General features: G+C 65.1%; 204 protein-coding genes and 1 tRNA gene (1 of these 205 running past the window's edge). 117 read left to right on the forward strand and 88 right to left on the reverse strand.

Features of this window, described 5'->3' with window-relative positions:
- The 3 genes in view from V8V93_RS06240 to V8V93_RS06250 are tightly spaced (at most 24 nt apart) and all read right to left on the reverse strand, a layout consistent with a single transcriptional unit that may run on beyond the window.
- On the reverse strand, positions 1-200 hold the 5' portion of the coding sequence (locus tag V8V93_RS06240; protein WP_338669498.1) for an amphi-Trp domain-containing protein. 67 nt of this gene lie to the left of the window's left edge; the window shows 200 of its 267 coding nt (coding positions 1-200); its start codon is at positions 198-200; its stop codon lies beyond the left edge, outside the window.
- Between the two features lie 17 nt (positions 201-217).
- Positions 218-1,378, reverse strand: a complete 1,161-nt coding sequence (locus V8V93_RS06245) for a hypothetical protein (protein ID WP_338669499.1) — start codon at positions 1,376-1,378, stop codon at positions 218-220.
- Positions 1,379-1,402: 24 nt separating this feature from the next.
- Entirely contained in the window at positions 1,403-1,927 is a 525-nt protein-coding gene (locus V8V93_RS06250; RefSeq protein ID WP_338669500.1) for a GAK system XXXCH domain-containing protein, read from the reverse strand.
- Between the two features lie 179 nt (positions 1,928-2,106).
- On the opposite strand from V8V93_RS06250, the gene V8V93_RS06255 reads away from it, so the two are divergent.
- Positions 2,107-3,831, forward strand: a complete 1,725-nt coding sequence (locus tag V8V93_RS06255; RefSeq protein WP_338669501.1) for a bifunctional metallophosphatase/5'-nucleotidase — start codon at positions 2,107-2,109, stop codon at positions 3,829-3,831.
- 466 nt (positions 3,832-4,297) lie between these two features.
- Here the strand turns inward: V8V93_RS06255 and V8V93_RS06260 are convergent, their stop codons facing one another.
- Positions 4,298-5,287, reverse strand: a complete 990-nt coding sequence (locus tag V8V93_RS06260) for a Gfo/Idh/MocA family protein (RefSeq protein WP_338669502.1) — start codon at positions 5,285-5,287, stop codon at positions 4,298-4,300.
- Between the two features lie 108 nt (positions 5,288-5,395).
- Between V8V93_RS06260 and V8V93_RS06265 the strand changes: the two genes are divergently transcribed.
- From V8V93_RS06265 to V8V93_RS06315, 11 genes are all read left to right on the forward strand, one after another.
- Positions 5,396-5,710 carry a pyrimidine/purine nucleoside phosphorylase gene (locus tag V8V93_RS06265; protein ID WP_338669503.1) on the forward strand — a complete coding sequence of 105 codons (315 nt, stop codon included), beginning with the start codon at positions 5,396-5,398 and terminating at the stop codon, positions 5,708-5,710.
- Positions 5,711-5,719: 9 nt separating this feature from the next.
- The gene (locus tag V8V93_RS06270) at positions 5,720-6,130 is read left to right on the forward strand and encodes a hypothetical protein (protein ID WP_338669504.1); all 411 of its coding nucleotides are present in this window, start codon (positions 5,720-5,722) and stop codon (positions 6,128-6,130) included.
- A 59-nt stretch (positions 6,131-6,189) separates the two neighbouring features.
- Positions 6,190-6,942 carry a substrate-binding periplasmic protein gene (locus V8V93_RS06275; protein ID WP_338669505.1) on the forward strand — a complete coding sequence of 251 codons (753 nt, stop codon included), beginning with the start codon at positions 6,190-6,192 and terminating at the stop codon, positions 6,940-6,942.
- A 193-nt stretch (positions 6,943-7,135) separates the two neighbouring features.
- Positions 7,136-8,200, forward strand: a complete 1,065-nt coding sequence (locus V8V93_RS06280) for a UDP-glucose--hexose-1-phosphate uridylyltransferase (protein ID WP_338669506.1) — start codon at positions 7,136-7,138, stop codon at positions 8,198-8,200.
- Positions 8,200-9,510, forward strand: coding sequence for a galactokinase (locus tag V8V93_RS06285; RefSeq protein WP_338669507.1), 1,311 nt, complete (start codon positions 8,200-8,202; stop codon positions 9,508-9,510). Before V8V93_RS06280 ends, V8V93_RS06285 begins: the two co-directional genes overlap by 1 nt.
- Positions 9,507-10,535, forward strand: a complete 1,029-nt coding sequence (locus tag V8V93_RS06290) for a LacI family DNA-binding transcriptional regulator (protein WP_338669508.1) — start codon at positions 9,507-9,509, stop codon at positions 10,533-10,535. The genes V8V93_RS06285 and V8V93_RS06290 overlap by 4 nt, the downstream gene beginning before the upstream one ends.
- Positions 10,526-11,578 carry an aldose epimerase family protein gene (locus V8V93_RS06295; RefSeq protein ID WP_338669509.1) on the forward strand — a complete coding sequence of 351 codons (1,053 nt, stop codon included), beginning with the start codon at positions 10,526-10,528 and terminating at the stop codon, positions 11,576-11,578. Before V8V93_RS06290 ends, V8V93_RS06295 begins: the two co-directional genes overlap by 10 nt.
- 36 nt (positions 11,579-11,614) lie before the next feature.
- Complete coding sequence (locus tag V8V93_RS06300) at positions 11,615-12,712, forward strand: ABC transporter ATP-binding protein (protein WP_338669510.1); 1,098 nt, start codon at positions 11,615-11,617, stop codon at positions 12,710-12,712.
- Between the two features lie 79 nt (positions 12,713-12,791).
- A complete protein-coding gene (locus V8V93_RS06305) occupies positions 12,792-14,048 on the forward strand; it encodes an ABC transporter substrate-binding protein (protein WP_338669511.1) in 1,257 nt (418 codons plus the stop codon).
- A gap of 9 nt (positions 14,049-14,057) precedes the next feature.
- Positions 14,058-15,242, forward strand: coding sequence for a carbohydrate ABC transporter permease (locus tag V8V93_RS06310; protein ID WP_338669512.1), 1,185 nt, complete (start codon positions 14,058-14,060; stop codon positions 15,240-15,242).
- Entirely contained in the window at positions 15,243-16,070 is an 828-nt protein-coding gene (locus tag V8V93_RS06315; protein ID WP_338669513.1) for a carbohydrate ABC transporter permease, read from the forward strand.
- A 499-nt stretch (positions 16,071-16,569) separates the two neighbouring features.
- Here the strand turns inward: V8V93_RS06315 and V8V93_RS06320 are convergent, their stop codons facing one another.
- The 5 genes from V8V93_RS06320 to V8V93_RS06340 all read right to left on the reverse strand — a co-directional run bounded on the left by V8V93_RS06320 (position 16,570) and on the right by V8V93_RS06340 (position 19,849).
- On the reverse strand, positions 16,570-16,698 hold the full coding sequence (locus V8V93_RS06320; protein WP_338669514.1) for a hypothetical protein: 129 nt from the start codon (positions 16,696-16,698) through the stop codon (positions 16,570-16,572).
- Between the two features lie 144 nt (positions 16,699-16,842).
- Positions 16,843-17,535 carry a tetratricopeptide repeat protein gene (locus V8V93_RS06325; protein ID WP_338669515.1) on the reverse strand — a complete coding sequence of 231 codons (693 nt, stop codon included), beginning with the start codon at positions 17,533-17,535 and terminating at the stop codon, positions 16,843-16,845.
- A 196-nt stretch (positions 17,536-17,731) separates the two neighbouring features.
- A complete protein-coding gene (locus tag V8V93_RS06330; protein WP_338669516.1) occupies positions 17,732-18,199 on the reverse strand; it encodes a TadE family protein in 468 nt (155 codons plus the stop codon).
- Between the two features lie 14 nt (positions 18,200-18,213).
- Positions 18,214-19,416, reverse strand: coding sequence for a vWA domain-containing protein (locus tag V8V93_RS06335; protein WP_338669517.1), 1,203 nt, complete (start codon positions 19,414-19,416; stop codon positions 18,214-18,216).
- A 31-nt stretch (positions 19,417-19,447) separates the two neighbouring features.
- Positions 19,448-19,849 (reverse strand): TadE family protein, encoded by a 402-nt coding sequence (locus tag V8V93_RS06340; RefSeq protein ID WP_338669518.1) that lies wholly within the window; start codon positions 19,847-19,849, stop codon positions 19,448-19,450.
- Positions 19,850-20,112: 263 nt separating this feature from the next.
- On the opposite strand from V8V93_RS06340, the gene V8V93_RS06345 reads away from it, so the two are divergent.
- From V8V93_RS06345 to V8V93_RS06425, 17 genes are all read left to right on the forward strand, one after another.
- Entirely contained in the window at positions 20,113-21,498 is a 1,386-nt protein-coding gene (locus tag V8V93_RS06345; RefSeq protein ID WP_338669519.1) for a sigma-54-dependent transcriptional regulator, read from the forward strand.
- Positions 21,499-21,961: 463 nt separating this feature from the next.
- Complete coding sequence (locus V8V93_RS06350) at positions 21,962-22,144, forward strand: Flp family type IVb pilin (RefSeq protein ID WP_338669520.1); 183 nt, start codon at positions 21,962-21,964, stop codon at positions 22,142-22,144.
- A 141-nt stretch (positions 22,145-22,285) separates the two neighbouring features.
- The gene (locus V8V93_RS06355) at positions 22,286-22,834 is read left to right on the forward strand and encodes an A24 family peptidase (protein WP_338669521.1); all 549 of its coding nucleotides are present in this window, start codon (positions 22,286-22,288) and stop codon (positions 22,832-22,834) included.
- 13 nt (positions 22,835-22,847) lie between these two features.
- On the forward strand, positions 22,848-23,669 hold the full coding sequence (gene cpaB, locus V8V93_RS06360; protein WP_338669522.1) for a Flp pilus assembly protein CpaB: 822 nt from the start codon (positions 22,848-22,850) through the stop codon (positions 23,667-23,669).
- An 11-nt stretch (positions 23,670-23,680) separates the two neighbouring features.
- The gene (locus V8V93_RS06365; protein WP_338669523.1) at positions 23,681-25,111 is read left to right on the forward strand and encodes a type II and III secretion system protein family protein; all 1,431 of its coding nucleotides are present in this window, start codon (positions 23,681-23,683) and stop codon (positions 25,109-25,111) included.
- Between the two features lie 22 nt (positions 25,112-25,133).
- The gene (locus V8V93_RS06370; RefSeq protein ID WP_338669524.1) at positions 25,134-25,412 is read left to right on the forward strand and encodes a hypothetical protein; all 279 of its coding nucleotides are present in this window, start codon (positions 25,134-25,136) and stop codon (positions 25,410-25,412) included.
- A gap of 178 nt (positions 25,413-25,590) precedes the next feature.
- Entirely contained in the window at positions 25,591-26,784 is a 1,194-nt protein-coding gene (locus V8V93_RS06375) for an AAA family ATPase (RefSeq protein ID WP_338669525.1), read from the forward strand.
- A complete protein-coding gene (locus tag V8V93_RS06380) occupies positions 26,781-28,214 on the forward strand; it encodes a CpaF family protein (protein WP_338669526.1) in 1,434 nt (477 codons plus the stop codon). Before V8V93_RS06375 ends, V8V93_RS06380 begins: the two co-directional genes overlap by 4 nt.
- Before the next feature lie 3 nt (positions 28,215-28,217).
- Positions 28,218-29,192, forward strand: a complete 975-nt coding sequence (locus V8V93_RS06385; RefSeq protein ID WP_338669527.1) for a type II secretion system F family protein — start codon at positions 28,218-28,220, stop codon at positions 29,190-29,192.
- Positions 29,193-29,202: 10 nt separating this feature from the next.
- Positions 29,203-30,159 (forward strand): type II secretion system F family protein, encoded by a 957-nt coding sequence (locus V8V93_RS06390; RefSeq protein WP_338669528.1) that lies wholly within the window; start codon positions 29,203-29,205, stop codon positions 30,157-30,159.
- A gap of 22 nt (positions 30,160-30,181) precedes the next feature.
- On the forward strand, positions 30,182-31,537 hold the full coding sequence (locus V8V93_RS06395; protein ID WP_338669529.1) for an SPOR domain-containing protein: 1,356 nt from the start codon (positions 30,182-30,184) through the stop codon (positions 31,535-31,537).
- Between the two features lie 180 nt (positions 31,538-31,717).
- The gene (locus V8V93_RS06400; RefSeq protein WP_338669530.1) at positions 31,718-33,865 is read left to right on the forward strand and encodes a response regulator; all 2,148 of its coding nucleotides are present in this window, start codon (positions 31,718-31,720) and stop codon (positions 33,863-33,865) included.
- Positions 33,866-34,031: 166 nt separating this feature from the next.
- Positions 34,032-35,270, forward strand: coding sequence for a glycerophosphodiester phosphodiesterase family protein (locus tag V8V93_RS06405; protein ID WP_338669531.1), 1,239 nt, complete (start codon positions 34,032-34,034; stop codon positions 35,268-35,270).
- Between the two features lie 198 nt (positions 35,271-35,468).
- A complete protein-coding gene (locus V8V93_RS06410) occupies positions 35,469-36,275 on the forward strand; it encodes a protein phosphatase 2C domain-containing protein (protein ID WP_338669532.1) in 807 nt (268 codons plus the stop codon).
- A 52-nt stretch (positions 36,276-36,327) separates the two neighbouring features.
- Positions 36,328-37,356 (forward strand): extracellular solute-binding protein, encoded by a 1,029-nt coding sequence (locus tag V8V93_RS06415; RefSeq protein ID WP_338669533.1) that lies wholly within the window; start codon positions 36,328-36,330, stop codon positions 37,354-37,356.
- A 7-nt stretch (positions 37,357-37,363) separates the two neighbouring features.
- Positions 37,364-38,419, forward strand: coding sequence for an ABC transporter ATP-binding protein (locus V8V93_RS06420; protein ID WP_338669534.1), 1,056 nt, complete (start codon positions 37,364-37,366; stop codon positions 38,417-38,419).
- Between the two features lie 6 nt (positions 38,420-38,425).
- Positions 38,426-40,123, forward strand: coding sequence for an ABC transporter permease (locus tag V8V93_RS06425; RefSeq protein WP_338669535.1), 1,698 nt, complete (start codon positions 38,426-38,428; stop codon positions 40,121-40,123).
- Here V8V93_RS06425 and V8V93_RS06430 read toward each other — a convergent pair.
- Positions 40,120-41,382 carry an HD-GYP domain-containing protein gene (locus V8V93_RS06430; protein WP_338669536.1) on the reverse strand — a complete coding sequence of 421 codons (1,263 nt, stop codon included), beginning with the start codon at positions 41,380-41,382 and terminating at the stop codon, positions 40,120-40,122. The two genes, V8V93_RS06425 and V8V93_RS06430, sit on opposite strands and share 4 nt — an antisense overlap.
- Positions 41,383-41,712: 330 nt before the next feature.
- On the opposite strand from V8V93_RS06430, the gene V8V93_RS06435 reads away from it, so the two are divergent.
- Positions 41,713-42,156 (forward strand): hypothetical protein, encoded by a 444-nt coding sequence (locus tag V8V93_RS06435; RefSeq protein WP_338669537.1) that lies wholly within the window; start codon positions 41,713-41,715, stop codon positions 42,154-42,156.
- A gap of 306 nt (positions 42,157-42,462) precedes the next feature.
- Here V8V93_RS06435 and V8V93_RS06440 read toward each other — a convergent pair whose 3' ends face one another.
- Both V8V93_RS06440 and V8V93_RS06445 read right to left on the reverse strand, forming a co-directional pair.
- Positions 42,463-42,855 carry a DUF2721 domain-containing protein gene (locus V8V93_RS06440; RefSeq protein WP_338669538.1) on the reverse strand — a complete coding sequence of 131 codons (393 nt, stop codon included), beginning with the start codon at positions 42,853-42,855 and terminating at the stop codon, positions 42,463-42,465.
- Between the two features lie 146 nt (positions 42,856-43,001).
- Positions 43,002-44,153, reverse strand: coding sequence for a PQQ-dependent sugar dehydrogenase (locus tag V8V93_RS06445; RefSeq protein WP_338669539.1), 1,152 nt, complete (start codon positions 44,151-44,153; stop codon positions 43,002-43,004).
- A 278-nt stretch (positions 44,154-44,431) separates the two neighbouring features.
- On the opposite strand from V8V93_RS06445, the gene V8V93_RS06450 reads away from it, so the two are divergent.
- Positions 44,432-45,355 carry a transporter substrate-binding domain-containing protein gene (locus V8V93_RS06450; RefSeq protein ID WP_338669540.1) on the forward strand — a complete coding sequence of 308 codons (924 nt, stop codon included), beginning with the start codon at positions 44,432-44,434 and terminating at the stop codon, positions 45,353-45,355.
- Positions 45,356-45,411: 56 nt separating this feature from the next.
- Here the strand turns inward: V8V93_RS06450 and V8V93_RS06455 are convergent, their stop codons facing one another.
- From V8V93_RS06455 to V8V93_RS06465, 3 genes are all read right to left on the reverse strand, one after another.
- Complete coding sequence (locus tag V8V93_RS06455; protein WP_338669541.1) at positions 45,412-45,732, reverse strand: SHOCT domain-containing protein; 321 nt, start codon at positions 45,730-45,732, stop codon at positions 45,412-45,414.
- Positions 45,733-45,750: 18 nt separating this feature from the next.
- Entirely contained in the window at positions 45,751-46,266 is a 516-nt protein-coding gene (locus tag V8V93_RS06460; RefSeq protein WP_338669542.1) for a periplasmic heavy metal sensor, read from the reverse strand.
- Positions 46,267-46,463: 197 nt separating this feature from the next.
- Complete coding sequence (locus V8V93_RS06465; RefSeq protein WP_338669543.1) at positions 46,464-49,244, reverse strand: SIS domain-containing protein; 2,781 nt, start codon at positions 49,242-49,244, stop codon at positions 46,464-46,466.
- Between the two features lie 332 nt (positions 49,245-49,576).
- Between V8V93_RS06465 and V8V93_RS06470 the strand changes: the two genes are divergently transcribed.
- From V8V93_RS06470 to V8V93_RS06485, 4 genes are all read left to right on the forward strand, one after another.
- On the forward strand, positions 49,577-50,833 hold the full coding sequence (locus V8V93_RS06470; RefSeq protein ID WP_338669544.1) for an ABC transporter substrate-binding protein: 1,257 nt from the start codon (positions 49,577-49,579) through the stop codon (positions 50,831-50,833).
- Entirely contained in the window at positions 50,821-53,325 is a 2,505-nt protein-coding gene (locus V8V93_RS06475) for an ATP-binding protein (protein WP_338669545.1), read from the forward strand. The genes V8V93_RS06470 and V8V93_RS06475 overlap by 13 nt, the downstream gene beginning before the upstream one ends.
- A 112-nt stretch (positions 53,326-53,437) precedes the next feature.
- The gene (locus V8V93_RS06480) at positions 53,438-53,818 is read left to right on the forward strand and encodes a response regulator transcription factor (protein WP_338669546.1); all 381 of its coding nucleotides are present in this window, start codon (positions 53,438-53,440) and stop codon (positions 53,816-53,818) included.
- 66 nt (positions 53,819-53,884) lie between these two features.
- Entirely contained in the window at positions 53,885-55,588 is a 1,704-nt protein-coding gene (locus V8V93_RS06485) for an HD-GYP domain-containing protein (protein ID WP_338669547.1), read from the forward strand.
- 21 nt (positions 55,589-55,609) lie between these two features.
- Here V8V93_RS06485 and V8V93_RS06490 read toward each other — a convergent pair whose 3' ends face one another.
- The 5 genes from V8V93_RS06490 to V8V93_RS06510 all read right to left on the reverse strand — a co-directional run bounded on the left by V8V93_RS06490 (position 55,610) and on the right by V8V93_RS06510 (position 61,486).
- Complete coding sequence (locus V8V93_RS06490) at positions 55,610-57,199, reverse strand: DUF885 family protein (RefSeq protein WP_338669548.1); 1,590 nt, start codon at positions 57,197-57,199, stop codon at positions 55,610-55,612.
- 26 nt (positions 57,200-57,225) lie between these two features.
- The gene (locus tag V8V93_RS06495) at positions 57,226-58,179 is read right to left on the reverse strand and encodes a chemotaxis protein (RefSeq protein ID WP_338669549.1); all 954 of its coding nucleotides are present in this window, start codon (positions 58,177-58,179) and stop codon (positions 57,226-57,228) included.
- 113 nt (positions 58,180-58,292) lie between these two features.
- A complete protein-coding gene (locus tag V8V93_RS06500) occupies positions 58,293-59,672 on the reverse strand; it encodes a sigma-54-dependent transcriptional regulator (RefSeq protein WP_338669550.1) in 1,380 nt (459 codons plus the stop codon).
- An 8-nt stretch (positions 59,673-59,680) separates the two neighbouring features.
- On the reverse strand, positions 59,681-61,096 hold the full coding sequence (locus V8V93_RS06505) for a HAMP domain-containing sensor histidine kinase (protein ID WP_338669551.1): 1,416 nt from the start codon (positions 61,094-61,096) through the stop codon (positions 59,681-59,683).
- A gap of 117 nt (positions 61,097-61,213) precedes the next feature.
- Positions 61,214-61,486: an acylphosphatase gene (locus V8V93_RS06510; RefSeq protein WP_338669552.1), complete on the reverse strand. Its 273-nt coding sequence runs from the start codon at positions 61,484-61,486 to the stop codon at positions 61,214-61,216.
- A 173-nt stretch (positions 61,487-61,659) separates the two neighbouring features.
- Here V8V93_RS06510 and V8V93_RS06515 point away from each other — a divergent pair, with 173 nt between their 5' ends.
- The gene (locus V8V93_RS06515; protein ID WP_338669553.1) at positions 61,660-62,268 is read left to right on the forward strand and encodes a hypothetical protein; all 609 of its coding nucleotides are present in this window, start codon (positions 61,660-61,662) and stop codon (positions 62,266-62,268) included.
- Positions 62,269-62,429: 161 nt separating this feature from the next.
- Positions 62,430-62,672: a hypothetical protein gene (locus V8V93_RS06520; protein WP_338669554.1), complete on the forward strand. Its 243-nt coding sequence runs from the start codon at positions 62,430-62,432 to the stop codon at positions 62,670-62,672.
- Positions 62,673-62,745: 73 nt separating this feature from the next.
- Here V8V93_RS06520 and V8V93_RS06525 read toward each other — a convergent pair whose 3' ends face one another.
- A complete protein-coding gene (locus V8V93_RS06525; RefSeq protein WP_338669555.1) occupies positions 62,746-63,249 on the reverse strand; it encodes a hypothetical protein in 504 nt (167 codons plus the stop codon).
- Positions 63,250-63,678: 429 nt separating this feature from the next.
- On the opposite strand from V8V93_RS06525, the gene V8V93_RS06530 reads away from it, so the two are divergent.
- From V8V93_RS06530 to V8V93_RS06555, 6 genes are all read left to right on the forward strand, one after another.
- The gene (locus tag V8V93_RS06530; protein ID WP_338669556.1) at positions 63,679-63,996 is read left to right on the forward strand and encodes an FmdB family zinc ribbon protein; all 318 of its coding nucleotides are present in this window, start codon (positions 63,679-63,681) and stop codon (positions 63,994-63,996) included.
- A 126-nt stretch (positions 63,997-64,122) separates the two neighbouring features.
- Positions 64,123-65,421, forward strand: coding sequence for an adenylosuccinate lyase (gene purB, locus V8V93_RS06535; RefSeq protein ID WP_338669557.1), 1,299 nt, complete (start codon positions 64,123-64,125; stop codon positions 65,419-65,421).
- A 1-nt stretch (position 65,422) separates the two neighbouring features.
- Positions 65,423-65,980, forward strand: coding sequence for an orotate phosphoribosyltransferase (pyrE, locus tag V8V93_RS06540; RefSeq protein ID WP_338669558.1), 558 nt, complete (start codon positions 65,423-65,425; stop codon positions 65,978-65,980).
- A gap of 59 nt (positions 65,981-66,039) precedes the next feature.
- Positions 66,040-67,299 carry a L,D-transpeptidase family protein gene (locus V8V93_RS06545; protein WP_338669559.1) on the forward strand — a complete coding sequence of 420 codons (1,260 nt, stop codon included), beginning with the start codon at positions 66,040-66,042 and terminating at the stop codon, positions 67,297-67,299.
- Positions 67,296-68,006, forward strand: coding sequence for a hypothetical protein (locus V8V93_RS06550; protein WP_338669560.1), 711 nt, complete (start codon positions 67,296-67,298; stop codon positions 68,004-68,006). Before V8V93_RS06545 ends, V8V93_RS06550 begins: the two co-directional genes overlap by 4 nt.
- The gene (locus V8V93_RS06555; RefSeq protein WP_338669561.1) at positions 67,957-69,705 is read left to right on the forward strand and encodes a M14/M99 family metallopeptidase; all 1,749 of its coding nucleotides are present in this window, start codon (positions 67,957-67,959) and stop codon (positions 69,703-69,705) included. The genes V8V93_RS06550 and V8V93_RS06555 overlap by 50 nt, the downstream gene beginning before the upstream one ends.
- Positions 69,706-69,796: 91 nt before the next feature.
- Here the strand turns inward: V8V93_RS06555 and V8V93_RS06560 are convergent, their stop codons facing one another.
- The 6 genes from V8V93_RS06560 to V8V93_RS06585 form a co-directional block, all read right to left on the reverse strand.
- Entirely contained in the window at positions 69,797-70,048 is a 252-nt protein-coding gene (locus tag V8V93_RS06560) for a hypothetical protein (protein ID WP_338669562.1), read from the reverse strand.
- Between the two features lie 61 nt (positions 70,049-70,109).
- Positions 70,110-70,742, reverse strand: a complete 633-nt coding sequence (locus V8V93_RS06565; protein WP_338669563.1) for a phosphatase PAP2 family protein — start codon at positions 70,740-70,742, stop codon at positions 70,110-70,112.
- A 29-nt stretch (positions 70,743-70,771) separates the two neighbouring features.
- Entirely contained in the window at positions 70,772-72,115 is a 1,344-nt protein-coding gene (locus V8V93_RS06570; RefSeq protein WP_338669564.1) for a glycerate kinase type-2 family protein, read from the reverse strand.
- 12 nt (positions 72,116-72,127) lie between these two features.
- A complete protein-coding gene (locus V8V93_RS06575) occupies positions 72,128-73,108 on the reverse strand; it encodes a 2-hydroxyacid dehydrogenase (protein ID WP_338669565.1) in 981 nt (326 codons plus the stop codon).
- A gap of 113 nt (positions 73,109-73,221) precedes the next feature.
- Positions 73,222-73,298: transfer RNA gene (locus tag V8V93_RS06580), tRNA-Arg, on the reverse strand.
- A 52-nt stretch (positions 73,299-73,350) separates the two neighbouring features.
- The gene (locus V8V93_RS06585) at positions 73,351-73,782 is read right to left on the reverse strand and encodes a pyridoxamine 5'-phosphate oxidase family protein (protein WP_338669566.1); all 432 of its coding nucleotides are present in this window, start codon (positions 73,780-73,782) and stop codon (positions 73,351-73,353) included.
- Positions 73,783-73,838: 56 nt separating this feature from the next.
- On the opposite strand from V8V93_RS06585, the gene V8V93_RS06590 reads away from it, so the two are divergent.
- From V8V93_RS06590 to V8V93_RS06620, 7 genes are all read left to right on the forward strand, one after another.
- A complete protein-coding gene (locus V8V93_RS06590) occupies positions 73,839-74,528 on the forward strand; it encodes a phosphoadenosine phosphosulfate reductase family protein (protein ID WP_338669567.1) in 690 nt (229 codons plus the stop codon).
- 326 nt (positions 74,529-74,854) lie between these two features.
- Positions 74,855-76,756 (forward strand): NADH-quinone oxidoreductase subunit L, encoded by a 1,902-nt coding sequence (locus V8V93_RS06595; RefSeq protein WP_338669568.1) that lies wholly within the window; start codon positions 74,855-74,857, stop codon positions 76,754-76,756.
- Positions 76,756-77,604 carry a respiratory chain complex I subunit 1 family protein gene (locus tag V8V93_RS06600; RefSeq protein ID WP_338669569.1) on the forward strand — a complete coding sequence of 283 codons (849 nt, stop codon included), beginning with the start codon at positions 76,756-76,758 and terminating at the stop codon, positions 77,602-77,604. The genes V8V93_RS06595 and V8V93_RS06600 overlap by 1 nt, the downstream gene beginning before the upstream one ends.
- 3 nt (positions 77,605-77,607) lie before the next feature.
- Positions 77,608-78,051 carry an NADH-quinone oxidoreductase subunit B family protein gene (locus V8V93_RS06605; protein WP_071546142.1) on the forward strand — a complete coding sequence of 148 codons (444 nt, stop codon included), beginning with the start codon at positions 77,608-77,610 and terminating at the stop codon, positions 78,049-78,051.
- Positions 78,052-78,069: 18 nt separating this feature from the next.
- Positions 78,070-78,435, forward strand: coding sequence for an NADH-quinone oxidoreductase subunit C (locus V8V93_RS06610; RefSeq protein WP_338669570.1), 366 nt, complete (start codon positions 78,070-78,072; stop codon positions 78,433-78,435).
- Positions 78,436-78,444: 9 nt separating this feature from the next.
- Entirely contained in the window at positions 78,445-79,524 is a 1,080-nt protein-coding gene (locus V8V93_RS06615) for a nickel-dependent hydrogenase large subunit (protein WP_338669571.1), read from the forward strand.
- A 9-nt stretch (positions 79,525-79,533) separates the two neighbouring features.
- A complete protein-coding gene (locus V8V93_RS06620; protein ID WP_338669572.1) occupies positions 79,534-79,953 on the forward strand; it encodes a 4Fe-4S binding protein in 420 nt (139 codons plus the stop codon).
- 368 nt (positions 79,954-80,321) lie between these two features.
- Here V8V93_RS06620 and V8V93_RS06625 read toward each other — a convergent pair whose 3' ends face one another.
- From V8V93_RS06625 to V8V93_RS06640, 4 genes are read right to left on the reverse strand one after another with little or no spacing between them, the layout of a single operon-like run.
- Positions 80,322-80,861, reverse strand: a complete 540-nt coding sequence (locus V8V93_RS06625; RefSeq protein ID WP_338669573.1) for an FmdE family protein — start codon at positions 80,859-80,861, stop codon at positions 80,322-80,324.
- 20 nt (positions 80,862-80,881) lie between these two features.
- On the reverse strand, positions 80,882-81,637 hold the full coding sequence (locus tag V8V93_RS06630; RefSeq protein WP_338669574.1) for an ABC transporter ATP-binding protein: 756 nt from the start codon (positions 81,635-81,637) through the stop codon (positions 80,882-80,884).
- The gene (locus tag V8V93_RS06635) at positions 81,634-82,704 is read right to left on the reverse strand and encodes a FecCD family ABC transporter permease (protein WP_338669575.1); all 1,071 of its coding nucleotides are present in this window, start codon (positions 82,702-82,704) and stop codon (positions 81,634-81,636) included. The genes V8V93_RS06630 and V8V93_RS06635 overlap by 4 nt, the downstream gene beginning before the upstream one ends.
- A complete protein-coding gene (locus V8V93_RS06640; protein ID WP_338669576.1) occupies positions 82,705-83,811 on the reverse strand; it encodes an iron ABC transporter substrate-binding protein in 1,107 nt (368 codons plus the stop codon). It abuts the gene before it with no gap.
- Positions 83,812-84,337: 526 nt separating this feature from the next.
- On the opposite strand from V8V93_RS06640, the gene ispG reads away from it, so the two are divergent.
- The 11 genes from ispG (at position 84,338) to V8V93_RS06695 (ending at position 96,512) form a co-directional block, all read left to right on the forward strand.
- A complete protein-coding gene (gene ispG / locus V8V93_RS06645) occupies positions 84,338-85,411 on the forward strand; it encodes a flavodoxin-dependent (E)-4-hydroxy-3-methylbut-2-enyl-diphosphate synthase (RefSeq protein ID WP_338669577.1) in 1,074 nt (357 codons plus the stop codon).
- On the forward strand, positions 85,412-87,157 hold the full coding sequence (locus tag V8V93_RS06650) for a proline--tRNA ligase (protein ID WP_338669578.1): 1,746 nt from the start codon (positions 85,412-85,414) through the stop codon (positions 87,155-87,157).
- Between the two features lie 430 nt (positions 87,158-87,587).
- Positions 87,588-88,199 (forward strand): LysE family translocator, encoded by a 612-nt coding sequence (locus V8V93_RS06655; protein WP_338669579.1) that lies wholly within the window; start codon positions 87,588-87,590, stop codon positions 88,197-88,199.
- 154 nt (positions 88,200-88,353) lie between these two features.
- Positions 88,354-89,844 carry an exodeoxyribonuclease VII large subunit gene (gene xseA, locus V8V93_RS06660; RefSeq protein WP_338669580.1) on the forward strand — a complete coding sequence of 497 codons (1,491 nt, stop codon included), beginning with the start codon at positions 88,354-88,356 and terminating at the stop codon, positions 89,842-89,844.
- Between the two features lie 6 nt (positions 89,845-89,850).
- Complete coding sequence (locus tag V8V93_RS06665; RefSeq protein WP_338669581.1) at positions 89,851-90,879, forward strand: M23 family metallopeptidase; 1,029 nt, start codon at positions 89,851-89,853, stop codon at positions 90,877-90,879.
- 122 nt (positions 90,880-91,001) lie between these two features.
- On the forward strand, positions 91,002-91,820 hold the full coding sequence (locus tag V8V93_RS06670; protein WP_338669582.1) for a M23 family metallopeptidase: 819 nt from the start codon (positions 91,002-91,004) through the stop codon (positions 91,818-91,820).
- Positions 91,821-91,849: 29 nt separating this feature from the next.
- The gene (locus tag V8V93_RS06675; RefSeq protein ID WP_338669583.1) at positions 91,850-92,554 is read left to right on the forward strand and encodes a VC0807 family protein; all 705 of its coding nucleotides are present in this window, start codon (positions 91,850-91,852) and stop codon (positions 92,552-92,554) included.
- A 1-nt stretch (position 92,555) separates the two neighbouring features.
- On the forward strand, positions 92,556-92,798 hold the full coding sequence (xseB, locus tag V8V93_RS06680) for an exodeoxyribonuclease VII small subunit (protein WP_338669584.1): 243 nt from the start codon (positions 92,556-92,558) through the stop codon (positions 92,796-92,798).
- On the forward strand, positions 92,795-93,688 hold the full coding sequence (locus V8V93_RS06685) for a polyprenyl synthetase family protein (RefSeq protein WP_338669585.1): 894 nt from the start codon (positions 92,795-92,797) through the stop codon (positions 93,686-93,688). The genes xseB and V8V93_RS06685 overlap by 4 nt, the downstream gene beginning before the upstream one ends.
- Positions 93,689-93,709: 21 nt before the next feature.
- Entirely contained in the window at positions 93,710-95,608 is a 1,899-nt protein-coding gene (dxs, locus tag V8V93_RS06690; protein WP_338669586.1) for a 1-deoxy-D-xylulose-5-phosphate synthase, read from the forward strand.
- 4 nt (positions 95,609-95,612) lie between these two features.
- Entirely contained in the window at positions 95,613-96,512 is a 900-nt protein-coding gene (locus V8V93_RS06695) for a class I SAM-dependent methyltransferase (protein WP_338669587.1), read from the forward strand.
- A gap of 189 nt (positions 96,513-96,701) precedes the next feature.
- Here V8V93_RS06695 and V8V93_RS06700 read toward each other — a convergent pair whose 3' ends face one another.
- Complete coding sequence (locus tag V8V93_RS06700; protein WP_338669588.1) at positions 96,702-97,190, reverse strand: YchJ family protein; 489 nt, start codon at positions 97,188-97,190, stop codon at positions 96,702-96,704.
- Positions 97,191-97,293: 103 nt separating this feature from the next.
- Here V8V93_RS06700 and arfB point away from each other — a divergent pair, with 103 nt between their 5' ends.
- Positions 97,294-97,722, forward strand: coding sequence for an alternative ribosome rescue aminoacyl-tRNA hydrolase ArfB (arfB, locus tag V8V93_RS06705; RefSeq protein ID WP_338669589.1), 429 nt, complete (start codon positions 97,294-97,296; stop codon positions 97,720-97,722).
- On the opposite strand, the gene V8V93_RS06710 is transcribed toward arfB, so the two are convergent.
- The 5 genes from V8V93_RS06710 to V8V93_RS06730 form a co-directional block, all read right to left on the reverse strand.
- Positions 97,719-98,711 carry a glycosyltransferase gene (locus tag V8V93_RS06710; protein WP_338669590.1) on the reverse strand — a complete coding sequence of 331 codons (993 nt, stop codon included), beginning with the start codon at positions 98,709-98,711 and terminating at the stop codon, positions 97,719-97,721. The genes arfB and V8V93_RS06710 overlap by 4 nt on opposite strands.
- Positions 98,712-98,714: 3 nt before the next feature.
- Entirely contained in the window at positions 98,715-99,920 is a 1,206-nt protein-coding gene (locus V8V93_RS06715; protein ID WP_338669591.1) for a methyltransferase domain-containing protein, read from the reverse strand.
- 141 nt (positions 99,921-100,061) lie between these two features.
- Positions 100,062-100,676, reverse strand: coding sequence for a 3'-5' exonuclease (locus tag V8V93_RS06720; protein WP_338669592.1), 615 nt, complete (start codon positions 100,674-100,676; stop codon positions 100,062-100,064).
- 111 nt (positions 100,677-100,787) lie between these two features.
- Entirely contained in the window at positions 100,788-101,444 is a 657-nt protein-coding gene (locus V8V93_RS06725) for a hypothetical protein (protein ID WP_338669593.1), read from the reverse strand.
- A gap of 16 nt (positions 101,445-101,460) precedes the next feature.
- A complete protein-coding gene (locus V8V93_RS06730; protein ID WP_338669594.1) occupies positions 101,461-102,207 on the reverse strand; it encodes a hypothetical protein in 747 nt (248 codons plus the stop codon).
- Between the two features lie 120 nt (positions 102,208-102,327).
- Between V8V93_RS06730 and lgt the strand changes: the two genes are divergently transcribed.
- The gene (gene lgt / locus V8V93_RS06735; RefSeq protein ID WP_338669595.1) at positions 102,328-103,110 is read left to right on the forward strand and encodes a prolipoprotein diacylglyceryl transferase; all 783 of its coding nucleotides are present in this window, start codon (positions 102,328-102,330) and stop codon (positions 103,108-103,110) included.
- Here the strand turns inward: lgt and V8V93_RS06740 are convergent.
- Together V8V93_RS06740 and V8V93_RS06745 are read right to left on the reverse strand one after the other, a co-directional pair.
- Positions 103,102-103,887: a glutaminyl-peptide cyclotransferase gene (locus V8V93_RS06740; protein WP_338669596.1), complete on the reverse strand. Its 786-nt coding sequence runs from the start codon at positions 103,885-103,887 to the stop codon at positions 103,102-103,104. The two genes, lgt and V8V93_RS06740, sit on opposite strands and share 9 nt — an antisense overlap.
- Before the next feature lie 120 nt (positions 103,888-104,007).
- Entirely contained in the window at positions 104,008-104,640 is a 633-nt protein-coding gene (locus V8V93_RS06745) for a TetR/AcrR family transcriptional regulator (protein WP_338669597.1), read from the reverse strand.
- Between the two features lie 145 nt (positions 104,641-104,785).
- Between V8V93_RS06745 and ispH the strand changes: the two genes are divergently transcribed.
- From ispH to moaA, 3 genes are all read left to right on the forward strand, one after another.
- Positions 104,786-105,634 (forward strand): 4-hydroxy-3-methylbut-2-enyl diphosphate reductase, encoded by an 849-nt coding sequence (ispH, locus tag V8V93_RS06750; protein ID WP_338669598.1) that lies wholly within the window; start codon positions 104,786-104,788, stop codon positions 105,632-105,634.
- Between the two features lie 724 nt (positions 105,635-106,358).
- Entirely contained in the window at positions 106,359-106,721 is a 363-nt protein-coding gene (locus tag V8V93_RS06755; RefSeq protein WP_338669599.1) for a molybdenum cofactor biosynthesis protein MoaE, read from the forward strand.
- A gap of 8 nt (positions 106,722-106,729) precedes the next feature.
- Positions 106,730-107,737, forward strand: a complete 1,008-nt coding sequence (moaA, locus tag V8V93_RS06760) for a GTP 3',8-cyclase MoaA (protein WP_338669600.1) — start codon at positions 106,730-106,732, stop codon at positions 107,735-107,737.
- A gap of 231 nt (positions 107,738-107,968) precedes the next feature.
- On the opposite strand, the gene V8V93_RS06765 is transcribed toward moaA, so the two are convergent.
- Positions 107,969-108,124 carry a hypothetical protein gene (locus V8V93_RS06765; protein WP_338669601.1) on the reverse strand — a complete coding sequence of 52 codons (156 nt, stop codon included), beginning with the start codon at positions 108,122-108,124 and terminating at the stop codon, positions 107,969-107,971.
- Here V8V93_RS06765 and V8V93_RS06770 point away from each other — a divergent pair.
- Positions 108,123-108,743 (forward strand): nitroreductase family protein, encoded by a 621-nt coding sequence (locus V8V93_RS06770; RefSeq protein WP_338669602.1) that lies wholly within the window; start codon positions 108,123-108,125, stop codon positions 108,741-108,743. The genes V8V93_RS06765 and V8V93_RS06770 overlap by 2 nt on opposite strands.
- A gap of 209 nt (positions 108,744-108,952) precedes the next feature.
- Here the strand turns inward: V8V93_RS06770 and V8V93_RS06775 are convergent, their stop codons facing one another.
- Positions 108,953-112,657, reverse strand: coding sequence for a DUF748 domain-containing protein (locus V8V93_RS06775; RefSeq protein WP_338669603.1), 3,705 nt, complete (start codon positions 112,655-112,657; stop codon positions 108,953-108,955).
- Positions 112,658-112,942: 285 nt separating this feature from the next.
- On the opposite strand from V8V93_RS06775, the gene V8V93_RS06780 reads away from it, so the two are divergent.
- From V8V93_RS06780 to V8V93_RS06800, 5 genes are all read left to right on the forward strand, one after another.
- Positions 112,943-114,652, forward strand: coding sequence for a sensor histidine kinase (locus V8V93_RS06780; RefSeq protein WP_338669604.1), 1,710 nt, complete (start codon positions 112,943-112,945; stop codon positions 114,650-114,652).
- A gap of 20 nt (positions 114,653-114,672) precedes the next feature.
- A complete protein-coding gene (locus tag V8V93_RS06785; RefSeq protein ID WP_338669605.1) occupies positions 114,673-115,107 on the forward strand; it encodes a response regulator in 435 nt (144 codons plus the stop codon).
- Between the two features lie 10 nt (positions 115,108-115,117).
- Positions 115,118-115,489 carry a response regulator gene (locus V8V93_RS06790; RefSeq protein WP_338669606.1) on the forward strand — a complete coding sequence of 124 codons (372 nt, stop codon included), beginning with the start codon at positions 115,118-115,120 and terminating at the stop codon, positions 115,487-115,489.
- Positions 115,490-115,519: 30 nt separating this feature from the next.
- The gene (locus V8V93_RS06795; RefSeq protein WP_338669607.1) at positions 115,520-115,930 is read left to right on the forward strand and encodes a sigma-54-dependent transcriptional regulator; all 411 of its coding nucleotides are present in this window, start codon (positions 115,520-115,522) and stop codon (positions 115,928-115,930) included.
- 74 nt (positions 115,931-116,004) lie between these two features.
- Positions 116,005-118,578, forward strand: a complete 2,574-nt coding sequence (locus V8V93_RS06800; protein ID WP_338669608.1) for a PEP/pyruvate-binding domain-containing protein — start codon at positions 116,005-116,007, stop codon at positions 118,576-118,578.
- 368 nt (positions 118,579-118,946) lie between these two features.
- Here V8V93_RS06800 and tmcA read toward each other — a convergent pair whose 3' ends face one another.
- From tmcA to V8V93_RS06840, 8 genes are all read right to left on the reverse strand, one after another.
- Entirely contained in the window at positions 118,947-119,348 is a 402-nt protein-coding gene (tmcA, locus tag V8V93_RS06805; RefSeq protein WP_338669609.1) for an acidic tetraheme cytochrome c3 TmcA, read from the reverse strand.
- A 9-nt stretch (positions 119,349-119,357) separates the two neighbouring features.
- On the reverse strand, positions 119,358-120,677 hold the full coding sequence (gene tmcB / locus V8V93_RS06810) for an electron transfer complex ferredoxin TmcB (protein ID WP_338669610.1): 1,320 nt from the start codon (positions 120,675-120,677) through the stop codon (positions 119,358-119,360).
- Between the two features lie 33 nt (positions 120,678-120,710).
- Complete coding sequence (tmcC, locus tag V8V93_RS06815) at positions 120,711-121,370, reverse strand: TmcC family electron transfer complex membrane anchor subunit (RefSeq protein WP_338669611.1); 660 nt, start codon at positions 121,368-121,370, stop codon at positions 120,711-120,713.
- A gap of 12 nt (positions 121,371-121,382) precedes the next feature.
- On the reverse strand, positions 121,383-122,642 hold the full coding sequence (gene tmcD / locus V8V93_RS06820; protein WP_338669612.1) for an electron transfer complex subunit TmcD: 1,260 nt from the start codon (positions 122,640-122,642) through the stop codon (positions 121,383-121,385).
- Between the two features lie 699 nt (positions 122,643-123,341).
- A complete protein-coding gene (locus tag V8V93_RS06825; protein WP_338669613.1) occupies positions 123,342-124,511 on the reverse strand; it encodes a pilus assembly protein TadG-related protein in 1,170 nt (389 codons plus the stop codon).
- A gap of 5 nt (positions 124,512-124,516) precedes the next feature.
- Positions 124,517-124,906: a TadE/TadG family type IV pilus assembly protein gene (locus V8V93_RS06830; protein WP_338669614.1), complete on the reverse strand. Its 390-nt coding sequence runs from the start codon at positions 124,904-124,906 to the stop codon at positions 124,517-124,519.
- Between the two features lie 2 nt (positions 124,907-124,908).
- The gene (locus V8V93_RS06835; RefSeq protein WP_338669615.1) at positions 124,909-125,316 is read right to left on the reverse strand and encodes a TadE/TadG family type IV pilus assembly protein; all 408 of its coding nucleotides are present in this window, start codon (positions 125,314-125,316) and stop codon (positions 124,909-124,911) included.
- A gap of 308 nt (positions 125,317-125,624) precedes the next feature.
- The gene (locus V8V93_RS06840) at positions 125,625-127,700 is read right to left on the reverse strand and encodes a methyl-accepting chemotaxis protein (protein ID WP_338669616.1); all 2,076 of its coding nucleotides are present in this window, start codon (positions 127,698-127,700) and stop codon (positions 125,625-125,627) included.
- Positions 127,701-127,938: 238 nt separating this feature from the next.
- Here V8V93_RS06840 and V8V93_RS06845 point away from each other — a divergent pair, with 238 nt between their 5' ends.
- Genes V8V93_RS06845 through V8V93_RS06880 form a run of 8 tightly spaced genes read left to right on the forward strand, consistent with a single transcriptional unit; the run spans position 127,939 to position 134,523 of the window.
- A complete protein-coding gene (locus V8V93_RS06845) occupies positions 127,939-128,244 on the forward strand; it encodes a c-type cytochrome (protein WP_338669617.1) in 306 nt (101 codons plus the stop codon).
- 9 nt (positions 128,245-128,253) lie between these two features.
- Positions 128,254-129,498: an SCO family protein gene (locus V8V93_RS06850; protein WP_338669618.1), complete on the forward strand. Its 1,245-nt coding sequence runs from the start codon at positions 128,254-128,256 to the stop codon at positions 129,496-129,498.
- A gap of 30 nt (positions 129,499-129,528) precedes the next feature.
- Positions 129,529-131,121 (forward strand): cytochrome c oxidase subunit I, encoded by a 1,593-nt coding sequence (gene ctaD, locus V8V93_RS06855; RefSeq protein ID WP_338669619.1) that lies wholly within the window; start codon positions 129,529-129,531, stop codon positions 131,119-131,121.
- Complete coding sequence (locus V8V93_RS06860) at positions 131,108-131,704, forward strand: cytochrome c oxidase subunit 3 family protein (RefSeq protein ID WP_338669620.1); 597 nt, start codon at positions 131,108-131,110, stop codon at positions 131,702-131,704. Before ctaD ends, V8V93_RS06860 begins: the two co-directional genes overlap by 14 nt.
- A gap of 12 nt (positions 131,705-131,716) precedes the next feature.
- Positions 131,717-132,010: a cytochrome C oxidase subunit IV family protein gene (locus V8V93_RS06865; RefSeq protein ID WP_338669621.1), complete on the forward strand. Its 294-nt coding sequence runs from the start codon at positions 131,717-131,719 to the stop codon at positions 132,008-132,010.
- Positions 132,011-132,013: 3 nt separating this feature from the next.
- Positions 132,014-133,237, forward strand: a complete 1,224-nt coding sequence (gene coxB, locus V8V93_RS06870) for a cytochrome c oxidase subunit II (protein ID WP_338669622.1) — start codon at positions 132,014-132,016, stop codon at positions 133,235-133,237.
- On the forward strand, positions 133,234-134,082 hold the full coding sequence (locus V8V93_RS06875; protein WP_338669623.1) for a protoheme IX farnesyltransferase: 849 nt from the start codon (positions 133,234-133,236) through the stop codon (positions 134,080-134,082). The genes coxB and V8V93_RS06875 overlap by 4 nt, the downstream gene beginning before the upstream one ends.
- Before the next feature lie 18 nt (positions 134,083-134,100).
- Positions 134,101-134,523 (forward strand): hypothetical protein, encoded by a 423-nt coding sequence (locus V8V93_RS06880; protein ID WP_338669624.1) that lies wholly within the window; start codon positions 134,101-134,103, stop codon positions 134,521-134,523.
- Here V8V93_RS06880 and V8V93_RS06885 read toward each other — a convergent pair.
- The 3 genes from V8V93_RS06885 to V8V93_RS06895 form a co-directional block, all read right to left on the reverse strand.
- Entirely contained in the window at positions 134,520-136,112 is a 1,593-nt protein-coding gene (locus V8V93_RS06885; protein WP_338669625.1) for a sensor histidine kinase, read from the reverse strand. The genes V8V93_RS06880 and V8V93_RS06885 overlap by 4 nt on opposite strands.
- 4 nt (positions 136,113-136,116) lie before the next feature.
- Positions 136,117-137,118: a phosphate/phosphite/phosphonate ABC transporter substrate-binding protein gene (gene phnD, locus V8V93_RS06890; RefSeq protein ID WP_338669626.1), complete on the reverse strand. Its 1,002-nt coding sequence runs from the start codon at positions 137,116-137,118 to the stop codon at positions 136,117-136,119.
- A 185-nt stretch (positions 137,119-137,303) separates the two neighbouring features.
- Complete coding sequence (locus tag V8V93_RS06895; protein ID WP_338669627.1) at positions 137,304-138,014, reverse strand: SIMPL domain-containing protein; 711 nt, start codon at positions 138,012-138,014, stop codon at positions 137,304-137,306.
- Positions 138,015-138,183: 169 nt separating this feature from the next.
- Here V8V93_RS06895 and V8V93_RS06900 point away from each other — a divergent pair, with 169 nt between their 5' ends.
- The gene (locus tag V8V93_RS06900; RefSeq protein ID WP_338669628.1) at positions 138,184-138,732 is read left to right on the forward strand and encodes a TlpA disulfide reductase family protein; all 549 of its coding nucleotides are present in this window, start codon (positions 138,184-138,186) and stop codon (positions 138,730-138,732) included.
- Between the two features lie 9 nt (positions 138,733-138,741).
- Positions 138,742-139,335, forward strand: a complete 594-nt coding sequence (locus tag V8V93_RS06905) for a peroxiredoxin (protein WP_338669629.1) — start codon at positions 138,742-138,744, stop codon at positions 139,333-139,335.
- Between the two features lie 2 nt (positions 139,336-139,337).
- Here the strand turns inward: V8V93_RS06905 and V8V93_RS06910 are convergent, their stop codons facing one another.
- The 30 genes from V8V93_RS06910 to V8V93_RS07055 form a co-directional block, all read right to left on the reverse strand.
- A complete protein-coding gene (locus V8V93_RS06910; protein ID WP_338669630.1) occupies positions 139,338-140,054 on the reverse strand; it encodes a response regulator in 717 nt (238 codons plus the stop codon).
- Complete coding sequence (locus V8V93_RS06915) at positions 140,051-142,060, reverse strand: ATP-binding protein (RefSeq protein WP_338669631.1); 2,010 nt, start codon at positions 142,058-142,060, stop codon at positions 140,051-140,053. The genes V8V93_RS06910 and V8V93_RS06915 overlap by 4 nt, the downstream gene beginning before the upstream one ends.
- Complete coding sequence (locus V8V93_RS06920) at positions 142,057-143,280, reverse strand: ABC transporter substrate-binding protein (RefSeq protein ID WP_338669632.1); 1,224 nt, start codon at positions 143,278-143,280, stop codon at positions 142,057-142,059. Before V8V93_RS06920 ends, V8V93_RS06915 begins: the two co-directional genes overlap by 4 nt.
- Before the next feature lie 287 nt (positions 143,281-143,567).
- Complete coding sequence (locus V8V93_RS06925) at positions 143,568-144,293, reverse strand: 4Fe-4S dicluster domain-containing protein (protein WP_338669633.1); 726 nt, start codon at positions 144,291-144,293, stop codon at positions 143,568-143,570.
- A 14-nt stretch (positions 144,294-144,307) separates the two neighbouring features.
- Positions 144,308-147,334 carry a formate dehydrogenase-N subunit alpha gene (gene fdnG, locus V8V93_RS06930; protein WP_338669634.1) on the reverse strand — a complete coding sequence of 1,009 codons (3,027 nt, stop codon included), beginning with the start codon at positions 147,332-147,334 and terminating at the stop codon, positions 144,308-144,310.
- 24 nt (positions 147,335-147,358) lie between these two features.
- On the reverse strand, positions 147,359-147,583 hold the full coding sequence (locus tag V8V93_RS06935) for a hypothetical protein (RefSeq protein ID WP_338669635.1): 225 nt from the start codon (positions 147,581-147,583) through the stop codon (positions 147,359-147,361).
- A gap of 290 nt (positions 147,584-147,873) precedes the next feature.
- On the reverse strand, positions 147,874-148,758 hold the full coding sequence (locus tag V8V93_RS06940) for a transposase (RefSeq protein WP_422394413.1): 885 nt from the start codon (positions 148,756-148,758) through the stop codon (positions 147,874-147,876).
- A gap of 59 nt (positions 148,759-148,817) precedes the next feature.
- A complete protein-coding gene (locus V8V93_RS06945) occupies positions 148,818-149,705 on the reverse strand; it encodes a formate dehydrogenase accessory protein FdhE (RefSeq protein WP_338669637.1) in 888 nt (295 codons plus the stop codon).
- 236 nt (positions 149,706-149,941) lie between these two features.
- Positions 149,942-150,727 (reverse strand): formate dehydrogenase accessory sulfurtransferase FdhD, encoded by a 786-nt coding sequence (fdhD, locus tag V8V93_RS06950; protein WP_338669638.1) that lies wholly within the window; start codon positions 150,725-150,727, stop codon positions 149,942-149,944.
- A gap of 469 nt (positions 150,728-151,196) precedes the next feature.
- Positions 151,197-154,304, reverse strand: a complete 3,108-nt coding sequence (locus tag V8V93_RS06955; protein ID WP_338669639.1) for an efflux RND transporter permease subunit — start codon at positions 154,302-154,304, stop codon at positions 151,197-151,199.
- 2 nt (positions 154,305-154,306) lie between these two features.
- The gene (locus V8V93_RS06960) at positions 154,307-155,398 is read right to left on the reverse strand and encodes an efflux RND transporter periplasmic adaptor subunit (protein WP_338669640.1); all 1,092 of its coding nucleotides are present in this window, start codon (positions 155,396-155,398) and stop codon (positions 154,307-154,309) included.
- Positions 155,395-156,078 carry a CerR family C-terminal domain-containing protein gene (locus V8V93_RS06965; protein WP_338669641.1) on the reverse strand — a complete coding sequence of 228 codons (684 nt, stop codon included), beginning with the start codon at positions 156,076-156,078 and terminating at the stop codon, positions 155,395-155,397. Before V8V93_RS06965 ends, V8V93_RS06960 begins: the two co-directional genes overlap by 4 nt.
- A 187-nt stretch (positions 156,079-156,265) precedes the next feature.
- The gene (locus tag V8V93_RS06970) at positions 156,266-157,300 is read right to left on the reverse strand and encodes an extracellular solute-binding protein (protein WP_338669642.1); all 1,035 of its coding nucleotides are present in this window, start codon (positions 157,298-157,300) and stop codon (positions 156,266-156,268) included.
- Complete coding sequence (potC, locus tag V8V93_RS06975; protein WP_338669643.1) at positions 157,297-158,064, reverse strand: spermidine/putrescine ABC transporter permease PotC; 768 nt, start codon at positions 158,062-158,064, stop codon at positions 157,297-157,299. The genes V8V93_RS06970 and potC overlap by 4 nt, the downstream gene beginning before the upstream one ends.
- Positions 158,061-158,912 carry a spermidine/putrescine ABC transporter permease PotB gene (gene potB / locus V8V93_RS06980; protein ID WP_338669644.1) on the reverse strand — a complete coding sequence of 284 codons (852 nt, stop codon included), beginning with the start codon at positions 158,910-158,912 and terminating at the stop codon, positions 158,061-158,063. The genes potC and potB overlap by 4 nt, the downstream gene beginning before the upstream one ends.
- Positions 158,902-160,020 carry a spermidine/putrescine ABC transporter ATP-binding protein PotA gene (potA, locus tag V8V93_RS06985; protein WP_338669645.1) on the reverse strand — a complete coding sequence of 373 codons (1,119 nt, stop codon included), beginning with the start codon at positions 160,018-160,020 and terminating at the stop codon, positions 158,902-158,904. The genes potB and potA overlap by 11 nt, the downstream gene beginning before the upstream one ends.
- A gap of 38 nt (positions 160,021-160,058) precedes the next feature.
- Positions 160,059-161,135 carry an acyltransferase family protein gene (locus tag V8V93_RS06990; RefSeq protein ID WP_338669646.1) on the reverse strand — a complete coding sequence of 359 codons (1,077 nt, stop codon included), beginning with the start codon at positions 161,133-161,135 and terminating at the stop codon, positions 160,059-160,061.
- An 89-nt stretch (positions 161,136-161,224) separates the two neighbouring features.
- The gene (locus V8V93_RS06995; protein WP_338669647.1) at positions 161,225-161,869 is read right to left on the reverse strand and encodes an SET domain-containing protein; all 645 of its coding nucleotides are present in this window, start codon (positions 161,867-161,869) and stop codon (positions 161,225-161,227) included.
- A 56-nt stretch (positions 161,870-161,925) separates the two neighbouring features.
- Positions 161,926-162,198: a hypothetical protein gene (locus V8V93_RS07000; RefSeq protein ID WP_338669648.1), complete on the reverse strand. Its 273-nt coding sequence runs from the start codon at positions 162,196-162,198 to the stop codon at positions 161,926-161,928.
- A 12-nt stretch (positions 162,199-162,210) separates the two neighbouring features.
- Positions 162,211-162,774, reverse strand: coding sequence for a GNAT family N-acetyltransferase (locus tag V8V93_RS07005; RefSeq protein WP_338669649.1), 564 nt, complete (start codon positions 162,772-162,774; stop codon positions 162,211-162,213).
- 26 nt (positions 162,775-162,800) lie between these two features.
- Positions 162,801-163,139: a hypothetical protein gene (locus tag V8V93_RS07010; RefSeq protein ID WP_338669650.1), complete on the reverse strand. Its 339-nt coding sequence runs from the start codon at positions 163,137-163,139 to the stop codon at positions 162,801-162,803.
- A gap of 3 nt (positions 163,140-163,142) precedes the next feature.
- Positions 163,143-163,415: a hypothetical protein gene (locus tag V8V93_RS07015; protein WP_338669651.1), complete on the reverse strand. Its 273-nt coding sequence runs from the start codon at positions 163,413-163,415 to the stop codon at positions 163,143-163,145.
- Positions 163,416-163,685: 270 nt separating this feature from the next.
- Positions 163,686-165,086 (reverse strand): sigma-54 dependent transcriptional regulator, encoded by a 1,401-nt coding sequence (locus tag V8V93_RS07020; protein ID WP_338669652.1) that lies wholly within the window; start codon positions 165,084-165,086, stop codon positions 163,686-163,688.
- A 522-nt stretch (positions 165,087-165,608) separates the two neighbouring features.
- On the reverse strand, positions 165,609-169,850 hold the full coding sequence (glgP, locus tag V8V93_RS07025; protein ID WP_338669653.1) for an alpha-glucan family phosphorylase: 4,242 nt from the start codon (positions 169,848-169,850) through the stop codon (positions 165,609-165,611).
- Between the two features lie 11 nt (positions 169,851-169,861).
- Positions 169,862-171,064, reverse strand: coding sequence for a glycoside hydrolase family 57 protein (locus V8V93_RS07030; RefSeq protein ID WP_338669654.1), 1,203 nt, complete (start codon positions 171,062-171,064; stop codon positions 169,862-169,864).
- The gene (locus tag V8V93_RS07035; protein ID WP_338669655.1) at positions 171,061-172,347 is read right to left on the reverse strand and encodes a glycosyltransferase family 4 protein; all 1,287 of its coding nucleotides are present in this window, start codon (positions 172,345-172,347) and stop codon (positions 171,061-171,063) included. Before V8V93_RS07035 ends, V8V93_RS07030 begins: the two co-directional genes overlap by 4 nt.
- A 2-nt stretch (positions 172,348-172,349) precedes the next feature.
- Positions 172,350-174,308, reverse strand: a complete 1,959-nt coding sequence (locus V8V93_RS07040) for an amylo-alpha-1,6-glucosidase (protein WP_338669656.1) — start codon at positions 174,306-174,308, stop codon at positions 172,350-172,352.
- A 213-nt stretch (positions 174,309-174,521) separates the two neighbouring features.
- Positions 174,522-177,737, reverse strand: coding sequence for a transporter substrate-binding domain-containing protein (locus V8V93_RS07045; protein ID WP_338669657.1), 3,216 nt, complete (start codon positions 177,735-177,737; stop codon positions 174,522-174,524).
- 164 nt (positions 177,738-177,901) lie between these two features.
- Positions 177,902-181,003 carry an efflux RND transporter permease subunit gene (locus tag V8V93_RS07050; protein WP_338669658.1) on the reverse strand — a complete coding sequence of 1,034 codons (3,102 nt, stop codon included), beginning with the start codon at positions 181,001-181,003 and terminating at the stop codon, positions 177,902-177,904.
- Entirely contained in the window at positions 181,003-182,214 is a 1,212-nt protein-coding gene (locus tag V8V93_RS07055; protein WP_338669659.1) for an efflux RND transporter periplasmic adaptor subunit, read from the reverse strand. Before V8V93_RS07055 ends, V8V93_RS07050 begins: the two co-directional genes overlap by 1 nt.
- Before the next feature lie 392 nt (positions 182,215-182,606).
- Here V8V93_RS07055 and V8V93_RS07060 point away from each other — a divergent pair, with 392 nt between their 5' ends.
- From V8V93_RS07060 to V8V93_RS07075, 4 genes are all read left to right on the forward strand, one after another.
- The gene (locus V8V93_RS07060; RefSeq protein WP_338669660.1) at positions 182,607-183,530 is read left to right on the forward strand and encodes a 4Fe-4S dicluster domain-containing protein; all 924 of its coding nucleotides are present in this window, start codon (positions 182,607-182,609) and stop codon (positions 183,528-183,530) included.
- Positions 183,520-184,683, forward strand: a complete 1,164-nt coding sequence (gene nrfD, locus V8V93_RS07065; RefSeq protein ID WP_338669661.1) for an NrfD/PsrC family molybdoenzyme membrane anchor subunit — start codon at positions 183,520-183,522, stop codon at positions 184,681-184,683. The genes V8V93_RS07060 and nrfD (V8V93_RS07065) overlap by 11 nt, the downstream gene beginning before the upstream one ends.
- Positions 184,680-186,848: a tetrathionate reductase family octaheme c-type cytochrome gene (locus V8V93_RS07070; RefSeq protein ID WP_338669662.1), complete on the forward strand. Its 2,169-nt coding sequence runs from the start codon at positions 184,680-184,682 to the stop codon at positions 186,846-186,848. Before nrfD (V8V93_RS07065) ends, V8V93_RS07070 begins: the two co-directional genes overlap by 4 nt.
- Positions 186,849-187,174: 326 nt before the next feature.
- On the forward strand, positions 187,175-188,872 hold the full coding sequence (locus V8V93_RS07075; RefSeq protein WP_338669663.1) for a methyl-accepting chemotaxis protein: 1,698 nt from the start codon (positions 187,175-187,177) through the stop codon (positions 188,870-188,872).
- 106 nt (positions 188,873-188,978) lie between these two features.
- Here V8V93_RS07075 and V8V93_RS07080 read toward each other — a convergent pair whose 3' ends face one another.
- Positions 188,979-189,398, reverse strand: a complete 420-nt coding sequence (locus V8V93_RS07080; protein WP_338669664.1) for a hypothetical protein — start codon at positions 189,396-189,398, stop codon at positions 188,979-188,981.
- Between the two features lie 72 nt (positions 189,399-189,470).
- On the opposite strand from V8V93_RS07080, the gene V8V93_RS07085 reads away from it, so the two are divergent.
- From V8V93_RS07085 to V8V93_RS07105, 5 genes are all read left to right on the forward strand, one after another.
- A complete protein-coding gene (locus V8V93_RS07085; RefSeq protein ID WP_338669665.1) occupies positions 189,471-190,805 on the forward strand; it encodes a LuxR C-terminal-related transcriptional regulator in 1,335 nt (444 codons plus the stop codon).
- Between the two features lie 124 nt (positions 190,806-190,929).
- Positions 190,930-191,496, forward strand: coding sequence for a TorD/DmsD family molecular chaperone (locus V8V93_RS07090; RefSeq protein ID WP_338669666.1), 567 nt, complete (start codon positions 190,930-190,932; stop codon positions 191,494-191,496).
- A 33-nt stretch (positions 191,497-191,529) separates the two neighbouring features.
- Entirely contained in the window at positions 191,530-193,776 is a 2,247-nt protein-coding gene (locus V8V93_RS07095) for a molybdopterin-dependent oxidoreductase (RefSeq protein ID WP_338669667.1), read from the forward strand.
- A 10-nt stretch (positions 193,777-193,786) separates the two neighbouring features.
- Complete coding sequence (locus V8V93_RS07100; protein WP_338670166.1) at positions 193,787-194,347, forward strand: 4Fe-4S dicluster domain-containing protein; 561 nt, start codon at positions 193,787-193,789, stop codon at positions 194,345-194,347.
- A 2-nt stretch (positions 194,348-194,349) separates the two neighbouring features.
- A complete protein-coding gene (locus V8V93_RS07105; protein WP_338669668.1) occupies positions 194,350-195,150 on the forward strand; it encodes a dimethyl sulfoxide reductase anchor subunit family protein in 801 nt (266 codons plus the stop codon).
- Positions 195,151-195,285: 135 nt separating this feature from the next.
- On the opposite strand, the gene V8V93_RS07110 is transcribed toward V8V93_RS07105, so the two are convergent.
- Positions 195,286-197,352: a sigma-54-dependent Fis family transcriptional regulator gene (locus V8V93_RS07110; RefSeq protein WP_338669669.1), complete on the reverse strand. Its 2,067-nt coding sequence runs from the start codon at positions 197,350-197,352 to the stop codon at positions 195,286-195,288.
- Between the two features lie 320 nt (positions 197,353-197,672).
- Between V8V93_RS07110 and V8V93_RS07115 the strand changes: the two genes are divergently transcribed.
- The 6 genes from V8V93_RS07115 to V8V93_RS07140 all read left to right on the forward strand — a co-directional run bounded on the left by V8V93_RS07115 (position 197,673) and on the right by V8V93_RS07140 (position 202,827).
- Positions 197,673-199,016, forward strand: a complete 1,344-nt coding sequence (locus tag V8V93_RS07115) for a dihydrolipoamide acetyltransferase family protein (protein ID WP_338669670.1) — start codon at positions 197,673-197,675, stop codon at positions 199,014-199,016.
- Between the two features lie 9 nt (positions 199,017-199,025).
- A complete protein-coding gene (locus V8V93_RS07120) occupies positions 199,026-199,451 on the forward strand; it encodes a Lin0512 family protein (protein WP_338669671.1) in 426 nt (141 codons plus the stop codon).
- 18 nt (positions 199,452-199,469) lie between these two features.
- A complete protein-coding gene (locus tag V8V93_RS07125; protein WP_338669672.1) occupies positions 199,470-200,429 on the forward strand; it encodes a thiamine pyrophosphate-dependent dehydrogenase E1 component subunit alpha in 960 nt (319 codons plus the stop codon).
- 48 nt (positions 200,430-200,477) lie between these two features.
- Entirely contained in the window at positions 200,478-201,449 is a 972-nt protein-coding gene (locus tag V8V93_RS07130; RefSeq protein ID WP_338669673.1) for an alpha-ketoacid dehydrogenase subunit beta, read from the forward strand.
- Positions 201,450-201,513: 64 nt separating this feature from the next.
- Positions 201,514-202,503 carry an NAD(+)/NADH kinase gene (locus tag V8V93_RS07135; RefSeq protein WP_338669674.1) on the forward strand — a complete coding sequence of 330 codons (990 nt, stop codon included), beginning with the start codon at positions 201,514-201,516 and terminating at the stop codon, positions 202,501-202,503.
- 15 nt (positions 202,504-202,518) lie between these two features.
- Positions 202,519-202,827, forward strand: a complete 309-nt coding sequence (locus V8V93_RS07140) for a DUF6506 family protein (RefSeq protein WP_338669675.1) — start codon at positions 202,519-202,521, stop codon at positions 202,825-202,827.
- A gap of 222 nt (positions 202,828-203,049) precedes the next feature.
- Here V8V93_RS07140 and V8V93_RS07145 read toward each other — a convergent pair whose 3' ends face one another.
- The 3 genes from V8V93_RS07145 to V8V93_RS07155 all read right to left on the reverse strand — a co-directional run bounded on the left by V8V93_RS07145 (position 203,050) and on the right by V8V93_RS07155 (position 205,047).
- Positions 203,050-203,439: a PaaI family thioesterase gene (locus tag V8V93_RS07145; protein WP_338669676.1), complete on the reverse strand. Its 390-nt coding sequence runs from the start codon at positions 203,437-203,439 to the stop codon at positions 203,050-203,052.
- Between the two features lie 111 nt (positions 203,440-203,550).
- Positions 203,551-203,877 carry a carboxymuconolactone decarboxylase family protein gene (locus V8V93_RS07150; RefSeq protein ID WP_338669677.1) on the reverse strand — a complete coding sequence of 109 codons (327 nt, stop codon included), beginning with the start codon at positions 203,875-203,877 and terminating at the stop codon, positions 203,551-203,553.
- Positions 203,878-204,069: 192 nt separating this feature from the next.
- Positions 204,070-205,047, reverse strand: coding sequence for a lipoate--protein ligase (locus tag V8V93_RS07155; protein WP_338669678.1), 978 nt, complete (start codon positions 205,045-205,047; stop codon positions 204,070-204,072).
- Between the two features lie 159 nt (positions 205,048-205,206).
- On the opposite strand from V8V93_RS07155, the gene V8V93_RS07160 reads away from it, so the two are divergent.
- From V8V93_RS07160 to V8V93_RS07255, 20 genes are all read left to right on the forward strand, one after another.
- Positions 205,207-206,001, forward strand: a complete 795-nt coding sequence (locus V8V93_RS07160) for an MBL fold metallo-hydrolase (protein WP_338669679.1) — start codon at positions 205,207-205,209, stop codon at positions 205,999-206,001.
- Between the two features lie 88 nt (positions 206,002-206,089).
- A complete protein-coding gene (locus V8V93_RS07165) occupies positions 206,090-207,931 on the forward strand; it encodes an ATP-binding protein (protein WP_338669680.1) in 1,842 nt (613 codons plus the stop codon).
- Positions 207,924-208,571 carry a response regulator transcription factor gene (locus V8V93_RS07170; RefSeq protein WP_338669681.1) on the forward strand — a complete coding sequence of 216 codons (648 nt, stop codon included), beginning with the start codon at positions 207,924-207,926 and terminating at the stop codon, positions 208,569-208,571. The genes V8V93_RS07165 and V8V93_RS07170 overlap by 8 nt, the downstream gene beginning before the upstream one ends.
- Positions 208,572-208,800: 229 nt before the next feature.
- Positions 208,801-209,520: a 4Fe-4S dicluster domain-containing protein gene (locus V8V93_RS07175; RefSeq protein ID WP_338669682.1), complete on the forward strand. Its 720-nt coding sequence runs from the start codon at positions 208,801-208,803 to the stop codon at positions 209,518-209,520.
- Positions 209,513-210,484: an NrfD/PsrC family molybdoenzyme membrane anchor subunit gene (nrfD, locus tag V8V93_RS07180; protein ID WP_338669683.1), complete on the forward strand. Its 972-nt coding sequence runs from the start codon at positions 209,513-209,515 to the stop codon at positions 210,482-210,484. The genes V8V93_RS07175 and nrfD (V8V93_RS07180) overlap by 8 nt, the downstream gene beginning before the upstream one ends.
- A complete protein-coding gene (locus V8V93_RS07185; protein ID WP_338669684.1) occupies positions 210,477-213,557 on the forward strand; it encodes a molybdopterin dinucleotide binding domain-containing protein in 3,081 nt (1,026 codons plus the stop codon). The genes nrfD (V8V93_RS07180) and V8V93_RS07185 overlap by 8 nt, the downstream gene beginning before the upstream one ends.
- 536 nt (positions 213,558-214,093) lie before the next feature.
- Entirely contained in the window at positions 214,094-214,657 is a 564-nt protein-coding gene (locus V8V93_RS07190; RefSeq protein WP_338669685.1) for a 2-oxoacid:acceptor oxidoreductase family protein, read from the forward strand.
- A gap of 14 nt (positions 214,658-214,671) precedes the next feature.
- Positions 214,672-214,899 (forward strand): 4Fe-4S binding protein, encoded by a 228-nt coding sequence (locus V8V93_RS07195; protein WP_338669686.1) that lies wholly within the window; start codon positions 214,672-214,674, stop codon positions 214,897-214,899.
- A gap of 5 nt (positions 214,900-214,904) precedes the next feature.
- Positions 214,905-216,098, forward strand: a complete 1,194-nt coding sequence (locus V8V93_RS07200; RefSeq protein ID WP_338669687.1) for a hypothetical protein — start codon at positions 214,905-214,907, stop codon at positions 216,096-216,098.
- 14 nt (positions 216,099-216,112) lie between these two features.
- Positions 216,113-217,021, forward strand: a complete 909-nt coding sequence (locus tag V8V93_RS07205) for a thiamine pyrophosphate-dependent enzyme (protein WP_338669688.1) — start codon at positions 216,113-216,115, stop codon at positions 217,019-217,021.
- 163 nt (positions 217,022-217,184) lie between these two features.
- Positions 217,185-218,309, forward strand: a complete 1,125-nt coding sequence (gene buk / locus V8V93_RS07210) for a butyrate kinase (RefSeq protein WP_338669689.1) — start codon at positions 217,185-217,187, stop codon at positions 218,307-218,309.
- An 11-nt stretch (positions 218,310-218,320) separates the two neighbouring features.
- Entirely contained in the window at positions 218,321-219,238 is a 918-nt protein-coding gene (locus tag V8V93_RS07215) for a phosphate acyltransferase (RefSeq protein ID WP_338669690.1), read from the forward strand.
- 273 nt (positions 219,239-219,511) lie between these two features.
- Complete coding sequence (locus tag V8V93_RS07220; protein WP_338669691.1) at positions 219,512-219,961, forward strand: Lrp/AsnC family transcriptional regulator; 450 nt, start codon at positions 219,512-219,514, stop codon at positions 219,959-219,961.
- An 828-nt stretch (positions 219,962-220,789) separates the two neighbouring features.
- Positions 220,790-222,037 (forward strand): 2-hydroxycarboxylate transporter family protein, encoded by a 1,248-nt coding sequence (locus tag V8V93_RS07225; protein WP_338669692.1) that lies wholly within the window; start codon positions 220,790-220,792, stop codon positions 222,035-222,037.
- Between the two features lie 54 nt (positions 222,038-222,091).
- Positions 222,092-222,820, forward strand: a complete 729-nt coding sequence (locus tag V8V93_RS07230; RefSeq protein WP_338669693.1) for a ferredoxin family protein — start codon at positions 222,092-222,094, stop codon at positions 222,818-222,820.
- A gap of 42 nt (positions 222,821-222,862) precedes the next feature.
- On the forward strand, positions 222,863-223,495 hold the full coding sequence (locus V8V93_RS07235) for a hypothetical protein (RefSeq protein WP_338669694.1): 633 nt from the start codon (positions 222,863-222,865) through the stop codon (positions 223,493-223,495).
- A gap of 259 nt (positions 223,496-223,754) precedes the next feature.
- Entirely contained in the window at positions 223,755-224,327 is a 573-nt protein-coding gene (locus V8V93_RS07240; RefSeq protein WP_338669695.1) for a TetR/AcrR family transcriptional regulator, read from the forward strand.
- A 251-nt stretch (positions 224,328-224,578) separates the two neighbouring features.
- Positions 224,579-225,667, forward strand: a complete 1,089-nt coding sequence (locus tag V8V93_RS07245) for an MFS transporter (RefSeq protein WP_338669696.1) — start codon at positions 224,579-224,581, stop codon at positions 225,665-225,667.
- A 183-nt stretch (positions 225,668-225,850) separates the two neighbouring features.
- The gene (locus V8V93_RS07250; protein WP_338669697.1) at positions 225,851-226,252 is read left to right on the forward strand and encodes a molybdopterin dinucleotide binding domain-containing protein; all 402 of its coding nucleotides are present in this window, start codon (positions 225,851-225,853) and stop codon (positions 226,250-226,252) included.
- 447 nt (positions 226,253-226,699) lie between these two features.
- Positions 226,700-226,894 carry a hypothetical protein gene (locus V8V93_RS07255; RefSeq protein WP_338669698.1) on the forward strand — a complete coding sequence of 65 codons (195 nt, stop codon included), beginning with the start codon at positions 226,700-226,702 and terminating at the stop codon, positions 226,892-226,894.
- Here the strand turns inward: V8V93_RS07255 and V8V93_RS07260 are convergent.
- Positions 226,891-227,721, reverse strand: coding sequence for a hypothetical protein (locus V8V93_RS07260; RefSeq protein ID WP_338669699.1), 831 nt, complete (start codon positions 227,719-227,721; stop codon positions 226,891-226,893). The two genes, V8V93_RS07255 and V8V93_RS07260, sit on opposite strands and share 4 nt — an antisense overlap.
- Between the last annotated feature and the right edge of the window lie 31 nt (positions 227,722-227,752).

Below are 227,752 nucleotides of genomic sequence, written 5' to 3' on the forward strand. Positions count from 1 at the left end.
ATGGAAATCTTGTTCTCGGCCCCCTTCTTCTTGGCCTTGACCGTAAAATTGAGCAACCCCTGGGGGGCAAGGTGGATTTCGTTGCCGTTGGTGGACAGGTCGATGGAGTGCTTCTCGAATCCGTCGATCAGGGATTCGAGGAATTCCTTGATGGACTCGCAGTCCTGGAGGGAATCGAATACGAATTTTTCTTCTGCCATGGGATGTCCTTGCCTGCCTATCCCGCCAGGCGGGCTTTGTACTCCTTGATCACCGAGCGTCTGGAGATGTTGTTGACGATGAGCTTCTTGCGGATGCGCAGGTCCTCCCAGGCCGGCTGGTAGCCGATCTCCCGGCCCGCCTTTTCCGGGTCCTGCTGTTCCTCGGGCTTGGTCTTCTCGCCCATGTGGCAGTCGTCGCCCATGAAGATGAGCTTGTCCCTGCCGGACGTGCGCCGCGCGTTCTGTTCGTTGACAACGGAGATCAGAAACTCCGTGTATTCCTGCGATTGGGGGTTCCAGACCTCGATGCCGTCCACGTCGTAGTTGCGCAGCAGGATGGGCCAGAACTGTTCCGGGTGGGGGATGACGATGCAGCCGCCCAAGGACCGGACCTCTTCGATGATTTCGCTGGCCCGATAGAAAAAGGAGAGGTCGAACCCCTCCTTGACCAGCTTCTTGACCGCCTTGAGATACGCCTGGACGCGGTCCGCCACGGTGTCGCCGAGATCGGAACGCATGGCGTCGAACCAGTTGCGCAAGAGCTTGTTCTTGACCGACAGACGCGGCACATCCGTCCAGTGCTTGTCCAGCAACTGTTCCACTTTGGAGACGTTGATGCGCACGAAATCGATAAGTTCCCGATCGGCGCCCGTGGACTTGGCCGCCCGCTCGATGCGCGCCTCGTCGGGCTTGGTGATGGTGTGCATGAACTCGAACAACTGGCCCGAGCGGTACTTGAAGGTGTGGGCCAGCATGGACTTGAGTACGCCCGCGTCCTCGACCCGCTCGTTGGCGAAGTGCAGCAGGAGCTGCACCTTGCGGTTGAAGCCGGACGAGAAGCAGTCCACCTCCACCCCGGTGTAGCCGTCCCGGCTCATGAGCTGGTTGTGCTGGGTGGGGATGAGCAGCTCGTCCGTGCGGTTGGGAAACATGGCGTCCACCCTGGCGCGGATGTGCTCCATGGGCACGAACTCCGGGTGCCAGTGCGCGGCCAGCAGGACCTCCTGGCGCACGTACACGTTCGACGGCGCGATCACCTGCTCCACCTGCCACGGTTCGAGGTCTGTGGAGACCACGTCGAAGAACCGCTTTTCATCGGCCTCGGTGATCTCCTCGGTGACCTCCACCGGGATGGTCCGGCAGTCGCACGTCTTGGGGTCGGTCTTGATCAGTTTCATGGGCATGATCCGGGGTCGGGTGTTTCAATCATACTTCGCGTGGCAGCGGCTCTTTTCGTGGACCAATGCGTCCACGGCCGCGTGCATCTTCTCCAGGTCGCCGGAATCGAAGGCCGTCTTGAACTCCGCGCAGACGTTGCCGAAGCTCTCGTAATACTCGTCCCCGTAGCCGGGGTAGGTGACCATGAGCGCCGCGTCGGCCAGGAAGGCGTCCACCGCCTCCCTGGGCGGCACGCTGCCGTCGTGGATCATTTTGACGAGTATCTTGAAGCTGCCGCGCATGCGTTTCTTGAGGTCCTTGTACTTGGGCTTGACGATTTCGCCGTCCTCGCCAACGACGTCGGGTGCGCACGGCTTGGCCGCCTTGAATTTGGCCTTGAGGCTGATCTGCCCGTATTCGTTCTTCACGCCGATCTTGATCTTGCGGAAGTCGTCCACGCAGGCGAACTCGTCGTGGCCGCCGTTCTCCACTGCGTCGGCCAGCTCGCGGAAGAAGGCGGCCAACTCCTTGGGGTCGAGATATCTGCTGATGGTCATGTCGTTGCTCATGGAAAATCTCCCTTGGGAATGAGTGTTACGACCATACCGGGAAAACGCGCCGCAATACAATGCGCGTTTCGGAATTGTCACAATTGTTCACACAGCGGACGGCGGTCCCGCCGGGCCCTCCCGGCCATTCCATTTTGCCGGGAATGCTGGTACGCAGGCCGTACTAGCCGGAGGTTTCCATGATACGCTCTTTTGCCCGACTTGTCCTGGCCGCCATCATTGTATTCTGCCCGGTCACGGCCCGCGCCCTTGACGTCACCCTGCTGCACGTCAACGACTCCCACTCCTACCTGGACGCCACGGCCGACAAGATCGCCCCGCAGGGCGCGTCAACCTACTGCCGCCTGGGCGGCTGGACGCGCCTGAAGAGCGCGGTGGACGCCGTCCGCGCCGAAGATGGCAACGTCCTTCTGCTCCACGCGGGCGACGCGGTGCAGGGCGGCCTCTACTACATGAAGTACGGGGGCAGGCCCGAGATGGAGTTCCTGGACCGGCTCGGCTTCGACGCCTTTGCGCCGGGCAATCACGAGTTCGACCGGGGCGCACCATACCTGGCCGAGCTCCTCGCCTACACCAAGGTCCCGGTGGTCTGCGCCAACCTGGACGGGTCGGCGGTCCCGGCCCTGGCCGCGCGGATCCGGCCCTACGTGATCGTTCAGCGCGGCGGTGACCGGATCGGGGTCATCGGCCTGATCACCCCGGAGACCAAGCTCATCTCCAGCCCCGGCGACGTGAAGTTTTCCGACACGGTTCATGCGGCCACCCTCATCGTGCGCGAGCTTGAGGCGCGCGGCGTGAACAAGATCGTGCTCCTGACCCACGAGGGCTACGAAGCGGACAAGCGCCTGGCCGCGGCCGTGCCCGGCGTGGACGTCGTGGTGGGAGGGCATTCGCACACCCTGCTCGGCAACTCCGGCATCGAGGCCATGGGGCTGCGCCCGGCGGGCGCCTATCCCACGGTGGTCAAGGGCGCGGACGGCAACGACGTGTACGTGGTCACGGCCTGGAAATGGGGCCGTGTGCTCGGCCGCCTGGACCTGACCTTCGACGACGCCGGCCGCGTCACCAAGGCCGAGGGCAAGCCCCTCCTGATCCTGGCCGACGGCTTCAAGCGCAAGAACGACGCCGGGCAGAAGGTCGAGGTCAAGGGTGCGGCTCGCGAGGATTTGCTCGCCTTCATCGCGACCAACCCCGAGGCCGCCGTGGTGCCCGCCGACCCGGCCGCGCGCAAGTTCCTCGGCCCGTTCAGCGAGGGCGTCGAGGCCATGCGCACCGAGGTCATCGGCGAGGCCGTCCTGCCACTGCCGCACATCCGCGTGCCCGGTACGACCGACACCGGCGAGCCCCTGCCCCGGGGCAGCCTGATCGCGCCCCTGGTCTGCCAGGCCATGCTCGCCCGGCTCAAGGCCACCGGCGAGCCCGCGGACATCGCCCTGCAAAACGCGGGCGGCGTGCGCGAATCCGTGGACCAGGGCGACATCACCATGGGCACGGCCTATACCCTGATGCCTTTCAGCAACACCCTGGTCCTGCTCGAACTGACTGGCGCGCAGGTCCGCCAGGCCCTGGAGACCGGCGTGGACCGCGGCGAGGGCGCCTTCCCCTACGTGGGCGGGGCGCGCTACACCGCCGACATGCGCCGGCCCGAGGGACAGCGCGTGCTGTGCGTCGACACCCTCGACCTCGAGGGCAACTGGACCCCGCTCGACCCGGCCCGCACCTATCGCGTGGTGACCAACTCCTACCTCGCCTCGGGCGGCGACGGCTACGCGGTCCTCAAAGACGCCGCGTCCAGCTACGACACCGGCTTCGTCGACGCCCAGGCCTTCATCGAATACGTCCGGCAACAACGCATGCTCAAGCCGCTGCCCACCACCGGCGTGACCTACATCCCCGCGAAATAGGAAGATGCCTCCGGCGGCTGGGAAGGGAAGGAAAACCCTTGAAAAGGGCTTTCCTTCCCTTCCCAGACTCCATCCCGATCCTTTCCTGAACTCTTGCGTGCCTTCGGCAGGGCGTGAGGGGCGGGGGCGTACTGGTGTGCGGGCGGAATGGCTGCGCGCGGTTGTGCGGCGTCCCGAAGCTTTCGCGCCGGGCGTCCATGGTGCTCGGAAGGCCGCCCGGCGCGAAAGCTTCGGGACGGTTGCCCACGCCGCCAGGAAGGGCGCGGGTTGAGTGAACATGAGAGGGCGGCGTTTCGAACCGGGGAGGGCAAGAAAGTCGAGCTTTCACGAGCTATAGCCCCCGCGAAGCGGCACAAGAAGTTCAGGAGGGTGAGAGGGAGTCGGGGATCCAGGGAAGGGAGAGAGGGAAGCCCTTTTCCAAAGGGTGCCCTCTCTCCTTCCCCTGGCCGCCGGAGGCGACGACGGGTCAGCAGTTTTGCCAGTTGTCGGTTTCGGCGCTTTTGAACAGGGCGTCCACGGTATGTTGGTTGGCGAAGGTGTCCATGATGGAGATGGGCGCGGGTTTGTCGTCGAGCACGGCTTCGGCAAAGGCTTCGCCTTGGAGGGTGTACTGGTCGCAGGCATCGAAGGTGAGGGTCCGCGTTTCGCCGTCCTGTTGGAGCAGGATTTCGGTGGGCGCGTCCGGCGGGGCGTTGAACGGGATGATGATCTCGATGCGGCCTTTTTCGCCCAGGACGTTGACCCGCTGGTAGGGGGCCAGTTGGGTGGAGCAGGTGAAGGCGGACAGCCTGCCGCCGAAGTCGAGCATGCCCGAGAAGGTCCGGTCCGTGGCGAACTCGGGGTCCCTGTCCATCCAGCCGAGCACGCGCCGGGGCTGGGCGTCGAACAGGAAGCGAGACAGGGAAACCTGGTAGCAGCCGATGTCCATGAGCCCGCCGCCGCCCATGTCCGCCTTGTTGCGGATGTTGCCGGGGTCGGCGTTGAAGTAGGAGAAAAAGGACTGGATCGAGGTAGGCTTGCCGATGGCGCCCTCGTCGATGAGCCGTTTGGTCTCCACCCACTGCGGGTGGAGGCGGTACATGAACGCCTCCATGACCTTGACCTCGGGGTTGAGGGCCATGGCGTTGATTACCCGGTTGACCTCGCCGTCGTTCAGCCCCATGGGCTTTTCGCAGAGCACGTGCTTGTTCCGGGCCATGGCCTTGAGGGTCCATTCCACGTGCAGATGGTTGGGCAGGGGGATGTAGACCGCGTCGATGTCCGGGTCGGCCAGCAGTTTCTCGTAGCTGCCGTACGCCTTGGGGATATTCAGCTCCTCGGCGGCCCGGCGTGCGGCTTCCTCGTTGCGCGAGCAGATGGCCGCGACTTCGCAGCGTCCGGCCTTCTGCATGCCGGGAATGACTTTGGTGCGGCCGATCTTGGCGGTGGACAGCACGCCTATGCGGATTTTCTTCATGGACTCCCTCAGGGTTGACGGTGATTGCCGCCACCCAGTATAACCGGAATCCGTCACCACGCAAGCGCGGATATCCCCGCGAACCAGCCAACAACAACCGGAGAGAGCATGACCGCATTCGCCAACGTGACCATCAAGAAGAAAGCCAACATCTATTTCGACGGCAAAGTCACCAGCCGGACCATCACCTTGAGCGACGGCAGCGAGAAGACGCTCGGCATCATGCTGCCCGGCGAATACGAGTTCGGCACTCAGAAGCCGGAATTCATGGAGATCACCGCCGGAGAGCTGTCCGTTCAGCTGCCCGGCTTCGACGACTGGGTGATCGTGGCCGCGGGCCAGAGCTTCAACGTCCCCGGCGAGGCCAAGTTCCGCCTCAAGGTCCGCACCGTGACCGACTACTGCTGTACGTACCTGGACTAGGAGGCAACCGTGTCCGATCAAGGCAAGAGAATCGAGTTTGAAGGCAAGGGCCCCTATCTGTTTCAGGTCCTGTACGATCCGCCCGAGGCCACGCTGCTGGAGGAGCACGAGGTCTGCCTCTTCCAATTCGGCCAGCTGTATCTGCCCGTGGCCCTGTCCGCCTGCGGCCCCATGGCCCTGGCGCTGACCGAGATGTCGCAGTCCGCCTCGGGGCCGGAGCGCGAGGGCATGATCCCCCTGCAGTTCGACCTGTCCGAGACCCTGGAACTGCCCCCCCTGACCGGCGTTGCCGGGACGAGCTACCAGCACGACGACGTGATCTTTCTCGACGTGCGCTTCGGTGAGGCCGAGGCGAGGCTGTGCTTTTCCATCCTTGCCGCCGCAGTGATCGGCCAGGTCCTGTCCCAGGTGGCCGCGTAATGGAGTAGGGGGTGGCACCGGCACGGCACCTCCGGAACGGGCGGTTTCGGGCGCACCTGATGGCGTGGCTGGTACTGTGCCTGCTCCTGTGGGCGCTCCCCTGCCCGGCCCAGGACCTTCCCGGCTCCATCGTCCTGACCAGCGGGGAGTGGCCCCCGTTCTATTCCGCCTCCCTGCCCGGCGGCGGGTTCGCCAACCGCGTGGTCCGCGAGAGCTTCGCCCTGGAAGGGATCACGGTCGACTTTCAGTTCCTTCCCTGGCGCCGCGCCCTGGAGACGGCCGCCCAGGGTCCCGCCGTGGGGTCGGCCGGGTGGCTGCCCATGGAGGAGCGCAGGAAGCGGTTCCTGTTCAGCGATCCGGTGTTCGAGTCGGCCAGGGTCTTCTTTCACCGCAGGGATGTCCCCTTCACCTGGCACACCCTTGAGGACGTGCGGGACCTGCGGGTGGGCATCACCCTGGGCAGCGCCGAGGAGTTCCCCTTCGAGGAGGTTTTGGCCCGCGGCAAGGGCAAGCTCGACGTGGTCGGGAGCTACGTGGCGGGCATGAAGATGCTCATCGCCGGGCGGGTGGACGTCTACGCCTGCAACAAGGCCGTGGGCCTCTTCATCCTGGCGAACCGCATCGACGACGGGGACGCGGACCAGGTCGCCTGCAATCCCCGGCCGATCTTCACCGAGACCAATCACCTCCTCCTCAGCCGCCGCCTGCCCTTTGCCGAGGCGCTCATGGAGCGGTTCAACGCGGGCCTGCGCGCGCTGCGCCGAAGCGGCCGATACGACCGGATCCGGCAGGAATATCCCGGCCTGGACTGACCGCGGTGGCCCTCTTTCCGGTGATGATTTTCCTCCTCCCCCAGTTGACAAAGTGTCGTTTCTGTGATCTTTTTTCAGGTGTACCGCAAACGTTTGCGGCAACGTTTGCGGTGCCGTTTGCACAGGGCCCGGAGGGCGGAAGTTTCGGGATATTCTTCCTCTCCGGGGCGATCACAAAGGTTGAGGGGAAGGCATGTTTTTCGAGGACCATCCGCACAGGCGGCTGAACCAGCTCACCGGCGAGTGGGTGCTGGTTTCGCCCCACCGTACCAAGCGGCCCTGGCAGGGCCAGCAGGAAGCGCCCGACCGGGCGACCCTGCCTTCCCACGACGAGCACTGCTACCTCTGCCCCGGCAACGGGCGGGCGGGCGGCGCGGTCAACCCGCAGTACACCGACACCTTCGTCTTCACCAACGACTTCGCGGCGCTTTTGCCCGAGGAGCCCGAGGCCGGGCTCGCTCCCCAGGCGGACGGCCTGCTGGTGGCCGAGGCCGAAACCGGCACCTGCCGGGTCATCTGCTATTCCCCGCGCCACGACCTGACCCTGGCCCGCCTGGGCACGGACCAGGCCGCGCGGGTGGTCGGCGTGTGGTGCGACGAGTTCGCCCATCTGGGTTGGCGCGAGGACATCGGCTACGTCCAGATATTCGAGAACCGGGGCGCGGCCATGGGTTGTTCCAACCCGCATCCGCACGGCCAGATATGGGCCACCCGCAGCGTGCCCATGTACCCGGCCGTCGAGGACCGCCGCCAGGCCGAGTACCTGCGCGACAAGGGCAAGTGCCTGCTCTGCACCTATCTGGAGACCGAACTGGCCCGTGGCGAGCGGCTCGTCTTCGAGAACGACTCGTTCGCGGTCCTGGTGCCGTTCTGGGCCCTGTGGCCCTTCGAGGCCATGATCCTGCCCAAGGCGCACCTGTCGAACATCCTGGAGATGACGCCCGCCCAGCGCCGCGACCTGGCCGACGCCATGGTCCGCCTGAACGTGCGCTACGACAACCTCTTCCAGACCTCGTTCCCTTATTCCATGGGCATCCACCAGGCCCCGACCGACGGCGGGGACCACCCGCACTGGCATTTCCACCTGCACTACTATCCGCCGCTGCTGCGCTCCCAATCGGTCAAGAAGTTCATGGTCGGCTACGAGATGATGGCCATGCCCCAGCGCGACCTGACCGCCGAGTCCGCGGCCGCCCGGCTGCGCGAGCAGTCCGAGGTCCACTACATGGACGGCTCCGGCGACGGAGAGGACGCGTAATGGACACCGCGGCTGCATATGCCGAGGCCCTGCGACGCGGAGCCCTGGACCCGATCCTGGTCAAGCTGTACCGGTCCGTGGACATCGCGGCCCAGCGCGACCGCTATCTTGACCTCCTGGCCTGTTTCGAATCCCGCGTCGGGCCCGGCCCGGCGGCTCTCATCCTGGCCCCCGGCCGGACCGAACTGGGCGGCAACCACACCGACCACAACCTGGGTGTGGTCCTGGCGGCCGCCGTGCATTTCGACTGCCTGGCCGTTGCCCGGCCCAGCGACGGGAACATGGTCCGCATCCAATCCAAGGGGTTCGACGAGGAGATCGTCGTGGACGTGAGCGACCTTGCCCCCCGGTCCGGGGAGAAGGACACCTCCATGGCGCTGATCCGCGGCGTGGCCGCCGGGTTGGCCGAATCCGGCCGCAAGGTGGCCGGGTTCGACGCCTGCGTGGACGGCGAGGTGCCCATGGGCGCGGGGTTGAGTTCGTCGGCGGCCTTCGAGATCCTGGTCGGCCGGATATTCAGCGAGCTGTTCAACGACGGCGAGTGTACGGCCCTGGAACTGGCCGTGGCGGGCCGCGCGGCGGAGAACGACTATTTCGGCAAGCCGTGCGGGCTCATGGACCAGCTTTCCTGCGCGGCCCAGGGCATCCTGTCCATCGACTTCGCGGACCCGGCCCGGCCCGCGATGCACGAGGTGGACTTCGACTTCGGACGGACCGGCTACCGGCTGGCCGTGGTCGACACCGGCGGCAGCCACGCGGACCTGACCCCGGACTACGCGGCCATCCCGGACGAGATGGGGCGGGCCGCCCGCGCCCTGGGGCGGGAGCACGCACGCGGGCTGACCGTGGAGGCGGTCCTGGACAACGCCTCGCGCATCCGCGAGGCCGCCGGGGACCGTGGCGTGCTCCGGCTCATCCATTTCATCGAGGAGACGGACCGCGCCGCCGAGCAGGCCGAGGTCCTGGCCGCCGGGCGCATGGAGGACTTCCTCGATCTGGTCCGGCGGTCCGGCGACTCCTCCTGGCGGCTGCTCCAGAACTGCATCTCGGCCACCGATCCCCTGGACCAGCCCATCCCCCTGGCCCTGACCCTGACCGAGCGGTTCCTGCACGGGCAGGGCGCGTGCCGCATCCAGGGCGGCGGGTTCGCCGGGACCATCCAGGCCTACGTGCCCGAGGACCGGTTCACAGCCTACACGGCGTTCATGGAGGAGCTCTTCGGCCGGGGCGCGGTCATGCCCCTCAAGGTCCGCAGGCCCGGTTTCGAGCGCATCGCACTCGACATGCTCGACGGGGAGGGGGGCGCATGAGCCAGTTCACCATCAAGGACCTGGCCCGCAAACTGGGCGTGTCGCCGTCCACGGTCTCCCGCGCCCTGCGCGGCCACCCGGACATCAGCCCGGCGACCAAGCGCCGCGTGGCCGAGGCGGCCGAGAAGTACCACTACCACCCGAACCAGCTCGCCCAGTCCCTGCAAAAGAAGCGCAGCAACGTCATCGGGGTCATCGTCCCCGCCATCCGACACCACTTTTTTTCCAACGTCATCAGTGGAATAGAGGAGCTCGCCTACGACAACGGCTATACCATCATGGTCTGCCAGTCCAACGAGACCCTGGCCCGCGAGATCCTCAACGTCCAGGCCCTGGTGGCCAACCGCGTGGCCGGGCTGCTCATCGCCATCTCGTCGGAGACCACCAGTTACGAGCACCTTGCCCGGGCCATGCGCCAGCACGTGCCCCTGGTCCAGTTCGACCGGGTGGTGGAGGAGCTGGACACCGGCAAGGTGGTGGTGGACGACTACGCGGCCTCCTTCGGCGCGGTGGAGCATCTCATCCAATCCGGCTACCGGCGCATCGGGCACATGGCCGGGCAGGAGGGCATCGCCTTGAACCGCAAGCGTTTCGAGGGCTACCGCGACGCGCTCAAGGCCCACGGCCTGCCGCTGGAGGAGAAGTTTCATCTGCACGGCGGGTACCGCGAAGAGGACGGCCGGGCCGGGGCCGAACGCTACCTGGCCCTGGACGAGCTGCCCGAGGCCATCCTGGCCATCAACGACCCGGTGGCCGTGGGGCTGTACACCCGGTTCAAGGAGGCCGGGGTACGCATCCCGGACGACGTGGCCCTGGTGGGCTTTTCCGACACCCCGGTGGCCGCGCTCATCGAGCCGGGCCTGACCACGGTGCACCAGCCCGCCTTCGACATGGGCCGGACCGCCGTGTCCCTGCTGCTGCGCCAGTTCGACGAGGGCGCGGACTTCGAACCCGAGACCGTGGTGCTCGCTACCGAGCTGCGCGTGCGGGGCAGTTCCGCCCCGAGGGAGGGAATATGCAACTGAGTTCGCGTCCCTTCGGCACGACCGGAGACGGCACCCCGGTGGAGCTGTACACCCTGGCCAACGCGGCGGGCATGGAGGCGGACATCGCCACCTACGGCGGCGCCCTGGTCCGGCTGACCGCGCCCGACCGCGAAGGCGACATGGCCGACGTGGTCCTGGGCTACGACACGCTGGACGGCTACCTGAACGATTGCTGCTGCTTCGGCAGGCTGGTGGGGCGGGTGGCCAACCGCATCGGCGGGGCGCGCCTGGTCCTGGACGGCAGGGAGTACGCGCTGGACCGCAACAACGGCCGCCATCACCTGCACGGCGGGGCCGGCGGGTTCCACAGCCGGGTCTGGCGGGCGGACCCCCTCGAGACCGAGGCCGGGCCCGCGCTGGTCCTGACCTTTGAGAGCCGCGACGGGGATCAGGGCTATCCCGGCAACCTGGCGGTCTCGGCGGTCTACACCCTGGCACAGGACGGACTGCGTCTGGACTTTTCGGCGGCAGCGGACCGGCCCACGGCGGTCAACCTGACCGCCCACCCCTATTTCAACCTGAGCGGGCGGCCGGGCACGGACTGCCTGGGGCACGTCCTGACCATCCCGGCCCGGCGCTGCCTCGAGACCGACGGGGACCTGATCCCCACCGGCTGCCTGAGCGAAGTGGCCGGTACCCCGCTCGATTTCATGGCCGGGGTTGCCATCGGCGCGCGCATCCGGCAGGATTCCGTGCCCCTTGCCAACGGGCACGGCTACGACCACTGCTACGTGCTCGACGGCCGAGCCGGGATGAAACCGGCGGCCTCGGTGGTCGAGCCGGTCTCGGGACGGGGGTTGGAGGTCCTGACCACGCAGCCGTGCGTCCAGTTCTACTCGGGCAATCACATCCCGGAAGGGTTGCCCGGCAAGGGCGGAGCGGTTTATGGTGCGAGGTCGGGACTGTGCCTTGAGCCCCAGGGGTTCGTGGACGCCCCTGCCCACGCGGCCTTTTCCGATATCACGCTGCGCCCCGGCGAGGCATACAGGCAAACGATCTTGTACAGATTTTTCGTGAAGTAGCGCAGCACTGCGCACAGGCAAAAAGAGACGGTCAACATGGCGAACGTGCAATTGAAGAAGGTGGTCAAGCGGTACGGGGACGTGGAAGTGGTCCACGGTATCGATCTCGACATTGAGGACAACGAATTCATCGTCCTGGTCGGTCCGTCGGGCTGCGGCAAGTCCACGGTGCTGCGCATGATCGCGGGGCTGGAAAAGATTTCCGGCGGCGAGGTGTTCATCGGCGACCGGCTGGTCAACCAGGTCTCGCCCAAGGACCGCAACGTGGCCATGGTCTTCCAGAACTACGCCCTGTATCCGCACATGTCCGTGCGCGACAACATGGGCTTCTCGCTGAAGATGCGCGGCAAGGGCGCGGACGAGATAAGCGCCAAGGTCGACGAGGCGGCCAGGGTCCTGGAACTGACCCCGTACCTCGACCGCAAGCCGTCCGAGCTGTCCGGCGGCCAGCGCCAGCGCGTGGCCATGGGCCGGGCCATAGTGCGCAACCCGGACGTCTTCCTGTTCGACGAGCCCTTGTCCAACCTGGACGCCCAGTTGCGCACCCAGATGCGTATGGAACTGCGCAAGATGCACCTGAAGCTGGCGACCACGACCATCTACGTGACCCACGACCAGATCGAGGCCATGACTCTGGCCGACCGCATCGTCATCCTCAAGGACGGGTACATCCAGCAGGTGGGCACGCCCATCGACGTGTTCGAGCGGCCCGCCAACGTGTTCGTGGCCCGGTTCATCGGCAACCCGCCCATGAACATCCTGGAGGGGACCTTCCGTGTGGAAGACGGCCGTCGCTACGTCCAGGCCGGACCCTCCAAATTCCCGGTGGTGGACAGCCAGGGCGGGGCCTTTGAAGACGGCGCGCCCGTGCTCGTGGGTATCCGCCCGGACTCCATCAAGATGGGCGACCGCATCGAGAAGCTGCCCGAGGAGTGGATGTGCCACGGCGAGGTGGTGGTCTCCGAGATCCTCGGCGGCCAATCCCATCTGGAGATCGTGGTGGACGGCGAAAACGAACTCCTTGCCGAGGTCGAGGGCCGGGTGTTGGCCCACCCCGGCGAGATCGTGCCCATCGGCTTCGAGTTCGACCGGATGGTCCTGTTCGACCCGGAGACGAAAGAAGCTATTTATTAAATTTGCGGTTTGTCAACCGCTTGATTTGCTTGATACTTGATTGGTTAACGTGGAGTTTGCAAACCTTTAGGAGGTACGTATGAAAAAGGCTTTTGCGAAAATGTTGATCGTGTTTGCGGCCGCGCTGCTCATCGGCGCCCCGCAGGCGGCCCAGGCCAGCGATCTGAAGGGTGAACTGGAGATCTTCTCCTGGTGGGCCGGTGACGAAGGCCCGGCTCTGGAGGCCCTGATCGACATCTACAAGAAACAGAATCCCGGCGTGAAGGTCATCAACGCCACCGTGACCGGCGGCTCCGGCGTCAACGCCCAGGCCGTGCTCAAGACCCGCATGCTCGGCGGCGAGCCGCCGGATTCCTTCCAGGTCCACGCCGGTCAGGAACTCATCGGCACCTGGGTCAAGGCCGACCGCATGGAAGACCTGACTCCGCTGTTCAAGGAGCAGGGCTGGATGGACGTCTTCCCCGAGGGGCTGATCAAGCTGATCGGCACCGACAAGGGCATCTGGTCCGTGCCGGTCAACATCCACCGCTCCAACGTCATGTGGTACATCCCGGCCAACCTGAAGAAGTGGGGCGTCGAGCCGCCCAAGACCTGGGCCGACTTCCTGGCCATCGCGCCGAAGCTGAAGGCGCAGGGCGTGGTGCCCCTGGCCCTGGCCCAGAACTGGACCGCCAACCATTTGTGGGAATCCGTGGCCCTGGCCTCCATGGGCGCGGACAACTGGGATGCCCTGTGGTCCGGCAAGCTGTCCTTCGACTCCCCCGAAGTGGTCAAGGCCTGGGAGCTCTTCGGCAAGATCCTCCAGTACACCAACGACGACGCCTCCTCCCTGTCCTGGCAGCAGGCCACGGACATGGTCGTTGACGGCCGCGCCGCCTTCAACATCATGGGCGACTGGGCCGCAGGCTACATGTCCACCACCAAGAAGCTGGCGCCCGGCACCGGGTACGGCTGGATCGCCTCTCCCGGCACCACCGGCACCTTCATGTTCCTGGCCGACTCCTTCGGCCTGCCCAAGGGCGCGCCGCACCGCGCCAACGCCATTGCCTGGCTGAAGGTCCTGGGCTCCAAGCAGGGCTCCGACGCCTTCAACCCGCTCAAGGGCTCCATCTCGGCGCGCAAGGACTCCGACCTGTCCAAGTACAACGCGTACTCCCAGTCCGCGGCCAAGGACTGGAACAGCGACCGCGTGGTCGGTTCCCTGGCTCACGGCGTTGCCGCCAACGACACCTTCAAGAACGGTTTCGCCTCCATCATGGAGATGTTCCTGAAGACCAAGAACCCCCAGGCCGCTGCCAAGGCGTGCGCTCAGCTCGCCAAGAAGGCCGGCATCTAGTTTGAGAATATGAACCAGCCGCGCCGCGCCGGGAGCATACCCGGCGCGGCCCGGCCCGACCAACCGGACTTGCTTATGCGGGAAGCCTCGCTCGACAAATTGAAAGCGTTCCTGACGCTTCTGCCGTCCATGATCCTCATCGGCGTCTTCGTCTACGGGTTCATCGGCAACACCATCTGGACCTCCATGACCGACTGGGGCGGCTCGGGCGCGATGGCGCTCAACCCGCAGAAGCACTTTGTCGGCCTGGAGAACTATATCGACCTGTTCACCGGATTCCTGGGCGGCAATTTCCGCCAGGACCTGGTCAACGCGGTCTACTATTCGGTCATGCTCCTGGCCGGTGCCGTGGGCCTGGGCATGTTCATCGCCATCCTGCTCGACCAGAAGCCCAAGGGCGAGGATTTGTTGCGGACCATCTTCCTCTACCCCATGTCACTGTCCTTCATCGTCTCCGGGACCATCTGGCGCTGGCTGCTCGCCCCCCAGGGAGGGGTCAACGTCCTGCCCAAATATTTCGGTTTCAAGCCGCTGACCTTCAAGTGGCTGTCCAGCCAGGCGGCCATCCTGGTCTTCAACTGGCAGGACATCCTGCGCATCCTGGCCTACATCGCCGCCTTCATCCTGATCATGGTCGGCGTGTTCCTGCTCAGGAAGGATCAGGGCAAGGCCATCAAGCGCTGGCTCATTCCGGGCATCGTGCTCGGGGCTCTGGTCTGGATTTTCGGCGGCCTCATTCCGGACGCCCTGTTCATGGAGGAGGAGCACGGCTTCAACCTGGCCACGCTGGGCATCATCATCGCCACCATCTGGCAGTACTCGGGCTACACCATGGCCCTGTACCTGGCCGGGTTCAACGGCATCTCCCAGGACCTGCGCGACGCGGCCATGCTCGACGGCGCGTCCCAGGTCGGCTACTACCGCTACGTGGCCATCCCCATGCTCAAGCCCATCACCATCTCGGCGGTGATCATCCTGTCGCACATCTCGCTGAAGATGTTCGACCTGATCTTCGCCATGACCGGCCCGGACAACGCGGCCACCGGCCACCCGGCCCTGAACATGTACCTGACCACCTTCCGCGGCAACGAGTTCTCCCGGGGCGCGGCCATCGCCATCGTCCTGTTCCTCATCGCGGCCATGTTCATCGTGCCCTACCTCGTCGGCCAATACCGCCAGCAGGGGAGGCGCTAGATGACCGCCCGGAAATTCTCCCTCGGCACCGTGTTCCTGTACGGGACCCTGGTCCTGCTGGCCCTGTTCTTCCTCATGCCCGCCTACATGGCGGCCGTGACCGCCCTGAAGATGCCCGCCGACATCAGCCTGCCCACGGCCTGGGAATGGCCGTCCGTGGTCAACTGGTCCAGCTTCTCCGACGCCCTGGCCAAGCTCAGGCCGGACTTCATCAACTCGCTGATACTGACCATTTGCGGCACGGCCGGCTCCACGGTGCTCGGCTCGCTCAACGGGTATGTCTTCTCCAAGTGGAAGTTCAAGGGCTCGGACGTGATCTTCACCCTGTTCCTGTTCGGCATGTTCATCCCGTACCAGGTCATCCTGATCCCGTTGTTCCAGACCCTGCGCGCCATGAACCTGTACGGCGGCCTGCCCGGCCTGATCCTGGCGCACATCGTCTACGGGCTGCCGATCACCTCGCTCATCTTCCGCAACTTCTACGCCCAGATCCCCACGGCCCTGATCGAGTCGGCCAGGCTGGACGGCGCGGGCTTCTTCTCCATCTACCTGCGCATCGTCTTCCCCCTGTCCATCCCCGGGTTCGTGGTCACCTCCCTGTGGCAGTTCACCCAGATCTGGAACGAATTTTTGTGGGGCATCTGCCTGACCCGCCACACGGCCAACCCCATCACCGTGGGCCTGGCCAACCTGGCGGGCGGCCAGGCCGTCACCTGGAACCTGCCTATGGCCGGTTCCATATTGGCGGCGTTGCCGGTGCTGGCCATCTACATCTTCCTCGGAAGATACTTCATACGCGGCTTGTTAGCTGGTTCTGTGAAGGAGTAGAGCGGGGGGCGGCTTCCGATAGCGGGCCATCTGCACATTTTTCCTGGGGGGCTTTCATCCTCACGTAGACGGCTACGCTGCGGTGAAAGCCCCCCGGCTTTGTACCTGAGGCATAAGATCTTGTACGGCTCGAAGACTCGCCAACAATTCACTTAAAAATGCACAGCTGACCCACTCTCGAAAGCCTATCCCGAGGACGTAAGTACGACGGGGAAAAGAGAGAGCCGCTGTCGGGTGCTGCGCACCCGAATCGCTTTAAAAGAATGAAGGGCCTCCGACACATTCACGAGTCGGCGGCCCATATTTGTGTGGTCCGCCCCGCGAAGCGGCGCTAAAACGTTTCGGAAAGGATGGGGATGGGGGTCTGGAGGAAGGGGAAGGAAAAGCCCTTTTCAAAGGGTTTTCCTTCCCCTTCCCCCAGCCGCCGGAGGCGCGGTAAAAGAAAAGCCCCGGACGGGTGTCCGGGGCTTTTTTTGGTGTATCTGTTTGTTCAGGGGTCCTAGTTGCGATCGCGATCTTCCTCGTCGGAAGAACGTTCGTCCTTGCGCTCGGAGACGTTTTCGTCCCACAGCCCGCAACTGGTATCGATGCAGGAGAGGCACGGTCCGGGATAATCCATGTTGGGCATAGCTGCCTCCAGGGTAAGGGTCTGGATGCGCCCGGCATCAATGGCCGAGCTGATTACACATGAACATATGTTATAAATAAATACGAAACAGGGCTTGGCAAGGCCTGCCCTGAAAAAAAAGTGCGGATGCGGGGGACGGGGCTGCTAGGCGTGTTTTTGGCAGTATTTGAGGAACTTCTGCGCCTCGACAAAGGCGGGATTGATCTTCAGTGCCTGTTCGAGGTTGCTCACGCAGTGATCGTTGTGCCCCTTTTCGAAGTAGACGCGGGCCAGGTTGAAGTAGACGTTCTCGTCGGTATCCACGATCTCCAGCGACTTCTCGTAGTAGCGGATGGACTCGTCGTAGTGGCCGTTCTTGCGCAGGGAGATGCCGAAGGAGTTGAACTTCTGGCGGAACTCGAAGGAGAATGCCCCGTCCAGGCCGAGCAGGGTATCCAGCACTTTCCTGAGTTTGTCGAAGTCCTTTTTCTCGGAATAGACCTCGCCCAGGCCGTAGTTGGCCTCGATGTTCTTGTCGTCGATCATCAGGGCCTTGAGGAACTGGCGCTCGGCCTCGTCCAGGTCGCCCTTGACGAAGGCCTCCTGGCCCATTTCGATCTTGCGCTTCAGGGTTTCGAGTGCCGGGACCGTGTGGACCCGGTAGTAGGTCGGTTCTGGGGTGTACTGCCGGAGGAAGTCCAGTTCGCCGAGGACGCTGCGTACGCCGGAGGGCACGTGGTGCGCGTTGAGGGGTTGGATTTCGAACTGGTCGGGGGAGAGCTGACGGGCGTACCAGTAGGTGACGTTGTCGTGTCTGACGGCGGTGCCGCCGGTGCCCACATCGGCTTCGAGTGACAAGGAATATACACCGAGAATAGCCGGATAGTCGTCCACGGCTCAAGGCCCCCTTTTGATCTGTTCTCTTAACGTTACGCCAAGGCACAAATTAATGCAGGTCAAGGCATATATCAATACTTATTATTGACAGGGGCTGTGGCAGAGACCTGAAAAAGGCCCTCGAGAGGGCCTTTTGGGGGGGCATGGCGGATCCGGATCAGTCGCACGGCTTCCAGGGTTCGTTGACCTTGCGGTCGAACCCCCGCAGGGGGATGGTCTCGGGCAGCAGCGGGGCGACCAGCGGGGTGAACGGTTCATAATTGTAGACCACGGCCACCTCGGCCAGTTGGCAGGGCGCGCCGGGGTCGTTGTCGATGCCGTCGCCGGTGGCCTGGACGTCGGGCCAGGAACGGACCGAGATCTCGATGTTGGACTGTTTCAGGGTGGTCAGTCCGGCCTGGGTGGCCTGGATGATGTCGTTCAGCCGCGTGCCTTCGTCCGCGCCCCGGCCGGTGGCCGCGAAGCGCGCTCCGAGCTGGGCGGCCTTCTGCACGGTCACGTAGGCGTAGACGGCGTTGCCGCCTTCGATCACGGCCATGACGAGCATGAACATGATGGGCAGGATCAGCGCCGTTTCAACGGCGGCCAGCCCGGCGCGGCGGGTCTTGTTGCGGTTCTTGTGCATGGCTCAAACCTCCCTTAGAGCAGGCGCCAGCCGAGCTGCTTGCCGATCTGCTTGAAGATGTCGGGGATGTCGTACACGGACGGGGCGTCGAAATAGTGGTCGTCGGTCCCTTCCTTGCTTGAGGCGATCGCCTTCATCAGGTTGATGTCGGTGTTGTCCGAGGAGCCGAAGCGGATGGAGAATATCTCGATGCCCGCGTCCTTGGCCGCCTGGGCTTCGGCGAGCATGTCCGCGTTGAGCACGCCGCCGTCGTTGCAGTGGGCGGTGTCCACGCCCATGCCATAGTAGGCGTTGGTCCAGTAGTTGTTGGGCCGGTAGGAGGCGCGGTAGGTGCCGCCGCACTCGCCGTCCTCGGTGTCGCCGTCGGTGAGCACGATCATGATCTTGCGGAAGTCCTCCTTGTCGCCGGCCTGGGTGAAGGGCGGTGTCGGGGTGAGGATGTTCCGGCCCCACTTGATGCCCTCGGAGATGACCGTGCCCGAGGCGGCGCCCGTGGCGGTCTGGGAGTCGATGGCCGAGACGATCTTGTATTTGTCCTTGCTCAACGGCAGGACGGCCGGGATGCTGGAGCAGGTGTCCAGGGAAATGTAGTTTCGATAGTAATAGGGCAGGGCGTAGTACTCGTCCATGAACTCTTCGTTGATGCCGGTGTTCAGCGAGCCGTCCGCGTTGATGCAGCCCTTGGGATACCCGTCCACGGCCTCGCCGAGGCGGATCTTGCCGCGGAAGGGCACCAGACCGACCTTGGTGTCCGGGGTGGTCCCGTCCGGGATGAGCAGGTCGGTCAGCTCGGCCGAGGCCCGTTTGACCAGGTCGATGGGCGTGCCCTTCATGGAGCCGGAGTTGTCGATGACGAAGACCACCTCAAGCTTGTTGAAGCCCGCCATGGCGCTGGCCTCCACATACTTGTCGGTCATGCCCAGGACCTCCATGAGGAGCATCTTGACCTCGGCGCGGGCCGTGACCTTGACGCTGCGGATCTCGGTGCCCGCGGAGATGTTCGTGACCTCGGCCGCTTCCATGTTGTCCGCGACCATGTCCGTGACGGCCTTGTTGACCACGCCCTTGGACAGGTCCGGATCGTAGGGCAGCTCCAGGCTTCCGGCCAGGGCGCCCGCGTCCACGGCGGCCTGCAGTTTGGTGTGGGTCATGTACATGTTGCCCATGTCCACGGCGATGCCCGCCACCCCGAGCAGTATGGGGAGCAGCAGGGCCATGAAGGCGCTGGTCGAGCCCCGGCGGCGGTCCCTAGGGGAGCGGCATGGTTGTCTGCGCGACGAACGTGAGTGCTTCGTCGTTGCCGAACAGGCCTTCGCTGTCGCCTTCGCCGCTCTTTGATCCGAAAAGTTCGTAAACATAGGAAACCTCTACTGTGACGGTGTTGGCGTCGGGGTCGGTGGTCACGTTGGTGGACAGTTTGTCGGGATCGAGATCGGCGACCACGGCGGCCACCAGGGCCTCTACGTCGGCGGTCTCGCCTTCCATGAGCACGTGGCGGGCTCCTTCGCGGCTGGCTTCTACCAGGGAGGAGTAGGTGTGCATGGCGTTGCCGCCCTCCACCATCAGCAGGATCAGAAGCGCCATGACGGGGAGCAACAGGGCGAACTCAACTGCGGCCATCCCCTGGCGTCTTTCGTCTCTCTTTCTCATTCCCGTTCTCCTTGCAGTCCAAAAATGGTCCGGCGGAAGGCCGGATATACCGGTGAAAGCATTGTGCGTGCCAAGCCGGATAGAGAGGGCGGAAAAGCACATGCAACAGCTTGTCCGCATGGAATAATTTTTTTTGTGACCTATTGTACGAAAAGTGCGTAATGGACGCGCCCGAGCCTCTTTATCTATTTTTTGTGGATAAGCATCGCCGTTTCATGTAGGGTTGCCCTCACGCGGGAACAACACCATCAGGGAGCAGACCTGTGGCCGAGAAAATACTTGTGGTCGACGACGACCGCGCCTTCCAGGGCATGCTGGTCGAGGCGCTGGCCGACAAGGGCTATGTGGTGGAGACCGCGGCGAGTGCCGAAGACGGCATCAAGAAAGCCGGGGCCTCCGACTTCGATCTCATCCTGCACGACATCCAACTGCCCGGCATGTCCGGGCTTGAGGCCCTGAAGCACCTGGCGGACGTGGCCCCCGGCGTGGACGTCATCGTCATGACCGGCTTCGGCTCCAAGGAGACCGGGGTCACGGCCATGCAGCAGGGCGCCTACGATTATTTCGAGAAGCCGTTCTCGTTGCGCGAGATGGAGGTGGTGGTCCGGCGCGCCCTGGAAAAGCGCCGCCTCCAGGTGGAGCTGGCCGAGCTCAAGCGGCACGGCGGGTCCAGCCCGCTGCACAACATCATCGGGCACAGCGCGCCCATGATGGCGGTCAAAGAGCGCATCAGCCGGGTCGCCGAGCTCAACGCCGATGTGCTCATCATGGGCGAGACCGGTACCGGCAAGGAGCTGGTGGCCGACACCATCCACGCACTGTCCGCGCGGGCCAAGGCCCCGTTTGTCAAGATCAACTGCGCGGCCATCCCCGAGAACCTCATCGAATCCGAGCTGTTCGGCCACGAGAAGGGGGCCTTTACCGGGGCCACTTCCATGAAGCAGGGCAAGTTCGAGCTGGCCAAGGGCGGTTCGCTCATGCTCGACGAGATCGGCGACATGCCTCTGCATCTGCAGCCCAGGCTGCTGCGGGCCGTGGAGCAGAAACAGGCCGAGCGCGTGGGCGGGGCCAAACCCATCCAGTACGACGTGCGCATCATCGCAGCCACCAACCAGGAGCTGGAGCAGCGGGTCCGGGACGGCGAGTTCCGCAGCGATCTATACTATAGACTGAATGTGGCCACCTTGATCCTGCCTCCCCTGCGCGAGCGCAAGTCGGACCTGCCGCAGCTGGCCGAGTTCTTCCTGGACCGGGCCAACCGCCGGCTCGGCACGGACATCACCGGGGTTTCCTCGGAGGCCATGGAGATATTCTTCAACTACGACTGGCCGGGCAACGTGCGCCAGTTCGCCAACGCCGTGGAGCGCGCGGCCATCTTCTGCACCTCCACCCGGATCACCCCGGCCGAGGTGGACCAGGCCTTCTCCAACACCCGGCCCGCCGAGGACAGCGGCGTGTACGTGCCCACCGGCGAGGGGCTGCCCCTGAAACAGGCCCTCATGGAATACGAGAAGACCCTGATCGAGAACGCGCTCAGGGCCTGCGGCGGGGTCCAGACCGAGGCCGCGACCGCCCTGGGCGTGTCGGCCAAGAACCTCTGGAACAAGCTCCGTAAGCACGGTATCGATCCGGTATTGTTCAAGAAGTAGCCATTCACCCGTCCTCGCGCCGCCGCTCAGGGCTCCCCGGCGAGAAGAGAACATCCACATTTTGTGGTCCCGCCACACCAGGTAGATCCCCTCTTAAAGGGGATTTTCCTATCTTTTTGCCCTGAAAAATCGGGCTCAAGTGGTCGATCCATTCGTTATCTATAAAAAATAGACTAAAATAACATACTGATTTTACATATAAAAAGATTTCAGGGGGCATGGGGAGTCTGTGGGGAGACTCCATATTTCGTGGATTATGCGCTCTCGGAAGGGTTCCCGAACCGGTCCTGGCACGACCGTGCCGCGTATTTGTAAATTTTATTTCAAGCGATGACGGGCGGTTGCAAACAAAGTTTCAACGCGGTTTTCCGCGATGGCACACGGGTTGCTGTATGGTGGGCGTGGCTGGTGCTGAAAGGCACTAAAAAAATTTAAGACCCGAATTTAAACCAAGGAGAACGACATGACCAAGCTGATGAACCTCATCCGTGACGAAGAAGGCGCGACCGCCATTGAATACGGCCTGATCGCCGCCCTGATCGCCGCCGGTATCGTTGCCGCCACCAAGGCCCTGGGCGACCAGGTCGTGAGCACCTTTAGCTACATCACGACCAAGATGTCCGAGGCCACCACCTCCGGTAGCTAGAAAAGAAATTAATGCTAACCGTTTAACGGAAGCAGCCAGAGCAGCCGAACCGGGGCTTTCGGGATGGTCCCGTAAGCCCCGGTTTTGTCTCCGGGGGAAAGCGGAGACAACAAGCGGCCGGTCCGGCACCTCGGGGGAACCATGGACATTCTCATCGCCATCGCGCTCGCGACCTCTCTGGTGACGGCCGCCGTCACCGACATCCGCAACCAGCGCATCTACAATTGGCTGACCTTCCCGCTCATTCTCGCGGGATTCGCCACGCACATCGTGTTCGGCGGCTTCGCCGGGCTGAAGTTCGCCGCGGGCGGCTTCGCCCTCGGGTTCGTGGCCATGGCCGTTCCGTATTTTCTGGGGGTCATGGGCGCGGGCGACGTCAAGCTCATGGCCGGCATCGGCGCCTGGCTCGGCGTGGAAGCGACCCTCGTCGCCTTCCTCTTCACCTGCATCGCCGGCGGCGTCTACGCCCTGGTGGTCCTGGCCTTCAATCCGAGCATGTGCAAGACGGTCCTCCGAAACATCGCCTACACGTTCCTGGTCTTCATCGGAACCCGCCAGTTCAATTTCGCCTCTGCCGACGAGCAGCAGGCCTTGCCCCGGCTGTGCTACGGCGTGGCCATCACCGTTGGAACCATAGGCGCCATGGCCATATTCGCCTGGGAGTCCGGTTCCATCTTCGTCGGTTACTAAAAGGAGGGGTCCCATGAGCAAGTCCAAGAGAGCCCTCATCCAGATCACCCTGTCCCTGATCCTTGCGATCATCGCGGGCGTGGTCATCTTCAAGTGGACCAACGGCGTGAAGCACACCGCCCCTGTGGCCGCGGTCGAAGAGACCGTGCCCGTGGTCGTGGCCAAGACCGACCTGGGACGCGGCGTCAAGCTGACGGATGAGATGCTCGAGGTGCGCAAGTTCACCAAGGCGTCCCGTCCCTCCGGGGCCTTTGCCGAAATCGCGCAGCTCGAGGGCCGGGTGCTGAATCAGGCCGTGGGCATGGGCGACGCCCTGACCCCCATCAAGCTGGCCGACAAGTCCATCATGGGCGGCGGCGTGTCCGCGCTGATCACGCCGGGCAAGCGGGCCATGGCCGTCAAGGGCAACGAGGTCATGGGGCTGTCCGGTTTCGTCCGCCCCGGCGACCGGGTGGACGTCATCGTCTCCCTGACCGTGGGCCGCGACGAGAAGCCGGTGACCAAGCTGGTCCTGGAACGGGTCAAGGTCATCGCCACCGGAACCCAGCTGACCCCGCCCAACGAGGAAGGCAAGACCGCGTCGGTCGGCGTGTACACCCTGGAGCTGAGCCCGGCCGAATCCGAACGCCTCGCCCTGGCCTCCACCCAGGGGACCCTGCATTTCGCCCTGCGCAACGAGCAAGACAACGCCGACGTGCGGACCACCGGGACCACGGTGCCCCAGACCCTGGCCGCCCTGCGGCCCAAGCACAAGGCCGAGCAGGTCCGGCAGACCCGACGCCGCATCAGCATCGAAGTCATCACCGGCACGAACCGTTCGTCGGTCAAGTTCTAGGAGCGGATGCGATGAAAAACACAAGGACCATACAGTATACCCTGGTCATCCTGCTCGCCTGCCTGACCGTGCTGACCGCCTCCGTGGCCTGGGCACGCGTGGTCAGGTCCGACAAGCCGGACATGATCTCCATGATCGTCGGCGAGTCCACCGTCATCACCACGGACAAGGCCGTCAGCCGCATTTCGCTCGGCTCGGACACCGTCTGCTCCATCGTGGTCATCTCCCCGAAGCAGATCTACCTGACCGCCAACGAGATCGGCTCCACCACCCTGACCCTGTGGGCCGGGGACAAGGTCTCCGAAATCTACGACATCGCGGTTGACCCGGACACCACCCGGCTGAAGCGGATGATCTACGACCTGCTGCCGGGCGAGAGCAATATTCGCGTGCTGACCAACGGCAACTCCGTGACCCTGTCCGGACAGGTCTCCAGCGCCGCCAACCTGGCCTCGGTGGTCGCCCTGGCCGAGGCGGCCGCACCGGACCGCGTGGTCAACCTCCTGACCGTGGGCGGCATCCAGCAGGTCATGCTGGAGGTCCGCGTGGCCGAGATGTCCCGCTCCGTGACCAAGCGCCTGGGCATCAACTTCGCGGCCATCGGCTCCAACTTTTCCATCTACTCGATCATCAACAACCTGACGAGCTACGACGCCGAGCACGACCGCTTCACGCTGACCGACAACATCAACTTCACCGGCACCTACCGGACCGGCTCCACGGCCCTGTTCGGCATGATCGACGCGCTCAAGGCCAATGGCCTGGTGCGCATGCTGGCCGAGCCGAACCTGACCTGCGTGTCCGGCGAGTCCGCCGAGTTCCTGGTGGGCGGCGAAGTGCCCATCCCCATGCCGAGCGCTCTCGGAACCGTGGGCATCGACTACAAGCCGTTCGGCATCTCGCTGAAGTTCACGGCCACGGTCATGTCGTCGGGCCACATCAACCTCCAGGTCAATCCCGAGGTCTCCGAACTCGACTACTCCAAGTCCCTGCCCGTGGAGGGCTACGAAATCCCGACCATCTCCACCCGCCGGGCCAACACAGTGATCGAGCTGGGCGACGGTCAATCCTTTGCCATCGCCGGGCTGATCAGCGACTCCCTCAAGGAAAACAGCAACAAGTTCCCGGGCTTGGGCGAGGTTCCCGTGCTCGGAAGCCTTTTCAGCTCCAAGGACTTCGCGTCCAACAAGACCGAACTGGTCGTCCTGGTCACCGCCCACCTGGCCAAGCCGGTGGATATGGCCTCCCAGACCCTGCCCACGGACGGGTTCCGCGAGCCGGACGACAAGGAGTTCTATCTCTTCGGGCTGCTGGAGGGACAGGGTGATTCCAGCGGGAGCGGAACCACCCATACCGCAGCCAAGGGCGCCGCCGATCCGGGCACCGTGATCCGTCCGGAATCCGGCTTCGACGGGGAATTCGGCCACTCCTGGCCCAACTAGAGCGCAAGCGCGGAGGAACGTCATGCAGAACATCCTGATCTACATCGCCATGGTGGGCATCATGCTCCAGGCCGGTTGCGGCACCATGTTCGAAGGCGAGCGGAGCACGCCGCCCTTCGGCAGCTCGGTGCACATGGCAGTGGCCAGCCAGACCGCCAATCCCGAGGCCGGCGGCGACGCCCCGGTGCTCGGCCTGGACGGCAAGTACGCGGACGCGGTCGTGAAGAAGCACCAGGAAGGCCCCAGGGAAAAGAGCGAGAGCAAGGCCGATTCGACGTTCGGCGTGGTCGAGGTCCAGTGATGCGCGGCCGGGAGTGCTGCGAACACCGGCGTGAGCCGGTGCCTGCGCTCCTGATGGCGTCCGTGCCCCGCAGCGGCACGACAATGTTTGAAACCATGCGGTCCGACGGGGAAAACGGGGGTCGATCGATCACCGTAGTCGGAGCCTACCAGCAAAGGACAGGGGGAAAGGGGGAACCATGAACAACAGAGTGATACCCATATCGCTGGCCGTCATCGACAAGGAGCAGCGCGATCGCCTGGAAAAGATGATCGCCGCCAATCCCATGGTCCGGCTGGTGGGCGAGGACGCCGAAGAGATGGGCGTGCTCATCTACGAGCCCGGCGACTCCGTCGAAGAGGACATGCCGCACATCATCCACGCCCTGGAATCGGGGCAGGCCGAGGACGTCTACCTGGCCGGCAACGTCGCCGACCCCGAGATCCTCATCCGGGCCATGCGCAGCGGCATCCGCGAATACCTCAAGTTTCCCGTGGACGAGAACGACCTGCGCGCCGCGGTCGTGCGCACGGCCATGCGGCTGAGCCTGGGCGTGGACGACAGCGACAAGGGCCGCATATTCACGGTCCTGGGCTGCAAGCCCGGCGTGGGGACCACCTCCCTGGCCGTGAACATGGCCTGCGTCCTGAACGAGCGCGCCCCCGGCCGGACCGTGCTCCTGGATCTCCGCCAGCCCATGGGCGAGATCCCCTATTTCCTGGACCTCAAGTACGAATACACCTGGGGCGACCTGGTGGACGACATCTCCCGGCTGGACGCCACCTACCTGCGCAGCGTCATGGCCGAGCACGAGTCCGGCCTGCACGTCCTGCCCGGCCCCGCCTCGGGCGAGCGCCCCGACGAGCACACCCTGTTCCTCATCCTGGAGCAGCTCCGCCACAGCTACGACTTCGTGGTCGTGGACGCGGCCACCCCCGGCGAGGACGAACTGCCCAAGGAAGTGGAGCTGGCCGATTCCATCCTGATGACCATGCAGCTCTCCCTGCCGTGCCTGGCACGGGTCTCCCGGCTGGCCGACTCCATCGGCGGCCAGGACCCGGACGCCGACCGGCGCATGCGCCTGGTGGCCACCCGCGTGGCCCGCAACGGTTCCATCGGCGTGTCCGAGGCCGCCGAGGTCCTGGGCCGCGAGATCGCCTGGTCCATCCCCGAGGACGGCGAGACCGTGCTCTCTTCCATCAACCAGGGCACGCCCCTGGTCCAGGCCTACCCCAAGTCCACGTCGGCCAAGGCCGTGCAGGCCCTGGTCAAGGACCTGGCACCCAAGGCCAGGAAGCCCCGCAAGGGATTGTCCCTGCCGTTCTCCTCGCTCTTCCGCAAGAAGGGCAAGGACTCGGATTCCAATGACAATCTGGCAGGAGCGACCTTATGAACCTCGCGGAAAGACTGAACCGGAACGCGGCCAAGCGCAGCGCCCAGGCGACCGCGCCCGTCAACGCCAAGCCAGACGCCAAGCCCAAGGCGGCCCCCAGGGCCAAGCCCCAGCCCAAGGCCACCAAGGTCGAGGCGGCGGAGCACTATTTCGACCTCAAGACCCGCATCCACGACCGGCTCATCGACATGATCGACCTGTCGCTCCTGGACTCCCTGAGCGAGTCCGAGATGCGCAGCGAGATCGCCAAGGTCACCGAGGGGCTGCTCTGGGGCGAGTTCCGCAACGCGCCGCTCAACCTGGCCGAGCGCAAGCGCATGCTGGCCGAGATCCAGGACGAAGTCATCGGCCTCGGGCCGCTGGAACCCTACGTCCAGGACCCCACGGTCAACGATATCCTGGTCAACGGCTACAAGCAGATCTACGTGGAGCGTTCGGGCAAGCTGGAGCTGACCCCGGCGCGGTTCAAGGACGACGACCACCTGCGCAAGATCATCGACCGCATCGTCTCCATGGTCGGGCGGCGCATCGACGAGTCCCAGCCCCTGTGCGACGCGCGCCTGCTCGACGGCTCGCGCGTCAACGCGGTCATCCCGCCCCTGGCCATCGACGGCCCCTCGCTGTCCATCCGTAAATTTTCCAAGGACCCGCTGGAAGTGGCCGACCTGATCGGCTTCAACTCCCTGACCCCGGAGATGGCCCTGCTCATGAAGGGCATCGTCCAGACCCAGCTCAACGTGCTCATCTCCGGCGGTACCGGCTCGGGCAAGACCACGCTCCTGAACTGCCTGTCGCGCAACGTGCCCGAGGACGAACGCATCGTGACCATCGAGGACGCGGCCGAGCTGCAGCTCAAGCAGGAGCACGTGGTCCGGCTGGAGACCCGCCCGGCCAACATCGAGGGCCGCGGCGAGATCACCATGCGCGACCTGGTCAAGAACTGCCTGCGCATGCGCCCGGACCGGATCATCGTCGGCGAGGTCCGTTCCTCCGAGGCCCTGGACATGCTCCAGGCCATGAACACCGGCCACGACGGCTCTCTGACCACCATCCACGCCAACACCCCGCGCGACGCGCTCATGCGCCTGGAGACCATGATCTCCATGGCCGGACTGAACCTGAACCCCCTGTCCATGAAGCGCTACATCTCCTCGGCCATCGACGTCATCATCCAGGCCACCCGCATGGTGGACGGCACCAGAAAAGTCATCTCCATCCAGGAAGTGACCGGCATGGAAGGGGAGATGATCACCATGCAGGAGATCTTCGCCTTCGAGCAGACCGGGATGACCGCCGACGGCAAGGTGGACGGCTACTTCAGCGCCCGCGGCATCCGACCCAAGTTCGCGAGCAAGCTCGAACGCATGGGCTTCCCGTTCCCCATGGAAATGTTCAACGTCACCCCCAGACCCCCGAAGAACAAGGAGTAGGCCATGTCCATGACACTGATCATCGCGGCCGTGGCCGTGCTCATCGTCTTCCTGCTGGTCATGGGCATCGGCTCGCTCATGCAGTCCGGATCGGACAAGGCCGAGCGGCGCGTTAAGGACCGCCTCCGGGCCATGGCCCTGACCGCCGACATCGACGCCGCCTCCGTGGACCTGGTCCTGCGCGAGTCGGCCATGAGCGAGGTGCCGCTGTTCAACCGGCTGCTCGAGAGCATGCGCTGGTCCACCAACCTGAGCCGTCTGCTGTATCAGGCCGACGCCAAGGGCTCGGCGGGCGTGTACCTGCTCGTCTGCATGCTCCTGGCCGTGGTCGGCTTCTACGCCGGGACCTTCTCGGGTCGGCTGTGGGTCTCGGTGGCCGGGGCGATCATGCTCGGCTACATCCCCGTCTGGGGGTTGCAGGGGAAGAAGCGCAAGCGCATGAACCGCTTCCAGAAGCAATTGCCCGAGGCGCTGGACCTCATGGCCCGCGCGCTCAAGGCCGGGCACACCTTCGGCGGCGGCATGCGCATGGTGGCGGATGAGTTCGACGGCCCCATCGGCCCCGAGTTCGGCAAGACTCTGGACGAGATGAACTACGGCATGGACGTGGACCGCGCGCTGAGCAACCTGCAGGGTCGGGTGGACTGCCCGGACCTGAAGTTCTTCGTGGTCTCGGTGAACATCCAGCGCGAGACCGGCGGCAACCTGGCCGAGATCATCGCCAAGATCGCCGGTCTGGTGCGCGAGCGGTTCGCCCTGTTCGGCAAGATCCGGGTCCTGTCCGCAGAGGGCCGGGTGTCCGCATACATCCTCATCGCCCTGCCGTTCCTGCTGACCGGCATCCTGTACGTGATCAACCCCGACTACGTCAGCCTGCTGTGGACCCGCGAACTGGGCCAGAACATGGTCTGGGGCGCGGCCATCTCCATGGTCATCGGCTGGGTCATCATCCGCAAGATCATCCAGATCAAGGTGTAGGGAGGCAGCCATGGACATCCAGATCATTCCCCTGTTCGCGGCCGGCGTCGGCTTCGTCTCCGTGCTCCTGGCGGGCTACGGCCTGATAGGCTACCTGAGCGGCGCCAGCGATTCGGCACGGCTCAAGGAGCGGGTCTCGGGCACGGCGGTCAAGCGCTCGGACGCCCTGGCCGCGCCGCTGGCCAACGCGGTCAAGGGGGCCGTGGACTTCTTCGGGCGGCTGGGCACCAAGATCGGCCCCACCGAGACCGAGGAGATCGACAAGGGCCGCCTGCGCCTCATCCAGGCCGGGAAGCGCAAGCCCGACTCGTACAAGATTTTCCAGGGCCTCAAGGGGTTCCTGGCCGTGGGCCTGGCCGGGGGCTTTCTGGCCGTCCGTTTCCTGTTCCTGGACGACATGTCCCTGGGCATGACCTGCTTCGGAGCGGTCCTGCTTGCCGCGGCGGGCGTGTACGGGCCCGAGATCTGGCTGTCCAGGAAGATCAAGGCGCGCAAGATGGCCGTGAGCGACGAGCTGCCCGACGCCCTCGACCTCCTGGTGGTCTGCGTGGAATCCGGCATGGGACTGGACCAGGCCGTGGACCGCGTCTGTCATGAGCTGCGCAACTCCGGCCCGATCATCAGCTCCGAATTCAAGCTGCTCACCCTGGAGCTGCGTGCGGGCAAGTCCCGCATCGAGGCCCTCCGGTCCCTGGCCGAGAGGGTGGGGCTGGACGACCTGAACAGCCTGACCTCCCTGCTCATCCAGGCCGACGCCTTCGGCATCAGCGTCGGCAGGACCCTGCGCGTCTACTCGGACGCCATGCGCGTCAAGCGCTCCCAGCGCGCCGAGGAAAAGGCCGCAAAGATGCCGGTGCTGCTGCTTCTTCCGCTCGTGGCGTTCATCCTCCCGTCCCTGTTCGTGGCCATCCTCGGACCGGCGGTGATCATGAGCATGGACATGTTCCTCCAGATGAACAGCCATTAGGGCAAAAGCCAAGGAGACCATCATGAAAAAGTTTTCCGTCATCGCCATGACCATCTTCGCCGGGGTCATCCTGTCCGGCTGCATGGGCAAGTCTTATGACGACAAGACCTTCGACCAACTGGCCTACGGGGAGGAATCCCCGGTCAACCTGACCAGCGAGCAGCACGAGCAGGTCGGCGACGGCTACGTCCGTCGCGGCAAGCCCGAAATGGCCCTGGTCCACTTCAACAAGGCCATCGAGCTCGACCAGGACAACCTCGACGCCCGGGTCAAGCGCGGCAACCTGCTGGTCGCCCAGGGCCTGGACGAGCAGGCCCTGTCCGAATTCAACAAGGTCCTGGAAAAGGACCAGGACCACGCCATCGCCAACGAGGCCGCGGGCTGCGTGTACTTCCGGGCCGGGCTGTACGACGAGGCCAAGGCGCATCTGAACCGCGCCGTGGCCCTCAATCCCATGCTCTGGAAGGCCCACAATTTCCTGGGCATCATCTATGACCGCGACCGGGACTACGACCAAGCCGCCCAGGAGTTCGCGGCCGCTCTGGAGCTGCACCAGGGCACCGGCGTGGACGAAATCTACAACAATCTTGGCGTGGTCCACATCGCCCGCAAGCAATACGCCCAGGCGGTGGAGACCTTCCGCCAGGCGCTCCACTCGGGCGGCGTGTCCGAGCGCACCTACAACAACCTGGGCCTGGCCCTGGCCCGCATGGGCCGCCTGGACGAGGCCCTCGAATCCTTCAAGTACGCCGGCGGCGAAGCCAAGGCCAACAACAACCTCGGATACGTCCTCTTGACGGAGAACCGGCCCGCCCAGGCGGTGCCCTATTTCGAGAAGGCCATCGAGCTCTCCCCCAGCTACTACGTGAAGGCCGCCGACAACCTGAAGCGTGCCCGTCTGGCGGCCCGCTTTCAGGAAGGCGCCACCCAAATCAGCGGTTCCACCCCGAACCCTCTGCTTCGTCAGTCCTTCCCCGACTCGAAGCAGAACCCCGGCGAGCCTGCGGCATCTCCCGCGTCCGCAGGCTCGCCTCCCCCCTCCGCCAAGGTCGTCACGGCGGCCTTGGAGGAGCCGGGTTCCGGGGATCAGACCATAATTCCCCATGAGAAGACCTACGGCCTGCACGTCAGCTCCTGGCGCGACCACAAGAACGCCTTCGCCCACTGCGAGAAGCTCAAGGCGCAGGGATTCGCCACCTGGATCAACCAGGTCGACCTCGGCGACAAGGGCATCTGGTATCGCGTCCTGGTGGGCAAGTTCGGCTCGGTCAAGGAGGCCAAGGCCGAACGGCCGGACGTGCTGGCCATCCTGAACCTGGACAGCGCCCCGGTCTTCGAGCGCGTGGACCCCAGGCCCGTGGTCTCGGCCCAACTCTAGCGACGGCACGAATGTCTTGAACGGCACCGGCCCACACGCCACCCCGGACAGGCTGCCACACGCCGCCTGTCCGGGGTGTCCGCGTGGCGGACGAACCTTCCCTTTTTCGGGGGATTTCCGTATGTTTCCCCCGGAGGCACGACGCCCGCTTCGGGCCTGAACCCACCGGGGAGATGCAACTTGGCAGCCGACCGCACCAAACACTTTCGCGTACTCGCCGTGGACCAAGACGAGTCCATGCTCATGCTCTACCGCGACATTCTTTGCTTCGAAAGCGAGGAACCGGCCGCCCTGGAGGCGCTGTTCAACGACGACGCCCGGCTGCCGTCCCGCGAGGAGATCGACGAGGACGCGGCCCGGCCGGTCTTCGAAGTGGTCCAGGCCTCCGGCGCCCGGGGCGGCCTCAAAGCCATGGACCACGCCCTCGATGGCGGCGAGCCGTTCGCCATCGCGCTCGTGGACATCCATCTGTCCGACCTGGGCGAACAGCTCCTGGGCATCGATCTGGCAGAGGCCCTGCGGGAACGCGATCCGCACGTGGAGATCGTGCTCCTGTCGGCCCGCCACAAGGTCCCCCTCAAGGAATTCAACAAGCGGGTCCAGCCGCCCGAGAAGCTGCTCTACATCCAGAAGCCGTTCCGCTCGCCGGAGCTCAAGCAGATCGCCTTGTCCCTGGGCTCCAAGTGGGACGCGGAAAACCGCCTGCGGGACCTGAACGAGACCCTGGCCTCCAAGGTCGAGGCTCGGACCAGCGAGCTCAACGCGGTCAACCGGCGGCTGCGGCTCGACATCGCCAAGCGCGCCGCGGTCCTGCGCGAACTCCAGGCCTCGGAGCAGCGCTACCGGCTGCTCTTCGAGCAGAACATCACCGGTAACTTCGCGGCGGACGGCCAGGGGCGCATTCTGGACTGCAACTTGGCCTTTGCCGAAATGTTCGACTTCCGCCTGCCCGACGACGCGCTGGGCGCGAACATCTTCGACCTCTGGGACCGGGCCGGGGGCGGGGAGTCCCTGCGTACCCTGCTGGCCGATACCGGGCGGGTGTCCAACCAGGAGATAATTTTCACGCGCGGGGCGCTCAAGCGGCACCTGATGGTCAGTTGCGACACGGTGGCCGAGGGCGAGGGCGGCCTGGAGGAGTTGCGCGGGTACCTGTTCGACATCTCCGAGCCCAAGCGGCTGGAGGACCAGTTGCGCCAGTCCCAGAAGATGGAGGCGCTCGGCACCCTGGCCGGGGGCATCGCCCACGACTTCAACAACATCCTCGGCGTCATCCTGGGCTACGCCGAGATCATCGAGTCCGGGGCCGAGCCGGACTCCGGCCTGGCGCGGCGCATCGGGGAGATATCCCGGGCGGGACGGCGGGCACGCGACCTGGTCACCCAGATCCTGAACTTCTCCCGGCAGGGCCCCCAGGAGCGGCACGCCATGACCCTGACTCCGCTGATCAAGGAAGCGCTGAAGCTGCTGCGGTCATCGGTGCCGAGCAACGTGGCCATCTACACCCGGCTCCAGACCAGCCGGGATCAGGTCATGGCCGACCCGACCCAGATGCACCAGATCCTGCTCAACCTTTGCGGCAACGCCTCCCAGGCCATGCAGGACACGGGCGGGACCATGACCATTACCCTGGCCGATGTGTTCCCGGACGATCCCGTGGTCCCGCCCGAGGACCTGGGCAAGGCCGAGCGGTTCGTGCGCCTGACCGTGGCCGACAACGGACCGGGCATCGACCCGGAGGTGGCCGAGCGGGTCTTCGATCCCTTCTTCACCACCAAGAAGCAGGGCGAGGGGACGGGCATGGGACTGGCCATGGTCCACGGCATCGTCAAGCGGCACGACGGCTACCTGGAACTGGAGAACGATCCCGGCCGGGGCGCGGCCTTCCACGTCTTTCTGCCGCGCAGTTCCGAGATGGCCCGGCCCGAGGCGGACATCCCGGCCGACCTTGTGTTCCGCGACGGGCGCATCCTGTTCGTGGACGACGAAAAGCCGCTCACGGACATCGGCCGCGAGATGCTCGAAGCCATCGGCTTCGAGGTGGTCACCCGGACTTCGTCCATCGAGGCGCTGGAGGCCTTCAAGTTCAAGGCGGGCGACTTCGACCTGATCATCACCGACCAGTCCATGCCGAACATGACCGGCATGGAGTTCGCCCGCGAGGTCCTCAAGATTCGGCCCGACATTCCGATCATCCTGTGCACCGGCTTCTCGGACGCCGTGTCCTACGAGCGGCTGCGCGACGTCGGCATCGGCGATTTCATCATGAAGCCGATCCTCAAACACGACCTGATGGCCTCCATCGGCCGCCTGCTGTCGCCCAAGTAGCCGCCGCCCCGAGCCGCGGCCGCCGTGCCACGGCTCCCGATCCTCCGTCACCAAACAGTCTCCGGGTTGCCGCGCCGCCGCAATGCGCGCGGTTTTTGCGGCGTGCTATGTTCCGGCGGATGTTCCGTTCACCGTCCGAACCTCTTACCGCTTTTCGGAGGATACGATGCGCTTCAAAACATTGATCGTCGCGGCCGCCGCCTGCCTGTTGGCGTCCGTTGCCGGGGCCATGGCCGGGGAGAACGTCCAGGTCGGTCCCCGGCCCTATTACCTGATCGAAAACATGGACGACGGGCCGCTCAAGGAGTCCTTGCGGCTGTGCGAGGAGAGACCGCTCCAGCGGACCGCCTTCTCCATCGGCCACCGGGGCGCGCCCATGCAGTTCCCCGAGCACACCAAGGAGAGCTACGAGGCCGCCGCGCGCATGGGCGCGGGCGTCATCGAGTGCGACGTGGCCTTCACCAAGGACCGCCAACTGGTCTGCCGCCACTCCCAGTGCGACCTGGCCACGACCACCAATATCCTGGCCATTCCGGAACTGGCCGCCAAATGCTCCAAGCCGTTCACGCCCGCCAAGCTCGACCCGGCCACGGGCGAGGTCCTGGAACCGGCCACGGCCATGTGCTGCACCAGCGACCTGACCGTGGAGGAGTTCAAGCGCCTCAAGGGCAAGATGGACGCCTCCAACCCGGCGGCCGCCACCCCCGAGGAATTCCTGGCGGGCACCCCGGCCTGGCGTACGGAGCTGTACACGGCCACGGGCACGGTCATGACCCACAAGGAGTCCATCGAGCTGTTCAAGAAGCTCGGCGTGAAGATGACCCCGGAACTCAAGACTCCGAGCGTGGCCATGCCCTTCGACGGCGACTACACCCAGGAGCGGTACGCCCGGCAGATGCTCGACGAGTACCGCCAGGCTGGCGTGGACCCGTCCATGGTCTTTGTCCAGTCCTTCCGCCTGGCCGACATCCTGTACTGGCTGAAAAACGACCCGGAGTTCGGCGCGCAGGCCGTTTTCCTGGACGAGGACGGGCTTGCAGGCTTCAACCAGGACAAACCCGAGACCTGGTCCCCGACCCCGGCCGAACTCGCGGCCGACGGGGTGCGGATCGTGGCCCCGCCCCTGTGGGTCCTGGTCACGGTGGAGGACGGCAGAATCGTGCCCTCGGCCTATGCCAGGGCGGCCAAGGACGCGGGATTGAAGATCATCACCTGGTCGCTGGAGCGCTCCGGACTCCTGGCCGACGGCGGGGGCTGGTACTACCAGTCCGTCAAGGACGCGGTCCGCAAGCCGGGCGACATGTTCACCCTGGTGGACGTCCTGGCGCAGCAGGTGGGCGTCATCGGCATCTTCAGCGACTGGCCCGGCACCGTGACCTACTACGCCAACTGCAAGGGCCTCTAGTCCCGCTGTCCGCGGAATCATCGGGGCCGGAGTCCGCTCCGGCCCCGTTTCCTTGCGGGCGGGAAAGCCTCCGTGAAATCGGGAGATTACGCAGCTCAATCGAATATATCTATATGAACGTCTGCTCAATAGACGGTATCAATTTGACAGAACGGTGACGCCGGTACCAGTGTGGCAGGGACCGGAAAAGGACAACCCATGAGAATCGATACCGTTTTTGAGCAGGGGACCGGCCTGCTGAACGAGGACTTCCTGGTCGTGGACAAGAACCTGTTCGGCGTGTTCGACGGGGCCACCAGCCTGTCCCCGGCCCGCTTCGGCCACGGCCTGACCGGGGGCTACCTGGCCTCGACCGTGGCCGGGAGCGCCTTCCGCGGGAGCGACCGGCCGCTCGGGGAGCTGGCGGACAGGGCCAACCGGGCGATCATGGAGGCCATGCTGAAGCACGGCGTGGACCTGGACGACCGGGCGAACCTGTGGTCCACCAGCGCGGCCGTGGTCCGGGTCCTGGAGGACCGTTTCGAGTGGGTCCAGATCGGCGACTGCCTGGTCATGACCCTGCTTGAGGACGGCTCCCACCGGGTGCACTGCGCCGAATTCAACCACGACCTCGAAACCCTGACCCTGTGGCGGGAGGCCTCCTGCGGGAGCGAGGGGGCGATCCTCGACGTCATGCACGAGCAGATCGTCAAGGTCCGCCGGGGCATGAACGTGACCTACGGCGTATTCAACGGGGAGCCCGCGGCCATGGATTTTTTGAACGCCGGATCCCTGCCCCTTGAAGGGGTCACGGACATCCTGCTCTTCACCGACGGCCTGTTCATCCCCAAGCGCGACCCCGGCGAGCGGGAGGACTTCCACCTGTTCGCCGAGCTGTTCCGCGCGGGCGGGCTCAGGGGGGTCCTGGACCACATCCGGAGCACGGAGGCGGAGGACGCGGCATGCACCCGCTATCCCCGGTTCAAGGTCCACGACGACGTAGCGGCCATTTCCATAGCGCTGTAGGCCCGGCGGAGCCCGCGGCGGAACCATACTGCAACCGATTTGGAGGAAAGCGATGAAACGGATTTTCTGTTTGCTGTCGAGCCTGGCGCTCGTGGTCCTGTGCGCCTCGGCCGCGTTGGCCGCAAAGCTCGAGGACAAGGTGGTCGTCTACTCGACCCACGGCGAGTCCCTGCTGGAAGCGGTGGCCGACGCCTTCGAGGCCAAGACCGGCGTGGCCGTGGAGTTCCTGAACCTCAAGGGCGAGCTGGCCGACCGGGTCCGCGCCGAAAAGGCCAACCCCCAGTCCGACGTCATGTACGGCGGCCCGTCCTCCGTCTACCAGGAGCTCCAGGCCGAAGACCTGTTCGAGCCCTTCACGCCCACATGGGCCGCCAAGGTCAACCCCCTGTTCAAGGACAAGGACGGCTACTGGATCGGGACCATCCAGACCCCGGTGCTGCTGTTCTACAACACCGAGATGCTCACCGCGGCCGAGGCCCCCAAGGACTGGAAGGACCTGGCCGCCCCCCGCTACAAGGGCATGCTCGTCTTCCGCAACGCCCTGTCTTCGTCCGCCCGGGCCACCTATTCCGCCCTGTTGCAGCAGTACGAAAAGAAGGGCGAGCTGGACAAGGGCTGGGCCTTCCTCAAGGCCGTGGACGCCAACACCAAGCGCTACTACGGCAGCGGCTCCCTCCTGTTCCAGGCCGTGGGCCGCAAGGAGGCCGCCATCAGCTTCTCGGTGCTCAACGACATCATCGACAACATGACCAAGAACAAGATGCCGCTCCAGTTCATCGACGCCACGAGCGGCTCCCCGGTCATCACCGACGGCATCGCCCTGATCCGGCACGCCAAGCACCCCGAAGCGGCCAAGGCCTTCGTGGAGTTCGCGGGCAGCGCCGAGGTCCAGGCCATGCTGGCCCGGAAATTCAACCGCATGCCGACCCTGCCCGACGCCCTGGCCGACGCTCCGGCGTGGATGGGCAAGGTCAAGTTCAAGGCCATGGACGTGAACTGGGGCGAACTGGCCTCCCGCCAGTCGGCCTGGATGCAGAAGTGGGACGCCGAGGTCAAGGACTCGGCCAAGGACAAGAAGTAGCCCCGCCATGGACGAAGTGGTCCTCAGGGGGGTGACCAGGACCTTCGGCTCGACCACGGCCTGCGCCGACGTGGACCTCTCCGTCGGGCGGGGCGAGCTGTTCACCTTTCTGGGCCCGTCCGGCTGCGGCAAGACGACCATTCTGCGCCTGATTGCGGGGTTTCTGACCCCGCAGTCGGGCGCCATCCTGCTCGGCGGCCGTGACATCACCGGCCTGCCGCCCGAGAAGCGGGAGGTGGGCATGGTCTTCCAGAACTACGCCCTGTTCCCGTACCTGACCGTGGCCCGCAACGTGGAGTACGGCCTGCGCGTGCGCCGCCGGACCAAGGCGGAGATACGCGCCACCGTGGCCCGCTACCTGGACATGGTCGGGCTGTCCGGCTTTGAGGAGCGGCGCATCGACGAGTTGTCCGGCGGCGAGCAGCAGCGGGTGGCCCTGGCCCGCTCCCTGGCCGTGGAGCCGCGCGTGCTCCTGCTCGACGAGCCGCTGTCCAACCTGGACGCCCGGCTGCGCGACCACACCCGCGAGGAACTCCGGAACCTCCAGCGCGAGCTGGGCATCACCACCATCTTTGTGACCCACGACCAGAACGAGGCCCTGACCCTGTCCGACCGCATCGCCGTGTTCGACCGCGGCCGGGTGGTCCAGACCGGCACCCCGGCCGAAATTTACGGCCGCCCTCGCAACGGCTTCGTGGCCGGGTTCGTGGGCGACACCAATCTCATCGAGGCGGCCTGGCGCGACGGCCTGGCCGTGACCCCGGACGGGCTGACCGTCCGGGCCGAGACCTCCGGGCCGGGGCGGTACGTGGCCGTCAGGCCCCAGGACGTGCGCCTGTCGCCGCCGGACACCCCCCCATCCCCGGGCGACGACAACGCGTTCGAGGGGCTGGTCACGGACGCGCAGCTCAACGGGGTGTGGATCGACTATCGGGTCCGGGTGGGCGACATGGTCTTGCGCGCCGCCGCCCTGAACACCCTGGCCGACGGCTTCGCGCCGCGTCCGGGCGACCGGGTGCGCGTGTCCTTCGCGGCCCGGTCGGCCATGGTCCTGGAGGAGTAGGGAGCCATGCGCGTGGACAGGCGGCGGCTCCCGCTCTGGCTGCTTACGGCGGCCCTGGTCTGGTTTCTGACGGGCTTCATCCTGCATCCGGCCCTGTCCACGCTGCTGGTCAGCCTGGCGCCCGGGGAGGGGGCGTCCGGCGGGGCGGGGCTGGCGCGCTACCTGGCCTTCTTCTCTTCCTCCACGGACCTGTCCGTGCTCTGGAACTCCGTGGTCCTCGGGCTGCTGACCGTGCTCGCCTGCGGGGTGACCGGCACGGCGCTGGCCTTTTTCGTGCATTATTTCGAATTCCCCTTGCGCGGTGTGGTGGACAAGATCCTGCTCCTGCCGGTGATGATGCCGGGGATCATCATCGTCTTCGCCTTCGTCCAGCTCTACGGCGAGAGCGGGCTGGTGACCAAGACCGTGGAGACGTGGCTGGGGCTGGGCTCCCCGCCGTGGGACTTCGCCGGGCTGCCGGGCATCCTGTTCGTGCACACCTACACCCAGTACGTCTATTTCTACATCGCGGTATCCCTGGCCATTCGGCACATCGACGGCTCGGTGGTGGAGAGCGCGCGCGCCCTGGGCGCGTCCCGGCTCAAGGTCTTCACCTCGGTTATCCTGCCGTTCCTGGCCCCGGCCCTGATCACCGCAGCGGCCGTGACCTTCATGACCGGCATCGGCTCGTTCACCGCGCCGAGCATCATCGGCGGGCCGTACAAGGTCCTGACCACCCAGATACTTCTGGCCAAGGCCAACAACTACATGGGGCTGGCCGCCGTGCAGGTGGTCGTGCTGACCGTCATCTCGCTGCTCTTCTTCGCCGTGCTGCGGCACTACGAGCGGGGGCGCATCTTCGCGGCCCAGGTCAAGGGGACGTCCATGCGCCCGGCGGTCGTGCGCAACCCCCTGGCCCGGTACGCCATGCGCGGCGCGGCCTGGTTTCTGGTGGTCATGGTCGTACTGCCGTTTGCGGCCATCATCCTGCTTTCCTTCGTGGATTCGGCCTCCTGGATGGTCAGCATCTACCCGCAGCATTTCTTCCTGGACAACTTCGAGGCGGTCTTCACCCGGGCCCGGAAGTTCCGGCCGTTCCTGAACAGCGTGAACATGTCCCTGCTGGCCGCCCTGGGCTGCATGGCGGTGGCCGTGCCCGCCTCGTTCATCATCGAGAAGACCCGCATGAAGCTGCGCTGGCTCATCGAGTTCCTGGTCATCCTGCCCTGGGCCATGCCCGCCAGCGCCATCGCCGTGAACCTGATCAACGCCAACAGCACGCCCAACGTCTTCGCCTTCAACGCCATCCTGCTCGGCTCCTATTTCCTCCTGCCGTTGGGCTACTTCATCAAGTCCCTGCCCATCGTGGTCAAGATCGTCCACGTCTCCTTCCAGAACCTGAGCACGACCCTGCTGGAGGCCTCGTCCAGCCTCGGAGCGAGCCGGTTCCAGACCTTCAGGGGCGTGGCTCTGCCCATGCTCTCGCCCGGCCTGCTGGCCGGGTTTCTGCTGGTCTTCATCAACAGCGTGGGGGAGTACACCGTGTCCGCCTTCCTCTACACCGCCTCGAACAAACCCATGTCCATCGCCATGGTCAACGCCATCTTCGAATACGAGATCGGGCTGTCCATGGCCTACGGCACGCTGCTGTTGGTCCTGACCGGCGCGCTCGGCGGGGTCATCGGCCTGGTGCGGCGCGACGCCTTAGCCGGGGGGGATCGCTAGGAACCGGGTTCCACGTAGTAGGTGATGCGGGTGCGGGGGGAGAGGTATTCGAGCATTTCCGGGGTCAGCTGGGCCAGGCGGATGGATTTCTCAACACGCAGGTCCGGCTCGTCGGCCAGGTCCACGATGAGCGCCTCCTTCTTGGGCACATCCGGATCGTAGAGCATGACGCTCGGGTTGAGTTGGTTCTTGGGGTTCACGGCCATGACCATGCCCACCTCGCCGTTGGACAGTTCCACCACGGTGCCCGGCGGGTACACGCCCAGGCAGCGGATGAACAGGGCGAGCAGCTCCACGTCGAAGAGGTGCTTCTGCTGGCCGAACATGTAGGACAGGGCCAGGTACGGGGTCAGGGACTCCATGGGGTCGGGCCGGTTGCAGTGGTTGTCGTAGGCGTCGGCGATGGCCACCATGCGCGCCAGCCGGTCGATGCCGTCGCCGGCCAACCCCTTGGGGAAGCCCGAGCCGTCCATGCGCTCGTGGTGCTGGGCCACCACACTGGCCGCGCCGCGCGGGAAGACGTCGATGTCGGCCAGCATGGCCGCGCCGTACGCCGGGTGCCGTTCCAGCAGTTCCTGTTCGGGCCGGGTCAGCTCACCGCGTTTTTTCAGTATCTTTTTGGGGATGCGGTCCTTGCCGATGTCGTGGAACAGCGCGCCCAGGCCGAGCACGGTCAGCTCTTCCGCGTTCAGCCGGGCCTCCTTGCCCACGATCATGGACAGCACGGCCACATTCATGGGGTGCGAGTAGGCAGACTCGCCCCGGTCCACCACGTTCATCAGGTGCAGGGTGGACTCGCGGTCGTCCAGGAAATAGTCGGTCAGGCGGGACACGAAATCCGCCGCCGCCACGGCCGCCTCGGCCTGTCCGGCGATAACGCCCTTGAGGATGTCGTTGAAGGTCTTGATGCAGGTGTTGAAGCGTTTTTCGCACAGGGCGATGCGCTCCTTCTTCTGTTTCAACCGCCGGGTGCGCTCCTTCTTGACCGCCCACAGCCGGTCGATGACCTCGCGCGGGACCGGCTTTTCGGCCACGGGAACCCCCTGGGGAGACTTGGGGGGAGCGGCGGGCAGGACATCGGATTTCTCTGGAATGCAGACGACATGGGTGATGCCCAGGCTCTTTATCAGGGCGATCTGGTCCGCGTCCTTGACCTTGAAATTGCTGAACAGGAAAGGGTGCTCAAACCAGCTGGTCTTTTCCAGCCGGATGAAGACGCCCGGTCGGAGCTGGTCCACCGAGATACGGATTTCGGGCATGTTTTGCTCCGTCATGATGGGCCAACATACAACAACGGGATGTATCCGACAACCGTTAAGGATTGAGGTAATCAATTAAAACGCTTGATTAATAGTGAATTCATAAAGAATGCGACCGGTATTGTTGAAAAGTGGCGTTCGACGTGCGTATGGAGCCATGCGGAGCCGAAAAAACGCATCAAAAAGCATTGCCAAGATGCGTGAAATGGTTTAATTCTCAATATACCTGGTGTGTTTTCCACATTCTTTCATGTTGGAAAAATTGACTTTAAGGCGGATTACTTTATGCCGAAGAAGGCAGGTTCCGGGAGGCGATTCCCGGTAGGCTCATTGGCCATATTCTTTTTTTTCGTTGCCGTGGCCGGGCTGGTTTATTTTCAGACGGACCTGTTCCGCCTGGCTTCGCCCAAGCGCGGACTGTCGGGCCTGGTGTCCGTCCGGGGCTCTGTCTCCCTCGAACGGCTGGCCCTGTCCGAACAGGAAATCGGCATTATCAACCAGGCCGTGGCCCAATACCGCGACACCTTTTCCAAGGTGGACCTGATCGTGGATACCGTGGGCCATGTGGACAAAATCACCCCGAACACCGTCCTCGTCTTTGCCGTGGAGCTGCAGACCAACGGCGACCTGGTGGTCAAGTCCTGGAGCCGCAAAGTCCCGCGCGCCAACATAGTCTCCCAGCTGGTCGGCTACATGGGTAAGGCGGCCGGCGAGTACAAGGAATTCAAGCGGTTCCCCGACGTAAAACAGAATTTCAAGATCCTCTACATCTAGCCGTCTCCGCCGTTGACGCACGCAGAAAGGGCCCGGACACTGTCCGGGCCCTTTTGCGTTGCCTCCGGCGGCCGGGGCGCTGCCCTGGACCTTCCCAAACTTCTTGTGTGCCTTCGGCAGAGGCGTGCGAGTGCCTCGGACCGTGCTGAAAGTTTTGAGAAAAAGGAAGCCTTCCGCGCTATCGCTATCCGCGAAGCGGCCCAAAAGGCTTGGGAGGGAAGAGGGATGGAGGTCCGGGGAAGGGAGAAGGGAAGCCCTTTTCAAAGGGTTCCCTTCTCCCTTCCCCCGGCCGCCGGAGGCGCTTTTCTACCGCTGCTCCATGTCCTTGAGCAGGATGTCGAGGGCGTTGAGGGAGATGCGGATTTCCAGGAAGGAGTAGAACATGGACAGGATCAGGAAGAGCAGGCTGACGCCGAAGAGGATCTGCCCAGCCAGTTCGAACTCCTGGAAGATGCAGATCATGGAAAAGATGCAGGCGAGCATGGACATGACCCCGAAGCCCTGCATGTGCCGGATCATGTGTACCCTTTTGCGCAGGTTGTCGATCTGGGCGAGGATGGTCTGATCGGGCTGCTGCCGATACTGGTCGTGCAGGGTGCGGATGCGCGCGGCCAGGGACAGGAACCGGTTGGTGAAGGCGAGCATGAACAGGGAGATGGCCGGGAAGAGCAGGGCCGGGGTGGTGACGGTCATCTGCATGGAGGAGCCCCTTGTCGCGTCCGGGCTGGAGTTCCGTACGGCTGGTTTTATTGAGGTTATTGCATCGGGTCCGGGCCTCCGCGCAGGAGGCCCGGACCCGTATCATGCTAGCCGATCGGGTGCCGGAAGTAAATCGGCGGCTCGCTCTAACGCGGTTCCAGCCGGATCAGCCTGCCGTCGTCCTCGTCGGTGAGCACGTAGACCAGGCCGTCCGGTCCCTGCCGGATGTCGCGGACGCGGTGGCCCATGGGCAGGTCCTTGTCGCCCAGGACCGTGCCGTTCCGGTCGAGTTCGATGAGCCGGATGGTCTCGCTGCGCAGGCCGCCTGCCAGGAGATCGCCCTTCCAGGCCGGGAAGGCGTCGCCGGTGTAGACCATCAGCCCGGAGGGCGCGAACCGCCACTTCCAGACCACGGCCGGGTCGGTCATGCCGGGCAGGGAGTGGTGGTCGGCCACGTCCATGGGCAGGGTGTACTCCTTGCTCCAGGACGCCTTGGGCCAGCCGTAGTTGCGGCCGGGTTCGATGCGGTTGATCTCGTCGCCGGTGCGGGCGGCGTGCTCGCTGACCCACAGGGTCCCGCGCAGGGGATCGAAGGCCATGCCCTGGATATTGCGGTGGCCCATGGTGTACAGGCCGGGCGCGGCGTCCGGGCCGGGGAAGGCCGGCGGCCCGGCCGGGGTGCCGTCGTCCTTGAGGTGGATGAGCTTGCCTTGGTGCGTGGCCGGGTTCTGGGCTTGGTCGCGGGCGAGCATCCCGTCCACGCGCTGGGGCGGATTGCCGCCGTCGCCCACGGACAGGACCAGGGTCCTGTCCGGCAGCCAGGCCAGGCGAGAGCCGAAGTGCTGGCCCCCGGACTTGGCCGGGGAGGCGGTGAAGATCACCTCGGCGCCGCTGAACCGGGCGCCGTCGAAGCGGGCGCGCCCCAGGGCGGTGCGGTTGGCCGTTTTCGTGCCCGTGGCCAAGGTGAAATAGACCAGCCGGTTTTCCTCGAAATCGGGGTGCAGGGCGATGTCCAGGAGCCCGCCCTGGCCGTACGCCAGGACCTCGGGCGCGCCGGGGATGGGGGTCAGCCTGCCGTCCTTGAACAGACGCACCCGGCCGGGCCGCTCGGTGATCAGCAGGCCGCCGTCCGGCAGCCAGGCCATGGACCACGGGTGGTCGAGACCGGAGGCCAGGGTGGCCGCCCGGACGTTCTGCACGGGTTCCGTCCTCTCCGGCGAGAAGTACGGTTCGGCTCCGGCCCGCACGGGGGCGAGGAAGAGCAGGAGAAACGGGACGAAAAGTATATCTCGGCGCATTGCTGCCTCCGGGTCCGTGTTGGCGCGCCGTTCGGGAGGGAGGGCGCGGGTTCTGTGATTATAGCACAAGCAGGCGGATTTGGACAGGCGGGGAGCGCGGCTGCGTGATCAGGCCTGGAAAGGCTGCTGTGCCGGCGATGCCTGCGAAATTATATCGGCTGTCCGATTATTGTTGCCACGGAAGCGAATTTGTGCTTTCACTACCGCACCGGTTCTTTTTATTCCCAGGCAGGCGGCCTCCTTTCCCGGCCCCTGTGCAGCAACGGATCAGTCAGGCAATGCGCAATCATCTCAATGGTTTTTTTTTCGTTCTCGCCTTGCTCGTCGGCGCGGCGGGCGGGGCCCGTGCGGGAGAGAAGCCGGTGCTCTACTGGCCCTATTTCAACTTCCCGCCTTATTTCATCACCGCCCCCGGCGCGCAGCCCGAGGGCATGGGCATCGATGTGGCCCGCGCCCTGCAAAAGGAGATGCCCGGATACGAGCACGTCTTCATCCATGCCAGCCCCCAGCGCATCGCCGAGGAGCTGCAAACCGGGCGGGAGCCGTTCGCGGTCAGCGGGTTGCTCAAGACCCCGGAGCGGGAGGGCCACATCCTCTATGCCGACATCCCGTGCAGGGTGACCTTTACCGTGATGGTCGTCATGCGCCGCGAGGACCTTTGGAGGCTGGCCCCGAACGGCAACGCCTCCCTGGCCTATCTGGCCGCCGACAAGGGGCTGACCTTCGGCTACGTCCCCGGCCTCAGTTACGACCTCGCCAGACCGTTCGTGGCCCGGTTGATCTCCACCGCGGGAGGGCAACGCGCCACGACCGCCCACGACGTGGGGCATCTTCTGGACATGCTGGCCGAGAAGCGGATCGACTGGTTCGTGCACGACAGCCTGAGCATCCGGTACGTCCTCGACGCGCGGCACATGCAGGAGCGCATCGCCGTGGTCAATGCCGAGGAATGCCCTCCGTCGCCCATATTCGGCTATATGGCCTGCGCCTGGACCGAGGAGGGGGCAGCGATCATGGCGCGCATCAACGGGGCCATGGCCCGGCTGGTGGCCTCGAACCGGCTATGCGAGACGCTCAGGAAGTGGATCCCGGAGCAGTTGGACACGGTCTTTGAGCGGGCCTACGCCCGGCGCATCCTGACCGCGGCGCACCTGGCCGCCGATGGCGGGGCCTGCTGTCGGGAAGAGACCGCACACCCCTGAAACGAAAACCGGCCGGACAGCGACTGCCCGGCCGGATTCTCAAGAGGACCCGCGCGTCATTTCGTCAGGTCCCGCTTCATCTGTTCGTATTGTTCCTTGTCGATCTCCCCGGCGGCGTAGCGCCGCTTGAGGATGTCCAGGGGCGTTTCGGCATGGCTCTCCGGGCCGCTCCCGAAGGTGCTCCCCGTGGAGTTTCCCTTGCCGAAGCTGCCCTTGAAGATCATGGCGACGGCGACGACGACAACGACCAGGAGCAGGATCATGAACCACCCGCCAAACGGCGAATACATCATGTTCATTCCCCCGCCCCAGCCGGGGCCGCCGCCCCCGTTGTACATGGGTTGCTGGGCGGTCAGGAAGAGGTAGGTGTCGGTCATGGCGTCTCCTTCGGGCGCTTATTGCTGCGCGCCGCCGTATCCGTATCCGCCGTGGTATCCATGGCCGGGTCCCATCATGCCGGGTCCCATCATGCCGCCGTACATGCCGCCGCCCATCATGCCCATGCCGTAATAGGAGAAGCCCTTTTCGCGCATGTCGATGAGCATGTTCACGCGGGTTTCAAGAGCCTGGGCGGACAGGGCGCCGATCTCCTTGGCCAGGGACCGGGCCTGCCCGGCGTCGATCTTGTCCTGGGCCAGCACGGCGTTCAGTTGGGCGTGCTTGGTCCACATCTGTTCGGACAGTTTGGCGAACTGCGCCTGGTATTTGGCCGAGATTTCCTGGTAGGCCTTCTGCTGTTCCGGCGAGAGCTGGTAGTTGCCTCCGCCATAGCCGGGACCCATCATGCGGCCGTAGCCGGGACCGCCGCCCATCATGCCGCCGCCGGGCCCCATGCCCATCTGGGCGGATGCGGGAATGCTGAGGAGCAGCACGAACGCCAGTGACACCAAAGTGATGAATGAATTTTTCATGGTAAAGCCTCCTAAGGGGTATTTAGGCTGTCACCTTAGCACACTCAGGCGAAATGAGCATTATTATTCCTTCGAGAGCGTGCGTGTCTCACGCTGGACAGAGGCCCGGCGCGAAAAGCCCCCGCATCCAAAAGGATGCGGGGGGCTTTGGGTCTGCGGATGCGCCGGAAATGGCCCGGATCGGTCCTGGGGCCATGCTACCCCTGGGGCCTGCTGATGCCGACGGTGACGGTTTTGGCCTGGTGGCGGATGGTGTCGATGGGGCGGGTCATTTCCTCGATGGCCTTGTTCAGGATGGTCAGGATGTCGGCCAGGCGGGCCTCGGCGGCCTGGATGTCCTGGGACTGGTTGACCAGCCAGAGCATGTAGTTGGCCAGGGATGCGGGCACGCGGGCGGGCAGGGCTGAGTCCGTGGCGCCCGAGGCGATGCGGTCGACGCATTCGTTCAGGGCGATGAGCAGGGCGCCCCGGTCGAAGGTGGTCGTGTCTTCGAGCATCTCCGCGATGCGCACCCGCGCCTTGCGGAACGGCTCGGCGTGGCTGTCGATGGCCTTGGCCGCGGACACGCCCCACCAGTGCCCGGCCACGGTCTCCAGCACGAAATCCAGGCCGCCGCCCGCGCGGGGGACCTTGACCGTGGCCTCGGCCACGCGGTCGAAGCGGTCCTCGTCCTCGGCGCAGAACACGATGGGCGAGCCGTTGTGCGCCTTGAAGATCGTCGTCTCCTTGACCGTGTCCATGACGACCATCTCGGGCAGGTCCGAGGCCATGACCAGGGTCAGGGGCTCGGTGGACAGGTCGATGTGCTTCTTGTCCTCCGTGATGTCGCACGGAATGGATTTATAGCATAATTCCGACAGCTTGATACGGACTTCTTGGGCCGCGATGCAGTTGGCGCCGTTGCCGACCAGGGCCCAGTAGCGGTGCACGGGCGCGTACTTGCGGGCGACTTCCGCGATCGATTCCTTGTTCTCCAGGACCTTGTCGATCTTGTCTGGAAGTCCTTCCAACGCCTCTATTTCATGGAGGATGTACGGCTTATCCATGCTCCCCAGGATGTCGGCCAGCCAGAGCGAGAGCAGCTTGCCCGCCGCTATCTGGGAGTAGAACGCCTTGGTCGAGGCCACGGCCATCTCCACGTCGCGGCCGTTGCTGGTGTAGATGTGCGAGTCCGATTTCTGGACCAGGGGCGAGTTGCGCCGGTTGACGATGCAGTTGACCCACGCGCCCCGGTCGCGGCACAGGTCCACCACCCGGTTCGTGTCCGTGGTCGTGCCCGACTGCGACACCGGGATCAGGAACACGTCGTCCATGCGCTCGTCGCCCATGAAGCCGATGAGTTCGCTGCCGGTGTAGGACTCGATGGACATGCCCGTGTCCGCCAGGGTGCGGCGCAGGAGCTGGGCCACGGCCATGGCGGCCACGGCGGCCGTGCCCTGGCCCACGCAGATGATCCGCCGGATGGGCCGGGAGCCGTCCCGGAACCGCTCGACCAGGGCCGGGCCGCGCCCGAACCCCTCGGGCAGGAACTCCACCTCGCCGTCTTTCTTGAGATATTTTCCGTGCAGGGTGTTGCGCACCGAGTCCGGGGCCTCGTGGATTTCCTTCTCGATGTAATGGGCGTACTCGCCCCGGAAGATGTCGCGCGAGAAGATCTCGATCTTCTCCTCGGCCAGCTCCACGGGCTCGCCGTTGTCCAGGTACCGGGCCACGGGCACGGCCCCCTCGGGGTCGGTGTCGCGCAGGACCACGGACACCCCGCCCTGCCGGTGCACGGCCACCGGGAAGGACGAGCGCGCCCGCGCGGCCATGCCGTAGGCCTCGCTCGCCACCAGCCAGCCGTCATTGGTCCGGCCGATGTAGAAGGACTGGCCCGAGCCCTTTTGCGCCAGGAACTGGGAGTCGAAATCGTTCAGGTTCTGCATGACCACGGCCAGGGACCCCTCGCAGCGCCGGAGCACGTTGCGGAACCGCTCCTCGGCGTCGCCCAAGTCCTCCACGCCCAGGTGGAAGAGCACGGGCAGGATCTTGGCGTCGGTCGAGATGGCCGGCGGGATGTGCGCGCCCTTGGCCAGGACCGTCTCCTCGACCAGGGTGCGGTAGTTGTCCACGTCGCCGTTGAGCACGAACATGGTCTTTTCCAGGCCCGTGGACATGTCCCCCTCGACCAGCCCGTCCACCGGGTGGCAGTTGGGCACCGAGATGATCCCGTTGGAGGCCCAGCGGGTGTGGGCGATGATGTTGAGCGTTTGCAGGCCTGCGGACATGGCCCACAACAGTTCGTCATGCTTGATGAATTCTCTGAGCGCCGCGCCGTTGTCCCCGAGCTGGCCGACCAGTTGGGCGACCTTGTACAGGAAACGGCAGGCGGTCCGGCCGTCGTCCAGCTTGCGCACCAGCACCTGCCGGGTGTCCGCGTTGTTGATGGACGAGCGGTCGGCCAGCTCCTGTTTCTGCGTCGGGGTCAGACCGGCCTCGGGGTCCACGCCCGCGGGCAGGACAAAGGCCAGGGCCACGCCCGCCGAGTCGCGGCCGCGCACCTCAAGCTTGTCGATGGACTGGAGCACCTGCTCGGCCCCCCAGGCCAGGAAATGCCGGTCGCGGACCTCGACGTCCGCGGCCAGATCGGCGGGCATGAGCGCCAGCGTCCGGTCCACGTTGACCAGCACCTCGCGCTCGATCTGCCACAGATAGTCGTCCAGCGCCTCGCGCAGCGACTCCAGCTCGTCCGTGCGCGGCCCCTGCTCCAGCTTCACGGCCGCCGCGTTGCGCAACGCCCGGAGGGTGTCCCGGATGCTCGACAGCGCCCGCCGCGCCTCGCCGTCCTCCACCAGCCGCATGTGCAGCCCGAAGGACATGAGTTCGTAAAACCGCCCGGCCAACTCCCCGAGCGGCGTGGCCGCCGCCAGGAGATCGTCTCCGCTGTTGGCCTCGGCAAAGGACACTTCAAGGCCGCCGAGCCAGGCCGTGTCCGGCATTTTCAACCACTTTTTATTGCTTAAGAAACTGGCGATACCACACATGGCGGTCGTGTACTCCTGATGGATGGTTTGGATAAATGGGCGGCAGGGCGGCGCGGGAAGCCCGGTGCGCCGGCGTCCTGCATGCGTCCGTTGAAGTACTGTACATGCCGGGCCTTGGCAAGGGTGCGGACGGGCGTGAAAGGGGGGCTGAAAATCTCGATTAACCGGGCGCATTTTCATAGGGAAAGTGATTAAAACAATCTTTTCAACATGTAATGGACATGATATGGTCCTCTCAAAATTATAGACAATGAGTGGGGGGACATGGCGAAACGGGTGGGCGCGGCATGATATCCGGCGGGGCGCATTGGCGGTCCATCCTGCTCGTCCTGTGCCTGGCGTGCCTCGCCTGCCGGGGCTCCGAGGCCCTGGCCCAAGGACGGGGCGGTTACGCGCTCGGCATGTCCGCGGCCTTCAGCGGCCCCAGCGACGGCCTGGGGGTGGAACTCTACCGGGGTTCCATGGCCTACTTCACCTATCTCAACGCGCACGGCGGCATCCACGGCAAGCCGGTCTCCATCAGCATCCTGGACGACGGCTACCAGCCCGGCCCGGCCATCGACAACACCATCCGATTTCTGCAGGGGGACGAGCCCCTGTGCCTGTTCGACTATGTGGGCACGCCCACGGTGACCCGCATCCTGCCCCTGCTCAAGGGCTACGGCGGGCGGCGAAAGCTCCTCTTTTTCCCCTTTTCCGGGGCCGAGCCCCAGCGCGAGCCCCCCTATACCCGGTACGTGTTCAACCTGCGCGCCTCCTATCGCCAGGAGCTGGCCGGGCTGGTGGACCGCTTCCTGGCCCTGGGCCGCAGGCGGCTGGCGGTCTTCTACCAGGCCGACGCCTTCGGCCGCAGCGGCTGGGACGGGGCGCACCGGGCGCTCAAGTCGCACGGGTACTCCCTGGTGGGCGAGGCTACCTACCGGCGCGGGACGCGCTTTGCCGAGTCCATGAAGCAGCAGGTGGACATCCTCATGCACGCCAACCCGGACGCGATCCTGTCCATCGGCTCGTACGCGGCCTGCGCGGCCCTGATCCGGGACGCCCGCGACATGGGGCTGGCCGTGCCCATCGCCAACGTCTCCTTCGTGGGCAGCGAAAAGCTGCTCTACCTGTTACAGGAGGCGGGGCGCGAAAGGGGGCGCGACTACACCTCGAACCTGGTCAACTCCCAGGTGGTCCCGAGCTACGAGGACCTGAGCCTGCCCGCGGTGCGCGAGTACCGCGAACTCATGGACCGCTACGCGCCGGAAGCCCCGGCCCTGGCCGACGGGAACTACGAGCCCCTGCGCTACAGCTTCACCAGCTTCGAGGGGTTCCTCAACGCCAAGGCCATGGCCCGCATCCTGGAGACCTATGACGCGAACCCCGCGTCGGGGCTGCGGGCGGCGGCGGAATCCCTGGCCGAGGCGGACATCGGCATCGACGAGCCCCTGCGCTTCGGCCCGAACCGGCACCAGGGGCTGGACCGCGTCTATTTCACCACCGTCCGGGACGGCAAGTTCGTGCCCATGGACGAAAGGCAGTGGCAGGCATGGCAGCGATAAGGGGCATGTCCCTGTTCAAGAAGACCGGCCTGATCGTGTTCTGCCTGTTCGGGGTCATCGCGAGCCTGACCTCGGCAATGACCGCCTGGACCCTGTACGGGATGATGACCCGTGAATACGTCAGCAAGGGTACGGCCATCGCCCAATCCATCGCCGGGGCCAGCCAGGAGATTCTGCTCAACCGCGACGCGGCCACGGTCCAGTCCATGATCGACCAGTACCTGGATATCGAGGGGGTGGCCTATGTCTTTGTCGTGGACGCCGACGGGCTGGTGGTCTCGCACACCTTCGTGCCCGAGTTCCCGCCCATGCTGCACGAGGTCCGGGGGTTGAAGCACGAGACGACCATCTCCTCCCTGGTGATCCCCCCCTACGGGCGGGTCCTCGACATCTGCACGCCGATCCTGGCCGGGTTGGCCGGGCATGTGCACGTGGGCATGGGCAAGGAGCTGATCATGGCCTACTTCTGGAAAGTGGTCTTCAGGATGCAGATCCTGCTCTTTTTCATCTTCTGGGGGTGCGTGGGCATCCTCTACCTGATGATGCGCCGCGTCTCCCGTCCCCTGGGGCAACTGACCGACTTCGCCCGCAAGCTGGCCGCCCACGATTTTTCGGCGACCATCGACATCCGCACCCGGGACGAGCTGGCCGTGCTCGGCCGGGCCATGATGTCCATGGGCCAAGAGCTTGCCCTGCTCTTCTCCGAGATGGAGAGCGAGGTGGGCAAGGCCACCGCCGACCTGCGCGACCACATGGCCTACCTGGCGGCCATCATCGACAACCTGGCCGACGGGCTGCTGGTGGTGGACGTGACCGGCGCGGTCTCGGTCATCAACCCGGCCATGCGCGAATTCTTCGACCTGGGCGACACGCCGTGCAAGGGCCGGTCCCCGGCCCGGCTCTTTCCCGAAGAGGTCACGGCCATGGCCGACCGGATACGGCGCTGCACCACCGATGTGCTGTCCGCCGAGATTCCCCTGGCGCGCGGGCGGACCGGCAAGGCGGTGGGCTCGTCCATCTTCGCGGAGACCCCGGACCGCCAATGCCTGGGCGGGGTCCTGCTGATCCGCGACATCACCCGCGAGAAGGAGCTGGACCAGCTCAAGACGGATTTCATCTCCACGGTCTCTCACGAATTGCGCACGCCCATGACCTCGGTGCTCGGCTTTTCCAAGATCATCCGCAAGAAGCTGGACCGGGCCGTGTTCCCTCTGCTCGACGGGGAAAAGAGCGTGGAGAAGCCCATCAGTCAGGTGCGCGGCAACATGGACATCATCGTGGCCGAGGCCGAACGGCTGACCGAGCTGATCAACGACGTCCTGGACATCGCCCGCATGGAGGCCGGGGAGATCCAGTGGCGGGACGAGAACGTGTCCATGGCCGGGATCCTGCACCAGTCGGTGGAGGCCACGCGCGGCCTGTGGGAGGCCAAGGGGCTCGAGGTCGAGGTCGACGCCGCGGAGGGGCTGCCGATGGTTCGCGGCGACCGCGACCGGCTGGTCCAGGTGGTGGTCAACCTCCTGTCCAACGCGGTCAAGTTCACCGACGTGGGGCCCATCCGCTGCTCGGCGGTGCGCGAGGGCGAATACGTGCGGGGCTCGGTGGCGGACAACGGCTCGGGCATCGACATGGCCGACATGCGCATGGTCTTCGACAAGTTCAAGCAGGTGGGGGACACCCTGACCGGCAAGCCCGAGGGGTCCGGCCTGGGGCTGCCCATCTGCCGCCAGATCGTGGAGCGCCACGGCGGATCCATCTGGGTCGAGAGCGAGCCGGGCCGGGGCAGCGTCTTTTCCTTCACCATCCCCCTGGCCGGGCTGGAGCCCCTGGTCATTCCGGAGGGCGCGTCCGCCCCCTGCCGCGGGGCCGGGGACGCACCGGGCGGCCGGGCGCGGACATCCCCCCTGGTCCTGGTGGTGGACGACGACCCCTCCCTCATCGAATATCTCTCCCAGGTCTTCGAGGAGCAGGGCTTCACGGTGTGCGAGGCGGCCAACGGCCCGGACGCGGTGGCCGTGGCCCGGTCCGTGCTGCCCGACCTGATCACCATGGACATCATGATGCCGGGCATGGACGGCCGCGAGGTCATCGCCCGGCTGCGGGCCATGGACGAGACCCGGGACATCCCCATCCTGGTCATCACCGCCCTGAGCGGAACCGAGGGCGAAGCCGGGGACATGGCCCTGGTCAAGCCCGTGGACGACGCCACGGTGCTCGAGGCCGCCGAGGCGCTGCTCCGCGGCAAGGCCTACGGCGCCGCCTGCATTGTGCTCGGCGGGCACAGGGAATGCGACCTGAACGGGCTGCGGGTCATGTGCGCGGGCGAGGTGACCTTTGCCACGGCCGAGGAGTTCTGGCCCCTGGTGGAGGACGGGTTCCGGGGCACGGTGTTCGTCTCCTCAGAGGTCGTGGGCGAGGTGGAGCTGGAGCGGCTGGCGCGGCTCGACGGGGTGTCGGTCATCATCCTCCCGCCCTTTGCTTGCAGGGGATGAGGACGGCCGACGTTATTCCAATTGCGATACCCCGCCCTCTTGTGGCATGGTCGTGTCATTGGGGGTAGAGATCGCATTTCATTTCAACCGGTATGCTTCAAGGAGATGAGTGATGGCCAAGAAGATCCTCATAGTTGATGACGAGGTCCACATCAAAATGCTGCTCGAGCAGACGCTCGAGGAGCTCGAGGACGAGTTCGAAGTGGACCTGTATACGGCTTCGGACGGCGAGGAAGGGCTCGAGTTCATCCGGGGCAAGCGCCCGGACCTGGTCTTCCTCGACATCATGATGCCCAAGATGAACGGCTACGAGGTCTGCCGGATCATCAAGGACGACCCGTCCCTCAAGGACGTGAAGATCATCCTGCTCACGGCCAAGGGGCAGGAGGTGGACCGCAAGCAGGGACTGGAGCTGGGGGCCATGATGTACATGACCAAACCCTTTGATCCGGACGAAATTCTGCGCGTCTCCAAGGAGCTGCTCGAACTGTAGCCGGGTTGCCCCCGGCCCGATCCCTTCGGCATGACACCTTTGAAGAAATACATACGTCCCGGTGTCTTGCGCAACCTTCTCCGCAAGGCCGCCGAGTTGGCGGGCGGACGGTGCTCCCTGGCCATCAGCTTCGAAGGCGAGGTCGCCATCGTGGAGGGCCCGGCCCCGGCGGCCGCGTTCGGCGAGGACGAGCCGGGGGTGGTCGGCGTCCCCATCCGATTCGACGAGCTCCACTCGGGGCGGCTGTTCATGCTCATGGACGAGCCCGAGGACCGGGAAAATCATACCAAGATTCTGAATTTCATCAGCTATTCTATTCAGGAACTCGTGGACATGGAGTACGCCCGGCGGTCCATCGCCGAGGAGGCCCTGGCCAAGTACCGCGAATTGGCCCTGTTCCACCGCTCGGTGCCGAACATCAACACCTCCCTGCACATGCGCGACGTGGTCAACGCGCTCATCGACGAATGCCGCCTGGAAAACTATCCCGGCGAGCTGGGCATGATCTTCCTGCTGGAGCCCTCCCGCAAGATATTCCGCCTGGCCGTGCAGTTCGGCTTTCCCTTCGGCACCTACCTGCAGCCCATGGTGGACAGCGTCCTGTTCCATGAGGTGGTTGCTTCGGGCCGGGGCGAGATCGTCAACGACCTGGAAAAAGAGGTCCGCTGGGACAACGAGCTGCCCGGCCTGGGGTCCATGATCCTCATCCCGATCAACTCGCCCAACCGCTGCGAGGGCGTGCTCATCCTGGCCTCCAGGAACACCGGGGTGTTCGAGGCCGCGCACCGGCGCAGCCTGTCCACCCTGGCCTCGGTGGCGGGCATCTCGGTCTCCAACGCCTTCAACTTCGAGGGCATCCAGAAGCTGATGAACGCCATCCTCCAGGCCCTGGCCGAGGCCATCGACTCGCGGGACCCGTACACGGCGGGCCACTCCGAGCGCGTGGCCCATCTGGCCGTGGCCTTCGGGCACACCCTGAACGAAGCCGGGGGCTACCGGGGACGGGTCTTCAGCGACGACGAACTGCGTGAGATTTATTATGCGGGCATCCTGCACGACGTGGGCAAGATCGGCATCAAGGAGGACGTCCTGACCAAGCGCACCCGGCTGCCCGAGCGGCGCATGGACGTGGTCCGGGCGCGGTTCCAACTCCTGGGCCAGTTCGACGGGTTCGACTGGGGGCATGCCTTCGAACAGTTGTGCGGCGTGAACAAGGCCATGGTCCCGGATGAGACCGCCCTGGAATTCGTCCGCGAGCTTGGCGGCAGGGTCATGCGCCGGAACGGGACCACCCTGCGCTACCTCTACGACGACGAGTTGGAAAACCTGCTGTTGTCCTACGGCAACCTGACCCGCGACGAGCGCCGGGAGATCCAGCGCCACCCGGCCGAAAGCGAGCGCATCCTTCAGCACATCCCCTTGCAGGATTCCTATGCCAACCTGCTGACCATCATCCGCCAACACCATGAACGCATGGACGGATCGGGCTACCCCGACGGGCTCAAGGGCGAGGAGATCCTGGCCCAGAGCCGGTTGATGGCCATTGTGGACATCTACGACGCGGTCACCCAGGAGCGCCACTACAAGCCCGCCTTCACCCGCAGCGAGGCCATGAAGATCCTCCGCCAGGAGGTGGACGAGGGTAAGCTGGACAGTGACCTGACTGACTTCTTCCTGAACAATATCGAGAGCATCGAGATGCTCTCCGAGCAGGTCAAGGTGACCAAGGGCACGCACCTGTCGGCCCTGGGCAACCTGTCCAGCCTCTGATTCTGCGTTTTCTCCGGATATTCAGCGCACCGGGCGCCGGGCGATGATGGACAGGGGCAACTGTCCGTCCGCGAACAGGGCCTTGCAGAAGAGCGGCAGGTCCAGCCGCCACTCGCGGCGCAGTTCGGTCAGCTCGTGCAGGCCGAGCACGGGCATGGTCCGGTGGCCGGGGGCCGTGCGGATCAGCCTGACCTCGCCCAAGGCCTCCTCGCGGGTGAATCCGGCGCGGTCCAGAATGTCCAGGCAATGGTCCTGGTCCAGACCGCCCACGGCCAACTCGGTGTCGATGCGGGCCAGGGCCGCCCGCCTGAGGCCGCGCACGTGGCGGACCAGCCGGTCCAGGTCGGTCTCCAGGTAGCCCAGTTCGTCCAGCAGGTGTTCGGCAAAGGCCAGCCAGCCCGCCACGAACACGGGGTTGGTCACCTGGCATAGGCATGGATCGGCCAGGGCGCGGCGCTGGGAGTCGAGCAGGTGGCGGCCCGGGTAGGTCTGGGCCGCGGCCAGGAAGGGGAATTCGCGGCGCATGCGGGCTAGGTGGGCCGGGGTGTCGCGGAACCGGTTGCCGGAAAATATCTGCGGGTTGACGTAGCAGCGGGACGGCTCGTTTTCCCAGGCCCCGAGCACGGGGTCGTGGTGGATGGGGCGCAGGGTGGAGGCCAGGTGCCGGGGCTGGGGATCGATGCGCAGACCGGAGTCGGCGAACACGCCCGCCAGGGGACCTTCCAGCACAAAGGCGCGTAGCCGGTGTATCTCGCGGATGATCAGATCCAGGGGGGCCAGGCCGTCGGCGGGCGGGCCCTCGTATCCCTCGTACAGCTCCCGCCAGGTCCCCCCGCCTATCTCGGCCTCAAGCCGGTGCAGCGAGGTCAGCCGGGCCTCGAATTCGGCCTCGGCCAGGTCGCGCAGCTCGTTGACGGAGCGGTCCGTGCCCAGCACATGCTCCGCAGTGTAGCGGAATGAAGGGCCGTCGGGATCGGGAATTTCCGGCCGGGAAGTGACGAAGCGGTCATATTCGCGCAGGGCCGCCAGGGCGTCGGCCAGGAAGCGGGGGGTCTTGCCCGCCTTGCCCAGCTCCTGGCCGCCCAGTTCGGTCAGGTAGCGGGCGCAGTCCCGGATCATGGTCTGGGAAGTGGCCCGGCTGGCCGTGCTGGCGGCCTCGATGTTCTCGGTGGCCTGGGTCAGCAGGGCGGGGATGGCCTTGAGGCGGCTGATGAACCGCTTCTGCCGCGCCCGGTCGTTCTTGGCGGGCAGGTCGGCGGCCTGTTCCAGCCCGGTAAAGGCCACCTGCAGGTAGAGTTCCGGGGCGTGCTCCCAGGCGCGGATGCCGTCCAGCTCGGCGATGACCCCGCCCGCGTTCATGGCCAGGGTCAGTGCCCGCGCCTTGTCCGCCGGGTCCGTGGCCTTGTCCGCCTCGACCAGGAAGTTCTGCCGGAAGGTTTGCAACGCGGCCACATGGCGGGCGATGGACCGGCCGGAAAGGTCGTCCAGGCGGTCCAGCCACTTGGAAGCGTCGGCCACGGGGGGCATGAGCGGGAAGGCGCCGGAGGCGCACATTACCGGATAGTGCTTGGCCAGGTAGGCGAAGAACTTCTTGGCAACTGCGGGCTTCATGGGTTCTTTGCCTTTGCCGTTTCGGGCTAGCCGGCCTGCTCTTCGAGCAGTTTCAGGGCCCTGGGCGCGAGTTCGCCCAGTTCGGCCTTGGACACCTGGGCGTCGGCGCCCACGGCGATGCCCTTGTGGTGCAGGGTCTCGGTGATGATGGAGGAGCAGAGGATGACCGGAAGGTGGCGCAGGCCTGTGTCGTCCTTGATGCGCCGGGTCAGGGTATGGCCGTCCATGGAGGGCATCTCGATGTCCGAGACCACCAGGTTGACGTATTTATCCAGGGGATGACCCTCGGCCTCGGCCAGGGCCTTGATCTTGAGCAGGTATTGCAGGGCGAGCTCGCCGTTTTCCTCGGTGTGGACCTTGAATCCGGCCGAGGTCATGATATTGGCGATCATCTTGCGCGCCATGTTCGAGTCGTCGGCCAGGAGCACCCGGTAGGTCTTGTGGGCGATGGCCTCGCGGACCGTGTCCGTGGCCTCCAGGTCCGGCTCGCCGCCGGGGTTCAGGTCCATGCAGATCTTTTCCATGTCCAGGATGAAGGTGATCCTGCCGGCGATCTTGACCACACCGGTGATGGAGTTGACCGTCAGGGAGGAGACGTAGTTGGTCGGGGCCTCCACCTCCTGCCAGCCGATGCGGTGGATGCGCGTCACGCCCGAGACCAGGAAGGCGCTCTTGGTCCGGTTGAATTCGGTGACGATGACCTTGGGCGGCTCCTTCTCGGCGCGGTTCTTGTGCAGCCACCCGGCCAGGTCGATGAGCGGAATGATCTCGTTGCGCAGGTTGAAGGCCCCGAGCACGGACGCGTGGGCCGCTTCGGGCATCTCGGTCAGTTCCGGCCTCTGGATGATCTCCAGGACCTTGGCCACGTTGATGCCGTAATAGCCCCGGTAGTCGCCGCTCGCACGCGATTCGTCGAGATAGAATTCGACGATCTCGAGCTCGTTGGTGCCCGACTCCAGCAGGATCTTGGTTTCGCTCATGAACAGATTTCTCCAGGGCCGCTGCAGGCCCGACGGTAACGAGACCATGAACATATACAAGCGGTTTGCCGGGCGCAACCCCGGACATGCGCCTATTTGCGGCGGATATCCTGCTATTCCTCGCCTATTCCGTACTTCTTGATTTTGTAGTGGATGGCCCGGCGGCTGATGCCCAGGCGGTCGGCGGCGTCCTTCTTGACCCCGCCCGCGGCCTCCAGGGCGCGGACGATGGTCTCCCGCTCGTTGTCCTCCAGGGACAGGCTGGTCCCGGCGGCTGCCGGGGCGTTGGCGGGCGGCGTCTCCAGTTGCAGGTCGGCGGGCTCGATCAGTTCCCCGTCGCAGAAGACCAGGGCCGCTTCCAGTGCGTTCTCCAATTCCCGGACGTTGCCCGGCCAGGTGTGGGATTCGAGCAGGCGCATGGCCTCGGCCGAGAGGTCGGCGCGGGGCCGCCCCTGGCCGGCGCAGAGCCGGTCCAGGAGCCCCTCGGCCAGGGCCGGTAGGTCCTCGCGCCGTTCGCGCAGGGGCGGAATGGTCAGGGTGACCACCTTGAGGCGGTAGTAGAGGTCCTCGCGGAACGTTCCGTCCGCGACCATCTTCGGCAGGTCCGCGTTGGTGGCGGCCACCACCCGGCAGGTCACGGACCGCTCGCGGTTGTCGCCCACCCGGCGGATGGTCCCTTCCTGCAGAAAGCGCAACAGCCGTGCCTGCATGTCCGGGGAGACGTTGCCGATCTCGTCCAGGAACAGGGTGCCGCCGTCCGCTTCCTCGATGAGTCCCTTCTTGTCCTTGACCGCGTGGGTGAAGGACCCCTTGACGTGGCCGAACAGTTCGCTTTCGAGCAGAGTGGGCTGGGTGGAGCCGCAGTCCACGACCACGAACGGGCCGTTGGACCGGGGGCTGCCCTCGTGGAGGATGCGCGCGGCCAGCTCCTTGCCCGTGCCCGATTCGCCGAAGAGCAGGACCGTGGCCGTGGATTTAGCGACCCGGTCCAGCCGTTCCAGAAAGCGGGCCATGGCCGGAGCCTGCCCGCCGAGCAGACCGTGCGGGGTCGGGGCGGCAGGGGATGCGGAACGTTGGGGCGAATTCTGCACGGGCTTCGGGGCGGACGCGGCGCGCGCTTCGAGTCGGGCGCGGATCCGGCGGACCAGCTCCTTGCCGTCGAACGGCTTGGTCAGGTAGTCGGCGGCCCCGTTCTGGATGGAGCCCACGGCGTCGGGTATGGTCCCATGGGCCGTGAGCATGATGATCGGGATGTGCGGCCAGTGCTCCATGACCTCCTTGAGCAGCCCCCGTCCGCCCATGCCGGGCATCTTCACGTCGGAGACGATCAGGTCCACGGGTTCGTCGGCCAGCATCTCCAGGGCGGTCTCGGCCCGGTCGGCCAACAGCGGGCTCAGGCCCGCGGAGAGCAGGCGCGCTTCGAGCACCTCCAGGATGCTCTCGTCGTCGTCGACCACCAGGATGGTCGGGATATCCGGTTTGGTGCTCATCATGGTCCTCGTCAGGCGGTTGCGGGCAGGGTGAAACAAAAGGTGGAGCCTTGGCCCGGTTCGCTCTCGACCCAGATACGCCCGCCGTGGGCCAGGACGATGCGCCGGGAAATGGCCAGGCCCAGCCCGGCTCCGTCGATGCTGCCGCGCACGCCGGGCTCGCGGTAGTACTTGAGAAAGATGCGTTCCCGCTCATCCTCGGGGATGCCCGGCCCGTTGTCGCGGACGCGGAAGAGCGCCTCGCCCCCGTTGCGCGCGGCGTTCACCCGGACCACGCCGCCCCGGCCGGAGAACTTGATGGCGTTGCCCACCAGGTTGGTCAGCACCTGGCTGACGTGCGCGGGGTCGGCAGTCACGGCCAGCCCGGGCTCGACCTCGGCCTCCAGGGTCGCGTCGGCCCCCCTGGCCGTGGGTGCCAGCCGCTCCAGGGCGGAATCCACCAGTGCGGCCGCGTCCACGCGCTCCGGGTTCAGCTCCAGCTCCTGGGTCTCCATGCGCGAGACGGACAGCAGCCGGGCGAGCAGGTCGGACAGCCGTTCGGCCTCCTGCTCGGCTATGTCCAGGAACCGCTTCTGCTTCTCGTTGACCTCGCCGAAGGTCCCGGCCCCGATGAGGTCCACGGCCTCGCGCACCGAGGTCAGCGGGGTGCGGATCTCGTGGGAGAGCATGGCGATGAAGTCGGCGCGCATGCGCTCCTCGCGCCGCAGCCGCGAGGCCATGGCGTTGAAGGCCAGGGCCAGCTCGCCCAGTTCGTCGTTCGACAGGATGCGCACGTCGCGGGGCGTGGCCCCGGTGCCCAGCTCGCGGATGCCCCGGCGCACCTCGCCGAGCGAGCGGTTCAGGGTGTAGGCCAGAAACAGGCTGCCGCCCACGCCGAGGACCAGGCAGAAGGCCAGGCCGTACATGCCCACGTCCGCCGCGTGGCGGCCCGCGTCGCGGAGGCTGGTCAGGCGCGCCTCGGTGTCGGCCTGGTTGTCGAGCAGGGACTGCTCCAGGATGTCGGTCCAGTTGCTGACCGTGTCGTCCGGGGTCAGGTTCTCGCCGGGGGTGTTGGCCGGGTCCAGGGTGATCTCGTATTCCGAGGTCAGCTCCTTCCACTCATCGGCGTAGCGGGGGTGCTTCTCGATGGTCTTGTTGAGGATCTCGCCGAACCGGGTCAGGTCCTCGACGATGAAGCCCACGGCGGCCTGGTCGCCGCCCAGGATGCGGTAGCGGCGGATGTTGTTCTGCACGTTGTACAGCCGTTCGAGCATGCGCTGGATGGCCGAGTCCAGGTCGTGGTTCTCGGTGACCATGAGGCTGGAGATTTCCGCGTCCCGGCGGACCTGGTGGAAGAGGTAGGCCGAGGTGGCGAAGAACACCGCGATCAGGGAACAGGCCCAGATGGTCAGCTTGGTGGCGATGTTCAGGTGGCGGGCCTTGGGCATGGCGCGAATCCTACTGTATTCTCAGGGGCGGGGCAAACCGTGTCCGGCGCCCAAAAAAATTCCGCCCGTCACGCCGGGGGGCGCGGCGGGCGGGCCGATGGATCCGGGGTGACGGGATCAGCCCCGGATTTCAAAGACGTTGAAGACCTTGTCGTATTCAATGGTATTGCAGGTTATTTCACCCCGGTCCACGATGGGGGCCTCCGCCAGGAGGTGTTCGCGGAAGGAGTTGAACTTGTCGGCATCTCCCTGGAGCAGAATCTCGGCCTTGCGGTCGGCAATGTTGCGGACCCAGCCGGTCAGCCCGAGCTGTTGGGCCATGTCCTGGACCCAGGATTGGAAATTGCCGCCCGTGACCTTTCCTTCGACAACGCATGTGTAGCTCAGCATGATGAACCTCCGATTTCGTGTTTCCGCTTTACCCGAATATAGGCCAAAATCGAAAAAGTGAAAAGGGTGCGGCAAAAGAAAATGGACCTCTTAGCGGTTGCCTGGTCCGGCCGTCTGGTGTATTGTTGGGTCCTGCTCTGAGCGCTTCGCATTCGTGAAGCGGAGGAATCCCCATGCGCGCGTTGTTTTTTCTCGTCGCCTTTCTCGCGATGATCGTTTTCTCTGCCCCGGCCTGGGCGTCGCTGCCCTATTACAATGCCGAAATGGGCTACACCATCTGGCTGCCCAAGGGCTGGAGTGAGGCCCCGCCGGACTCCCTGGACGCCTTCGGGCGGACCGGCGGCGCCTGGTCCGTGCAGGGCGCGGCCCCGGACCGGCGGGCCGGCTACGTGGACCCCGGCCGCGGCCGGACGTGCAGCCTCGTGGTGGAGGTCAAACCCGGCCGGACCATGCGGACCGCCGACATCTCCAACTTCAACAACTTCCTGGTCCGCTCCCTGACCCGGTCCATCCGCGAGGAAGTCCGGCTGCCCGGCGACCCGGTGACGGTCTTCAAGGACGCCACCTATTTCCGGGAGAAGCGGACCCTGCGCATCGAGACCGAGGTGGCCCGAAGCGGCGTGACCATGCTCAGCCTGGCCTACATCGTCTACACCCGGAAGGGCATGTTGACGTTCACGGCCCTGGTCGATCCCGCCGACAGGGAAGCCCGGCTGGCCGTGGACAAGGCCGTGCTCTCGGTCTACCTGGACGAAAGGGTGCGCTACGCTGCCTACCGTTGACGGGCCGCGGCGGGCCGGATACCATTGCCCCGAGCGGGAACGGATGGTTCCCTGTGCGCACTTTTGGGTGCGCACGGACTGCACGGACAGGGACAGCCTCCCGGAATCCTTGTCGTTTTATGGCGGCACGTCCCTTGCTCCGTACGGCGTAGGAGGCCCGAGTGAAGAAGATTATCGCGGCAACAGTCCTCACTCTCTTGATGCTCTCCCCGGTCTGGGCGGCGGACGTCCGCTTCCCGTCGGGTTCTTTGCTCGCGGCCTCCAAACAGGATGACCGGAACAACCAATACGGCCGCGAGGACCAGGGCAGGAAAAAGCCGCCCATGGTCATCATCAAGGGCAAGGGCGGCAAGGTCACCGGCGTGGAAAGGGAACCGGAAAAGCGGCGGCAGAAGAAGCGCTAGCGCTGCGGCCCCACGCAAAAAGCCCCCGGAACCGATCGGTTCCGGGGGCTTTTTGCCTGCCGTGGAGGGCGGGCTACTGGGCGGTGCCGCAGGACGGGACCTGCGGGTCCGCGCCGCTTTCGAGCAGCTTGGTGCGGTACTCCTTGACCTCGTTCATCGAATTCCAGCCCGAGTACATCTCCAGCCATTCGCCGAACTCCATGAAGGCCTCGTCAAGGTGGGGTTCGTGCATCTTCAGCCAGACGTTGAACAGGTACATCTCGACCTTGAACTTGGCGTCGTCGAAGACCTGGGGCAGGACCGTGGGTTCGTATTTCTGCCCGTCCAGGCGGGCGGCCACGAAGGTGCAGACGTTGTCCTGGGAACGCTGGTAGTCGAGCTCGGCGTCGTTGACCATGTCGGCGTAGCGGAACAGGTCGGGGTGGTCCTCCTCGATCTTCTTCAGCTTGTCGTCCGGGATCTCGATCCAGAGCTTGTCGTCCTTTTCGACCACGAAGTAGAAACGGAGCCACTGGTCGAATTGGAAGATTTCGACGGCATCCTTGATCGCATTTTTCACGCTGACGCTTCTGAGCATTGCACTGACCCTCTCGAATATAGGCTTGGAGACGGGAATATGGACATCATACCGTTTGGAGTCAAGGGGAAATCGGGCGCGCCGGGGGTAGACAAAGCGGTCGCAGTTGTTATATGAAGTGCGGCTCGCAAGACAGAAAAGCCCTTACCGGGCCGTAATATCAAGGAGACAATCATGGCACGCCACAAGAAGCACGAACGCAAGAAAGAACTGGACCGCAAGCGCCAGCGCCGTCAGAAGGCCATCAAGGCCCGCATCAAGGAAGCCAAGGCCGCCAAGGCCTAGCCAGTCGTTCGCGTGCGCCGCGTTTGCGGCGGCGCATCGCGTCAGCCGGGCCGCCGATACCGTCGTGCGGCGCCGGATTTCAGCCGCGCCCCGCATGAGGCGCAGAGAATATTTGCCTTTGCCGTCGAAGGAACACGTTACGTCATGCCTATCTACGAGTACCAATGCCAATCCTGCCACGCCATTTTCGAGGAGTGGCAGTCCGGGTTTGAAGACCAGGAAGTGCCCTGCCCCGAATGCGGGGGAGAGTCCAAGAAACTCATTTCACATTCCTCCTTCCATCTGAAGGGGGGCGGCTGGTACGCCGACGGCTACGGCGGACACAGCGCCGGGAACCAGCCCGGCGAAGCGCAGACGCCCGCCGACAAGGCCGGTTCCGACGCAGCGGCCAAACCCGAATCGGCCCCGGCCTCGACCTGTCCCGCCAAGTCGGACACGTCCAGCGCGGGGTCCGCGTCCTAGACACGCGCCAAAGGCAGCACCCGCTGCCTTTTTTTATGGGTTCGCGCCCCTTGAGTTTTTGCGGCACCGTTGCCATAGTATGCCGTTCGCGCGGCCGAGCACCCCTAACACGGAGAGAACAAGACGATGCTTGAACGGTATTCCCGTCCCGAGATGCGGGCGTTATGGACCCTGGAGAACAAGTTCCGGGTCTGGCTGGAGGTTGAGCTGGCGGTGGTCCGGGCCTGGACCGAGATGGGCGAGGTCCCGCAGGCCGCCTGCGACGAGATCCACGACAAGGCGGATTTCGACGTGGACCGCATCCTTGAGATCGAGGAGACCACCAAGCACGACGTCATCGCCTTTTTGTCCGCCGTGGAGGAAAAGGTCGGGCCGAGTTCCCGCTACATCCACCTGGGCTGCACCTCCTCCGACATCGTGGACACGGCCAACGGCCTGCTCCTGACCCGCGCCGGGGGGATCATCGCCGAGGGCATCGACCGTCTGCTCGCGGTCCTTAAGGGATTGGCCTTCAAGCACAAGGGGCTGCTGTGCATGGGCCGGACCCACGGCATCCACGCCGAGCCGACCACCTATGGCCTGAAATTCACCGGATTCTACGCCGAGTTCGCCCGGCACAAGGTCCGGTTCGAGGCGGCCAGGGAGAACATCCGCGTGGGCAAGCTGTCCGGCGCGGTGGGCACCTTCGCCCACTCCGGCCCCGAGCTGGAGGAGCGCACCTGCGCCTACCTCGGCCTGACGCCCGACCCGCACTCCACCCAGATCGTCCAGCGCGACCGCTACGCACAGTATTTCACCGCCCTGGCCATGCTGGCCGGGGGCATCGAGCGCCTCGGCCTGGAGCTGCGGCACCTGCAGCGCACCGAGGTCTCCGAGGTGGAGGAGGGCTTCACCAAGGGCCAGAAGGGCTCCTCGGCCATGCCCCACAAGAAGAATCCCATCTCCGCCGAGAATCTCTGCGGCCTGTCCAGGGTCCTGCGGGGCAACGCCCTGGCGGCCATGGAAGACCAGGCCCTGTGGCACGAGCGGGACATCTCCCATTCCTCGGTGGAGCGGGTCATCATGCCGGACTCCACCGCGCTTATCGACTACATGCTCCACCGCATGGCCGGCGTGCTCGAACGGCTGGTGGTCAAGGAAGACGTCATCGAACGCAACATGTTGAGTTCATTCGGCCTCTTCTACTCCCAGCGGGTCCTGAACAAGCTCATCAACACCGGTCTCAAACGCCAGGAGGCGTACGAGATGGTCCAGAAGGTGGCCATGCGCTGCTGGGAAAACCGCGTCCAGTTCGAGGATGAGATCCGTAACGATCCGGAAGTAAACAACCATCTCGATTCTAACGATCTTGACGAAGCTTTTGACCCTTCGTATTACAAACGGTATGAGGACGTGATCTTCGATCGCGTTTTTGAGGGAAAATAGGATGAAGGAACTGAAATCAAGGCTGGCCAAGCTTCTGCTCGAACTCTCCTACAAGGAGGGTGACTTCACGCTGACGTCGGGGAAAAAGAGCGACTATTATTTCGACTGCAAGCAGACGGCGCTGAACGCCGAGGGCGGCTACCTCATCGGCCGGCTGTTCGTCGAAATGCTCAAGGACTACGCGGTGCAGGGCGTGGGCGGCATGACGCTGGGGGCGGACCCGCTGGTCACCTCGGTGACCGTGGTCTCCTTTCTGGAGGGGCGCCCCCTGCCGGGGTTCATCATCCGCAAGAAGTCCAAGGGGCACGGCACCAACCAGTACCTCGAAGGGCTGGCCAACTTCAGCGAAGGCGACAAGGTCGTCCTGCTGGAGGACGTGTGCACCACCGGCGGCACGCTGATCACGGCGGCCGAGCGGGTGCGCGATGCCGGGCTCGACATCGTCGGCGTCCTGGCCGTCCTGGACCGCGAGGAAGGCGGCCGGGAGCGCTTGAAGGAGGCGGGGCTCGAACTCAACGCTATCTTCACCCGCCAGGAACTGCTGGCTGCAGGGAAATAGGGTTCGCCGGGGAGACGCGAGGTCCGGTTCGGGGTAACCAGGAGCGGTAGAAAGAGTATATGCGGGTAGTTTTCATCATCCTGACAATCATCTTGTCCGCAGCCACGGCCCTGGCCGGCGGCTGGACGCCGTTGCTCTCTTCCCATACCTACGGGCCGAAGCGGATCATCGCCGTGGACAAGGAGGCCCAGGAGCTTATCGTTCTCGAACAGCAGTCCCCCCTGCACGAGGTGCGGCGCTTCCCCTGCACAACCGGCCAGTCCGCGGGCGACAAGGCCGTGGAAGGCGACATGCGTACCCCCGAGGGCGTGTACTTCGTGGGCCACCGCATCAACCGCAAGCTGGACTGGGGGTTGTACGGCAACATCGCCTATTCCCTCAATTATCCCAACCCCATCGACCGCATCAAGGGCAAGACCGGGTCCGGCATCTGGCTGCACGGCCGGGGCAAGACCTTCCTGCCGCGCGACACTATGGGCTGCGTGGCCCTCAAGGTCCCGGACATGAAGGACGTGGCCCTGGATGCCGTCTACGGCACCCCGGTGGTCATCGCCGACGACGTCAACTGGTCGGGCGAGCCGGGCGAGAGCGAGGTTACGGCCCTGACCCTGGCCAAGACCCTTGAGGCCTGGGCCCGCGACTGGGGCGCCAAGGACGATAAATTCTTCTCCTATTACGACGCCCCGCTGCTGGAACTGTCCGAAGGGCTGGATTTCGCCGGGTTCGAGGAGAACAAGCGTAACATCTTCGCCTCCCAGCCCTGGATTCAGGTCATGGTCGACAACGTCCGGGCCGTCCCCGGCCCCGGCTACTGGGTGACCTGGTTCGACCAGTACTACCGCACCAAGGGCATGGCTTCGACCACGGGTAAACGGTTTTACTGGATCAAGGACGACCAGGGCGACTGGCGCATCGCCGGGCGCGAGTACGTCCCGGCTTCGGAGCAGCTGGACGCCAAGTACCTGGCCTCCAAGACCGGACAGGCCGAGGCCCTGGTCGAGAAGTGGCGCGAGGCGTGGCTCGCAGGGGACGTGGAAGCCTACGAGAAATTTTACGAATCCGACGCCGAACAGGGCGGCCGCAAGGGCGCGGCCAGCATCGCCGAATACAAAAAGACGTTGTGGGAGGAGAAGCCTCCTGTTAGGTTGGAGGTTGATGATTTGAAAGTCGCTTTGCATCCCATGGGGCTCAAGGTGGCCTTTGACCAGGTGTTCGCCGACGCCAGCGGCTACTCGGACCGGGGCCGCAAGACCCTGATCCTGGTGCCCAAAGGCGATACCTGGAAAATCGACAGCGAGCAGTGGAGACGGATGAGATGAGCGATTCCAAGTACAGCGTGCTCTTCATGCGCGACGACCGGGACGTGACCCGGTATCGCCTCAGCCCGTTCTGGTTGAAGATGTTCGTCTTCAGCCAGGTCTTTCTCCTGCTCTGCGCCGTGGGCGGCATCTACATGGGCGTGCGCGGCTTCCGGGTCAACGCGGCCCTCCAGTCCCAGAAAAAGGACCTGGAGCAGCGGCTGGTCGACGCCGAGGTCCGTCTGGAGCGGCTGGGCAACATGGAGAAGATCCTGGAGTCCTACGACCCGGCCGAGTTGCAGTCCCTGCTGTCCGCGGCCACCACGGAGGCGGAGCAGCAGCCCGAGCCGCGCGAAGAGATCAACCTGAACAAAATATTCACCCGCACGGACACCCGCCAGGTGGGGGTGGAGAACATGCAGGCCAAGCTGGCTGGGCGCAAGCTGACCGTTTCCTTCGAGCTGAACAATTTGCAGGCGTCCAAGTCCATGGCCGGGCAGGCGGACTTCATCTACCTGACCAAGAGCGGCCAGACCGAGGACGCCCAGACCAACAAGGACGACCTCTCGTTCCAGATTCAACGCTTCAAGCGCATCCGGACCACCTTCCTCCTGCCCGAAGGCATGGAGCGCAAGGATCTCTTCGGGTTGCGTCTTGAGATAAAGGGAAAGGATGGCGATGTCATTTTTGCCGAGACGTATCCCTTCTATCACATTCTGGCTTCTTAGCCTGATCCTCCTCGCCGCCGCCTCCCCCGCCCTTGCCGGGTCGTGGGAGCATTCCTTTTTTGCGGGCACCCAATATCCGCTCAGGGTCGTCTACCTCCAGGGCGAACAGCCCGGCCCCACGGTCATGGTCCAGGGCGGCATCCAGGGCGACGAGTCCTCGGGCTACATCACGGCCCAACTGCTGTCCAAGGGCAGGGTCCTGCGCGGCAACCTGATCGTCCTGCCGCGGGCCAACGTGCCGTCCATCAATCTGTGCAAGCGCCAGATCAACGTGGACATGAACCGGCGCTTCGACCAGAACTACAACCGCTTCTACGAGGACCGCGTGGCCCGGGTCATCCGCTTCCTGCTCAACCAGGCGGACGCCTTCATCCACCTGCACGAGGGCAGCGGCTTCTACAACCCGACCTATGTGGACAACCTGCGCAATCCCAAGCGCTACGGGCAGTCCATCATCGTGGACACCCTGGTCTACAACAAGATCGACCTGGCCCGGACCGTGAACCCGGTGCTGGACGAGCTGAACAACGAGATCGGCGCCAGCGACTACAAGTTCCGGCTGTTCAACACCCGGACCTTCGACAAGGGGACGAGCTATCCCGAGATGCGCAAGTCCCTGACCTGCTACGCCCTGGCCGAGCACAACATCCCGGCCATGGCCGTGGAGGTCTCCAAGTCCATCCGGCAGATCGCCTGGAAGGTCCGCCAGCAACTGACCGCCACGCGCATGCTCCTGCACCGGTTCGGTGTGGAGGTCGCCCCGCCCGAGTTCTCGGACGAGGACGTCCGGGCCTACGCCCGCACCGGGGTCGAGGTCACGGTCAACGGCCGCACGCTCGGCCGCGACGGGGTCATCAACCTGGCGCCGGGCACGACCCTGGCGGTCAAGCCCGTCTCCTCGGGCCCGAGCGAATTTTCGCCGGAGCTGGCCCTGTTCGCCTCGGACCGGCCCGGCGTGAACCTGATCAACGCCCGGCGCATGGTCCTGGAGCCGTTCTCCGAGTTGGAGCTGCGCTCGGACGGCAGCAAGGTAGCCGAGGCCAAGATCCGTTGGACCGGCAAGCTGCCCAACGCACCCAGCGACGACACCCCGGTGTTCGTCTGCTGGCTCAACGGTAACCCGGTCTTCGTGCGCGACGGCGAAACCCTGAAGGCGGTGCTCGGCGACCAGCTCATCCTTGAGGGCATGTGGGGCAGCGATCTCAAGGAAGTGATCAACCTCAAGGGGTTCGTGGCCATTCCCTGGGCCAACAACGGCCAGGATCTGGGCTGGGAGATCATCCTGGACCCGGACAATTTCATGGCCAAATACGCGCTCAAGTCCGACCAGGCGGGCGGCGCCCGCTTCCGGGTGGTCCGCGAGACGCCCGGCGCACCCCAGGCGTCGTTCTACGTGGACATCCGGCCGCGTACGGTTCTGGCCCTGCGGCTGGGCGACGAGCATGGCCAGAACCTGCTCGTCCCCTGGATCGCCGGCGGCAGTTACCGGCTCCCCGAGGGGCAGTACGTGTTCGAGTCCGCCTGGAGCAACGGCCCGGACGACAAGCTGGTGGCCACGGCCGGGGACAGGCCCCTCAACGAGGGCCAGTCCTTCACGGTGGACTACGGCACCCCGCTCAAGCTGACCGTGCGCCAGGCCACCACCTTCGGCGACATCGGGACCATGACCTTCACCGCGAGCGGCCTGGCCAGCCGGTAGAGGCCCGGCCCGCACCGGGCCGCGCCGCGGCCACGCGACGAGCCCCGCCCGGACGCGTCCGGGCGGGGCTTGTCGCGTGGCGGCCGGGCCTTCAGCCCATGAACAGCCCGACGAGGGCGAGCGGCACGCCCAGGCAGAGGAGTACTGCCGCGAACGTGGCGGCCCCGTACACGAACAGAAGCGCGGCGGTGGCCACGAGCAGCGCGCCGCAGGCAGCGGCTACGCGCGGAGACAGGGTCATTTTGCGCTGGAGGGCGTCGCTGGGCCGGGACGCGGCCAGGCCGCAGCGACGGCATGCGCGGTCTTGCGGCTGGAGGGCCGCGCCACAGTTGTCGCACTTCATGGACAGGCCGTTAGCACAGGTCTCGCTCAGGGAAAAGTTTTTTATTCTGGATTGTTGTGCATCAATTCTCGCGCGGGGTCATCGCCCGAGGGCGGAGCAGCCGCCACCCCCAGACGGCGGCGGTCACGCCGATGAACGCGCCGAAGAGCACGTCCGAGGGGTAGTGCCGCAGGGCGAGCACGCGGCTCGCGCCCACGGCCAGGGCCAGGGCCAGGGCGGGTACGCGCAGACGGGGCAGGATCAGGCCCAGGGCGGTCATGGACGAGAAGATGCGCAGGGTGTGCCCGGAAGGAAAGGAGGAGTGCATGTCGCCCCCGGCGAGGGGGAAGAAGCCGTATACGCCCTTGGTGAAGAGCAGGGGCGGGCGGGCCCGGCCGAAGAACTCCTTGAACACGTCGCCGACCAGCATGGCGCAGGCCACGGCCAGGCAGAGATAGAGCAGGCCGCGTGAGCGGTCCGTCAACCCGTTGACCAGCCCGTCCACCGAGCCGATGACCAGCCCACCGGCCACCAGGACGTTGAAGAACAGGTGGTTGGCCGCCTGCGACAGCCCCTTGGCCACGCTGTGCCAGGCCGTATCGCGTAGGGTCAGGGCCGCCTCGGCCACGGGCCGGTCCACGAACAGGTAGCAGATGACGATGAGCAGCCCCACGGCCAGGGCGGCCCACCCGGTCCGGGTCAGGGTGGTGTGCATGATCTTTCTCCTTGGTGGCCGTGTTCCGGTCAGGCCGGGTCCACCAGCACGGCGGCCACGTCCATGACGTTGGTCCGTGTGGGGCCGGTCTTGAGCAGGGTGCCCGCGCTGTCCAGGAAGTGGTAGGCGTCGTTGTCGGCCAGAGCGCGCCCGGCGGCCTCGGTCTGCTCGCCGCAGGCCGTGTCCGGGAAGGCCATGCCCCCGGCCGCGTCCGTGGGGCCGTCCGTGCCGTCGGTGCCCAGGCTCATGGCCGAGATGCGTTCGCCGGCGGGGCCCAGGGCGGTGAGTTCCAAGGCCGCGGCCAGGGCCCATTCCTGATTGCGGCCGCCCTTGCCGTTGCCCTTGATGGTCACCGTGGTCTCGCCCCCGGCCAGAAGGCAGACGGGCGGCTGCGTTTCGCCCCCGCCCAGGCCGTATTTCCCGGCCAGGCGGATGAGTCGGGTGGCCTGGTCGCGGGCCTCGCCCTCCATGGCCAGGTCCACCACCACCGGGGTGTAGCCCAGGCGGCGGGCGGCAACGGCCGCGCCGTCCACGGCCATGGCGTTGCCCGCCACGATGGTGTTGCGCACCCGCTTGAAGCAGGGGTCGCCCGCCTTGCGCGTCTCCGGGGCCCGCCCGGCGCAGCCGTCGGCCACGGCCTGGACCACGCTGTCCGGCATGCGGTGGCACAGCCGGTACCTGTCCAGGATGGCCTGGCAGTCCAGGAAGGTGGAGTCGTCGGGCGCGGTGGGGCCGGAGCCGATGACGTCCAGCCGGTCGCCGACCACGTCCGAGATGATCAGGGTGGCCACGGTGGCCGGGGCCAGGGTCTCGGCCAGGTGCCCGCCCTTGAACCGGGAGAGGTGCTTGCGGATGGCGTTGATTTCGCCGATGGCCGCGCCGCATTCGAGCAGTCTGCGGGTGGCCTCCTGCTTGTCGGCCAGGGAGACCGCGTCGAGCGGGGAGGGCACCAGGGCGCTGGCCCCGCCGGACAGGAGGAAGAGGACCAGGTCCCGCTCCCCGGCGTCGGCGGCGCGTTCAAGCAGGGCGTCGCCGGCGCGTACCCCGGCCTCGTCGGGCACGGGGTGGCCGGACTCCATGACCTCGGTTTTGGCCAGGGCCAGGCCGTGGCCGTACTTGGTGGCCACCAGTCCGGAGTCCAGCCGGTCGCCCAGGATGTCCTCCATGGTCGCGGCCATGGCCGCCGAGGCCTTGCCCGCGCCGAGCAGGAGTACCCGGTCGTAGTCGTTCAGATCATATTCCCGGTCGTCCACGGCCAGGACGTTCCCCTCTCGTTTCACGGCCGCCCTCAGGGCGGGGTCCGGGGCCACGGCCTGGAGCGCACCGTCGACGATGCGCAGCAGGCGGGCCTTTTTTTCGGCGTAAGCGGTCATGTTCTCTTGGGTCTAGTCGTAGATTTCGGGGTTCAGGCAGGTCTCGGGCTTGTCGCCCTTGAGCATGGCCAACATGTTGCGGGCGGCCAGCACGGACATGTCCGTGCGCGCGGACTCGGTGCCCGAGCCGATGTGCGGCAGCAGGACCACGTTGTCCAGCTCGGCCAGGCCGGGGGTCAGGGCGGGCTCGTTTTCGTACACGTCGAGCCCCGCGCCCGCGATCTCGCCGGACTTGAGGGCCGCGAGCAGGGCCTGCTCGTCGATGACCGGGCCCCGCGCCGTGTTGACGATGTAGGCGGTCTTCTTCATGCGCTTGAAGGCCTCGGCCCCGAACAGGTGCCGGGTGCCGGGATTCAGCGGGGTGTGCAGGGAGATGAAGTCCGACTGCTCCAGCAGTTCCTCGAAGGAGACTAGGCGCGCGCCCAGCTCGGACTCCAGGGTCGCGTTTTTGCGGCCCGAGGAGCTGGTGTACAGGACCGGCATGTCGAAGCCCCGGCTCATGCGGGCCATGGCCGTGCCGATGCGGCCCGCGCCCACGATGCCCAGGGTCTTGCCGGTCACGTCGCCGCCGATGAACTGCATGGGGCCCCAGCCGGGCCAGGAGCCCGAGCGCATCACCTTGTCCGACTCGACCACCCTGCGGGCCACGCTGAAGAGCAGGGACCAGGCGCACTCGGCCGTGGCGTTGGTCAGCACGTCCGGCGTGTTGGTCACGGGCAACCCGCGCCGGGTGGCCTCGGGCACGTCGATGTTGTCGAAGCCCACGGCGTAGTTGGCGTACCCCTTGAGGTTCGGGGCCGCGTCGAAGAATTCGGCGTCGATCCGCTCGGTGAGCAGGCCGATGACGCCCTGGCAGTCCTGGATGATCTTGAGCAGCTCCGCGCGGGGCACGGGGCTGTCTTCCGGGTTGACTTCCACCACGGCCGCCTGCCGGAGCAGGTCGAGCCCCTGTTCGGGGATCTGCCGGGTGACATATACTTTGGGTTTGTCCATTGTTGCCTCCTTGGTGTTCCCTCTAAGGATGCGGCCCATTGGCCGTGGAGTCAATGGGGGATCGGCAACAACGAAAAGCCCCCTCACCGGTCGGTGAGGGGGCTTTGCTATCGTGGTGCGCCCGGCACGATTCGAACGTGCGATCTTTCGGTTCGTAGCCGAATGCTCTATCCAGCTGAGCCACGGGCGCGCAAACGAAGTGAATGTCTATGCTCAAGCGCGGTCCACGTCAAGGGATTTTTTCAGGAATTTTTCAGTTTGGTGGTAAAAACGTCCTCGATCCCCGTGGACAGGCACGCCTCGACCCCGTTGACGCGGATGAGCATAGCGTCGGGGTGGGCCGCCAGATCGGCCATCTGCGGGAATTTCATCAGGAAGAGTCGGGTGATCGCCTCCGTGGTCTGCCGCTTTTTGACGGGCGAGTGGACCCCCTGGATGCTCAGGGCCAGGCCGTCCTGCCGCCGGTCGATCAGCAGGGATACGTGGGGGTGCTCCCGGATGTTCCGGCAGAGGTGCGAGGAGTCCTTGGCGAAGAAATAGAATTTCATGGCCGCATGGTCCGCGAAGAAGTACATGAGGGAGCTGTGCGGACGGATGCCGTCCGAAGTGGCCAGCACGCAGGTCTCTTCGCGGGTGATGAGGTCGTCGATAAGATGGAGTTTTTCCTTGCTCATGGAGTTGCTCTACGGCAACTTCGGGTGGTCTGCCATTATAATGAAGCGAGCGCCCCATGCCTACTCTCGAAGAAAAAATCCTGCACAGCGAATCCCTTCTGTCCGGCCTGTTGGAACAGGCGCGCCGGGGCGCCGGGCCCGAGCGTGTGCGCGTGGCCTGGACCGGAGGCAAGGACTCCACCGTGGCCCTGTTTATCTGGAAGCTGTTGGTGGAAGACGCCGGGGCCGGGCCGGTGCGCGCGATCACCCTGGACACGGGGTGCAAGTTCCCCGAGGTCCTGGCCTTCCGCGACCACATGGCCGCCGAGTGGGGCGTGGACCTGTGCATCGCCCGGCCCGGGGTCTCCCTGGACGGCTACCCCCTGGCCGAGGATCCGCTCAAGTGCTGCCGCGAGCTCAAGGTGGAGCCGTTGAAGGAGGCGCTGCGGGCCACCCGGGCCACCCACCTCGTGACCGGAATCCGTCGGGACGAGCACCCGGACCGCGCCGGACGGCGGGAATTCGAGACCCGGACCGACCCGGAGCACACCCTGGTCAACCCGCTGCTTGACTGGACCGAGACCGACATCTGGGCCTTCCACGCCCGCTTCGGTCTGCCCCATTGCGGGTTGTACGACCAGGGGTACCGCTCCCTGGGCTGCCGCCCCTGCACCACCTTGCCCGACGCACGGGGCGGGGAGCGGTCCGGGCGCGCCCGGAACAAGGAAGCGGTCCTGTCCGCTTTGACCGGACTCGGATATTTTTAATCCGCAAAAATGTTCAAATGGAGAACACCCCGGAGCCCCCGTCGAGCGGGCCTTGTCCTTTTTTTCACAAAATTCCATACTATTTTGATACCAGTTTTTCAAAAACGTAATTCGGTGCAAAATCGCGTGTAGATACAATCAGTTGCAGCAAGAAAAAGGATGAGGCAAAAGTCCGGTTTGGGTCTTGACCTGGGGGTCAACTTCACCTAAGGACAATTGTTTACTAGGCTAAGGGTTAAGTGCAAACGCACTGGTTTTCGGTTGGAGGTGAACCGGCTGCCAGGTGCCTGCTGTACTCGTTCTCCATCTTCTGAAACGAGGTCTTCATGTCAAATCTGTTAGTGCTTCTCATCCTGCTGCCGGCGGCAGCGGCGCTGGTCTGCTATTTCGTTCGGTCCACGGCCGTTCGGAAGCTGACCGTGCTCGCCACCGGAGGCATCCTGACGCTCTCGGCGTTGGGGCTGCTCGCGCAGGGGGTGTTTGCGCCGATCGAGGTCGGCTCATTCCTGGGCATAGGCAGCGATTTCCTGGTCACGGTCCTGGATTTCGTCCTGCTGGGTGTCATTTACTTCTACGGTTACAAACACAAGAGCCTGCTCATCCAGGGGTTCACCCTGGCCCAGGTCGTCCTGCTCGCCTGGTTCGAGGGGGTCTCGGTCGGCCATGAGGCGGTTCCGGCCCTGATGGGCGACCAGCTCTCCCTGATCATGGTCCTGGTCATCTCGATCATCGGCTCCCTGATCTGCATCTTCGCGCTCCCCTACATGAAGGAACACGAAGAGCACCTGCACCTGAAGAAGACGCGCCAGCCGAGGTTCTTCTTCTTCATGCTCATCTTCCTCGGCGCCATGAACGGGCTGGTCCTGTCCAACAACATCCTGTGGATGTACTTCTTCTTCGAAGTGACCACCTTCTGTTCCTTCATGCTCATCGGCCACGACGCCACCGAGATCGCCACCAAGAACGCGGTCCGCGCCCTGTGGATGAACGCCCTGGGCGGGCTGGCCTTCGTCGTCGGCATGATGCTGGTCTACTCCCAGGCCGGAACCCTGAACATCAGCGCCATCCTGGCGCTCGGTTCGACCAGCGCGGTGATGCTCACCGGGCTGGCCTTCCTCTGCCTGGCCGGATTCACCAAGGCCGCCCAGGTGCCGTTCCAGTCCTGGCTGCTCGGGGCCATGGTCGCCCCGACCCCGGTGTCCGCGCTGCTGCACTCCTCGACCATGGTCAAGGCGGGCGTGTTCGTGGTCCTGCGGTTCGCCCCGGCCTTTGCCGGAACCTTCCTGTCCACGGGCGTGGCCGTTTGCGGCGCGTTCACCTTCCTGGCCTGCGCCGCGCTCGGCATCGGCCAGTCCAACGGCAAGAAGATCCTGGCTTATTCCACCGTGGCCAACCTCGGCCTGATCATCTGCTGCGCGGGCATCAACACCCCGTTGGCCCTCACCGCGGCGATCATGCTCATCCTCTTCCACGCCATCTCCAAGTCGCTGCTCTTCCTGTGCGTCGGCACCATCGAGCAGGCCATCGGCTCCCGCGACATCGAGGACATGCGCGGCCTGTACGGCACCAACCCCCGCACGGCGTTGATCACCATCATCGGCATCCTGACCATGATGCTGCCGCCGTTCGGCGTGCTGCTCGGCAAGTGGATGGCCATGGAGGCCTCGGCCGACAGCAACATCTTCATCGTGGTCATGCTGGCCATGGGCTCGGCCATGATGGTCGTGTACCTGGCCCGCTGGGCCGGTTCCATGATGGGCACCCGCGAGCCGGGCGCCAAGGCCGAATCCCAGCCTCTGCTGACCCGGCTGCCGCTGATAACCCTGTGCCTCGGCGCGGTGCTCCTGTCCCTGGCCTCGCCGTGGATCTACAATTCCATGCTGGCCCCCTGGATCGGCTCGGCGCCCTTCGTGGTCGGCTTCGGCTCCCTGGAATCCGCGCACGGCACCTTCGTGGTCGTGCCCCTGTTCCTGGTGCTCGGGCTGGGCCTGCTCTACGCGGTCAAGGCCGCCTCGGGCTACCGCAGGGTCAAGATCATGCCGCCCTACGTGAGCGGGGCCAACTCCGCCTCCGGCGACGGCACCTACGTCGGTCCCATGAACGGCGACGTGCCGTTCTCCGCCGGCAACCTGTACCTGGGCGAGATGTTCGCTGAACCCAAGCTCACGCCCATCTTCAATGCACTGGCGGTCGCGCTGATCGTCCTTATGCTGGGAGGGGCGCTCTAATGGAAACACTCATTCTCGTCATCATCGGTCTTGTGGGCGCGCCGCTCGCGGGCGGCCTGATCGCCGGCCTGGACCGCCGGGTCACCGCCTGGTTCCAGTCCCGCCAGGGGCCCCCGATCATGCAGGCCTTCTATGACGTGGCCAAGCTCTTCGGCAAGGAGAAGATGGTCGTCAACCAGTGGCAGATCCTCTGCGCCTGGGTGTACCTCATCGCCGCGGCCGTGTCCGTGGCCCTGTTCTTCGCCCAGGGCGACCTGCTGCTTGTCTTCTTCGTGCAGGCCATCGGCGCGGTCTTCCTGGTCATGGGCGCCCTGTCCGCCAAGTCCCCGTACTCCCAGGTGGGCGCGCAGCGCGAGCTGTTGCAGATCCTGGCCTACGAGCCGATCCTCATCCTGGTCTTCGTGGGCTTCTACATGGTCACCGGCTCCTTCTCCATCCACGCCATCTGGGCGCAGGACATGCCGCTGCTGGCCAAGATGCCCCTGCTCTACCTGGCGCTGGGCTACGCCCTGACCATCAAGCTGCGCAAATCCCCGTTCGACTTCTCGACCTCCCATCACGGGCACCAGGAATTGGTCAAGGGCGTGCTCACCGAGTACTCCGGCCCCTACCTCGGCCTGATCGAGATGGCCCACTGGTACGAGACCGTCCTGGTGCTCGGCCTGTGCGCGCTCTTCTGGCACACCAACGTGGGCTGGATGGCGCTCTTGCTCGTGGCCACCTACATGCTCGAAATCCTGGTGGACAACACCATGGCGCGCATGACCTGGCGCTGGATGCTCAAGCGCGTCTGGCTGCTCGGCATGGGCATGTCCGTCGTTAACCTCATCTGGCTGTACGCGGGGTAAATCATGTTCGGATCATTCATCAAGAAATCTCGCGCCAAGTCACCGTGGATCATGCACTTCGACTGCGGTAGCTGCAACGGCTGCGATATCGAGGTCCTGGCCTGCCTGACCCCCCTCTACGACGTGGAGCGGTTCGGGATCATCAACGTCGGCAACCCCAAGCACGCCGACGTGCTCCTGGTCACCGGCACGGTCAACCACCGGAACAAGAAGGTGCTCAAGAACATCTACGATCAGATGCCCGAGCCCAAGGCCGTCATCGCCATCGGCGCGTGCGGCAACACCGGCGGCATCTTCCGCGAGGCCTACAACGTCGTGGGCGGCGTGGACAAGGTCATCCCCGTGGACGTCTACGTCCCCGGCTGTCCGGCCAAGCCCGAAGCCATCATCGACGGCGTCGTGGCCGGGCTCGCCAAGTTCGCCCAGAAAGTGGAAGAAGCCAAGTAGCTTCACGCGAGGTACATAATGCAAGGTAAAGTTATCGACGTGACCCTCGACACCGTTGTCGGCGAGGTCATGAACATGAAGAACGACGGGCAGAGGCTGGTCACGTTCTCCACCTATCAGGAGGGGGACAAGATCGGCATACTCTACCACTTCGACAAGAATCTGGAGACCACCCACCTGCGGCTTTTGGCCGACATGGACAAGCCCATTCCGAGCGTGTCCGGCGTCTACTTCGCCGCCCTGCTGGTGGAAAACGAAATCCGCGACCAGTGGAACGTCGAGTTCGACGGCCTGGTCCTCGACTTCAACCGCACGCTCTTGCTTGACCCCGAGGTCACCCAGGTACCCCTGGTGTCCAACGTCAAGATCGAGCCCAAGAAATAGGGGGCTGAAATGGCAACCACCGTTATACCCTTCGGCCCGCAGCATCCCGTCCTGCCCGAACCCGTCCACCTGACCCTCAAGGTCGAGGACGAGATCGTCAAGGAGGCCATCCCGGCCCTGGGCTACGTCCACCGCGGCCTGGAAAAGCTGGCCGACATCCGCGACTTCCATCAGATGATCAACGTCTGCGAGCGCGTCTGCGGCATCTGTTCCATGATCCACGGCACCTGTTACTCCGAGTCCATCGAGGAGCTCATGGGCATCGAGGTCACGGACCGCGCCAAGCTGCTGCGCGTCATCTGGAGCGAACTGCACCGCAGCCACTCCCACCTGCTCTGGCTGGGCCTGTTCGCCGACGCCTTCGGCTTCGAGTCCCTGTTCATGCAGTTTTGGAAGGTCCGCGAGCGGATCATGGACATCAACGAGGCCACCACCGGCAGCCGCGTCATCGTGTCCGTAAACGTCATCGGCGGCGTCCGCGCCGACCTCTCCCCGGAGCAGATCCGCTGGATCCTGTCCGAGATCGAGATCGTCGAGAAAGAGGTCAAGGCCATCCAGGACACCATCATGAACGACTACACCGTCAAGTCCCGCACCGTGGGCGTCGGCGTGATGACCAAGGAACAGGCCTGGGAACTCGGCGCGGCCGGTCCGACCCTGCGCGGTTCCGGCGTGGCCCAGGACATGCGCCAGCAGGGCTACGGCGGCTACTCGTTCCTGGACTTCGAGCCCGTGGTCGAGACCGCCGGCGACTGCTGGGCGCGCTCCACCGTGCGCTTCCGCGAAGTGCTCCAGTCCATCGATCTGGTCCGCCAGGCCATTGCCAAGCTGCCCGAGGGCGAGCTGGCCGTGAAGATCAAGGGCAACCCGCCCGAGGGCGAGGTCTACCACCGGGTGGAACAGCCGCGCGGCGAGTGCGTCTACTACATCCGCGGCAACGGCACCAAGAACCTCGACCGCCTGCGCATCCGCACGCCCACGTTCGCCAACATCCCGCCGCTCCTGGCCATGCTGCCGGAGTGCGAGTTGGCCGACGTGCCGGTCATCGTGCTGTCCATCGACCCGTGCATCAGCTGCACCGAACGCTAGGAGGACCGCATGCAGTTTACACCCACCGTCATCAAGAACCTGCTCAAGAAGCCCGCCACCCGGAAGTATCCCTATGAGGTGCGCGAGCCGTTCCCCATGTACCGCGGCGAGCTGGTCATCGACATCGACAGGTGCATCTTCTGCGGCATGTGCTCCCGCAAGTGTCCCAGCCAGTGCATCACCGTGGACAAGGCCGCCGGCACCTGGCAGTGCGACCCGCACGCCTGCGTCTACTGCGGCCTGTGCCGCGACCACTGCCCGACCAAGTGCCTGTCCATGAAGGACGTGCACCGCAAGCCGGTGACAGAGAAGGTCACCTGGATCGAACACGGCAACCCGCCCAAGCCCAAGGTCAAGGCCGCCCCCAAGGCCGAGGCCAAAGCCGAAGCCAAGCCCGGGAAAAAGGCCGACAAAAAGGACGGCAAGTAACCGTCTTTGCAATGTGAATAAAAAAGCCCCGCGCATGTTGTCGCGGGCTTTTTGCCTCGCGCCGGGGAAGGGGAGAAGGGAACCCTTTGAGAAAAGGGTTCCCTTCTCCTCCCCGGACTCCCATCCCTCATCCTTCCTAAACTTTTTGTATACGCTTTCGCGTGTGCGGCAGGGGCGGGAGAGAGTGCCTCTTACAAGAGCATGGTGGGAGAGCCGCTAGGTGGTGAGCCCGGCACGGCAGTAGTTCCCACGCGGGCCCCGCGAAGCGGTGCTAGAAGGCTTTGAAGGGAGTCCAGAGGGGAACCTTTCCGGAAGTTTCCCTCTGGCGGGTCCGGGGCAGCGCCCCGGCCGCCGGAGGCATTCTTTCCCTACAGCTTCTGGTCGATATCCGTGAAGCAGGGGATGCAGTAGGTCTTTCCGGCGAACCGGCGGGTGCGGGATTCCATGGTCATCTCGCCGCATTGTGCGCAGCGCAGGCTTTGCAGCACGGCGGCGGGCCGTGGCGGGGGGCAGTCGAGGGGAGTGACGGCGAACATGTCGTCAAGGGGCAGGGCCGTGAAGCGGTCGATACCCGCTTGCCGGGTCTCTCCGGGCGCGCCCATGGCGGAATCCCTGAGCACGGCGCGGAACCCCTTGCCGGACTTGCGGTCGAAGAAGTTGAAGGCGCGTTTGCCATAGTCGCGGTGGATGAAGTTGCCCTTGCCGAAGGTGCAGTCGGTCAAAAACTGGATGGCGTCCACGCCGCACATGTCGGTCTCGGCCACGGCGACCAGGTCCAGGGTGTCCAGGTCGCCGAGTTCGCGGCGGGCCAACTCCACGGCGCGGATGCCGATGGTCAGGCCGGGACAGTGGTGGCCGTGGAAGGCGATGGTGGCGTCCAGTTTCTCCTGGGGAATGGTGCCGGGCATGGGATTCTCCTTGTTCTTGGCTAGGCGGCCGGGACCACCATGGGGTGGCCCTGGATGTGGTGGATATGCACGGGCAGGCCGTAGACCTCTTCGACCACGTCGGAGGTGACCTCGCAGGCCGGGCCGGTGGAGTGGATGCGCCCGTCCTTGAGGAACAGGACCTTGTCGGCGTAGCGCAGGGCGGTGTTCAGGTCGTGCATGGTCATGATCGCGGCGATGCGGTGTTCGTCCACCACCCGGCGGAGCATGGTCAGGATGTCCACCTGGCTCTTGAGGTCCAGGCTGGAGGTGGGCTCGTCCAGGAGCATGAGGCGCGGCTCCTGGACCAGGGCGCGGGCGATGGCCACCTTTTGCAGTTCGCCGCCGGACAGGCAGTCGATGTAGCGCAGGGCGAGGCGGGTCATGTGCAGACGCTTCAGGGCGGAGTCGACCATCTTGAGGTCTTCCTCTCCCACCCGCCAGACGATGTGCGGCTTGCGGCCCATGAGCACGGCGTCGAACACGGTCAGGCGGGCGGCCTCGCTGCGCTGGGCCACGTAGCCGATGCCGAGCGCGATCTCGTGCGGGCGCATCCTGAGCACATCGCGGTCTTCGACCAGGACCTTGCCCGCGCACGGGGCGTGGATGGCGTTGATGCATTTGAGCAGGGTGGTCTTGCCCACGCCGTTGGGGCCGAGAATGGCCAGGAGTTCCCCGCCGTCCAGGTTGAACTGTACGTCGCGCAGGACCTTGGAGCCGTTGTAGGCGAAGTCGAGATCGTTGACCGAGAGGATCATCGCCGTTGCCCCCTTATGATGAGATAGATGAAGACCGGCGCGCCCATGAACGCGGTCAGGACCGAGACCGGCAGCATGTGCGGGGCCAAGACCAGCCGTGCCGCGGTGTCCGAAACGAGCAGGAGCAGGCCGCCCGCCAGGATGGAACCCGGCAGCAGGAATCGGTGGTCCGAGCCGATGATCCGGCGGACCATGTGCGGGACCACCAGGCCGACGAAGCCGATAATGCCCAGGAAGGCGATGACCACGGCGGTGAGCATGGAGGCGAGCATCATGCCGATGAGCCGGACCCGGTCCACGCGCACGCCCAGCCCCTTGGCGGTCTCGTCGCCCGCGTCGATGGCGTTGTAGTTCCAGCCGTTGGCCAGGAAGTAGAGGGAGGTGGCCGCGGTCACTCCGGCCATGACGCCCAGTTCGGTCCAGGAGGCCCGGGCCGTGTCGCCGAAGGTCCAGAAGACCATGGCCGCCAACTGTACGTCGTCGGCGAAGAATTGCAGGAACATGGTCCCGGCGGTGAACAGTGCGCCGAGCGCGACGCCGGTCAGGATCATGATCTCGGGCGAGGACCCGCGCAGCCGGGAGACTCCCACGATGACCCCGGCGGCGGCCAGGCTGAAGAGGAAGGCCACGGCTGTGGTCAGGTACGGGTTGGTGATGCTCACGGCGTCCGCGTTGGAGGAGCCCATTATCCCGCCGCCCAGGACCATGACGGACAAGGCCGCGCCGAAGGCCGCCGCGTGGGAGATGCCCAGGGTGAAGGGCGAGCCGAGCGGGTTGCGCAGGATGGACTGCATGACTGTCCCGGCCACGGCCAGCCCGGCCCCGGCCACGATGGAGGCCAGGGCCTGGGGCAGGCGGATATTCCAGACGATCACGTCGAACCGCTTGGACACGGCCCAGCCCATGAGGGTCTTGGCCACGTCCGCGATCGGGATGTTTGCTGCGCCCAGGGAGATGGAGACCACCAGGGCCAGGGCGAGCAGTCCGCCGGTCAGGCAGACCACGGCGAGCTTGACGCCGATGTATCGCCGGTATTCGGCGGGCACCTGTCCGTCGGAGAAGTGCATCTAGTTAACCGGGACGGGCTTGAAGGCCATGCCGTGGAACAGGGCGTCCATGTCCTTGAAGACCGGCTTGCCCACCAGGAAGGTATATATCTCGTCGGCCTTGGCCGCCGGGTCCACGTCCGCGAACCGGTCGGGGTAGAGGACCTTGCCGATGAAGTAGGCGTCGGCCAGGATGGAGCCGAAGTTCTGGGTGTACCAGTTGTACGGCAGCACGCCGTAGACGCGGCCCTGCTTCACGGCGTCGAGCAGGCGGTAGGCCGGGTCGGTGCGCAGCTCGAACAGCCCGCCCGCGTCGTCCCCGAGTTGCAGGGTGGCCAGGTCCAGGAAGAGCACGTCCGGGTCCCATTCGACGATCTTTTCCTTGGCGATATCGGACTGGGACAGGCTCTTGCCCGCCTTACCGGCCTCATAGGCAAGGTTGATGGCATTGACGAACTGGAACGGGGGATAGGCGGGCTCGGTGGACTGGAAGCCGTGCGGTCCGCGGAAGGCCACGCCGCCCAGGTAGACCGTGGACCGCTCCTGGCCCGGCACGCTGCCCGTGCGGCGGCTCAGGTCGGCAATGAGCCCGTCGATGTACGTGATGATCTCCTCGGCCCGCTGCTCCTTGCCCATGACCTTGGCCATGATGCGCAGGCTCTTGTACAGGACTGGCCGGGCCTTGCCCAGGTTGCCGTAGTCGAGGACCACCACCGGGATGCCGGTCTTGTCCTGAAGCTCCTGGGGATCGTAGCCCATGGACGAGGTGTAGGTCTTGAAGATGACCTGGGGCTGGGGCTCCAGGGTCAGGATCAGCTCGGGGTTGTCGTGGCCCCGGAACTCGCCGAAGATGGGCATTTTCTTGAACTGCGGGTTGGCGATGGCGTAAGGCCGGGCGTCGAACTTGCGGCGGCGGACCTCAATGTCGTCCACGGCCACGATGCGGTCCTGGGCCCCGAGATAGGTCAACAGGCGCAGGCACCCGGAGCCGGAGCAGATGACGTGCTCGACCTTGTCGGGGATGTCGTTCTCACGGCCGTTGGAGTCGGCCAGGGTGCGCGCCGATCCGGTCGCGGGCAGGGCCAGAAGGAGCAGGAGGATGGCGCAAATAATATGAAGTTTTTTCATTTGAACACCTTGCAATGCATACAAAGAAGAGATTGCAACCCGATAGTTGCTACGAATATATAAAATGTAACACTATGGTCTTCCTAAATAAAAGCGGGAAGGGCGTCAAGAGGGAAATGAAAACGGACTATTGCGGTCAGTTTTTACGGGCCCGGGGGTGAGCCACCGACGAGCGGGGTGAAGAAAAATGAAAAGGCGGCCCCTCTCACCTTGAGCGGGGCCGCCGTGTTATCGGTCGGGACGGGATCAGAACCGTTCGAAATCGGCGTCGTCGCGGCCGTCCATGTCCAGATCCATCCCGCCGGGAGCGGCTTTGCCGGATAGCTCGGGCAGGGCGGCGGGCCGCCTGGCCGCACCGTGGCACGGTCCGCGCCGGTGTTCTCGCGGATGCGTTCGGTTTACTTATTATGATTATAAATCGAAGGCCATTATTCATCGGTCACGGTTCGGTGTCGGCTCCCTTCCCCGTTTGCCCGCGCCGGACCGCTTGGCTTGGCCGGGGAAATTGCGTAACGTGCCAATCCTTATGCAGCGAAAGCAGACAAGAGTGGTAAACATCGGCGGCGTGGGCATCGGCGGGGACAACCCGGTCCGGGTCCAGTCCATGTGCAACACGGACACGCGCGACGTCGCGGCCACGGTCGGGCAGATCAACCAACTGGCCGGGGCCGGGTGCGAGATCGTGCGCCTGGCCGTGCCCGACGAGGCGGCGGCCGCCGTGCTCGCCGACATACGCGGACAGTCGCCCGTGCCGCTCATCGCGGACATCCACTTCGACCACCGCCTGGCCCTGGCCGCGTTGGACGCGGGCTTCGACGGCCTGCGCATCAACCCCGGCAACATCGGGGACGAGGCCAAGGTGGACGCCGTGGTCCGTGCTGCCGCGGCGCACAATACGCCCATCCGCATCGGGGTCAACGGCGGGTCCCTGGAAAAGGACCTGTTGAGACAATACGGCGGCCCCACGCCCGAGGCCATGGTCGAGTCCGGCCTGAGGCATGTGCGCATGCTCGAAAACCGTGGCTTCCACGACATCAAGATTTCGCTCAAGACCTCGTCCGTGCTCAAGACCGTCGCGGCCTACCGGCTCATGTCCGAGCAGGTGGATTACCCGCTGCACATCGGCATCACCGAGGCGGGCACCCTGGTGCGCGGCGCGGTCAAGTCCGCCGTCGGGCTCGGCATCCTCCTGTACGAGGGCATCGGCGACACCATGCGCGTGTCCCTGACCCACGACCCGGTGGCCGAGATCGGCGTGGCCTATGAAATACTGCGCAGTCTCGGCTTGCGGGAACGCGGCCCGGAGATTATATCCTGCCCCACCTGCGGGCGCACCGAGATCGGCCTGATCGACCTGGCCGAGCAGGTGGAAGCGGCGCTCAGGGGAGTGGAAGAGGTCTTCACCGTGGCCGTCATGGGCTGCGTGGTCAACGGGCCTGGCGAGGCGAAAGAGGCCGACATCGGCATCGCCGGGGGCCGGGACCTGGGCATCATTTTCCGCAAGGGCGAGGTGGTCCGCAAGGTTCGCGGCAACGCCAACCTGCTGCCCGAATTCATGAAAGAAATCGATAAATTCCTGGAAGAAAGGAGAACCGACTAGATGCGTCTTTCCCGCTATTACATCCCGACCCTGAAGGAGGACCCGGCCGACGCCGAGGTGGTCTCCCACAAGCTCCTGATGCGCGCGGGCATGATCCGCAAGCTGACCAGCGGCATCTACAACTACCTGCCGCTGGGCCTGCGCTCCATCAATAAGGTGGCGCAGATCGTGCGCGAGGAGATGGACCGCGCGGGCGCACTGGAAGTCCTCCTGCCCACGGTCCAGCCCGCCGACCTGTGGAAGGAGACCGGCCGCTGGGAGTACTACGGCAAGGAGTTGCTCCGCTTCAAGGACCGCCACGACCGTGACTACTGCCTCGGCCCGACCCACGAGGAGGTCATCACCGACCTGGTGCGCGGCGAGATCAAGTCCTACAAGCAACTGCCGGTCAACCTCTACCAGATCCAGACCAAGTTCCGCGACGAGATCCGTCCCCGGTTCGGGCTCATGCGCGGCCGCGAGTTCATCATGAAGGACGCCTACTCCTTCGACAAGGACGAGGCGGGCGCGGAAGAGTCCTATTTCGGCATGTTCAACGCCTACAAGGCCGCGTTCTCGCGCATCGGTCTGCGCTTCAAACCGGTCCAGGCCGACTCCGGGGCCATCGGCGGCGATTTCTCCCACGAATTCATGGTCCTGGCCGAGACCGGCGAGGACACCATCGCCTCCTGCCTGTCCTGTGACTTCGCGGCCAACCTGGAAAAGGCCAAGGTCAAGCCCCTGGGGACGTGGACCTCCCTGGACGAGGACCTGGTGCCCCCCCTGGAGGAGGTCGCCACGCCCGGAGCGCACACCGTGGACGAGGTCTGCGCTTTCCTGGGCGTCTCCCCCAAGCGGCTGGTCAAGACCCTGCTTTTTGTGGTCGACGGCAAGCCCGTGGCCGGGCTGGTGCGCGGCGACCGCGAGCTGAACGACGTCAAGCTGCGCAACCTGGTGGGCGGCAACGAGATCGAGCTGGCCGACGAGGCCACGGTCCGCAGGCTGACGGGCGCGCCCGTGGGCTTTGCCGGTCCTGTGGGGCTGGACCCCGAGGTGCCGGTTTACGCCGACCAGGAGCTCATGACCGAGATCGACTGGGTGGCCGGGGCCAACAAGGGCGACACCCATGTGCGGCACCTGTCGCTCAAACGCGACTGCGCCATCGAGAAGTTTCACGACCTGCGCGTCATCGAGCCCACCGACCCCTGCCCCGAGTGCGGCGGCGAGATCGAGTTCACCAAGGGCATCGAGGTCGGCCACGTGTTCAAGCTCGGCCTCAAGTATTCCGAGAAGATGGAAGCCACTTTCCTGGACGAGAACGGCAAGACCCAATACATGATCATGGGCTGCTACGGCATCGGCGTGTCCCGTATCGTGGCCTCGGCCATCGAGCAGAACAACGACGAGAACGGCTGCTGCTTCCCGCCGTCCATTGCACCGTTCGAGGTCTGCCTGATCTCGCTGGGCGGCAAGGACCAGGACGTGGCCGACAAGGCCGAGGAGCTCTACGGCGAACTGAAAAAGCTCGGCGTGGACGTGGCCTTCGACGACCGCAAGGAACGTCCGGGCGTCAAGTTCGCCGAGGCCGACCTGATCGGCTACCCCATGCAACTCGTGCTCGGCGGCAAGGGACTCAAGAACGGCATCATCGAAGCCAAGGACCGCAAGACCGGCGAAAAGATCGAACTTCCCCTCGACACCTTCGCCGCGTCCTTCGCCGACTGGCGAAATCAGATCTGGAATAACTGGGGCCTCGAAACCCCCTAGATTCCGTACGCTCGTTGACATTGCAAACTCCCCGGCGCGGAATCGCGCCGGGGAGTTTTTTGTTTGCCTCCGGCGGCCGGGGAAGGAGAAGGAAACCCTTTGAGAAAAGGGTTTCCTCTCCCTCTCCGATCCGATCCCTCATCCTTCCTAAACTTTATCTGCGCTTCGCGGGGTGGCGGGTTGAGGGGAGGGTACTCTTCAGGGATGCGTTGTAGTGGGTGATGGAGCACGGCAAGTGGCGTCCGCACAGCTCCCGCGAAGCGGCGCTAAAAAGTTTTGAAGGGGAGTCCAGAGGGGAAACTTTTTCAAAAGTTTCCCCTCTGGCCGCCGGAGGCATCCGGCATTCTCCCTCTCCGCGCTTTCCGGTTGAAGCGTGGGGGTGGGGGTGGTAGGTTGTGATCGGCCGGGAAAACCGTATGGGAGAGAGAACATGACAATCGAAAGCGGCATTGCATTGGCCTTGGCGACGCTGGTGTTCGCGTGCATTCCCGGGCCGGGCATTTCGGCCGTGGTGGCGCAGTCGCTGGCGCGCGGGTTCAGGGCCGGGGCCGGGTTCACCTGCGGGCTGGCGCTCGGCGACGTGTGTTATCTGCTGACCGCCCTGTTCGGCATGGGCTGGGTGGCTTCGCAGATCGGGCCGTATTTTGTTGTTCTGAAATGGGCGGGCGCCGCCTACCTGGTGTTCATGGGCGTGAAGTGCTGGCGGGCCAGGCCCAGTGTCGAGCAGGCCGGGTGCGCCCTGCCGGTTCGTCCGGGCCGCAGCTTCCTGGCCGGGCTGTGCGTGACGCTGGGCAACCCCAAGGCCATCGCCTTCTATTGCGGCTTTTTGCCCGGCTTCGTGGACATGCAGACCCTGACCGGCACCGACGTGGCCCTGGTCATGTCCATCATCGTCCCGATCATCGCCACGGTCCCGCTGGTCTACGCCGCACTTGCCGCGCGCGGCCGCCACGCCATCCGCTCGACCCGGCTGTGGAAGGCCATGAACCGCACGGCGGGCACGATCATGATCGGCGCGGGCGTTGCCATCGCTTCGGAGTAAAATGAAATAACCCGGACCCCCGGCCTCTTTCCTCCCGCGAAGCGGCGATAAAAAGTTTAGGAAGGATGAGGGGATGGGGGTCCGGGAAGGGGAGAAGGGAAGCCCTTTTCAAAGGGTTCCCTTCTCCCCTTCCCCCGGCCGCCGGAGGCATTCCTTGTCCAATATACTGACCGTTTCCGAACTGACCAAATCCGTCAAGGCCCTGCTGGAGGCCGAGTTCCCGTTCGTGTGGGTGCGGGGGCAGGTATCGAATCTGGCGCGTCCGGCGTCCGGGCATGTGTATTTCACGCTGACGGACGGGGACGCGGCATTGAGCGTGGTCTGGTTCAAGTCTTCGCAGCGCTCGGCCGAGCCGGTGCGGCTGGGCGCGGACAGGGTCAACCCGCTGACCGGGGAGATCGAGGAGGACGAGGGCGGCACGGCCTTGACCGGCAGCGGGCTGGAGGACGGCATGGAGGTGCTCTGCGCCGGGCGGCTGAACGTGTACGAACCGCGCGGGCAGTACCAGTTGGTGGCCGAGCTGGTCCAGGCGCAGGGCGTGGGCGACCTGGCCGTGGCCTTCGAGGCGCTCAAGAAGAAGCTGGCGGCCAAGGGGTATTTCGACGAGGACCGCAAACTGGAGCTGCCGCGCGACCCCAAGCGGGTGGCGGTGGTCACCTCCAGGTCGGGCGCGGCCATCCGGGATTTTTTGCGCATCGCGGACACGCGCGGCACCGGGGCGGAGATCCGCATCTATCCGGTGCTGGTCCAGGGCGACCGGGCCCCGGCGCAGATCGCGGCGGCGCTGGACCAGGTGGACGACGAGGGCTGGGCCGAGGTGGCCGTGCTCATCCGCGGCGGCGGGTCGCTGGAGGATTTGTGGGCCTTCAACACCGAGGAGGTGGCGGACGCCATCTACCGGGCGCGGTTGCCGGTGATCACCGGCGTGGGGCATGAGCCGGACGTGTCCATCGCGGATTTCGTGGCCGACAAGCGGGCGGCCACCCCGACCCACGCGGCCCAAGAGCTGTGGCCCCGGCGCGAAACCCTGGCCCAGAAGGTGGACGTGCTCGATTTGGGGCTGACGCGGGCCTATGCGGCCTGGCTGTCGGGCAAGGAAGGGGAGTTCGAGCACCTGCGCAAGGCCCTGGTCTGGCTGTCGCCCCAGCGGCGGCTGGAGCGCATGGAGGACCGCTTTTCCGCGCTCATGTCCCGCTTGCAGGGGGCGGGGCTGGACCATTATTTCGAACGCGCCGAACAGGGGGCGCGGGCGGCCGAGGGACTTTCTCGCGCCCTCGGCACACACCGGCTGGACGGCCTTTCGCACGACGCGGCCGGGCTGGCGCACCGTCTGGGCCGGGCCTTCGGGCCGGGATGCGTGGACGGACTTGCCGGGGCCGTGGACGGGCTCGGGCGCAGGCTGGACAAGTCCGGGCGCGGGGCGGCCGAGGGTGCGGCCCAGCGGCTGGCCGTGCTGGAGACCGCGTTGCGCGGGCTGGACCCCGAAGGACCGCTGGAGCGCGGGTACGCCCTGGTGCGAGTGGCCGGGACCGGCGAATTTTTACGTGACCCGAGAAGGGTGACGAAGGGCGATGCACTTGATATCACGGTCCGTGACGGCCGCGTGGCGGCCACGGTAACGGACACCCGACCCAACGAGGAATAGCGATTTATGCGACGGTTTTTTCTACTGGTGATGTTGGCGGCCCTGCTTGGGCTCCCCTCGAATGCCCTGGCCCAGGATCAGGCCCCGGACCAGGCACGCCCCCAGGCACAGCCCCAGGGACAGGAGGAGACCTTCGGGCTCCAGGAGGGCGACGGCCCGGCCCTGGTGACCAAGGCCGACGCTGCGGCCGAGGAGCCCGCGCCGGTCAGGTCGGTTCCGGCCCTGGTATTGGCCGCGCCGCGCAAGGCGGGCGTGGGCAAACCGTTCCTGGTCCGGTTGACCTCGGACCTGCCGCTGGAGTCGGTGTCCGTGCACTGGCAGGGGCGCGAGGTGGTCCCGTCCATTTCGGTCTGGAACAACCGGCACGTGGCCCTGGCCATGCTCGGCACGGACGTGCTCACCGAGCGGCCCGGCAAGGAGGACCTGGTGGTCATCGCCTCGGTGGACGGCAAGGAGAGCACCCTGCGCCGCACCGTGCGCATCGTCCCGGAAAACTATCCGAAACAGGAGCTGACCCTGCCCGAGAAAATGGTCACCCCGCCCAAGGGCGTGTATGCGCGCATCGAGGCCGAGGGCAAGCAGACCGCGGCGGCCAAGAACACGGTCTCGGCCATGCGCATGTGGCGTCTGCCCCTGGAGCGGCCGGTGCAGGGCAAGGTGTTGTCCGTGTACGGCGCGCAGCGCATCCTCAACGGCAAGCCCAAAAACCCGCACCGGGGGCTCGACTTCCGCTCGGCCATGGGCAACCCTGTCAAGTGCGTGGCCGACGGCAGGGTCATCCTGGTGGGGGATCACTACTACGCGGGCAACTCGGTCTACGTGGACCACGGCAACGGGGTGGTCTCCATGTATTTCCACCTGTCCGAGCCCACGGTCAAGGAAGGCGACGAGATCAAGCGCGGCCAGACCGTGGGCCTGACCGGCATGACCGGTCGGGCCACCGGGCCACACCTGCACTTTTCCCTGTCGGTTCTGGGCGAGCTGGTCGACCCCGCACCGCTGTTCACCACGACAGCGGACAACATGCTGCAATAACAAACGGTTGATAACTATCCATGACGATTCGCAAGCTTTTCGGTAAGCGGCTGTTGCCGCCGCTTCCCTGTCTCGTCCTCCTTGCCTGCCTGTGTCTGCCGGTTTCGGCTCGGGCAGGCGGCATGGTCGATGTGACGGCCCCGGCCGCCGTGGGCAGGGGCAAGCCGTTCGTGGTCCGTATCTCCACCTGGTATCCGCTTGAGGACCTGGAGGTGCGCTGGAACGGGCGGAGCGTGCACCCGGCCGTGACCATGGCCGGCGAGCGGTCCGAGGCCGTGCTCCTGCTCGGCGTGGGGTTGCGCGGCGAGACCGGGGCGTACCCGCTGGAGGTGGTGGCGCATATCTGGGGGCATGCGCGCAGATTTTCCCGGACCATCGCCGTCAGGGAATCCGCGTGGGGCACCGAGACCCTGTCCGTCCCCCCGAAGATGGTCCGCCCGCCCGCGTCCGAACAGGCCCGCATCGAGAAGGATCGCGAGCTGCTCAAGGCCGCCTTGGGTAAGGCTTCGCCCGAGCGGTACTGGACCGCGCCGCTGGTCCGGCCGGTCAAGGGCAGGATGCTCAGCCGGTTCGGCCTGTACCGGACGTTCAACGGCAACGTGGCGGCCCGGCACACGGGCCTGGATTTCCGGGCCTGGCTTGGCACCCCCATCCACGCCGTGGCGGCGGGCCGGGTGGTCCTCATCCGGAACCTCTACTATGCTGGAAACACGGTGCTTATCGACCACGGCAACGGATTTATGACCATGTCGTGCCACCTGTTCAAGACAAAAGTGCGGGAAGGGGATATGGTCGAGGCCGGACAGGTCGTCGGCCTGTCCGGGGCCACGGGGCGCGTCACCGGCGCGCACCTGCACCTGGCCGCGTTCGTGCTCGGTGCTGTGGTCGATCCGGAGCCGTTCTTTGACGGCACGGTTTTGGTTGATGGCAATGAAAAATGAATGAATTTAATTGGTAATGGATAATCAGAATGAATCATTCGCGGAAAGTCCGCGGTGATGCCGGTCCCGGTTCTGCCGCCTCGGGCGAGCGGGCGGGGCTGGGCGGGGAGGACGGCGTGTCCGGATCGGCCTTACAGAGAATCCTCCTGGGAGCGGTCGTTCCCGTGCTCGTCTATTATGCCGGGCGCAGGGTCGGCGTGCCCATGGTGGGCGCGGCTCTGGCCGCGGCCTGGGGCGTGGGGGTGTCGGTCTGGTTTTTCCTCCGGGACCGCGAGGTGGACGGCTTCTCGGCCATCGGCGCGGCCTACTGCCTGGCCGAGCTGGCCGGGCTTGCGGTCACGCACGACCCGGACTGGTACCTGCTGTCGCCCATTGTGTCGAACGCGGTCATGGGCGGCGTGTTCCTGGCGTCCATGCTCCTGAAAAGGCCGCTCATCCAGCTTCTGGCCGAACAGAGCGCCGGGAAGGACGCCTTCCCCGACTCGGTGCGCCAAAGCGGGTATTACCGCCCCCTGTGGCTCCGTCTGAGCGTGCTCTGGGGAGGGGCGTATTTTCTCAGGGCCTTCGGGTTGTGGATTGTCCTCCAGGGCTGGTCCACCGAGGTCTATCTGGCGGCCCGCGTCGTCCTGGACTGGCCGGTCGTGGCCGCGCTGATCGCCCTGAGCTTCTGGTATCCCAAGCTGTATTGGAGACAACGGCTGCATCCCGCGAAAAACAGGGAATATGGAGAATAAGATGGCAACGACAACCTTCGAAGACCGCCTGGAGAGGCTGAAGCTCGTGGTCGAGCAGTTGGAACGCGGCGACCTGCCCCTCGAGGAGGGCGTGGCCCTGTACAAGGAGGGGCTCGAACTGGTCAAGGCGTGCGGCAAGCAGTTGGAGACCGCCCGGCACGAGGTCAAGCTGGTGTCCGACGGACTCGTTCGCGAGTTCGACGCGCTTGAGGCGCTGACCACGGAGACGGAGGACGAACCGTGACCTTCAAGGAAGAACTGGGCCGCCGTGCGGCCGTGGTGGAGGACTATCTGGTCACCTGCCTGCGGGGCAAGGACGTCCCGGACCGGCTGCTCCGGTCCATGGAATACTCCCTGCTGGCAGGGGGAAAGCGGCTGCGGCCCGTGCTGGTCCTCTCCTGGAACGGGCTGCTCGGCGGGGACAGGGCCCAGGCCATGCCCTTTGCCGCCTCGCTGGAATGCATTCACACCTATTCGCTGATCCATGATGACCTGCCCGCAATGGATGACGACGACCTGCGGCGCGGGCGGCCGTCCAATCACAAACAGTTTGACGAGGCCACGGCCATCCTGGCGGGCGACGGGCTGCTGACCGAGGCCTTCGGGCTGATGTCCGCCGCGTCCTTGGTCGAGGGGCTGCCCGCGGAACGGGTGCTGCGGGCGATCTCCGTTCTGGCCCGGGCGGCCGGGGCGGGCGGCATGGTCGGCGGCCAGGCCGTGGACATGGAGCTCACCGGGCGCACCGGCGTGCCGCTGGAAGAGTTGAAGAAGATGCACGCCATGAAGACCGGCGCGCTGCTGACCGCCTCCTGCGAGTGCGGGGCGATCCTGGCCGGGGCCGGGGAGGCGGACATCGTCAATGCCCGCGACTTCGGGCGCAAGATCGGCGTGGCCTTCCAGATCGTGGACGACGTGCTCGACGTGGTCGGCGACACCGCGACCCTGGGCAAGCCCGCGGGCAGCGACGAGGCCATGGGCAAGACCACGTACCCGTCGCTCATCGGGTTGGACAAGAGCAAAACCCTGGCCCGGGAGTACGTGGACGAGGCGCTGACGCATTTATCCGGCTATTTCGGGGGAGAACAGGAGTTCCTCTGGCAATTGGCCCGATACATAGTAGACAGGGTGTATTGATTGCACTAGGATTTCGCTTCCATGATCAAAGACCCCAAACAGACAGCCATCCTGTCCACAATTCACAAGCCCGGCGACGTCCGCGCCCTGGAAGGCGACCAGATGGACATCCTGGCCCAGGAATTGCGCGACATCATCATCAGCCAGGTGTCGGCCCACGGCGGCCACCTGGCCCCGTCGCTGGGCGTGATCGAGCTGACGCTCGCCCTGTTCCGGTCCTTCGACCTGGAGCACGACAAGCTGGTCTGGGACGTGGGGCACCAGGCATACGCCCACAAGCTGCTCACCGGCCGGGTCGACGAATTCCGCACCCTGCGCCAGAAGGGCGGCCTGTCCGGCTTCCCGCGCATGGCCGAATCGCCCTACGACCACTTCGGCGTGGGCCACTCGTCCACCTCCATCTCGGCCGCGCTGGGCATGGCCATGGCCCGCGACCTCAAGGGCGAGGACCATGAGGTGGTGGCGGTCATCGGCGACGGTTCCCTGACCGCCGGGCTGGCCTTCGAGGGGCTGAACCAGGCGGGCGACCTGGGCCGCAAGATGGTCGTGGTCCTGAACGACAACGAAATGTCCATCTCCAAGAACGTGGGCGCGCTGTCGCAGTTCCTGAGCCGCAAGATGACCACCCCGTTTCTCCAGCGGCTGAAGAGCGACGTGGAGGGGTTGCTGGCGACCATCCCCAAGATCGGCGACGACCTGGCCGGGTATGCCAAGCGGTACGGCGATTCGGTCAAGTCCTTCTTCACCCCCGGCATCCTGTTCGAGGCCTTCCACTTCACCTACGTGGGGCCCATCGACGGCCACGACACGGCCACCATGGTCAAGGTTTTCGAAGAGGTGAAGAAGCTGGACAAGCCGGTCCTGGTCCATGTCATGACCAAAAAGGGCAAGGGCTACGAGCCCGCCGAGTCCGACCCGTCCCACTATCACGGCGTGGGCGAGTTCATCCCCGAGACCGGCCTGGCCCGCAAATTTTCCGGTTCCGGCCTGCCGTCCTACACCGCCATCTTCGGGTCCACCCTGTGCTCGCTGGCGGCCGAGGACGACAAGATCATCGCCATCACCGCGGCCATGCCCGAGGGCACGGGCACGGAATGTTTCCGCAAGAACTACCCGGACCGGTTCGTGGACGTGGGCATCTGCGAGCAGCACGCGGTGACCTTCGCCGCCGGGCTGGCCGCCGAGGGGTACAAACCCGCCGTGGCCATCTACTCCACCTTCATGCAGCGGGCCTACGACCAGATCGTGCACGACGTCTGCCTGCAAAACCTGAACGTGAATTTCTTCCTGGACCGGGGCGGGTTGGTCGGCGAGGACGGAGCCACCCATCACGGGGCCTTCGACATGAGCTACTTGCGCCACATCCCGAATCTGGTGGTCATGGCCCCCAAGGACGAGGCCGAACTGGCCCGGATGATGGTCACGGCGTTTGACTACGACGGCCCCTGCGCGGTCCGCTACCCGCGCGGCACGGGGGTCGGGGCCAAGGTCTCGGCCCGCCCGAAGAAGATCGCCATAGGCAGGGGCGAACTCATGCGTGACGGCGAGGACGCCCTGGTTGTCACCATCGGCTCGCGGGTCTACCCCGCGGTGGAGGCGGCCATGGAACTGGTCGAGGACGGCCTGCACGTGGCCGTGTTCAATGCCCGGTTCGTCAAGCCCTTGCCCAAAGAGCAGCTCCTGGAGCTGGCCGACCGTTTCGACCGTATCCTCCTGGTGGAGGAGAACGCGCTGGCCGGGGGCTTCTGCTCCGCCGTGCTGGAGCTGTTCACCGAATGCGGCGTCATGGACGGCAAACGCATCAAGCAGCTCGGCCTCCCGGACGAGTTCGTGGAACACGGAACCCAGAAGGAATTGCGCCACATGCTCGGAATCGACAAGGACGGCATCAAGCGGGCGCTCAAGACGCTCTGCGGGTAGCCCGATGGCCGCCCGCGATGCGCTCCCGCCCGGCACCGGCCTCGGCACGAGGTTGGGCCGTTTCCTGCGCGGCGTGTCCACCCTGCGCCGCTGGATGGGACTGGGCGGGACCAAGCTGGGGTTTTACATCCCCTACCGCTGGGCCGGAGTTCTTTCCCCTTTCACCCAGGGCGACCGCTACGAGTGGCTCAAGGCATCCTGGGACGCGGACCGCGCCCCCTTTGAGAATACGCTTTCCCTGATTGCGAGACACCTGGACCGGCTGGCGGAGTTTGCCGTGGCCGACCCGGAAAACGTGGACCGCCCGCGTTTCGACCAAAGCTGGTTCCCCGGCCTGGACGGGGCTGCCGCCTACGCTTTGGTCCGGGAACTCGCGCCCGCCCGGATTATCGAGATCGGTTCGGGCCACTCCACCCGTTTCATGGCCCAGGCCGTCTGCGACGGGGGGCTCAAGACCCGGCTCACATCCATCGATCCTGCGCCCAGGCGAACCATCGACCACCTTTGCGACGAGGTCATCCGGACCACCCTGGACAAGGCCGACCCCGCCATCTTCCGGGGGCTTGCGGCGGGCGACATCCTGTTCTTCGACGGCAGCCACATCGGCATGCCCGGCTCGGACGCGGACACCCTGTTCAACCGGGTCCTGCCTACCCTGGCGCCGGGGGTGTGGGTCCACGTTCACGACATCTTCCTGCCCAACGGCTATCCGGACATCTGGGAATGGCGCGGCTACAACGAACAGCTCCTGGCCGTCAGTCTTCTGGCCGGGGGCGACCGTTTCCGGGTCCGCTTCGCCTCGGCCTACGTGCGCCGCTACATGGGCGACGTGGTGGCCGACTGGCCGATTCCTCTCCCGGACCAGGCCTTCGAGGCCTCCCTCTGGCTCGAAAAAACCGCCTGATCTCTTCCCGCCCACAGGGCGCAAAAGAAGACGGTCCGAGCACCCGCACGGCCCATCAAGCCCGCACGCCTTCACGCGAAGCGTACACAAAAAGTTTAGGAAGGGAGAGGGGATGGGGTTCCGGGGGAAGGGGAGAGGGACAACCCTTAACAAAGGGCCTCCCTCTCCCCTTCCCCCGGCTGCGGCGCGCTAGCGCCCGCAGCACTTCTTGTATTTCTTGCCCGAGCCGCAGGGGCAGGGTTCGTTGCGGCCGATCTTGGGTTCCTTGCGGATGGGCGGCCCGGCGACCATCTGGCCGTCCACGTAGAGCCATTTGCCGTCGATGAGGTGGAACCGGCTGCGTTCGCGGTGCGTCTGTTCCTCGCCGTCGATGGCGTACTGGGCGGAGAATTCCACGATGCCCGCCTCGTCGCCTTCCAGGCCGGCCCAGGTGTCGTGGATGGTCAGGCCCAGCCACTCGGCGGATTCGGCCCACTGGCGCACGGACGCGTCGTCGTGGTCCTTGAGGGCCTCGGGCGCGAGGGTGGCCTTGAGATAGTCGAGCTCTTTGAGCACGTAGGCGGTGTAGCGCGAGCGCATGAGCGCTTCGGCGGTGGGGGCCGTTTTCTCACCGGAAATATAGGGGCCGCAGCACTGGGCCAGTTCCAGGCCGGAGCCGCAGGGGCATTCTTGGGACATACGATACCTCGCTTGGTTTTGGTCAGCGGATTGTAGAGAAAACCGCCCGGCTGTCAATGAGTAAGCGCTTGCCCCGCGCCGCCGGGCGTGGCACCCTGCGTCCATGCTCCGCATCACCGAGACCGTTTACATTCCCTGGACCGAGCTGCGCTTCACCGCCTGCCGGAGCTCCGGCCCCGGCGGCCAGCACGTCAACACCGCGGACACGCGGGTGACGCTGCTGTTCGACGTGGAGCATTCCCCGAGCCTGACGCAGTTGCAGAAAGTCGCGGTCAGGGGGAAGCTCAGGCGGCGCATGGACAAGCGCGGCGTGCTCCAGGTGACCAGCCAGAAGTTCCGCAGCCAGAAGACCAACAAGGATTCGGCCGTGGAGCGGTTCGTTGAGCTGATGCAGTGGGCGCTCAAGCCGGTGGTCCCGCGCAAGGAGACCCGGGTGCCCAAGTCGGCCAAGCGCAGGCGGCTGGACCGCAAGAAACGCACGGCCCAGCGCAAGCGCGACCGCAAGCTGCCAGATTTCAGCGGGGAGTACTAGCCCTTTCCGAGCGCGGCCCGGAGGTAGCGCTCGCCCAGTTCCATATCCGCATAGGCCTCGGCCAGGTGCAGGTAGACCACCTTGAGATACTTGGCGTGGATGCCCGCCGCGTTCGCCTGTCGCTCGCGCACGGTCTCGGGCGTGATGGCGTCCATGGCCGCGAGCAGGGCCGCGGCGCGGTGGCGCGCCCGGTGGTGCGCCTCGATCTCGGCCTGACCCGCGCGGGCAATGCGTTCGCGCCGCTGCGGATCGGCCAGCAGGTCGCAGACGATGCGGACCAGTTCGTCCACGTCGTCCGGTGGGTAGGTGACCAGGTGCTCGCCGTCCGTGAACAGCTTTGACTGGCCGTGGCCGATGGCGGGCGTGACCAGGCAGGCACCGGTCGCCAGGGCCTCGAAGACCCGGAAGTTGAGGTCCCCGCGCTCGGCGATGTTCAGGACCAGGCGGGCCTTGGGGAAGAGCTCGCCGAACTCTCCCTTGGTCACGTGGAGGTTGGGCAGCCGGGCCTTGAGCTCCTTGAGAAATTCGTAGCGGACGGACGTAGTCTCGCGGTCGACGTTGCCCGCGAAGAGCAGGTCCCATTCCTTGGCCGGGGGTGTTTCCGGCGGCTGTTCATCCCGCAGGGGATAGGGCGGCAGCCAGAGGACCTGGTTGTCGGCGAGCCGCCGGCGGAAGCGGGGCATGTGGTCGCGCAGGGACACGGCGGCCAGGTCGAAGGCTTGGGCGTACAGGGGATACCAGGAGTGGATGTGCGAGTCGATGGCGTAGAAGGCCGTGGCGCAGGGATAGGATTCCACGCCGAGCAGCGGCGGGGGAATGGAGCGGTCTGCGTACAGGACGATGTCCGGTTCGCCCGCGCAGCGCGTGACGATGTCCGGCCAGGTCAGGACCTCGGGCCCGGCCAGCGGGATGTTGACGATCTCGAACCCCGTGTCCTCGGTGTGCTGCGGCCGGAAGCAGTAGCCGCCGATCCAGGCGATCCGCTTCACCGGCTAGGCCTCCTTGCGGACCATGTGCAGGATGCGCCTCGGCCCGATGCACGACTGCGTGCGGTGGGACGGGATGTTGCGCGCCAGCTTGAATCCCTGACGCGTGGCCTCGGCGATGATCACCGGCAGTTGGCTCTCGCCCACCTCAAGGATGCACTCGTTGCAGTGGGCGAACATGATTTCGGTGGTCAACTCGAACTTGCCGGTGCGGTGCAGGACGTTCAGGGCCAGGATGATGTCGTACTTCTGCTTCAGCGGGGTGGTGATGTCGTAGATCATGAAGTGGCAGCCCGACCCCTTTGCCCCGGCCAGGTAGTTGGCCAGGGCCACGGCCCCCCTGTCCATGTCCAGGCCCACTCCGGCGGCGCCCATCTCCTCGGCCTTGAAGGTGTAGTAGCCGTGCATGCAGCCGTAGTCGCACAGGGTCTTGCCCGTAAACTCCACGCCGAGCTTGAGGATGTTTTGCCAGGCCAGACCGGACTGGGTGAAGCCGGGCACCAGCACGCGGCCCCGGTACTCGATGGTCTGGTAGAAGGGGTTGAAGGACTCGGCCTCGGCAATGGCCTTGAAGACCTCGTGGTCGGTCTCGGGCACGCCCGGATGGACCGCGTCCCGGTTGGCCTCGGCCCAGCGGAGGATGTCGTCCGAATCCTCGACCACTTCGTAGCCGTCCAGCACGGGTTCGAGCATCTCGCAGAACGGGGTGTTGGCCGGGAGCGGTCTGCCCGCCTTGACGGCCTCCTTGGTCTGGCGCACCCGGCGCAGGGCGAAGCGCTGCATGCGGACCTCCCTGGGCGGGTTGAGGTAGAAGGGGTGCACGATGGTGAAGGGCGAATAGATGTCGTCCAGGGCGTCCAGAAAGGCCTGGTGGATGTGCGGGTGGCTGACCCGGCAGCCTTCGAACACGAGGTTGCGGAAGCGGCGGGCGCGCAGGTGGGGAATGAATATCTCCTTGAAATCCTTGTAGGTACCCGGATGGCGGACGGCCTCGATGTCCCCGCCGTGCCGCTCGGCCACCTGGTGGGTGAACCCGTCCAGGCGCAGAAGGTCGTAGCCCAGGTCCTCGGCCAGACGCCGGGCGGCGAAGCTCTTGCCCGCGGCGGGCGGGCCCGCGATGATGATCACCTTGGGGCTGAAGCGGTAAATCCGTTCCGGGGCAGCCTGGTTGCCGGTTTCCGCGGCGGCTTTGGGGGTACATTGCTCTTTCATGGGTAAGTCCAATATATTCTGTGCGTTGCAGGCCACGCCCAGGCGCGGCCCGTCAGAAAAACGGCATGCGAAAGGCACGAATTACCCGTTTGAGGAGAAATTGCACGATACATGCCAAGGGGGCCCTGGCGCGCGGAGGGGTTAGGTCAGGCCGAGCTCTTCCAGGGCCAGGTACAGTTCGCGGCTGATCCAGGCGTCGGTGGCGGCGTAGACGATCTGCTGCCGGGTGAGCTTGTCCTTGGCCCAGTTGGAGCACTGGGCGGACTTGGAGATGCGGAAGCCGAGCAGGTTCGCGGCCATGTTGCGCAGGCCGTGGGTCTGGAGGTTGTATTTGGCCGTAATGTCCGAGAGGTCCAAGAAGCCGCTGGGTTTGAAGCGGAAGTGTTTCTGCAGCCCGAGGATGTCGTCGCGCACGGCCACGCCGGTCTTGAGGATGCGTCGGTTGGCCAGGATGTCGCAGACCCCCTTTGCCAGGGGCAGGACGCCCAGCTGGAAGACGTAGGCGCAGTCCGCTGTGGCCAGTTGGAGCAGGGATGGCGGGCCGGGCTTTTTGCCCTTCTTGAACACGGGCCGGGTCTCGGTGTCGAAGCCGAGCAGGGAGGAGTCGCGCATGCCGTCGAGCGCCTCCTCGAGGTCGGAATCGCTGCGGACGACCTTGATTTCCCCCTCGTAGCGGCGCAGGGGCATGTCGTTGATTTCTTCCTTGGTGAAGGCCCGGAGGTACTGTTGCGGGATGTCGAGGCTGTCCGTGGTCATTAATGTACTTGGTGCGTTAAAAGTTTGAGGGATCGTTGTACATTCCCGCAACTTCGTCAAGTACAAGGTGACGTGCCCGCCCGGAAGCGTCCGCGCGGGCACGTCATTTCCCTATTCGTAGCGCAGGAAGCCGCCCGAGCAGGGGGCACTGTTGTAGCGCCACCAATAGGCCCCGTTGCACGTTTCGGTGGCCGGAATCATGCCGTTGCGGTTGTTGTACCGCAATACGTTCTGCACGAACTGGTGCTGGGTCGCCTGCTCTATGGAGTCGATGGCGTCCGAGAGCTTGACCGTGCCGTCTTTGACGCCGGGCAGGACCCGGCTCATCTCCGTGGTGATGAACCGTTGGGAGGGGTTGGCCTCCAGGAACTTGTCGAAGGCCGCGAGCGTGGCCTCCTTGTCGCCCTTGCGGCCCTCGGACAGGGCGATGAACAGGGCGGCGTCCCAGATCTTGTCCTTCTCGCCCTGAGCCTCGGTCAGGGTCTTGATGCTCTGGTCGTATTCCCCGGCGAAGTACATGGCGATGCCCGCCTTGACCATGGAGGACTGGAATCCCATGGTTCGGTCCATGGGCTCCTGTCGCAGGGCCTCGCCGTAGGCCTTGGCCGAGGCCTTGAAGTAGTCCACGGCCCGTGCGTCATTGCGGGTGACGTAGACGCGCCAGGCGCGTTGGAAGTTGCGGTCACCGGTGTTGACCAGGCCCGCCCGGGCGGGCAGGGCCATGGCCGACACGAGCAAAATGGCTGTTATAATTAATGATTTACGCATGATAAAGCCTCCTTGTTCAGGACATATAGGTCCTGGCTATACGGAAGATATCGTCGTAGGCGGTCTTGGTCCTGATGGCCAGCGCCATCTCCAGGGCCATGTCCATCTTGCGGCCGGTTTCGATCATGACCCGGTCCCGGATGTTCTCCAGGTGGTTGGCCAGGAAGTCGGCCTCGAAGTTGTCGATGGCCAGGGACACGCCTTCGGAGAAGAACCGCGAGCCGAGGTGGGGAATGAACCGGTCCAGGTTCTGACGCCCCTCGCGGCGGGCGTACATGACGAAAAAGAGCAGTTTGACCAGCAGCCGGTCGGCCTTGAGCTTGTGATCCACCGAGAGCAGGATGTCCAGGTCCACGCCCCGCGGCTTGAGGGCGTCGAACATGGCCGTGGCCATGTCGAAGGCGCGTTCCTCGGTCATCAGCGGGTGGGCGAATTTGGAATCCATGCGCACCAGGGTGATGCGCGGGTTTTCGCCCGAGGCCACGGCGTAGATGGCCAGTCGCATGAGGTCGATCTTGGTCCGGTAGTCGTCGATGAGAATCTCCTGCTTGGCCCGGGCCAACCGCCGGACCAGGGGAATGTCCAGGGCGGAGAAGACCGTTTCGAGCAGGTGCAGGATGTACGGCTCCGAAGTGGCCGCGATCTCCTCGTCCAGGATGTCGCGTCCCTTGCGCGCGTCCATGAGTTTTTTGATGGACAGCCAATAGGCGGCCAGCCCCTCAACGGGCATTTCCAATATGTCGATTTCTTGCGGCTTCTGCATGACGGACTGCTTTGGGCTTGACGGGGCGATGAAAAAAGGGACACCCTGTGCGTTGCTTTTCATCGTATCCGATTTTTAGAGGAAAAAAAATACGGTCTTTGCCGACGGAGCCCTTTTCCCATGCTCAATTATCCCCAGTTCGACCCGGTCATGATTTCCATAGGCCCGCTGCAATTGCGCTGGTACGGCATGATGTACGTCTTCGGCATCCTGTCCGGCTGGCTGCTGGGCCGCTACCGGGCGACCAAGCCGTGGAACAAGATGACGCCCAAGCTCATGGACGACTTCATCACCTGGTCCATCCTCGGCGTGGTCCTGGGCGGGCGCATCGGCTACGTCGTGTTCTACAACCCGTCCTTCTACCTGGCCAACCCGCTCAAGATCTTCGCGGTCTGGGAGGGCGGCATGTCCTTCCACGGCGGCTGTCTCGGCGTGCTCGCGGTCTGCTGGCTGTTCGGCAGGGCCCACGGCATGTCCTTTGTCGAGGTGGGCGATTTCGTCTCCCCGCTGGTCCCGCCGGGCCTCTTCTTCGGGCGCATCGGCAACTTCATCAACGGCGAGCTGTGGGGCCGGTACACGGACCTGCCCTGGGCCATGCCGTTCCCCGGGGCGGGCGGCCTGCCGCGCCACCCCTCGCAGCTCTACGAGGCCGGGCTCGAAGGAGTGCTCCTGTTCGTCATCGTCTGGGTCTATTCGGCCAAGCCGCGCCCCAAAGGGTGCGTGGGCGCACTCTTCCTGCTCGGCTACGGCGTGTTCCGCTTCCTGGTGGAGTTCGCCCGAGAGCCGGATCGGCAACTGGGCTTCGTGGCCCTGCACTGGATGTCCATGGGCCAGGTGCTCTGTCTGCCTATGATCGCCTTTGGCGCGGGCTGGTTGATTTGGGCCTATCGCAAGTCAGCGTAATTCCGGAATTTCGATTTCAAACAGTCGGTCCCAGTGCTTGCCGGTGACGTACAGCCGTTTCCCGGCCGTGTCATAGGCGATGCCGTTGGCCACGCCGCAACCCCGGCCCAGCCGTTCGCGCAGGGGCGAGAGGTCGAGCCAGGCGCGGACCCTGCCGTCGCGGATGTCGATGATCGCCACACGGTCCGCCTTCCAGATGTTGGCGTAAAGCCATTTCCCTATGAATTCCAGCTCGTTGAGTAAATACACCGGGCGCCCCTCGTCGGTCACGGGCAGTTCGTCGACCTTGGCGAAGGTCTTGGCGTCGCGCCATTCCAGCCGGTCTTTTCCTGTGGACATGACGAACCGTTCGCCGTCCTGGACCAGCCCCCACCCCTCGGTGGAGTCGGCGGTGGTTCGGTAGGCGAAGCTGTGCACCGGCCTGAGGTCCTTGAGGGTGTAGATCAGCCCGACGCCCGACTTCCAGGTGAGCATGCGCAGGGTCTTGCCCTGCGGGGCGATACCCTCGGCGAACAGGTCGGGCGCGACCGCCACGGCCTTCAGGTGGCGGCCCGTCGCGGGCTCCACAATGGCCAGGAACGACTGGCCGTAGCCGCCCGAGGACTCATAGAACAGGCCGTGAAGATAAAACAGGCCCTGGGTGGAGGTGCCGGGGTCGTGGGGGTAGGCGGCGATGACCTTGCAGCGGATGACCGGGGCGCGCGCCGCGGCGGGCGCCGTCCAGGCGAGGACGGTCAGGAACGGGAGCAGGAAAAGGACGGATTTGAGCCGGTGCATGGGCGATCCTCGAAAATGGCGGAGCGGGGAGGGACATCCGGGGATGCCGCGCCCCGCTCCGGGGGGAAGGGTGCGGCCGACCGGTGCATGGTCAAGGGAGGGTGTCCGGCCGACGCACGCCTACGCGCGTTGTTTTACTCCATTGATGCCGCCCAGGGCGAAGCGGAACACGTGGTCCGCGAAATCCTCCACGTCCAGGCCCAGGTTGGGCCGGTGCGGGGTGAGCCGGTCCAGAATGGGCTGGGTCAACAGATGGTCGAGCATCAACGCCCAGATGTTCGAGCTGCAATAGGCCAGGGTCTGGTCCGGCGTTTTCGGGCCGAGGAGCAGGGTCAGGATATCGCGCAGCTCGTTGGCGCGCGGTTGGACCTGATGCTGGACGATGAGGTCCAGGTTGTGGCTCGGCTTGGCCATTTCGCGCAGGAAGATGGCCCATTTCTGGGCGATCTGCCCTGTGCTCTGGGTGTAGATCTCCTCGGCCAGCCCCTTGATGAACCGGTGCAGCCGCTCCTCCGGGGGTCGGTTGCCGTCGTCGCCGGAGATCCACTCCTCGTCCTTGGGGAAAATCTCTTCGAGAACGGCCGCGTACAGGCCGTCCTTGCTGCCGTAATGGTAGTTCACGGCGGCCACGTTGGCCTTGGCCAGGCCGCAGATGTCCCGCACCGTGGCCGAATCGAAGCCTTTGTCCGCGAAAACCTCCATGGCGGCGAGCAAAAGGGCTTTTTTGGTATTGACGTCCGGGGATTCGTTCATAATTAATAGCCTGCGGGCGCAAAAAACGCCTTCTGAATTGCTTGAAACGTATGTTTGACGAATTCTATATTCCCGAGAGGTGTCGGCAAGTCAAGGGTTTTCCCAGGCCCGGCGGTTCACGGTAAAAAGGCAAGGAGCGCAGCCAGTGGAAGTCATTTTAGCCGAAACCGCGGGGTTTTGCATGGGCGTGGACATGGCCCTGACCAAGCTCGACCAGTTGGTCGCCGGGCCCGACGGCCACCCCATCTACATCCTCGGCCCGATCATCCATAACCCCCAGGTCCTCAGACGTTACGCCGACAAGGGCGTGATCATGGTCCACGATCCCGCCGAGGTCCCGGCCGGGGCGCACGTGGTCATCCGGGCCCACGGCATCACCCGCCAGGTGGAGGCCTCCCTGCGCGACCGCAACGTCCGGATCAAGGACGCCACCTGCCCGCGTGTCAAGAAGGCGCAGTTGCTCATAGAACGCAACACTTCCGACGACAGCGAGCTGCTCCTCTACGGCGAGGCCGACCATCCCGAGGTGGCCGGACTGGTCAGCTATGCCCGGAACGGCCATTTCGTGTTCGGGTCCGCCGACGAACTGGCCGGGCACCCGCTGACCCCGGGCAGACGCTATATCCTGGCCGCCCAGACCACCCAGGACCGGGTCCAGTTCGAGGCCATCGCCGAGGACCTGGTCGGGCGCGAGGACATCGATGTGGTCGTGCTTGAGACCATCTGCGACGCCACCAAACTGCGCCAGACCGAGGCCCGGAACCTGGCCCGGACCGTGGACTTCATGGTCGTGGTCGGCGGCTACAACAGCGGCAATACCCGCCGCCTCGCCCAGGTGGTCTCCGAACAGGGCACGCCCTGCAAACACGTCGAGACCGTGGACGAACTGCCGCTCGACGACCTGGCCCGATACAAACACATCGGCGTCACCGCCGGCGCCTCCACCCCCCGCACCCTCATCGACAAGGTCCTCGCCGGCCTCGAATCGCTGTAGGGGAGATGGTGATGCCTCCGGCGGCCGGGGGAAGGGAAAGGGAACCCTTTGAGAAAGAGTTCCCTTTCCCTTCCCGGACCTCATCCCCTTTCCCTCCTGAACTTTCTGGGCGCTTCGCGGGGCGGCGGGAAACGGGAGAGGGATTGATTTCGTCGGACAGGGGAACGGGTAGGCAGAGAGGCTGGAAAAGGCACGGCCGACCGCTCCGCACGGACCGCGAAGCGGCGACAAAAAGTTTTGGAGAGTCCAGAGAACCTTTTTCAAAAGGTTCTCTGGCGGGGTCCGGGGCAGCGCCCCGGCCGATCGCTGCTGTCCTCATCCGTAGGGCTCGAAGACTCGCCAACGGCTGGAGGCCCGGAGGCACCCATAAAAATGGGGCCAGGCGGTCCCGGACCGGGTTTGACCGGGAGCTGACCCTGGCCCCGTTCAGGACGGTTCTGGCATCAAAGCCGCGTTGCAGGTACCGCCGGCCACAGTGGAGGGCCTGGATCCGGGGAACGCGGCCTCTCCTGGTACGATGCCTTGAAACCGCCAGCTATAGGAGGGGTGCCGTTTTGGGCGGCCTGTGCGGCCGTTTTGTCAAGCATAGCCTATCCTGCGGGCGGTGGTATTATTTTTTTGCTTTCCCCGGGTGCCTGATTCGGGGGAAAAACAAAATGGTTGTCTGCACCGGGCCGAGGGCATACCCTCACCCGGTACGAAACGTGACAACAAGGAGTCGGATATGGATATCAACAAGGCCCTGGCCGATCTGAAGAAGGAGCCCGGTTTCGTCGAGAACGTGGGCATGGTCCTGGTGCACAACGGCGTGGTTCGCGGCTGGTCCCGCAAGGGGCACGAGGAGGTCACCTCCATCGAGATCACGCCCGATTTCGAGAAGATGGAGGAAATCCGGCAGGAGATCGAGGCCCGCGAGGGGATATTCCGGGCCTGGTGCCACGCCAACGCAGGCCACATGAAGCCCGGCGACGACGTGCTGTTCCTGATCGTGGCCGGCGACATCCGCGAGAACGTCAAGGCCGCGCTGGCCGACTTCCTCGACCGCGTCAAATCCGAGGCCGTGACCAAGAAAGAGATATTCGCGTAGGTGTAGACATGCACAAGCATCTGGAGGACAAGCACGGCCGCGAGGTCAGCTACATGCGCATCAGCGTGACCGACCGCTGCAACCTGCGCTGCACGTACTGTGCGGGCGAGGGCATGGAGTTCATCCCGCACCCGGACATCCTGCGGTACGAGGAGATCGAGGAACTCATCGCCATGGCCCGCAACCTCGGCGTGCAGAAGATCCGCTTCACCGGCGGCGAGCCCTTTGTGCGCAAGGGATTCGCGGATTTCATGATCAAGGCCGCGCAACGCTTCACCGACATGGACCTGTGCGTGACCACCAACGCCACGCTCATCGGCCCGGACGTGGAGCGGCTGGCCGCGGCGGGCATCAGGCGGGTGAACATCTCCCTGGACACCCTGGACCCGGAGAAGTTCGTGACCATCACCGGCCGCGACCATTTTGCCGTGGTCCGGGAGAACATCGACCGCTGCCTGGCCGCGGGCATGACCCTGAAGATCAACGCCGTGGCCATGAAGAACGTCAACGACGATGAGCTGGGCGACTTCATCGAGTTCGCCCGCACCCATCCCGTGGACTTCCGGTTCATCGAGTTCATGCCCGTGGGCACGGAGACCGGCTGGGACGACAGCCGGGTCTGGACCGCGGCCGAGATACTGTCCGAGGCCCGGGCCTTTGCCGAACTCGTGCCGGTGACCAGGTCCGGCGAGCGCCGTCACGGCCCGGCCCGCATGTACGAGATCAAGGGCGGCCAGGGGCGCATCGGCCTTATCTCCCCGTACACCGACCATTTCTGTTCCACCTGCAACCGGCTGCGTATCACCTCGGACGGCAACCTGCGGACCTGCCTCTTCTCGGACAAGGTCTACCGGCTGCGTCCGGCCCTGCGCCATCCCGCCCTGGGCATGGACCAGGTCGAGAAGATCATCCGTCTTGCCGGCAAGAACAAGCCCATCGGCAACGAGCTGCTGCGCCGCATGCGTGCCTCGGATCACGGCGTCTGCAAGACCCGCATGGCCTCCATTGGCGGGTAGGCACCGAATCTGCTTCGTTGCCGGAGGTTTGCCGTAGAAGGCTTCGGCTGCACCTCCGTCGTCTCGCATCTCCGGCACCTCCCCGCCAATGAGCGTGTCGGCGGGTGACCACCGAAGCCGTCGGCTTTGTTGCCGGCGGGATGCCGTGGGAGGCTGCGGCTTTCCCCCATCGTCTCGCATCTCCGGTACCCCCGCCAATGGAGTGCGGGGGGATTGTGTCGGGAGTTGAATTCAGACTTTTTGTACCGCGCCGTTTTTCGGCGCGGTTTCTTTTTTTGCGGGAAGGGCGTTGACCTCGGGCGGTTGTGCGGTAGTATCGCGGGCAGGAAAGAAGCCGTCCCGCGAGGCGGGACTGATCGCAATACCGAAACAAAGAGAGTCAGCCATGTCCATGTCCGTCAAGGAAGCCATCGGTGCCCGGCACAGCGTGCGTTCGTTTACCGGGGAGCCCGTATCCGAAGCGGCGCTTGAAGAGTTGCTGGAGGCGGCCCGGCAGGCCCCGTCCAGCCTGAATTCCCAGCCATGGAGGTTCATTCCGGTCAGCGACGAGGCGACCCGTGAGTGGATCGCGTCGAGCGAGGTATCCAAGAAGCAGCGCTGGCTGGCGGGCGCTCCGGCCATCCTGGTCTGCTGCGCGGACCTCGAGGGCTATGTCCGCGACACCCAGGCGAGCGCCTTTTTCTACAAGGAGCACAAGGTGATGGACGAGGAACCCACTCAGGGTGTCCTGGATTACGCCGAAAACGCGGAGAAATCCTCCGAGACCGCCCGGTTCGGCGCTTCGGCCATGAACGTGGCCCTGGCCGTGTCCTTCATCATGCTCCGTGCCGTGGAGCTCGGCCTGGGCACCTGCTGGGTGGGCATGTTCAACGAGGCCCCGCTCAAGGAGCGGTTCGGCCTGACCAAGGACCAGCGCGTGGTCTGCCTCCTGGCCGTGGGCCATCCCGACGAATCCTCGGTCCCGCCCCGCAGGCGCAAGTCCCTGGACGAGATCGTCCTCAAGTAATGACTCGGGATAACCCGACACAAATGAAAAGGCCTCATCGCTTCGATGGGGCCTTTTTCTTTCCTTTTGGCGAACCGGGGCTTTCGAGGGTGGTGCAGCCGTGCATTTTTCCCCGGGGGTCTTTGACCGCAACGTAGTGGGCCTACGTGAGGATCAAATCCCCCCCCGGGAAAATGTGCGGATGCGCCGCTCTCGGAAGCCGACGCCTGCTAGTCGATGCCGAGGTCCGCTCTATGCTTGGGCACGCCGGTCTTGCCGCCCGACTTGGCGTCCTTGTCCAGGAGGAAGATGCGGTCGGTCAGGGCCGGGTCCTTGGAGATGATGTACTCCTTGACCGCGTTCGCCCGCTCCATGGCCAGTTTGTGGAGCATTTCGTCGGTGACCACGATGCGGTCGCGGATGAACTTCTCCATGACGTCCACGGGCTGCCGGTCGGTGACGAACAGGGTGGTCGGCTTGACGTCCTCCTCGTCCGGCTCGGCGGCGTAGGCCTCGTAGAGCATGTCCTCGTACTCGTCGGGCGCGACCGTGATCTGGTCCACCGTGGTCTCGGCCCGTTTGGAGCGGGGCAGGTCGTCGTACTTGGCCTGCCTGACCTTGTGCTCCAGGATGGCCTGGACGAGGCCGTTCTTGTCGGCCACCGGGTCCGTGACGCCGTCCACTTCGAGCTTGAGTTTCGGACGTTCCGTCAGGGCCTTGATGATGGTGTCGAGCTTCTCGTCGCCCTGGGCGCTCAGCGCCGCGCGGCCCGGTTCGAAGACCACGAAGTCCATGTTCTCGCCGCCGCCGAACATGGAGCCGATCAGGGAGAACGGCGAGGCCAGGGCCTTGAAAAACAGATTGATGATGGCCTTGAACACGATGCCGCCGATGCGGAAGTTCGGGTCGTCCAGCCGCCCGGTGATGGGCAGGTTGAGCTGCATGTCGCCGTTGGAGTCCTGGAGCAGGGACAGGCCGAACTCCACCGGGATGTTCGGCGCGCCGGGCCGCTTGTCCTTCTTGCCCAACTGCAACTGCTCGATGAAGAACTTGTTTTTGGCGTCCAGCACCCAGTCCTCGGTCTTGAAGGTCACGTCCGCATAGAGCCGCCCCTTCTGGATGGGGTAGGCCAGGTTCTTGAGGGTGTACGGGGTCAGGGGCACCAGTTCCATGCCGTTCACCGAGATGGCCAGGTCGGAATAGATGGGCGTGATCACCGGGTTGACCACCCCGGTCACGGACACGGGCGTGGGGCCGATCTTGGCCTTGAAGTCCACCTTGGGCCGGGCCTCGGGGGTCTGGTCGATATCGGTCAGGCTCAGGGTCATGGCCGTGACCTCGGTAGCGAAGGCCGGGTGGACGCTCTCGTCGCGGAAGGTGACCGCGCCGTTCTGCATGCCGACCTTGCCCACGGTCAGGGTCTCGAAGAGCGGCTTTTCCTCGGCGGCCTTGGCTTCGGTCCGGGCCTCGACCTGCTTGACCTCGGCCTCGGGCACCGGGACGGGCTGTTCGCCCTCTGGCGTCTGTTCCTCGGCGGGCGGTGTCGGCTCGGGCATGCGCAGGGCGCGCCTAACGTTCAGCCTGCCGTCCTTGTCGATGTGGATCAGGGCGCGCGGCCCATTCAGGTTGACCTCGCCCACGGCCAGGGACATGGGGGCGTTGGTGAAGTCGATGCCCTTGACGTCCAACCGGTCGATGCCCGCCATCTCGCCGTCGTCGAAGGTGTTCTTGACCTTGAGCTCGGCCAGGGCGGTGCTGCCCTTGAGCGTGAACTTCGGGGTCTCGCCGCCGGTGAAGGTATAGCCCAGGTCGGCGAAGGCCTTGCCGTCGGCGATGAGCAGGTCGGTGTCCTGGGCCAGATAGTTGTCCAGGGGGCGCAGGCCGAACTTCTCGACCCGGATGGAGCCGCTTGAGGCCAGGGGGTCGGCAACGGCCCGGCCGCGAACCGAGAACCAGCCGCCGCCGTTCCAGCCGCCGCTCAAGGCAAAGGGTATCTCCGCGCCCTTTTCCGTGGAGACGTCGGTCACGTCCAGCTTGAAATTGCGTATGCCGAGGTCGGCCGGGTGGGCCAGGGTCAGGTCGCGGAAGTCGGCGGCCCCGTCCTCCACGGCGAAGTGCTGCACGGTCGCGGTCCACGGTGTCTCGGGCTCGCCGGCCTCTTGGGCCGTGGGCTGGTCGGCAACGGGCTCGGCAGGCTGTTCGGTCTCGGCCTTGACCTCCTCGCCCGTCTTGGCGGCCTCATCCAGGACCCGTTGCAGGTCCAGGCGGCCGTCCTTTTCGCGGATCACGTCCACCGAGGGCTCGGTCAGCTTGATCTCGGTCACGCCGACATGCTTGGCGGCCAGGTCCAGGGTCGCGCCGGACACGTCGAGCGCGCCCAGGGTGAGGCTCGGCTCCTTGGCCTCGGGCTTGCGCACGGCCAGCCCGGCCAGGTTTAGGGTGCCGTTCTGCGCGGTCACCTGCGGCTTGCCGTCCTGGTCATGGTAGGCGAGGTCCACGGAAAAACCGAGCTTGCCGGAGTCGACCAGCAGAGGTTGGGCCTCGTTGATGTACGCGGCGTACGCGGGCACGTTCAGGTCCTTGCCCGCCACGGTGATCTTGGCCCCGATCGGGTCCAGGGTGGCCTCGCCGTTGACGTAGATGAACCCGTCCGAGCCGAAGGAGCCCTTGAACACGGTGGTCTGGTTCTCTCTGGTGGACAGGTTGTCCACCGAGAGGTCGAGCTTGGAAAAGGTCCGCTTGAATCCGCCCTTGACGAGGTCGTCGCGGAAATTCATGGTCCCGTCGTTGAGTTCGAACTTGCGCACGTCCAGGACAAAGGCGGCGTCGGTGTCGGCCTTGGTCTTGACCTTGGGGCCGGTGGGGCCGGGCTCGGATCCGGGGAAGTAGTCCACCCAGTTGATGTCCCCGCTCGCCCGGCGCACGACCTTGAAGAACGGCTGGTTCATGGACACCCGCTTGATGATCAGGGCGTTGTCGCCCAGGGAGAAGCGCTCCATCTCAAAGACCAGCTTCTTCATGGAGAAGACCGGGCCGTCTCCGGGCGCGGTCAGTTCCAGGTCGGTCAGAGTCCCGCCGCCGCCCAGAAAGAGGTCGATCCGCTGGGGATCGGGCCGCTCGAAGAACAGGGAAATGTCCGAGGTGAAGCGCCCGCTCTTGAGTTCGAGCGGGGTCTTGATGGGCACGTATTGCCAATACTGGTGCAGGTCCACGTCCACCGCGCCCAACTCGAATTCGGTCTGGAGGGTCTGGTCGAAGGGCAGGGTCCTGCCCTTGAGCTCCACGGGGTCGCCGTTGACCACGGCCGTGAACACCGGCTGGGTGAACTCCTTGACCTTGCTCGCGATGCTCGAAGTGAACGGCACGCGCAGGTGGATGTCGGAGACCACGTGCTTCTTGCCGTGGGGCCGGTCGTCGAAGGTGATGGCGGAGTTGGTCATCTCGAAACCGTACAGGGCGAAGGGGAAGACCGCGTCCTTCTTCTCGGGCTGTTTTTCGGGGGTCTCTCGGTTGACGCTGTCCGGGGTGCCGAGCAGGTCGGAGAAGGAGTACCTGCCCTCGCCGTAGAAGGTCAGGTTGACGTTGAGCCCGTCGAGCTTGAGATAGCTGACCACCGGGGCGAGCTCCCAGACCGTGGCGATGCCGGGCGCGACCTCCATGTGTTTCAGGGAGACGAGGTCCCCTTCCTCCTTGAGGTTCTTGACGTGCAGGCCGGAGAGCTCCAGGCGGAAGGTGAGCGGGTTGAAATAGATGTCTCCCACGCTGGTCTCGCGCTTGGTGGCCTCCGTGACCTGGCTGACCAGGACCGATTTCATGATCGGCGGGACAGCGAAAAAGCCGAACAGGGTGTAGGCCGCGAACGCGGTCAGCAGCCAAAAGACGATGCGTCGCAGAAGAGGAGTTCCGAATTTTATTTTATCGAGAAAAACCAGCATGATGAACCTGTCCGGGAGATTAGTGTTTCCGACGTTGAACCATTCTAGCCCAAATTGAGCGGAGAATCCATAATGGATAACGGTCTTGCGGTTTCTTGAGACCGGTACGTTTTCGGCCGCTTCCGGGGTGTTTCGCCCCACCTCCTGCAACACTATGGAAAACACGGATTTTGTTGCCCTAATAGGGAAATCCGGTGTATGCGGGAGGGGAATGCAGACATGCCTCGGGGCCGGTATCCGGCCCGCGACCATTGGGGGCATGCGAACGCCGAACGGAGCGGGTCCATGTCCGACGTGCACTATTACCAGGGTTTGGCCAAGAGCATGATGTTCACCATCATCCTGGTCTCCTTCGCCCCGCTGTTCGTGGTCGTGCTCATTGCCGGATACCAGTACAGCGTGGCCTACGAGGAGAAGGTCGAGGCCCACCTGCGCGAACTGGTCCTCAAGCACGACCAGACCATCGACGCCTACCTGGACGAGAAGATGGCCGAGATCCGGGTCCTGGCCGAGATCATCGACCTCGGGCACCTGGCCTCGCCCGCGGGCATCGAGGCACTGCACGACGCCCTGACCGTGGGCCACGGCACCGACTTCGTGGACCTCGGGCTCATCGACGAGAACGGCATCCAGGTGGCCTATTCCGGCCCGTTCCGGCTCCAGGGGCTGGACTACTCCCGCGAGGCTTGGTTCAAGGCCGTGCGCAAGAATACGGTCCACGTCAGCGACGTGGGGCTGGGCATGCGCGGGGTGCCGCACTTCATCATCGCCCTGCGCATGCGCGCGGACGGCCGCGAGTGGGTCCTGCGCACCACCCTGGACTTCATCGCCTTCAACCGGCTGGTGGAGGACATCCGCATCGGCGAGACGGGCATGGCCTACATCATCAACCGCGAGGGCGACTTCCAGACCACCCCGCGCCGGGACATGACGGCCGAGGTCCCGTTTCTGCGCGAGCTGGCCCGGTCCCTGACCGAGGGCGCCGACCGGGTGCACGGCCGGGCGGCCATGGCGGTCATGGACAACCCTGCGACACACCGCGAGACCATCTTCGTGACCAGCCCGATCAAGGGCGGCGACTGGCTGATGGTCTACCAGCAGGACACGGCCGACGCCTTCGCCACGCTGAACCGCAGCCGAGACCTGGCCATCGGCATCCTGTTCCTGGGCGGCCTGGCCATCACGGTCATGGCCTATCTCATGAGCCGCCGCATGGCCCGCAAGGTGGCCAGGGCGGACGCGGCCAAGGAGATCCTGAACGAGCAGGTCATCGAGGCGGGCAAGCTGGCGAGCGTCGGTGAGCTGGCCGCGGGCATCGCCCACGAGATCAACAACCCGGTAGCCATCATGGTCGAGGAGGCGGGCTGGATACAGGACCTCCTGGAAGAGGGGTTGTCCAGCGGCGACAACGAGCGCGAGGTCCAGCGGGCCCTGAACCAGATCCGCACCCAGGGCGCGCGCTGCAAGGAGATCACCCACAAGCTGCTGTCCTTCGCCCGCAAGATCGACCCCACGGTCATGTCCTTCGACCTCAACGACCTGGTCCGGGAGATCGTCGAACTGTCCGGGCAGCGGGCCAAGTACGCCAACGTGGTCATCGAGACCAGCCTGGGCGACAACATCGCGCCTATCGAGGCCAGCCCTTCCGAGATGCAGCAGGTCTTCCTCAACCTGGTCAACAACGCCATCGACGCCATGGACCCCGGCGGCGGCGACCTGGACATCAGCACCCGCCAGGAAGGCGGCACGGTCGTGGCCCAGGTCTCGGACACCGGCTCCGGCATCCCCGAGGCCAACCTGTCGCGCATCTTCGATCCGTTCTTCACCACCAAACCGGTGGGCAAAGGGACGGGGCTCGGCCTGTCCATCATCTACGGGATCATCAACAAGCTGGGCGGGACCATCTCCGTGGATTCCGCCGTGGGCCGGGGCACCACCTTCACCATCAGCCTGCCCGCCGGCAGGGCCGACGGGACCGGGACCCCTGAGGCGTAAGAAACCATCGGGAGGGCGACATGCCTGCAAGAGTACTGCTCGTGGACGACGAGAAAGGGTTTGTGGACACCATGGCCAAGCGGCTGGAGAACCGGGGCTACACCGTGGGCGTGGCCTACGACGGTCCGCAGGCGATCAACGCCCTGGGCAAGGGGGACATCTTTTTCGACGTGGTCGTCCTGGACGTCAAGATGCCGGGCATGGACGGCAACGAGGCCCTGAAGCGGATCAAGGCCGACCACCCCCTGGTGGAGGTGATCATGCTGACCGGCCACGCCACGGTGGAGTCCGCCATCGAGGGCATGAAGTCCGGGGCCTTCGACTACCTGATGAAGCCGTGCGACCTGGAAAGCCTCATGGCCAAGATCGGCGAGGCCCAGGACAAGAAGGAGGCCCATGAGAACAAGATCCTCGAGGCCAGGGCCCGGCACATCGTCCTGCGCCGGGGCGAGTAGGGAAGCCGCCATGGCCGACGGCCCCATCCGCGTGCTACTGGTCGACGACGAGCTCGGCTTTCTCGAAGTGCTGGCCAAGCGCATGGGCAAGCGCGGCTACCTGGTGACCACGGCGGGCAGCGGGGCCGAGTCCGTCCGGGTCCTCCGGGACAACGATTTCGACGTGGCCGTCCTCGATCTCAAGCTCGGGGATATGGACGGCATAGAGGTCTTGCAGATAATGAAGAAGATGGTGCCGGAGATGCCGGTCATCATGCTCACCGGCCACGGCTCGGAGCAGGCCGCCAGGGAGGGTGTCGAGTCCGGCGCCTTCGACTACCTGCTCAAGCCGTGCGACCTGGACGATCTCCTCGAAAAGGTCGGGGAGGCCGTGGCCGGGTAGCCGGAAACGACAACGAGACGGGAGTGGCCCATGGCCGACATAAAAGCGCTCCTCGTGGATGACGAGGAATCCTTTCGAAACACCTTGTGCAAGCGGCTTAAGCGCCGGGGCATGACCGTGGAGCAGGCTGGCTCGGGCGAGGAGGCCCTGGATCTGCTGGCGGCCTTCCAGCCGGACGTCATCCTGCTCGACGTGAAGATGCCCGGCATGGACGGGCTGACCGCCCTGCACAAGATCAAGGAAGTGAACCCGCTGATCGAGGTGGTCATGCTCACGGGCCACGCCAGCATGGAGATCGCCATCCGGGGCATGGAACTCGGGGCCTTCGACTATCTGATGAAGCCCGTGGAGTTCGAGGAGTTGCTCTACAAGCTCGAGGACGCCTTCAAGCGCAAGCAGTACCACGAGGACCGCATCACGGCCCGATCCAGCGGGTCGTGACCGCCGAACACCCCGAGCATTTCCCCATGAACCCTGCGACCCTGACCTAGGCTGCTTCCAAAGGACGACACCCGATGGGCCTGTTCGACTGGCTGCGCTTCCGCAAGAAGGAAAAGACCCCCGAGGAGCGGGCCGAGATGCGCCGCGTCTTCGCCACGCGCTACGACCATTTCCGGCTGCTCATCCAGGCCAACACCCGGGCCCACGAACTCATGGGCGAACTGGAGGAGGCCCTGCGCGGTTTCACCCCCTACGGCATGCACTTCGTGCGCACCCTGTGCACGCGCATCTCCACTTCCATCTACCAGATGGTCCGCCACCTGGGGGAGCTGGAGACGCAGGGCCACGACGACCTGGTCGCGGCCATGCAGGCCATCAACGAGCGGATCATGGAGGAGCTGGAGCCCGAGGTCCACGCCGTGGGCGGCGAACCGGTCATCGACCTGGCCGAGGTCAACCGCGACCACGCCGACCTGTGCGGCCCCAAGATGGCCATGCTCGGCGAGGCCGGGGCCAGCCTGGGCCTGCGCATCCCGTCCGGCTTCGTCATCACCGTGGCCGCCTACCAGCGGTTCGCCCAGAGCCAGGGGCTCGGCGTGGAGATCGACCGACTCATCCAGACCATGGCGGGCGATGACCGCGAGTCCGTGTTCCAGGCCTCGTCCAGCATCATGCAGCTGATCATGGAGACCCGCCTGCCCGACGACCTGGCCGAGGCCATCCTGGCCGCTTATGACCGGCTGGCCGGGACCTTGGGCGCGCCGCCGGATCTGGCCGTGCGATCCAGCGCGCTGGGCGAGGACATCGAGGGCTCGTCCTTTGCGGGCCAGTACCGGTCCGTGCTCAACGTGGACCGCTCCTCCCTGCTCGACGCCTACAAGGAGGTGGTCGCCTCCAAATATTCCCGCCAGGCCATGGCCTACCGGCTGAGCCACGGCATCCGCGACGACGACGTGGCCATGTCCGTGGGCTGCATGACCATGGTCGAGGCCTCGGCCGGGGGCGTGGCCTATTCCGGCAACCCGGTCAACGTGCGCGACGACCGCGTGTCCATCAGCTCGGTCTGGGGGTTGCCCAAGCCGGTGGTGGACGGCACGGCCGGGACCGACGAATTTATCGTCGCCCGCGACCCCCTGCGCGTGGAGGAGGTCCATGTGGCCGAGAAGGCCGACATGTACGTATGCAGCCCGCACGAGGGCGTGTGTCGCGAGGAGTTGACCGGGGACAAGGGGACGCAGCCGTCCCTGACCGGGGAGCAGGCCCTGCTCGTGGCCCGCGAGACCGTGCGCATCGAGGAGCATTTCGGCACACCCCAGGACATCGAATGGGCCATGACCCCGGACGGGGCCTTCCATCTGCTGCAATGCCGCCCGCTCATGCGCGTCATTTCCGGAGGCGACTCGGCGCCCGCGGCCAACCTGCCCGAACCGGTGCTGACCGGCGGGCGGACCGCCAGCCCGGGCGTGGGCGTGGGCCCGGCCTTCACCTTGCGCAAGGATGTGGACGCCCTGACCTTTCCGGACGGCGGGGTGCTCATCCTGCGTCAGGCCCTGCCCAGCCGGGCGGCGCTGCTGGACCGCGCCAGCGCCCTCATCTCCGAGCAGGGCGGCATGGCCGGGCACCTGGCCAACGTGGCCCGCGAGTTCGGGGTCCCGGCCCTGTTCGGGGTCAAGGACGCGGTGGGCCGGTTCGAGAACGGCCGCATCCTGACCGTGGACGCCGAGGGGCGTGCGGTCTACGACGGCGCGGTGGAGGCCCTGCTCAAGGACACCCCCCGGCAGCGGATCATGCGCGGCAGCCCGGTCCAGGGCGCCCTGCGCAAGGCCGCCCGCCACATCGTCCGCCTGAACCTGACCAACCCGGAGTCCCCGGAATTCAAGCCCGCCAACTGCCGGACCCTGCACGACGTCATGCGCTACTGCCATGAGCGGGCCGTGAACGTCATGTTCGAGTTCGGCACCCACGATGACTACATCGAGGCCGCCAGCCGCCAGCTCATCTGCGACGTGCCCAAGCAGTTCTGGATCCTCAACCTGGACGACGGGTTCTCGCCCGAGGGCCTGGCGCGCAAGGACCGCTGCATCCTGCTCGAACACATCGTCTCCTATCCCATGCAGATGCTTTGGGAGGGCATGCAGGCCGTGCCCTGGGAAGGCCCGCCGCCGGTCCACGGCCGGGGGCTCATGTCGGTCATGTTCGAGGCCACCATGAACCCGGACCTGGTCCCGTCCGCGGGCACCCGCTACACCCAGAAGAACTATTTCATGGTCTCGAAGAACTACTGTTCGCTCCAGTCCCGCTTCGGCTTCCACTTCTGCGGGGTCGAGGCCCTGGTCGGCGAGCGGATCAGCGAGAACTACGCCTCCTTCCAGTTCAAGGGCGGGGCCGCCAACATGGAGCGCCGCATCCGTCGCGCCCGGTTCGTGGGCGACCTCCTGGAGATGTTCGACTTCCGCGTCCGCGTGCGCCAGGACAACATGTTCGCCCGCGTCGAGGGCCTGGACCACGACACCATGGGCCACCGTCTCAAGATCATCGGCTACCTCATCACCCACACCCGCCAGCTCGACATGATCATGTCCGACGACGCCGCCGTCGCCCGCCGCAAGGAACGGTTCCTCAAGGACTTCAAGTTGTTCGATGGATGAGCCTCCAGCGGCCGGGGAAGGGAGAAGGGAACCCTTTGAGAAAAGGGTTCCTTCTCCCTTCCCCGGACTCTCATCCCTCATCCTTCCTGAACTCTTTATCGCCGCTTCGCGGGGCGGTCCCCTCAGATAAATAAAAGCGCCTTTGGATGCCCCGGCATCCAAACAGCGCCCATAAGAAACCACGGCCTTCGATCCCACCGCCGCGTTCCCCCCCCCTTTGGAGCGATTCGGGTGCGCAGCACCCGACAGCGGCTCTCTCTTTTCCCCGTCGTACGTGCGTCCTCGGAAGCCGCCCTCTCACCAGATCCAAGAAAAAAGGCGGCTCCCGTAGAGGAGCCGCCTTATTTTCGGGGGTCTATCCTAATCTATTAGGATTTAGGATGGCATTGGGCGCAGGCGACCGGGCCCTTGCCTTCCTTCTTGTGACAGCCCTGGCACTGGAGGTGGTAGGCGCGCATGAGCGGGGTGCCGCCGTCGGTGCGCTTCTCCGCGTGGCAGGAGCTGCAAGGCTCGCCCTCGGAGGATTCTTCCATGTTGCGGGTGCCGTCGTCGTTCTTGGAATGGTGGCAGATGACGCAGTCGTCCAGGCCGGCCTTTTCGTTGTGTGCGTCATGCATGAAGGGCACGCGGGGGCGTTCGAGCTTGGCGAAGCCGTCCACGGGCACCTGGGTCATGTCGTCCTGGGAAAAGGCCGTGGGGGCCATGTACACGACGACCAGCAGAGTGACGGTCAGCATGGAGGCCGCGAGTGTGAAGGTATTCTTTTTCATGGCGTCCTCCTAGACTTCCGGTTTTTCCATCAGTTCGTAGATGATGTCACTGATGAACTTGCCGTGCATTCCGAGATCATAGTAGCCGATGATGTCTTCGATGCCGCCGTGGCAGTTGTGGCAGGGGATGACCACGTCGTGCACGCCGGTCGCCTTGAGCTGCTCGGCCTTGACGCGGTTGCCGGTCATGCGGGTGTTCTTGAACGGCGGCCCGCAGTTGATCACGCCGCCGCCCGCGCAGCAGCAGTAGTTGTGCTCGCGGTTGGGGGTCATCTCGACCACTTCCTTGCACAGGAAGTGGACCACGTCGCGCAGCTTGTCCATGAGGCCCCGGCCGCGGATGATGTTGCACGGATCCTGGATGGTCACCGGGTTCTCGTACTGGTGGGTGATCTTGATCTTGCCCTCGTTGATCAGCTCCCAGTAGAACTCGATGGCGTGGTTGACCGGGACCGGCATCTTCTTGTGGCCGAGCCAGCGGTTGCCCATGTCGTAGACCGAACGGAAGGCGTGGCCGCACTCGCCCATGACGATGCGCTTGACGCGCAGCTTCTGGGCGGACTCGTAGTGGGCGCGTTTGAGGCGGCCCATGTTTTCGAAGTCGCCCACGAACATGCACATGTCCGAGTTGTCCCAGCCGGGATGCGACGGCATGGTCCAGTCGATGCCGGCGGCGTTCATGATGGCCGCGGCCTGGTAGATGAGCTGGGTCCGGAACTTGGGTTCCGGGGCGATGACCGAGTAGTAGACCTCGGCCCCTTCCTTGTCGAGCGGGATGCGCAGGTCCGGGAACTCGTCTCTCGCCTCGTCCTCCTGCCACTGCAGGGAGTCGATCCACTCGTCGTCCTTGACCCACATCTGGTTCATGGTCGAGGCGTGGGAGTGGGCGGTGTCGCGGATGTACTGCGGGACCACATCCAGCAGGTAGCAGATGCGGCGCACCATGGACATGATGTAGCCGGTGTCGATGCCGATGGGACAGTAGTGGGCGCACCGCTTGCAGAGGTTGCACTCGGTGTAGGCCATCTGGGCCATCTCGTAGATCCGCTGGGGCGAGACCTTGCCCTTCTTGTCCATCAGTTCGTACATGGTCTCGGTGGCCTTGTTCACGGGCGAGTAGCTCGGGTCGGCGTCGTGGGACATGTAGTAGTGGCAGCCCTGTGAACAGAGGCCGCACCGCATGCACGTCTCCTTGTACGCCCGGAGTTTGGCACCGGTTTCACCTTTGAGCACCTGGTTGACCACCTTCTCGATTTTGTCGGTGGTCAACGCGGCGACGCCGGCTTCAAGGCCGACATCGGATATGATTCTGTCAGCTATGTGACTCATTATTCGTACCTCGCGTTACTGTGATGGTTTGGCCTACCAGTCGTGGGCATGGCGGACGCCGCCGAACTCGGACCCCATGTACGCCCTGGTGAACAGGACGAACAGCGCGTGGCTCAGGCGGGTGAACGGGATCAGGGCGATCAGCAGCTCACCGGAGAGCACATGCAGGGTGGTCATGACCAGGGGCGAGCCGACCTGATGGTAGGCCAGGACGCCGGTGATGAACGGCAGGGCCACGAGGACCAGGGCAAACCAATCCTGGCAGCGGGTGACGCCCTTGACGTGCGGCAGCGCGAAGCGGCGGTACGCGAAGACGGCGCAGCAGGCCAGGGCCACGAAGCTGACGATGTCGCCGAACTGCGACGGCAGGCCCGGAATGGAGATGCCGAACGCGGTGTCCCACAAGACGACGTGCGCACCCAGGAATACGGCCACCAGCAGGAAGCAGAGGTGGAAGATGAAGGTGGTCACGGTCATCAGGGGGTCGGACTTCCAGCCCATGGACTTGAACGGGACCATCCAGACCAGGATGGAGCGGAGCCCGTAGTACCAGCTCATGTAGGCGATGGAGGAGCCGTCCTTGGCCTTGGCCAGCGAATACATGCTGACCAGCCGGTAGATGGCGCCCAGGATGAAGATGCCGAAGGCGATCCAGGCGAGGGGGCCGGTGGCGAAGACATAGAAATCAGTCATATCAGCTCCCCCTTAGAAGTCGCATACTTCCGCGACGATGCGGACGTAGCTGTTGTTCTCGATGGCGCGGATGAGCACCTTGGTGCCGTCCTCGCTGAAGATCGGCGGCCACACGGCGTCGAAGTCCCGTTCAAAGGACTTGCCGTTGACCAGGATGCGGAATCTGCCGTTCTTTTCCACCTTGGCGGCCACGGTCTTGGAATCCGGGGAGAAGACCGCGGGCCAGGCCATGTCGTAGGTGCCGGACCAGGGGGTGCCGTCCACCACGATGCGGAAGTCTTCGTTGCAGTCCGAGGCCAGGATGGCGGCGCGCTGCCCGTCGGGGCTGACCACCAGGTCGGACACGGTGGGCCAGGTCTCGTTCCAGGCGGCGTTGTCCACGCAGGCGGTGAACTGGCCGTAGCTGGTGGCCACTACGGCCCACAGCTTCTCGCCGGAGGCGTCGTACTGGAGGTAGAGGCACTGGACGTAGCGGGGTTCCCACAGGGTCTTGCCGTCCTTGTCCACGCCCCACTTGCCGGCCACGCGGACCGGGGCGGCCACGCCGCCGTCCTTGGGACAGAAGACCGGCTCCCAGACCTGGTTGTAGGTGGTGGGCCAGGGCTTGTCGTCGACCACGATGGTGTGGGCGTAGACCGTGGTCCGGCAGGTGGCTGCCAGGGAGTCCCCGGCGTTGTTGAACACCGGGTTCCAGATGTTGACGTAGCGGCCCTTCCAGGCCTCGCCGTTCACGGCCACGGTGTACACGCCGCGCTTGAACCCTTCGATGTCGGCGGCGGCCAGGCTGTCGGCCTGGACCACGGCGGCGGTGTTCGCGCCGTCCTTGGACAGGGCGGGCATGTTGGCGTTTTCATACAGGTTTTCCCAAGGCTCGCCGTTGACGCACATGCCGTACTGTTCCATGGACTTGTACATGGTGGCGATGACGGAGCCGTCCTCGCTGAACATGGTGTCCCAGATGTAGTCGGTGGTCTCGCCGACGGCTTCGCCGTCCACGACCAGGACCCATTCCATGTCCTGCTGGCAGATGGCGGTCAGGCGACCGTCAGGGGAGAATTTCGGATACCAGATCTTTTCGAACGTGGCTTCCCAGACCGAGTCGTTGGTTCGAACGGAGAATTCGCCGTCGCCGACCTTGACGATCGCGACGAAGGTCTCGCCGTCGGGCGAGACGTACGGCTCTTCCTGCCATTCGTGTCCTTCGAGGAGGGAGAGGGATTTAACGACCGTTTTTTGGCCGGGTTCCCAATCCCATGAGGAGATTTTTCCCATAGCACCCCCTTGTGTTGTGACACCGCCCCCCATGGGGAGCGGCAAAAATCATCCCGCCCAGGGGCGAGACCGTTCATTCAACGCGGGGTCGTATGCATCCGGCGGCGGTCACTTCGGGCCATCCCGGCAAGGTCATCGGATTGCAGCCATCCGCCCGGCCCACGGTACGCAGCCCGGCGGGTGTGTCTGAATCCAAGGGATGACCCGGTCAAAGGTGGCGCAGCCCTTCATGAGCGATCTTCCCAGGATCGTCGCCCCTGACGCTTTCGACTCCCAAGGATCCGAGGCGGTCCGGTGGCCAGCGCCGACCGAACCAGGATGTGCATCCCTTCCCGAAGTGCACCCTCGATTCCGTTGCTGATATCAGCTAAAATCTCGGGCCCAAGACACGGCTGGGCAGGAAATGTTCAAACATTCCCATATGTTACCTACAGCCCGCAACCTCTTGGCCTGAGACAGAGCTATGTATAAGCACATGGCAAGAAAATAGTCCATTCTTTTCAGAGTTAAATGGGTATTCCACACCTGTCAGGTTCGTTATTTTTCGGTAAAATAGCGAAACGATCCCCGGATTTGGCTCAACGGCGGGGTTGAGGGGCATTTCCCTCCCGGAAAGGGAGGAGTTGACCGGTTAGGACAGGACGCCGGCCGTGTCGGTCGGCGTCCTGTTCGGGGGGCGAATCGGGGAAGTGGGGAGGGCTATTGGCGGCTCGAATCGAGCATGAGGCGGCTGATGCGCAGGAGGCAGTCCGAGCCGTCGGCGTCGGGATCCACGGCCACGGTGTTGATGAACCGCGCCTGGACGTTGCCCGTGCTGTCCACGTTCTCGATGAAGAAGGCGCCCATCTCGTAGACGGTCAGGGTGTTGCGCCCGCCGCTGGGCGGGTAGCGCGGGTCGTAGAAGGAGATGATGACCACGCGCGGGCTGTCCATGGGGTCGCTGAAGACGCTGCCTTCGATGGCGTTGGCGGATTCGTCCCAGGCGGCGTAGGGGTCGAGCCCGATGAGGGCGGAGGCCCCGGCCTTGACGGGCCCGGCGGAGTTGCCGGGTTCGAGGAGCAGTTCGTCGCCGGGGGCCACGGTGGCGAAGCTGTTGGAGCCGGTGCACCCCTCGATGTTCTCCTTGACCATGGCCGCGCCGGTGATGGGGTCGCCCTTGTTCACCGGGGGCAGGTCCACCAGGTTGTACTGGCCGGGCACGATGGCCAGGCTCGGGTCGCCGGGCTTGATGATGATCTGAGTGCCGATGTCGTCCTGGGTGTAGCCCAGCACGTTGACCGTGGCCATCTCCTGCGGGCTCTCCACGTCCAGGGTCCCGTTCTGGTAGTACTTGGTCCCGGGCGCGGCCTCGTCGTCCCACTCGTACTTGGTGGGTACCACGAACGGCTTGGCGCACTTGCTCGAACACATGCCCGCCAGCCCGGCCCGCGAGGTCACGGTGATGTTCATGGCGGGCTTGCCCACGGCCTTGCCGAAGTACAGGGGAAAGGCATTGTCGCGCAGGCCGGTCAGGGAGATGGTCACCTCCACCTGGTTGGGCTCTTTCTCGTCGGGCACGCCGTCGCGCAGGAAGACGATGTCCGCGTCGGTCAGGGCCTTGGCGGGCACGTCGGCGTCGGTCAGGTTGCGGGTGGCGTAGTTGGTCACGATCAGGCGGAGCTTCTGCATGTCCCGGCCCTCGGCCAGCAGGGAATTGGCCCCGGCCAGGGCTCCGGCGTCCGCCGCCGTCTGCAGGGCGCTGCGCTTGAGGTAGGCCCGGCCGAGGTCCACGGCCAGGGCGGTCAGGCCCATGAGGGCGGCCATGCACATGCTGACCAGCACGGTGGCGAAGCCGCGTTCGTTGTTCAGTCCTTGGAGGGGATTGCGCATGGCCGTTACTCCATCTTGGCGCGGGCCACCGTGGTCATCCCGCCGGGCATGAGGCTCTCCCAGGGGTACACGGTGCTGTCCGCGAAATTGTAGTTCAGGAAGACCGAGACCTCTTGGCCCAGTTCGCGGTCCTCGGGGCCGACTTCCACGGACACGGTCAGGTGGTCCGTGGACAGCCCTTCGGAGGCCACGTAGGAGCGCACCGTATCCGCGGGGTCGTCGCCGCGGGAGGCCATGATCACGCCTTCGCGGGCGGCCCGGGTCAGGATTTGGTTCATGTCTATCATCTTTGCGGCATCCCATATCCCGGCCAGGAGGGGGACCAGGAGCAGGGACATGAGCAGGGCGAATTCGATGACCGCGCTGCCGGTCAAGCTGTCGGTGTTCTTGCGCATGGCTACCTCTCGTGCGTCATGACGGCCGTGGCCGCCACCTGGCTGCAACTGTCGCTCAGAGCCGGGATCAGGTTGTCGATGACCAGGAAATCAAAGGGCACGGACACGGTCACGTCCACGGCCTGGGACGGCTCGCGCGGGCCGACCTCCACCGAGGACTGTTGGCTGACGCCGCCGGCGGCCAGTTCCTTCTGGACCGCGGCCTTGATCTGGTCCAGGGAGGTCTCGTTGAGCACGGCCATGCGCGCGCCCTCGAAAGCGGCGTCCCGGACCACTCCCTGGGTCCAGAACAGCCGGGCCGCGTCCATGATGCCCATCAGCAGTATCAGGAAGACGGGCAGCAGCATGGCCATCTCCACGGCGGCCAGTCCGAAACGCCTCTTCCCGTTCGTGTCGCATCGTCTCATCATCGCATCCTCCAATCAGAATGTGCATTGTACGAAGCAAGGGACATGCCAGAAAAATGCCCGTAAAAAAGTTTGTAATTATCAAATATAATTGAATAAAAAAATGTGACCGAATCGGGGGTATCGTCGTAGGGCGGTCGATGTTTCCACGATTGATGGAGTAAGAGAGGGGTGTTTTATCCATTTTTAGTGGATATACATGATCTTTCTCGGCAAGTGAGGTGGAGTGGTTTTCTCTATGGGAGAGCGGGACGAAAAAAGGGCGGCCCCGCGTTCTGGACCGCCCAATAGAGGGTGCGGAACAGGGGGGATCAGAACCGCTCGAAGGCGTCGTCCCCGTCGTCCTCCAGGTCGATGTCCATGCCGTTCACGGGCTCGGGGGCCGAGCGTTTTCCCCCGGCCGGGGGGAGCATGGCGGGCTTGGGTTGGGCCTGGGGCTTGGCCTTGGTCCGGACCGACCGGGGAGGCAGGGCCCCGGCGGAGTCGTGGCCGAGGTTGAAGAAGGCCATGGTCGCTTCGAGCTGCACGGCGTGGGAGGACAGTTCCTCGGCCGTGGAGGCGATCTCCTCGGAGGAGCTGGCGTTGGTCTGGACCACGGAGTCGAGCTGCTGGAGGGCGCTGTTGATCTCGGAGGCGCCCGCGTTCTGCTCGTTGCTGGCCGCGGAGATCTCCTGGATCAACTCGGCGGTCTCCTCGATGCTCGGGACGATGGAGTCGAGCATCTTCCCGGCCCTGGCGGCCACTTCCACGCTGGAGGCGGACAGTTCGCCGATCTCGGCGGCCGCGGTGCCGCTGCGTTCGGCCAGCTTGCGCACCTCGGCCGCGACCACGGCGAACCCCTTGCCCTGCTCCCCGGCACGGGCGGCCTCGATGGCCGCGTTCAGGGCGAGCAGGTTGGTCTGCCGGGCGATCTCCTCGATGATGGAGATCTTCTCGGCGATCTGGGTCATGGCCTCCACGGTCTGGCGCACGGCCTCGCCGCCCTTGCGCGCCTCATCGGCGGTGCGTACGGCGATCTCGCCCGTCTTGTTGGAGCTCTCGGAGTTCTGGCTGATGCTCGAGGACATCTCCTCCATGGAGGCCGAGACCTCTTCCACGGCGGCGGCCTGTTCGCTGGCTCCCTGGCTCATGGTCTGGGAGGAACCGGCCATTTCCTCGGAGATGGAGGCTACGTTGGAGGCCGAATCCTGGACCTCGAAGACGATGCTCCGCAGCTTGTCGATCATGACGCCGATGGCCTGGGCGAGCTGGCCGATCTCATCCTTGCGGTCCACGTCCAGGCGTACGGTGAAGTCGCCTCCGGACAGGGCTGCGGCCACGCCCGCGGCGCGCTTCATGACCGCGGCCATCCTGGAGGAGAAAATCAGGGTGACCACCACGGAGGCCAGGGTGAACAGGAGCGAGATGAGCACGTAGGTCCAGATGGTCCGGTTGACCACCGCGCCGAGGTCGGTCATGCGCGTCTCGACCCGCGCCATCTCGGCCTGGCCGAGCCGGTCGATGGACCCGCGCATGGCCTCGAAGGTCTTCTCGCTCTCGGCCAGCAGGGTGATCCGCTTGAGGTTCTTGTCCGCGTTGGCCGTGGACAGGTCGACCACCTTTTGGCTGTGTGCGGCCCAGGTGTCGAGCAGGGACAGGAAGTTCTTTTCGAGTTTCTGCCCCTCGGGGCCGAGGAGCCTCGCCCCCTGGGTCACGCGGTCACGGGTCTGCCCCAGGTTTTCGGTGAAGGAGTCGGCCCACTTCTTGATCTCCGCGGGGTCGAGGCTGCGGATGACCAGGAGCTGGGCCACATAGGTCTGGTAGGCATCGCGGTCGGCGTTGAGGATCAGGGAAAGGGCCTGTTCGGTGTGCCTGCGCTCGCCCTCGGGCAGCAGGGCGCTCTTCAACCGCGTGTCGGCGATCTCGCCCAGCTGATTGATGATTTCGCGCATGGCGTCGAAGGAGCCCACGGCCGCCTTTTCCTCCTTGTCGCGTTCCAGGTTGGCGGCCAGGGTCTCGGCGGTCAGCGCGAGTATGGTGTTGTTGGCCGTTTCCCAGGCCTTGAAATCGGTTTTGAACGTGTTGAAGTCACCGTCCATATCCGGGCTGAAGTTCTTTGCCGGGCCGGTGATCCTGTCCCAGGTCTGCTGCATGTTCTCGGTGCAGTCCGACTTGTCCGTGTTCAGGGCCTCCATCGAGGGCGCGGTTTCGGACTTCATGACCGCCACCTGGGCCTGGTAGGCGTCGCGGTCGGCGTCGATCATGGTGGCCCGGTCCATGTGTAGGTCGTTCACGGAGACCATGTTCGAGTCGAGGACGTTGAAACTGGTCAACCCCACGGCGAAGATGATCAGGATGGCAGAAACCGGCAGGCCGGTGATCAACAACAATTTCCATTTGATGCCCATAGAAGATGCCTCCAGGAGTGCGTTGTCGGGTCGCGAAAACCCGGATTTACAAAAACTATACGATGTGTCCGGTAAAATTGGCTATTAGAAAATGAAGAGGATAGCAGAACGCAGGACCTGCGCGGTTTTTCCCCCGATCGTTATTATTCCGCGGCGGCGGTTTGAAAAAAAATGAAAATAGCTTATTGTGCGCAGTAGGTATCGAACTGTAACCATATTTCTAACAGTAGGGGACGACATGAAAAAACTGCTGGCTGTTTTGACCATCGTGTGCTGTTTCGGCGTGACCGCCGCCTTTGCCGTGGACGGCGCGGATCTCTATAAGAAACGGTGTTCGCCTTGCCATCGCGACGGAAGCGAATCTTCCAAGGCCGGAGGCGACGTCGTCCTGAAGGGCCAGACCGCCCAGGAGATCGAGATGAAGCTCACGGGCTACAAGGACGGCACCTACGGCGGGGCCAAGAAGCGGACCATGGAGCGCATGGCCAGCCAGTTGACCCCGGACGACATCAAGGCCCTGGCCGCCTACGTCGGCTCCCTCTAGAGAGGGCGGATGCGCAATCTTATCCCGCTGCTCATGCTCGTCGCACTGCTGGCCGTCCCCTGTCGGGCGGCCGGCGGGGACGACGGCGTGGAAAAGGGCGTCGAAGCGGCGCGGGAATCCCTGGAACGTGCGGGTCCCGAGGTGGACGGCCGTGACCTGGGCAGCCCCGATCAGGGCAGTCCCGAGTTGGACCGCCGGGGCGGTCCGGACCTGGACGACCTGGCCAAGCCGGGCATGGGCAGTCCCGAACTGGACGGCCTGAACATGGACGGCCGCGCCGTCGAGAGACTGGGCGGCCCGGACATGGGCAGCCCGCAGCTGGACGAGCCGGCTACCCCGGACAGGGACGGACCGGTCATGGACGGCCCCGGCATGGACGGCCCCGGCATGGAAGGGCACGGCATGGACGGCCCCGGCATGGAAGGGCACGGCATGGACGGCCCCGGCATGGAAGGGCACGGCATGGACGGCCCCGGCATGGAAGGGCACGGCATGGGCGACCGGTCCATGAACGAGCCCCACGATCATGCCAAGATGATGGCCGAGGCCGAAAAGGCCGACCTCCCGGTGGGCATCGAGGAACACCTTGGGGCAATGCTCCCGGACGTTCCTTTCACGGATTCCGAGGGCAACCGGGTGACCCTGCCCGAACTGGCCGACGCGCCGATCCTCCTGCTGCCCATCTACTATCGCTGTCCGGACGTGTGCAGCCTGCTCCAGGGCTCGGTGGCCTCCATCCTGCCCGAGGTGAAGCTGACGCCCGGCAAGGAACTCAAGGTGGTCTCCCTGAGCTTCGACCCGCACGAGACCGTCAAGGACGCGGCCCGGGCCAAGCGCAACTACACGGCCATCGCGGGCGACGCCTTCCCGGCCAAGTACTGGACTTTCCTGACCGGCGACGAAGCCTCCATCGACGCCACGCTCAAGGCCATCGGCTACACGGTCCGGAAGCAGGGCGGCCTGTGGGCCCACCCGGTGGCGGCCATCGCGCTGGCCCCCGGCGGCAAGGTGGTCCGCTACCTCTACGGGTCCAGCTTCCTGCCCTTCGACATCACCATGGCGGGTACCGAGGCGGCCCGAGGCCAGACCGGGTTGTCCGTGAAACGGCTGCTCTCGTTCTGCTACAACTATGATCCCCAGGGGCGGCGGTACGTCTTCGACATCCTGCGCGTGTCCGGGTACACCATCGTCGGGTTTGTGGTCGTCTTTCTTGGCTGGCTGCTGCTCGGCGGCAAGAAAAAAAAGAGGCGCTAGATGGCGACGGAGGCGGTGAGTCCCGGTTTTATGGCATCGGGCGGCAAGTCCTGGGTCCGCGAGTGGCTGTTCACCCTGGACCACAAGCGCATCGGCATGCTCTACCTGTGGTGCATAACGGCCTTCTTCGTGATCGGCGTGTGCATCGGCATGGTCATCCGGATGGAGCTCTTCTGGCCGGGCAAGGATTTTATCGGGCAGCAGGCCTACAACGCGCTGTTCACCGTGCACGGGGTGATCATGATCTTCATCGTGGTCATACCGTCCATCCCGGCGGCCTTCGGCAACCTTTTTCTGCCCCTGCAACTGGGGGCCGAGGACGTGGCCTTTCCCCGGCTGAACACGTTCTCCTTCTGGCTGTACGTCATCGGCGGGGCCACGGCGCTGATCTCGCTGTTCACCGGCGGGGGCGCGCCCGACACGGGTTGGACCTTCTACGTGCCGTTCTCGGCCGTGACCACCACCAACGTGTCCGTGGCCGTGGCCGGGGTGTTCATCCTCGGTTTCTCGTCCATCCTCACGGGCCTGAATTTTATCGTCACCATCCACCGGCTGCGCGCGCCGGGGCTGACCTGGACCCGGCTGACCCTGTTCGCCTGGGCGCTGTACGCCACGGCCTGGATACAGGTCCTGGCCACGCCCATCCTGTCCATCACCGTGGTCCTGATCATCGTCGAGCGGCTGCTCGGCCTGGGCATCTTCGACCCGGCCCGGGGCGGCGACCCGATCCTCTACCAGCACCTGTTCTGGATCTACTCCCACCCGGCGGTGTACATCATGATCCTGCCCGCCATGGGGGTCATCTCGGACATCATCCCGGTCTTCTGCCGCAAGTCCATCTTCGGCTACAAGACCATCGTCGGCTCGTCTCTGGCCATCGCCTTCGCGGGCTCCCTGGTCTGGGCGCACCACATGTTCGTGTCCGGCATGTCCGACACGGCGGTCATGGTCTTCTCGTTTTTGACCTTCATCGTGGCCGTGCCCTCGGCGGTCAAGGTCTTCAACTGGCTGTCGACCATGTACAAGGGGTCCATCCGGCTGGAGCCGCCGCTGATCTACGCGCTCGGCTTCATCTTCCTCTTCGCCATGGGCGGCATCACCGGTCTGGTTCTGGGGAGCGCGGGCACGGACATGCATGTCCACGACACCTACTTCGTGGTCGGCCACTTCCATTACGTCATCTTCGGCGGCACCGGGTTCGGCATGTTCGCGGCCATCCACTACTGGTTCCCCAAGATGTACGGCCGCATGTACAACCGCAAGCAGGCGATCACGGCGGCCCTCATCCTGGTCGTCGGCCTGAACGGGCTGTATTTCCCCATGTACCTCCTCGGGTTGGAGGGCATGCCCCGGCGTTACTACGACTACCTGCCGCAGTTCACCTCGCTGCACCGGCTGTCCACCTACGGCTCCTGGATCACCTTCGCCGGGCTCGCGCTGATGTTCTACAACCTGATCCATTCGCGCTACCGGGGCGAGCCCGTGGGCCGCAACCCGTGGAAGGCGGCCACACTGGAATGGACCCTGCCGTCCCCGCCGCCCACGCACAATTTCGATACCGAGCCGGTGGTCACCCACGGCCCTTACGACTTCAGCGAAGTGAGGGACGATGACCATGCATAGGGACTACCAGGGCGCCAAGATGGGCATGTGGATCTTCCTGTTCACGGAGATCCTGCTCTTCGGCGGCCTGTTCGTGCTCTACTCGGTCACGCTGGGCCGCTATCCCACGGAGTTTCACGAGGCGAGCAAGCTCCTGGATGTGACCCTGGGGACCACCAACACCGTGGTCCTGATCACCTCCAGTCTGTTCGCGGCCCTGTCCGTGGTCGGCCTGCAGCGGGGCGATCGCAAGCTGGCCCAGGGGTTCATGGCGGCCACCCTGGTCCTGGCCTGCTGTTTCCTGGTCATCAAGTATTTCGAGTGGTCCCACAAGATCCACGCGGGCATCTACCCCGGCGGGGAGACGCTCATCCAGTGGGCGCCGGGCAAGCAGGCCTTTTTCGCCCTGTACTACACCATGACCGGACTGCACGGGCTGCACGTGATTATCGGCATGGGCGTGTTCCTGTGGGTCTGGACCCGCATCGTGGCCGGGACGTGCACCCCGGAGCATTTCGTGGCCCTGGAGAACGCCGGGCTGTACTGGCACCTGGTGGACCTGATCTGGATCTACCTCTTTCCGCTCTATTACCTCATCACCTAGGCGGGCAACGGCATGAACGAGCACGAACAGACAAAACACCACGGACCGGGCTACGGCCTGTTCATCGCCGTGTGGGCCGCACTCATGGTCCTCACGGCCATCACCGTGGAGGTGTCCACCATCCACCTCGGCTTCCTCAACGTGGTCTCGGCCATGACCATCGCCTCGATCAAGGCGTCCCTGGTGGTCTTTTTCTTCATGCACCTCAAGTACGAGAACCGGACGCTCAAGACCATGGTCCTGGTGGCCTTCGTCATCCTGGCCATCTTCATCGGATTCACCTTTTTCGACACAGCGAACAGGTAGCCCATGTATCCGCAGATATTCACCGCCGCCAAGGGAGTGGACCAGGCCTTTCTGATCATCCTCGGATTCGCCTTGTTCATCCTGGTGGCCGTGACCGTGACCATGCTCTATTTCCTGTGGCGCTACCACTGGACGCGCAACCCGCAGCCCACGGACATCAAGGGGTCGGTCACCCTGGAGATCCTCTGGACCGTCCTGCCCACGCTCATCGTGCTCGGCCTGTTTTGGACCGGCTGGACCTCGTTCAAGGCCATGCGCAACATCCCGGAAGGGGCCATGACCGTGGGCGTGGAAGGGCGCATGTGGTCCTGGCGGTTCACCTATGACAACGGCAAGACCGCCAAGGAGCTGGTCATCCCGGTGGACACCCCGGTCAAGCTGGCCCTGACCACCCGCGACGTGATCCACTCCTTCTACGTCCCGGCCATGCGCGTGAAGTGGGACCTGGTGCCCGGCATGGACACCAAGGCCTGGATACAGTCCGACACCGTGGGCGACTACGACATCTTCTGCGCCGAGTATTGCGGGCTCAAGCACGCGGACATGATCACCATCCTGCGGGTGGTCGAAAAGGACGAGTTCGACACCTGGCTGAAGGGCAAGGAAGAGCCCGCCGAGGAGGAGTTGGGCATGTCCCTGCTGGAGGAGTTCGGCTGTTTCGAATGCCACTCCATGGACCTGTCCGCCGAGTCGGCCCCGAGCCTGCTCGACCTGGGCAACCGCGAGGAGACCGTGGTCCTGCCCGACGGCACGGAAAAGAAGATCAGGCCCGACGAGGCCTACATCCGCCAGTCCGTGCGCGATCCCGGCGCGGTCCTGGTCAAGGGGTGGGACGACATGATGCCGGCCTACGGCGACGAGCTGTCCGATGCCCAGCTGGGCATCATGGCCGCCTACCTACTCAAGGGCGGGCAGGGCAAGGACAAGGGCGCGGCCCTGGCCGACGAACTCGGCTGCCTGGGCTGCCACACCACGGACGGCACGGATGACGTGGGCCCGACCTTGCTCGGCCTGTACGGGAGCGAGCGCAAGGGCAAGACCGCGGACGGCAAGCCCTACGACCTCAAGGCGGACGACGGCTACATCCGCCGGGCCATCACCACTCCGTCGGCCGACGTGCCTGACGGATACGACGATCAGATGCCCGCCTTCGACGACCTGGACGAGGGCTCTGTGAACCAGCTCATCGGCTACATCAAGTCCCTGGGGAAGAAGGACGCCGAATGATCCCGGACCGCCCCGCATCCGTTTTCTCCCTGATCCGGCCCAAGGTCGGCTTGGCCGTGGCCGCCGGGAGCCTGTTCGGGGCGCTCTACCACGGCCACCTGTACGGCGGGGCGAATCACGCCTTAGCCGCGGCGGCCGGAGCCTTCCTGCTCTGCGGAGGGTGTTCGGCCCTGAACCAGGTCCAGGAGCGCGACCGCGACGCGCGCATGGCGCGCACCCGGAACCGGCCCCTGGCCTCCGGGCGCATGGCGCCCGCGCGCGGCCTCCTGTGGGCCGCGCTGTTCTCGCTGGCGGGGCTCGCCCTGTTCTTTATGGCCGGTGGGTGGCCGCCCCTGCTGGCCGGGCTCGGCGTGGTCGCCGTGTACAACGGCCTGTATACCCCGCTGAAGCGGGTCTCGCCCATGGCCCTGCTGGCCGGGGGCGTGGCCGGGGCCGCGCCGCCCCTGACCGGCTGGCTGGCCGCCGGAGGGCACCTTTCCGATCCGCACATCCTCGGGGTGGCCGTGATCTTCTATCTCTGGCAGGTGCCCCATTTCTGGCTGCTGGCCGAGAAGCACCGCGAGGACTACGGACGCGCCGGGTTCGCCCTGCTCCACGTGGGCCCGTCCCCGGCCGTGCGCGCCGGGCTCATGGCCGTCTGGGTGGCCGCGTACTTCGTGGGCCTGGGCTGCTTCGCGGGCCTGGCCGGACCGGCCTCCCTGCGCTGCATCGTTGTGCCCGGACTGCTCCTGGCCGGGGGGACGGCCGCTTGGCTGGCCGCCGCGAACCGCCATCGGCCCGCCCTGGCGGCCATGCACCTATCCCTGCCCCTGGGGCTCGCCCCGCTCCTGTTCGCCACCGTCTAACCCACCTGAAGGACGATCATGCTCTGGATACACCCCATCCTCCAGCTCGCGGCCCTGCTCATCGCCATCCGGGTCCTGCTCATGGGCATCAACCGGTTCCGCTTCCAGCACCTCAGACAAAAATGCGCCTTCGACTGGAAGGGACACGTCAAATACGGCAAGATCGCGGCTTGGCTCTGGATGGTCGGGCTGGTTCTCGGCGTGTACGTGGCCCAGCAGACCTGGGGGACGACGGCCCTGACCGGGGCGCACTATGACGTGGGGATGCTCATGTGGCCGTTCATCCTGGTTGGCCTGGTCACCGGCTATATCCTGCAGAAGCCGAGCGGCAGGCGGCCCGGCCTGGCCCTGTTCCACGGCACGGCCAATGCGGTCGCCTTCGTTCTGGCCCTGTACCAGACCTGGACCGGGGTGGAGGCCGTCCGGCTTCTGCTGCTCTAGTCCTGCCCCACGGGCAGTTCCACGGTGAAGGTGCTGCCCGAGCCCACCTCGGAGGCGGCCGTGATGGACCCCCGGTAGTGCTCGACGATGTGTCGGCAGATGGGCAGACCCAGCCCCGTGCCGCACGGCTTGCCCTTGTCCCCGTCTTCGCTCTGGTAGAATTTCTGGAAGATCAGTTCGAGATCGGCCGGCCGGATGCCGTGCCCGGTGTCCCGCACCTCGATGCGGACCAGGCCCGGCGCGGCGGTGGCCCGGATGCGGATTTCGCCGCGTTCGGTGTGTTTGCAGGCGTTGGACAGCAGGTTGAGGAGCAGTTGCTGCATGCGGTCCGGGTCGAAGAGCAGGGAGGGCACCGCGCCGGAGACTTCGGTCACGAGCCGCACGGCGTTGTTGTTCTCGAACTGGGGGGCCATGGTTCTGGCCGCCCGCTCGATTTCGTCCGCCAGGTTGAGCCGGGTGTCGCGCCACTCCATTTGTCCGGCCTCGATCTTGTTGATGTCGAGCAGGTCGTTGATCAGCCGGGTCAGCCGGTCGCCCTCGGCGGCGATGACCTCCAGGTTGGCCAGGATGACGTCGCTGCGGCTTCCCAGGCCGAGGGCTTCGGCATGGGGGGCGAAGTGCCGGGAAAAGGCCTTGCGCACCAGCTTGGAGAACCCCAGCACGGCGGCCAACGGGGTGCGCAGCTCATGGGAGGCCGAGGACAGGAAGGCCGCGCGCTGGTTGTCCAGGCGGACCAACTCCAGGTTGGCCTCCCGGAGCTCCATGGTCCGGATGGCCACGATATGTTCCAGCTCATCGTGGGCCTTGGCCAACTGGCGCTCGGCGACCTTGCGCTGGGTGATCTGGCGTTCGAGGACCGCGTTGTTGCGCATGAGCCGGTTCGTCTGTTGGCCCACCTCGCGGAGCAGGGCGTTGTACTCGGCCACCACCTCGCCCAACTCGTCGCGGCTCTTCCAGACCAGGGGCTTGCGCTCGTCGCTGCGGGCGTTGAGCCGCAGGGACAGCTTCAGCCGGTGCAGCGGGCGGCCGACGATGATGTGCAGGAACAGCCAGCCCGCGGCGGCCACCACGGCCATGAGCAGGGCCACGGGCATGAGGTCCTCGTAGCGGCGCCGCCCGAGGTCCTCCATGAGGCGGTCGGTGTGGTACTGGACCACCAGCCTGCCGAGATTCAGGGTCTGGCCGTTCACGTCCCGGGTCAGCGACCGCTCGGCGGTCAGCAGGGTGTGGCCCGGCCTGGCGTCGCGCCCGTCTTCGCGGAAGAGTTCGCGCCCCTTGTCGTCGTAGAGGATGATGCGGTGCAGGTCGCGGTTGTCCCGGTAGCTGCGCATGAGACTTTCCATGACGTCCTCCTGGAAGCTCCACAGGGGCTCGCTCAGTTCGGCGGCCTTGCTTGAGGCGAAGACCTCGAGCTGGTTCTTCAGGTTGGCCAGTTCCTGCTCCCGGATGCGGGAAAGATACAGGGAGTAGAGGATGACGCTGGTGATGATGAAGACCAGCAGCACCGGGGTCAGGATCTTCGCCCCCAGGGAGATGGGAAACCCTTGGGGAGGGCCGAACAGGGGGCGCTTCAGGATGCGGGGCGCCATGGGCTTATTTCCGGTCCAGGGCCCTGAGGTCGGCGTCCACCTCATCAAGGCGCGTCCGCCTTTCGACCCCGGACAGGGTCTCGTCGCGCTCCAGCTTCAGCCGCTTCTTGTACAGTTCCAGCCTGCGGATGGGGTCCAGCTGGGAGTTGTCCGACTCCTGGAAGCCGACCCACTTGCGGGCAGCCAGGTTGGCCGCCTCGCGGCGTACGCCCGCCCGGGTCTTGCCCTTGCCGGGCCGGGCGTAGCCCACGAAGAAATCGCGGATCTCGGCTTTGAGCGCGGGGTCGAGGTCCGAGCGGACCAGGACCGGGTCCGAGGGGATGCGCGGCGAGGTCCAGATGATCTTGATGCGCTTGTACTGCTCGGGGAAGCGCTCCCTGTAGCGGCCCAGGGCCGAGCTGTTGTTGGTGGCCACGTCCAACTGCCCGGAGGCCACGGCCAGGAAGTTCTCCTCGTGGTTGTGGTGGACCAGCCGCTTGAACGCCCCGGCCGGGTCCACGCCCCGGGAGGCGAAGAGGTAATAGCTCGGCACGGTGAAGCCCGAGGTGGAGTTGGGGTCGCCGATGCCGAACTCGATTTCGCCCGCGTGGTCCAAAACGTCTTCGGCGCTGTTCCAGGGCGCGTCCCGACGGGCGATGAGATGGGCGTAATACCCGGCCCCGTATTTGGTCGTGGTCTGGGCCACGACCTCGGCCCCGGCACGGTCCACGGCCTCGATGGCCGCCTTGTTGCCCAGCCAGGCGAGCTGGACCCTGTCGGCGGCCATGGACCAGATGACCCCGGCGTAGTCGTCCAGGACCACTGCCTCCACCGGGCGTCCCAGCCGCTTGGACAGGTCGTCGAGCACGGGCCGCCAGGAGCCGAGCAGGAACTGCTTGGAGTCCGTGGAGGCCAGTCCCATGACCAGGGGCGATGCCTGGGCCCGGCACCATCCTGGCTGGAGCAGGACGCAGGCCAGGGCGAGGATCGCCACGAAGGCGCGTCCGGCGATGGGGTGCGTTTTCATGAGCCTCCCGGATTTGCGGGTTTTCAGCTAACCGAAACTACCCGTGGGTACTGCATCTGGCAATTTAGGGAAGAAGGCATCGGATGATGTTGCGCAATCGTAACGTTGGGAGAAAACCGGGAAAAGCGAGGCCGTCCCGTTGCCGGAGCGGCCTCGTCGTTGATCGAATCCGGCGCGGGACCGGGCTAGTCTTCCAGGAAATAGTCCACGCTGGTGACCACCCGGACTTTCTTGATCTCCGGGGTGTACTGGTCGCGGTCCTGGAGGGAGAAGTACCCCTGGGAGGCGCGCCGGATGCCGCCCACGCGGGAGCCGGAGTCCTCGGCGAACTGTTTGGCAGCGCTCCGGGCGTTGCGCGTGGCCTCGGCGATCATGTCCGGCTTGATCTTGTTCAGCCCGGTGAAGGCGAAGGTCGGGCGGAACTCGTAGTTCTGGACCAGGAGCACACCGCGCGAGACCAGTTCGCCGGCCACGGACATGCCCTTTTTGACCTTGGCGATGTCGCCCGTGCGCACGGTGACCACAGCCTGGGCCGTGTAGCGGTGCGTGGGCCGCTGGTTGGGCGAGTTGTACTGGTTCTCCTGCACGCGGGGGGCCGCGTTCATGATGTCGGCTCCGCCCAGCCCCTGTTCGTCGAGGAAGGCCATGACCTTTTTGCGGGAATCGGCCAGGGCCGCGTCCAGGTCGGGCAGGGTGTCTGCGGCCACGCTGAAGCTGATGGGCCACATGGCCAGGTCGGCGGGCACTTCGCGCTCGGCCAGCCCTTTGACCGAGACGTAGCGGTCCATGGCCTTGAAATCCACCACTGCCCCGGCCAGGACCCAGCAGCCGGCCACGAAGCCGACGGCCAGGATGAGGCCTTTCAACAGGGAGGGGACGACGGGTCTATGTTCCATGACGTTTCCTTTTTGTTGGGGATGCTCTCCAATTTAGGAGCGTACCGCGTTCGTCCCGTGCGGGCAAGGTGCTGAAGCGAAAGAGTGAGGTGTGCTGTTGCCGAATTCCTCGTTTTGGGACTATACTCACTATCTTGTACCGGACCCCTAACGCGACGAGGACGACGCTATGAAACGACATCTCCTGACCCTGGCCGCCTTCCTGCTCGCGGTGGTCGCCGCCCTGCCTTCGGCAACCGCCACGGCCTCGGACGTGTTTCCCGACGTGGCGCTTCAGGGCAAGATCAGCCCGGAGCAGCGCCAGTATCTGGGGGTCCCGGACGGCGACATCCGGCTCTCGGACATCAACGCGGACTTCGTGTTCGTGGAGGTGTTCAGCATGTACTGCCCCATCTGCCAGCACGACGCCCCCGGCGTGAACGACATGTTCGCCCGGGTCCTGGCCTCGGCCGAGGCGGACAAGATCCGGTTCGTAGGCATCGCCGCGGGCAACACGCCCTTTGAGGTGGCCTTCTACCGCAAGAAGTTCGGCGTCCAGTTCCCGCTCTTCGAGGACCCGGACTACACGGCCCACAAGGCCGTGGGCAACGTGGGCACCCCGGCCTATTATCTGGTCGATCTGCGCGACCGCAGGCGCGCCATCCTGGTCTTCCACGAGGGCGAGATCAAGGACAAGGACGCGTTCCTGAAGAACGTGCTGGGACTGGTCGGGAAATAGGAGGAAATCATGAGACGTGCGTTGCTTTTCTCGCTGCCGGTCTTGGGGCTGCTGGCCTGGGGGCTGTTGGCCTCGGGCGCCCTGGCCGCCCACATGGAGACCTTCGACCCCGGCCGCCTCAAACCCACGGATTCGACCCTCAAGGTCAAGGTGGGCGACGCGGCCCCGGACTTCACCCTGCCCGCGATCAGCGGCGGCACGGTCACCCTGAGCGACTATAGAGGGAAGAAGAACGTGGTCCTGTCGTTCGTGCCCGCGGCCTGGACCCCGGTCTGCTCGGACCAGTGGCCGGGCTACAACCTGGCCCTGGACATGTTCCACGGGCTCGACGCCGAGGTCATCGGCATCAGCGAGGACAACATCCCGTCCCAGGCCATGTGGGTCAAGGCCATGCACGGCCTGGATTTCCCGGTGCTGTCCGACTTCTGGCCCCACGGCAAGGTGGCCGGGGCGCTGGGCATCCTGCGTTCGGACGGCATGGCCGAGCGGGCCATCGTGATCATCGACAAGAAAGGGATCATCCGCTACCTCGACGTCCACGACATCAACTCGCGGCCCGACCTGGGCGGCATCATCCACGAACTGGAGAAGCTCGCCGAGTAGGCCTAGCCCCCGGTCAGGTCCGCGGTCTCCTGGTCGAACAGCTCGGCGTACCGGGTGATGCCCAGGGTCTCGAACACGGACCGGAAGTTGCTCGACAGTCCGGCCAGGAATATCCGCGTGCCCGAGCCCGCGTTGTCGCTGAGCAGCCCGGTCAGGCCGGTGATCCCCGCGCCGTTGATGGAGGCGTTCTTCTCGAACTCGATGAGCACGGCCTCCTTGTTCATGGCCACGGCCTGCTCGAACGCCTCAGTCAGCCGGGGCATGGTCATGGCCGAGACGTTGCCGCGCACGCCGATGACTGCGGCCCGGTTCTTCTCCTCCAGAACCACCTGCCACTCCGCGTTGCGCGCGATGGTCATGCGCTCTCTGGCGCGGGTCAGGGCCTTTTCCAGGGCCTCGCGCTTGAGCGGCTTGTTGATGAAGTCCGTGGCGTCGAGGTTCAGGGCCTGGATGGCCAGGTCCATGTCGCCGTGTCCGGTGATGACGATGACCTCGGTGGCGGGGTTCAGCTTCTTGATGGCCTTCAGGGCCTCGATGCCGTCCATGACCGGCATCTTGATGTCCGTCAGCACCAGTTCGGGGGCCTCGCGCTGGAAGGTCTCGACCCCCTCGCGGCCGTTCTCGGCGGTCAGGACCTCGTAGCCGTAGGCCGAGAGCAGGAGGGTGAACATCTTCAGAGTGGGCCGTTCGTCGTCTATGACCAGTACTTTGTCGTTCATGCCTTGGACTCTCCTTGCGCGGTGGCGGCAGGGAACTCCATGCGGAAGACCGTGCCTTGTCCCTTGGTGCTGTCGATGCGGATCTCTCCGCCGTAATCCTTGATGATGCCGTAGGTTATCGCCAGGCCCAGGCCCATGCCCTGGCCCGCTTCCTTGGTGGTGAAAAACGGTTCGAAAATCTTCTGCTGATCCTTCTCGTCGATGCCGCCGCCCGTGTCCTCCACCTCGATGAACACCTTGCTCTCGTCGTTGCCCGTACGGATGATGATCCGCCGGTCCCCGCCGCCGTCGGCGTGGGATACGTCGTTGATGGCGTCGCGGGCGTTGGTCACCAGGTTGAAGATGACCTGCTGGAGCCGGTTGGAGTGGGCCCGCACCGGGGACAGGCCCTCGGCCAGCCTGAGCTCGAAGCGGATGTTGTCCAGTTCGAACTGGCGCCGGACCATGGACAGGACCGCGCGCACCGGCTGGTTCAGGTCCACGGACTCCTCCATGAGGTCGGACTTGCGGCCGAAGGAGCGCAGGGTGTCGATGATCTCGGCGGCCCGGTCCACCTGGGTAGAGATCTCGTTGACCACCTCCTCGAAGTGCTCCTTGGGGATCTCCAGATCCTCCTCCCGCATCATGGACAGGAACTCGCTGCCCACCTTGATGGCGTTGAGCGGTTGGTTGATTTCGTGGGCCACGCCCGCGGACATCTCGCCCAGGGACTTCATCTTGGCCGCCTGGATGAGCTGGGCGTCCTTCTCGATCAGCTCGGTGATGTCCGTGACCGCGATGATGATGGCCTGCTTGCCCCGGTAGGAGATGGGGCAGGCGTGCATGTTCACGAAGAAGGGCTCGCCGCCGTTCTTGTAGTGCAGCCGTTTGGGATAATAGACGCACCCGCCGCCGCCCTCGGTGAAGAAGTCCAGGCAGGCCGGGTTGTGCTCCGGGCCGAGGTCCAGGAAGGGCATGCCCAGGAGATCCTCGCGGGGATAGCCGTAGAGCTCGGTGGTCCGGGGGTTGGCGTCGCGGATGGTCCCGCTGGCGCAGTCCACCACGAAGATCGGGTCCGGGCCGGAGTCGAACAGGGAGCGGTATTTCTCCTCGGACTCGCGCAGGCGGCGGCGGTAGAGCTTGATGGACCAGACCATGTTGCGGAAGGAATCGCCGAGCTGGACCACCTCGTCGCCCTGGTGCTTGCGGTAGAAGGCGCAGTCCGCGCACTTGCGATGTGTCTCGGCGGGCGTCTGGCCGCTGCGCGACTGGTCAAAATGCCAGCAGGGGAGGTCCGTGTTGGAGAAGGCCGGGCACTCGGCCGAGTCCCAGTCCTCGCCCGAGCCGAGCTTGAGCGGGATGTCGAAGTTGCCCCGGCTGATCTCGTCGGACAGGCGGGTCAGGTCCGAGACCGGCTTGGTGATGTACTTGGACAGCCAGGAGGACAGGATGACGGTGATGATGACCACGGCCGAGATGAAGCCGAGGAAGGCCACGCGCAGCTTGCCCACCAGGGTGTCGATGTGCCGTTTGTTCAGCCCCACGTGGACCGTGCCGATGCGGTACAGCCCCTCGTTGATGGCCGCGGCCAGGTCGTAGACCTCCTGGTTGCCCAGCTCCATGAGTTTGATGGCGTCGGGCCGTCCCGGCGGCAGGGTGTTGGCGCGCAGGTTGTCGGGCAGCTTGTGGGTCAGGGTGTGGGCCAGGATGTTGCCCGACTGGTCCTCGATGAAGATGTAGGCCACCAGATCCTTGCGCTGCCGCAGTCTGGCCTCGTCGAAGATGAGCACCAGCAGCTTGGGGATGTCGTTGTCCAGGATGTAGGAGCCGCCGCGTTCGGCCACGGAGTGGGCGATGGCGAAGCCGCGCATCTCCAGTTCGTTGGTCAGGGAGGAAACCAGGATCCAGCGCGAGACCAGGGCGATGGCCACGGAGATGAACAGGACCGCGGCCAGCATGGAGAAGAGCAGTTTTTCGCGCAGGCCGATGCGGGTGAACCGGGCGGCCATGCGTTCCTTGAAGGTCATTGCGACCTCCCCAGCTCATGCTTGAACTCGGCCCAATCCGTGAAGGGGATGAACTTCCCGTCGTGCAGCTTGGTGAAGTGGATGGCGTCCAGGCCCTGTCGGTCATAGGGGCCGTACGTGATGGTCAGGTTCGGCCCGAGCTTGAAGTCCTTGATGGATTCGATGGCCTTGATGAACCCCTCGCGGGTCAGGTCGCGGCCCGCCCGGCGCAGCCCCTCGACCAGGATCTCGGCGTTGAGGAACCCTTCGAGCCCGACGAAACTCGGGGTGTCATCCGGGTAGTAGCGCCTCAGCAGCTTGACGTAGTTGGAGGCCGAGTCGTTCACGTCGTCGGATTCCACGGGCGGGGGGACCACCTGCGACATGAACACGTGGGCCGGGGAGGCCCTGCCCACACGCCAGGCCAGCTCCTCGGCGCCGACGAAGGAGACGGTGTAGAAGATCGGGTTGTACCCTTCTTCCTCGGAAAGATTGATGAACCGGGCGCAGGCCCCGTAGGTGCCGATCATGACCACGGCCTCGGCCCCGGACCTGCGGATGCGGTCCAGGCCGTCCTGGACGTCCAGGGTGCCCCGGATGTAGGAGCCGCGCGCCACGGGCTCCAGCTCGAACTTCTTGAGGGCCAGCTCGGTGCCGATGAGCCCGTCGAAGCCGTAGGCGTCGTATTGGTAGAAGACCGCGATCTTGGTCAACCCCAGGTCCTCGACCATGTGCCGGACCGCGGCCATGGTCTCCTGGTAGTAGGAGGCGCGGATGTTGACGACGTAGCGGTTGGGCGGCTGCCGGAGCGCGTTGGCCCCGGTGAACATGCCGATCAGCGGGACGCGCGCGTCCTCCACCAGGGGCAGGGCCTTCACGGTGGTCGGGGTGCCCACGTAGCAGAACAGGGCGAAGACCTGCTTGTCGATGATGAACCGCTGGGTGTTGGCCAGGCACTGGGGCGGGTCGTAGGAGTCGTCCGCGGCCTCGATCCGGATTCTGCGGCCGTGGACCCCGCCGCGCTCGTTGACGTAGCGGATGTAGGCTCGCGCGCCCTGGAGGGTCTGGGTGCCGAGATAGCCCGCGTGGCCGGACAGGGGCAGGGAAGAACCCAGGGTGATCAGGTCGTCGGTCACGCCCGGCGTCCCGGCGTCCTCGGCGGCGGTCTTTTCGGACCGGCCGCACCCGGCAAGGGCCAGCGCCAGGCAGATGAGGATGCACAAGACAGGGATTTTTCGCACGGTTCGGCTCCATGTTGGGGTCGGCGACCAGATATTGCCACTACCCCGTTACCGCCTCGTCGTCCAAAACACAAGAAGGGGGCATTTCCCCACAATGCAACATCGTTTATCGCTCTGATTTCAGGGAAAAGACCCCGGCAGGACCGGCCTGCCGGGGGCATGAAAAACTCCGTTTGCCCCGGTGGCTTCTGGCCGCCGGACGGTGTGGCTTACGGAGGTGTTCCCGCATGGAGCGTTCGAGATGGAGAACCCCGGCGCGGGGCGGACCCGCGCCGGGGGGATGTTCGTTAAGAGGACATGCGTTTGATCGGACGTCCCAGGCTGGCCAGGAACTGCTTCCTGGACATGGGGCCGCGCCAGGTGTCGGAGGCATCGGCGGACAGGGACTCGTAGTAGCTGTCCGGATCGGTTTGCACCAGGTAGATGACCCGCACCGAGTCGGCGTCCACCAGCTCCGCTTCGGGATACTTCTTGAGCGCCGCGGCCAGGTGCTCGTCGGCCAGGGCCAGCATCTCGTCCCGGTCGCCAAAGTTCATGGCGCCGGTGGGGCAGGTCTTGACGCAGGCGGGCAGGAGCCCGACCTTGACGCGGTCGATGCACATGTCGCACTTGACCACCCGGCCGGTCTTCTCGTCCACGCGGGGGATGTCGTAGGGACAGGCCATGGAGAAGGCGTCCTTGTCGGGTTCGTCGGCGGTCAGCTCGGTGTAGACCACGGCACCGGTCTCCTCGTCATGGATGATGGAACCGGGAATGGTCATGGCATCCAGACAGGGCGGCTCCACGCAGTGGCGGCACTGTTCCGGGAAGAACAGCCACTGCATGCCGTTGTCGGTCTCCACTTCCTCGAAGCGGACCAGTTTGAGGGTCGAGCCGGACAGATCCTTGGGGTTCTGGTGGGAGCCCCAGTTCTCGGTCTTGGTGGCGGGCAGTTTCTTCCATTGCTTGCAGGCAACCTGGCAACCACGGCAGGCCGTACACTTGGTCAGGTCGATGAAGAATGTCTTACTCATGTGTCATTCCTCCTTTACGCCTTACGGACGTTGACCATGAAGGCCTTGGTTTCGGGGATACCCGTGTTCGGGTCGCCTACGGACGGAGTCAGGATGTTGGCGGAATCGCCGCCGTCCTTGGGCCACGTCCAGCCGAAGTGCCAGGGCAGGCCGACCTGGTGGACGGTGGTGCCCTGGACCGTGAACGGCTTGAGCCGCTTGGTCACGATGGCCTTGGCCCAGATCGAACCGCGCACGGAATCGACCATGACCTTTTCGCCGTTGTCTATGCCGCGAAGCTGTGCCAGTTCCTGGCTCATCTCCACGAAGACCTGCGGCTCGGCTTCGACCAGCCAGGGCTGGTTGCGGGTCATGACGCCGGTCTGCCAGTGCTCGGTGACGCGGTAGGTGGTGCCCACCAGGGGATACCTGGGATCGCACACGGCCTTTTCCTCGTTGTCGAACTTGAGGGCGGTCGGGTTGTGCAGGGTGCTCGAGAAGGGGTGAGACTTCACCGGGCATTCAAGCGGTTCGTAGTATTCGGGGAACGGGCCGTCGGCGCGGCCGGGGCCGAAGAGCTGGCCGAAGCCGTTCTTGCGCATGATGAAGGCGTACTTGGTGCCCGGGGCCCAGCCGCCGTCGGGCACGTCGCCCACCCACTTCTTGCCGTTCCAGGCGATGACCGCCTTCTCCGGGTTGTAGGGGTTGCCCTTGAGGTCCACCGAAGCGCGGTTGTACAGCACGCGGCGGTTGACGGGCCAGCACCAGGAGAAGTTCGGGTACAGGCCGATGTTGGCCTGCGCCTCGGACTGGGCCAGCTCGCGCCGTGCGGCCAGGTTGCCCTTGGCGGTGTAGGAGTTGCAGTACAGCCAGTTGCCCGAGGTGGTCGAGCCGTCGGCCTGCAGGAAGGCGAAGCTGGGAACCTGTTCGCCCTTCTTGTACATTTTACCCTTGACCTCGATATCGCGGGTGAACTGGCCGTTGATCAGCTTGGCCGTTTTGTGAGCGTCGAACACGCCGTCGGTGGCGATGGCGTCCCAGGTCAGGCGGGTGATGGGCTCGGGGTAGACCCCGCCCTCCTTCTTGTACAGGTCCTGAATGTTCTTCATCAACTCGTACATGAGGTCGCCGTCCGGCTTCTGGCCGTTGGGAGAGTCCGGACCCTTGTAGCGCCACTGCATCCAGCGGCCGGAGTTGGTGATCGACCCTTCCTTCTCGATGGACACGGCGCAGGGCAGGAAGAACACCTCGGTCTTGATCTTGGAGGGGTCCATTCCCGGTCCTTCCCAGAACCAGCCGGTCTCGTTGGGGAAGATGTTGACGTTCACCAGCCAGTCCAGCTTGGTCATGGCCTGTCTGGTCTTGTTGGAGTTGGCGCCGGAGCAGGCCGGGTTCATGCCCCAGGCGAGCATGCCCTTGAACTGGCCCTTGTCCATCTTGTCGAACACGGTCAGCCAGGAGTATTCCCTGGCGGACAGCGAGTCGAGCCTGGGCAGGTAGTTGTAGGCCGTCGCGGGGTCGTCGTCCTGCCACATGGACTTGATCAGCGAGGCGGAGTACTTCGGGAAGTTGCCCCACCAGTTGGCCGATTTCGGATCATGGGAGATCGGGGTGTGGGCCTTGTTGTACGCTTCCAGGGTGGGCTCGGAACCCTGCGGGGTCGCGAGGTAGCCGGGCAGGATGTGGAACAGCAGGCAGTGGTCCGTGGACCCCTGGACGTTGGATTCGCCGCGCAGGGCGTTGACGCCGCCGCCGGCCACGCCGATGTTGCCCAGCAGGAGCTGGATCATGGCCATGGAGCGGATGTTCTGTACGCCGACGGAGTGCTGGGTCCAGCCCATGGCGTACATGATGGTGCCCGCCTTGTCCGCCTTGCCGGTGGCCGCGTAGGTCTCGTACAGCTTGACCAAGGCTTCCTTGGGCATGCCCGAGATGGAGGAGACCTTGTCCATATCGTAGCGCGCGTAGTGCTTCTTGAGCAACTGGTACACGCACCGGGGATCTTTCAGGGTCGGGTCCTTCTTCGGGTTGCCTTCGGCGTCCATGGCAAAGGCCCAGTTGGACTTGTCGTAGGACCGGGTGGTCTCGTTGTAGCCGGAGAACAGGCCGTCGTGGAAGGAGAACTTGTCGCCGACGATGAAGGAGGCGTTGGTGTAGTTGACCACGTACTCGTGGAAGATCAGGTCCTTGTCCAGGATGTACTTGATCATGCCGCCGAGCACGGCGATATCCGCGCCGGAGCGGATGCCCGCGTAGAAGTCGGCCTTGGCCGAGGTCCTGGTGAAACGGGGGTCGACGTGGATCAGGGTCGCGCCCTTTTCCTGCGCCTTGGTCACCCATTTGAAGGAAATGGGGTGGTTTTCGGCAGCGTTGCTGCCCATGATGAGAACACAATTGGAATTCTGGATGTCAATCCAGTGGTTGGTCATCGCACCGCGTCCGAACGACTCTGCCAGAGCCGCAACAGTTGCGCTGTGTCAGATACGTGCCTGGTGCTCGATATACACCAGGCCGAGGCTGCGGAGCATCGTCTGGTAAGCCCAGCACTCCTCGTTGTCGAGAGCGGCGGAGCCGAGGGAGGCGATGCCGTCGCAGCGGTTGACCACCTGGCCCTTGGCGTTCTTCTCGGTCCAGGTCTTGTCGCGGGTTTCCTTGATCCGCTTGGCGATGGTTTCCAGCGCCCAGGACAGGGAGACCTTCTTGAATCCCTTGGAATAGGGAGCCCGGTACAGGACGGAGTCCGGACGGCGGTCGTTGTCGCCCAACTGCCAGATGGAGGCGCCCTTGGCGCACAGGGCGCCTTCGTTGATCGGATGGTCCGGGTCGCCTTCGACGTTGACGGCCTTCATGTCCTTGAGGGACGTGTTCACGACCAGGCCACAGCCCACTGCGCAGTAGCAGCATACGGACGTGGTCTGCTTGCTCCATTTCGGGTCCAGGGCGGCGGCGAAATTCGGCAGCGTCGCCGTCTTGGCCTTGCAGCCGAACCCGAGCCCGCCGAACGCCGTGGCCGTGGCCGCGACAGCGGAGAGCTTGAGGAAGTTTCTACGGTTGGTGTGCATTATACCTCCTGTGTTGAATGCGGGTCAGCGCCCGCGGATCTCGCGGCCGAGCGCCACGAGCAGCTTGTAGCCGCCGGACTGTACGGCGGGACCGCAACCGGCCGGGATGACGGCGGGCTCGCCGATGTGGCGATGGACCGCCGGGGTCATCTCCCGGGCCGCCTGACGGACCTCGGCCGCAGCGAATCCCAGCCCGCCGAAGGGCATGGGCGCCACGGCGGCGGCAGCCGGCAAATGTTGGTTGTTCATGCGCATGCGCGTACCTCTCCCATTACTACTGTTATCCCCCTTATGATGAATCCGGGGCAGGCGGGCAAAGGAAGGGGTCTTGCGGCCCTTTTCACACAGGGAAAAACGTGCTTTTTTTAGCAGGATGGTGCTATTGCTGGGTCTACTTTATGTCAGTTTTGGCATAAGTTGATTTCCGCCTCACGGTTTGACACCGGAAAAATCGGGCGAAAACGGGGTGCGGCGAACGGGGAAAAGCCTGGATCCGGATTTCCGGACCCGGCTTTTCCCCGTTTTGCCGGCGCATGGAGCTAGTCCGTATTCGGCACCAATGCGCAGAGATAGGCGGCCAGGATTTCAGCCAGGGACTTTTCGCGGTTGTTGAAGCGGAATTCCAGCTCCTTCATGTACAGGGGGAAGCGCTGGCAGGAGATGCCCCGGAATTTCTTGATGCGCGACTGGGCGTACTCCCAGAATTCGTCGTGCACCGCGTCGATGTACGGGGGCTCGTCGTAGCGGCGGATGACCTCGTAGGGCAGGGAGTCGTTGCCGCAGAACATGAGCGCGTCGTACTCCTTGTAGCGGTCCGTGTAGACCAGGTTGCCCGAGCGGATGAGCTTGAGATGGAAGTTCATGTGGAAGTGGAACAGGGTCTCGGCCTGGAAGCCGGGCACCAGGTCGATGAAGACCAGGTCGTCGCGGCGGAGGATGCCGTAGACCGGGATGGTGTCCATGCGCATCTCGCGCGGTCCGCCGGTCAGCCGGTTGCCCTTTAGGTAGGAGTCCAGGCCGGTGGCCGGGCTGATCAACTGCCGGGCGTCCAGGGCGTTGGCCAGGATGGCGAAGCGGATGGCGGTCAGGGCCTTGTAGACCGTGTTGTAGGACAACCCCAGCTCCTCCTTCATCTGATGGACCGAACGCTCCTCCACGAACAGGACGATGAGCCGGAGCCATTCGCCGGGGCTGAGCGCGCCGTTGTTGATCCACCGGCCCGAGAAAGGCTGGAAGGTGTACTTGCAGGCCGCGCAGCGCAGCCGTTCGCCGGACAGGGTATAGACCTTGCGGTGGCCGCAGCGCGGGCAGAAGGGATCGCCCGTGGGCCAGGCCAGTTCCAGGAGATAGTCCCTGGCCTTGTCCTCGTCGCGGAGCAGCGCCTCGAAGGCGGCACCGTTGTCTGGCGGTGCGATGGCCGGCATGATGTGCGAATGCTTCTGCATGACGTCCCGTTGCGTTTCGGGCATGGTCCCTCCCGCTGTTAGAACCCCCAGGCGGACAGGGTGGCCCGCCGGTACCCCTGGTTCGCGGCCACGTAGTCCAGGGCCAGGGAATCCAGGTCGTCCAGGACCGGGAGCGCCACGCGGTCCAGTTCCCGGAAGTCGATGGTCTTCACATAGGCCTTGCAGGTATCGCAGACGTCCACCCGGAAGCCGGGCTCCTCGTCCACGGTGAAAAAGGTCAGCTTTTTCTGGTCGTCCTCGCCGCAGACCGGGCAGGCTATGCGCTTGATCCGGTAGTGGTGGCGGCAGAACGAGCAGGTGGCGTGCCGGAATCCTTCCTTCTGCTCAAGGGAGGAGATGAGCGGCATGGACCCGCAGACCGGGCAGGTGCCCACGGGCGTGACCTTCATCTCGGGCAGCTTCTCGGCCAGCATCCCGGCCGCGGCCTCAAGGGACGGGCCCATGGCCGCCAGGGCCAGGAAGGGCAGGGTCCGCGGGGCGTCGGGCATGCGCTCGGCCCAGGTGGAGAAGAAGGTCGTGTCGTCGTCCAGGACGTGCCGGAACAGCTCGGCCGGGGTCAGATCGCCCTTGTCCAGGGCCTCGGCCACGATTTTCGCGCCGTCGCCCAAAGGGCCTTCGGACTTGCCGACCAGGTCGACCATTTTGCCGAGCAGTTTCTCGGCCTGGGCCGCGTCAAAGGGAAAGTTCTCGCGGTTGATCAGGGACACCCCCTGGAGCACGGCCTCGGGCGGGGTGAGCTCGCCGTCCGGCGGCAGGGTCACCTCAGCCTCGGGCAGGGCGGCCAGTTGAAGGTGCGTCACCGCATCGAGTAAGTCGATGAGTTCCGCGGAGATGTACGACTTTTTGCGAAGCTGCGCCAGCTTACGGTCGAGCCTGCTCGTCTCAAGGGCCATGTTGCGTTCCATGTGGTTCTCCAGAGTGTTTTCCGATCTTGAAAAACAGTATCGGAGCGGAACGCTATCTTGCCAAAGGTCTTGCACTTCCTCAAGGTTTGACACTCATATTGATAACCAGTTGAGATACAAGTATTTTATTTGACAAATTATGCTTAAATGGACATATAATGGATAGAATGGCTCAATAAAACGGGTTGGTTACAAAGGTGGAAAAAATCATGCTTCCACGCTCGGCGAGCCCGGAATCAGAAGCCGACGATGCGTCCGTTGTCGTTGTAGACCCAGAAACTGTCGTCGCGGATGTTGCCGATGAGGGTGATGCCGGTCTTGCGGGCCAGTTCCACGGAGAAGCTGGTGGCCACGGCCGTGGAAGCCAGGACCGGGACGCCGATGCGGACCACCTTGAGCAGGATTTCCGAGGCGATGCGTCCGGTGGAGACGATCATCTTGTCGTCCACGGCCACGTCGTCGAGGAAGCACTGGCCGCAGAGCATGTCGATGGCGTTGTGCCGCCCGATGTCCTCGCGGAACAGGAGCATCTCGTCGGGTGTGCACAGGGAGGAGTTGTGGCAGCCGCGCGTGGTCTTGTACAGGGTGGAGCGCTCGTGGAGCTCCCTGGCCAGGGCCAGGATCTGCTCCGGGGTGACGCGCACGTCGCCGCCAACCTTGCGCTTGGAGATGGTCGCCACGTTGCGCCCGAAGTTGGTGCCCTTGCCGCAGCCCGAGGTGATGGACCGCTCCATGATCCGGTTCTCCCACGGGTCGTGGCAGACCTCCACCTCGGCCACCAGCCGGTCGCCCTCGTCGCGTACGGTCAGGTCCGTGATCTGGGCGGGGCTGGAGACGAAGGCGTCGGACTTGAGAAAGCCCACGGCCAGGTATTCCGGGTACTTCGCGGTGCACAGCAGGGTGACCACCTCGCGGCCGTTGAGCATGATGGTCAGCGGCACCTCCCGGATGGAGCTGATCCGCTTGCGGGTGAACCCCTGTTTGTATTCGTGGATTTCGTATTCGTATGATTCCGCGCTCATTTCCGCCTCCGTGCCGCAGTGCGGCGTCCCTTCCTGGCCCCTTCCTACCGTTTGGCGAGGGGGCCGGGCAAGCCCGCCCATTTACCCCTGACTCTCACACCCGGCCGGGCGTTCGGAAGCGGTCACCGGCATGGACGCGGGCCCGGTGGGGGGCTTCATGCCGGAGGAAGGCTTGGGCAGCGGGATGAAACTCCAGATTTTGACCAAGCCGCTCAAGGACGTCGGCCGGACCTCTTCCTCGGCTGCCCGGACAGCCCGGACTCGCTCGCCTGCCCGCCTGTTTCAGCGTGGGAGCGCACGCCTCCTGGCGGGCTTCGGACACCCTCCTGTTTAAGCTCATCGGTCGCAACCTGGGCGGCTCCCACAAACAGTTCTCCGACCTGGCGGCGTGTCCTCCGGGCAAAGCCGGACAAGGAAAAGGGCGGTCCAGCTTCCGCGGGGCCGCCCTTTTGCATCCGTTTCCCGGAGGTTATTCGGCGGCAACCTCCGCCTTGAGGTCGCTGCCCCGCTCGACCACCGCGGGGTCCCAGCGGTACTCCTTGAACTTCTGGCGGAAGAAGAAGGAGTAGAGGACCGGGCAGAGCACCAGGGTCAGGACCGTGGCCACGGTCAGGCCGGACATGATCAGGTTGGCCATGGGCCGCCACATCTCGCCGCCCTGGAGCGACAGCGGGACCATGCCGATGATGGTCGTGGTGGCGGTCATGATGATCGGGCGGGCGCGCTCCATGGACGAGAGCACGATGGCGTCGGCCATGGGCAGCCCCCGGCCACGCTGTATCTCGATGCGGTCGATGAGCATGATCGCGTTGTTCACGATGATGCCGAGCAGGGAGATCATGCCGAGCATGGGCATGAACCCGAAGGGCGAATTGGTCGCCAGCATGCCCACCGAGATGCCGATGAACATGGGCGGCAGGGTGAGCAGGATGATCAGCGGGCGGCGGATGGAGTTGAACTGGAAGATGAGCACCAGCACGAGCAGTCCCATGGCCAGCGGCATGTGGGCGTTGATGGCCTCCTGGGCCTGGGCGCTCTCCTCGAATTCGCCGCCGTACTCCACGTTGTAGCCCAGCGGCCAGTCGCTCTTGTCCATGAGCTCGCGAACGGCCGGCCGGACCTTGTTCAGGATGGACAGGGCGTAGTAACCGTCGGCCACGTCCGCCTTGATGGTCATGGTCCGTCCCTGGTCGCGGCGGCGGATGTCGGACGGCTGCCATTCCAGCTTGGTGGTGGCCACCTGGGACAGGGGCACGCTCACGCCGGTGTCGTAGGAGTAGACGTTCAGGCTGTCGACCTTGTCCAGGTGGTTGCGGAAGCCCTCGTCGTTGCGCAGCAGGATGGGGATGATGGTGTCGCCCTCTCGGTAGTCCGAGGCGGGCAGCCCGGACATGGCGGTCTGCAGCGACACGGCCACGTCGAAGCTGGACAGCCCGGCCTCGCGGGCCTTGTCCTGGTCCACGTGGACGATCATCTTCTTGGTCCACTGGCCCCAGTCGTCCCAGACGCGGGTCACGCCCTCCTGCTTCTCCACGATGGGCACGATCTCGTCGCGCAGGGCGTAGAGGGTCTTGATGTCCGGACCGGACAGGCGGATCTGGAGCTTGGCGCCCACCGGCGGGCCGTTCATCAGCTTGTTCAGGCTGTAGTCGGCGTCGGGGAAGCCCATGTTCAGGGCCTGCCGGGTGCGTCGGATGACCTGGTCCACGGCCTTGATGGACGTGGTATTGACCACGAGGGTGGCCAGGTTGTCGTTTTTCTGCTCCAGGTTCAGCGGCAGGTACCAGCGCGGCCCGCCGTGGCCCACGAACACGCCCACGCCGGTCACTTCCTTGTCGGCCAAAAGGACCTTCTCCAGCCGTTCCACGCGCCGTTCGGTGGCGGTGATGTCCGTGCCGTAGGGTTGCCAGAAGTCGATGGTGAACTGGGCCCGCTCGTTGGGCGGGAAGAACATCTTGGGCACGAACCGGAAGGCCCAGCCCGAGACCGCACAGCACAAAAGGATGGCGGCCACGAACACGACCCGGTGGCGCAGGGACCACAGGAGCAGCCCCCGGTAGGCGCGGTACAACCGGCTCGAAAAGGTCTGGATGGTCAGCTTGGGCTTGAGCAGGTAGTAGCACATCATCGGGACCATGGACATGGACAGCCCCCAGGAGCAGGCCAGGGTCAGGGTGACCACGATGAACAGGGATTCGCAGAATTCGCCCACCGGGTGGGTGGTGGCCAGCGGGATGGGCAGGAAGGCGAAGATGGTCGTCAGCGAGGCGGCCAACAGGGGCATCCACAGCTCGCCGACCGCGCCGGTGGCGGCCTTGAGCCGGTCTTCGCCCGCGGCCAGGCGGACCAGGATGGCCTCGGACACGACCACGCCGTTGTCCACCAGGATGCCGAGCGAGATGATCAGCGAGGCGATGGAGATGCGCTGCAGCCCCACGCCGAGGTAGGGCATGAGCGCGATGCAGCCGAGCATGGCCATGGGCACCAGGGATCCGGCGATGACGCCCGTGCGCAGGCCCGCGAAGAGCAGGATGATGACCACCACGAAGGCAAACGACTCGATCAGGTTGATCATGAAGTCGCTGATGGCCGTGTTGACGTAGTCGGGCTGGAACACGACCAGGTTGGTGTCCAGCCCGACGAACATGTTGGCCTTGAGCTCGTCCAGCCGCTTGGCGACCTTTTGCCCCAGTTCGGTGATGTTGCCCCCGTCGGCCATGGACACGGCGAGCATCAGGCAGGGCTTGCCGTTGTACCGGGCCATGGTGGACGGCGGGTCCGTGAAGCCGCGCGTGATGTCGGCCACGTCGGCCAGCCGGACCGAGGTCTTCTTGCCCGGCGGGCGGATGGACAGGGAGTAGATGTCCTGCACGCCCTTGAACTCGCCGGTGGGCTCGATGACGATGCGTTCCGGGCCGACCATGCTCGATCCGCTGGGCTGGAGCGTGTTCTGGCGGTCTATCATCTGGGCCAGGACAAAGGGGCTGATTCCGGCCGCAGCCATGCGCGAGTTGGTGAAGTCCACGAAGATGCGTTCGTCCTGTACGCCCCAGCGCTCGACCTTGCCCACGCCCTTGATTTTGAGCAGCTCGTCGCGCATGTCGTCGGCCGCGTCCTTGAGTTCGCGGTAGGAGAACCCGTCGCCGGTCAGGGCGATGACGATGCCGTAGACGTCGCCGAACTCGTCGTTGACCTGCGGGGTGCGAGCCTCCTCGGGCAGGTCCGGGGCGGCGTCGTCCACCTTGTTGCGCAACTTCTGCCAATAGGGCTGCATGTTCTTGATGGTGTCTTCGAACTCCACCTCGATGATGGACAGACCGGACATGGACTGCGATTTGACGGTCTTGACCCCGTCGATCTCGCGGATTCTCTCCTCAAGCTTGTCGGTGACCAGCTCCTCCACCCGCTGGGGCGAGGCGCCGGGAAAGACCGTGGTGATGACCCCGGTGCGGATGGTGAAGTCCGGGTCCTCGCCCTTGGGGATGGAGAAAAAGGTCATCACCCCGCTGACCGCGATGAGCAGGAACAGGACGAGGGAAGTCCGGTTGTTGGTGATGCACCACTTGGCCAGGTTCATGGTCAGCCCTCCGCCCCGTTGTTGACCAGCCGGACCTTGCGGCCTTCCTCAAGGCTGTGCACGCCCCGGATGACGATCACGTCGCCCTCGCTGATGCCGTCGAGGATCTCGAGCCCGGCCGGAGTGAGCTGGCCCACGGTGACGGAGTGGCGGGTCACGGTGGAGGTCTTGGGGTCCACCACCCAGACCGCGCGGGCACCATCGGGCTCGCCGAGGACGGCCACCGGGGGCAGGTAGAAGGCGGTCTTGGTGTGGCCCAGACCGGTGAAGCTCACGTGCCCGGACATGCCGCTGCGCAACGTCCGGTCCGTGTTGTCCAGGTAGACCTTGACCGGGTAGGTGGAGCCCGGGCCGGACTCCACGCCGATCTCCTCCACCTTGCCTTCCATGGTCCGGCCCGGCAGGGCGTCGAAGACCACGGCCACCTGGTCCCCTTCCCGTACCTGGGAGATGAGGGTGTCGGGCACGGCGATGTACATCTTCATCTGGCGGCCCGCGTTGTAGGTGGCGATGGCCTGGCCCGCGCTCACGTTCTGGTGCACGTCGGCCTCGACCTCGCCGATCCAGCCGTCGAACGGCGCGTGCAGGGTGGTGTAGCCCAGCCGTTTGCGGGCGATGTCCCACTGCTTGGCCGAGGCGCTGAGCTGGGCCTCGAAGGACTTGAAGTCCGCCTCGACCTGGTCGAGCTCGCCGCGCGAGATGACCCGGCTTTCGAACAGGCGGGAGTTGCGTTCCATGTCCGCCTTGGCGCGTACGTAGTTGGCCCGGACCTGTTCCATGTTGGCCTTGGCCTGCCGCAGCTCCAGGTCGTAGTCGGACGGGTCGAGGCGGGCGATGACCTCGCCTTTGGCGAACTTGCGGCCGATCTGGTTGCCGGGGAACTCGATGATCTTGCCGCCCACGCGGAAGGAGAGCCTGGTGGCCAGGGCGTCCTCGGCGGTGCCCGCGAACGACCACATCTTGTTGCTGTCGGCCCGGACGGCCCTGGTCGTCTTGACCGGGCGCACGGGTTCGGGCACGGGCTCGGGCGAGCGGTCGCAGGCGGCGAGCAGGGTCAGGCAGAGCAGGGCGGCGAGAGAAAGAAAACGGTTCATTGTGCGTTCTCCATGGGGAGGCCGAGCAGCCCCCGGATGCGGGTCTTGACGATGGCCTCGATGGTCTTGTGGTGCCCCTCGTAAGAGTCCCAGCCGAGTCGTTTGCAGATCAGGGCGTGGCTTTCCAGGAGCTTGATGACGACGCTGATGATCAGGTGCCCGGTGATGACCGCGTCCGTCTCGTCCCGGCAGTGGGCGGCGGTTCCCCTGACCAGGGCGGACAGGGATTCCAGGTTCGGTTTGAAGAATCCGGTTTCCATCTTGGAGAAGATCTCGGTCGGGTGGACCAGCTCGCGGGAGATGATGACCACGCCCCAGAGATAGTCGGTGCGGACCAGCAGGCCGTCGATCAGGGCGCTCATGAACCAGTCCACCACCCCCGCCCTTTCCTCCGGCGTGTCCCCGGCCTCGGCCAGGCGCGCTTTGACCGCCTCGGTGGGCGGGAAGATCTCGTCGCGGACCTTGGTGATCTCCTGGATGATGGCCCCGTACAGCCCGGCCTTGCCGCCGAAATGATAGCTCACCGTTGCCAGGTTGACCCCGGCCTCGGCCGCGAGGGTGCGCATGGACACGCCGTTGTAGCCGTTTCTGGCGAACAACTCCGCGCCCGTCTGGAGCAGCGTGGCCCGGGTTTCCTCGCCCTGGGCCCGCTTGCGGGATTTGCGTCCTGCGCTGGTCATGCCTGCCTCCCTGGGAAGGGTATCGATAAAGGGAAAGGTGAGTCATACGCCCGGTCCGGCTATTTTGTCAAACGTTCGTTTAAGATAGTGCGCATCGCCCCGCTCCGGTCCCGCGGCTGGAGGGCGGGCAATGAAAAAGGCCGGACGAGCGTCCGGCCTTTATCGTTTTCGTCGGGGAGGTCCCCGCCTATTCGTTGGAACCCTTCAGCTTGACCCAGTAGTCCTCGTAGAGCTTCATGGCCTCGCCGATGTCGTCCTGGAACTCACCGCGCGCGGCGGTGGCCGCGTCGGGGTAGACGATGGGGTTGTCGGCCACTTCGGGCTCAAGGAATTCGGCGGCCTTGGCGTTGGGGGTGGAGTAGCCCATCTCGGTGGAGATGGTCGCGGCCACGTCCGGGCGCAACAGGTAGTTCAGGAATGCGTGGGCCTCATCCAGGTTCTTGGCCCCCTTGGGGATGCACAGAGAATCCATCCACATGGAGAAGCCCTCCTTGGGGTAGACGTACTTGATCTCCGGGTTCTCCTGGTTGGCGATGTAGGCCTCGCCGTTCCAGACCACGCCCACGGAAACCTCGCCGGACAGCAGGGCCTGCTTGGGGGAGTCGGAGTCGAAGACCCGGACAAAGGGCATGAGCTTCTTGAGCTTTTGGTAGGCCTGCTCCAGGTGGGCCGGGTCGGTCTCGTTCAGGGAGTAGCCCAGGCTTTTCAAGGCGATGGCGAAGACATCGCGCGGGTCGTTGGGCAGGAGCAGGCGGCCTTTCATCTCCGGCTTCCAGAGGTCGGCGTAGGAGCTCACGGCGCTTTCGCCGAGAAGGCCGGTGTTCACGGCGATGGCCGTGGAGCCCCACATGTACGGCACGGAAAAGGTGTTGTCCGGGTCAAAGGGCTGGTCCGTGAATTTGTCCGACAGGTTGGCGAAGTTGGTCAGCTTGGATTTGTCGAGCGGCAGGAGCATGTCCTGGCGGCGCATGAGGCCGACATAGTCGGACGAGGGCACGATCAGGTCGTAGCCGTCGCCGGCCAGCTTGATCTTGGCGTACATGGCTTCGTTGCTGTCGTAGTTGGAGACGTGGACTTTGATGCCGGTCTCTTTGGTGAAGTTCTCGATCACCTCGTCCGGGATGTATTCGGACCAGATGTACAGGTAGAGTTCTCCGCTGCCGGCAAGGGCCGGGACCGCGAAGGCGAGGGTCAGGACGATTGCGAGCAGTAGCTTTTTCATGACTTCTCCTTAAGCAGCCGCCGGGACAGGAGGACGGCGGCCACGGTTATAATGATCATCAGTACGCTCAGTGCGTTGACGTCCGGCTTTATGCCGAGACGGACCATGGAATATATCCGCAGGGGCAGGACCTCGTAGGTCGGCCCCGTGGTGAAAAAGGAGACGATGACGTCGTCCAGCGACAGGGTGAAGCTCAACAGCCAGCCCGCGATGAGGCCGGGCGCGGCCATGGGCAGGACGATGCGCCGGAAGACCTGGTACTCGGCGGCCCCCAGGTCGCGGGCGGCCTCGACCACCGTGGGGTCGAACCCCTTGAACCGGGCATAGACCGTGGCCGTGACGAACGGCACGCACAGGGTCACGTGGCCCATGAGCAGGGTCCAGAAGCCGAGCGACAGCCCCACGCCGAGGAACAGGACCAGCAGGGAGATGCCGATGACGATGTCCGGGGACATCATCATGACGAAGATGGACGCGAAGACCGCGCGGCGGCCCCTGAAGCGGTACTGGTGGAGCATGAACGCGGCCAGGGTGCCGATGACGCAGGAGACCGTGGCCGAGACCACGGCGATGGTCATGGAGCGGAAGGCCGCGTCCACCAGGGTGTTGTTTTTGAGTAGCTGCCCGTACCAGTGCAGGGTGAACCCCTTCCAGGCCAGGGAGTACTTGGAGGCGTTGAAGGAATAGACCGCGATGACCACCAGCGGTAGGTAGAGGAAGGCGAAGACCAGGGCCGCGTAGACCCGCTTGACCCAGATGTTCATATGCGCACCTTCCTTCCGGCCCGGCGCACGCTTTTGTAGTACAGGGCGAGCATCAGCCCCATGATCACGGTCATGGCGATGGACGCCGCGGCCCCGAGCGGGATGTTGCGGGCCGCCAGGAACTGGTCGCGGATGTAGTTGCCGAGCAGCATGGTCCGCGCCCCGCCCAGGATATCCGGGATGTAGAACATGCCCAGCGCGGGCAGGAAGACGAGCATACAGCCCGAGACGATGCCGGGCATGGTCAGCGGCACGGTGATCTTGCGGAAGGTCGAGAAGCGGCTCGCCCCGAGGTCGCGGGAGGCCTCCAGGAGCTTCAGGTCCAGCTTCTCGATGGCCGCGTACAGCGGCAGGATCATGAACGGCAACAGGGTGTAGACCAGGCCGATGAAGACCGCCGCGGGCGTGTACATGAGCTTGAGCGGCGCGTCGATGACCCCGAGGAAGAGCAGGAACGTGTTGACCACGCCGTCGGCCTTGAGCACGGCCACCAGGGCGTAGGTGCGGATCAGCGTGTTGGTCCAGAACGGGATCATGACCAGCAGGAGCAGGGTTCTGGTGTAGCGCCTGTCGGCCCGGGCCACGATGTAGGCAAAGGGGTAGCCGATGAGCAGGCACAGCAGCGTGGCCGTGGCGGCCATGATCATGGACTCGGCCAGCATGGACCCCAGGGCGGGCTGGAGCAGTTCGCGGTAGCTCGCAAGGGAGAGAGCCGGTTCGATCAGGCTGTCCGGGTCCCGCTTGAGGAAGCTGACAGCCAGGAGCATGAGGGTGGGCACGGCCCCGAACAGGACCATCCAGCCGAGCACGCCGGTGACGACCAGCCGCTTGAACAGGCTATCCTTCATGGGGCAGGACCACCTCCCAACCCTCGAACCAGCCCACGGCCACCCGGTCGCCTGCGTGGAAGTAAAGGGTCTCGCTGTCCTCGTCGAAGAACTCGGTGACCAGGATGCGCTTGCCGTCGTCCAGGGTGATGTCCACGTCGTAGGTGGCTCCCCGGTAGCAGGTGCCGTCCACCGTGCCCTTGAGCAGCGCCTTGGCGAACTTGTCGGCCAGGTCCGGGGATTCCTCCAGGTCCTTCATGACCTCCACGCGGAAGTCCTCGGGCCGCAGGAGGACGTGCACCCGATCGCCGTCGGCGAACTCGCGCCTGGCCTTGACCAGCACGGCCGCGCCTTCCACCTCGGCGGTGTAGCTCTCGCCCCGCCTCCCGGTGATGGTCCCGTCCAGGGCGTTGATCTCGCCCACGAAGCGGGCCACGTACAGGTTGGCCGGTTCCTCGTAGATTTCGCGCGGGGTGCCCACCTGTTCGATGCGTCCGTCGTTCATGACCACCACACGGTCGGACATGGAGAAGGCCTCCTCCTGGTCGTGGGTGACCAGGACGAAGGTGATGTCCAGGGTGCGCTGCAACGCCTTGAGTTCCTTTTGCATCTGTTTGCGCAACCGGTAGTCCAGGGCGGACAGGGGCTCGTCCAGGAGCAGGACGCGCGGCTTGTTGACGATGGCCCTGGCAATGGCCACGCGCTGCTGCTGGCCGCCGGACAGTTCCTTGGGCATGCGTCGGCCCATGGGTTCCAGACGGACCAGCCGCAACGCCTCGTACACCGTGCGCCGGACGTCGGCCTCGCCCATCCCGGCGATGCGCAGGCCGAAGGCCACGTTGTCGAAGACGTTCATGTGCGGGAACAGGGCGTAGCTCTGGAACACGGTGTTCACGGCCCTGGACTCCGGGGGCACGCCCTTGACCGGGCGCCCGTCCAGCGCCACCACCCCGCAGTCGCTCTCCTCGAATCCGCCGAGGATGCGCAGGATGGTGGTTTTGCCGCACCCCGAGGGGCCGAGCAGAGTGATGAACTCCCCGTCCTCGATGGACAGGGAGATGTTTTCGACGGCGATCTCCCCGTCAAAGGACTTGGAGACGCCGTCCAGGGTGACGACAGGCTGGGTCATGTTTTTCCTTTAAGGATTCGGCATCGTGGCGGACGCGGTCACGGCAGGCTCACGGGCTGCAGGACAACCCCGTCCTCCGGGACGGGAAGCGCACGGCGGCGACGCAATTTCGTTTTCAGGGACTCGATGCCCGGGTTGAACAGGAAATGAACCACCACGGAAGCCGTCAGCGCGGCGGCCAGGATCTGTCCCCCTTCGGGGTCTTCCGCATAGGTCTCGAACAGGGCGATGGCGATGTAGTGGAGCAGATAGAACGGGTAGCTGATCTTGCCCGCGAACCTGTCGAACCGTAACCGTTTGAAGCCGCGGAAGACAAGGGGCATCGAAAGCAGGGCGGCCGTGGGCAGGAAAAAGGGCAAAAGCGCCTCGGGTACGCCGTCGGCCACCAGGGCCAGCCCGGCCAGGGCCAGGAAGAGGCCGTAGTCGTACCAGCGCGGAGCATCGGGCAGCCGCCGGTGGACCCGGTAGGCCAGGATGCCGCCCGCGAAGAGCCAGAACTCCAGGGGGAAGAAGCGCTTGAAAAAGATCACGTCGGACACGGGGGAGGCCATGACCGCGACCTTGAGGGCCAGGCTCGCGGCCATGAGCCCGACCAGGGTCCGGGAGCGCAGCCGGACCAGGAACGGGGCCAGGGCATAGAAGGTCACCTCCAGCGACAGGGACCAGGCCTGGATGAGCGGAGCGTCGGCCCACAGGGCGTCGTGATTGTGGGCAACAAAGTGCAGGCCGCCCCCCGGTGTGCGGGCCAGGGAGAAAAGCAGCTCCTGGCCGATGGTCGTGGCCGAGGTCCAGGCCATGACCAGGAAGGCGGCGGGGTCGGCCACGATGGCCCGCAGGGTCTCCCGGTTGGTCAGGGAGTGGACGTCCAGGCTGGTCAACAGCCCCAGGCTGATCACCAGGGCCAGGACGTACATGGGGTACAGGGTCAGGAAGCGGCCCCAGTAAAAGGAACTCGCGTCACGGTAGGACCGGTCCAGGATCAGGGCCATGTAGAAGCCCGAGATGGCGAAAAAGGTCAGCACCGCCTCGTGGCCGTTGACCAGGAGCGCTCCTTCGAAGGTGGGGAAGTGCGAATTGAAGACCGCGAAGGCGAGCAGCAGGCGGATGAGGCCCATACCGTTACCTCCCTCTCCGGGAAAGCGGACCGCGGAGGTCCGGCCTGGGGGTGCGTGCGGCATGCGCCGCAACAATCCGCCTCAATCTGTCAGCCGTTGACCCCGAACGGGGCGGGCTTGAGGGTGTCGGGCGGGATCGCGGACAGGACGGCCGGGGCTCGCCGGGCCAGTGCGGTCACCGAAACATAGGGCTCCTCGCCGCAGAGGTAGGCGCGCAGCCGGTGCTTGGTCTCGGCGCCCATGAAGGCCATGAGCGGCTGGGGCACGTCGGCCAAGCGGGTCAGCGCGTCCAGGATCAGTCCGTCCCAGGCCGCGTGGAACCGTTCCAGGTCGTCGGGGCGCAGGTGCTTGCGGCAGCGGGTGCAGCCGCAGTTCAGGGGGATGTCCCGGCCCAGGTCGAACAGGCCGTACTCCTCGCAGATCTCCTGGCCCTTCCATATGTCGCGCACCGCGATCTCGAACCCGTAGGCCGTGGCCATGACGTTGCAGTCGCAGCGGTGGTTGACGTAGCGCGCGTTGTCGCGGCTGACGATGTGCACGCCGGTCTCGTCGGCGTAGGCGGTCTTGCCGGGGGCGCCGGCCGCGTCGATGCGGTTGGCGGAGCGGGCCGCGTAGGCCGCCTCCAGCCGGTCGCGGACGTAGACGATGGTGCCGCGCGGGATATCCTCGGCGGCGAACACGCCGTACCCGATGGTCGGGTCGACGAAGCGGACTTCGGTCTTGGGATGCATCATGGGAATTCACCGCTTCCGCCGGGCGGAAGCTCGTTCAGGCGTCGGCGGGGGCGGGCCTACCAGTCCTCGTCGGTGTCGTAGTCGATCTCGTCTTCCAGGGTGTAGTTGCGCACCTTGATGCGCAGCTCGTCCTCGTCCTCGACAACCACGCCCTCGGCCGTGACCCACCTGTCGATGTATTCGATCAGGCTCTCGCCGTTCTCGTCGGGCTCGACGATGAATTCCTCCTCGCCGTCCACGAGCAGGACCACGCCGGAAACGGTTTCATTGTCCCAGTCCAGGGGGAGTATCTGTCCGAACAGGGAATCTTCGTACACGTCGGTAGCCATCTTCTCCCGCTCCTATTGATAGGTGTTGTCGGCGTCTTCTTCGTCGATGTTGAGGCGGTAGACAAGTCCGCCGTCCATGGGGATGAACTGCTTGCAGAACCGGCGTTGCACCGAGAAACCGTTGGCCTCGTAGAACAGCCGGGCGTTCTCGAAGGCGCGCCCCTCGCCGGTCTCCAGGAAGATCGAGCGGCCCAGGTCCCCGACCGCGCGCCTGGTCATCTCGGCCACCAGGGCCGAGCCGATGCCCAGCCTGCGGAACTCGGGATCCACGGTGATGCCGTAGAGCTCGAACTCGCCGGGCCAGTACATGATCGGGCCGTAGCAGAGGAACCCGATGATCCGCTCGCCCTGCGCGTCGCAGACCTTGGCCAGGAGGAAGGTCTGGGCCTCCTCGCCGTTGCCGTAGGCGCAGTCCCAGGCCATGTCCTCGGCGGACAGCATGGCGTCGGCCGAAAACAGTCCGCTCGACGCGGCCATGTTCAGGATGGTTTCCACATCCTCGGGCGTGATGCCCGAGGAGATGCGGACCTCCCGCATGTCCTCGCGGGCTCCGTCTTCTCTGGTAGTAGTGTCCATGGTGATCTCGAAGCCGTGACGGCTCGTCAGGCGAGGCGGTGTTCCCGCTCGTCGCGTTTCAGGTTCATAGAAGTATAGTTCATCGACGAGGTGTCGCCGATGACCTCGATGGTCTCGACATTGATGCTGTTGATGCCCAGGGAGTTCGTCGTGGTGCCGGTGACCTCGCAGGTCTTGCCTTCCAGCGCGGCGGGGTCCTGCTGCACGCCGAGGAGCAGGTACTCCGTGTCGCCGTCCTTGAGCACCAGACCGAAGTCGGTGTTGACCACCAGACCCCATATGGTCACGGTGTCCTCCGCGGCGGACAGGGCGGGGATGAGGCAGATGACTGCGGCCAGCAGCAGGGGAATCAGTTGTTTTTGCATGGGCTATCCTGGGATGTTGTTTTCCACGGGGGTGAAGCTCTCCACGACCATGGACTCCACGCCGCGCTCCTTGCGGACGACGCCGGTGAAGACCGCCTCGGCCCTGGACAGGGACAGGAGGTTCGGGAGGCTCTTGAAATTCTCCACGAGAATTTCCCGCTCGTCCTTGCAGGCGATCAGCACCTCGGTCACGCGGAATTGCTCGTCCCATTGCCGGGGGACGACCATTCCCTTGACGGTGACCGTATCGTTTCGGTGTTGCTTCTCTTGCTGCACGGCTCTTCTCTACCAGGTGGTTTTGAAGAGGCAGGGAAAGCATGGAGCATGCCAAATCCATAACTATTTGAAATTGCTTGTAGAGTTTGTTTTGCGGCGGGCCAGATGCCGGAACTTTTTGTTCCTGTTTTTCGCGACGCCGGGCCGGAAACGCCGTGAAAACGCGTTTGGGGAGGTGTTGGTGATCGATTGATTCGCTGAAAAACATCATCTTTTTAGTATATTGCGATTAAATAAGAACTAAAAGTTCTGATGGTGGATAAAACGGAACTAAGAATTCTTTTTTCGAAAATCCATCTTATCCAGGCCGTGGCGGGCCATCAGCTTGGACAATTGCCGGGTGGTCACGCCCGCGCGTCCGGCCGCGTCCTTGATCATGCCGTTGCACTGCTCAAGCAGGCTCGACAGGTACTGGCGCTCGAACCTGTCCACGGTAATGCGCCGCGCCTGCTTGAGCGGCAGGCCGGTCCGGACCGGGGAGGTGACCACTTCGCCCTGGGTGTCCAGGAGGTCCGGCGGGAAGCTCTCGGGCAGGAGCACGTCCCCGGTCTCCAGGATGCAGGCCCGCTCGATGACGTTTTCAAGCTCGCGCACGTTGCCCGGCCATTCGTACTCCATGAGCCGGTCCAGGACCTGCGGGTGGATGCCCTTGACCTCGGTGTTGAGCAGCCCGTTGAACTGCTGGATAAAGACCTCGGACAGCCTGGGGATGTCCTCGCGCCGTTCGCGCAGCGGGGGGATGCGGATGGGGAACACGTTCAGTCGGTAGAACAGGTCGCGCCGGAACTTGCCGCGCTCGCACAGTTCGTTCATGTCCTCGTTGGTGGCCGCGATGATGCGCACGTCCACCGGGATGTCGGACTCGCCGCCCACGCGCTGGATGAAGCGTTCCTGGATGACGTTCAGGAGCTTGACCTGGACCGACTGCGAGACCGTGCCGATCTCATCCAGAAAGATCGTGCCCCCGTGGGCCAGCTCGAACTTGCCGAGCTTGCGCCGGACCGCGCCGGTGAAGGCGCCCTTCTCGTGGCCGAACAATTCGCTCTCCACCAGGGTGTCCGGGATGGCCCCGCAGTGCACGCTGATGAACGGCTGGCTCTTGCGGTTGGAGTGGGCGTGGATGAGCTTGGCGATGAGCGACTTGCCGGTGCCGGTCTCGCCCGTGAGCAGGACCGTGGTCCGGGTCCCGGCCACCTGTCGGATCTTGACGAACACGTCGCGCATGGCCCGGCTGCGGGTGTCCACGTACTCCAGCGAGTCCTCGTTCCAGAACTGGCCGCGCAGGTAGTCGAGTTCGGATTTGAGCACGTCGGATTCGCGGACCTTGTCCACGACCAGGTCCAGCTCCTCGCGCTCCACGGGCCGGGTCAGGTAGTCGAAGGCCCCGGCCTTGACCGCGTCCACCGCGTGATGGGTGTTGGCCTCGTCCGCCAGGACCACGATGGCCGCCGAGGGGTACTGTGACCACAGCCCCTCCAGCCCCTTGGCAACGGAGGTGTGCTTGCCCAGCAGGGACTCCACGTCCACGAACAGGGTGTCCACCTCGCGGTCCGGCGCCGCGTCCGCGGAGGACGGACCCGTCCCTGTCCCGGTGTGTTTTTCCTGGCCGAACAGGCCGCCGATCTCCTCCGACCGGCTCCCGTCGCGGGTGATGACGAGCATTTTACGCATGACGGCTGATCTCTCCAGCCCCCGTTGTACTTCGATGCCGCCTTTGAGACAATATCAAAAGATGCCAAGGAAGACCGGGGGAAGGGGAGAGGGAAACCCTTTGAGAAAAGGGGTTCCCTCTCCCCTTGCCTCGGGCCCCCATCCCCTCTCCCTTCCTAAACTTTTCCTATCCGCTTCGCGGGGCGGGGCGCACAAGAAAGTCCCTGGCTCATTCCTGAGTCAGGGCTCTTCATTCTTCTGGAGCGATTCGGGTGCGCAGCACCCGACAGCGGCTCTCTCTCTTCCGCCGCCAATTCGTCCTCGGGATAGGCTTTGATTCCCCCCGTCCTGGGGCTCACCCCTTCGGGGCGTTGCGGAAGGACCGCAACGTCCAAATCCGCTGTCCTGCGGATTTGTCGAGAGTGGGTCAGCTGTGCATTTTCTTCCGGTGGGCTTTCGCCGCAGCGTAGTGGGCCTACGTGAGGACGAAAGCCCGCCGGAAAAAATATGCAGATGGCCCGCTATCGGAAGCCGCCCCCCACCCTAGCTCCACCTGATCAATCTGGGATCGCATTTGTTGGCGATGCCTGCGTGGGTCGGGAGGACACGGACGCCGTAGCGCACCGGGCCGGACTCGGCCGGGCTGTAGGTGGCCCGGTAGAGCAGGGTGGAGCCTTCGGTGTGCTTGAGCTGCATGGGGATGCAGTCCACCACGGTCTCATCGTCCGGGGTGGCGGCCACGAACTCGACCACGATCTCCTCGGTCAGGAGCTGGCCCCGGTCCACCTTGGCGGTCACGGTCAGCCGGTTGCCCAGCCGGAACACGTCGCCGCTGATGCCCTCCACCTGGACCTCCTTGATGTTCACCGTGGCGAACCGGCCGGGGATGCGCGTGCGCCATTCGCCCAGGCCCAGCGCCAGTTCGTTGTTGTTCCTGGCGCGCAGCTTGGCCAGCTCTATGGCGGGCAGGTACATGTCGGCGATGTAGTCGCGGACCATGCGGTGGGTGCCGTACTGCCGGAAGGCGGTCTGCATGGACGCCTTCATGCGGTTCAGCCAGGCGTGGGGCACGCCGTCGCCGCCCCGGTCGTAGAATTCGGGGACCACCTCGGATTCCAGGGTGGCGTAGAGGTTGTCCGCGTCCACGATGTCCTGGTTGACCTGGCTCTGGTAGACCAAACCGCTGCCGACGGCCCAGCCGTTGTGCCCGTCGAAGGCCTCGTCCCACCAGCCGTCCAGGATGGAGCAGTTGGGCACGCCGTTGACCGCGGCCTTCATGCCGCTGGTGCCGCTGGCCTCCATCAGGCGGGTCGGGTTGTTCAGCCAGACGTCCGCGCCGGACACGAGCAGGCGGGCCAGGCGGATGTCGTAGCTCTCCAGGAAGATGACCCGGCCCAGGAAGTCGTCCTGCTTGGCCAGGCGGCAGATGAGGTTGATGTAGCTCGCGCCCATGGTGTCGGCCGGGTGGGCCTTGCCCGCGAAGATGATGTTCACCGGTTGCTCGGCGCTGGTCAGGATCTCCTTGATCCGTTGCAGGTTGTGGAAGAGCAGGGTGGGCCGCTTGTAGGCCGTGCACCGTCTGGCGAAGCACAGAGTCAGGTGATCCGGATTGAGCTCGTTCAGGAAGGCGTGCAGCCGGTTCGGCGGTTCGCCCTCGCGGGTCCACTGGGTGGAGATGGACCGGCGCACTTCGTCATACAGCCGGTGCTTGAGGGCCACGTGGGTGTCCCACAGCCGCCGGTCGTCCAGGCCGCTCAGGGCCTCCCAGTCGTTCTGTTCGAGGAGGGCGCGGTGCACGGACAGGCTGCACGACTCCTCGATGTCGTGGCGGACGCGCTCGTCCAGCCAGGAGGTGATGTGCACGCCATTGGTCACGTGGCCCACCGGGACCTCGCTCAGGATGAAGCCGCGCCACAGGTCCTGCCACATGCGCCGGGACACGTCGCCGTGTAGGCGGCTGACGCCGTTGCGTTTGCAGGAGAGCTGCAGGGCCAGGACGGTCATGTTCAGGTGGTCGGCCTCCTCGGCGTAGATGTGGCCGAGGTTCCACAGCCCGTCCCAGGGCACGCCCATTTCGTCGGCGTAGCCCCGGAAATAGTTCTCCACCAGCGACTTTTCGAACCGCTCGTTGCCTGCGGGCACCGGGGTGTGCATGGTGAACACGGTGTTGCCCCGGACGACCTCCTTGGCCGTGGCGAAGTCCATGCCGTCGATGAGCATGAGGTGGCGGATGCGCTCGAAGAGCAGGAAGGCGGAGTGGCCCTCGTTGAGGTGGTAGACCGACGGGGTCACGTCCAGGGCGGTGAGCAGGCGGACGCCGCCCACGCCGAGGATGATCTCCTGCTCGATGCGCCCCTTGGAGGTCGGGTCGTAGAGCTTGGAGGTGATGTCGCGGTCCGAGCGGGAGTTTTCGACCACGTCCGTGTCGAGCAGGTAGAGCCGGGCCCGACCCACGTGGACCTCCCATATCTGGGCGTACACGGTGCGGCCCGGCAGGTTCACGGTGATCATGACCTTTTCGGCGTCGTCCTTCTGCAGCGGGGTGATGGGCATGGTCGCGAAATCGTTCTGGTGGTACTCGACCACCTGGTCGCCGTTGCCATTGATCCGCTGGTGGAAGAAGCCGTTCTTGTACAGCAGGGAGATGCCGATGAACGGCAGGTTCAGGTCGCTGGCCGACTTGATGTGGTCGCCGGAGAGCAGGCCCAGGCCGCCGGAGTAGACCGGGATGGACTCGTGCAGGCCGAACTCCATGGAGAAGTAGGCCACCGGGTTCTTCCAGGTGATGCCCTTGACGTTGGCCCGGGCGCTCTCGGCCATGTAGGCGTCGAACCGCTCCAGGACCGAACCCAGGCGGCCGATGAATTCCGGGTCCCCGGCCAGTTCGCCCAGGCGGTCGCGGCGCATGGTGTCCAGAAACAGGACCGGATTGTGGCCGCTCTCGTGCCACTTGTCCGCGTCCATCCACTCGAAGAGTTCCTGAGAGTCGCGGTGCCAGACCCACCAGAGATTTTCGGCCATCTCGCGCAGCCGGGCCAGGGGCGCGGGCAGCTCGGTGACCACGGTGAAGGACCGCAGCCGGGGCTGAGTGGTGTTCACGCCCGAGAAGCTGATCTCCGCGCCGGGGGCGGCGGCCATGCGCTGCACGCCCGCGATGCGCTCGGTGCGGATGTCGGCCGCGTACTCGTAGGCCTCCAGGTAGCGGGGGTAGAAGTGGACCCAGGTGGCCTCCTCGGCGATCTTCCGGGCCTTGAGGCTGCGCGAGGCGCGTTCCTCGGGCGTCCAGCGGGTGAAGTCGGACAGGAAGCGGGTCAGGTTTTCGCGCGCGGTCTCGTAGTCGTCTTCCAGCCGGTTGAGGACGTGCACGCCCGGGTGTCCCTGGGGGTGCTTCTCCATGATCCACTGGCCGAACCCGGCCCGGTCCGAGGTGACGGTGGGCACGGCGAAGGCCGCGCTCTCCATGGGGGTGTAGCCCCACGGCTCGTAGAAGGACGGGAAGGCGGTCAGGTCCATGCCTGCCAGGGCGTCGTAGTATTCCAGGTTGAGCACCCCGTCGTTGCCGTCCAGGTAGACCGGGATGAAGATGACGCAACAGCGGTTCCCGGGCCCGTTGTCCAGCTTGCGCTCGCGGCACTTTATGACCACGGGGTCGTGGTCCGCATCGCCCAGGTGGTGGGTGCTGATTCCCGCGTATTTCTCGATGTCGTAGCGCTCCTGCTTCAGGCGGCGCCTCGCCTCGTCGCTGAACCCGGCGTAGCCGCAGGAGACGAGCAGAAAGGCGACCACGGTAGCGTCGTCGTTCTCCTTGGCCAGTTCACCGTCCAGGTCGCCCAGGCCGTCCAGGAGCAGGTCGATGCCCTTGTTGTGGAATTCGTACCGCCCGCTGGTGGCCACCAGCAGGGTCTTGGCCGGGTCCAGGTCGCGTTCCAGAAACCGGGAGGCCAGGTCCAGGAGGCGTTCCCGCGAACTCTTGCGGGTCTCGGCCACGGCCTTGGGCTCGGCGAACCCCTCCAGGTTGAAGCCGTTGACCGTGACCACGGCCGGGTTGGTGCCGAGCAGGTTGGAGGCCTCGCGCCGGGTGATGTTGGAGACCGTGGTGAAGCAGTCCGCCTCGCGGGCCGAGACCGACTCCATGGAGTGCTTGGCCGTGACCCCGAAGGCCTTGGCCTCCTGGGACGGCTCGATCTCCTCCAGCCGCCTGTAGATGTCCACGCCCGATCCGGACATGGCCCGGCCGAGCATGGTCGCGTGGGTGGTCAGGACCGTGGACACCGAGGGCGCGTGCTTTTTCAGGTAGAGCACACCCGCGCCGGACATCCACTCGTGGAAGTGGGCGTAGACGTCCTCGCCGTCGCCCACGTCTTCGCTGATCTCCTTGATGGCCATGGCCGCGGCCGTGGAGAACAGGACCGGTTCGATGTAGTCCCAGCCGCCCGCCATGGAGTCCACGCCGTAGTCGTTCCACAACTGGAACAGGAGCTTGTCGTGGTCCGGGAAGGCGTTGCGGAAGCCGATGAGCAGGACCAGGGGCTTGCCGGGGATGTCCCAGTGGCCGGTGGCGGTCTCCACGCCCCAGGCCTTGAGCCGCTCCAGGGCCGCGCGGACCTTCTTGGGCGGATCGGCCTGGATGAAGCCGGGGTTGCGGTCGAGCAGCGGGCCCACCGTGACGTAACGGTTGTCGAAGGCCGCCTTGGCCTGCGGCGCCTTGCTGCTGATGACGGTGAAGATGCCGCCGACTTTGTTGCACACTTCCCAGGAAACTTCGAACAGCCAACTTGTCTCCATGGCGCTTTCTCCTACCCCTGCCGCCTGTCCGCCCCGTCCAGCCGGAGGGCGAGGTCGTTGAGCACGTTCATGTACGTGATGAACGCTTGGTGCGGGGTTTCATACGGGTTGAAGTACTTGTGCACGTCGCCGTCGGAAAACCACTTGGTGCACATGTAATAAAAATGGTCGCTGGTCAAAAGCTCGCGCCAGGTGGCGATGATGTCCTCGTCCCCGGAATCCAGGACCCTGTCCTCCAGGGCGTAGGCCAGCTCGGCGGCCTGATCCTGCATGGGGTTGCCCAGCCAGGCGGTCACGTCGCGCTCCAGGTCGGCCCAGGAGGTGAAGTAGGGGACGTCGAGCTGGGCCATGGGGTCCAGGTGCGCTGCGGCCTCGCCGGGCGTCTCGAAGGCGAAGTCGCCTCTGGACAAAACCGCCTCGGGCAGCTTCCGGAAGAATTCGAAGATGCCGGTGTCGGCCCACTGGTGCTCGCCGATGGTCTCATAGTCCATGAACAGGTTGATGATCTCGCCGCTGCCGGCCACCTTGTGGACCCAGTCCGCGTACTTCTCGACGGTCACGGGCCACTCGCTCCACCCCCGGTCCGAAAAGCGGAAGGCCACGTCGTCGGACAGCCGGTAGTTCTTGAGCAGGGCCTTGAGCTTGGAGCAGCCCGCGGGCTGGTACACGAAGTTGGGCGAGCGCCAGCCGAGCACCTGGTCCGCGCCTTCGGCCAGGATGGCCTTGTAGCCCATCTTCTCGATTTCGAGGGCCAGGTCGTTGTTGTAGATCAGCTCGGTGTTGCGGAAGGTCACGGGCTTGGCCCCGAAGAACTCCTGGAGGATGCGGCTGTGCATCTTCACCTGGCGGCGGAATTCCTCCCTGGAAAAGAGGAAGGCCAGGGAGTGGTAGTGGGTCTCGCCGATGAACTCCACGCACCCGGTGTCGGCCAGGGCGCGGAAGGAGTCCAGGACCTCGGGGCAGAACTCCTGGAACTGCTCCATGGCCACGCCGGTGATGGCGTAGGAAATGCGGAATTTGCCCTTATGCAACTCGATGAGGTCGAGCATCATGCGGTTGGCGGGCAGGTAGCACTTGTCGGCCACCTTGCGCATGATGTCGCGGTTGGCGGCTTCGTCGCGGTAGTGGTGGCTGCGGCCCATCTGGAAGAAGGAGTAGTTCTTGTCCAGGCGCATGGGCTGGTGGACCTGGAAGTAGAAGCAGACGGATATCATGAGCGCCCTCCGGTGAGTTGCCGGTATACGTCGAGAACCTTTTCGGCGGCCCGGTCCCATTGGATTTTCTTGAGGGTTTCCCGGCCTTGTGCGACCAGGGTCTTGGCCCGTTTCTCGTTGGTCAGGATGTCCCCGATCTCCTCGGCCAGGCGGTCCACGTCCCAGAAATCCACCTTGACCGCGTCCTCCAGGACCTCGGCCACGCCGGACTGCTTGGAGACGATGCACGGCACGTCGAAGACCATGGCCTCCAGCGGGGTGATGCCGAACGGCTCGGACACGCTGGGCATGACGTAGAGGTCGCTCATGGCGTAGATGCGCTCCACGTCGGTGCCGCGCACGAAGCCGGTGAAGTGGAAGCGGTCGCCCATCCTCAACTCGGCCATGCGCTCGACCATGCGCGGAAACATGTCGCCGGAACCGGCCATGGCGAAGCGCACATCGTGGTGCTTTTCCAGCACCTTGGCCGCAGCCTCCACGAAATAGTCCGGGCCCTTCTGGAAGGTGATCCGGCCCAGGAAGAGGACCAGCTTCTCCTTGAACGGCTTTTTCACGCGCAGGTGGCCCAGGCGCCGGTCCTTTTCCACGGCGTTGTGGACTACGGTGATCTTGGCCGGGTCGATGGAGTAGCGGTTGACGATGGTCTCCTTGGTGAAGTGGCTGACCGCGATGATCCGGTCGGCGGCCTCGAACCCGGCCCGCTCGATGTCGTAGACCCGCTGGTTGACGTGCTCGCCAGAGCGGTCGAACTCCAGGGCGTGGGCGTGGACCACCAGCGGCTTGCCCGAGACCCGTTTGGCCTCGATGCCCGCCGGGGTGGTCAGCCAGTCGTGGGAGTGGATGACGTCGAATTTTTCGGTCAGGCCCAGGTGCGCGCCGATGAGGCTGTAGCGCACGATCTCGGCCATGAGATTTTCACCGTAGCCGCCCGCGAAGTCGTTCTTGAGCTCGCCGAAGATGTCCTCGGCCGTGACCAGTTCGTTTTGTTCCAGCAGGGAGCGGTATTCGGTTTCCGTCAGATAGGGGCGCAGGGGGGAGAGCACCTCGAGCACGGACAGCCGCTCCTGGAGTTTTCGGATTTCGGACACGCCGACCTTGGTGCGCAGCCGGTTGGCCCCGAGCAGGGTCAGGTGATGCGCCTCCTCGTCGGAGTCGAGCTTGGGGAGGACGAACAGGATATCGGTGCCGAGGTGGGCCAGGCCCTTGGTCAGGCCCAGGCAGGCCGTGCCCAGGCCGCCCGAGATGTATGGCGGGAATTCCCAGCCGAACATGAGTACGCGCATGGTTATTTCTCCTTGAGGAGCTTGTTCAGGCGGACGGCTTCGGCCATGGACCACGCCTGGGCAACGGCGCCCTTGGGCTCGTGCGGCGGGTTGCCCGTGTACAGTTCCGGCACCGCGTTGATGCAGAAGTCCTCGGGAAATTCGCGCAGGATCGGCTTGAAGTACTTGCGCAGGAACGCCTTGGCTCCGGTGCGGTCCTCGGCCTGGCGCAGCAGGGCCTGGCCGAAGTGTCCGGCCAGCCAGGGCCAGACCATGCCCTGGTGGTAGGCGGAGTCTCGGGCGTCGGCGTCGCCCTTGTAGTAGGGCGAATAGGCCGGGTCCCGGGGCGAGAGCGTGCGCAGTCCGTACGGGGTCAGCAGGTGGGCCTGGACCACGCCGATGACCGCCCGCATGTGGTGGAAATCGAGCATGGTGTGCGGCAGGGACAGGGCGAAGATCTGGTTGGGCCGGATGCTCCGGTCCTGGCCGTGTTCGTTGACCACGTCGCTTAAGCAGTTGTCGCGGTCGTTCCAGAACCGGGCCGTGAAGTGGGCGTGGAGTCGTTCCGCGGCTTCCCGCGCCCGCCCGGCCAGGACGTCATCCTCGCTTTCGGCCAGCTCCAGGAAGAAGCGCAGGGCGTTGTACCACAGGGCGTTGATCTCCACGGCCGCTCCGTGGCGCGGGGTGACCGGGCGGCCGTAGGCCTGGGCGTCCATCCAGGTCAACTGGGTGTATTCGTTGCCCGCGAAGAGCAGGCCGTCCTGGTCGAGCCCGCACAGGGGCACGCGTCCGTCCAGGTGCGCGGCCACGATGTCGCGCAGGGCCGGATAGACCTTGTCCATGACGAATTTCCTGCTGCCCCTGGCCTTGAGGTATTCCTGCACGGCCCAGAAGAACCACAGGGAGGCGTCCACCGAGTTGTAGGCCAGGTGGTCGGAGTTCTGGTCCAGGTAGTTGGGCAGGAGCCCGTCGCGGGTCAGCCCGGCGTAGGCGGCCAGGACCTCCTCGCCAAACTCCCGGCGTCCGGCGTGGAAGGTCAGGCCGGGCAAGGAGATCATGGTGTCGCGGCCCCACTCGCCGAACCAGTGGTAGCCGGCGATGACCGAGGCCAGCCCGGAGGCGTTGCGGATCAGGAACTGGCCGGAGAAATACTTGAGCCACTGCACGGACTTGCTGCGCTCCTTGCAGACCGCGAACTCGGCCTCGCGCCGGGCTACCTCCTTCTTGCGCTGGCGCTCCAGGTTGCCCAGCGGCTCCACGGACGCGGCGAAGATCACGGGTTTGCCCTTTTCCAGGCGGGTCTCGAACATGCCGGGGCAGAAGAGATCCTCCTGGTAGTCGAAACCGCGCGCCCGCTCCATGATGTACTCGATGTTGTAGACCCACTTGGGGCCGGGGAAGAACTCCGAGGCCCGGTTGGTGCCCATGTACAGGGGCGGCATGCCCTCGTAGGGCTGGATCTTGCGGCCGTTCTTCTCGGGGTAGGACTTGGGCCGCAGGAACATGTTCTCGCGGGTCAACCCGTGGATGTCCCGGTAGGCCAGGAGCGGGCGCAGGCGCAGGGCGGGCTTGACCTTGCCTTCGAGCAGCTCGAAGCAGACCAGCACGGTGTTTTTGCCGTGGACCATGAGAAAGGACTTGCGGATGAGCGCATCGCCGATGCGGTAGGTCGTGGACGGGTAGAGATCCTGGTCGAACGAGTTCACGAACTGGTGCCCGGTGGGGTGGTACACGCCCGGATACTTGTTGGACGAGAGCAGGAACTCGCGGTCGTTGGCCAAAAGCGAGGTCTCCAGCTTGGAGAGCAGGACGAACCGTCCCCTGGGTTCCTTGAGGGCCGCGACCAGCAGACCGTGGTATTTCCGGGTGTGGCAGTTGATGATGGTGCTTGACGCATAGCCGCCGAGACCGTTGACGTCGATCCATTCCTTCCGGGTCGCCGTTTCGGTGTTGACGCAGTCGTCTCTGGAAATGTGCAGCATGATGGCCACCTGTGAAAAAGAGTGTTGCGAAGATGGGAGCTGCCCCGGGAAGGGGTATTTCCGATTTTCTAAGTTGATAGCAAACGTCCGCTACTTGCAAGGGAAAAATTGCGGCGGAAGAGAATATTCACCCAAATTGTACGGAAATGAACGAACTCGCGGGATGAATCGTCCCGAAGGCGTCCGCGAAGGAGGGAAGCGCCTCGGGTACGGCTACATGACAGTCCGCCGGATGGCGCTCTCCAGGTCGCTCTTGTCCAGAGGCTTGGCGATGTAGTCGGTCATGCCCTTGTCCAGGAAATTCTCGCGGTCGCCCTTCATGGCGTAGGCGGTCATGGCGATGATCGGAATGGAGCGATTGTCCGGCCCGCCCTCGCCTTCGCGGATGGCCTGCGTGGCCTGCACCCCGTCCATGACCGGCATCTGGATGTCCATGAAGACCAGGTCGAAGTGCTCGCTGCGCAGGGCGGTCAGGGCCATCTTGCCGTTGTCCACGGTCCGGACCCGGTGGCCCATGCGCTGGAGCAGGCCGGACACGGCCAGGCTGTTGACCTTGTCGTCCTCGGCCAGGAGGATGTCCAGGGCCGGGGCCGGGGCCTCTGAAATGCGCACCACGGTGTCGGCCGGGCCTTTCTCGGCCGTGCGCATGGGCACGCACAGGCAGAACGTCGTGCCCAGGTCGGGCGTGCTGTCCACGGCCATGGACCCGCCGAGCAGGCCGACCATGCGCTTGGAGATGGCCAACCCCAGCCCGGCCCCCTGGTAGTGGCGGGTGAAGCCGCCGCTGACTTGGGTGAAGTGCTCGAAGATGGCCCCCATCTTGTCGTCGGGGATGCCGATGCCGGTGTCCGTGACCGTAAAGAGCACGTGGACCACTTCCGGCCGCCGTCTGGGCAGCGTCGAGACCGCCACGGCCACCCCGCCGACCTCGGTGTACTTGATGGCGTTGCCGATGAGATTGACGAGGACCTGTTGGATGCGGGTGTCGTCCCCGTGGAGCCTCTCCGGCAGGTCGCCTGGCACGTCGAAGTCCAGGGTCAGCCCCTTGGATCGGGCGGCCACGGTGAACATCTGTTCCAGCCCGTCCAGGATGTCCCGGAGGTTCAGGGGATTTTCGCGGATTTCCAGCTTGCCCGCCTCGATGCGCGACAGGTCGAGGATGTCCGTGAGCAGCCGGGTCAGTCGCTTGCTCGCCTCGATGCCATAGGCCGCGTACTCGGCCTGCTCCTCGGTCAGGTCCCCGGAGCGCAGAAGCTGGAGCATGCCCATGATGCCGTTGAGCGGGGTGCGGATCTCATGGCTCATGTTGGCCAGGAATTCGGATTTCACCCGGCTGGCGGATTCGGCCAGTTCCTTGGCCTCGACCAGGGCCCTGGCCGTGTTCACCCGTTCCGTGATGTCCGAGAAGATGCAGGCGAACTGGCCGGGCGCGGGCCGGAAGGCGCTGACGTTGAAGTACTTGTCCTGCGAGGCCGCGTAGTGTTCGAAGTTGACGGGTTCGCCGGTCAGGGCCACCCTGCCGTAAGTTTCTATCCAATACGGTTCGATGCCGGGAAAGGCTTCGAGCACGGTCCGGCCGACGATGTCGGCGACCGCCACGCCGGTCAGTCGCTCGAAGGCCGGGTTGGCCCGCAGGAAGCGGTAGTCCACGGGCTTGCCCGTCTCGTCGCAGATGATCTCATGGGAGGCGAATCCGTCGAGCATCTTGCGGAACAGGAGCTGGTACTCCTTTTCCAGGGTGTGCTGACGGGTGATGTCGCGGCCCAGGCAAAAGACCGTCTGAATGGCACCGGTCTCGTCCCGTTCCGGGAAGAGCCGCCAGTCGAACCGGCAGGACCGGCCTCCCCACTGTACGTCGAACTCGGTCCCAAGGGGCTCGCCGCTCTCGAAGACCTGGCGGATGCGGTCCTTCCACAAGGCGCAGAGCGCTTCGGACAGGCCGAGTTCCCGGTGGGTCTTGCCGATGATTTCCTCGGCCGGGGTGCCCGAGACGTCCACAATGTTCTCGGAGACAAAGAGGTGCCGTCCGTCCCGGTCGAACCGCATGACGATGTCCGGCATGTTGTTGACCAGGGTGCGGTACAGGTGCTCGCTCTCGTGCAGGGCCTCCTCGATGCGTTTCATCTCGCTGATGTCCATGGCCGCGGCCAGGACCACCGGGGAGCCGTCCATGTTCCGGAACGGGACGTTGTGGACGAGCAGGGCCGTGCCGTCGGGCCCCTGGGTCTCCCAGGTCAGGGCCTCGCCCGAGTCGAGGACCTGCTGGACCCGGCACGGGACGCACGGGTCGGGCTTGCCGTACAGGACCACGTGGCAGGGCCGCCCGGTGTCCTTGTCGTGGCCGCAGCGGAATTGCTCGTTGGCGAAGGTGATCTCGTGCTCCCGAGTCTGCAGATAGACGGACACAGGCAGGTGGTCCAGCAGGGAGTGCATCCACTCCCGGCTTCTGGCCACCAGGGCCTCGGCCCGCTTGCGCTGCTCGACCTCCTCGCGCAAGTGGGCGGTCTTCCGGTTGACCTGGATCTTGAGGAAAATGAGACCGCCCAGGGCCATGAGCAGGGCCACGGGCAGGACGAAGACCAGGGACTGGCGGGCCAACTGCATGAAGGTGGGCTCGGGACTGGGCAGGATGGGGCCGAACCACTTGATGTACAACCGGTCGTAGGTGCCGTCGGCGAAGGCGATGGCCAACCCCTCGTTCAGGCGGGCCAGGAGGGCGTGGTCGCCTTCGGGCACGGCCAGGCAGAATTTCTGGACGAACCCGGTTATGGACCGTCCCTCGGGCCGCAGGCTCGGGTCCAGAGGGTCGGTGCGCACGTCCTTGATGTTGGTCAGGCCGAGCTTCTTGATGATTTGCCAGCCGACCACCTGCTGAACCAGTACAGCGTCATACCGCCCCGCGGAGAGCTGTCGCATGGCCTCGTCGTAGCTCCGGGTCAGGACCAGCTTGCCGGCCAGATGGTTGCGCTCGGCGTATTCCTGGGCCGTGTCCCCGCGCATGACCAGGACCGTCTTGTCCTTGAGGTCCGCCTCGCTCCGGATGTCCGTGTTGCCTTTGCGCACGAAGATGGAGCCGTGCATCTGGAGATAGGGAATGGAGAAGTCGAAATAGGCGTCGCGCTCCTTGGAATAGGAGACCAGGGGCAGGACGTCGAGCTCGCGGTCGGCCAGCGCCTGCTTGATTTGGGCCCAGGGAGCGGTCTTGAAGTGGATTCCGAGCCCGGCCTTTTCGGCTACGGCCCGGAGCAGTTCCACGGAGAAGCCGTCGGCGGTGCCGTCGGGCAGGGCCAGGGCAAAGGGCGGATAGTCGAGTTCGCTCGCCGACTTGAGGACCGGCCGGACGGTGTCCCGCGCCTGGGCCGGGGGGGCCGCCAAGCCGCCCAGCGCCGCTAGGAGAACGGTGAGCAGAATGGAGCGAAAGAGGGCCATATGGTATCCGCCGATGCCGTTAGTGGAAAGAACCTTTCGATTATCCCTATAATAGAGCATCTATCGCTCGGGTCAAATGATAATTCTGTGCGGGATGACAGCTCCGGAAATGGCGACGGCGGCCGGAGCGGGAGAGGCGGGGAATGGCGCGGCGGGGATGTCGCCTATTCCGGGGCGGCCTGCCGCCGGGTCCGGCCGAAAAGCCGGTTCAGCCACTGCTGGGCCGCATCGAGGTACATGAAGTAGACCGGGGTGAAGTACAGGGTCAGGAGCTGGGAGACCAGCAGGCCGCCTACCACGGCCAGGCCCAGGGGACGCCGGGCCTCGGCTCCCGCGCCCAGGCCGAGCGCGATGGGCAGGGTGCCCATGAGCGCGGCCATGGTGGTCATCATGATCGGCCGGAAGCGGATGAGCGCGCCCTCACGGATGGCCGCGGCCGCGCCCCGGCCGTGTTCGCGCTGGGCCTCCACCGCGAAGTCGATCATCATGATCGCGTTCTTCTTGACGATGCCGATGAGCATGATGATGCCCACGAACCCGTATATGTTCAGATCCTGCCCGAAGAGCATGAGGGTCAGCAGCGCGCCCACGCCCGCGGACGGCAGGCCGGACAGGATCGTCAGCGGGTGGACGAAGGACTCATACAGCACGCCGAGGACCAGGTAGATGACCAGGATGGCCATGACCAGCAGGACCCACAGCCCGCGCATGGAATCCTGGAAGGCCTGGGCCTCGCCCTGGAAGCTGGTGGATACGGATGCGGGCACGACCTCGGCCGCCAGCTTGGAGACCGCGTCCACGGCCGAGCCGAGCGACTCGCCGGGCTCCAGGTTGAAGGAGATGGTCGCGGACGGCAGTTGGCCCGAGTGGTTGACGGACAGCGGCCCCACGCCCAGGCCCCACTTGGCCAGGGTCTCCAGGCGCACGAGCTTGCCGTTCTGGGAGCGCACCGAGAGCATGGCCAGGGCGTCCGGGTTGGACTGGTACTGCGGGGCCAGCTCCATGATCACGTCGTAGGTGTCGGTGGGCGCGTAGATGGAGGAAATCTTGCGGTTGCCGAAGGAGGTCGAGAGGGCGTCCTCGATCTGGTAGGCGGAGATGCCCAGCGCCGAGGCCTTGTCGCGGTCGATGTCGATGTTCAGTTCCGGGTTGTCGAACTCCATGTCCGAGGAGACATCCTGGATGCCGGGCAGGTCCTGCATGCGCTTTTCCATGTTCGCGGCGGCCTGGAAGAGCAGCTCGGTGCCGGGGCTCTGGAGGGTATACTGGTACTGCCCCTTGGAGCTGCGCCCGCCGATGCGGATGGCCGGGGGGTTGGACACGTAGGCCCGGATGCCCGGCACCTGCGAGAGCTTGGCCCGCAGTCGCTGCTGGATCACGTCTATGCTGCCGCGCTCGCGGCGCGGCTTGAGGTCGACCATCAGCCGCCCGGAGTTGCCGCCCCGGTTGGGGCCGCCCCCGCCGACCACGGACATGTAGTTTTCCACGGCCGGGTCCGTGGCCAGGATGTGCATGAGCGCCTGCTGGCGTTGCTTCATGATGTCGAAGGCCACGCCCTGTTCGGCCTCGGTGCGGACCATCAGCCGCCCGGCGTCCTCGGTGGGCAGGAACCCCTTGGGGATGGCCCGGAACAGGACCACGGTCAGAGCCAGAACCAGGATCGAGGCGAGCATGGTCAGCCGGTGGTGTCTGAGCGTCCAGTCCAGGGTGTGGGCGTAGACGTCCCGCAGCCCGTTGAAGCCCCGCTCGAACAGGTTGAAGAGCCTGCCGTGGCGCTGCTCGCCTTCCTGCGGCTTGATGATCAGGCTGCACAGCATGGGGGTCAGGGTCAGGGAGACCAGCCCGGAGATGAGGATGGAGGCGCAGATGGTCACCGCGAACTCGTGGAACAGACGGCCGACGATGCCGCCCATGAAGAGCACGGGGAGGAACACGGCGGCCAGCGAGATGGTCATGGACACGATGGTGAAGGCGATCTCCCTCGAACCGTCCATGACCGCCTCCATGGTCGACTTGCCCATCTCCCCGTGGCGGACGATGTTTTCGAGCATGACGATGGCGTCGTCCACCACGAAGCCCACGGACAGGGTCAGGGCCATGAGCGAGATGTTGTTCAGGGAAAACCCGTACAGGTACATGACCGCGAAGGTGCCGATGACGGACATGGGCAGGGCCAGGCTCGGGATGATCGTGGCCGACAGCCTGCGCAGGAAGAGAAAGATGACCGTGATGACCAGGGCCACGGTGAGCAGCAGGGTGAACTGCACGTCCTCGATGGACTCCTTGATGGACTCGGAGCGGTCGTAGAGCACGTTGAGGTCGACCGCGGCGGGCAGTTGGGCCTGCATGGACGGCAGCAGGGCGCGCACGGCCTTGACCACGTCCACGGTGTTGGTGCCGGGCTGGCGCTGGATGGCCAGAACCATGCCGGGCTGGCCGTTGTACCAGTTGCGGCGACGGGTCTCGGACACGGAGTCGAATACGTCGGCCACGTCGGACAGGCGCACGGGCGCGCCCTTGCGCCAGGCCACCACCAGTGGCTTGTAGTCCTCGGCGTTCATCAGCTTGCCGTTGGACCGGACGATGTACTCGCGCACCGGTCCGGCCACGGTGCCGACCGGCAGGTTGACGTTGCCCTTGCGCACGGCCTCGGCCACCTCGTCCACGCCCAGCTCCATGACCGAGAGTTTCTCGGGCGAGAGCTGGATGCGCACCGCGTACTTCTGGGAGCCGTAGACCATGACCTGGGCCACGCCGTTGACCATGGAGATGCGCTGGGCCATGAAGTTCTCGGCGTATTCGTTGACGTCGGACAGCCGCATGGTCGGCGAGGAGAGCGAAAGATAGAGGATCGGCGAGTCCGCCGGGTTGACCTTGCGGAAGCTCGGCGTGGAGGTCATGTCGTCGGGCAGCCGCCGCAGCGCCGTGGTGATGGCCGACTGCACGTCCAGCGCCGCGTCGTCGATGTTCCGCTCCAGGTCGAACTGGAGGGTGATGCGCGTGCTGCCCAGGCTGGAGATGGAGGTCATGGAGTCCAGGCCCGCGATGGTCGAGAACTGCTTCTCCAGCGGGGTGGCCACGGACGAGGCCATGGTCTCGGGGTTGGCCCCGGAGAGCTGGGCCGAGACCTCGATGGTCGGGAAGTCCACGCTGGGCAGGTCGGACACCGGCAGGCGCAGGTAGGCCATGATGCCGAAGACCAGAATGGCGATCATGACCAGGGTGGTCATGATCGGGCGGCGGACGAAGATGGCGGACGGGTTCATTATTGCCCGCCCTCGGCCGGCGGCTTTTCACCGCCCTTGGCCTGCCCGTTCTTGACGGCCACCCTGGCGCCGGGGCTCAGGCCCACCTGGCCGTCCAGGACCACCAGCTCACCGGGTTCGATGCCGGAGTCCACGACCGTGCGCCTGCCCACGATGTGGGAGGTGGCCACCTGCCTGGCCTCCACGGTGCCGGACGCCGGGTCGTTTTCGGCCGTTTTGACCACGTACACGTACGGCCCCTCCATGCCCTGGAGCACGGCCCCGGTGGGCAGGAGCAGGGCGCCCTTTATGGTCCGCAGGGTCAGCTCCACCCGGGCGAACTGGCCGGGCCAGAAGCGGGTGTCCTCGTTGGGATAGGAAGCCAGCAGCCGGATGGTGCCCGTGGTCGTGTCCACGGCGTTGTCCACGGCGGCCAGGTCCGCCGCGACCGGCGTGGAGCTCGTGCCGGACGGGGTGATGGACACGCGTATGGGGCCCTGTCTGCGGCGTTCCATGATCTCGCCCAGGTAGCGCTCGGGCAGGGTGAAGGAGACGTTGATCGGCCTGATCTGGTTGATGACGCAGAGCGTGCGGTCGTCGTTGGCCTTGATGACGTTGCCCACGTTGACCTGGACGATGCCGACGCGCCCGGAAATGGGCGCGCGGATGGCGGCGTAGTCCCGGTCGAGGCGGGCCTGTTCCAGGGCGGCCTCGTTCAGCCGGATGGTGTTCTCCAGCGACGTGGCCTCGGCATAGGTGTTGTCGTACTGCTCCTGGGCGACCACGTTCAGGTCGCGCAGCTTGGAGTAGCGGCGCAGGTCCTCCTTGGCCTTGTTCAGGTGGGCGCGGTCGCGGTCAAGGCGGGCCTGGGCTTCTTTTACGGCCAGGTCGAAGCGCCGCGGGTCCACCTGGAAGAGCAGGTCGCCCGCCTTCACGTCCTGGCCGTTTTGGACCAGCTGCCTCTCGATGATCCCGCCCACCCTGGACTTGATCTCCACCGAGGCCAGCGGGGTGACGTTGCCCACGGCCGACAGGGTCACGGGCACGTCCTCGCGCACGGCGGCCACGGCCGTGACCGGGACCACCCGTTCGCGCCGGGCCTTCTTGTCGTTGCCCCCGCAGGCCGCGAGCAGGCAGACGAGGACCAGGCAGAGCAGCCCGGCGGACACACGGCCGAGGACCTTGCTCCGGGGCCGGTTTCCGTTGCGTTTCGAGAAATGCGAGCGAGGCACGTGCCCTCCATGTATGGAGCCCCGCGACAGGCGGGCGCCGGATGTCCGTCAAGCCGCCGGTACCCGGCGGACGGTTGTTCGGTTCACACTGACCGCGTTTATAATTGCAAAGATTCGCAAACACAATGGGTCTTCGCCCAGGAATGCGGGCCCGGACGGCCGGGCCGTGTCACCGCGCGGGGAATCGCCGTATGAATACGGCGGGTTGATGCGCCCGCGGCGTCCCGCTCCGGGCGCACCCTTTTTTTCGACGGCGCCCTCGGGACCGGCCTGGCCGCGTGCGGGAAAGGTTTTGCAAATAGTTGATCACGATCAATGTGACGATCGGAAAATTCTCCTACAGTATATGCGTGAATATCCAATAATGGATTGGAATGTAAGGAGGTATAGCAATGACAATTTCCCGCAGAGGATTTTTGGGGGCAGTGGGGATCGCGGGGGCGGCCTCGACCATGCCCGGCACTGCGCAGGCCTGGCAATCCAAGGCGCCGCCCGACCCCTACGGCTGCCTGGTGGACCTGACCCGGTGCGTGGGGTGCCGCAAGTGCGAGCAGGCGTGCAAGGAGGTCAACGACCTGCCCGAACCCGCCGTGAAGTTCGACGACCTGACCGTGCTGGACGCCAAGCGGCGGCCGGACCAGAACACCTTCACGGTCATCAACCGCTATTATACGGGCCGCATCGACGAGCGCGACAAGTTGGTGCCGACCTTCGTCAAGGTACAGTGTATGCACTGCCAGGACCCGGCCTGCGTGTCGGCTTGCATCACCGGGGCCTTGACCAAGAAGGACAACGGTGCCGTGCACTACGACGTGAACAAGTGTATCGGCTGCCGCTACTGCATGGCCGCCTGCCCCTTCGAGATCCCGGCCTACGAGTACGACCGGCCCATCCTGCCCAGGGTGCGCAAGTGCACGTTCTGCTTCGAGCGCATCTCCAAGGAAGGCGGCAAGCCCGGCTGCGCGTCCATCTGTCCGGTGGAGGCCATCACCTTCGGGCGGCGCAGCGAGCTGCTCACGCTGGCTCGCGGACGCATCGAAGGCGATCCCGGCAAGTACATCGACCATATCTACGGCGAACGGGAAGTGGGCGGCACGAGCTGGCTGTACATCTCCAACGTGGAGTTCGGGAAGGTCGGCTTCCAGAAGCTGCCGACCCGGCCCATGCCGCAGACCACGGAGACCATCCAGAGCTCGCTGTTCAGCTACCTGTGGTCGCCGCTGGCCCTGTTCGGGGTCCTGGGGGCGGTCATGGGCGCGACCTCCCGCAAGCACGACGCCGACACGCACGACAAGGAGGACGGCCATGACGCATAAGCCGCAACCCATCGACCGGCCCTTCTGGACCCCGGGCGTGCTGGTCATGCTGGCCCTGATGATCGGGGCGGCCCTGACTCTCATCGTCCGCTACACCTACGGGCTGGCCGCCGTGACCAACCTGAACAACCACTACCCCTGGGGCATCTGGATCGGACTGGACGTGGCCTCGGGCGTGGCCCTGGCTGCGGGCGGGTTCACCACCGCCTTCCTGGCGCACATCCTGGGGCGCCACTATTACGAGGCCGTGACCCGGCCCGCGCTGCTGACCGCCGCGCTCGGCTACACCTTCGTGGCCCTGGCCGTGTTCTTCGACATCGGGCGGTCCTGGGCCATCTGGAAGCCGGTCGTCTACCAGAACCACACCTCGGCCCTGTTCGAGGTGGCCATGTGCGTCATGGCCTACGTGACCGTGCTGTGGATCGAGTTCATCCCGGTCCTGGCCGAGCGGCTGGGCGGCAAGATCAGGCTGCTGGCCTTCCTGGACCGCATCCTGGACAAGACCATGTGGGTCTTCATCATCCTCGGGGTGGTGCTGTCCTGCATGCACCAGTCCAGCCTGGGCACCCTGATGGTCATCGCCCCGACCAAGACGTCGCCCCTGTGGGCCACGCCGCTGCAACCGCTGCTCTTCCTGACCTCGGCCTTTGCCGTGGGCTATCCCATGGTCATCGTGGAGACGACCATCGCCACCTCCTCGCTCAGGCTGGAGTCGGAGATGAACGTACTCACGCCGCTGTCCCGGATCACCATCCTGCTGCTCGGCGTGTACCTGGCCATCAAGGTCGGGGACTTGGTCTCGCGGGGCGCGTACGCCACCCTGCTGGACGGTTCGGCCCAGAGCAACGCCTTCCTGGTGGAGGTCGGGCTCGGGGTGATCCTGCCGTGGGTCATGCTGCTCTTCCCGGCGGTGCGCCGCTCGCGAAGGTGGCTGTTCACCGCGGCCCTGCTCATCGTCTCGGGTGTCATGCTCAACCGGTTCAACGTGTTCGTGGTCTCGTTCAAGGCCCCGTACGCGAACCATCCGTATTATCCGGCCATCGGCGAGATACTCGTCACCGCCGGGGCCGTGGCCACGATCTTCTTCCTCTATAGGCTGATCGTGACCTGGTTTCCGGTGTTGTCCGCCCAACGACAGGAGGTGTCCCGATGAAGACCAAGTCGAGGAAGCTACTCGGATGGTCGGCGCTGGCCGTCACGGCCGTGGTCCTGTGGACCATGGTTCCGGCCTGGACCGCCACACCTCCGGCCGGCAAGGCCGAGCCCGTGGTCAAGTCCCGCAAGGACCTGACCCCCAAGCCCGAGGGCTGGTCGCCGGTGGACGAGGTCAAGGCGGAGCAGATGGCCCGCAAGCCGCATCCCTACGTGGAGAAGGTACTCATGGAGGACCTGCCCCTGCGTCAGCAGCGGCTGCGCAAGCTGGGCATCGGCCCCAAGGACATGAAGCAGAGCTACATCCTGCTCGACAGCGAACTGGTCGACACCTACGAGCGCAAGTACGAGCCCGTGCGCTTCATGCACGCCAAGCACGCGGCCGCGCTCGGCGGCGACTGCGCCTCCTGCCACCACTACCGTCCCGAGGACCCTGCGGCCCCGGAGATCATGGCCTGCCGCTCCTGCCATCAGGAATCCTTCTCCGAGAAGGACCCCAAGCGCATCGGGCTCAAGGCCGCCTACCACATGCAGTGCATGAACTGCCATGAGAAGATGAAGAAGGGGCCGGTCAGTTGCGAGGGCTGCCACGCCAAGCGCCCGGTGGACCACAGGGAGCTGGTCAAGCTCCCGGAGAACCCCACCCCGCAGCAGGTCACCAGGGAATGCCTGCGCTGCCACGAGCAGGCGGGCGAGGACATGCTGACCACGGCCCACTGGCTGTGGCGCGGCCCGTCGCCGTATACGGTCGAACATCGCAAGAGCGTCATGTCCGGCAAGGGCACGACCACCTTGAACAACTTCTGCCTGTCGGTCATCAGCAACGAGAAGCGCTGCACCTCCTGCCACGCCGGGTACGGCTGGAAGGACAAGACCTTCGACTTCTCCAAGCAGGAGAATATGGACTGCCTGGTCTGCCACGACACCACGGGCAGCTACAAGAAGGCCCCGCCCGCGGCGGGCATGCCCGACCCCAAGGTGGACATGGTCTACGTGGCCAGGAACGTCGGCCCGACCAGCCGCAAGACCTGCGGCGTCTGCCACTTCAGCGGCGGCGGGGGCGATGCGGTCAAGCACGCGGACATGTCGGCCCAGCTGTATTGGCCGGACCGCAACTGCGACGTGCACATGGGCGGCTACGACTTCCAGTGCGTGGAGTGCCACAAGACCCGGAACCACAAGATCTCGGGCCGGTCCACCTCCGTGCCCGTGGCCGAGGGGTTCCGCGCCTGCGAGGACTGCCATACGTCCAAGCCCCACTACGGCGACAGTCTGCTCGACCATCACCTGAACAAGCACAGCGAGACCGTGGCCTGCAACACCTGCCATTCGCCCATCTACTCCAAGTGCGCGGCGACCAAGACCTGGTGGGACTGGTCCACGGCGGGCGACAAGCAGCGCAAGGTGCACAAGGACAAGTACGGCAAGCCGGACTACTCCTGGATGAAGGGCGACTTCCGCTGGAAGGAGGCGGCCAAGCCCACTTACGAATGGTACAACGGGTTCATGGAGCGCCGCCTGTTGGGCGACTTGATCGAACCGTCGGCCAAGGGGTTCCGCCCCGGCGAGCACCTGACGCCCGAGCAGAAGGCGGCCATGGTGGTCACGGACATCACCCGCCCGGTGGGCTCCCTGGACGATCCGCACTCCAAGATCACGCCGTTCAAGATCATGGCGGGCATCCAGCCCGCGGACGCGAAGAACCGCTACCTGCTGGTGCCGCACCTCTTCCCGTACGACAAGGAGGACGCGTCCGCCTTCTGGAAGGGCACCGACTGGCAGGCCGCGTTCAAGGAGGGCATGGCCAAGGCGGGCCTGCCCTACAGCGGCGAGTACATGTGGGTCGCCACCAACATGTACTGGCGCATCGAGCACGAGGTCATGCCCAAGGAGCACGCCCTGTCCTGTGCACAGTGCCACGACAGCCTCAGGGGTGAGCGGACCTGCGACCGCTGCCACCAGGATTCGCGCGGCGCGAAGTTCCGCGAGCTGACGGAAAAGGGCGCGGACTTCGAACTGCTCCGGATGATGGGCCGCGACGTGGGCGAGCTGATCGGTAAGTCCGACTACATCGACTTCAAAAAGCTCGGCTACAAGGGCGACCCGATCCTCTACGGCGGGCGCTTCACCAAGCTGCCGCTCGGCCGGGGGCCGGACGGCAAGTAACGGGCCCGTGCCCGCAAACGGCAAGGCCCGGAGTCGGAAGACTCCGGGCCTTTTTGCGTCCGGCCCGCGCATGCCGGGGAAGCGTTCCCTGTCCGTTTTTGCTTCGTTGCATGAAGGAGCGTTGCAACGGGGCAGGAAACCAATGCGTATGTCGTTCCTGCGGATCGGCTATTCTATTGGTTATGCAATGTACTGTATGCCACTGCTCTGTATTGCATAAGGTTATTATGGTGATTGTTTATTCTGATATTATAATATACGACGTGGAAGCGGTATGTTTTTACGCATTGGTTTGAATTGTTCATAACCATAATAGTCGAATAGATATGTCCATTTCGCATTGTAAGGAGCACGCTGTGAAGACGTTCGAAAAAATCTCTGTGAAACTCTCAGCCTCATTCGCCTGCATCATTTTACTTGCCGTTGTGCTCGGAGTCATCTCGGTCATGAGCTTGGGTTCAATAAACGAGGACTCGACAATAATGGTGGAGAACTGGATCCCCTCCATAATCGACGTCAATAGGATCAATACCGCGACCTCGGATTTCCGGATCGCGGAACTGCAGCATACCCTGGCCCTCGATGCTGCGGGCATGAGGTCATTCGAAAAAATCATGGAACAGGAAAAGGCGAAGATCAAGGAAGCGTCGGAGGAGTATGCATCGCTCATCTCCAGTGAGAAAGAGCGGGCGCTGTTCAACGACTTCCGGACGGCCTGGTCGGAATACATGGCTGTGCACGAGAAATTTCTCGTCCTTTCCAGGGCCAACAAGAACGACGAGGCCCAGGCGCTCCTGCGCGGCAGGTCGGAAAAGGAGTTTGCCGAGGCCAGTGCCGACCTGGAAAAGCTCATTGCCGAGAACTTCAAGGGCGCCCGGGCGCAGAGCGCGCTGGGCGACGCCAATTTCAGGAGTGCCGAGGCCTGGATCATCTCGATCCTGGCGGGTGTGGTCGTGGTCAGCGTTCTGCTGAGCCTGCTCATCATTCGCAGCCTGCTCCGCCAACTGGGCGAGGAGCCCTCGCTGATCGCCTCCATCGCGCACCGCATCTCCGAAGGGGACCTGACCCTGAACCTTGCCCGGAGCAAGCCCGCCGTGGGCGCGTTCGCCGCCATGCAGCAGATGGTCGGGAAGCTCCAGGAGGTGGTTGCCAACGTCCGCGAGGCCGCTGACAACGTGGCCGCCGGCAGCGTCGAGATCAGTTCCACGGCCGAGGAGATGAGCCAGGGGGCCACGGAACAGGCCGCGGCCGCCGAGGAGGTCTCGGCGAGCATGACCCAGATGGTCGGCAGCATAGAGCAGAATACCCAGAGCGCCCGGCAGACGGAACGGATTGCCGCCCAGAGCGCGTCGGCCGCCACCGAGGGCGGCGAGGCCGTGTCCCAGACCGTGGCGGCCATGAAGGACATCGCCGAGCGGATCAACATCATCGAGGAGATCGCCCGGCAGACCAACCTCCTGGCTCTGAACGCGGCCATCGAGGCGGCCCGGGCCGGAGAGCACGGCAAGGGGTTCGCGGTGGTGGCCGCCGAGGTGCGCAAGCTGGCCGAGCGCAGCGGCACGGCCGCGGCCGAGATCAGCGCATTGTCCTCTTCCAGCGTGGCCGTGGCCGAGCGCGCCGGGACCATGCTGGCCGGTCTGGTGCCGGACATCAACAAGACCTCGGGGCTGGTGCGGGACATCGCCGTGGCCAGCGACGAGCAGAACAGCGGAGCCGCCCAGATCAGCGTGGCCGTCACCCAGCTCGACACGGTCATCCAGCAGAGCGCGTCCTCCACCGAGGAGATGGCCGCCTCCAGCGAAGAACTGGCCGCCCAGGCCCAGGAGTTGCAAGCCACCATGGCCTTTTTCAAGGTCACGGAGGCCGGTCCCGCGCGTCCGGCCCGCGTCGTGCCCAAGGCGGCCGTCCGGCGTCCCGCGCGGCCCCACGGCCCGGCTCCGAAGGCGTCCCGTCCGCAGGCGAGGCCCGAGCCCGTGGAACTGGATATGTCCGATGACTCGGGCCGGGAGTTCGAACGGTTTTAGCGGGGCGCACACTCCGTGCAGGCAGCCGCCCCCGGTCCGAGAGGACCGGGGGCGGCTTGCATTGTGTCCTTCCGGGGGGCGGAATGGGCCGGGAGCGCCGGTCCGCCTATGGCGTGATCTCAATGTCCAGGGTCGCCTCGATGAGCGGCTTGGCGCTGACCCCGCCGCAACTGCCCTTGCTGATCTGGTTGAGCAGGATGAGCACGCGGTAGGTCCCGGGCTCGGCAAAGGTCATGACCGTCTCGGGATAGCCGGGCCTGACCTTGGGCTTGGCGCCCTCGGGCCGGACCGGGAACTCCACGTTGACGGCCGTGTAGGCCCCGGCCGGGAGCGCGTATCCCTTGAGGTCGAAGACCGCTTTCACGGGCTGACCGGCCTTGAACGGCCCGGCCAGGTGGACCTCGCCGCCGGGCACGGCCGACCGGGTCTGGTCCGCGAGGGCGGGAGCGGACAGAAGCGCGGCCCAGACGATGATCAAGGCGGCGCAGGCCGCGGTCAGGGAGGGGAGGGAGTGTCGATTTCTCATGGCTTGATCATACGCCCGGTCCGGTATATTGCAAGGCATGGGTATCCATTGGGTATATACGCGGGAGGCGCGATGAAGAACCGGTCCGGCGAACAGCGGCACCATTGGGACATGCTCCTGGCCATGGAGCGGGAGGAGGACTACTTCCTCGAACGCTGGTCCGTGCGCATGGAGCAGGCGGGCTACCTGGAACACACCACGGCCAAGCGCGCCGACTGCCTCCAGGCGCTCGGCGACTTCCTCGCGCCCATGCGCATGCATCGGGACATGGGGCTGCCCAACCCGGATTTCCCTTGGTTGATCCGCGACGAAGGGGAGTGGGGCCGTCCGCAGATAGAGTCCGCCCGGCGGCACCGCATGCGCGGGATCACCGCCGACATGTATCTCGGCTGTTTCATAACCTTCATCCACAGCCTGGTGGACGTGATCGAAAGGATGGAGGGGTCGTTCGAGAGCAAGGTCCAGGCGCGCCGCCACGTCAGGCTCTACGGCGACGCCCTGGAGGTCCTGTTCGTGCGCGACTGGACGCGCATCCTGCCGGACCTGGCCGCCCAGCGGCTTGATGAGGCCAACCGGCTGCTGACCTTGGAGAAGTGCCGCTACGAGAACATCCTGGACGCCTCGTCCGATCTGATCCTTGTGGTCGGCGGCGACGGCCGGGTGATCCAGGCCAACCGGGCGGTTCTGGCCGTGCTGGACCGGGCGGACGTCATCGGCGCGTCGGTCTGGGACGTCCTGTCCGTGGAAGGGCAGTCCCTGGAGGACCTGCTCAAGTACTATCCGGTGGGCATGTCCTGCGAGTTGAGCCCCTTTGACGAGGCCGTGGTCTACCGCATGCAGATCAACTCCATCGGCAGCGTATCCATGGCCAGCGACGAATACATGATCATGCTGACCAACATCACGGCCCAGGCCGTGCAGCGCGAGACGCTGGAGCGGGTGGTCTCCGAGCGCACCGAGGCCCTGCGCCGCGAAAAAGAGCAGCTGGAGGAGATGAACATCACCCTGCGCAACGTGCTGCAATCCATCGACCGCGAGCGGGAGCAGCTCCTGGGCGAGGTCTCGGCCAAGGTCAACAACCTGGTCCTGCCCGCCCTGGAGCGGATCGAGAACGAGGACGACGCGGCCATCCGCCGGGGCTACCTGACCGTGGCCAAGGATCAGTTGGCGCGGCTGGCGCCCGGCAGCGGGGGCTCGGACCCGCTATTGCTCAAGCTGACCCACATGGAGACCCGCGTGGCCCAGTTCATCCAGGCCGGGCACCCCTCCAAGGAGATCGCCGAGTCCCTGAACATCTCGGTGGAGACGGTCCAGACCCACCGCAAGAACATCCGCCGCAAGCTCGGCCTGCACGGCAAGAGCGTCAGCCTGTACGCCCACCTCAAGACCCTGGGACTGACCGCCTGATCCGAGTATTAAATGGGTAGACTGACCTACCCATTCTATCCCCACTTTCCCGTCTGTCGCCCTCCGGCGAGATTATCATAGTGCTTAAGCATGAAATTGGTATGTTGTTCACTGGAGGGAAATCATGGCGGACCACGCACACACCCGTGACGGGGCCCGGGCCCTTCGGGATTTCTTCGCGTCCCGCGACGCGGCGGACCTGAAGCGCGCCTCGGCCGCCGTTTCCGATCACTTTCATTTGACCCTCGGCCGGGACATCGACTGGACCGGCGCGGAGTACGACTTCAACCGGCTCTTTGTCGGGCCCATGGCCGTTCCGGCCCCGCCGTTCGCCTCGGCCTACCAGACCGAACCGGCGCTCATGGGCGAGCCGACCCTGGCCGTGCGCGATGCCTACCGCGCTCTGGGGCTGATGGTCCCGGACCAGGGGCAGACCCCGGACGACCACCTGGCCTTCGAACTGGACCTGGCGGCGGCAATGCCGGACCCGGAAGAAGGAGCGGGCGGCGACGCCGTCACGGCCGAGGTCCGGGAGTGGCTCCTGGGTGAGCACCTGCCCGGCTGGGTCCCGGCCTTTGTCGAGGCCGTGAAGGCGCAGCCGGATGTGAGCGCGCCGGTGCGGATGGCCGTGGACGCGCTCGAAAACTGGCTTGAAGCCACCCGGCCCGCGGCAGGGGCCGGACAGGCATAGGCAAACTTTCAACGTGATCTGGAGGAGGATCATATGACAGCGAAAAAATGTACGTTCAGCAGACGGCGCTTTCTGCAAGGGGCCGCCGCCGCGGGCGCGGCGGCCATGTTGCCGTGCTCCTTGCTGGTGCCGGGCAAGGCCGAGGCGGCCGTGTTCAGCGAAGGCGACTACCAGACCTTCCGCAACGCCTGCCCCCGCAATTGCTACGACACCTGCAGCATCAAGACCTACGTCCGGGACGGGGTCGTCCGGTTCATCGAGGGCGCGCCCGAGTCCACCTTCACGGACGGCGGCCTGTGCGTGAAAGGGTACGCCTATACCCGGCGGCCCTACAGCCCGGACCGGGTCAAGTACCCCATGGTCCAGGACGGCCGCCGGTCCGGCAAGTGGCGGCGTGTTTCCTGGGACGAGGCCCTGGACATGATCGCCAAGAAGATGCTCAAGCTCAAGGAGGAGGACGGCAGCCTGCTCGGCCTGGGCATGACCAAGTATTCCGGAAACTTCGGCATCACCAACTACGGCGTGGAAGGGATGATGTCCTCGCTGGGCTACACCACCCGCTTCGTCGGCACCCCGTGTTGGCCCGCGGGCATCGACGCCCAGAACTACGACATGGGCAACATGTGGTGCAACGACCCCGAGGACATGGTCAAGGCCAAGTACGTCATCGTCTGGGGCGCGAACCCGGCCTGGTGCTCGGTCCACTCCATGAAATACATCATGGAAGCCAAGCGGCGCGGGGCCAAGGTCGTGGTCGTGGACCCGGTCTTCACCCAGACCGCGGCCAAGGGCGACGTCTACTGGCAGCCCAAGACCGCCTCGGACGGGGCGCTCGCCCTGGGCATGGCCCGGCACATCCTGGACAAGGGGCTGGTGGACGAGGACTTTGTCCGCAATTACGGCCTCGGGTTCGACGAATTCGCCGACTACCTGCGCAACAACGTGACGGTCGAGTGGGCCGCCGAGCAGTCCGGCATCCCGGTAAAGGACATCATGGAAGTGGCCGAGGAGTTCGCCACCGCCGACCCGGCGACCATCTGGATAGGCTACGGTATGCAGCGCCACACCAACGGCGGGGCGTCCGTGCGCTCCATCGACGCGCTGGTGGCCATGACCGGCAACGTGGGCAAGGAAGGAGGCGGCGCGCGCTACGGCCATCTCCAGACCTGGGGCTTCAACTACCACGCCCTGATCCAGAAGCAGCCCGAGGGGTCCAAGGGATTCGTGGGCGGCGCGGCCAAGGGCGAGTTCGACTTCACCAGCGGCTCGGGCGCGAGCTACACCGACCGCACGGTGAACATCAACAAGACCGCCCAGGCCATCCTGGACACCACGGACCCGGACATCCGCATGCTCTGGGTCTCCTGCAAGAACCCGTTCGCCCAGGACTTCGACCGGCCCAAGCTGGAAAAGGCCTTCGACAAGCTGGAGATGGTCGTCACCGTTGACCAGTTCTTCAACGAGACCGTGGCCAACTCCGACATCGTCCTGCCGGTGACCACCCTGTTCGAGGAGTGGACGGTCAACGTTTCGTATTGGCATTACTGGCTGTCGGTCAACGAGCAGGCCATCAAGCCCATGTTCGAGACCAAGTCGAACATCGAAATAGCGGCGGCCCTGTCCAAAAAGATGAACGAACTGGCCCCCGGCTCCTGCACCTTTCCCCAGGAAATCGATACCAAGGAATGGATGGAGAAGGAATTCAACCAGTCCATCTACGACATGTTCGCCATAAACGACTGGACCGACCTGCGCAACGGCCCGGCCAAGGCCCGGCTGAAGTCCTCTGCGGCGTGGAGCGATCACAAATTCGCCACCCCGTCGGGCAAGTACGAGTTCAAGTCCGAGCTGTGCGCGCAGAACGGCCACAAGGCGCTGCCCGAGTTCAAGGCCGGCCGCGAACGCTACGACAAGTTCCGCCTGCTCACCCCGCACACCAAGTTCGGGCTCCACTCCCAGTTCGTGAACCTGGACTGGATGCACGAGTACGACAAGGAGCCGTACATCTACATGCACCCCAAGGCCGCGGCCGAGAAGGGCATCGGCGACCTGGACATGGTCCGGGTCTTCAACAAGGTGGGCGAGCAGAAGGCCCGGGTCAAGCTGACCGACAACGTGGCCGAGGACTGCCTGCTCATGTACGAGGCGTGGTTCGGACGGGGCAACGCCTACAACGTCCAGAACCTGGTGGACGACGAATCCGCCGACATGGGCGCGTTCAAGGCCGGGGCTCCGGGCGTGGCCATCCACGACCAGTTCGCCAACGTCGAGCGGGCCTAGGAGGACAATGATGAAAAAGCAATACGCGTTTCTGGTCGATACCGAGCGGTGCATAGGCTGCTTCACCTGCGCCATGGCCTGCCGCAACTACTATCATCAGGTGGAGGGCGTGGTCTGGCGCCAGGTCTACCCGTTGAGCGAGGAGATCTATCCCCATCGCGAGCGGGCCTTCCTGTCGCTTGCCTGCAACCACTGCGAAAACCCGGCCTGCCTGAACGTCTGCCCGGTGGAGGCGTACACCAAGCGGGAGGAGGACGGCGTGGTCGTCCACCATCAGGAGAAGTGCATCGGCTGCGGCAACTGTATCCGCTCCTGCCCCTACGGCGCGCCCAAGTACAACCCGGTGGAGAAGCGGGCCGAGAAGTGCAGCCTGTGTCATGAACGGCTGGATGCGGGGCTCAACCCCGCCTGCGTGCAGGCCTGTCCCACGGACGCCCTGCAGCTCATCGACCTGGCCGAGTTCGAGCGGACCAACGAGGTCCAGTACCCGGCGGGCTATCCCCGGATGGAGGAGCTCAATCCGTCCACCCGGTTCGTCCTGCCCAAAACCCCGAAGATGGTCAGGAGGTAGGCATGCAGTCCATGGAACTCCCGCTTGTTGTATTCACCGTATTCTCCCAGGCGGCCATCGGCGTGACCGTGATGCGCGCGGTGCGCACCACGGCCGACGGGGCCGGCGCCGAAGACCACGGCGCCCGCCGCGAATGGGGGCTCATCGCCGGGCTCATGGTGTTCGGCATGCTCGGCTCCCTGTTCCACCTGGGGCACCCCCTGTCCGCGCCCACGGCGCTCAACCACCTGGGCACGGCCTGGCTTAGCCGCGAGGTCCTGTTCGCCGGGATGTTCACCGGCGTGACCGTGCTGGCCGTGCTCGTAGCCGGGATCACGGGCAAGCCCGCTCTGGCCTGGCTCGGCACCCTGCTCGGTCTGGGCGTCATCGTGTCCGCGGGCATGACCTATGCGCCCCCGGCCCTGCCCGCCCTGGACAACGGACTGCCGTTCGCCTTCTTCCTGACCTCGGCCGTGATCCTCGGTGCGGGGTTCGGCAGTTGGTTCGCGGGCGGCGGCCGCGCGCCGCTCATGGCCCGCATCTTCACCACGGCTCTGGTGGTCGGCCTGGTCCTGAACCTGGCCGCCCCGTGGATATGGCTGTCCGGCGGCACGGTCATGCGCATGACCGGCCAAGCCTGGCTCGGTTCGGCCTTCTACTGGGCGCACGTGCTCGTCCTGCTCGGCTGTCTGGGCGTGGTCTGGAAGACCAGGACCATCCCGGCCTGGCTGCCCGTGCTCGCCCTGATGGGCGAGCTGGCCGGACGCGCCGGATTCTTCGCCGACACGATCCACACCGCCGCCAACATGGGCGGCCTGTACTAGCCACCTCCATACCGGGCGGGACCCTCCCGTCCCGCCCGCCCCCCGTCCGGGCGAAGCCTCCTATTCCCCGGCATAAGAAAGCCCCGCAGCGAGACATCGCCGCGGGGCTTCGAATTGCTTGGTCGGAGGAGGAAATCAGGCCTGGATGTTGTAACGGTCCATCTTGGCGTACAGGGTGTTGCGCCCGATGCCGAGCGCCTTGGCCGTCTTGCTGATGTTGCCCTCATGGAAGTCCAGGGCTTCGCGGATGGCGTTGGCCTCGCGCTGCTTGAGCAGGAACCCCTTGTCGCGGGAGTGGCTCGCCGCGCCCACGATTTGGCCGCTGGTCCGCTCCAGGAGATAGTGGGGCAGGTGCTCCGGCAGGAGCAGGTCACCGGACAGGTTGTTGGCCGCGTATTCCAGGCAGTTGATCAGCTCGCGGACGTTGCCGGGCCATTCGTGGGCCTTGAGCAGGTCCCTGGTCTCCGCGTCGATCTCCGGGCAGTCGATGCCGAACGAGGTGCACAGCCGCTTGAGGTGGTATTCGGCCAGCAGGGAGACGTCGTTGCCGCGCTCCCGAAGCGGCGGGATGGCGATGGTCACCACGTTCAGGCGGTAGTAGAGGTCCTCGCGGAAGCGCCCCTGGTCCACCAGCTCGCGCAGGTTCTTGTTGGTGGCCGCCAGGATCTTCACGTCCACGGGCAGGGGGCTGGTGCCGCCCACCGGGACCACGGCCCGCTCCTCCAGCGCCCGGAGCAGGTTGACCTGCTGGGACATGGGCATCTCGGAGATCTCGTCCAGGAAGAGGACACCCTTGTCCGCCTTCTGGAATTTGCCCACCCGGCCGCGCTTGACCGCGCCGGTGAAGGCCCCCTCGCGGTAGCCGAACAACTCGCTCTGGACCAGTTCCTCGGAGAACGCGCCGCAGTTCACGGCCACGAACGGGGATTTGGCCCTGGGACCGGCCTGGTGGATGCCGCGGGCGAAGAGTTCCTTGCCGGTGCCGGACTCGCCGGTCAGCAGGATGGTGGACGGGGTCCGGGCGGCGTTGGCCGCCTGGCGGATGACCTTGCGCATGGCCTGGCTCGCGTGCAGCACGTGCTCGAATCCCTTGACCTCTTCCTGTTCGGGCTGTTTGCGGGCCGAGGGCCGCGAGCCTGCCGCGAACCGGCGGGAGCGCTGGGTCTCGCTGACCGTGACGATGGTGTCGAGCCACGCGCCGCTGGCGCTGAAGGTCGGCATGACCCGGATGTACAGGTTCGGGTTGATCAGGCACTTGACGATGACCGGCTCGCACAGGGAGGCGTTCTTGGCCTGGGCCAGGTAGGGGCCCATGTCGAAGAGTTCCTCGGCCTTGCGCCCGCGCAGCGCCCCGCCGGATTTGCTGAGCAGCATCTCGGCGGTATTGTTGGCGCTGGTGATCCGGCCCGACTTGTTCAGGAACAGCACGCCGGTCATGACCGAGTTGAACATGGAGGAGAACAGGGAGGCCATCTGGCCTTCCAGCTCGGAACAATAGAGGCGGCTCAGGTTTTGCTCCAGGGCGCGCGCGGCGTGCAGGACCACGTCCATGGCCCCCGAGTGATCGGAATAGGTGGGCCCGGAGATGTCGAAGCAGCCCCAGACATTGCCGCGCGGGTCCAGGATGGGCGCCGCGGTGCAGTTCCAGCTATGGTGGGACTCGCAGTAGTGTTCCGAGGCGAAGACCTGCATGGGGCGGCCCGTGGCCAGGGCAGTGCCGATGGCGTTGGTGCCCACGCAGGATTCCGCCCAGTTGGCGCCCGGGCCGAAGTTCAGACGATCCGCCTCGTGCAGGACGTCCAGGTCGCCGCAGGTGCGGGCCACGCGGGCGTCGGCGTTGGCGATGGAGATCAGCAGGCCCTTGCCCTTGATGACCTCGTAGGCCGTTGATTCGATCTCGCCGCAGATCTTTTCCAGGGTTGTGGTAAACTGTTCCAACTGGTTCATGGGCAGGAAATCCCAGCAACTGCGTGGGGCCGGGTCCACGGCCATGTCCTTGCAACGCTGCCAGGAGGCAAGCAGGGCCGGGTCCACGTTTTTGGTCTTCAGCCGCTTACCCTCGACGAATTGCTTCCAGCTCGAATAGTTGACTTTGACGTCCCGCTGTTCGCGGACGCGCGATATGGGGAGCGCCGCGTGCCCATCAGGCTGCGGATCCCGTCGTATTTCAAATCCATTTCCATCTCTGAGGAGCAAGTGCATGCCTTACCTCCGTACTGACACCAGAAATCATTTTATGACCGCATGGTTTTTGTCCTCCAAGGGTAGAAAACTGTCAAGTGTTCCATTTTCGAACGCGTCACAGGTAACGAACACTCGAATAATTATTTGATATCAGTGTGATGGGGAGTGTCGGGCAGTTTGCAGGAGAATGGTTGCCAGTTGTTCGTGCACCGAACACTTGGCCCGTATATATAGTATAATGTCGAGTTATCTTATTGAAATAACATGACTATAACGCTTGGCACCCCCGTTGCAATCCCCTCCTGAACGTACGCAAAAAAAACCAGGAGGACTTGGTTATGGCTCATGATGTGATTATGCCCAAGTGGGGCCTGACCATGAAGGAAGGTAAGGTCGCACGCTGGCTCAAGGGCGAAGGGGATCCGGTCGAAGCCGGCGAACCCTTGTTCGAAGTCGAGACCGACAAGATCACCAACTCGGTCGAGGCGCCCGCCAGCGGCGTCCTGGCCAAAATCATCGTCCCCGAGGGGGACATGGCTCCGATTCAGGCCGTTCTGGCCATCATTGCCGCACCGGGCGAGGCCGTCGAGACGTCGGCTTCCGCAGGCGCGGCCCAACCCGCGGCCGAACCCGCCGCCGAGGGAGCCCCTGCCGCCGCCCAGGCTCCGGCCGCCGCTCCCGCCGGGGACGGCAAGTTCGTCCCGGCCATGCCTGCCGCGCGCAAGCTGGCCAAGGAACTGGGCGTGGACCTGTCCACGGTGACCGGCACCGGCAAGGACGGCAAGATCACCGCCAAGGACGTCCAGGCCGCGGCCGACTCCGCCTTTGCCGGGATCAACGCCAGCCCCAAGGCCATCGAGTTCGCCCGCAAGCAGGGCGTGGACCTCAGCCAGGTCACGGGCACGGGCGAAGACGGCAAGATCACCAAGGCGGACATCCTGCGGGCCATGAATCCGTCCGCGGCCCAGCCCGCCGCCGGGCCCCAGGCCGCCAAGGACACCATCGTGCCCATGGACGGCGTGCGTAAGCTCATCGCGGACAATATGCAGGCCAGCTTGCAGAATGCCGCTCAGTTGACGGTGTTCGTGGAACTGGACGTGACGGAGATGGTCAATCTGCGCAAGCAGCTGCTTGAGCGCAACAAGCGCGACAAGGAGTACCGCCTGTCTTACAACGACATCATCTCCTACGCCGTGTGCCGCGCCCTCAAGCGGCATCCGATCATGAACTCCACCCTGCAGGACGACGGCATCCATCTGCACCCGCACGTCAACCTCGGCATCGCCGTGTCCATCGACAACGGGCTTATCGTGCCCAACGTCAAGGAAGCCGACACCTACGGCCTGGAAGAACTCAGGACCCAGGTGCGGGACGTGGCCGGACGGGCGCGCAAAGGCGGCCTGAACATGGACGAGATCTCCGGCGGCACCTTCACCATCAGCAATGTGAGCATGCTCGGCATGGACGGCTTCACGCCGATCATCAATCCGCCGGAAACCGGCATCCTGGGCGTCGGCCGGGTCATCGAGAAGCCTGCCGTGCACAACGGCGAGATCGCCGTCCGTCAGATGATGACCCTGTCCCTGACCTTCAACCACATGACCACGGACGGTGCTCCGGCCATGGCCTTCCTGCGCGAGTTGGGAGACATGCTGGAGAATCCCGGCATGATGATCGTCTAGGGGGCACCCATGGCACTGAAACGGTTTGCTATAGAACTCGGCTACGCCGCAGACCTGCACGGAGAGGACATGACCAAGGCCGCCGTGCGGGCGGTCCGCGACGCCGTGTCCCGCATATGCCTGTGCGGCATCGTGGAGATTTGCGGCCGTGATCAATTCCAGGGGGTGCACGTCCATGCGGACGTGGCCGTCCCGAACCCGGAAGGCGTGGACCGCGATGCGGTGCTCGCCTGCATTCCCATCGGGGAGAAGACGCTGACCCTGACCTCCGGCGGCATGAGCGTGCCGGGGATCGAGGTCCCCTGCTTCGCTCCGGGCGTGAGCAACATCGTCGTGGCCTGCGCCGCCCTGACCGTCTCCATCGAGACGGACCTGGGCGAAGGGTCGGGCGGATCGGACAAACAGGCCTGCGGATGCGCCGCCAAGGCCAAATAACCTACAGGAGAGAAAGCAATGGCTCTCAGCAAGAAGACATTGATTCACATGTATGAAACCATGAACAAGATCCGCTTGTTCGAGCAGAAACTGCAGGAGTTCTTCGCCGCGGGCGAGATTCCGGGCTTCGTACACCTCTACCTCGGTGAGGAAGCCGTAGCCACCGGCGCCTGCTCGGTGCTGACCGACGCCGACACCATCACCTCTACCCACCGCGGCCACGGCCACCTGCTGGCCAAGGGCGGCGACCTGAAGCTGATGATGGCCGAGATCTTCGGCCGTTCCACCGGCTACTGCAAGGGCAAGGGCGGCTCCATGCACATCGCGGACTTCGACCTCGGCATCCTCGGCGCCAACGGCATCGTGGGCGGCGGCGGTCCCCTGGCCGTGGGCGCGGCCCTGGCCACGAAGTACAAGAAGGCCAAGGACGTAACCGTCTGCTTCTTCGGCGACGGCGCCTCCAACCAGGGCACCACCCAGGAGGCCCTGAACGCGGCCTCCGCCTGGAAGCTGCCCCTGGTCTTCGTCAACGAGAACAACGGCTACGGCATCTCCTGCCCGCAGTGCAAGTCCATGGCCGTGGTCGACATCGCCGACCGCGCCGCCGCCTATGACATGCCCGGCGTGGTGGTCGACGGCAACGACGTGCTGGCCGTGTACGAGGCCGTCACCGAGGCCGTCAAGCGCGCCCGCAAGGGCGAGGGCCCCTCGCTCATCGAATGCAAGACCTACCGCTGGCGCGGCCACTTCGAGGGCGACGCCTGCACCTATCGCTGCGTTGAGGAGCTGGAAGAGTGGATGGCCAAGGATCCGATCCCCCGCTTCGAGGCCAAGCTGCTTGAAAGCAAGACCTTGACCCAGGCGGAAGTGGACAAGATCAAGGCAAGCATTGCCAAGGACGTGGACGAGGCCGTGGCGTTCGCCAAGGAAAGCCCGATGCCTTCGACCAGCGCGCTCATGGACGACGTATACGCCTAAGCGGCGGTTCACCTTTCACGAATCCATATAAATCCAACGGAGAGTACAATGTCCGAAAAAACATATCTTCAGGCGCTCAATGAAGCATTGAAGCTCGAAATGGAGCGGGATGAGAACGTCTTCATTCTCGGCGAGGACGTGGGGCAGTTCGGTGGTTGTTTCGGCGTGACCCAGGGGCTGTTCGATCAGTTCGGCGAGTCGCGGGTCATGGACACCCCCATCACCGAGAGCACCATCGTCGGCGCTGCCGCCGGCGCCGCCGCCGCCGGGCTGCGGCCCGTGGCCGAACTCATGTTCGTGGACTTCATCGGCGTGGCCATGGACCAGTTGTTCAACCAGGCCGCCAAGATGCGCTTCATGTTCGGCGGCAAGGCCACCGTGCCCATGACCCTGCGCATGCCTCAGGGCGCGGGCATCGGCGCCGCCGCCCAGCACTCCCAGTCCCTGGAGTCCTGGTTCATGAACATCCCCGGCCTCAAGGTGGTCATCCCTTCCACCCCCTATGACGCCAAGGGATTGCTGATCAGCGCCATCCGCGACGAGAACCCGGTGGTCTTCCTGGAGCACAAGCTGCTCTACGGCGTGTCCGGCGAGGTCCCGGACGAGAGCTACACCATCGAGATCGGCAAGGGCGAGGTCAAGCGCGAGGGCACGGACGTGACCATCGTGGCCACCTCCCAGATGGTCTACGCCGCCCTGGAAGCGGCCGAACGCCTCAAGGCCGACGGCATCGACGCCGAGGTCGTGGACCCGCGCTGCCTCCAGCCGCTGGACAAGGACATCATCCTGGATTCCGTCAAGAAGACCCACGCCCTGGTCGTGGCCCACGAGGCCGTGCAGTTCGCCGGTCCCGGCGCCGAGATCGCGGCCATGGTCGCCGAAGAGGCGCTTGATTACCTGGATGCGCCCGTGAGGCGGGTCGGCGCGCCGTTCTGCCCGGTGCCGTTCTCCCCGCCGCTGGAGCAGTTCTACATCCCCAACGCGGACAACATCGTCGAAGCCGTCAAGAGTCTTCGCTAATCCCACACCCTGGCGGGAGGGCGGCTTAGGCCGTCCTCCCGCCGCATTTCATGAGGGCGCCCCATTGAGCATCGCAGCCATACTGGCCAATCCCGCCTCCGGAAAGGACATCCGCCGCCTGGTGGCCCACGGGTCCGTTTTCGACAACCAGGAAAAAGTGCGCATGGTCCGACGGCTCATTCTCGGCCTGGAGAAGGCCGGCGTGACCAAAATCCTGTACATGCCGGACGGCTACGCCATCGTGCCCAGGGCGCTGAACGCCATTTCCCCTTCCATCCCCGTGGAGCCGGTGGAAATGCCCATCCGCAACAACCAGACCGACACCACCACAGCGGCGGGCATCATGGAGACCCTCGGCGCACAGTGCCTCGTCATCCTCGGCGGCGACGGCACCAGCCGGGCGGCCTGCAAAGGTTCGACAGCCGTACCTCTTCTACCGCTCTCCACGGGGACCAACAACGTCTTCCCGATCATGGGGGAGGCCACCGTGGCCGGGCTGGCCGCAGGGCTCGTGGCCAGCGGCCGCCTGCCCCGGGAAGCCTGCTGCTACCGGTCCTGCATGTTCGACATCCTGATCGACAACAAGGTCGTGGATATGGCATTGGTGGACGCGGCCGTGTACGACGACGTCTTTCTCGGCTCCAAGGCCGTGTGGCACATGGAGAAGGTCCCCCAACTGTTCATGACCCGGTGCAGCGCCAGCGCCATCGGGCTGTCGGCCATCGGCGGGCAGTTGCGCTCCATCCGCCCGGAGGAGCCGCTCGGCCTGGCCATCAGGCTGGGCGAGGGCGCGCCCGTGGTCGTCTCGGCGGCCATCGCGCCGGGCATGTTCGCCGACGTGCCCATCTGCGGCATCTCGGAGATGTGCCCAGGAGAAATTTTCAACATCGAGACGAGCCCCGGTCTCATCGCCCTGGACGGCGAACGCGAGGTGGAGATCCCGACCGGGTCCCACGCCTCCATCCGCCTGAACATCGACGGGCCTATGGTCATCGACGTGGACAAGACCATGGCGCTGGCCAGGACCGAGGGGTTGTTTCGCCAACCGTCTTAAAAGAGAGGAACAGTCATGAGCGACGTACTGAAGGCCGCGTTCATCTTCGTGGCACCGAACGCCGATCCGGCGCGCAACCGCAACTGGGTCAAGACCGAGGCTGTGGAACTGCTGGCCGTGGCCGTGAAGGACTATGATCAGGCCGAGGCCCTGGCCAAGGATCTGGTTGAAAAGGACGGCATCAAGGCTATCGAGTTGTGCGGCGGGTTCGGCGCGGCCGGAACGGCGCGTATCGCCGCGGCCGTGGACGTCCCGGTGGGCGTGGTCCGTTTCGACGTCCACCCTGGCCTGGGCAACGTCAGCGGCGATACCCTGTTCGGCTAGCCGAAAAAAAAGGGGAGCCCTCCGCGCCGAAGGCGCAAACAGGGGATGGAAGGGTGCAAACCCTTCCCCGCCGACCAATCCGCAGGACAGCGGATTTGGACGCCGGTCTTTACGGCGCCCCGAAGGGGTGAGCCCCAGGACGGGGCGAATCAAGGCGAAATCACCCGGCAATCGCCGCGAAGCGGCCTTCTGATTTGATTTCTCCCCGGCTGAGGATCTAGCCTAGCTCCCGGCGAGCACGTGCTGCTTGGTCACGAAGCAGGTGAACGTGCCGCTGAAGACCACGTCCTCTCCGCAGGAGACCTCCACCTTGACCAGGTGCTTGCGCTCCTGCGGGGTCTCATCCTGCGCCCTGGCCACAAGCACGTCGCCCACGCGGGACGGCTTGAGGAAGCGGGTCTCGGCCGCGCCCAGGACCACGTTGGGGTGGTTCACGGAGAGCATGGCCGCATAGTCGGCCAGCCCGAAGATGAAGCCGCCGTGCACCAGGCCGCTGGCGTCGGCGGCCATATTGGCCGTGCACGCCAGGCGCACGGTGCTGGTTCCTTCCGCTACCTCGACCGGTTCTCCGCACAGGGTCCGGTCGATGCTTTCATGGGTCTTGATTTCCATACATGCCTCAAGGGGTGAGCGAGCCGTTCGTCCGCCGTTGGGCCGACGGCGGTACATCGGGACCCGGGGAGTACGCGTTGACCCCGGGTCCCGACACAATGCGCCGGCCGGTTAATCGAAGAGGTCTTCCAGTTCCTCGAAGACGTAATGCATCTGCATGATCTTCGGCGAGCCGCCCATGGCGGTGGCCAGCAGGGCAGCCTGCATGATTTCTTCCTTGGAGGCGCCGAGGCTGGCCGCGGACTGGATATGCAGGGAGATGCACATGTCGCACTGGGACATCAGCGAACAGGCGACGTGGATCAGTTCCTGCGTCTTGTGGTCGATGGGACCAACCTGGCTGATTTCCTTGGTGAAGGCAAGGTAATTGGGGAAGACGTTGCCAGCGCGCTGGGTCATCTTGGCCAAGGTCATTGAAGCTTTTTCAGCTGCATCCATGAGAGTTTCTCCTGGGTTTTAAAGTTGAGATGCAGGGATACAGCAAGGAGCATGCCCTAGTGGTCTTTACCATGAAAATCAGGCAATTAATCTTGAAATTGGATTGGGGAGATGGGGAAATGGGGTCGGAGCCTGTCCCGGAGGTGAACATTGATCGGATTTCGAACAAGTCTTCCGGGACAGGTGGAGGTGTCAGAACAGGCAGTCCAGGAGCACGGGCAGGGTGACGCCGTGCAGGTATTCGTCCAGGGGAACGCCGGCCAGCCTGCGTTCGATCTCGCCGCGCTCGTGGCGGCAGCCGGTCAGCCGTTCCTCCAGGGCGTCCACGTCGCGCACGCCGAAGTAGTCGCCGAACAGCCTTGCCGTGAGGATGCGGCCCTTCTTGACGTACAGGTTCACGTCCAGGAGGCCGCCCTCGGTGCGGGTGCGTTTGGAGAAATTGTAGGCCGGGGAGGAGCCGAAGTTCCAGTCCCAGGTGCGGTAGCGCTTTTCGGCCATCCCCTCGATGGTTTCGCTCTCCGCATCGGTCAGGGCCATGTCGTCGGGGGAGGCCCCGCCGGACACGAAGTCCATGAGTGCCTTGATGAAGTCCGTGACTTCCATGGGGGCGGGCAGGTGGCTCGAAATGTTGGTCACCCGCGAGCGCACGCTCTTGACCGCCTTGTCGCGGTACTTTTCCGGGTCCACGCGCAGGGCTCCGGACAGGTCGGTCATGTCCGAGGCGAAGAGCAGGGTGCCGTGGTGCAGGATGCGGCCCGCGTGGAAGTGCTGGGCGTTGCCCGAGAACTTCTTGCCCTCGATGAGCAGGTCGTTGCGTCCGCTGAAGACGCACTCCACGCCCATGGAGCGCAGGGCCTGCTGGATGGGCACGGTGAACCGCTCGAAGTCCAGTCCTTCCGAGGGGGTGCCGTTGTTGATGAAGGTGAAGTTGATGTTCCCGAGGTCGTGGAACACGGCCCCGCCGCCGCTCAGCCTGCGGACCACCGGGATGCCGCGCTCCCGGGTGAAGGCCTCGTCGATCTCGGCCAGGGTGTTCTGATTCCGCCCGACGATGACCGCGGGGCGGTTGCGCCAGAGCATGAATATCTCGTCATCGGCCCCTGTCAGCAGCCATTCCTCGGCGGCCAGGTTGAACGCCGGGTCCGTGGATGGATTGTAGATGTATCGCATGGGTGCTCCTTTCCGCGAGTGATGCAAAAGCCGGGCCTCGGGGCCAAGTGCCGCCTATACCCGCCGCCGGGCCGTCCGGCAAGGGGGTGCCGCGCGGGTGGCCTTGGCCCGGCGAAGCGGGTATGACCTTTGCACCGTGTGCGGGAAAGGAGGGATCACGTGAGCGATTGTATCGATATCGACCTGGTGGCCAATGCGGGCGTCCTGGTCCGGGGCGGGGGCCTGGGGCTGCTCGTGGACGGCATGCACGACCAGGACGGGCACCCGTTCAGCCGGGTCGGGGCGGACGACATGGCCCGCATGGGCCGAGGCGAGGGCCTCTTCGCGCGGCTCGACTACCTGCTCTTCACCCACGAGCACCCGGACCACTTCACCCCGGACCTGGTCATCGAGCACCTGGAGCGCAGGCCGGTCAAGGGGGTGTTCCTGCCCGCCCCGGCCAAGGACCCGGAGGGCCGCGACCGGCTCGTCCGCGCCCTCGAGGAGCGGGGTGTTCCGCACTGGACCATGGGGCCCGAGCCGGGGCATACGCGCACGGTTTCGCCCGAGCCCGGCCTGGCGGTCACGGCCATCGGCACGCGCCACATGGGCAAGCAGTTCCGGGACGTGCGCAACGACTGCCTGCTCGTCTCGCTTGCGGGCATGCACCTGCTCTTCACCGGCGACGCGGACCATGTCCCGGAATATTACGAGGAAGCCCTGCGGGGCGTGGATCTGGACGCCGTCTTCGTCAACCCGATCTTCTACCACAACCCCACCGGCCAGGCGATCATCGACGACGTCTTCCGTCCGCTGGAGGTGGTCATCTACCACATGCCCGCTCCGGGCAAGGACCCCTTCCACCTGGCCTTCACGGTCAAGCGCGCACTGGAGCGCTACGCCCGCCCGGACATGCCCGTCCACGTGCTCGACGCGGCCGCCCCCCACGTGAACATCTGCCCGGCCGTGCTCTAGGGCCGGGCAATGCGCCGGGCCGCATTGCGGTCGCGGGCGAATGCGGCTACTGATGGTGGGAGCGCCCCCGCGCTGCAAGGCCATGACAATGAGCACACCCACCCCGCCCCGCCCCCCGGACACCCGGCTGTCCGAGCGCCTCAAGAAGAGGCTCTTTCTCTACGCCTCCGGGGCGCTCTTGGTGCTCACGCTGGGCGTGGGGTTGTCCGTGGTGGCGACCCTGTTCGACCAACTGAAGCAGGCCGAGGAGGCCGGGCTCGCGCACATCGCCGAGACGCGCGGCCTGGCCGTGGGCGAGTGGTACCGCCGGGCGCTCGACCTCGCCCGCCAGGTGACCAGCCGGACCCGTATCCGCGAGGAGCTGGCCGCTTACAACGCCGGGGAACGTTCGCTGGAAGACCTGGCCGCGTTCACCCGACCCAAGCTCGCGGACGCCATGAACCTGTCCGACGAAGTGATCGGCCTGACCCGCCTGGACGCTACGGGCCGCCCGGTGACCTCGGTGGGCACGCCGGTCCCGGCCGCGCCGGCAAAGGGTCTCGCCGGGCCGACCGACGCGGTGCGCTTTTCGTCCCCGGCGGTCGTGGACCGCGTCCCCTGCCTGGTCATCGCCGCGCCCATCCTGTCCCGGTCCGGGAAGCGGGTGGGCACCGACCTGGTGGTCATGGACATCTCCCGGCTGCTTGAGATCATCGAGCAGGGCCGGAACATCCGGGGCGCGGGCACCGTGGGGCTGGGATACGCCACCGAGCAGGGCGTGGCCCTGTTCCCGGACGGTCCGAACGGCCCGCCCGTGCCAACCCCCAGCCAGATCAAGGCGTTGCGCCGGGCCCTGCATGGGGGGACCGGCATCCTCCCGTCCGGCGACGAGGTCACTGCCTACACCCCGGTCAGCGGCTCGGGTTGGGGGTTGTCCGTGTCCGTCAACGAGCGGGAGTTGTACAACCCCCTGCGGCTGCGGCTCATCCAACTGGCCCTGTATTCCCTGCTCATCTACGCGGTCTGCCTCATCGGGCTGTGGCGTCTGCTGCGCCCCCTGACCGGGCGGCTGCTGCTGCACGCCTCGGAGCTGGAGTCCGAGGTGGACGCCAAGACCGCCACCCTGCAATCCGAGCTGGACGCCCGGCTCAAGGCCGAGCACGCCCTGCACCGGGCCCACCAGGAGCTGGAGGACCGTGTACGCGAGCGCACCCGCGAGCTGGCCCAGGCCAACGAGGAATTGCGCGAGATCCACACCCGGCTGGAAGGTGAGCACGAGCAGCGCAAGGTCCTGTCCCGCGACCTGATCAATCTTCTGGAGGAGGACCGCAGGGAGGTGGCCCGCGAGCTGCACGACCACACCGGGCAGTTGCTGACCACCCTGCGCCTGGACCTCCAGGCCGCCCTGGAATCCCTGGCCTCTGCCGACGGATGCTGCAAGAGCCAGCTCGAAAGCGCGGCGGACAAGATCACGCTGGTCCAGCGGGACATCAAGTCCATCTCCAAGGGGCTGCGGCCCGACACCCTGGAATACCTCGGCCTGGCCCAGGCCATCGAGGCCCTGCTCGACGAGTATCGGGCGGCCACCAGCCTGGACATCCATTTCTTCCACAAAGGCGTGCCCAGGCGCTTTGACAGCCAAAAGGAACTGGCCCTATACAGGATCACCCAGGAGGCCTTGACCAACACGGTCAAGTACGCCGGGGCGAGCCGGGTGCACATCAGCCTGATCAATCGCGACGGGCGGCTGGGACTGACCATCGAGGACGACGGCCGGGGCTTCGATCAGGCCGCCGTGGCCGAGGCCGCGAGCGCGTCGAGCAGCCTGGGCCTGACCCTGATGAAGGAGCGCATGGTCCAGCTCGAAGGAACCTTTCACATCGAATCCGAGCCGGGCCGGGGCACCCAGGTCCTGGCCGAGCTGTCCATCGGGGAGGAACACGATGCCTAAGACAACCCTGCTTATCGTCGACGACCATCAGGTGGTCATCGCGGGCATCCGCAGCCTGCTCGCCCCGAAGACGGACATCGAGATCGTGGGGGAGGCCGCCAACGGGGCCGAGGCGGTCCGGCTGTCCGGCGAGCTTAAGCCCGACATCGTCATCATGGACATCTCCATGCCGGAGATGGACGGGGTGGAGGCCACCGGGCGCATCCGCGAGGTCTCGCCCGAAACGAAGATCATCATCTACACCATGCACTCGGACCAGCGGTTCATCCTGGAGCTGTTCAAGGCGGGCATCTCGGGCCACGTGCTCAAGGAGGGCCCGCCCGCGGACCTGTGCGCAGCGGTGGAGGCGGTCATGGCCGGGAAGACCTGCTTCACGACCATCGACCCGGCCGCGCTCCTGCGTCAGCTCTCCCCGGAGCGGCCGGACAAGGAGGCCCTGTTCGAGCACCTGAGCCCGCGCGAGCTGGAGGTCTTTAAGCTCCTGGCCGACGGCCTGTCGATCAAGGAGGCGGCGGCCCAATTGCATATCAGCCCCAAGACCGTGGAGACCCACAAATACAACCTCATGGAAAAGCTTGAGGTCGGGACCATCCCGGACCTGACCAAGCTGGCCATCCGGCACGGGCTCATCTCCGTCTGACGCGCCGTTGCCGCCTTTTTTGGGGAAATTCCCCACCCCGCCCACGGGGTCGCTCCCGGCCTCGTTCAGGGGGCGACTCCCAACCTGCTGTTTTCGTGAAATAATCAACTGATCCGTTCTCCGTCGGCTCGCGAAAAAGGAACCGTCAAATCAGAAGGTTCCCGATTGTCGCGGTCACGATTTCGTCGCATTCTCCGGGTAAACGCGCGCCAGCGCATTCGGAGGTGTTATGGACAGAAGGAAATTTCTCAAGCTCGCCTGTGCCGGGGTGCCCGCCCTGGGCGCGCTCTCGGCCACAACGGTCCGCGCCGGGGGCGGCCATCCCCGGTACGCCATGGTCATCGACCTGCGGCGGTGCGTGGGCTGCCACTCCTGCTCGGTCTCCTGTTCGGTGGAGAACCGGGTCCCGGTGGGCAAGTTCCGGGCCACGGTGGGCGAGTTCGTCATCGAGGACAAAGGCGCTGCCCCGACCGTGGCCCCGCTGCCCCGGCTGTGCAACCACTGCGAGGAACCGGCCTGCGTGCCGGTCTGCCCGGTGCACGCCACCTACAAGGATGAAAGCGGCCTGGTCCTGGTGGACAGCGACAAGTGCCTGGCCTGCGGCTTCTGCGTCCAGGCCTGCCCCTACGACGCCCGGTACATCAACCCGGTCACGCACACCACGGACAAGTGCACGTTCTGCGTCCACCGGCTCCAGGCCGGGCTGCTGCCCGCCTGCGTGGAGAACTGCGTGGGCGGGGCGCGCATCTTCGGCGACATGAACGATCCGGAGAGCCTGGTCGCCCGGACCTTGGCGGCGCACAAGCACGACGTCAGCGTCCTGGCCCCGGAGCAGGGCACCAAGCCCAACGTCTATTACATCAACCTGAACGCCTTCCTGGACAGCCCGGCCAACGTGGGCCTGCCCATGGCCGAAGGCGCGATGGCGGCGGGAGGTGAACATGCCTAAGGTCATCGAACTGGTCAACGTGCCCCCGGCCCTCACCTGGGAGATCCTGGAACCGCTCGCGCTCACCCTGCTCACTGCCGCGGCCTGCGCCATCCTGCTGGCGGGTTGCCTGACCGTGTCCGGCCAGGGCAGGCGGACGCGCGGCGGGCTGTTCATCACCGGCATCGCCGCGTCCATCACCGGCCTGGGTGCGTTGACGCTCTCCCTGGGCAACCCATTTCATTTATATATGTTCATGGTCTCGCCGTCCTTCAGCTCCTGGACGACCATCGGCACCTTCCTGCTCCCGGTTTTCCTCGGCCTGTCCATGCTGGCCCTGTATCTGGACAGCGACGGCGACGGCCGTGCCCGGCCCGTTGCCGGACTGGCGGCCCTCTTCGCCCTGGGTGTGCTGACCTATGCCTCGCGCGAGATCGGCTACCTCCAGGGGCGGGTCATGTGGCATTCCGCGGCGCTGCCCCTGGGCTTCGTCCTGGCCGGACTGTCCGGCGGGACCGGGCTGGCTGCACTGCTCAGCGGGCTCAAACGCCGGGCCATGCCCGCCTGGCTTCTGCTGCTCATGAGCGCGGCCTCCCTGCTCTGCGCCGGGGCGGGCTTTCTGCTCACCCCGCCCGAGGGCTACGCCCTGGCCATGCCGCAGGCCTGGACCATGCTCTCCCTGATCGGCGGGGCCGGGGGCGTCCTCGGCCTGATCGCCCTGAAGGCGCGTGGGCTGGCCCCGCTGGCCGGACTCGTCGCCTACGGCGGGGGGCTTGGCTTCTATGTCCGACTTATTTTTCTCGGCCAGTCCATCCCCCGCAATTCCTATACCGCCGTGGACGCACAGGCCGTGGCTCACCTCGTCTCGGCCCATTCCCTGCTGATCCTGGCCGGGAGCCTGGTCTTCCTGATCGGCATCGGCATGGTCCTGGGCGGTCTTTTCAGCAACACCGGCATGGCAGGGAAGGAGCACTCTCATGGATAGGAACAGACGCAAACTGGTCAAGAACGGCCTGGTTGCCGCCGGACTGGGCGTGCTCGGCGCGGGCACGATTCTCAAGGGAGCCCGCGCCGAGGCGGCCCCGAAAGCCATGGCCGAGGACCCGAAAAAGGTCTCGCCCGAGTCCCTGATCCCGGAATACCGGCGCGCCCCGGACGGCGGCGTCGAGCTCGGCGAGGGCCAGCACATCGCCTTCAACCAGTGCTGGGGCTGCACCACCTTCTGCGGCGTGCGCCTGCACATCGACAACGCCACCGGCGACGTGGTCCGGGTGTCGGGCAACCCGTACAACCCGCTGTCCCACGAGAAACATTTTCCCATGTCCATGCCGGTCAAGGAGGCGCTCGACCGTTTGTCCTCGGACAAGGACCAGGGGTATGCCCAGCGTTCCACGGTCTGCGGCCGCGGGGCGGCCATGTTCGAGGCGGCGGACAGCCCGTTTCGCATCAAGCACTGCCTGAAGCGCACCGGCAGGCGCGGCGAGAACAAGTGGACGCGCATCTCTTTCGAGCAACTGGTGGAAGAGGTGGTCGAGGGCGGCGATCTGTTCGGCGAAGGCGAGGTGGAAGGGTTGCGGGCCATCCGCGACCTCAAGGTACCGGCCAACCCCGGCCGCCCGGAATTCGGCCCCAAGAGCAACCAGCTCCTGCTGACCTACGCCGTGGACGACGGGCGCAGCGATTTCTTCTTCCGCCGGTTCGGCATGAAGTCCTTCGGGACCAAGAACTTCGGCAAGCACGGGGCGTACTGCGGCCTGTCCTTCCGCATAGGCTCGGGCATGTTCATGGACGATCTGGCCAAGAATGCGCACATCAAACCGGACTGGGCCAATTGTGAATTCGCCCTGTTCTGGGGCACCGCGCCGTCCCAGGCGGGCAACCCGTTCAACCGCTCGGCGCGCATCCTGGCCTCGGCCCGGACCGACGGCGACCTGCACTACGCGGTCATCGACCCTGTCCTGCGCATGCCCGCGTCCGACGCGGCCAAAAAGCGCGCCAACTGGGTGCCCATCAACCCCGGCATGGATTCGGCCCTGGCCATGGGCATGATCCGCTGGATCATCGAGAACGAACGCTACGACAGGAACTTCCTGGTCCGGCCCAACACGGCGGCCGCCAAAAAAGCGGGCGAGATCAGCATCAGCAACGCCACCTACCTGGTGGCCCGGTCGGGCCAGGGCAAGGGCCGCTTCCTGCGCGCCGCCCAACTCGGCCTGGGCGGCGGCGAAGCCTTCGTGGTCGTGGACACGGCAACGGGCAGGCCCGCATCCGCCGACGCCAGCGACGAGGGCGTGCTGGAGTTTGCCGGCGAGATCAAACTGGCCTCGGGCGAGACCGTGGAGGCGACCACCGCCTTCCAGCTCCTCAAGGACCAGGCCATGGCCGTGGAGCTGGACGAGATGGCCGGGCAGTGCGGCGTGCCGGTCGAGCGGATGATTGAACTGGCCCACGAGTTCACGGCCCACGGCAAGAAGGCCGCGGTGGACGTGCACGGCGGCATGATGTCCACCTCCGGCACCAATGCGACCTTCACCATCCTGACCCTGAACACCCTGATCGGCAACATCAACGCCAAGGGCGGCATCTCGGCCACGGCGGGCAGCTACCACGGCCCGGCCATGGCTGGTCCCCGGTACGACCTGAACAAGTTCCCCGGCCTGGTCAAGGCCAAGGGATTCCCGGCCGTCCGCTGCCGTGCGCCGTACCAGAAGTCCACGGAATTCAAACAGAAAAAGGCCGCCGGCAAGAACCCGTACCCGTCGCAGTATCCGTGGTACCCGTTGACCCCGCCGAACATGCCCGCCGAGCACCTGCTCAGCCACGTGAACGGCCATCCGTTCCGCTACAAGTGCTGGATCAACTGGACCGGCAACGTCATCTACGGCCATGGCGGCCTCCAGCGGGCGGTGGACGAGTCCCTGCGGGACCCGAAGAGCCTGCCGCTGATCATCGGCATCGATACCTTCCACAACGAGACCAATGCCTACGCCGACTACCTGGTGCCCGACCCGTGCATGTTCGAAGGATGGGGCGGGTTCTCGGGCGCGTGGTCCGGGGTGCTGACCAAGCTGTCCACGGCCCGCTGGCCCGCCGTGGAGCCCAAGCAGGACAAGACCGCGGACGGGCACCCGGTGTGCATGGAGCAGTTCCTCATCGAGGTGGCCAGGCGCATGGACCTGCCCGGCTTCGGCGACCGGGCCATCCCGGCCATGGACGGCACGGTCGCCCCCCTGAACGTGCCCGAGGACTACTACCTGCGGTTGGCTGCCAATATCGCCTTCTTCAAGGACCAGATCCTGCCCGCCCCGAGCGAGGAGGACATCAAGCTGTCAGGCATCGGCCGCATCCTGCCCGACATCGAGCGCACCCTGAAGCCCGACGAACGCGGCCCTGTGGCCGCCATTTATAGCCGGGGAGGGCGGTTCGCCCCGTATTCCAAGAGCTACGACGGCCGGTGGCTGGGCGGGCAGTGGAAGAAGACATTGCAGATCTACAACGAGCAGGTGGGCACCGCGATCAACTCCCAGACCGGCGAGACGTTCCTCGGCGTGGCCGCGTTCGTTCCGCCCAGGCTGACCGACGGCCGCGAACTGCGCGCGGTCTGGACCAAGGACGACTATCCCTTTGTCATGACCTCGTTCAAGTCCAACCTGATCAACTCCTACGCCGTGGTCCTGGACCGGCTGCGGGCCATCAAGCCGCTGAACATGGTCATGGTCAACGATAAGGATGCGGCCGGGCTCGGCCTGGCCCACGGCGACGAGGTTGAGATCGTAAGCCCTGCGGCCTCGGCCCGGGCCCGCGTGGTGGTCGGCGATGTGGTCGCCCCCGGCGTGATCGCCGTGGAGCACGGCTTCGGTCACAGGGCCCTCGGGGCCTCGGACGTCGAAGTGGACGGGTTGGTCATCCGCGCCAACCCCGGTGCGGCCAACGGCTTCAGCCTCAACGACCTGGTCCCCGCCGACCCCACCCGACGGGGCGCCTCCACCCTCCAGGAACACGAAACCGGCGCGGCCGCCCGCCAGGGCATCCCCGTGCGCATCACCAAAATACGCTGACACCTCCTCACCATACCGGACAAACTCCCTAACCCGCAGGCCCCCGTGGAAACCCCGTTTCCGCAGGGGCCTGCCCCTTTGCGTCGGGCGGGGCGAACGGGCTCGCTTCGGTCCGGTCCGGCGTCCGCCCGAGACGGGATTACGTCCATCGTATTCCGGTTTCGAATTCCGATTCGTAACATATTCAGTCAAATTTAATTCGTTTTGTAACTTGCCGTATGCGCAAAGGGACGGCCGTCCGTTGCGGAGCCCATGAGTGGATTTGCGACCCACCGACACTGAACGGGTTCGAATATGCGTCGGATTCCGGCTCTCGGGCGGGTTTTCGGGGCCCAGCAAGGCTCCCGGAGGCCGGTCGGGGTGCATGGTGCGCGGATTGGCTTATTCCATTTGTGCAGACAAAATGCAATTAAAGTGTCAAAAAGTAGGTTTTTAATTATTTTGCCTTTACAATAGGAACATCGCGAGTTAGGTTGCTTTCAAGTTCATGGCTGGTCGGCCCTTGGGCGGCCAGCGAAAATTGGAGGAAACAGCGCATGATGGAAATCAGAGTTCACAGCAAGGGGGGGCAAGGGGCTGTTCAAGCCAACCGCATGCTGTGCAGGTCCATTGTTCAGGCAGGCGGTTACGCGCAGTTCATCCCCGCTTTCGGGGTGGAGCGCAAGGGCTCGCCTGTGTTCGGATTTTTCCGGGTTTCAGACGCCCCGATCCGCGTCAATTCCCAAGTCTATTCGCCCGATTTGGTGGTGATCATGGATGAGAGCCTGCTCGGGGCCGTGGACGTCTACGCCGGGTTGAAGCCGGGCGGCCGGGTGCTGGTGAACACCAAGCGCCGTCCCGACCAGCTCGGCCTGCCCGACGACGTCTCCAGCGTCGGCGTGCTGGACGCCTTCGGCATCGCCGGAGAGGTCCTCGGCCGGAGCATCCCCAACACCACCCTCCTGGGCGCCATCGCCGCGTTTGTTCCCGGTGTGGACCGGGAGCGGCTTTTCGGTCTGATCGGCGCCAAGTTCGGCGAGGCCAACGTGCGCGCCGCCCAGCGCGGCGCCGAGGAACTGCGGGTCCATCCCTGGGCCGAGAGCGCGAAGGAGGCGGAGTGATGCGGCGTTTTCCCATGGCCAATGAAGGAATGTACATCGTGGACACCGGCTCGTGGCGCGCGTTCCGGCCGGTGGTGAATGCGGAGAACTGCGTGGATTGCGGTATCTGCGCCATGTATTGCCCCGTGAACTGCATCAGCGGCGGCGAAGGCCTGGCGGTCATCGACCTCACCTACTGCAAGGGGTGCGGGCTGTGCCGCGTGGAGTGTCCCAAAGATGCAATCGACTGGGTCGAGGAGTGAAAGAGATGCTGGAAACACGTGACGCATTGACAGGAAACGAGTGTGCCGCACACGCCGTGCGGTTGTGCCGGGTCGACCGGGTGGTGGGCTACCCCATCACGCCGCAGTCCTCGGTGGTGGAATATATCGCGGCCATGGTCGCCAACGGCGAGATGAGCTCCGAGTTCGTCGCCCCCGAGTCCGAGTACGCGGTCATGAGCATCCTCAAGGGCGCCGGGATCATGGGCGAGCGGGTCTTCACGGCCACCTCGGGGCAGGGCCTGGCCTTCATGTACGAGCCCTATTTCAGTACCTCCACGGCGCGCATCCCCATGGTCATGGCCATCGCCAACCGCGAGATGATCTCGCCGGTCACGGTCTGGAGCGGCCTGCAGGACGCGCATTCCGTGCGCGACGCGGGCTGGATACACCTGTACGCCGAGAGCAACCAGGAAATTTTGGACAGCATCATCCAGGGATACATGATCGCGGAACACCCCGACGTCATGATCCCCGTGCACGTCTGCTACGACGGCTTCTATCTCTCCCACCAGTCCGCCGTGGTCAACATGCCGGACCAGGCGCAGGTGGACACCTTTTTGCCCGCCCCCAACGTCCGGCAGATGCTCGACGTGAACGAGCCCCGTATGGTCGACGGCAACACCCCCGGCGACCTGATGATGGAGTATCGCGAGGATCATCTCTGGAGCATGAAGCGGGCCCTGGACGTGGTCGAGGAGGCCAACGACCGCTTCGCCGAGATATTCGGCCGCAACTACGGCGGCCTGCTGGACACCTATCGCCTCGACGACGCGGACGAGGTCCTGGTGGTCATCGGCGCGCTCAGCGGCGCGGCCAAGGACGCCGTGGACGACGCGCGCGGCAGGGGAGCGAAGGTCGGCCTGATCCGCATCCGCTGCCTGCGTCCCTTCCCCTCGGCCAAGCTGGGCGAGCTTCTCGCCGGGAGAAAGGCCGTGGGCGTCGTGGACAAGAGCGTCAACTTCGGCTGGTCCTCCGGCATCGTCTACCAGGAAGTGCTCGGCGCGCTGGGTCAGGCCCGGCTGAGCGTGCCCACGCTCTCCGCCATCGGCGGCCTGGGCGGCTCGGACATCCGCCGGGAGCATATCTCCCAGGTCATCAAGCTGGTCCACGAATGCGCCCGCACCGACAGGTCGCTGACGGAAGCGGTCTGGCTGAGGCCCGACATGCTGCAAGACTGAGAAGGAATAAGAAAATGAGTACCATGGATATTCTGAAAAAGAGTGAAGATATGGTTTCACCCGGCCTGTCCGCCTGCCAGGGATGCACGGCCGAGCTCTCGCTGCGCACCGCGTTCAAGGTGTTCGGCTCCAAGACCGTGCTGGGCGTCCCCCCGGGATGCATCGCCGGAGTGGGCGTGCCGGGCTGGGGCGTGAAGACCGGCATGAAGACGCCGGTGGTCATGCCGCTTCTGGGCAACAGCGCGGCCCTCATGGCCGGGGTCAAGCAGGCTTACGCCAAGATCGACCCCGAGGTGCACTGCGTGGTCTTCGCCGGTGACGGCGCCACCGTGGACTCCGGGTTGCAGACTCTTTCCGCGGCGGCGGAGCGCGGCGAGAACATCATCTACATCTGCTACGACAACGAAGGCTACATGAACACCGGGTTCCAGAAGAGCGGCACCACCCCGCACGGGGCGCACATGTCGACTTCCCCCTCGGGGCCGTACAGCCGGGGCAACATCGGCTTCAAGAAGGATGTCCCGCTGATGCTCGCGGTCCAGGACGCGGCCTACGTGGCCACGCTCTGCCCGAGCCACATCCAGGACTTCGTCAAGAAGGTCCGCCGGGCCACGGAGATCAAGGACGGGCTGAGCTACCTGCACATCATGTCCCCCTGTCCCACGGGGTGGGGGATCAAGCCCGACCAGAGCATCCAGTATGCCCGCCGCGCCGTCGAGTCGCTCTATTTCCCGCTGTTCGAGTACGACCACGGGACCTACACCATCTCCCGCCCCACGCTCCGCGCCGCGGAGAAACCCCGGCCCGTCGCCGAGTTCTACCAGGGACAGCGGCGGTTCCGGCACATGAGCGAGGAGGAGATCCAGCGCATCCAGGACGACGTGGACCGGAAGTGGAGCCTGCTGAAAAAGCTCGCCTCCTGACGGCCGCGTCGCGCCCGGACCCGACGTTCCGGGTATTTTGAGAATCCCCCATCCCTTACCCCCAGTCGTCCATGGCCCCCCTCCGGGATCATGGACGGCCCGGGCGGGGCGGGCCGGGTGCGTCCGGCGCGGCCCTCGGGGTACCGTTGCAAGGAGAACCAACGTGCAGCATTCCATTTTGGCAATCAATTTCGGTTCCACGTCCACCAAGCTGGCCTGGTACATGGATGAGGAACTCCAGGCCAGGGAGACCGTCCAGCACGACCCGGAACGGATCATGCGTTTCGACACCCTGCTGGACCAGCAACCCATGCGCCGGGCGGCTATCGAGGACTTTCTCGGCCGGCACGGAGTCGATCCGCACTCGCTGACCGCCGTGGTCAGCCGGGGCGGTCAGACCCGACCGCTGCCGAGCGGGGTCTACCGCATCAACGGGCTGATGCTCGACGACGTGCGCAGCGGTTGCTGGGGTACGCACGCCACCAACCTGGGCGTGGTCCTGGCGCACGCGCTGGGCGCGGAGTGGGGCTGCGAGCCCATGGTCGTGGACCCGCCGGTTTCGGACGAGTTCGCCCCCCTGGCCCGGATCACGGGCATGCCGGAACTCAAGCGCCAGAGCAGCTTCCACGTACTGAACCAGAAGGCGGCGGCCCTGCGCCACTGCCGCGAGCAGGGACTGCGCTACGAGGCGTGCCGCTTCGTGGGGGTCCATCTCGGCGGCGGGATTTCCGTGTGCGCGCACGAGGACGGCCGCCTGGTGGACGCCAACAACGCCCTGGACGGGGATGGACCGTTTTCACCGGCCCGCGCCGGGACACTGCCCAGCGGAGCCCTGGTCCGGCTGTGTTTTTCCGAACGATTCAGCGAGGCGGAGATCCTGGAAAAGATCAACGGCAAGGGGGGCGTCATGGCCCACCTGGGAACCACCGACATCGTCGAGGTGGAGCGCCGCATCGCGGGCGGCGACACCCGCGCGGAACTGATCCTGGACGCCATGTGCTACCAGGTGGCCAAGGAGGTCGGCGCCATGTCCACCGTGCTCGAAGGGCGCGTGGACGCCATCCTGTTCACCGGCGGCATCGCCCATTCCGGCCGGGTTACGGGCCGCATCCGGGAACGGGTCGAGTTCATCGCCCCGGTGTACGTGTATCCGGGGGAGGATGAGATGCAGTCCCTGTCGCAGGGGGCCCTGGCCGCGCTCACCGGGACCCGTCCTTGTCTGGAGTTGACCGCTCCCGCCGACGCGGCGCCGGAGAGGGCCGCGGGTGAATCCCTACTCAACCAATAAGGAGAAATCCATTGTTCACATCATTTGACGCAATGTCGGCCTATTGGCGGGAACATGCGGCCCCCGCCCGGATCGGCGTCGCCTGTCCCGAGGATGCGGTCATCATGAAGGCGGTGCTGCTCGCCCATGAGCTGGGCATCGTGAATCCGGTGCTGGTCGGCGACCAGGAGGCGATCGTCACGCTGCTGAAGGCCGAGGACCGGACGCCCGGTGATTTCGAGATCGTGCACGTGCCGGACGAGGCCCGCGCCGGAGAATACGTGGCCGAGGGCGTGGCCGCGGGGAATTTCGCCGCGCCCATGAAGGGCCACATGCAGACGGCCCGCTTCCTGCGCCCGCTGCTGGACAAGGAGCGGGGCGTGGTGCCCCGCAACGGGCTGCTCAACCAGGTCACCGTGTACGAGGAGCCCTCCGGGACCCGCCTGCGGCTGATCTGCGACTGCGCCGTGAACATCGCCCCGGACCTGCAGCAGATGGCCTCCATCGTGAAGAACGCGGTGCTCCTCGCCCACCGGCTCGGCTGCGCACGGCCCAGGGTGGCCGTGATCGCCCCCCTGGAGAGCGTGAACCCGGACATCCCGTCCACCGTGAACGCGGCCCTGCTGTCCAAGATGGCGGACCGGGGATATTTCGGGGAGGCGGACGTCGACGGGCCGCTGGCCCTGGATCTGGCCGTGTCGCCGAAGGCGGCGGAACTCAAGGGAATCGGCGGCCCCGTGGCCGGCAACGCGGACATCATGGTCGCGCCCGGACTGGACGCCGGAAACATGACCCACAAGGCGTTGGTGCACATCGCGGGCCTGAAGACGGCCGGTGTGGTGACCGGCGGCACGCGGCCCATCATCATGACCTCGCGCACCGACTCCGTCGAAGACAAGATGCGTTCGATTCTTACCGCGATGCTCGCAGGAACAGGCGTGGACCGCTGACCTCGCCCGCTTCGGCGGTGCGGCCGCGCCCGGGCCCGGAACGTTTGCACGGCGAACGTTTCGGGCCCGTTTGCGTTCGGCCGTTTCCGTTTCGCAACGTAACCGGCCTTTCTACATAATATTTGCTTCTACACGCCTTTGTCTCTAAGGTATGGCAATGAACGGGGCGTTTCGTCCCATGACCTCGCCTTCCCGGATTCCCTGCCGTTTGAACAGCGTGTTCGCGTCCGGGGAAGCGCTGAAATCGAAACCTGCTGCCTGGAGAGACCGCGCATGGCCGAACTGGATGCCCTTGACAAGAAGATCCTGGATTTGCTGATGAAAGACGGGCGGATGCCCATTGCGCAGATCGCGCAGCAGATCGAACTCTCGCGGGTCGGTGCGCGGGAGCGCATCAACAAGCTCAAGAAGCGCGGGGTAATCACCAAGTTCATTCCGCTGATCGACAACATCGCCATCGGGTACACCTGTTCCGCGTTCCTGGACATCGAGGTCGGGCCCCAGTCCTTGGAGTCCGTGGCCGAAGAACTGACCGAGCTGGATGAGATCATGGTCGTCTACCTGATGACCGGCAACGTGAGCCTCCATGCCCACGCCCTGATGCTCGACAACAAGCACCTCGCGGAATTCCTCCGGACCAAGATCTACCGCATTCCGGGCATCACCAACGTCAACGTGAGCGTCATGCTCAAGCGGTACAAGACCGAGCTGAACCTGCTCTGAGGCCCTGGCGGCCCTTTTCGGATCGAGCCGGGCAACCGGGGCCGTTCGCGCCCCGCCCGACATCGCCCGCACGGAGACGGGAACCTCAGATGGAGGTTCCCGTCTTTTTTTGCGCCGGGCCGGTATCCGGGACCGCCGCGAATTCGGCTCCAGGGGGCTCCCCGCCTCGGTGCCCGACGGCAGCATCGATCTGCCGGCATTGTTTATTTACATTCGTCATATTCACACTTCGTTTGTTTACTAATCGTCAATGATCGCTCAACCCAAGCAGGGGGTGGCCCGGAGGAGGGCGTCGTGCATTCCGCGCCGGGCGCGCCCTGGCCGCGCGGCCGATACAAAGAGGGGCCGGAAAACTGTTGTTTCGACTATATGGAATAAAAAATGGACAAATAACTTCCGATTCGTCTTAAAAATGATTTTTCCTATTTACAAAGGTAGAGTAGCGCGCTAGGTTGCGCATAGTTTAGACAGATGGACAAGCTGGGCCCAGAGTTCTGTCTGCAAGGAATGGATTCGTCAGGGGAGTTGATCAGACCTGCCGGCGGGAGGGAACCCGTTCGGAGGGCAGTGTTTCCGCGCGGAAAGGACGTGCACAGGCGCTGTTTCGATCGAGACTCCCGGAGTTTAGGCGTTGCAGTGAATGAAACGTGGCGGCGGTGAAGAGAGCCTGTTCCCGGATCGACGTCCGGAAGGATTCCGTTGCCGAAAAAGCTGAATGGGACGAATGTGGACGCCCTGTGCGGACGCTCTCGTCCGGCAGTGAGGAGATGCTTCATGACCATTAAGAATTTATCGTGGCCGGTCGTCCTCGTAGGGACTGCGCTGGTAATGCTGTTAGTATATACGCACAAACTTCCGAACAACGTCATGGGCGCCTATGGGCTCATGTTCATTCTGGGGATAGTGTTCGGAGAAATCGGTTCGCGGGTGTCGTTCATCCGGAATTGGCTCGGCGGCGGTCCCATCATGTGCATCTTCGGGCCGTCCCTGATGATCTATTTCGGCATGCTTCCGCCGGAGTCCATCGGGCTGATGAAGGATTTCATGAAAGGCTCGCCGAGCTTCTTCAACTTCTTCATCACCTTCCTCATCTGCGGCGCGATGCTGTCCATCTCCCGGCGCATCCTGCTGCAATCCACCCTCAAGTTCCTGCCCACCGTGCTGGCGGCCATCTTCGGCGGCTGCATCCTGGCGGCCCTCGGCGGGCTGGTCACGGGATACGGCGCGGTCAAGGCCGTGATGCTGCTCGCCGTGCCCATCATCGGCGGCGGCGTTGGAGCCGGTGCGCTGCCCCTGTCGCAGATCTATTCGCAGACCGCCGCCATGACCACCGAGCAGATGCTCTCCGTCGTCATGCCCGCGGTCGTGCTCGGCAACATCCTGGCCATTCTCTTCGCCATCGCGCTGAACCGGATCGGCAAGAAATACCCCGGCCTGACCGGCAACGGGCAGATCATGAAGATCGACGATTCCGAGCTGCGCACCGCCCTGGAAAACGAGAAGGCGCACAGGGAGTCCATCCCGGTGAGCATCGAAGGGCTGGGCGTCGGCTTCTTCATCAGCGTGACCTTCTATCTCGCGGCATTCGCCATCAACCGCTTCCTGGTCCCCAGCGTGCACACGTTCGTCTGGCTGATCCTGTTGCTGACCATCGCCAAGGCCGCCAAGGTCCTGCCGGAATCTCTCGAGGTCTCCACCATCCACTGGTCGCAGACCTGGGTGAAGAACCTGCTCTTCGCGGCGTTGGTGCCCATCGGCATCGCCTACATGAACATGGAGCAGGTCATCGCGGCCGTGTCCAACCCGGCCTACGTGATCATCTCCATCCTGACCGTCCTGGGCTCCCTCCTGGGCGCCGGGCTCATCGGGGTGGTCCTGAAGCTGTTCTTCGTGGAGTCCTCCATCGCGGGCGGACTGTGCATGGCCAACATGGCCCAGACGGGCGACCTCGCCACCCTGGCGGCGGCGGAACGGCTGGAGCTGCTGCCTTACTCGGCCTACGCTTCGCGCATCGGCGGCTCCATCGTGCTGGTCCTTGCCGGATTGCTGGTCTCGGCCATCGGACTCGGCATGTAACCCCGGCAGCGGGCAACAATACGGCCGGCCCCGGGCCGGTCTCAAGGAGGAAATATGAAAATCGAATATGAGAAGTGCAAGGCGTGCGGCCTGTGCATCCCGTTTTGCCCGGTGGGCGCCATCGGCAAGGAAGGCGACCGGGTGGTCATTGATCAGGAAGAGTGCGTGGAATGCTGCCTCTGCCTGCGCAACAGCAAGTGCCCGACGGAGGCCCTCTACCAGGAGGCGCTCCAGATGCCGCGGTCCATCCGCAAGGCGTTCAGCGATCCGCTCGGCAAGCACGAGAACACCGACCTGGGCCATCTGGGCCGGGGAACGGAAGAGGTCAAGACCAACGACGTGACCGGGCTGGTGCACGGCACCGAGTACATCGCCATGGCCGTGGAGCCGGGCCGTCCCCTGGTGGGCGCGCGCATCTCGGACGTGGAGAAGATCGCCATGGCCATCGCGCCCTACGTGGTCTCCTACGACCAGAACAATCCCACCACCAAGCTGATGATCGATCAGAAAAAGGGGCTGTTCGAGCCGTCCATCAAGAACGAGAAGGTGCTTTCCTGCATCCTGGAGTTCAAGCTCGCGGCCAAGGATCTGAATTCGGTGATGAAGGCCTTCGAGGAAGTGGGAAAGGAAGTGGACACCGTGTTCAGCGTGGGCGTCATCGCGGCCACGGACGAGCAGGGCAACTGTCCCGCCGAGGCCGTCATCCGCAAGCGGGGCATCACCTTCCTGGAGACCTCCACCAAGGTCAACATGGGTCTGGGCAAGCCGCTGTTCACCGCGTAGGCCCTGCCCCGTCAACCTTGCCATCATAAAGAGGAACGAAACATGTCGCATACGCTTCATCGCATCAAGGACAAGCAGCCGGACGCGGACTATGTCGTGCTCGTCATGCCCGCACGGGGCATCAATAACGACGACGTTGTCGGGCATTATCAGAAATACATCGACATCTTCAAGAAATACAACCCGGTAAACATGGGCGGCATGAAGATCGGCCTGCTCCTGGACAACACGCCGGAAGAGCTCAAGGTCAATGCCTGCGACGACGCGCCCATGGTCCACGCCGTCTTCAGGACCAAGGAGGACCTCACCGGGGTCCTGGGCGAGATCAAGGACAAGGACTACGGGTTCTCCGTGGTGGTTTCCGGGCTGCTGGACGACGTGCGTGACTGCGCCGAGAAGGTCGGGCTGAAGCCGCACTCCTACAACTTCAGCCTCGGCGTCTACGGCGCGCTGGACAAGCTCCCCCCGCGCCCGGTCCTGGAGATCTGTACCATGTGCGGACACGCGATGGTTACCCCCGGCCTCGTGCAAAAGCTGGCGGCCGACATCCGCAAGGGCAAGACCACCACCGAAAAGGCGGCGGAGAAGCTCACCCGCCCCTGCATGTGCGGGATATTCAACACGGCCAAGGCCAAGGCCGTCCTGGAAAGGATCGTGGAATCGCCGGAGGTGTAGTCCCCGACGCAAGCCCTCGGTTCATCGGCGGGAGCTTCGGCTCCCGCCTTTTTTTGTGCCCTGTCCACGCCCCGGCGGCCACGGCTGCCGTCCCGCCGGGCCGGGACGCTCCGCGTCGGGAGCGCGGAAGAGGGCGCCGGTTGCTGTGCCCGGCAGTGGCGGCCCCGGCCATTTTTTCATCGGATGAATTTTTTGTGTTGACAGGTCCGGTCGTCGCGGCTAGTTAGTAAGTGACTATTTACTTACAAACGGAGACGACATGGCTCGACCGGCAGTGAAGAAACAGGACATGGAGAACGCGGCGATCCGGCTGTTCGCCACCAAGGGGCTGGCCCAGACCACGGTCAAGGACATCGCGTCTGAGGCCGGGGTGACCGAAGGGGCCCTGTACCGGCACTATCCGGGCAAGAACGCCATGGCCTGGCAACTGTTCTGCCGCGAGATCGAGACGTTCTCCGCGGAGCTGGGCACGCGGATGTTCGCGCCGGGCGCGCCGCTGGCCGCCAGGGTGGAGGCGAGCGTCCGCTTCATCTTCGACTACTACGGGAAGTATCCCGTGCAGTTCGCCTTCATACTGCTGACCCAGCACGGGTTCCCGGAGGAGAGGATTTTGGACGTGGCCTCGAACCCCAACGACATGGTCGAGCGGTTTGTGGATGAGGCGGTCCGGGCGGGCGAGATTCCGTCCATGAACTCGAGCCTCGCCTCGGGCTTGGTGCTGGGGCTGGTCCTTCAGGTCATGGTCATGGACCGCTACGACCGCATCGAGATCGACGGCTCGGTGGTCGACGACGTGGTCAGCGCGGTCAAGCGCGTCCTGATGATCGGCTGATTTTTCGGCGCGTGTTCCTGCGGGTGCGCGCCTTTTTTGAACGGTTATTAATAAGTGAACATTCACACACAAAAGGAGAGGGATATGGCCAGGGTATTCGAAACAGCGGCGGCAGGGGCCTTGCCGGGCCGAGGTCTTCCAGATCCCGTGCAATTCCTGGCAGATTGTTGTGCCGGGGGGGGGGTGCCGTACGGTCTCCCATTTCCGATTCACCCTTTCCCCTCCGCGAGCGGGCATAACAGGAGCGTCTCATGCGGTCTTTACTGAAGATACATGGCTTTACTCCGTACATCCTGGTGGTCCTGCTCAACGCCATGACCGATCTGGGCCACAAGATCATCATCCAGGATACGGTCTTCAAGAGTTTCGACGGGCCGCAGCAGATCGCCCTGACCGCCGTGGTCAACGCGCTGATCCTGCTGCCCTTCATCCTGATGTTCACCCCGTCCGCGTTCATCTCGGACCGGTTCGCCAAGGACAAGGTTATCAAGATCTGCGCGGCGGCGTCCATCCCGCTGACCATGCTCATCGTGGTCTGCTACCACGCCGGGCTGTTCTGGCCCGCCTTCGGGCTGACCTTCCTGCTGGCCGCCCAGAGCCCCGTCTACTCCCCGGCCAAGTACGGCTACATCAAGGAAATGACCGGCAACGACCGCCTGGCCCAGGCCAACGCGGCGGTCCAGGCCGTGACCATCGTGGCCATCCTGGCCGGGGCGGTGATCTTCTCGCTCTTCTTCGAGCATTATCTTGCGGGTGCGGTCGGCACGCCGGGCGAGATCCTTCAGCACATCGCGCCGTGCGGCTACATCCTCGTGGCCGGGGCCGTGCTCGAGACGCTGATCACCCTGACCCTGCCCGAGAAGCGGCCCGGCGACGCGGGGCTGACCCTGGACGGGCGCAAGTACCTGCGCGGCGGGTACCTGAAGTCCAACATGAAGCTGATCAGGAAGAGCGAGGTCATCTGGCTGTCCATTATCGGCCTGGCCATCTTCTGGGCCGTGAACCAGGTCCTGCTGGCCGCCTTCGGCACACACCTCAAGGACGTGGCCGGCGAGACCAACACGGTCATCGCCCAGGGCATGCTCTCCCTGGGCGGCGTGGGCATCATCATCGGCTCGGTCATGGCCGGAAAGGTTTCCCGGAACTACATCGAGACCGGGACCATCCCCCTGGGTGCCATCGGCATGACCGTCTGCCTCTTCCTCCTGCTCAAGGCCGGTACCGACGCCCTGTCCGTGCCCGCGAAGTTCTTCGGCGTCGCGGGGATTCCCAAGCTCGGCACCGGCAAGAAGGACCTGGCCGGGGCCCGCAAGCTGGCCCTGGAGTACGCCGGAGCATAGCCCCCTGTTGAAGCGGGCCCGCGCGGGCTGGTGCGGACATACTTTCGCGCCGTGCAGGTTCACGGACAAGACCCCTTGCCCGGCTCCGGGACCGCGCTCTCCGCCTGCATGCACCGCAACGGGGCTGGGAGGTCACCTTCGGCGTGTCCCTGACCGTCACGGAAATGGAGACCAGGGACTTGGGTGCACTTGACCGGACGCATCGCCGGGATCATGGCCGGGGTGGCCGTCCTGTTCCGAAACGCCGAGGGGCAGCGGCAGATCGAGAAGGTCCCCGATCCGCTGGTTTCGATCCGCCCGGAAACGGCCGCGAACCTAGGGCTGGCCGAAGGAGACTGGGCTGTGATCTCCACCCCGCACGGGGCCATCCGCCAGCGCGTCCACATCACGGACGTCATGAGTCCGGGCACGGTGGATGCCCAGCACTCTTGGTGGTTCCCGGCGCGCAACGCCAAGTTGCCGGACCTGTCCGGAGCGTTCGATTTCAACGCCAACATGCTCTGCCCGGACGAGCCCGAGTTCTGTAGCCTGGAGATCGGCAGTTGGCCCCATATGGCGCTGATGTGCCGGATGGAAAAGGAGTAGGGGCCGCCGCCGCGCTCTCCCAACCCGACGTGAATAAGGCCCGCAATGCCATCGTGCATTGCGGGGCCGATGTTTTCTCGCCCAGGACTCCTTCGCCTGTATCTTGACTATTGACCTGGCTTCAAAAATGTAATATAAAAATCAATTTTAATTTTTTTGAACTTTCTAAAAAGAAAAAATATACGATAACTATCTATTTTTATTATATATTTATTTAAAATGATAAATATTTCACAATCATTTGGGGTTTGACGCGCTTTCGGACCTGCGTTACGCGGGAGCTATAGACACCGTGTTACAGGTGTCAGTGGGCCAACGACAGGCAGCGGACAATGGCAATGGCAGCCGCCTGCCGCCGGACCCAACCAACAGTTAAAACGCCGTGCCGCAGGCTGGTCGTGTCGGAGCGCCGCCTGGGCAGAGAGCGTGAAAACAATCGGAGTTAATATGAAGATTGCAATCGAGATCAACGTGTTCGGCGAGAACATCTCCAAGGTCGTTGAATATCCCGGAACCCCTTCGAGCCAGGGCGAAGTCATCCAGTGGCTGATGAGCCAGACCGACTACAAGTGGGCCGACTATGAGCACGCCCCCCAGGGAGACCGGCTGCTCTACAATTATCGTGACGGTGCCATTAACTAGACGCGGCATCGTCCATCCCCGTCCGCTCGGGCATTCCGGCTGATCTCAAGCCCTCCTTCGCCCAGGCGCAACCGGTAGAGCCTTACCGACGCGCTCAGGCGATCCAGGGATTCCGCCACCAGGACCGGGACGGCATTGGCATTGCCCGAGAGGGCGGGGAGCCCCGCAAAGGGGATGCAGATATGATCGCTGTAGTGCATGACCCCGTGCAGCCAGCGGTCCATGGACACCTTGGGCAACCGGAAACGCTCCTGGACAAAGCCCTGGAGGTTGTCCACGCACTGCAACGAACGGAGAATCTCCGGATTCAGTTCGATGAGGCAGTACCCGGCCTTTTCGTCGAAAAGGGCCTTCTGAATGGGTTGCAGATAGCAGGTGAACCGCCCGTCGCGGATCTTGATGCGGCCCGATTCCAGCCTGCGCAGCGATTCGGCCACCCGGCGCCGGTCGACAGTCCCCGCCCTTTTGAGCACTTCCCTTGCCAGACCCCTGAGGTCCATTTTCCGAGCGCAGGGAGCTGAGGACTTCTGCCGGGGAAACCTAGCCGCGCAGGCCAGAAAGACGTCCTGGTCGAACTGGTCGAGCCGCACACCCGTGTAGCGGAGGGTGCGGAGCGCACAGGTCGACTGGATGGGATAGTCGCGAACGCGCGTCCTGCGCCGTACGTACTGTCCCTGGAATAATTCGGAAGCGAAAAAGAGTTCCGGCGGCAAGCTGAGGAACGCGCATTCCCTCTGCGTCAGGGCTTCGGCTCCCTCGCCGTTCTCGGAGCCGGGGGTCCAGCCCTGTCCCATCCATCCTTCCACCAGCATGTCGTCGTCGTACATCCCTGCTTCTCCTCTATCGCTTGACTGTGTG

Origin of the sequence: Pseudodesulfovibrio sp. 5S69, assembly GCF_037094465.1 — a bacterium.
Taxonomy (GTDB): Bacteria; Desulfobacterota; Desulfovibrionia; order Desulfovibrionales; family Desulfovibrionaceae; genus Pseudodesulfovibrio; species Pseudodesulfovibrio methanolicus.

What these genes read in the sequence shown, in the direction of transcription:
- V8V93_RS06245 (WP_338669499.1), bottom strand. Translation starts at nt 1,378, where the DNA reads ATGAAACTGATCAAGACCGACCCCAAGACGTGCGACTGCCGGACCATC.
- V8V93_RS06250 (WP_338669500.1), bottom strand. Translation starts at nt 1,927, where the DNA reads ATGAGCAACGACATGACCATCAGCAGATATCTCGACCCCAAGGAGTTG.
- V8V93_RS06255 (WP_338669501.1), top strand. Translation starts at nt 2,107, where the DNA reads ATGATACGCTCTTTTGCCCGACTTGTCCTGGCCGCCATCATTGTATTC.
- V8V93_RS06260 (WP_338669502.1), bottom strand. Translation starts at nt 5,287, where the DNA reads ATGAAGAAAATCCGCATAGGCGTGCTGTCCACCGCCAAGATCGGCCGC.
- V8V93_RS06265 (WP_338669503.1), top strand. Translation starts at nt 5,396, where the DNA reads ATGACCGCATTCGCCAACGTGACCATCAAGAAGAAAGCCAACATCTAT.
- V8V93_RS06275 (WP_338669505.1), top strand. Translation starts at nt 6,190, where the DNA reads ATGGCGTGGCTGGTACTGTGCCTGCTCCTGTGGGCGCTCCCCTGCCCG.
- V8V93_RS06280 (WP_338669506.1), top strand. Translation starts at nt 7,136, where the DNA reads ATGTTTTTCGAGGACCATCCGCACAGGCGGCTGAACCAGCTCACCGGC.
- V8V93_RS06285 (WP_338669507.1), top strand. Translation starts at nt 8,200, where the DNA reads ATGGACACCGCGGCTGCATATGCCGAGGCCCTGCGACGCGGAGCCCTG.
- V8V93_RS06290 (WP_338669508.1), top strand. Translation starts at nt 9,507, where the DNA reads ATGAGCCAGTTCACCATCAAGGACCTGGCCCGCAAACTGGGCGTGTCG.
- V8V93_RS06295 (WP_338669509.1), top strand. Translation starts at nt 10,526, where the DNA reads ATGCAACTGAGTTCGCGTCCCTTCGGCACGACCGGAGACGGCACCCCG.
- V8V93_RS06300 (WP_338669510.1), top strand. Translation starts at nt 11,615, where the DNA reads ATGGCGAACGTGCAATTGAAGAAGGTGGTCAAGCGGTACGGGGACGTG.
- V8V93_RS06305 (WP_338669511.1), top strand. Translation starts at nt 12,792, where the DNA reads ATGAAAAAGGCTTTTGCGAAAATGTTGATCGTGTTTGCGGCCGCGCTG.
- V8V93_RS06310 (WP_338669512.1), top strand. Translation starts at nt 14,058, where the DNA reads ATGAACCAGCCGCGCCGCGCCGGGAGCATACCCGGCGCGGCCCGGCCC.
- V8V93_RS06315 (WP_338669513.1), top strand. Translation starts at nt 15,243, where the DNA reads ATGACCGCCCGGAAATTCTCCCTCGGCACCGTGTTCCTGTACGGGACC.
- V8V93_RS06320 (WP_338669514.1), bottom strand. Translation starts at nt 16,698, where the DNA reads ATGCCCAACATGGATTATCCCGGACCGTGCCTCTCCTGCATCGATACC.
- V8V93_RS06330 (WP_338669516.1), bottom strand. Translation starts at nt 18,199, where the DNA reads ATGCACAAGAACCGCAACAAGACCCGCCGCGCCGGGCTGGCCGCCGTT.
- V8V93_RS06335 (WP_338669517.1), bottom strand. Translation starts at nt 19,416, where the DNA reads ATGGCCCTGCTGCTCCCCATACTGCTCGGGGTGGCGGGCATCGCCGTG.
- V8V93_RS06340 (WP_338669518.1), bottom strand. Translation starts at nt 19,849, where the DNA reads ATGAGAAAGAGAGACGAAAGACGCCAGGGGATGGCCGCAGTTGAGTTC.
- V8V93_RS06350 (WP_338669520.1), top strand. Translation starts at nt 21,962, where the DNA reads ATGACCAAGCTGATGAACCTCATCCGTGACGAAGAAGGCGCGACCGCC.
- V8V93_RS06355 (WP_338669521.1), top strand. Translation starts at nt 22,286, where the DNA reads ATGGACATTCTCATCGCCATCGCGCTCGCGACCTCTCTGGTGACGGCC.
- cpaB (WP_338669522.1), top strand. Translation starts at nt 22,848, where the DNA reads ATGAGCAAGTCCAAGAGAGCCCTCATCCAGATCACCCTGTCCCTGATC.
- V8V93_RS06365 (WP_338669523.1), top strand. Translation starts at nt 23,681, where the DNA reads ATGAAAAACACAAGGACCATACAGTATACCCTGGTCATCCTGCTCGCC.
- V8V93_RS06370 (WP_338669524.1), top strand. Translation starts at nt 25,134, where the DNA reads ATGCAGAACATCCTGATCTACATCGCCATGGTGGGCATCATGCTCCAG.
- V8V93_RS06375 (WP_338669525.1), top strand. Translation starts at nt 25,591, where the DNA reads ATGAACAACAGAGTGATACCCATATCGCTGGCCGTCATCGACAAGGAG.
- V8V93_RS06380 (WP_338669526.1), top strand. Translation starts at nt 26,781, where the DNA reads ATGAACCTCGCGGAAAGACTGAACCGGAACGCGGCCAAGCGCAGCGCC.
- V8V93_RS06385 (WP_338669527.1), top strand. Translation starts at nt 28,218, where the DNA reads ATGTCCATGACACTGATCATCGCGGCCGTGGCCGTGCTCATCGTCTTC.
- V8V93_RS06390 (WP_338669528.1), top strand. Translation starts at nt 29,203, where the DNA reads ATGGACATCCAGATCATTCCCCTGTTCGCGGCCGGCGTCGGCTTCGTC.
- V8V93_RS06395 (WP_338669529.1), top strand. Translation starts at nt 30,182, where the DNA reads ATGAAAAAGTTTTCCGTCATCGCCATGACCATCTTCGCCGGGGTCATC.
- V8V93_RS06405 (WP_338669531.1), top strand. Translation starts at nt 34,032, where the DNA reads ATGCGCTTCAAAACATTGATCGTCGCGGCCGCCGCCTGCCTGTTGGCG.
- V8V93_RS06410 (WP_338669532.1), top strand. Translation starts at nt 35,469, where the DNA reads ATGAGAATCGATACCGTTTTTGAGCAGGGGACCGGCCTGCTGAACGAG.
- V8V93_RS06415 (WP_338669533.1), top strand. Translation starts at nt 36,328, where the DNA reads ATGAAACGGATTTTCTGTTTGCTGTCGAGCCTGGCGCTCGTGGTCCTG.
- V8V93_RS06420 (WP_338669534.1), top strand. Translation starts at nt 37,364, where the DNA reads ATGGACGAAGTGGTCCTCAGGGGGGTGACCAGGACCTTCGGCTCGACC.
- V8V93_RS06425 (WP_338669535.1), top strand. Translation starts at nt 38,426, where the DNA reads ATGCGCGTGGACAGGCGGCGGCTCCCGCTCTGGCTGCTTACGGCGGCC.
- V8V93_RS06430 (WP_338669536.1), bottom strand. Translation starts at nt 41,382, where the DNA reads ATGCCCGAAATCCGTATCTCGGTGGACCAGCTCCGACCGGGCGTCTTC.
- V8V93_RS06440 (WP_338669538.1), bottom strand. Translation starts at nt 42,855, where the DNA reads ATGCAGATGACCGTCACCACCCCGGCCCTGCTCTTCCCGGCCATCTCC.
- V8V93_RS06445 (WP_338669539.1), bottom strand. Translation starts at nt 44,153, where the DNA reads ATGCGCCGAGATATACTTTTCGTCCCGTTTCTCCTGCTCTTCCTCGCC.
- V8V93_RS06450 (WP_338669540.1), top strand. Translation starts at nt 44,432, where the DNA reads ATGCGCAATCATCTCAATGGTTTTTTTTTCGTTCTCGCCTTGCTCGTC.
- V8V93_RS06455 (WP_338669541.1), bottom strand. Translation starts at nt 45,732, where the DNA reads ATGACCGACACCTACCTCTTCCTGACCGCCCAGCAACCCATGTACAAC.
- V8V93_RS06460 (WP_338669542.1), bottom strand. Translation starts at nt 46,266, where the DNA reads ATGAAAAATTCATTCATCACTTTGGTGTCACTGGCGTTCGTGCTGCTC.
- V8V93_RS06465 (WP_338669543.1), bottom strand. Translation starts at nt 49,244, where the DNA reads ATGCCGGACACGGCCTGGCTCGGCGGCCTTGAAGTGTCCTTTGCCGAG.
- V8V93_RS06470 (WP_338669544.1), top strand. Translation starts at nt 49,577, where the DNA reads ATGATATCCGGCGGGGCGCATTGGCGGTCCATCCTGCTCGTCCTGTGC.
- V8V93_RS06475 (WP_338669545.1), top strand. Translation starts at nt 50,821, where the DNA reads ATGGCAGCGATAAGGGGCATGTCCCTGTTCAAGAAGACCGGCCTGATC.
- V8V93_RS06480 (WP_338669546.1), top strand. Translation starts at nt 53,438, where the DNA reads ATGGCCAAGAAGATCCTCATAGTTGATGACGAGGTCCACATCAAAATG.
- V8V93_RS06490 (WP_338669548.1), bottom strand. Translation starts at nt 57,199, where the DNA reads ATGAAGCCCGCAGTTGCCAAGAAGTTCTTCGCCTACCTGGCCAAGCAC.
- V8V93_RS06495 (WP_338669549.1), bottom strand. Translation starts at nt 58,179, where the DNA reads ATGAGCGAAACCAAGATCCTGCTGGAGTCGGGCACCAACGAGCTCGAG.
- V8V93_RS06500 (WP_338669550.1), bottom strand. Translation starts at nt 59,672, where the DNA reads ATGATGAGCACCAAACCGGATATCCCGACCATCCTGGTGGTCGACGAC.
- V8V93_RS06505 (WP_338669551.1), bottom strand. Translation starts at nt 61,096, where the DNA reads ATGCCCAAGGCCCGCCACCTGAACATCGCCACCAAGCTGACCATCTGG.
- V8V93_RS06510 (WP_338669552.1), bottom strand. Translation starts at nt 61,486, where the DNA reads ATGCTGAGCTACACATGCGTTGTCGAAGGAAAGGTCACGGGCGGCAAT.
- V8V93_RS06515 (WP_338669553.1), top strand. Translation starts at nt 61,660, where the DNA reads ATGCGCGCGTTGTTTTTTCTCGTCGCCTTTCTCGCGATGATCGTTTTC.
- V8V93_RS06525 (WP_338669555.1), bottom strand. Translation starts at nt 63,249, where the DNA reads ATGCTCAGAAGCGTCAGCGTGAAAAATGCGATCAAGGATGCCGTCGAA.
- V8V93_RS06530 (WP_338669556.1), top strand. Translation starts at nt 63,679, where the DNA reads ATGCCTATCTACGAGTACCAATGCCAATCCTGCCACGCCATTTTCGAG.
- purB (WP_338669557.1), top strand. Translation starts at nt 64,123, where the DNA reads ATGCTTGAACGGTATTCCCGTCCCGAGATGCGGGCGTTATGGACCCTG.
- pyrE (WP_338669558.1), top strand. Translation starts at nt 65,423, where the DNA reads ATGAAGGAACTGAAATCAAGGCTGGCCAAGCTTCTGCTCGAACTCTCC.
- V8V93_RS06545 (WP_338669559.1), top strand. Translation starts at nt 66,040, where the DNA reads ATGCGGGTAGTTTTCATCATCCTGACAATCATCTTGTCCGCAGCCACG.
- V8V93_RS06550 (WP_338669560.1), top strand. Translation starts at nt 67,296, where the DNA reads ATGAGCGATTCCAAGTACAGCGTGCTCTTCATGCGCGACGACCGGGAC.
- V8V93_RS06555 (WP_338669561.1), top strand. Translation starts at nt 67,957, where the DNA reads ATGTCATTTTTGCCGAGACGTATCCCTTCTATCACATTCTGGCTTCTT.
- V8V93_RS06560 (WP_338669562.1), bottom strand. Translation starts at nt 70,048, where the DNA reads ATGAAGTGCGACAACTGTGGCGCGGCCCTCCAGCCGCAAGACCGCGCA.
- V8V93_RS06565 (WP_338669563.1), bottom strand. Translation starts at nt 70,742, where the DNA reads ATGCACACCACCCTGACCCGGACCGGGTGGGCCGCCCTGGCCGTGGGG.
- V8V93_RS06570 (WP_338669564.1), bottom strand. Translation starts at nt 72,115, where the DNA reads ATGACCGCTTACGCCGAAAAAAAGGCCCGCCTGCTGCGCATCGTCGAC.
- V8V93_RS06575 (WP_338669565.1), bottom strand. Translation starts at nt 73,108, where the DNA reads ATGGACAAACCCAAAGTATATGTCACCCGGCAGATCCCCGAACAGGGG.
- V8V93_RS06585 (WP_338669566.1), bottom strand. Translation starts at nt 73,782, where the DNA reads ATGAGCAAGGAAAAACTCCATCTTATCGACGACCTCATCACCCGCGAA.
- V8V93_RS06590 (WP_338669567.1), top strand. Translation starts at nt 73,839, where the DNA reads ATGCCTACTCTCGAAGAAAAAATCCTGCACAGCGAATCCCTTCTGTCC.
- V8V93_RS06595 (WP_338669568.1), top strand. Translation starts at nt 74,855, where the DNA reads ATGTCAAATCTGTTAGTGCTTCTCATCCTGCTGCCGGCGGCAGCGGCG.
- V8V93_RS06600 (WP_338669569.1), top strand. Translation starts at nt 76,756, where the DNA reads ATGGAAACACTCATTCTCGTCATCATCGGTCTTGTGGGCGCGCCGCTC.
- V8V93_RS06605 (WP_071546142.1), top strand. Translation starts at nt 77,608, where the DNA reads ATGTTCGGATCATTCATCAAGAAATCTCGCGCCAAGTCACCGTGGATC.
- V8V93_RS06610 (WP_338669570.1), top strand. Translation starts at nt 78,070, where the DNA reads ATGCAAGGTAAAGTTATCGACGTGACCCTCGACACCGTTGTCGGCGAG.
- V8V93_RS06615 (WP_338669571.1), top strand. Translation starts at nt 78,445, where the DNA reads ATGGCAACCACCGTTATACCCTTCGGCCCGCAGCATCCCGTCCTGCCC.
- V8V93_RS06620 (WP_338669572.1), top strand. Translation starts at nt 79,534, where the DNA reads ATGCAGTTTACACCCACCGTCATCAAGAACCTGCTCAAGAAGCCCGCC.
- V8V93_RS06625 (WP_338669573.1), bottom strand. Translation starts at nt 80,861, where the DNA reads ATGCCCGGCACCATTCCCCAGGAGAAACTGGACGCCACCATCGCCTTC.
- V8V93_RS06630 (WP_338669574.1), bottom strand. Translation starts at nt 81,637, where the DNA reads ATGATCCTCTCGGTCAACGATCTCGACTTCGCCTACAACGGCTCCAAG.
- V8V93_RS06635 (WP_338669575.1), bottom strand. Translation starts at nt 82,704, where the DNA reads ATGCACTTCTCCGACGGACAGGTGCCCGCCGAATACCGGCGATACATC.
- V8V93_RS06640 (WP_338669576.1), bottom strand. Translation starts at nt 83,811, where the DNA reads ATGAAAAAACTTCATATTATTTGCGCCATCCTCCTGCTCCTTCTGGCC.
- ispG (WP_338669577.1), top strand. Translation starts at nt 84,338, where the DNA reads ATGCAGCGAAAGCAGACAAGAGTGGTAAACATCGGCGGCGTGGGCATC.
- V8V93_RS06650 (WP_338669578.1), top strand. Translation starts at nt 85,412, where the DNA reads ATGCGTCTTTCCCGCTATTACATCCCGACCCTGAAGGAGGACCCGGCC.
- V8V93_RS06655 (WP_338669579.1), top strand. Translation starts at nt 87,588, where the DNA reads ATGACAATCGAAAGCGGCATTGCATTGGCCTTGGCGACGCTGGTGTTC.
- V8V93_RS06665 (WP_338669581.1), top strand. Translation starts at nt 89,851, where the DNA reads ATGCGACGGTTTTTTCTACTGGTGATGTTGGCGGCCCTGCTTGGGCTC.
- V8V93_RS06670 (WP_338669582.1), top strand. Translation starts at nt 91,002, where the DNA reads ATGGTCGATGTGACGGCCCCGGCCGCCGTGGGCAGGGGCAAGCCGTTC.
- V8V93_RS06675 (WP_338669583.1), top strand. Translation starts at nt 91,850, where the DNA reads ATGAATCATTCGCGGAAAGTCCGCGGTGATGCCGGTCCCGGTTCTGCC.
- xseB (WP_338669584.1), top strand. Translation starts at nt 92,556, where the DNA reads ATGGCAACGACAACCTTCGAAGACCGCCTGGAGAGGCTGAAGCTCGTG.
- dxs (WP_338669586.1), top strand. Translation starts at nt 93,710, where the DNA reads ATGATCAAAGACCCCAAACAGACAGCCATCCTGTCCACAATTCACAAG.
- V8V93_RS06695 (WP_338669587.1), top strand. Translation starts at nt 95,613, where the DNA reads ATGGCCGCCCGCGATGCGCTCCCGCCCGGCACCGGCCTCGGCACGAGG.
- V8V93_RS06700 (WP_338669588.1), bottom strand. Translation starts at nt 97,190, where the DNA reads ATGTCCCAAGAATGCCCCTGCGGCTCCGGCCTGGAACTGGCCCAGTGC.
- arfB (WP_338669589.1), top strand. Translation starts at nt 97,294, where the DNA reads ATGCTCCGCATCACCGAGACCGTTTACATTCCCTGGACCGAGCTGCGC.
- V8V93_RS06715 (WP_338669591.1), bottom strand. Translation starts at nt 99,920, where the DNA reads ATGAAAGAGCAATGTACCCCCAAAGCCGCCGCGGAAACCGGCAACCAG.
- V8V93_RS06720 (WP_338669592.1), bottom strand. Translation starts at nt 100,676, where the DNA reads ATGACCACGGACAGCCTCGACATCCCGCAACAGTACCTCCGGGCCTTC.
- V8V93_RS06725 (WP_338669593.1), bottom strand. Translation starts at nt 101,444, where the DNA reads ATGCGTAAATCATTAATTATAACAGCCATTTTGCTCGTGTCGGCCATG.
- V8V93_RS06730 (WP_338669594.1), bottom strand. Translation starts at nt 102,207, where the DNA reads ATGCAGAAGCCGCAAGAAATCGACATATTGGAAATGCCCGTTGAGGGG.
- lgt (WP_338669595.1), top strand. Translation starts at nt 102,328, where the DNA reads ATGCTCAATTATCCCCAGTTCGACCCGGTCATGATTTCCATAGGCCCG.
- V8V93_RS06740 (WP_338669596.1), bottom strand. Translation starts at nt 103,887, where the DNA reads ATGCACCGGCTCAAATCCGTCCTTTTCCTGCTCCCGTTCCTGACCGTC.
- V8V93_RS06745 (WP_338669597.1), bottom strand. Translation starts at nt 104,640, where the DNA reads ATGAACGAATCCCCGGACGTCAATACCAAAAAAGCCCTTTTGCTCGCC.
- V8V93_RS06755 (WP_338669599.1), top strand. Translation starts at nt 106,359, where the DNA reads ATGGATATCAACAAGGCCCTGGCCGATCTGAAGAAGGAGCCCGGTTTC.
- moaA (WP_338669600.1), top strand. Translation starts at nt 106,730, where the DNA reads ATGCACAAGCATCTGGAGGACAAGCACGGCCGCGAGGTCAGCTACATG.
- V8V93_RS06770 (WP_338669602.1), top strand. Translation starts at nt 108,123, where the DNA reads ATGTCCATGTCCGTCAAGGAAGCCATCGGTGCCCGGCACAGCGTGCGT.
- V8V93_RS06765 (WP_338669601.1), bottom strand. Translation starts at nt 108,124, where the DNA reads ATGGCTGACTCTCTTTGTTTCGGTATTGCGATCAGTCCCGCCTCGCGG.
- V8V93_RS06775 (WP_338669603.1), bottom strand. Translation starts at nt 112,657, where the DNA reads ATGCTGGTTTTTCTCGATAAAATAAAATTCGGAACTCCTCTTCTGCGA.
- V8V93_RS06780 (WP_338669604.1), top strand. Translation starts at nt 112,943, where the DNA reads ATGTCCGACGTGCACTATTACCAGGGTTTGGCCAAGAGCATGATGTTC.
- V8V93_RS06785 (WP_338669605.1), top strand. Translation starts at nt 114,673, where the DNA reads ATGCCTGCAAGAGTACTGCTCGTGGACGACGAGAAAGGGTTTGTGGAC.
- V8V93_RS06790 (WP_338669606.1), top strand. Translation starts at nt 115,118, where the DNA reads ATGGCCGACGGCCCCATCCGCGTGCTACTGGTCGACGACGAGCTCGGC.
- V8V93_RS06795 (WP_338669607.1), top strand. Translation starts at nt 115,520, where the DNA reads ATGGCCGACATAAAAGCGCTCCTCGTGGATGACGAGGAATCCTTTCGA.
- V8V93_RS06800 (WP_338669608.1), top strand. Translation starts at nt 116,005, where the DNA reads ATGGGCCTGTTCGACTGGCTGCGCTTCCGCAAGAAGGAAAAGACCCCC.
- tmcA (WP_338669609.1), bottom strand. Translation starts at nt 119,348, where the DNA reads ATGAAAAAGAATACCTTCACACTCGCGGCCTCCATGCTGACCGTCACT.
- tmcB (WP_338669610.1), bottom strand. Translation starts at nt 120,677, where the DNA reads ATGAGTCACATAGCTGACAGAATCATATCCGATGTCGGCCTTGAAGCC.
- tmcC (WP_338669611.1), bottom strand. Translation starts at nt 121,370, where the DNA reads ATGACTGATTTCTATGTCTTCGCCACCGGCCCCCTCGCCTGGATCGCC.
- tmcD (WP_338669612.1), bottom strand. Translation starts at nt 122,642, where the DNA reads ATGGGAAAAATCTCCTCATGGGATTGGGAACCCGGCCAAAAAACGGTC.
- V8V93_RS06825 (WP_338669613.1), bottom strand. Translation starts at nt 124,511, where the DNA reads ATGCGCAATCCCCTCCAAGGACTGAACAACGAACGCGGCTTCGCCACC.
- V8V93_RS06830 (WP_338669614.1), bottom strand. Translation starts at nt 124,906, where the DNA reads ATGCGCAAGAACACCGACAGCTTGACCGGCAGCGCGGTCATCGAATTC.
- V8V93_RS06835 (WP_338669615.1), bottom strand. Translation starts at nt 125,316, where the DNA reads ATGATGAGACGATGCGACACGAACGGGAAGAGGCGTTTCGGACTGGCC.
- V8V93_RS06840 (WP_338669616.1), bottom strand. Translation starts at nt 127,700, where the DNA reads ATGGGCATCAAATGGAAATTGTTGTTGATCACCGGCCTGCCGGTTTCT.
- V8V93_RS06845 (WP_338669617.1), top strand. Translation starts at nt 127,939, where the DNA reads ATGAAAAAACTGCTGGCTGTTTTGACCATCGTGTGCTGTTTCGGCGTG.
- V8V93_RS06850 (WP_338669618.1), top strand. Translation starts at nt 128,254, where the DNA reads ATGCGCAATCTTATCCCGCTGCTCATGCTCGTCGCACTGCTGGCCGTC.
- ctaD (WP_338669619.1), top strand. Translation starts at nt 129,529, where the DNA reads ATGGCATCGGGCGGCAAGTCCTGGGTCCGCGAGTGGCTGTTCACCCTG.
- V8V93_RS06860 (WP_338669620.1), top strand. Translation starts at nt 131,108, where the DNA reads ATGACCATGCATAGGGACTACCAGGGCGCCAAGATGGGCATGTGGATC.
- V8V93_RS06865 (WP_338669621.1), top strand. Translation starts at nt 131,717, where the DNA reads ATGAACGAGCACGAACAGACAAAACACCACGGACCGGGCTACGGCCTG.
- coxB (WP_338669622.1), top strand. Translation starts at nt 132,014, where the DNA reads ATGTATCCGCAGATATTCACCGCCGCCAAGGGAGTGGACCAGGCCTTT.
- V8V93_RS06875 (WP_338669623.1), top strand. Translation starts at nt 133,234, where the DNA reads ATGATCCCGGACCGCCCCGCATCCGTTTTCTCCCTGATCCGGCCCAAG.
- V8V93_RS06880 (WP_338669624.1), top strand. Translation starts at nt 134,101, where the DNA reads ATGCTCTGGATACACCCCATCCTCCAGCTCGCGGCCCTGCTCATCGCC.
- V8V93_RS06885 (WP_338669625.1), bottom strand. Translation starts at nt 136,112, where the DNA reads ATGGCGCCCCGCATCCTGAAGCGCCCCCTGTTCGGCCCTCCCCAAGGG.
- phnD (WP_338669626.1), bottom strand. Translation starts at nt 137,118, where the DNA reads ATGAAAACGCACCCCATCGCCGGACGCGCCTTCGTGGCGATCCTCGCC.
- V8V93_RS06895 (WP_338669627.1), bottom strand. Translation starts at nt 138,014, where the DNA reads ATGGAACATAGACCCGTCGTCCCCTCCCTGTTGAAAGGCCTCATCCTG.
- V8V93_RS06900 (WP_338669628.1), top strand. Translation starts at nt 138,184, where the DNA reads ATGAAACGACATCTCCTGACCCTGGCCGCCTTCCTGCTCGCGGTGGTC.
- V8V93_RS06905 (WP_338669629.1), top strand. Translation starts at nt 138,742, where the DNA reads ATGAGACGTGCGTTGCTTTTCTCGCTGCCGGTCTTGGGGCTGCTGGCC.
- V8V93_RS06910 (WP_338669630.1), bottom strand. Translation starts at nt 140,054, where the DNA reads ATGAACGACAAAGTACTGGTCATAGACGACGAACGGCCCACTCTGAAG.
- V8V93_RS06915 (WP_338669631.1), bottom strand. Translation starts at nt 142,060, where the DNA reads ATGACCTTCAAGGAACGCATGGCCGCCCGGTTCACCCGCATCGGCCTG.
- V8V93_RS06925 (WP_338669633.1), bottom strand. Translation starts at nt 144,293, where the DNA reads ATGAGTAAGACATTCTTCATCGACCTGACCAAGTGTACGGCCTGCCGT.
- V8V93_RS06935 (WP_338669635.1), bottom strand. Translation starts at nt 147,583, where the DNA reads ATGAACAACCAACATTTGCCGGCTGCCGCCGCCGTGGCGCCCATGCCC.
- V8V93_RS06940 (WP_422394413.1), bottom strand. Translation starts at nt 148,758, where the DNA reads ATGCCGGCCATCGCACCGCCAGACAACGGTGCCGCCTTCGAGGCGCTG.
- V8V93_RS06945 (WP_338669637.1), bottom strand. Translation starts at nt 149,705, where the DNA reads ATGGAACGCAACATGGCCCTTGAGACGAGCAGGCTCGACCGTAAGCTG.
- fdhD (WP_338669638.1), bottom strand. Translation starts at nt 150,727, where the DNA reads ATGAGCGCGGAATCATACGAATACGAAATCCACGAATACAAACAGGGG.
- V8V93_RS06955 (WP_338669639.1), bottom strand. Translation starts at nt 154,304, where the DNA reads ATGAACCTGGCCAAGTGGTGCATCACCAACAACCGGACTTCCCTCGTC.
- V8V93_RS06960 (WP_338669640.1), bottom strand. Translation starts at nt 155,398, where the DNA reads ATGAACCGTTTTCTTTCTCTCGCCGCCCTGCTCTGCCTGACCCTGCTC.
- V8V93_RS06965 (WP_338669641.1), bottom strand. Translation starts at nt 156,078, where the DNA reads ATGACCAGCGCAGGACGCAAATCCCGCAAGCGGGCCCAGGGCGAGGAA.
- V8V93_RS06970 (WP_338669642.1), bottom strand. Translation starts at nt 157,300, where the DNA reads ATGAAAAAGCTACTGCTCGCAATCGTCCTGACCCTCGCCTTCGCGGTC.
- potC (WP_338669643.1), bottom strand. Translation starts at nt 158,064, where the DNA reads ATGAACATCTGGGTCAAGCGGGTCTACGCGGCCCTGGTCTTCGCCTTC.
- potB (WP_338669644.1), bottom strand. Translation starts at nt 158,912, where the DNA reads ATGAAGGATAGCCTGTTCAAGCGGCTGGTCGTCACCGGCGTGCTCGGC.
- potA (WP_338669645.1), bottom strand. Translation starts at nt 160,020, where the DNA reads ATGACCCAGCCTGTCGTCACCCTGGACGGCGTCTCCAAGTCCTTTGAC.
- V8V93_RS06990 (WP_338669646.1), bottom strand. Translation starts at nt 161,135, where the DNA reads ATGGGCCTCATCCGCCTGCTGCTCGCCTTCGCGGTCTTCAATTCGCAC.
- V8V93_RS06995 (WP_338669647.1), bottom strand. Translation starts at nt 161,869, where the DNA reads ATGATGCATCCCAAGACCGAAGTCCGCTTCGTCGACCCGACCATCGGG.
- V8V93_RS07000 (WP_338669648.1), bottom strand. Translation starts at nt 162,198, where the DNA reads ATGGCTACCGACGTGTACGAAGATTCCCTGTTCGGACAGATACTCCCC.
- V8V93_RS07005 (WP_338669649.1), bottom strand. Translation starts at nt 162,774, where the DNA reads ATGGACACTACTACCAGAGAAGACGGAGCCCGCGAGGACATGCGGGAG.
- V8V93_RS07010 (WP_338669650.1), bottom strand. Translation starts at nt 163,139, where the DNA reads ATGCAAAAACAACTGATTCCCCTGCTGCTGGCCGCAGTCATCTGCCTC.
- V8V93_RS07020 (WP_338669652.1), bottom strand. Translation starts at nt 165,086, where the DNA reads ATGCGTAAAATGCTCGTCATCACCCGCGACGGGAGCCGGTCGGAGGAG.
- glgP (WP_338669653.1), bottom strand. Translation starts at nt 169,850, where the DNA reads ATGGAGACAAGTTGGCTGTTCGAAGTTTCCTGGGAAGTGTGCAACAAA.
- V8V93_RS07030 (WP_338669654.1), bottom strand. Translation starts at nt 171,064, where the DNA reads ATGATATCCGTCTGCTTCTACTTCCAGGTCCACCAGCCCATGCGCCTG.
- V8V93_RS07035 (WP_338669655.1), bottom strand. Translation starts at nt 172,347, where the DNA reads ATGCGCGTACTCATGTTCGGCTGGGAATTCCCGCCATACATCTCGGGC.
- V8V93_RS07040 (WP_338669656.1), bottom strand. Translation starts at nt 174,308, where the DNA reads ATGCTGCACATTTCCAGAGACGACTGCGTCAACACCGAAACGGCGACC.
- V8V93_RS07045 (WP_338669657.1), bottom strand. Translation starts at nt 177,737, where the DNA reads ATGGCCCTCTTTCGCTCCATTCTGCTCACCGTTCTCCTAGCGGCGCTG.
- V8V93_RS07050 (WP_338669658.1), bottom strand. Translation starts at nt 181,003, where the DNA reads ATGAACCCGTCCGCCATCTTCGTCCGCCGCCCGATCATGACCACCCTG.
- V8V93_RS07060 (WP_338669660.1), top strand. Translation starts at nt 182,607, where the DNA reads ATGACAATTTCCCGCAGAGGATTTTTGGGGGCAGTGGGGATCGCGGGG.
- nrfD (WP_338669661.1), top strand. Translation starts at nt 183,520, where the DNA reads ATGACGCATAAGCCGCAACCCATCGACCGGCCCTTCTGGACCCCGGGC.
- V8V93_RS07070 (WP_338669662.1), top strand. Translation starts at nt 184,680, where the DNA reads ATGAAGACCAAGTCGAGGAAGCTACTCGGATGGTCGGCGCTGGCCGTC.
- V8V93_RS07075 (WP_338669663.1), top strand. Translation starts at nt 187,175, where the DNA reads ATGTCCATTTCGCATTGTAAGGAGCACGCTGTGAAGACGTTCGAAAAA.
- V8V93_RS07080 (WP_338669664.1), bottom strand. Translation starts at nt 189,398, where the DNA reads ATGAGAAATCGACACTCCCTCCCCTCCCTGACCGCGGCCTGCGCCGCC.
- V8V93_RS07085 (WP_338669665.1), top strand. Translation starts at nt 189,471, where the DNA reads ATGAAGAACCGGTCCGGCGAACAGCGGCACCATTGGGACATGCTCCTG.
- V8V93_RS07090 (WP_338669666.1), top strand. Translation starts at nt 190,930, where the DNA reads ATGGCGGACCACGCACACACCCGTGACGGGGCCCGGGCCCTTCGGGAT.
- V8V93_RS07095 (WP_338669667.1), top strand. Translation starts at nt 191,530, where the DNA reads ATGACAGCGAAAAAATGTACGTTCAGCAGACGGCGCTTTCTGCAAGGG.
- V8V93_RS07100 (WP_338670166.1), top strand. Translation starts at nt 193,787, where the DNA reads ATGAAAAAGCAATACGCGTTTCTGGTCGATACCGAGCGGTGCATAGGC.
- V8V93_RS07105 (WP_338669668.1), top strand. Translation starts at nt 194,350, where the DNA reads ATGCAGTCCATGGAACTCCCGCTTGTTGTATTCACCGTATTCTCCCAG.
- V8V93_RS07110 (WP_338669669.1), bottom strand. Translation starts at nt 197,352, where the DNA reads ATGCACTTGCTCCTCAGAGATGGAAATGGATTTGAAATACGACGGGAT.
- V8V93_RS07115 (WP_338669670.1), top strand. Translation starts at nt 197,673, where the DNA reads ATGGCTCATGATGTGATTATGCCCAAGTGGGGCCTGACCATGAAGGAA.
- V8V93_RS07120 (WP_338669671.1), top strand. Translation starts at nt 199,026, where the DNA reads ATGGCACTGAAACGGTTTGCTATAGAACTCGGCTACGCCGCAGACCTG.
- V8V93_RS07125 (WP_338669672.1), top strand. Translation starts at nt 199,470, where the DNA reads ATGGCTCTCAGCAAGAAGACATTGATTCACATGTATGAAACCATGAAC.
- V8V93_RS07130 (WP_338669673.1), top strand. Translation starts at nt 200,478, where the DNA reads ATGTCCGAAAAAACATATCTTCAGGCGCTCAATGAAGCATTGAAGCTC.
- V8V93_RS07140 (WP_338669675.1), top strand. Translation starts at nt 202,519, where the DNA reads ATGAGCGACGTACTGAAGGCCGCGTTCATCTTCGTGGCACCGAACGCC.
- V8V93_RS07145 (WP_338669676.1), bottom strand. Translation starts at nt 203,439, where the DNA reads ATGGAAATCAAGACCCATGAAAGCATCGACCGGACCCTGTGCGGAGAA.
- V8V93_RS07150 (WP_338669677.1), bottom strand. Translation starts at nt 203,877, where the DNA reads ATGGATGCAGCTGAAAAAGCTTCAATGACCTTGGCCAAGATGACCCAG.
- V8V93_RS07155 (WP_338669678.1), bottom strand. Translation starts at nt 205,047, where the DNA reads ATGCGATACATCTACAATCCATCCACGGACCCGGCGTTCAACCTGGCC.
- V8V93_RS07165 (WP_338669680.1), top strand. Translation starts at nt 206,090, where the DNA reads ATGAGCACACCCACCCCGCCCCGCCCCCCGGACACCCGGCTGTCCGAG.
- V8V93_RS07170 (WP_338669681.1), top strand. Translation starts at nt 207,924, where the DNA reads ATGCCTAAGACAACCCTGCTTATCGTCGACGACCATCAGGTGGTCATC.
- V8V93_RS07175 (WP_338669682.1), top strand. Translation starts at nt 208,801, where the DNA reads ATGGACAGAAGGAAATTTCTCAAGCTCGCCTGTGCCGGGGTGCCCGCC.
- nrfD (WP_338669683.1), top strand. Translation starts at nt 209,513, where the DNA reads ATGCCTAAGGTCATCGAACTGGTCAACGTGCCCCCGGCCCTCACCTGG.
- V8V93_RS07185 (WP_338669684.1), top strand. Translation starts at nt 210,477, where the DNA reads ATGGATAGGAACAGACGCAAACTGGTCAAGAACGGCCTGGTTGCCGCC.
- V8V93_RS07190 (WP_338669685.1), top strand. Translation starts at nt 214,094, where the DNA reads ATGATGGAAATCAGAGTTCACAGCAAGGGGGGGCAAGGGGCTGTTCAA.
- V8V93_RS07195 (WP_338669686.1), top strand. Translation starts at nt 214,672, where the DNA reads ATGGCCAATGAAGGAATGTACATCGTGGACACCGGCTCGTGGCGCGCG.
- V8V93_RS07200 (WP_338669687.1), top strand. Translation starts at nt 214,905, where the DNA reads ATGCTGGAAACACGTGACGCATTGACAGGAAACGAGTGTGCCGCACAC.
- V8V93_RS07205 (WP_338669688.1), top strand. Translation starts at nt 216,113, where the DNA reads ATGAGTACCATGGATATTCTGAAAAAGAGTGAAGATATGGTTTCACCC.
- V8V93_RS07220 (WP_338669691.1), top strand. Translation starts at nt 219,512, where the DNA reads ATGGCCGAACTGGATGCCCTTGACAAGAAGATCCTGGATTTGCTGATG.
- V8V93_RS07225 (WP_338669692.1), top strand. Translation starts at nt 220,790, where the DNA reads ATGCTGTTAGTATATACGCACAAACTTCCGAACAACGTCATGGGCGCC.
- V8V93_RS07230 (WP_338669693.1), top strand. Translation starts at nt 222,092, where the DNA reads ATGAAAATCGAATATGAGAAGTGCAAGGCGTGCGGCCTGTGCATCCCG.
- V8V93_RS07235 (WP_338669694.1), top strand. Translation starts at nt 222,863, where the DNA reads ATGTCGCATACGCTTCATCGCATCAAGGACAAGCAGCCGGACGCGGAC.
- V8V93_RS07240 (WP_338669695.1), top strand. Translation starts at nt 223,755, where the DNA reads ATGGCTCGACCGGCAGTGAAGAAACAGGACATGGAGAACGCGGCGATC.
- V8V93_RS07245 (WP_338669696.1), top strand. Translation starts at nt 224,579, where the DNA reads ATGCGGTCTTTACTGAAGATACATGGCTTTACTCCGTACATCCTGGTG.
- V8V93_RS07255 (WP_338669698.1), top strand. Translation starts at nt 226,700, where the DNA reads ATGAAGATTGCAATCGAGATCAACGTGTTCGGCGAGAACATCTCCAAG.
- V8V93_RS07260 (WP_338669699.1), bottom strand. Translation starts at nt 227,721, where the DNA reads ATGTACGACGACGACATGCTGGTGGAAGGATGGATGGGACAGGGCTGG.